Consider the following 182,541-nt stretch of genomic DNA (forward strand, 5'->3'; position numbering starts at 1 on the left):
CTCGTCCATGAATACTTTGACCTGTTGCTCGGTGGCCGCCATCCAAAACCCCTTTCCGGGTGCAGTGAACAAACGGCCAAGCTTAGTGGCAACCGGCCAAAATAGTTGTCGCCGACCGGCCAAAGTAATTGTCGTTCAATAATCCCCACGAACAGCCCTCCGATCACGATTCCGAGCATTCTGAACAGCGCGAGCATTGATCAATGCACGACCGGATGTGGGTTCATGCCGCACCGGAACCCTTGGCAACCCATGCCCGCAGCTCCTCCGAGCTGCTTGGCATCCGGACAATCCGCCACTGAATGTTCCGCGCCTTGCCGTTCCACTCGAGAATGTCGGCCTCTTCCAGCACCACGCCCAGGTAACTGGCCCCCTGGGCGTGCAGCGTGTCGCCGGGCTTCTGCTGGTGGATGGCGCCACCCAGACCGTAGCGTTCGGTACCGTGATAGAGCTTCTCGACGTTGTTGGCCAGCGGGAACCAGTTGTTTCGGAAGTGCGCGTGCAGCAGGCGAAGGACGAGCATGATCTCCTTCATGGAATAGTCGTGGCTGACGCCCGATTCGCTTTCGATCATGACGGCATCTCCCCGTACCGACCACTCGAACGCTCGCGTCCGACCACCGTGCGTCTCGGAAGGCCCATCCTCGTCCGGCGCCGAACGAGACCGCGCCTTATCGGTCGAGCCGGCGCCAGAGCGCAGGAAGCGAACGCCCCCGTTCTGCCCCAACCGCACCGAATCGACCCGAAACCCGGCATCCTGCCAGGCGCGGCTCTGGGGGCTCTTGTTGGCGCCATCATGATTGGCCCACCAGGGCCGATAGTCCCGAGCCGAGGCCGGCAACGGCGCACCCAGAATCCTCTCCAGCTCGGCAAACGACAGATTCACGGCATCCGGCGCGGATCTCAGGTAGTTGCCCAGAGGCGCATACTTGCCCTTGGCCGGACTGCGATCGACAGGTGCTCTTACCTTGCGCACGGGAGAAGGCCTATTCGGCGTCATGCGCCCCTCCGTTTTCGACTTCGGGATCTCCGCGGCCGCCATCGGTGCCCCGGACAGATGCTGGGTCTGCCACAAACCGCATTCCCTGATGGCGACGATCGGCGACTGATTGCCGAGCCACTTCCGCGATGGGTGGCACTCGGAGCAGTGCGCCACCGTACCGATCGAGCCCCGTTCCAGCCGCAGGCGTTCCTCCCGATCCGGTACCTCCAGCACGGCGAAATCGAAGCGATCGCGCATGTAGTCGCTCACCCGTGCCTCCACCTCGCCCAGTGCGGTCCGATCCAACTGCTCCCCGTAACGTTCCCGCGCCGCCCTGGAAGTCAGATCCCGGTTCCATTGCTCCAGCAGCGCACTCCCCTCGGCCGCGAGCATCGCCCGCCCGATGTTCTTGCGGAAGATGCTGCGGTCCTTGTTCTCGACCTCGAAATGCTCACGAAGCCGCTTCGGCAGATTGCCGTCACCGGTATGTGTGCCGATGCGCACGATGCGATCCCCGCCGTGAGCGCGCTCGCCCCGCTCGAAGAGGATGTAGAGCCCGTTGGCGGGAATGCGCGAGGCATCCAGCGGAAAGCGATGGCGCGGCAGCGAGTTGGCCAGATCATGCAGCGCCTGGCAGGCCCGGGCTGTGTCGTCGTCAGCGCCGGACGCCGGATCCCGATGGACCGCGTTCTGCAGCCAGCTCACCTGCTTACCGATCGGCAGACCGGCCAGCGGCACGTCGACATGAGACAGCCGCGACACCAGAAAGCGTCGATACTTCTCCCCGGCCAGAAACACGAAATGATCCTGAGCCGGATCGAATCGGCGCCCCATCTGCTCGAAAACCCGCTCTGCCCAGGCCCTTACCCGGTCGATTGGCAGCGCGTTCAGCGTCAGATCGTAGGGCTCGATCACCTGTTCGAGATCCACCAGCCCGTACTTGGCCGAAAGAATGCAGATCTCGTCGGGCTTCTGGGACTCTGCCCAGTCCAGAGAAGCCCGAAACAGCGTTCCCTCATATAGATCTCGGGCACGAACAGGCCTGTCCAGTTTCCGGCTGGAGCAGGCGATCAGGACGACAGTCTTCCCCTTGTTCGGCATGCCGCTCAGTCTAGCCGGGCAGGTGCACGGGCTCAATTGCCTGGCGGAGCGCCTGACTGAGGATCCGTCAGGCCGGGCGCGTCTCGGCAACCAACATGCGCGGAGAAACAGGGGCAATCTGCGAAATCGCTCACGGAATTCCCTCACTGACACCGGGTCACCCGGTCTATGATTCCACGGTAAGTGGCAGAGATGTGGGGAAACGATGGCCCGTCGGGAGCCCAGAAAATCACCGCTGAAATCCAAGCCGGTCCGCACACCCGGCCAGTCCCTGGACGAACAGCGAAGAGCGCTGTTCGACGACTATCTGCTCCTGCCAGCATTCTTAGTCGCTGGGGTGCTGATGGTCTGCATTGTTCAGTGGCACGCCCATCTAACTGGGCAGCCTCCTCAACCTTTGCTTTGGACAGGCGCCCTTGTCCTCGCCATCGGCTTCGTGATCTACCGACTTCTGAAGATCTTGCCGGTTGTTCGCAAACTACGCCAGGGCGCGGACGGTGAGCGGGCCGTTGGACAGTACCTCGAAGGACTGCGTGAGCAGGGCTACAAGGTATTCCATGACATTGTTGCAGATGGCTTCAACCTAGACCACGTGGCGATTGGTCCCGGCGGCGTGTTCACCATAGAAACCAAGACGTGGAGCAAGCCAGCCCGCGGCGAGGCGGTCATTCACTTCAACGGAACCGATATCCAGGCGCTGGACAGCGCGGCAGACCGCAGGCCGGTGATCCAGGCCAAGGCCCAAGCGGCCTGGCTGAAGGCGTTACTGGAGGAAAGCACCGGGGCTGCACCCGAAGTCCGCCCTGTCGTCGTCTTCCCGGGCTGGTATATCAAAGATTCCGCCAGCGCCCGCGCTAAGATCTGGGTGCTGAACCCCAAGGCCCTGCCCAAGTTTCTGATCAAGGCTACACCCAGGCTTGACGCCGAAACCGTGAATTTGCTGAGCTACCACCTCAGCAGATACATTCGTGCCCAGGAAGGAGAACTGGAACGGGAGCGCCGGTCGTTCTGGCGAGCAGCCCGCAAGCGGCCACTCCCCGAGTGAGACAGGCGCGACCGCGTGAGCCGTTCACTGCAAAGCGTACGGGGACGATGAGAAACAAGGGGCCATGAAGGGCGTATTCACCACAAGAGTCGTTCCGGAGTACGACGACCTTCCCGAGCGGCACTACCACTTTCCGCGCACCTATCTGCGCCAGGTGGAGCGCTGTGTGGGCGACTGGATCGTGTACTACGAGCCCCGCCGGTCGAGTGCAAATCAGCCGGGCGGCCGTCAGGTCTATTTCGCCACGGCCATGGTTACCGGCGTCCGCCAGGACCCACACCGGCCCAACCACTACTACGCTGACGTACAGGGCTACTTCGAGTTTCCCAACCCCGTCCCATTCCGTGACGGGCAGCACTACTATGAATCATTGCTCCGCCGCCCCGACGGCGCCACCAACAAGGGGGCGTTCGGCCGAGCTGTGCGAGGGCTACCGGACGAAGAATTCTGGGCCATTCTCCAAGCGGGAATCGCCTCGGACGTATTCGATGAGGAGGCCGACAACCTCGTTGCCCAGTCCCCGCCCGAGCGAACCACCGTCGAAACCTTCCTCAACCGAAACGTCCGCGACCCCTCATTCCGACGCCTGGTTCGCCAGGCCTACGACCTGCGCTGCGCCGTTTCGGGCCTCCGCTTGGTCAACGGCGGCGGCCGCCCCGAAGTGCAGGCCGCCCACATCATGCCGGTAGAGCACAACGGTCCGGACACCGTTCGGAACGGCATCGCGCTGTCTGGTACAGTTCACTGGATGTTCGACCGGGGGCTCATCAGTTTTGGCGACGATGGCAGTATTCTCACCTCCCCGCACGGCCTGCCGGACGACATGGACCGGCTGATTCGGCCCGAGCGGCGGCTGCTCACTCCCGACCGCCCGGCTTTCCGCCCGCATCCGGGCTACCTGGCGTGGCACCGCGACCATGTCTACAAGCGATAGGCGCTGGCTCCCATGAAGTTGATCGACAATATCAATGACTTGCTGGGTGATGATTTGAAGGGGGCGCTCACGAACGGCTCCAAATTGAAGATCGCCGCTTCCTGTTTTTCCATCTACGCCTTCGCAGAGCTGAAGGACCAGCTCGAATCTTTGGAGTGCCTGGAGTTCATCTTCACGTCCCCCACTTTCGTCCCTGATGAGGCAATTAAGGACACCGGTCGCAAGGTCCGCCGCGAGTTTCATATTCCGAAGGCGGAGCGGGAGCGCAGCTTCTACGGCAGCGAGTTCGAGATCCAGCTCAAGAACAGGTTGACCCAGCGTGCCATCGCCCGGGAGTGCGCGGACTGGATGCGGCGCAAGGCCGTTTTTCGCTCCAATCGCAGCAAAGCGCCGATGCAGCAGTTTGCTTGCGTTGAAACCGGCCAATCAAAAGCTGTCTACCAGCCCCTTCATGGCTTTACCGCCGTGGATCTGGGCTATCAACAAGGCGACGCGGTCTCGAACTTCGTCAATCGGTTTGACGACCCTGCCTACACGGCTAATTTCCTGCAATTGTTCGACCAGATCTGGAGCGACCCCGAAAAAATCGAGGATGTTACCGAGCGGCTTTGCGACCACATTGCCTCCGTGTACCAGGAGAATTCGCCCGAGCGAATCTACTTCCTGATGCTCTACAACATCTTCAACGAATTTCTGGAAGACATCAGCGAGGACGTGCTGCCCAACGACCGCACCGGCTATCAGGACAGCCTCATCTGGAACAAGCTCTACAGCTTTCAGCGGGACGGGGCCACGGGCATCATCAACAAGCTGGAAACCTACAACGGCTGCATCTTGGCCGACAGCGTGGGCCTGGGAAAAACGTTCACGGCGCTGGCGGTCATCAAGTACTACGAACTGCGCAATCGTTCTGTGCTGGTGCTCTGCCCCAAGAAGCTGGCGGACAACTGGCTCAACTACAACCGGAATCTCACTACCAATCCACTGGCGAAGGATCGCTTCAACTACGAGGTGCTCTGCCATACGGACCTTCAGCGCACCAGCGGAGAGTCCTTTGGCACCCGCCTGGATCGCGTCAACTGGGGTAATTATGATCTAGTCGTAATCGATGAATCACACAATTTCCGCAACAACGACGTCTTCAAGGATCGGGAGACCCGCTACCAAAAGTTGATGAACAAGGTAATCCGCGAAGGGGTCAAGACAAAGGTCCTGATGCTCTCCGCAACGCCGGTCAACAACCGGTTCACCGATTTGCGAAACCAGCTCGCGCTGGCCTATGAAGGCGAGTCCGATGCACTCAGCGCCAAGCTGCGCACCGAAACAGATATCGAAGAAATCTTCCGCCGCGCCCAGACCGCCTTTAACGCTTGGTCTCGGTTGCCACCGGATGAGCGCACGGCAGACGCCATTCTGGACGCGCTGGACTTTGATTTCTTCGAATTGCTGGACAGCGTTACCATTGCCCGCTCCAGGAAGCACATCGAGCAGTTCTACGACACGACAGAGATCGGCACCTTCCCGGAGCGCCGCAAACCGCTGGCTTTTCACCCGCCATTGACCGAGCGCCGGGACGTGATCGGGTTCAACGACATCTACGCCCAGCTCTCCATGGTTAAGCTCGCGGTCTATGCGCCGGTGAATTACATACTGCGCAGCCGGTTGGCCAAGTACGAGGCGCTATACGATACCGAGGTGTCCAGCGGTGGGGGGCGACTGAAACAGGCAGATCGGGAACGCAGCCTGCAAGCGTTGATGACCACCAACCTGCTCAAGCGCCTGGAAAGCTCGGTGGAAGCATTCCGTATCACCCTGCAAAAACTCCAGGACAACCACACCCGCACCTTGGAGAAAATCGCGACCTACAAGAAAACGGGCCGCGATATCGGTTTTGCGGATGTCACGGCCGGTTTTGCGGACGCGGAACCGGAGGACGAAGAACTCTTGATTGCAGACGATGATTCCATCGGCGGGAAGGTGCGCATCAGCCTGGCCGACATGGATCTTCCGTCCTGGGAGCGGGACCTTGAGGGGGATCTCGAAATTATTCAGGCGTTGCTGGCCGAGATGCGGAAAGTCACGCCGGATGACGACACCAAGCTGCAACACATCAAGGCACACATCAACGATAAGATCAACGCGCCAATTAATCCCGAAAATCGCAAAGTGGTCATCTTTACGGCTTTCGCAGATACCGCGTATTACCTGTATAGGAATCTGGTGCCCGAAATTCTCGAAACGCACTGCATGCACAGCGCCATCGTCACCGGCTCCGATGCGCCCAAGTCAACCCTCGGCAGGGGCTATGACTTTCAATCCCTGCTGACGCTATTCGCACCCAAAGCGAAGGACAAACACCATGTCCTGCCGGACGAGCCCAACGAGATCGACCTTCTGATCGCCACCGACTGCATTTCCGAAGGGCAAAACCTTCAGGACTGCGACTACCTGATCAACTACGACATTCATTGGAACCCGGTGCGCATCATCCAGCGCTTCGGGCGGATCGACCGTATCGGCTCCCCCAACGCCAGCATCCAGCTGGTCAACTACTGGCCCGACATCACCCTGGATGAGTACATCAACCTCAAGGAGCGGGTCGAAAGTCGCATGGTTATTGTCGATGCCACGGCGACGGGAGACGACAATCTGCTCGATACCGAAGCCAGTGAAATCGCCTACCGCAAGGAGCAGCTCCGCCGCCTGCAGGAAGAGGTGATCGACATGGAAGACGTCAAGACCGGCGTTTCCATCACCGACCTCGGGCTCAACGATTTCCGCATGGACCTGCTCAACTACATCAAATCCCATGGCGAGCTGGCCAATCTGCCCAGCGGACTGCACGCCGTGGTCCCGGCGGACCCCGATCGTGGCCTGGTGCCGGGGGTGATCTTCACCCTGCGCAACCGCAACCATGCGGTCAACATCCAGCAGCAGAACCGCTTGCACCCATTCTACCTGGTCTACATCGCCAATGACGGGGAGATCATCGCCAACCATACCGAAGTGAAATCTCTGCTGGACCTCGCCCGCGCCGCCTGCCGAGGGCGCGCCGAGCCGATCCAGGCAGTTTGCCAGCCCTTCAACAAGGCCACCGACGACGGCCGCAACATGGGCTTTTATTCCGACCTGCTGGACCAGGCCATCCGCAGCATCATTCAGGTGCAGGACGAAAAGGATCTGGACAGCCTATTCAGCGGCTCGCGCACCAGCGCACTCACCAGCCCAATTGCCGGGCTTGATGACTTCGAGCTGCTGTCTTTTGTAGTGGTCCAAAGAATTCATTGAATACGTGATGGATGAATACGGAAATAGGGAGAGAGAATGACAACCTTTGAAAGTACAAAATTGCCTTTGAAAAGTCTTTTGGAAGAGATCCTAAAAGGCGATATTCAGTTGCCGGACTTTCAGCGCGGATGGGTGTGGGATGACGACCACATTCGCGATCTGTTGGTTAGCATTGCTAGATCATTTCCTATTGGCGCCGTCATGCTGCTGGAGGCAGGTGGCGAGGTGCGGTTCGAGACAAGACCGGTAGAGGGCTTGGAAGGTCAAATACCGAAGGGGCAGGAGCCGGAGAAGTTGATCCTCGATGGTCAGCAACGCCTCACCACGCTCACCCAGGCTCTTGGGTTGGATGCGCCCGTAAGCACCACGACAGCCAAAGGTAAAAAGATCAAACGCTTCTATTACTTTGATATTCGCAAGGCGGTGGAAATGCCACATGCGTTAGATGAAGCAATAGTCGCTGTTGATGAAAATCGACAGATTCGCAGCAATTTTGGACGTGATGTGGATCTAGACTTATCAACCCGTGAGCTAGAGTGCCAGCAACTCTACTTCCCTTGCAACTGCATTTTTGATGCTGATGACTGGGAAACTGTGCTTCACGACGTTGCGCCCGAAAACTTCGGTGTTTATAAGGACTTTCGAAAGGAGGTTCTTCTTCGCTTTCGGGATTACGACCTTCCCGTCATTCTGTTGAAGAAAGACACATCAAAAGAAGCGGTTTGCCTGGTATTCGAAAAAGTAAACACGGGCGGTGTCCAGCTATCCGTCTTCGAGCTCATTACGGCCAGCTATGCCGCTGATGGCTACAACCTGCGTGATGACTGGTTCGGCTCGAAAGTTCGCAACGTCGAATCGCGCAAGGCACGGATTGAGCAGGACGGCTTGCTCAAAGGCACGGAAGCCACCGAATTTCTCCAGGCCATTAGCCTGCTGCATACCCATGAGCAGCGCCAGGCGGACGTCGCCGCAGGCAAAGCGGGCAAGCAGGTTCGGCCAGTTAGCGCCAAACGTGCGGATGTTCTCCAACTACCCCTATCGGCCTGGCAGCAGTGGGCGGACGATCTGGAGGCCGGGTTCAAGCTGGTCGGCCGATTCCTGCGCAAGGAGTGCTTCTATAGCCGTCGGGAGCTGCCTTACAGTACGCAACTGGTGCCCCTGGCTGCCGTGCTGGCCCGCCTGGGGGATCGCTGGCTGGAACCCCGCATCTACGACAAGCTGGCGCGCTGGTACTGGTGCGGGGTGCTGGGCGAACTCTACGGCGGAGCTGTGGAAACCCGCATGGCCAATGACTACGAAGAACTGCTGCGCTGGTTTGAAGAGGATGACGCGCTGCCACGGACCGTGCGCGATGCCAGTTTCCAGCCGGATCGATTCGATACGCTGCGTTCGCGCCTAAGCGCCGCCTACAAGGGCATCAATATTCTGGTGCTTCGCGAAGGCTCGAAGGACTGGTTCTGGAAGGCCACCATCCGTGAGCTGGACGCAAACGAGATTGCCCTGGACATCCACCATATTTTCCCGCGCAACTGGTGCGAGAATCAGGGTATTTCCAAGGATGAGTACGACAGCATCCTCAACAAGACGCCCATTTCCTACAAGGCCAATCGCAAGATCGGCGGCGATGCACCGTCCCAGTATCTACCGAAAATTCAGCAGGAAAAGCAGGTAGGCCTGGGCGACGACGAGATGGATGCCTTATTGACCAGCCATGCCATTGCCCCGAAATTACTCCGTGCCGACGAGTTCAAGCATTTTATCGAAGATCGCCGACGCCGCCTTGCCGCACTGATCGAAAAAGCCATGGGCAAGCAGGTCAACCAGGCTTCCGAGAAGGAAGAGTACGACACCGAAGCCTTGGAGCAGTTCGCCGAATGACTGAAGCGGGGCACCCAGCACTCATAGACTACCCCGAGCGCGCGCGAGTGGGCCGGGTGGTGCCCAAGAATCGCATCGTGGTGTCCGGTGCGCCGGGTCGGCGCGTGCGCGATCAGCTTACCACCCAGGTGGCCCGAATCACCTGGGAATACAAGCTGGCGCAGGAAACGCTAAATCTGAAAGGCAACAAGGCGGTGCCGGAGATTCAGATATTTCGTGTGGCGCTGAAGCCGGCCGGGGTGAGCGATGACTTGCCGGTTGAGGTATTGAAGTGCATCGACCGCGCCATCGGTTTTCCGTTGATCTTCGAGCTGACCAGCAGCCGCGAGGACGGCGCGCCGCGTGATGCCATTCGGGTAGTGGCCACCTACAAGCGGGCCAGCGAGGCCGATGCCAGCAAATGGGTGATCGACGACTACTTCGCCACCGACTGGCTGCCAGCGGATACACCCCGGGCACCACTGCCGGTGGCGCTGGATTTGCCGCGTCTTTATGAGCAACTACTGCGCGAGCTGCTCCCCATCCAGGCTCGCCCGGGCGAGTCCATGACGGCGCTAATGGCGCGTCACAGCCGCATCACCGCAAAGCAACGCGAGTGCCGGCGGCTGGAGGCCCGTATTCAGCGAGTAAAACAATTCAACCGCAAGGTCGAGCTTAACCGCCAGCTACGAACACTGAAGGCGGAACTCGATACCTTGCGAGAAACAACCATTGAAGGAAAAGAGCAACATGGCTGAAGAACCGACCCTCGACAAGTTGAAGATGCACAGCCCTGATCTGAGCCAGGACAACATTGCGAAGATTCGCGAGCTGTTCCCTGGCTGCGTGACCGAGGCGCGTGATGAGGCGACCGGCAAGCTGCGTCTGGCGGTGGACTTTGATCAGCTTCGACAGGAGTTGAGCGATTACTTGGTAGAGGGTGGGCAGGAGCGATACCTTCTGAATTGGCCCGGAAAGAAAGAAGCGCTCATTGTGTCAAACGCACCAGTGGGGAAAACGCTCCGGCCAGTGAAGAGCGAGAGCGTAAACTTCGGAGAAACCAAGAATCTGTTCATTGAGGGCGACAATGCAGACGCGTTGAAGCTGCTGCTTGAAACGTACCTTGGTGCAGTGAAGGTGATCTACATTGACCCGCCTTACAATACGGGAAATGATTTTGTTTATGATGATCGATTCACGCAAGGTTCGAACAAGTATCTTGAGGAGTCCCTTCAGCGTGACCCAGATGGCAATCGGCTGGTAGCAAATACAACTGCCAATGGCCGTTTCCATTCTGATTGGCTTTCGATGATGTATCCAAGGCTCCGTTTGGCGAAACATTTGCTGACGGAGGACGGTGTAATTGCAATAAGCATCGACGATGAAGAGGTAAGCAATCTGCGAAATATCTGCGACGAAATATTTGGTAGGGAGAATTTCATAGCCCAGTTTGTCTGGAAGTCCCGCGTCAGTGAAGATACACGAGCCACTACTGGCGTTTCGACTGACCATGAGTACATCGTCTGCTACGCTCGTAGCGACGCGGCGCGATTTCGTGGCGCCGAGAAGGACTTCGATAAGTTTTCCAACCCGGATAATGACCCGCGCGGACCTTGGCGATCAGCAGATTTGACCGGTCTCGCTACTAAAGAGGCGAGGCCGAACCTTCACTATGACCTTATCGATCCCGAGACAGGTATAAATTATGGCTGCCCTCCAAAAGGATGGCGCTATGAACCTGCGACAATGAATCTGAAGATCGAGGATGGCCGAATCCTTTTCCCATCGAGTGCTGGCGGGAGGCCGCGCCACAAGTTGTTCCTAAACGAGATTAAGAGCCTCTTTAAGAATATTTCGTCTGTGTTGAATGGCTTTAGTACTGCGGATGGAACCAGAGAGTTGAACGGGCTGATGGGGGGTGTTGCCTTCACGTTCCCAAAACCTTCGGCGCTAATTCAATTGTTCGTCGAGCAGCTGACGGAGAAGGGCGACACTATTTTGGATTTCTTTTCTGGATCAGGAACTACCGCAGAGTCGGTCTTTAAACAGTGCGCGGCAGATGGAATGTCGCGGAAATTTATTTTGGTCCAGCTACCGGAAGAGCTTGATCGTGAAAATTCTGCGCAAGGTGCTGCCGCCGAACTCTGTGACAAGCTCGGAGTATCGCGAAATATTGCCGAACTTTCGAAGGAACGCATCCGTCGCGCAGGCAAGAAAATACTGGAAGGTGAGTGCCACCCCGACTGGAACCGCGATGTCGGCTTCCGGGTGCTCAAGGTAGACACTTCGAACATGAAGGACATCTACTACCGCCCCGACGAGCTGAAACAGTCCGACCTGCTCGATATGGTCGATAACGTGAAGGAAGACCGCACCGCCGAGGACTTGCTGTTCCAAGTGCTGGTCGATTGGGGCGTGGACCTGACCCTGCCCATCCGCCGCGAGACCGTCCAGGGAAAGACTGTGTTTTTCGTCGACGACAACGCCCTGGTCGCCTGCTTCGACAAGGGCATCACGGAAGAGCTGGTGAAAGAGCTGGCCGGCCATCAGCCCCTGCGAGTCGTCTTCCGCGATAACGGTTTCGTCTCGGACGCAGTGAAAATCAACGTCGAGCAGGTCTTCCGCCAGCTTTCACCCACAACTGAAGTCAAGTCGATCTGACCATGACGGCAGATGATGCAACGCTATTGGCTCTTCTGGGGCAGCTGCTGGACGATTGGGAGAGCGAAGTTGTTGAATTCAAACGTGGCGGAGACGGGTTTTCCAGCAATGAGCTGGGTAAGTACGTCTCTGCGCTGTCCAATGAAGCAAATCTCAGAGGGCTTGAACGTGGCTGGCTCATTTTTGGCGTGGACAACAAGACCCGCCGGGTATGTGGGACGACGTATAAGCAGAACGCTGATCGTTTGCAGGCGGACAAGACAAGCGTTCTGGATGGCACGGGCAGTCTTACGTTCCGGGAAATATTCGAGCTCGAACATCCTGACGGTCGAGTCGTTCTCTTTGAGATCCCCGCTGCTCCACGCGGCATCGCGATTGGCTGGAACGGCCACTACTATGGAAGAGCGGGGGAAAGTTTGGTCGCGCTTGCCCAGGACAAGCTGGACGAGATCCGTTCCCAAACTCTTGCGTCAGACTGGACAGCACAAGTCGTGCCGGGTGCAACTCTGGAAGATCTCGACCAAGCTGCCTTGAGTGTGGCGCGCAAGCGATTTGCGGCCAAGCATGCCAATAGATTCGCCGCCGAAGAGATTGCGCATTGGGAGGATAGTCTCCTACTGGACCGAGCTAAGGTGACCCAGAATGGCCAAATTACCCGAACAACTCTTCTCCTCCTTGGCAAACCTGAGTCAGCCTGGCGTCTGAACCCTCACCCAGCCGAGATTACCTGGAAGCTCGATTCTGAGGAGCGGGCCTACGAGCATTTTGGGCCACCTTTTCTGTTGTCCACTTCGCAAGTCTACGGTCGCATTCGAAATGTGCAGCTCCGTGTGCTGCCCGAAAATGAGTTACTTGCGCACGAGGTGGCAAAATACGATCAGAAGGTCGTCCTGGAGGCTCTGCACAATTGCTTAGCCCACCAAGATTACACGCGAGCTGGCCGAATTGTGGTGATTGAGCGCCCGGATTGCCTAATCTTGGAAAGCGAGGGCGCCTTTTACGAAGGTGAGCCGGAAGATTATGTTCTTGAGCAGCGCGTTCCCCGGCGCTACCGGAACCCGTTCTTGGCCCAGGCTATGACCGAGCTCAACATGATCGACCACATGGGCTACGGAATTCTCGACATCTACCGCCGCCAGCGCCAACGGTTCTTTCCGCTACCAGATTACGATCTCGAAGAACCTGATCTGGTCAGACTCACGATTCACGGCAGGGTGGTCGATCCAGCTTATAGCCGAATGCTGATAGAGAAAACGGACTTGCCGCTGCCGGATGTATTGGCTCTTGACCGTGTGCAGAAGAAGCTCCAGATACCCGATGAGGCAATCACCCGCCTGAGGCGGGCAGGACTGATTGAGGGCAGAAAGCCGAATTTCCACGTGTCGGCTTTCGTCGCCAAAGCCACCTCCGGAAAAGCGGATTACATTCGTACCCGTGCCCAAGACGACGAGTTCTACGCCAAGCTGCTGACTGACTATCTTGAGAAGTTTGGGCAAGCCAGCAGAACTGAGGTTGATAAATTGCTCCTGGAGAAGCTCAGCGATGTCCTCACTCTGGATCAGAAAAAGTCAAAAATCAGCAACTTGCTGACGAAGATGAGACGTCAAGGCCGAATCGTAAATCATGGCCCGAAAACAAAACCAGTCTGGAAGCTTGCAGAATGAGACTCTGTCATTTCTGAGAAATTTAACTGAAAAAGGCCTATTTATCAGATATCTAATTCTTTCTGCAGATGCATGACCGATGAAGTTTGCAGAAAGAATGCAGAAAGAGAATGTGATGAAGTTCAAATTTAAGCTCCAGCCCTACCAGACCAATGCTGTCAACGATGTGGTCGATTGTTTCGCCGGCCAGCCCATGAGTTCGGGGCTGAGCTACCGTATCGACCCGGGCCGCGCGACGCAAGCCAGCGCCTTCGAGGAAGGGTTCAAGAATGCCGACATTGCGCTGTCGGAGGCACAGATCCTGGAAAACATCCAGAAGGTCCAGCGGCGGCAGAACCTGCCGGTATCGTCGTCATTGACCGACTTCACGACCTTCAATAAAAAGGGCGAGCGCGTAGCGGCGTCCGCGGCCTACAAGAAGGACGCACTGGCCGCCACCCGCGTTCATCTCGATATGGAGATGGAAACCGGCACGGGGAAGACCTACTGCTACATCAAGTCCATATTCGAGATGAACAAGCGCTATGGCTGGTCGAAATTCATCATCATCGTGCCTTCCATTGCCATTCGTGAAGGGGTGTACAAGTCTTTCCAGGTGACCGCGGACCACTTCACTGAGAGCTACGGCAAAAAGGCGCGGTTCTTCATTTATAACTCCAAGCGCCTGCACGAGGTGGAGAGCTTTTCCTCGGACGCCGGGATCAATGTGATGATCATGAACATCCAGGCGTTCAATGCGCGCGGCAAGGACAACCGCCGGATTTACGATGAACTGGACGATTTCCAGTCCCGCAAGCCGATTGACGTGATCGCCTCCAACCGCCCGATTCTCATTCTGGATGAGCCTCAGAAGATGGAGGGGAAGGCCACCATGGAGGCCCTGCCGAAATTCAAGCCGCTGTTCATCCTGCGCTACTCGGCCACGCACCGGACCCAGCATAACCGTGTCCACCGGCTGGACGCGCTCGACGCCTACAACCAGAAGCTGGTGAAGAAGATCGCCGTGCGGGGCATTCAGACCCGTGGCCTAGCCGGGACCAATGCCTATCTCTATCTGGAGGGAATCGACATATCGAAGCAGGCCCCAGTGGCCCGGATCGAGATGGAGGTGAAACTGAGGTCGGGAGAGATCAAACGGCAGCTGCGGCGGCTGACTTTCAGGGATGATCTGTTCGTCGAATCGGGGGAGCTGGATCAGTACCGGGGATTCACCATCAGCCAGATCGATGCAGTCAACGATACCGTGGAGTTCACGAATGGGGAGGTGTTAAAGGCCGGCGAGGCCAGCGGCGATGTCACCGAGCGCGACATCCGACGCATCCAGATCCGCGAGACCATCAAGGCGCACCTGGACAAGGAAAAGCAGCTTTTCGCCCAGGGAATTAAGGTGCTGTCGCTGTTCTTCATTGATGAAGTGGCGAAGTACCGCGACTACGAACAGGACGATGAGCAAGGCGAGTACGCACGGGTGTTCGAGGAAGAATACGCGTTGCTCCGGGATGAGTACCTGTCGGAGCTAGCGATCGACAACGAGGCGTATCGGAAATACCTGGACAAGATCGAGCCAGCCAAAACCCACAATGGCTACTTCTCGATCGACAAGAAAACAAACCGGCTCAAGGACCCTGCGGTTGGAAAAAAATCCATCGATTCCGATGATGTCGACGCCTACGACCTGATCCTGAAGGATAAGGAGAGACTGCTGGACTTTGACGAACCGACCCGGTTCATTTTCTCCCATTCCGCGCTGCGCGAGGGCTGGGATAATCCGAACGTGTTCGTCATGTGCATGCTCAAGCACAGCGACAACACCATTTCCCGCCGCCAGGAAGTTGGCCGGGGGCTGCGTCTGAGCGTCGATCAGCACGGTGATCGCATGGACCATCCTGCCGTTGTGCACGATATCAATGTGCTGACGGTGGTGGCGAGTGAAAGTTACCGCGACTTTGTGGCGGGCCTGCAGAAGGAAATTTCAGAAACTCTATCTTCGCGGCCGCGTCAGGCGACTGAAGCCTATTTCACTGGCAAGCTGCTCACCAGCGATGAGGGACCAGTGGAAGTCACCGCTGCCATGGCGAAACAGATCTATCGCTACCTGGTCAAGCACGATTACACCGACGACGCCGACCAGATCGCTGACGCCTATCACGACGCGAAGGCCGCCGGCTCCCTAGCCGCGTTACCTGAAGAGCTGAAGCCCTATGCGGAGCAGGTTTTTCAGTTGATCGACAGCGTCTTCAGCGACGCACAGCTCCCGAAGGTGGATGACGGCCGCAAGCCCAAGACCAACCCGCTCAATGCGAATTTTGAGAAGAAGGAGTTCCAGGAGCTGTGGGCTCGCATCAACCGTAAGGCTGTGTACCGGGTGGAATTTGATTCAGCGGAACTGATCAGGAAATGCGTCAGCGCGCTGGATAAGAACCTTCGTGTTACTCCGCTAAAGTACACCGTACAGCTCGGTATGCAGCAAAGCGCCTTGACCGACGGAGAGCTCCGCGAAGGCACTGGTTTTGCCTTGCAGGAAACCGCAACCGAGCACGGAGAGTCGATCCATTCGCTTGTGAAGTATGATCTTATCGGCAAGGTGGCGGAAAACGTCCGGCTCACCCGAGACACCACGGCGGCGATTTTCAGCCGGGTGCAAGCGGCTGTCTTCGAGCAGTTTCGGAAGAACCCGGAACACTTCATTGCGGAAGCCTCCCGCCTGATTGCCGAGCAGAAAGCCGCCATGGTCATCGAGCGCCTGGCTTACAACGAGGTTGATGATCGATACGACACCGACATTTTCACCGCCAACCAGACTGGCCAGGACTTCTCCCGCGCCACGGAAAAGCTCAAGAACCACGTCTACGATTACGCCATCACCGACTCTGATGTGGAGCGGGAATTCGTCAAAGAGCTGGACACAAGCAGCGAGGTGGTCGTCTACGCCAAGCTGCCCCGTGGCTTCTTGATCCCGACGCCAGTGGGCGACTACAACCCGGACTGGGCGATTTCCTTCAAGGCTGGCAGCGTCCGACACATCTACTTTGTGGCGGAAACCAAGGGCACGATGTCGTCGATGAAACTGCGTGAGGAAGAGAAGGCAAAGATCGAGTGCGCCCGAAAATTCTTTAAAAAAATCAGTCGACGTGTTGCCCAGGACCGTGTCGAATATGACATCGTTGACAGTTACTCCAAGCTGATGGACTTAGTTGGGCGCCCAAAAGCCAGGTTTTGAAGCGCGGCTTCGGGCCGTGTTTCGGCGCTTTTTCGAGGGCAAATGGCCAGACTCTGTCCCCTTGGTGGACACCCTGGCACCGAGTGACTTCGCCGTAGTGAAAGAGCGGGCCAGCCAGCATCGAGGGGATTGACGACCGTGTTCGTCTCGCACGAATGCTGGCCGAGGAGCGCCGGCACAAGCCGGGTCGATCCCGGGGCGGTTGGCTTCATGCAACCGACGAAATGAGGGGAACATGGCGGGTGGCGCCGGAATAGATGCTGGCGGCGCGCCATCGGCGGCCGCCAGGCTTGCCCGCAGCAAGGCGTTGTCGCCCTAGCGGCCCGAAAGGATTGGGTCCCGCTGATCGCTGTGCCGGAGCGGCGGTCCTGGCTACGTCTCCCTGAGCAGGATCTTCGCGGTGATGATCGCGGGGTTGTTCTCGTAGCCCATGTCGGCGAAACGCATGACCTGCTCGCGGATGTCCTCCGGAGACAGGAAGTACCAGCCGCGGGATTCCATGAACTCTCTGAGCTGCGCGGATTCCCGCCGGTGGACCTTGCCGGCGGCCAGCCCGAGCCGAAGGCTGGTCTGGTCCGAGATCATTCCCAGACTCAGCAATTCTAGCCGCAGGCGCTCGAGCACGACCTGGCGATAGTTCTCGCAGGTGAACAGCTTGTACTTGCCCTTCGGTTCGTCATGGGATTCGGTCAGGCTGTCCATGCTCACGCCGGGCGAGTCCAGGAAGGACTTGGCTTCCAGGACCAGCAGCTCCTCGGTTTCGCGCTTGTAGGCGAGGATGTCGATTTCCGGCCGCGGAATCGAATGACGCCCGACCTTGCGCTTCTCTTCCTTGGTCATCTCGACCTTGAAAGAGCGCCGTACCCAGTAGCCGGAAGCTTCCAGCAGGTCTGAAACGATCGTTTCGAAGTGGTCCATTCAGAGTTACCTCCTATCGATTGGAAAACCGGAGCCTGTCGCCGCGAATCTCCTGGTGCCGGGGCCTGTGGCCCGGCTGCTGTGGCGGCAATCTGACCAGATAGCGCTGGTCTCCGATCGCAGCGAGTATGGTGATTGTCTCTCCAGTGGCCTCGAGCACTGCGCGGCTGCCCTCCTGCATGGGGTGCTTCTCCTTAGATCAAGTGGAGGGCTATCCTGAAGTCGGACGGCGACAGATCGTGTCGTCAGCGCGACTTTTCAGCTTCCGGTTCAGTGTGGTTAGGTGCCAGCATGGGGAGTCAATGAGGCGCTGCCTGGACTCCGGCCCATACGACTCGGTGAAAAGTCAAAAAAGGGGGTTGTGGCGCTTGGTGCGTCCGAGCTCCTTGCCATTCTGTGGTCTTCGACAGGCTGGATCCTGCCTGGGGCTTCACGACGTAATCCTGCCCGATGGTCGCGGTGGCCTTGCTCGGATTGATCATGCTCTGCTCGATGGTCGGGGCATCTGGGTCGTTGAGACCAGAACCTTTACCGGCCGCATCTTCGGGCGTGTTGTGATGGCGAGCCGGCTCCTTTCAGGTCGGTTGAACGGATGCGGCCCGGAAGTTTTCAGCGCGCAGTGATGTTTCAGAACCCAGACGATAGGCAGCCAGCTTGTGGCCCCGGCCTGCGCTGTAGTCGACGCAGGCGGCGTTGGGGCGTTCGGGCTCGAGATCGCCTTTCTTCCAGTAGTGTCCGAAGAAAACCGGCGGCGCGTCCGTCGGGTAGCCGGGGTGGTCCGGGTTGCCGTAGGCCATCTCGGGGTCTATTCCCGACTGGGCTGGTGGAATCAGCAGGGCCTCGCCAAGCGTCTCGGGCGCAGGCTCCCACCACCGGATGCGTGCATGGCGCCTGACATGGTCGTCCTTGTCGCGGAAAGTGGCGCCGGCGGGAAGCGCGTACTCCGGACCCTTGAGCAGTTGTTCCACGGCCTGGTATTCGGGCTGGCCTTCACGCGCTGCGGCCGTCCAGCGGTGCTCGGGAATGAACCATTGCCGGCCGCGGCGCTGCAAGGCCGCAAGGCTTTCGGGATGCCAGCAGGCGTGCACGCATCGCCAGCCTTCGCCTTCGACCGCCAGCGGCAGGGTCTTGAACCAGGCAAGCATGTCGGCCTTGTCGCCGGGGCGGTTCTCGAGCTCTTTCAGCACTTTTTTGTGCTGCCCCCGGTTCTTTTCCGAGTGTTCGCGCAGATAATGACCCGGGCGATCCGGGTCTTCGCTGTGGAACTGGATGGCGTTGTATTCGTGGTTGCCCATCAGGCAAAGGGCGTCGCCCTGCTCGACCAGTTCGCGCACGATCTCGACGGCGCGCAGGTTCTCTGTACCGCCGTCGATCAGGTCGCCGGCGAACACCAGTGAAGCACCACCCGGGCCGCGAAGCCGCCCGTCCCGCGTCTTCCAGCCCAGCTTGTCAAGCAGCCGCAGCAGGGTCGACGCCTGACCATGGATGTCGCCGATGAAGATGGTTTCGGGAAGTTGTCTGCGTTGCATATATCAGTATCCGGGTGTTGAACTTTTCAAGTCTGACGAAGGCCGGTCCGGCCGGTTGCCGGGATGCTACTCGACAGGGGTCACGGCAATCCCGGTATCCAGATAATCTTGGTAGAGTCGGCAGTGGCGTTTCATCTCTCGCTCGGCCGTCGGGCCGCCGATATCATTGTGCGCCCGGCGCCAGTCCGAACAATTCTTGCTCAGCCATTTTCCCTGGTTGGTGTTGGCGCGCTGCTCGCGCAGGGCCAGGCGCTTGCGCTCGGCTTGCTTTCGGCGTTTTTCAGCTGCCGCCTGTCGTCGAGCTGCGCTTTCGCGGGCTTGCTTCTCCAGCGACCGCGTAGCCGCCTGGGTGGACTCTTCAAGGCCGGTGACTATTTCATTCAGGGCCTGTACGGCGCGATAGCTGAAGTACTTCTGAATGGCCCACTCGATGAAGATCACCGAGCAGACGAACATCACGGCGAAGGCGGCCAGGCGCAATGTCGGGTCAAGGCCATCGCGTGGCGGAAGCCATGAATCATCGGTGTCTTCCGCAGGTGACTGGTGCTCGGAGTCGGAAAAGACCGGCTCCTTTCTGACTTTCTTGTTGGACATATCCCCTCTATCGAATGCCCACCCACACCATAAGGATTATGCCACCCCCCCGAAGATGAAGTGGCTGTGCGCCCCAACGGCGGCCGCCTGGAGTACAAGACGTGGCGTTGACACCTGCCTTTTCTCGCCAGTCCAACCGATTCATGGGCAGGTTTCTGTACACCATGTTGGCACGACACCGGTCTGCGTCGGTGTGGCCAGCGGTTGAGCCGCGGGTGCTGGCTTCTCCATCAGGTGTGGGTGGTAGGCTGTCTGTATGTACAACATTCACACCATCGATACCCATTATCTCGACCGGTCCGAGCTGGCCGCCGCCTATCTGATTATCGAGGGCGATCGCGCTGCCTTCGTGGACAACAACACCAATAACGCGGTGCCGCGGCTGCTGGCCGCGCTCGAGAAACAGGGGCTCACGCCCGAGCAGGTGGACTACCTGATCATCACGCACGTGCACCTCGATCACGCCGGGGGCACCTCGAAGCTGGCGGAGGCCTGTCCGAATGCGACCGTCATTGCCCATCCGCGCGCCGCGCCGCACGTGATCGACCCTTCGAAGCTGGTCGCCAGTGCCTCGGCGGTCTATGGCGAAGCGGAGTTCGAGCGCCTCTACGGCCGCATCGAGCCGGTGGCCGAGGCGCGGGTAAAGGTGATGGAAGATGACGAGACGCTGCGCTTCGGCGGCCGCGAGCTGCGTTTTCTGCACACCCGCGGCCACGCCAATCACCACTTCTGCATCAAGGACAGCGCTTCGGGCGCCATCTTTGCCGGCGACGCCTTCGGATTGATCTACCCGGCCCTGCAGGCCGAGGGCACTTTCGCCTTTCCGTCGACCAGCCCGACCGATTTCGAGCCCGATCTGGCGCGTGATTCGATCCGCCGGCTGGTCGAGGAAAAGCCCAGCCGCCTGTATCTGACCCATTTCGGCGCCGTGACCGACGTCGATACTGCCGCCGGCCAGCTCACCCGCCATCTGGACTTTGCCGAGCGCCTGCGCGACGACGCCGAGGCCAGCGACCTGCCCGACGAGGCGCTGACCGACTACTGCCTGCCTCGCGTCTACGACTATTTTGCCGGCCTGCTCGACGGTCGCGGCCAGCTCGGCCAGGATGCCGATATCTGGTCGCTGCTGAAGATGGACCTCGACCTCAACGCCCAGGGCATCGCCTTTGCCGCCAACAAGCGCCGGCGCAAGGCGCGGGCCGCCGGGAGCTGAGTGCGAGACGGTGACCCGAAGTGGACGAAGTAGCTACAATAGTCACATGAAAGAGATCAGTGCACGCGATGCCAAGAACAAGTTCGGGCAGCTGCTTGAGTCGGCTCAGCTCTCTCCCGTTCGCGTGACCCGGCGCGGGCGGCCCGCCGGGGTGTTGATGTCCGAAGAACAGTATCAGCGCTTGCGGGGCCTGGCCTGGGATCGTCTGGCAGCCACCGTGGAGGCCATGCGCGAGGAGGCTTCTTCCAACGAGCTGACCGAGGCGAAGCTGGCAGAACTGCTCGCCGATGACCGTTGACCGGCTGGTGCTCGACAGCAATGTCCTGATCAGCGCCGCGTTGTCGCCTGTCGGCACACCAGCGCGCCTGTTTGATTACATTTGCGAGCACCGGGCGATTCTCCTTTTCTCCAAAGCCACGCGAGCCGAGCTTTGCACCCGCTTGATGCGCTCTCGATTTGATCGCTATGTCAGCCGGGCGGGCCGAGCCCGATTTCTGGCCGAGATCGACGCGGTTTCGGCGCTGGTCGGCATTTCAGGTGGCGTCATGGGTTGCAGAGATCGTGATGATGACAAGGTACTGGAAACCGCGCTGAATGGCGGCGCCCGCATGGTTGTCAGCGGCGATCAGGATTTGCTGGTGCTTGATCCGTGGCGAGGCATTCCCGTACTTGACCCCGGTTGTGCCCTGGAGTCGCTGGCCTGCTGACCCGCCGAGAAAGCGATTGGTCTCCGGGCCGCTTCAGCTCCCGGCGATGCGCAACTGAGTCCGGATGATCTGCTCCGGCTGCTGCAGCATCGGCAGGTCGCCGTGCTCTTCTTCCAGGTCTTGCCGGACTTCGGACAACACATTCCGGATCGCCTCGACCAGGCGGCTGATTTCCCTCGCCCCGAAGCGGGGCCGCATTCCGACCGACTCGGCCAGCGCGCGCCAGTGTTCGGCGCCGATACGGCCTGGATCGGCTTCGCCGCCGACGTTCATGGCCAGGCGGCGATCCGGGCCGGGCCGGGTGATTGTGAGCGCGGGATCAGATAGCAGTCCAGGCCCAGAAGTCGGGCAACTCCAGGGCCTTGCCCAGTTCGGCCGTGGCCTTGCCGCGCTCCAGCTCGGACAGAAAGCGCATACCCAGTCCGCTCAGGCCCGAGAGCTGTTCGAGCGTCAATTCCTGTGACTTGCGCTGCGCGCGCAGGGCGGCCCCCAGCTCGGTGGCCGTGTGCAGGGGAAGATACTGGCGGTGGGCGCTCATTGATTTTACCGCTCGGGACAAGTCGATTGCGTCTGCATACAGCAGACCTGATTTTTTACTGCTCGGTAAAATATGCCTCGTCGGCCGGCAAAGCAAATCATATTGTCCCGCACGGGAAAGTCGAGCCGGCCCATTGCGCTCGTCGCGCGGTGGTCGCGCACCGAGGCGCTGTGATTCAGGCGCCCGGGGAACGGTTCGGAATGCCGGCCAGAAACTCTTGCAGCCAGGCGAAGCGCACGTGCTCCTGCTCCAGGCGCAGGCGCTCGGCCAGGCGGTCGTCGCGCAGGGTTTGATAGAGCGCCTGCTCGGCGTCGTTGAGGCGGTCGAGCTCGCCGATGAAGCGATGATCTTCCGGCTCCCGGCCCCACAGCTCGCGGTGGGCGTCGAGGGTGGCGCGGTCCATCAGAAACGAGCGCGCCTGGGGCAGATAGTGGCGCAGGCGGTTGAGGATGGCGAAGCCGTGGGTGTCGATGTCGCCCCAGTACCAGCAGCGCGCGCGTGCCAGCCAGTCGATGCCGGCCAGGCGCTCCAGGCCGTAGCCCAGGCCGAAGATGACGATCGCGCGTGGATGGTCGGGAAAGGCCAGGCCGTTGATTTCGTTTTCGGTGATGAAGACCTCGTCGACCGCCAGATCCAGACCGGCGAACTCGGGCGCGGGCACCGACAGGTCGGTCAGGCCGGCAAGCGCCAGCGCCGGGTCGAGAATGCGAAAGCGCACCAGCACCGGGCGGCTGGCCAGGCCGTAGCGGCGGTTGAACCGGCGCGCGCCGGTCGCGTCGGTGTCGATCGCCTCCCCGGGCAGGGTCGCGTCGAGCAGCTCGCCGATCAGTCCGCGCCGGGCCTGGATGAACTTGGTGTCCACGCCGGGAATGTCGAGCTGGCGCAGGTAGGCGCCGGGGCGCGGATGGCGGCGAAAGTAGCGCAGCACGGCTTTCAGGCGCGGCCATTCTTCGGCGCGGCGCAGGGCCTCGAGCGGGCGCCGGATCAGCCAGCCGCGCAGCTCGGGAAATTCCGCGAGCAGATCGGCGGCCAGGGCGTCGAACTGGCGTGCCTGGCGGGTCTTGCCGATCAGGCGCAGGGCATCGTCGGCGGCGGGCACGACGATCGCGCCGGGCAGTTCGTTGCGCCCGAGCGTGCGGTGGTTGATGCTGCGCCACTGGATTTCGTAGCCGTGGCCGCGGCGTTCTCTTGCCTGCTCGCTCAGCTCGCCGACCCAGTCGCGCACGGCATCGAAGCGGTCGGTGAGATCGCGCGAAACGGGTTTTCGCAGGCGCAGCCTGAGCGGGAACAACGCGCGCTCGGGGTCCAGGCGCTCGGCCAGCAGCCGGCCCGAGTTCCAGTGCTTTTGCACCTGGGCGACAAGGTCTTTCGGGGTGGTCCAGCCGCTCACGACGCCGGCGTCGGAGAAGGCGCCTTCCGCGCCGCTTTCTCTTTGCGGTATTCCTCGATGCTGAGGTTGCGCAGCATCGACTGCTGGCCGTCGGGGTTGTGGACAAAGCCGACGCTGGACACGAAGGGCTCGATGATGTGGATCTTCTGCAGCGGCGTGACGATGAGCAGCTGCAGGTTGAGCCGGGCAAACAGCTCCAGGCCGTAGCGGGCCGACTCATCCGAGCCGCGCCCGAAGGCCTCGTCGATGACCACGAAGCGGAACGAGCGCGAGCGCTTTTCGCCCCACTGCAGCCCGAACTGATAGGCCAGGCTGGCGGCCAGCACGGTGTAGGCCAGCTTTTCCTTCTGGCCGCCGGACTTGCCGCCGGAGTCGGCGTAGTGCTCGTGTTCGCTATCGTCTTCGCGCCAGCGCTCGGAGGCCGAGAACACGAACCAGTTGCGCACGTCGGTGACCTTGCGCGTCCAGCGCCGGTCGAGCTCGGCGGTGCCCTCGCGGCCGCGGAAGCGGTCGATGATGTCGCGCACCTGCAGGAACTTCTGCTCGGAGTACTGGGTATCTTCCGAGCCGGTAATGGCGCCCTCGGTGCAGGCGCGCAGCTTCTGCCGGAACTCGCGCACGTCGGCATCGGCGGCGGTTTCGGCCATCAGGCGGATGTAGCGGCCCTTTTCGTAGTCGATCTCGTGCAGGGAGCGGTTGATGGTCTCGATGCGCTCGCGGATCTGTTCGCGCTCGCGGTGCAAGAGCGCCTGGAAACCGGCCACCTCGCGGATGGTGTTTTCGTTGAGCAGCTCCTTGAAGCGCTTCTCGAAGCGCGGCAGGTCGTCGCTTTGCAGGCTCTCGAGCAGGCGGCGGTATTCGGCCGCTGCGGCCACGCTGATGTCGGCCTCGCGCGCCTGCTGCGGCCATTGGTGGTGGAAGGCCTGCATGCCGCGGATGATGCGGTCGTTGAGCCGGCCGATGGCCTTGTCCTCGCGGTCGACGCCGGCGGTCAGCCAGGCGCGGAATTCGCGCTCGCGCGCGGCGATGCCGTTGAGAAGGATAGCCTGCTCGCCCAAGGCGTCTTCGCGCAGCGCGGCGAGCTGCTCGAACCAGATTCTGCGCTCGGACTCTTCGAGTTCGGCCACCAGCCGCCCGGCCTCGGTCCGGCGGTCCTCGGCGTCGCGGGTGCGCTCTTCGGCGGTATTGAGCTGCTTCTGGCGCTTTTCGAGCCGCTGCTCGGTCTCCTCGCTCTTGTTCTCCAGCTCGTCGAGCTGCGCGCGCAGGGTTCTGAGCACGTCCGATTCCTCGCGCAGGGCGCGGTATTCGACCTCCAGCTCGTTGATGCGAGCGGCCGGCTCGTGCCAGTCGAGGCGCTGGAAGTCCTCGAACATCTCCAGCCGGCTGATGTCGCCCAGGCGCTCGCTCACGGCCTTGAGCTGCTCGTCGAGCCGGGCGATGCCGTCGGCGGCTTCCTGGATGCGCTTCTCCAGCCCGTTGCGCTGCGCGGCCAGCACGCGGATCTTGCTTTCGTTGCTCCAGCCCAGCACGTAGCGGCTGCGATCGTCGATGGCGTGGCGGTCGTCCTTTTCGTGGCGGGCGCCGCCGGTCTTGATCTGGCCGGCGCGGGTGATCGCCCGGGCCTCGCGGCGGAAGCGATCCATGTCGTCGCAGCACACGTGATCGAAGCGGCGCTCGAGCTCGCGCTCGAGCCAGGCGTAAAAGCCGCTGTCGCTGCGAATATCGAGCTTGCGGCTGAGCGCGTCGGCATGCGGCCGATCGTGGCCGGCCGCGCGCGCTTCACGCACCCGGTAGTAGACCAGCCGGCCGCGCAGGCGGGTGGCATCGACCCATTCGGCCACGGCGCGGTAGTGCTCGTCGGGCACCAGCAGCGACAGCGCGAAGTTGTGCAGCAAACGCTCGATGGCGCCTTCCCAGTCGCGCGCGTCGTCGCGCACCTGGATCAGTTCACCGGCAAACGGCAGGTCGTCGGTCGCCAGGCCGAGCGCCTGGCACAGCTTGTCGCGCAGCGCGAGCATGGCCGCGGGCAGGTTCGAGCGGCGGGCCTTCAGCGAGGTCAGTTCGGCGTCGATATCGGCGTGCTGCGCGCGCAGCTCGCGCACGGCGACGAACTGATCCGTGCGCTCGTTCTGGTATTCGGCCTGCCGGGCCTCGGCCTGCTCGCGCAGGGCGAGCAGCTTGCCGCGGTTGTCGCGGAAGGTGTCGGCATCGCGGGCGGCGGGCAGATCGAGCGGGCCGATGAGCGCCTGGTAGCGTTCGGCCTGGTGCCGGCGCTCGGCCTTTTCGGCGCGGCGGCGCTCGATTTCCTCACTGATTCGTTCGAGCCGGTCGCCGCCGTGCTCGGCAATGGCCTGGCGCAGCTCGTCGCGCTGGCGGCGCTGCTCGCCGCGGCGGCGCTTGAGCTCTTCGACCTTGTCGGCGGCGCTGGCCTGCTCGCGCGCCAGGTCGGCCAGCCGGTGCTCGAGCAGCTCCATTTTCAGGCTGGCGAACCAGGGCGTGAGCGCCTCGCGACAGCCGCGCAGCGTCTCGGCGCGCTCGCTGCGCGCGGCGTGGTCGTCGGCGTCGGCGACGATGGGGGTGAGCGTTTCGATCTGGGCGCGCGCCTTGAGCACCGCCTCGTGCGAGCGGTTGAGATCCTCGAAGTGGCGGATCAGCTCGTCGATGCGCCGCCCGGTATCGGCGGCCTGCAGCATGTGCTCGCGCACGAACTCGGTCAGGTTGCCGACCGACTTCATCGACACGGTCTGGTTGAACAGCTCCAGGGCCTGCTCGCTGCCGATGCCGAGCTTGCGCCTGAGGCTGGCACCGTAGGCCGGGAAGGCGTTGTGCAGCTCGACGTGATCGAGGCCGCGCAGGCGCTTGCGCAGGTCTTTAAGGTCGTGGCCGAAACCGGAAAAATGCTCGGCAATCGAAAGCGGCACATCGGCGGCCACGTAAAAGCGCTCGGGCTGGCCGCGGTTGTCGCTGACCCAGAAGACCTGGGCCAGGCAGACGTGGCGGTCGAAGCCCTCGTTGTAGAAATGCCCGAGAATGACCGAGTAGCTGTTGTGGTCGCGCAGCGCTACCGGGCGGGCGGACAGGCCGGACTCGCCGCGCTCGGACTTGTAGTGGCCGAGCACGTAGGATCTCAGCGAGCGCTCGCGCGACTCGGCTCCGGCGGCCTTGTTGTAGGTTATGCGCTGGGCCGGTACCAGCAGCGTGGTGACGGCATCGATCAGCGTGGACTTGCCCGAGCCGATATCGCCGGTGACCAGACAGTTGTCGCCGTCGGGCGTGAGCTGCCAGACCTGGCGGTCGAAAGTGCCCCAGTTGAGCAGCTCGACGCGGTGCAGGCGGTAGCCGGCGCGGGCGTCGTCGGTGGCGAAATCCAGTGCCAGTCCTTCCATGGCGTCAGTCCCGTGCCGCGTGTTCGGCGTATTCACCCAGGCGGGCGTCGAGCTCGCCGAGCCACTGCGCGTCGACGTAGGCCTTGAGGATGCGGCGGACCTCGAACTGGTTGTCCTGGCCCCGGAGCCGGCGCAGAAACCCCATTTCGACGGCCTTGTTGATGTCCATGCCGACGCGGTCGATCAGTTTGGCCTCGTTGGCCGAATCGGGCAGGAACAGGCGCACCAGATCGACGATTTCCTCGCGCGAGAGCACCAGGCGCAGCTCGCCGCCGCCGGCGTCGTGCTCGGCCAGTTTCTTGCGCAGCAGGGCCAGCAGCAGGCTGACCGGATAGCTCAGCTGCCGGCGCGCCATCAGCCGCGGCAGCTCGGTCTCGCGATCCTCGTCTGTCTGCTGGCGCAGAAAGGCGTAGCCCTCGGCCTCGTCGACGATCAGCTCCAGGCCGAGCACCGCCACGTGATCGGCGATGGCGGCCTGGCGCTCGAGCAGGTTCTGCCAGTTCTCGTGGCTCTGGTCGGCGTAGAGCACGCCCTTGAACAGCGCGATCAGCGGCAGCGACAGGCGGGGATCGGGCGCCGGAGTGGTGTGCGTGTCGGTCATCGCGAAAATACTACCAGAGGCATCCGGGCGCGGCGCCGTCGGCCGTCGGCCCGGGTCCAGGTGACGGTCTCGGTGTGGTCATCGTCGATCAGCGCGCCGTCGTCGTCGGTGGCGATCGCCAGATAGGTGACCAGCTCGGCCAGGCCTTCTTCCAGCGGCTGGCGGTCGAGAAGCTCGGCCAGGCTGATCTGGTCGCGATCCTGCAGGGCGCGGCGGATGCCGGCCTCCAGCGCCTGGCGGTCGACATGGGTCTGGTCGAACAGCGCTTCGGCGTCGATCAGGCGGTCGTCAGCCAGCTCGACCTCGTCCTGGATGTCGGGGCGCAGCGGCGGGCTGAACAGCGGCCGGTCCATGACCAGATCGAGCTCGGGCACGGGCATGTCCAGGCGCAGGTCGAGCCGGCGCGGCGGCTTTTCGCGCACGGCCACGGCCTTGCGCTCGAGGCTGCGGATCAGCTCCATGATGCGGCGGTTTTCCAGCCAGGCCTGGTCGTCGAGAAAGCGCCTGAGCTGTTCGGACAGCCGCGCGACCGTGCGCTGGGTGACCTCGCCGGCCTCCAGCCAGTCGTAGTGCACGCGCTTGAGGCGGCGGTCGGGCCGGAGCTCGACAACCGCCTCGAGCTCGAAGATCTTCTCGAGCAGCTCGCTGAGCTCGTTCTGGCGGGCCGGCGACATCAGAAAATCCCAGAAGGCGCGAAAGCTGCGGCCCTGGTCGGAGTCGGCGATGGCGTCGTGCTCGCCGAAAACCTCTTCGAGCACCTCGCCCTTGCCGCCTTCGAACCAGGTCATGCGCTCGCGCACCTGGCGGTCGAGCCGGCGGAAGTTGTCCTCGACCTGGCGAAAGTCGGCCAGCAGGGCGCGGGCGGTGTCGGCCATCTGCAGGAAGCGCTCCTTGAGCTGGGTGTCGTCCATCAACGACAGCTCGCCGCCGCGGATGCGCTCGATCTCGGCGTCGATGGCCTCGCGCCGGGCCTCGAGCTCGGCGATGCGCGCGGCCGGGTCGGTCTCGGCGCCGCTGACGATCTGCTTGAGCAGGTCGAACACCGTCATCAGGCGCGACTCGGCGCCGACGAACTGCTGCTGCTCCAGGCCGGACAGCCAGCGAATCGCGCTCTCGGCGGCCGGCGTCAGGTCGTAGTGGGCCTCGTCGCTGTCGCTGGTGTAGTAGCGCCGCAGCCAGGCGCGCCGGTCGTCCGCCCAGTCGCTCAGGTAGGCCAGCGCCGGGCGCGGAAAGCGGTCCTCGCCGGCCACCTCGCGGATGCCGGCAAGGTGGTCGTCCAGGCGGGTGACAAGCTCGCCCTCGCTCATGGCGCGCACGTTCGACTCGATGAAGCAGTGGTGCAGAAAGCTGATGATCATCGGCGCGTGATCGGCCAGCAGCAGCCGCCAGCCGCCGTGGGCGTCGCGCAGGTTGTTCAGCGCATCGAAGTCCATGTGCGCATTCTAGAGCAGGCCGCGGTCGGGTCGTGACCGGGCGCAGCGCCATGGTCGTGTTGGCGTGGTCAACCCCGTCGACGCGACGGCTACTTGAAATATTGCTGGCGAGTCATTCGGGCATTGTCCGGTTCTGAGCCGGCTGGGTGGGGGCGGTGCGGGTGGAGAGCTGGATCTGATTGAGGCGCTGCAGGAAGGCGTTGGCGTTGCGGTCGGTTTTGCTGTCGAAGCTGGCGACGGTGACGGTGCAGACGAGCGTATGCGCGCCGCTTTCGAGGCGGAAGGGGAACTCCGCGAGCACGTCGAGCAGGCGCCGGCGAAAAACCCTGACGCCCTCTTCCCCGGTCATGGGCAGGATGATGAAGGGCACGGCGCGCCGGGTTTTTTCCAGCGAGCCGATCAGATCCAGATCGCGGGCAAGGCGCGTGATGCGGTAGTAGAGCTCGGGCAGGACTTCTTCGATGTCGCCATCACGCGGGCGTCTGGCAGTGCCGCCTTCGACAGGCAGCAGCCACTCGACGAGGACCTTGATGGCGGAAAACGGGTTGCCATAGCGCTGGGCCGCCCGGGCCTGATGCTTGAGAAACAATGCGGTATTGCTGACGCTGAGCACGCTGGCCGGCAGGCTGGCCCGGCGCTCTTCTGTCCGGCGGCCGGTTTCGGGGGCGGCGGCTTGCTGTCGGGGCGTCTGCGCGCGTGCCTGCTCGCCCACCGCCGCCCTCGGCTGCGGGTTGCGCTGCCGCAGCTGAGCCTGTAGCTGCTGTGCAGCTTCCGGGCCCAGGCCGCCGTGGCGCATCTGCTCGATCAGCTCTCCTTGAACGCGCTCGAGCTGGCTGCTCACGCTGTCGGGTGCGATGGCCTGATCCGGGCTGGCCTGGGTCAGGGCCAGCTGCCGGCTGACGCGTTCGATATAGTCGGTGAAGGCGGCCGACAGCTGCTGCCTGTCGCCGGCCCCACCCTGGCGCAGCTCGCCCGCCAGCACCAGCAGGCGAGCGGCTTCGGTGGGGTCCTGCCGGATGTGCTTGACGATGTCGTCGACCTCCATGCCGACGTCCTCGGCGCCCGAGGCCAGAGCGCGCAGCAGCTGCTCGCTGCGCAGTTCCTTTGAAAGCTCGTGAACCAGCCGAGTGTATTGCTGCAGCGGCATGCCTTCTTCGAGCAGCCCTTGGCGCAGCCGCGGCAGCAAGCGTTTGAGGTCGCTGGCATCGGGCAGCATGCGGTTGATGATCTGGGCCATGCGCTGCACCGAAAAGCCGCCGCTGCGGTATTCCTCGCGCACCAGGCGCACCAGGGTCGAGTAGGTCAGCTCGTCCATTTCGCTGACCACTTCGCCACTTTCGGCCATGATGCGATCGATATCCTCCTGCGTGCTCACGGTCTGGCGCAGCCGCTGCCTGAGCGTGCTCATGGCGGTAAACAGCTGTTCGGGCGACAGGCCTTCGGCATCGTCGCTGCCCATTTCGATTTCGCGCGTCAGGCGTTTGAGGTGCGCGACCAGGCGACTGCGATGGTCTTCGTCTTCACTCGGGCTGGAGTCGATCCGCGCGGCTGCCGTGTCGGGGCTTTCGGCCATGTCGCCGAACGCGAAGAACGAATCGAGCTGTTCGAGCACGCGCTCGCCGGAGAAGGCTTCCCGCAGGCCCGGGGGGGCGCTTGCGGCCGGCTCGGCAGGCTCGGTTGCGGCCTCGCCACTGGTCACCACCTTCTGGTCGGAGGTGACCTTGCGATAGACGATGTAGTTGAAGCGGATGCAGCCGGACTGACGTGTTTTCAGGTCGGCTTCGGCGGCGGCGAGCGACGGATATTCCGGCAGCCGATCGAGCGTGGCGATCAGCGCCTTGGCGTCGGCCGCAGTGAAACCGCGCTGAAAGGTGATCGACTCCAGTCCGGCCTGGTTGAGGGTGTCGACCATGCGCCTGGGGTTGAAGCGGGCGCCGACGGGGTGCTTTTCGATGAACAGACGGCCGCGGTCGAGAATCAGCGACAGAGCTTCGTCGTTGTGTAGCGCCTGCGACAGCGAGGCATGAAAGGTCTCGAGCGCGCGCTCGGTGGTGGGATGGTCCACGCCGAAACCGCTGGCGTTCATGTAGGCGGAGTTGAGCTGGCGCGCGATCAGTTCGGCGCTGCGCGCATCCAGCGGGTGGGCGGCATCGGGGTTCACGGCGCCGCCCGCCGCGGTTGCCGTGACTGGAACCAGCGCTGCACGGCCTGGCCAAAGGCCCGGGCGCTGATATAGCGCTGCGCCGGGTCGGCGGCGGTCGCCTTGGCCAGGATGCCCGCCATGACCCGATCGATGGTTGGCGCGCAGTTCTGGAAGGGTTCCGGGAAAAAGCTGTCAGGTGCTCTGATCTTGCGCAGTACGGTGTCGCGACCGGATTCGTCGCGAACAGGCAGGTGCCCGACAAGCATCTCCAGCAGCATGACGCCGGCCGAGTAGATGTCGCTGCGCCGATCGGTGTCGCCGGCGGCGGCCTGCTCGGGCGACAGGTATTGTGGCGTGCCCACGACCAGCCCGCGGGCGTAGTATTCGATCTGCTGCGTTTTGGCGATGCCGAAATCGGCGATCAGCGCCCGGCCGGTCCGATGGTCGATGAGAATATTGGCGGGCTTGAGGTCCTGATGGATCACGCCTTCTTCGTGAGCGAACTCCAGGCCGTCGAGAATTTCGCTGATCAGGCGCACGCTGTGCTGCAGCGGCAGCACCCGCCGGTGCGGTACCGGATGGCGCGCCAGCTTGCCAAGCAGGCTTGCCAGGTCGTCGCCTTCGACCAGCTGCATGGCCTGGTAGAAATAGTCGTCGTCCTCCCCCCTTTCAAAAATCGTGATGATGTGCGGGTGCGAGAGTACCGCCACCGTTTCGGCTTCGTCGCGAAACTGTCGGCGCGCGAGCTCGCTGCGGGCCAGCGCCTTGGGCAGCAGCTTGATGGCCACCTGGCGCTTGAGCGACTGTTGATAGCCGATGAAGACCGCGCCCATGGTGCCGCGACCGAGCTCGCGCACGACAACGAAATTGCCGAAGCTGCGCCCGATGGCCGGCGTGTAGTCGTGGTCGCTGATTTCGCTCAAGGCCGACGCTTCCCGAGAAAGATCCGATAATTCTCATATTAACGCGCCAGACATGGGAAGTGCATCACATTCTGTTGCGGCCATGGCGCGAACCATGGCCCACCAGCTGCAGGGTTTCGGCAGTGGTGCGATCTTCGGCGCCAAGAATTGCAAGCAGCCAGGCGGCAGCATGCAGGCCGTCGGGCAGGCCGTGCCAGTCGGCGGCGTAGAGTACCGAGCCGTCGGCGTGCAGGCCCAGCGCGGCGCCGTGCTCACGCATCTGCTGATGTAGCGCAACCCGGTTGCCTTCGCAGGCCACCAGCTCGGCGTCGCTCGTGACCGCGGCCGCCAGCCGGGCGCACAGCTCGGGTTCGGCCACCACCACCGGTTGTTCGGTTGCCGCGGCCAGGTCGTTCAACAGCAGCGCGCCCAGGCAGGCCATCGTGACCGGCTCGCCTTCGGAGTCGATCACCCGCAGGCGGCTGCCCGTACGGTCAAGGGCAATGCCCAGGTCAGCAGCAAAGTTGTAGACACAGAGCTTCAGGTCGCGCTCGCGTTCGCCGCCGGCAAAGTCGCCTACCTCGGCCGGATTGGTTTCGGCATCGGAATTGAGCGCGATCACGTCCACATCCAGGGCCTCGAGCAGCCGGGGCGCAATAGCGCCGTTGACGGGGTTGCCGCAGTCGAGTACGACCCGCAGCGGGTAGTCGAGTCGGTAACGTGCAGCGAGCTGTTCGCTGTAGGCTTCTACGCCGACATCGGGGCCGGCTTCGACGCCGCCGGGCTGGCCGGCGCCTGTGGCCGGGTTGCCCTGGCGGCTGCGTTGCAGAAGCTGTTGTTGATCGTGGGCGTCGAGCCAGTGGCCGTCGAGTACGATTTCCAGCCCGTTGACCTCTTCCGGCCGCTCGCCCCCGGTCAGCACCACGGCGCCGGCGTTGCGCGTGTGCATGGCACCGAACCAGGCAAGCGGTGCCGGGCAGGCGCCCAGGTCGATGACTTCGATGTTGCCGCGGTGCAGGCCTTCGGTCAGGTGGTCGAGCAGTACCGGCCCGGACTCGCGGCCGTCGTGGGCGACATACAGGCGCTGAATGCTGCGCTCGGCGGCCGCCGCGGCGATGGCGCCGCCGAGCAGCCGCGCGGCCGGCGGATCGAATTCCTGCCCGGCGACGCCGTGGATGCCGTCGTCGGCGAACAGGGTCGAGGGCAGGCTGTGGGCATCCGGTGGGTGATCTGAGTGCGCTTGTTCGGCTTCATCCGGCGCCGCCAGCAGGGTATCGAGGTCTTCATCCTGCCCGTCGCGCAGCCACTCCGGCAGGCCGGGGTCATCGGGGTCGGGCGCCTGCGTGTGGTCCGGAGGCGCTTGCCAATCGCTGCGCTGCGCTGCGGCTGCCGCGACGTCGCTGGCTTGCCCGCGCCCGCTTGCATCGAGCACGACGGTGTCGTGTGCCGACCGGGGTGCCCCCGCAGGCTCGGGTTCCGGCGCCGGTCGTGTTTCGGGCCTGCGCCCGGCGCTCAGCACCTGCGCCAGGCGGGTGCGCCGCCGCAACAGCAGCCCGAGCATCAGAACGATGATGCCGGCGCAGCCGATGATCACTGCCATCCGGTTGTCCAACGGCGCGCCGAACAGCGCCCGGTTCCACTGCAGCAGAAGATGGCTGCCCGCGATTGGAATCTCGCGGATCGGCGCGGCGGTCGAGCGCCCGAGGACGGCCAGCGGGATCTTGCGGCCGTCGTTTTGCTGAGCCAGGGCGATGAAGTCGAGCTGGTCGCTGTCGTGCAGCAGGCGGGTGAGGGCGCTTACCGTCTGTCGCAGCAGCACGACATCGCCCTCGCCCGGCAGGCGTTGGGCAAAGGCCAGGCTCTCTGCGGGCGTGCCCGGCTGCAGCACGCGGCTTTCTGCGCGCGGCTGGCGAATTGCTTCGAAAACCAGCTCGGCGGCGGCAAAGTCCAGGTCGATGTGCGCGCTCAGCGCAATGGCGTCCACGCTGGCCGGCAGCAGCCGGACATCGACGATGCCATTGACGCCGCGTTGGCGAAGGGCCGAGCGCAGCGCGTCCGCATTGCCGCTGCGCGCGGTATCCACCACGCTGGCGTCGCGCAGGCTGGTGTGGACGCCAGCGAGGACTTCGGCGATGCGGTCGGCCTGCGCCAGCGCCGCGCGCTCGGATCGTTCCAGCTGCAGCTGTGTGGAAAGATTCAGATACGCTGCCGTGGCGCCGAGGGCAGCGGCAAACAGCCCCAGGGCAATGGCGATCAGGCTGGCCAGCCTGATCAGGTTGGTGATCGAGTCCGGAATGGAAGACTCCTGTCCCCGCGGCCGTTGGTTCACGGCTTGTCACTCCCCTTGCGGTGCGCCCGGGGCGGATGACTGCCATCCGGGCATCTGTGTGCTCCATCACGGCACTTGCTCCCCTTTGAGAAGTTGCCGCCAAAGCATTATGCCAGCCGCGGGCGGAAGACTCCAATACCTTTGCGTACTCGTGCGCGCGAAGGATTCGGGGCTCTGTCGTGACGGGCACCGCCCGCGCGGCTGCCCGGTATCCGCACGGGGCGCGGGTGTCGGGGCTCACAAGGATGGCGCGCCCGGGAGGACTTGAACCCCCAACCCCCAGGTTCGAAGCCTGGTGCTCTATCCGGTTGAGCTACGGGCGCAGTGTCGACAGCGTTGACGGCAGGATATACCAGAGTAGCAGCTGATCGGGTGCCGGGGTCAAGATGCCTGCGCGCCCCGGATCGGAAGCCTGCAAGAATTCCATTGCCGCCATGGCGGCGCTGGCGTAGCATCTTCGCGGGAGATCGGGGAGCAGAACATGAAGCGGATCGTCATCTGCTGTGATGGCACCTGGAGTGCAGCGGATCGTGAGCGTAACGGCGAGCCGGCGCCGACGCATGTTCCCAGAATGGCGCAGGCGGTTGTCGGGGTCGATGCGGACGGTGTCGAGCAGCGCGTTTACTACGGCCCGGGCGTGGGGGCCGGTGGCAGCCGGCTCTACCGCTGGTTTGCCGGGGCGACCGGCTGGGGGTTGTCGGCCAATCTCAAGGACGCCTATCGCTTCGTGGTGGCGCATTTCGAGCCCGGAGATCAGCTGTTCCTGTTTGGCTACAGCCGCGGCGCATTCACCGTGCGCAGCCTCGGCGGCATGATTTACAACGCCGGCGTGGTCAGGCGCGAATGCGACGACCGCATTGACGAGGCCTTCGATCTCTACCGCTCCCGCTCCCCGCTCAAGCACCCCGATGGCAAGCAGGCCGTGCGCTTTCGCCAGCGTTACAGCTGGCCCCAGCCGCCCCCGATTCACTTCATTGGCGTGTGGGACACCGTGGGCGCGCTGGGCAACCCGCTGCTGCTGCACAAGAGCCCGCTGAGCCGTCGCGTGCAGTTTCACGACACTCGCCTGGGGCCGACGGTGCGCCATGCCTTTCACGCTCTGGCCATCGACGAAAAGCGCCGCCACTTCCGGGCCACGCGCTGGCAGCGCCATCCGCAGGCAGGCGATCAGACCATGGAGCAGCGCTGGTTCGTGGGCGTGCACGGTGATGTCGGCGGCGGCAGCCCCGGCACGGGATTGTCGGAGATCACCTTCGAGTGGATGCTGCGCCAGGCCCGGCAGTGCGGCCTGGCCGTCAACGAGGTCAACACCGCGCCGGATGTTTTCAGCGGGCCTTCGCGCAGCCGTCGGGGTCTGTTCCGGCTGATTCCCGCCTGGCATCGGCCGATCATGGCGACGCCGGGCGCCCGCAGCGGTGAGCACGTCGACCCATCCGCCGAGTGGCGCTGGCGCCGCGACGAGCGTTACCGGCCGCCGAATCTCGGCGATCACCTGCGGCGCCGGGCCGACTCGTCCTGAATCAGCGACTTGCGCTGGAAGCCGGCCGCCCGCACTTGTGATTATCGGACTCGTACCATTACGCCACGCTCGCCTTTCGGCGTTTGCTGGCAGACTGTCACCATGAATGAAGCGCCCCGACAAATTGATTCTTCCGCTGCTGAAGCGGTGGTCGCCCGACAGCACCCTCCGCGCTGGGCCAGCGAAGGGCTGGTGCTGTTGGCCATTGGGCTGGTCGGCCTGTATGCGTTGTTGCGCCCGGAGGCTGATACCACGCTGCCCGACTTTGGTCAGATCGAGCAAGTGGCCGAGCGCAAGGCGGCGTTCTTCAGTTTTCTCGCGCCGATTGTCGCGGCTGAAAACGAGCGCGTGCTCGCCCAGCGCCGCCACCTGCTCGAGATCGCGCCGAAAGTGGAAGACGACCGCCGGCTGGGCCTGCTCGATCGCCGCTGGATGATGAATCTGGCGGCCGAGTACGAGCTGAGCTGGCCGGGAGATGCCCGCGAGGAAACCCTGGCGCTGCTCCTGCGTCGCGTCGATAGCGTGCCGGTTTCTCTGGCGCTGGTGCAGGCGGCCAAGGAATCGGGTTGGGGCCGTTCGCGCTTTGCGCGCGAGGGCAACAACCTGTTCGGCCACTGGTGCTATGCGCCGGGTTGCGGCATCGTGCCGGAGCGGCGTAACCGCAATGCGGGGCACGAGGTGGCGGCGTTTGATTCGGTGAGCGAGTCGGTCAGGCGCTACATCAACAATCTCAATACCCACCCTTCCTATCTGCCCCTGCGCCGCATCCGTGAGGCCGAGCGCGCGGCCGGTCGCGAGCCGGGAGCCGTTGCCCTGGCCGACGGCCTGATTCGCTACTCGCAGCGGCGTCAGGCTTACGTCGATGAAATCAAGCAGATCATCCGCGTCAATCGCGACATGATCGGGCAGGCCATCAGCGACTTGCCGGGCGCAGCGGCGTCGACAGCGGCTATCGGAGGCACCTGATCATGACACGATTGCTTGCCCTGCTGATGATCGTGCTCGTCGGCGCGCTGCCGGCGGTGAGCGTGGCTGAAGATCATGGCCACGGGGTCGTTCTGCTTTATCACCACGTCAGCGAGGCGACGCCCGCATCGACCAGCGTCACGCCCGAGCGCTTCAAGGCACACCTGGACTATCTCGAAGAGCATGATTTCGCCGTCTGGCCCCTGCCTCGTCTGCTGCAAGCTGCACTGCGCGGCGAAGAGGCGCTGCCCGCCAGGGTGGTGGCGATAACCTTTGACGATGCCTACGAGTCGGTTCATGCCACAGCCTGGCCGATGTTGAGCAAGCGTGGCTGGCCGTTCACGGTATTCGTCAATACCGATGCCGTCGATGCCGGTCACTCGCCTTACATGAGCTGGCAGCAGCTTCGTGATCTGCACGACGATGGCGTTGTCATCGGCAACCACAGCGCCAGCCATGGTCACCTGATCGCGCGTGCCGAAGATGAAAGCCGGAGCGAGTGGGCCGCGCGCGTGACGGACGACATCGAGCGCGCCGAACGCCGGATTTCAGCGGAGATCGGTGCGAAATCGAAACTGTTCGCCTATCCCTACGGCGAGGATTCGGCCGAGCTGGCCACCATTGTCGGTGAACGCCATGCCTTTGCCCTGACGCAGCGCTCGGGCGCCGTCGGCCCGACGACCGATGCCCTGTCAGCGCCGCGCTTTCCGATGGCCAGCGGCTTTGATGATCTGGATCGATTCGCCCAGGCTGTCAATTCGCGCGCGCTGCCGGTGGTCGAGGCCAGGCCGGTGCCGCCGGGCGACGGCGTGCGCGGCCCGATCAAGCGCTTGCGTCTGGTGCTGGCCGACGGGGGTTATCGTGACGGGCAGCTGGCCTGTTACTCGAGCCGCGGCGAGCGGCTGGCCACGACTTTCACCGCAGGGCAGCCACATCGGCTGGAGATTGCAGTGGACGGCCAGGGCGTGACCGGTCGCAACAAGATCAACTGCACCGCGCCGGCGGCCGACGGCAGCGGCGACTATTACTGGCATGCCTTTCAGTGGGTGCAGGATGCCGTGCGCGACTGAGCGTTGCCCCGGGCCCGGCGCTCTGGCAATGCGTTGATGGAAATTCTGCTGCTCATTCCCGCTGCCGCCCTGGCGTGGTGGGGCTGGGGGCGCTGGCGCCGGCATCGGCGTCGACAGATCTCCCGCAAGCCGCTGCCGCCTGAATGGCAGCAGATTCTCGAGCGCAATGTGCCGCTCTACCGCGGTCTGCCGGATGCGCTCAGGCGAGAGCTGCACGGGCATATCCGGCTGTTCTTGCACGACAAGACCTTCGCCGGCTTCCAGGGCCTGGAGGTCACCGACGAGATGCGCCTGACGATTGCCGGCAATGCCTGCATTCTGCTGCTCAACCGGGCGCATGATCAGTACGCCAATTTCTCCACCATTTATCTCTACCCCAGCACGTTCGTGGCCCGGCATGAAAGCTACGACGGCCTGGTGCGGTCGGTGGGCAAGCAGGCGCGCCTGGGCGAGTCCTGGCATCGCGGGCCGGTGGTGCTGTCATGGGATTCGGCCCTGGCCGGCAGCCGCGACGTGACCGACGGCCACAACGTGATTCTGCACGAGTTTGCCCACAAGCTCGACGGTGCCGGCGGTGCGGTCGACGGGGCGCCGATTCTGCACCAGCGCTCGCACTACCTCAGCTGGGCGCGGGTGATGACGCGCGAGTTCGAGCAGCTGCAGCGCCAGGCCAGCGCCGGCACACGCACCCTGATAGACCACTATGGCGCCAGCGCACCGGCCGAGTTCTTTGCCGTGCTGGTGGAGACGTTCTATGAACAGCCGCGCCAGCTCAAGCAGCAGCACCCGGAGCTGTATGCGGAGCTGCAGAAGTGCTTTCGAGTCGATCCGATTGCCTGGCACGAGACCATTCGACAGCAAGAGGAGTGATGCGCGCCACAGGCTGCCGGGCGGGGTGAGAACACGAGCCCGCGGCTGCCCGCCGGGCCTTCAGGTTTGCGGCGGCGGGCGTTCGCTTCGGCGTAAGATACCGTCTCCACTTGACGCTCCAAGAGAGATTTCGTGACTCGAGAATTACCCACCAAACGCCTCGCGCTGTTTCTCCTTGCCTGCCTGCTGCCATTGTCCGCCCTGGCTTCGCCGTTCTCGCTGGAGGACCTTTTCGCCATGGAGTGGGCGTCGCAGCCGCAGATCACGCCCGACGGTGAAGCCGTGGTCTACGTGCGCAATTTCGGTGACCGCCAGGCTGACCGCTGGCGCTCGAACCTGTGGCGCATCGATGCCGACGGCAGCCACCACCGCCCGTTGACCAGTGGCATGCACCGCGATCTGTCGCCAAGAATCTCGCCCGACGGCAAGCGGGTCGCTTTCGTTCGCGCTGGCGCCGGTGGTGCCCAGCTGCACGTGCTGTGGCTTGAATCGGGCCAGACGGCCCGGCTTTCGCAGCTGCCGGCAGCGCCTTCAGGCATTACCTGGTCGCCCGACGGCACGAAGCTGGCTTTCAGCATGCTGGTGGCAACGCCCCCCGAGCCGATGGCCAAACTGCCGCGCAAGCCCGAAGGTGCTGACTGGGCAAAGCCGGCGCGGGTGATCGATCAGATGCACTGGCGTCAGGACGGCGCCGGCTATCTCAAGCCCGGTGACCGCCACCTGTTCGTGATCTCCGCCGCCGGCGGCGCGCCGCGGCAGCTGACCGAAGGGTCGCACAACTTCCGCAGCCCGGCGTGGACTCCCGATGGCCAGCACCTGGTGTTTGCCGCCAACTTGAGCGACAACGCCGAACAGGAACCCGCGCGCTCCCGTCTCCACCAGCTCGACGTGGAGTCCGGCAAGATCGAGCAGCTCACCGAGGGGGCGGTCAGCCATTCCTCGCCTGTCGTGTCGCCCAACGGCCGCTACATCGCGTTTACCGGTTTCGACGACGAACGCATGAGCTACCACCAGTCGCATCTGTATGTTCTGGAGCGCAAGAGCGGTGAGTATCGCCAGCTGCTGTCCGATCTGGATCGACCGATCAGCCAGCCGGTCTGGGATCGGCGCTCCGGCGGGCTGTATTTCCGCTATACCAGCGAGGGCGTCACCCGCCTGGGTCATACCGGGATGAAGGGCCGGATGCGCGAGCTTGCAGCCAACATGGGCGGGGTCTCCAACAGCCGGCCTTATGGTTCCGGCAGCTTTTCGGTCAGCCGCGATGGCCGCTATGCCTTTCCGATGACCGACGTGACGCACCCGGCCGATATTGCCGTGGGGCGTGACGGCGACAATCGGCGCCTGACCCATATCAACGAGGTCCTGTTTGCCGGGCGCGACATTGCCGATGCCGAAGAAATCTGGGTGGAGTCCAGCCATGACGGCGAGCGCATCCAGGCCTGGCTGGTCAAGCCTGCCGATTTCGATCCCGACCGGACCTACCCTCTGATTCTGGAAATTCACGGCGGGCCGCACTCGGACTACGGGCCGCGATTTGCCTCGGAAATGCAGCTGTATGCCGCGGCCGGTTATCTGGTGCTCTACGTCAATCCGCGGGGCTCGACCAGCTATGGCGAGCGCTTCGCCCAGCTGATTCATCACAACTATCCTTCGCAGGATCATGATGATCTGATGTCCGCCGTGGACGCGGTTGTCGGCCGCGACTATGTCGATGGCGAGCGGCTGTTCGTCACCGGCGGCAGCGGCGGCGGCGTGCTGACTGCCTGGGCGGTCAGCATGACCGATCGCTTCCGCGCCGCGGTGGTCGCCAAGCCGGTCATCAACTGGTACAGCTTTGCGCTGTATGCCGACAACGCTGCCTTCTTCACCAAGTACTGGTTCCCGGCGATGCCCTGGGAGGCGCCTGAACACTATATGGCTTATTCGCCGATCTCGCGCGTGGGCGAGGTGAATACACCGACCATGCTGCTGACCGGTGAGGCCGATTACCGCACGCCGATGCCCGAATCGGAGCAGTACTATCAGGCGCTCAAGCTGCGCGGTGTGCCCACCGCGCTGGTGCGCATTCCCGACAGCTCGCACGGCTTGAGCGATCGGCCCACCCAGCTGATGAGCAAGGTGGCGCATATCCTCGCCTGGTTCGAGCGCTACGACGAAGACTGAGCCAGGATGGTCGAGAAGATCAGCGCTGGGCGTTGATCTTCTCGACCAGTTGGCGGGCGGCGACGACCGTCGGATGGGTTTCGCTTGCGTGAATCCGGCGGTAGCTGTTCAATGAGGCCTGCGCATAATCGCCGGCCCGCCCGGGGCGGCTGCTTTTCAGATGCAGCTCGGCCAGGCGTTTGAGGTTGTTGGCCACGTGCCGGTGGCCCTCGCCGAGTTCGCGGCGATTCATCTCCAGGGCACGCTCGAGCAGGTCGAGAGCTTGTTCGTGGTGCTTCAGGGCCATGTGAGTGGCGCCCAGATTGCCGAGTACCAGGGCAATGTCGTGATGGGATTGGCCGTAGCTGTTGCGATAGATCACCAGGGCGCGCTCAAGCAGGTCAAGCGATTCGGCAAGGTTTCCGTCTTTTCGGGCCAGGCCGCCCAGGGCGTTGTAGATCACGGCAACAGAAGGATGGTTGTCGCCCAGCGAGCGCTCGCGGATGGCCAGGGCTTGTTCATAAAAGTCGCGCGCTTCGGCGTTGCGCTCGAGCTGCGCATGCGCCCAGCCGAGCTGGTAGAGCACGCTGCCAACGGCCGGATGTTCGGGGCCGAAGGCGTTGCGGCGAATGGCCAGCGCTTCGCGAAAGGCGGGCAGCGCCTCTTCGGCCCGGCCGGTCTGGACCAGCAAAGAGGCCAGATTGGACAGTGAAAAACTGGTCGTGGGGTGGTCTTGACCCAGCACCTCGCGGCGCAGCTCGATGGCGCGGTCGTAGTACTCGCGCGCCAGTTCATTGCGATCCACGGTGGCTTCAAGAAGCGCCAGGTTGTTGTAGGAGTCGGCCAGCTCCGCCGTCCCGGGCCGATCATCACGTCGAATCGCCAGCGCGCCTTCGAGCAGCGCTCTTGACTCGTCCAGCCGGCCGAGTGAATAGAGCGTCAGGCCGAGCGAATTCATGAAGCCAGCGCGCACCGGCGGCGGCTCTTCAGCCACCAGCGACAGCGCGCGGCGGTGCACCTGCTCGGCTTCCTGGTAGCGGCCCTGCGAGCCCAGAATATCGCCGTGCAGGGCCCAGGCATCAGCCAGTGCCCGGGTCGGGGTGCTGGCGTCAGCCGCGAGTACGTCGACGGCTTCCATGGCCAGTCGGCTGGCGCGCTCATAGTCGGCCAGGCCGCGATGGACCCGGGCCAGCACCTGAAACATTTCGGCCTGTACCTGCGGCGTTTCCTTGAGCACGCGAATGCGCTCGGCGCCGCGGTCGGCCAGATCGCGCGCGGTCAGCTCCTGTTCGCGCGCCCGCCACGGGTCGGCCTGCTCGAACAGGCCCACCAGAAACTCGCTGACCTGCTGCGTCTTGCGGGTTTCCACCTGCGCCCGATCGCGCTCGATGCCGGCCTGACGCGCCTGCCAGCTGGTGCCGGCCAGGCCGAGAATCAGCAGCACCACCACCAATGTGCTCAGGCCCGTAGCGAAAGGATTGCGCTGGATGAAGCGCGTGGCCACGTAGCGACGCGAAGGCTCGCGCGTGAGCACGGTTTCACAGCCGCGGTAGCGTTCGATGTCGCGGATCAGGTCGGCGACCGAAGGATAGCGGTCTTCGGGCCGTCGGGCGCAGGCGGTGGCGATGACGGCGGCCAGATCATCGCTTCTCGGACAGCATTCGCGCAGGCGCGAAGCGAGCACCCGCGGGTGGTCGGCGAGGTCCGGGTCGAAGCTTTCTCCGCACAGCATCCAGTAGAGCAGTGCCCCAAGTGACCATTGATCCGACGCCGCTGAAACCGATTCGCCGGCGCGCAGCTCGGGCGCGGACCAGGCCGGGGTGATTGCGCGGATGCGCTGAGCCGTATCCTCGCTTTCCGCCGCGGCCAGTCGAGCGACGCCGAAATCGAGCAGCCGCACCCGCCCATCCTGGCCGATGCGAACGTTGGCCGGTTTGATGTCGCCGTGCACCACTTGACGCTGATGCGCGTGCGCGACCGCCTCGGCCAGGCGAAGAAAGCGCGCCAGGCAGGCGCGATAGTGCGGGTATTGCTCCGCGCGGCACTGGTGCAGATCGCGACCGCTGACCCACTCCATGACCAGCCAGGCCTGGCCGTCGTCGGTGGTGCCACCGTCGAGTATGCGCGCGATGTTGGGGTGGTCGAGCCGGGCGAGCAGCTGACGCTCGATGGTCAGCCGCGTTCGCAGGCGCCGATCCCGGCGCAGGCGGATGACCTTGACCGCCGCGGTCATCTCGAAGGCGCCGTCGGCGCGCTCGGCGCGGTAGACCTGCCCCATGCCGCCACGGCCGACCAGTTCGATCACGCGCCAGGCACCGAGCTCGGTTCCCGGCTCCAGGCGATCACAGGCACGGTCGATTTCGGCTACCGCCGAGTCGGCCACCTCGCGAATCATGCCGTCGAGATGATCGGCCTTTGCCGACAGTGCATCGAGCAGTGGGCCGAGCCAGCGCATCAGCCGGGGGCAGCGCCGGGCGAGCTCACGCAGGCGCCTTGCCCGCGCGTTCTCGTCGAGCTCGAGCAGGCGCTCGAACTCCGCATCGAGCACGCGGCGACGCATCGGCGTCAGGCGCCCGGCCGGCAGATTCACTGCTCGGGCTCCCTGGCGAACGGGGCTGATGCAGCGGGCGCTGGTATTGCCCCGCGTCTGGATCGTCGGAAAGTCACCGGCTTGAAAGCCGGATCGCAGGCGTCGCTCATACCGCATTCCCTCCCGAATGACAGACTGCCGGGCCGGCGCGCCGCCTGGCTTTGCGGGCTTCCTCCGGGCCCGAAAAGGATATTAACCCGACAGCACCGTCGTTTGCATGCAGCCGGCGTCCGTGACGATTGGCCCATGCCCGTTGGTCGGGCAGTTGTTATATTCGGCCCGGAAAATCACTCACCACTGGAGAACCCGCCCGTGCCCATGCTCAGGATCTGCCTGCTCGCAGCGGCTTTCATGCTTTCGCATGCTGCCGCTGCCGAACCCGTTCGCCTGCTCAGCCAGCCCGCCGTCTCCGGCGAGCATCTGGCTTTTGTGTATGCCGGCGATCTGTGGGTGAGCGATCGCGATGGCGGCAACCCGCGCCGTCTGACCACGGCCGCCGCCGAAGAGAACAATCCGTATTTTTCGCCGGATGGCAGCCAGATTGCCTTCGCGGCCAACTACGGGGGCAACACCGACGTTTATGTCATTGCCGTCGAAGGTGGCCAGCCCAAGCGCCTGACCTGGCACCCCGGACGGGATGTGCCGGTGGGCTGGAGCGCCGATGGCAAAGCGGTGGCGTTTGCCTCTGGGCGCGAAACCGATCAGGGCCGTTCGGCGCAGCTGTGGCACGTGCCGGTTGCCGGCGGCGCGCCGGTCCGGCAGATGCAGGCGCGGTTTTTCCGCGGCCGCTGGGATGCTCAGGGCGAGCGCCTGGCCTACATCGATTTCGGGCCCGCCTACAACGGGCTTTACGGCGGCTCGGCCGGCTGGCGCGGCTATCGTGGTGGCACCACGCCCTCGATTCGCATCATCGCGCCCGATGACAACGAGGTCACCGATATTCCCGGCGAGCGCGTCAACGACATCCAGCCCTTCTGGATGGGCGACAAGGTGGTGTTCATCTCCGACCGCCACGACAAGCGGCTGAACCTGCATGTCTTCGATACCGCAACCGGCGAGATCGAGCGTCTCACCGATCAGGCCGACTGGGACGTGCACTGGGCCGACGGTGTTGGCCAGCACATCGTGTTCGAGGCCGGCGGCGAGCTCCACGAACTGAACCTGGCCAACGGCGAGCAGCGCACGCTCGAAATCGCGATCAATCCCGATTTGCCGCAGCAGCGCGTGCAGTGGAAAAGCGTCCAGGGCAACATCGAGCGCGTCGGCATTTCGCCGCACGGCAAGCGCGTGCTCGTGACCGCCCGCGGCGAGGTCTTCACCGTTCCGGTCGAGCATGGCTCGACCCGTAATCTCACCGTTACCGACGGCCAGCGCGAATACCCGGCGCTGTGGTCGCCCGAGGGCACCGAGATTGCCTGGATCGTCGAATCACTCGACGGCCAGCAGCTGGTGATTGCCGACCAGCACGGCGAGGAAATCGCGCGCCACGCCCTGGGCCCCGACTTCTATACCCTGCAGGCCTGGGATGCCGCCGAGGGCCGGATTGCCTACAGCGACAACGGCGTGAGCCTGTTCGTGATCGACACCGAAAGCGGCGATCGCGACACCATTGCCCGCTCAGCGCGGATGGGCAGGTTTGACGTTGCCTTCTCCCCTGATGGGCGCTGGTTGGCCTATACCGTCAATCGCGACAACTACCTCAGCGATCTGATGATTCACGACTTCGAGTCGGGCAAGGCAACGCCAGTCAGCGATGGCATGGCCGATGTTGCCTCGCCGGCCTTCAGCCGCGACGGCAAGTATCTGTTCATGGCCGCCTCGACCAACGCCGGGCCGCTGCAGTTCGGGCTCGACATGTCGACCCAGGAGCGGCCGTATCGCGCCGGCATCTACGCGCTGGTGCTGGCCGCCGACGGCGATTCGCCGCTGGCGCCGCGCCGCGGCGACGAAGAGCCGGGTGACGAGAACGGCGAGGACAAGGACAAGAGCAAGAAGGACAAGAAGGACAAGAAGGGCGAGGAAGAGCCCGAAGTCGAGGTTCGCATCGACTTCGACGGCCTGGCCGAGCGCATGGTCGCCCTGCCGGTTGCCAAGGGCAATTATCGCAATCTCCAGGTCGCCGGTGACGGCAGCCTGTTCTGGATGCGTTATCCGCAGCCCGGATCAAGCGTGCAGATGCCCGGCGAGAACACGATTGACGAAAACCGCCTGCTGCGTTTCGATTTTGAAAAGCGCGCCGCCGCGACGGTGTTCAGCGGCCTCAACGGTTTCGGCATCAGCGCAGCCGGCAGCCATGTGCTGATTCACGGCAATGGCTCGGTTCAGGTGGCTGAAGCCGGGGAGACGATCAAGCCCGAGGTCGTTGACCTGTCGGGCCTGCGTATGCAGATCGACCCGCAGAAGGAGTGGGCGCAGATCTTCAATGAGGGCTGGCGCATGCAGAAGGAGTACTTCTACGCCGATAACCTGCACGGCCTGGACTGGGACGCCGTGTACGAGCAGTACCGCCCGCTGCTCCAGCACGTTGGGCGCCGCGAGGATCTCAACGCGGTGATGGTGGAGATGATCGCCGAGCTGCATGCTGGCCACAATCGCGTCAGCGGCGGTGATGTCCATCGCGAATCCGGCCCCGGCGTCGGCCTGCTTGGCGCCAATTACGTCATCGACAGCGGCCGCTGGCGCATTGATCGCATCTACACCGGCGAGTCCTGGAACGCATTCTTGCGCAGCCCGCTCGACCAGCCCGGCAACGAGGTGCATGAGGGCGAGTACATCCTGGCGGTCAACGGACAAACCATCACGGCCGACGACAATCTGCATGAGCATCTGTACAACACCGTCGGCGAGCAGGTGACTCTGACCGTCGCCTCCGAGCCCGGCGGTGGCGGCAAGCGCGAGGTCGTCGTCGAGCCGGTGGACAGCGAAAACCAGCTGCGCCTGTGGGCCTGGGTGGAGGCCAACCGCAAGCGCGTCGATGAGGCCAGCGACGGGCGGGTGGGCTATGTCTATCTGCCCAATACCGCCGGTGCCGGCTATACCTTCTTCAACCGCATGTTCTACGCTCAGCTCGACCGCGAGGCGATCATCATCGACGAGCGCGGCAACGGTGGCGGTCAGGCGGCCGACTATATCGTCGAGGTGCTCTCGCGCCCGCATCTGTCCAACTGGGTCTATCGTCATGGCGAGATTTCGCGCACGCCCTTCGGCAGCCTGCACGGGCCGAAGCTGATGATGATCGACCAGGATGCCGGCTCCGGCGGCGACTACCTGCCCTACGCCTTCCGCGAGCTGGGTATCGGCCCGCTGCTGGGCAAGCGCACCTGGGGCGGGCTGATCGGCATCTTCGCCAACCCGGGTTTCGTCGACGGCGGCACCATGACCGTGCCGCACTTCCGTTTCGCCAATGCCGACAACGAGTGGGCAGTGGAAAACGAAGGCGTGGCTCCGGACATCGAAGTTGCGCTCGATCCGGTGGCGACCAACAACGGCCGCGACAGCCAGCTGCAGGCAGCCATCGAGCAGATCATGACGATGCTCGAAGGCTATTCCGACGATATCTCCCGGGAGGCTCCAGCGCTGCCTACCGAGCTGGGTCAGTAGGGCCAGCCGGCTCACCGCACTTCGGCTCCGGGCTTGCTCCGGAGCCGAAGTACAGCGGTGTTTTTCAGCGGCCCAGTTCGATCAGTACCGCCACAACAAGCAGCGCCACGACGGCCGCGCTGTTGCCTGCCCGCATGCGTCGGTACCAGCCGGGCTGGGCCTTTCGTACCCACAGGTACTCGGCCGTCCAGTGCAGCGCAAACAGCACGGCCAGCAGCACGGCAGCGGAAATGGCCGGCAGCAGAAAGGCCGGCAGCGCGGCCAGCACCAGCACGATGCTGGCAATCAGCGGCGCTTCGGGCTCCTGCGGTTTGTCGAGCGCGGCCGACCACAGCGTGCCGCCCATGAAAGCCAGGATCAGCACGCCGTAGCCAATCAGCAGTTCGACCAGCCACTCCGGCGCCCCGGTCCATGCCACCAGGGTCCAGGCGGCAAAGGGCAGCACGCCGGCCCAGCCCAGAATCCTTGCCGTTTGTTGTCTGTTTCGCATGCTCGGTTCCTCGTGCGCCATGAAGGTGTGCAGCTCACAGGATACCGCCCGTTCGGCATGGCTTAGAATACCGGCCTGCTCACGCGGTCCGGTTGTGGTGTCCGAATTCTTCGCTTTTTTCGTTCCCTGGGAGTTCAGCTGGCTGGTCCAGATCAGCGTCTGGGGCGCATTGCTGCTGTATTTCAACGGCCTGCGCAACACGCCGGCGAGCGAATTGCCGGGCTACTGGCCGATCATCGGCTTTGTGGTCGGCGTGGTGCTGATGTATCTGGTGACCCAGACGCGCTATGACTACTGGTCGCAGTACATGTTCTTTGTTCACCGTATTCAGCACCTGGTGCTGCACCACACGGCGCCTTTCTTGATTGCGCTGGCCCTGCCCGCGCCGGTGCTCGCGCGCGGCATTCCCGCGCCGGTGCGCGCGTGGTTTTCCCGCCGGCGCTGGCTGCGCTGGATTTATGTGGCACTGTATCGTGTGCTGCAGCAGCCGGCGGTTGCCAGCATCCTGTTCGTGGGTCTGATCGCCTTCTGGCTGATGCCGGAGCTGCATTTCGACGCCATGCTCAGCCGCAATCGCTACTGGGTCATGAACTGGTCGATGGCGCTCGACGGGCTGCTGTTCTGGTGGCTGATGCTCGAGCGCGGCGGCCGCGGCATCACTCCGCGCTTGGGTTACGGTACGCGCATGCTGCTGCTGGCCGCGGTGATGGTGCCCCAGATCATCATCGGCGCGAGCATCACGTTTGCCGAAACCAATGTGTTCGATGTCTACGCCGTATGCGGGCGGGCCTGGCCGCTGGATCCGATGACCGACCAGCATATTGGCGGCCTGGTCACCTGGATTCCGGCGGCGATGATGAGCGTTGTGGCCGCGTTGGTGGTTCTCAGGTTCTGGGTGCACGACGACGCAAGGCAATACGCTGCAGGCGCTGAAGCGGCGCCGGCCTGATCGACCAATTGACAGGAGGAGTACAGAGAATGAAAGCCTTATCCGGGATCTTGCTCATTGTTGTGCTGCTGGGCGGCGCGATCTGGTGGGTGGCTGGCATGCCTCCGGCCGAGCCGATCGAAATCAAGAACCCGCGCGTGCGCCTGGTGCCGGGCGGGGCGCCGATGGCCGGCTATTTCAGCATCGCCAATCACACCGACCTGCCCGTGCGTCTGGTGTCGGCCTCTTCGGAGGCTTTCGGTCACGTGATGATGCATCGCACCGTGGTTGATGACGACGGCGGCGCGCGCATGGAGCACCAGGACGGCGGGGTTCTCGTTGGCTCCGGCGAAAGCGTTGCCTTCGAGCCCCGCGGGCTGCACCTGATGCTGATGGACGCCACCACCGAGCTGGAGGTCGGCGAAGCCGTGGAGATCGTGCTCGAATTCGAAGACATCGAACCGGCCGAGCGGACGGTGAGCTTTACCGTGGTGCCGGTGACCTCGCAGTGACTCTTCGACGCGTTGTGCTGATCTTGGCTGTGGGGCTGATGCTTGCCGCCTGCAGCGATCGGAGCTGGAACGGCAAATCGATCGAGGGCCTGATGCCGCAACTGGAGTTCGAGCTCACCTCAGAAACCGGTGAGGTCGTTACCGAAGCGGTGTTTGCCGGTCGCCCGGTGGCGATCTATTTCGGTTTTACCCACTGCCCCGATATCTGCCCGGCCACCCTGGCGCGTCTGGTTGCCGCCGTGCGCCGCCTGCCCGAGCCGCTGCAGCAGGAGCTCCAGCTGGCCTTCATCAGCGTCGACCCCGAGCGCGACGGCCCGCAGCAGCTTGCCGACTACACCAGCGCCTTCAGCGACCGCATGCTTGGCCTGACCGGCGACACGAAGCACCTCAGAGAGCTGATGCACCGCTACCGCGGCACCTTTGGCTACGACGACAAGCGGCCCGACGGCAGCTACGACGTCAGCCACAGCTCGGCCATCTACGTCTTTGACGCCGCCGGTGAGCCCCGGCTGATGCTGCTCGACCGCCTCGGCGTGGAGGAAATTGCGGCCGACCTGCGGCGGCTGCTCTCCGACGGGGCAAAAAGCGCCGATGGCGCTTGATCTGCGGGCGAATCTGGGGTATAAAGTGCGGCTCGATTGCAACCAAATAAATTTCAGGAACATTCGTCATGTCCCGAGTGTGTCAGGTGACCGGCAAGCGCCCGCTGGTCGGCAATAACGTTTCCCACGCCAACAACAAGACCAAGAAGCGGTCGCTGCCGAATCTGCACCGTCACCGATTCTGGGTCGCCAGCGAGAATCGCTGGGTCCGGCTGCGGGTCTCCTCGAAGGCGCTGCGCATTATCGACAAGAAGGGTATCGACCAGGTGCTTACCGACCTGCGTGCCCGCGGCGAACACGTTTAAGGAGCTTCAGGCATGTCCAACAGCGCGCGTGACAAGATCAGAATGGTTTCCAGTGCCGGTACCGGCCACTTCTACACCACCGACAAGAACAAGCGAAACACTCCGCACAAGCTGGAGATGAAGAAGTACGATCCGGTGGTGCGCAAGCACGTGATGTACAAGGAAGCCAAGATCAAGTAAGCGCTCCGCCCCTCGCGGTGCCGCTTCGAAAACGCCGGGCATGCCCGGCGTTTTTGCGTTCAGGAGATTGCGCGGGGCGTTGGTGGCGTGCTTCGCTTCATGCATCTACGCAGGCCACGGTCACACCCCGCAATGCCTTGAGGCCCCGACCGCGGGCGGCGGTCACAGGGCATCTCATGGTGCCGCGCCGGGTAACGCCCGCCGGTCGAGAAGACCATCACGCCGTGGTCGTGGCGCAGCGCGAAACCCGAGCTGGTGACGCCCGCGCTTGCGCGCTACAATTTCCACCCATTCCGAATCCAGGGCCAGACAGCAGTCATGACCGACGATCTCATCCGCGGCAACGCCGCCTGGGCGGAGTCGATACGGAGCGGGGCTCCGAACTATTTCGAACGTCTGGCCGACGTTCAGAAGCCCGACTATTTCTGGATCGGCTGCGCCGATTCGCGGGTGCCGGCCAACGTCGTCACCGGCCGCGATCCCGGCAAGATCTTCGTCCATCGCAATATCGCCAACGTGGTCCATTCGACCGACCTCAATCTGCTTTCCTGCCTCGAGTTCGCCGTCGACGCGCTGGGTATTCGCAATATCGTCATCTGCGGCCACTACGGCTGTGCCGGCATCCGGGCCGCTACCGAGGACGTGATCCACGGCCTGGCCGATCACTGGATCGAGCCGATTCGGCGCGTGGCTCGCCACAAGGCTGACGAACTCGATGCGCTGGGCGATGGCGAGGCGCGCCTCAATCGGCTGGCCGAGCTCAACGTGGTCGAAAGCGTCAGCCGGACGGCTGAAACGCCGGTGATCCAGCGCGCCTGGTCACGCGGTGACGAGATTGCCGTCCACGGTCTGATCTACGGCCTCAAGGATGGCTTGCTCACGGATCTGGACTGCTCCGTTCGTCGCACCGCCGCGTAGCGAGCCAGCTGCAGGTCTTCGACTGGATCGCCGCGCTGGCCATCGCCAGCAGGCGAAGTGGGCATGGCTCAGACCAGGCCGCGTTCGGCCAGCGACACCACTTCGCCATCGCCGACGATGAAGTGGTCGAGCAGGCGGATGTCGACCAGCGCCAGCGCGTCGCGCAGCCGCCGGGTGATCGCCAGATCGGCCTGGCTGGGTTCGGCGACGCCCGAGGGGTGGTTGTGAGCGATGATCAGGGCCGCTGCCCGGCGCGCAAGCGCCTTTTCGACGACCACGCGCGGGTGCACATGCGCCGCGTCGATGGTGCCGGCAAATAGCTCGTCGAAGGCGACCACGCGGTGACGGGTATCCAGATGCAGTGCACAGAACACCTCATGCGGCCGGTCGCGCAGCGCCGCGCGCAGGAATTCCCGGGTGGCCTGAGGGCTGGTCAGTGGCTGGCCGCGTTCGAGATTTTCACGCAGGTGACGGCGGGCCAGCTCCAGCGCGGCCTGCAGCTGCGCGTACTTGGCCGGGCCGAGCCCCGGGGTGTCGCAAAAGGTATCGACATCGGCTTCCAGCAGTGCCCTCAGGCCGCCGTAGCGGTTGAGCAGGCCGCGCGCCAGATCCAGAGCCGAGCGGCCGCGCGCCCCGGTACGCAGGAGAATGGCAAGAAGTTCGGCGTCGCTGAGCCCCGCGGGCCCACCGGCCAGCAGCCGTTCACGTGGGCGTTCGGTCATGGGCCAGTCGGCGATTCGCATGATTTCCCTTAAGCTTGCGGGCCAGAACCGTTATTCTGGGAGACGGGACTGATCCAGCGTATCGGCCCTTGTCTCTCACGTGCGTAGGAAATCGCCTCGAAAGTCCATGAGTACGCTTGACGGAAAAAAGCTGCTGGTCGGCGTGACCGGCGGGATTGCCGCCTACAAGGCTCCAGAGCTGGTGCGCCGCCTGCGCGATGCCGGCGCCCGGGTGCGCGTGGTCATGAGCGCGGGCGCGGAGGCGTTCATCACGCCGCTGACGCTGCAGGCGGTCAGCGGCTACCGGGTGCGTACCGACCTGCTCGATGCCGAGGCCGAGGCCGGCATGGGGCATATCGAACTGGCCCGCTGGGCCGACGAGATCCTGGTGGCGCCGGCCACGGCGCACGCCCTGGCCCGCTTTGCCGCCGGCCTGGCCGATGATCTGCTGGCCACCATTCTTCTGGCCACCGAAGCGCGCGTCTGGCTGGCCCCGGCGATGAACCGGGTGATGTGGGATTCAAAAGCGGTGCGCGCCAACTGTACCGTGCTCGAGGATCGGGGTTTTCGCATTCTTGGTCCCGGTGCGGGCTCGCAGGCCTGTGGCGAGCAGGGCCAGGGCCGCATGCTCGAGCCCGATGAGCTGGTCGCCGCGCTGGCGGGCGGCGCTGGCCGCCTGCGCGGGCGGCGCTTTGTAGTGACCGCCGGGCCGACGCATGAACCGCTGGACCCGGTCCGCTTTCTGGGCAATCGCTCGTCGGGGCGCATGGGCTTTGCCGTGGCCAGCGCGCTCGTGGAGGCCGGTGCGCAGGTCGATCTGGTGGCCGGCCCGGTGCCGCTGGCGACACCGGCGGGTGTTGCGCGTCGCGATGTGGACACCGCCCGCCAGATGCATGAGGCGGTGATGGAGCGCATCGCCGGCGCCGACGGTTATATCGGCGTGGCCGCGGTCGCCGATTATCGCCCGGCCAGCGAAGCGGGCGACAAGATCAAGAAGGCGGATGAATCGATGACGGTGGAGCTGGTTCCCAACCCCGATATCCTGCTTGACGTGGCCGCCCGCCCGGATCGTGAGCGGCCGCGAATCGTGGTCGGTTTTGCCGCTGAAACGCGCGACCTCGAGTCGGCGGCGCGCGGCAAGCTCGAGGCCAAGCGGCTCGACCTGATTGCCGCCAACCGCGTGGGCAAGAATCTGGGGTTCGACACCGACGAGAATGCGCTCGAGGTCTACAGCGCCGATCGTCACTGGACGCTGGCGCCCAAGGCCAAGGGAGACCTTGCGCGCGAGCTGGTTGCTATTATTGCCGAACGATTGCTCGAGAGGGAAAACCGATCCGATGAGAAACCTGAAAGTCAGGATTCTTGATCCACGCCTGGGCGGTGAGTGGCCGCTGCCGGAGTACGCGACCAGCGGCTCGGCCGGCATGGATCTGCGCGCCTGCCTGCAGCAGCCGATGACGCTCGCGCCCGATGACACCGCCTTGCTGCCGTCGGGAATGGCCATCCATCTGGCCGACCCGGCCCTGGCCGCGGTGTTGCTGCCGCGCTCCGGGCTGGGCCACAAGCAGGGTCTGGTGCTGGGCAACCTGGTCGGCCTGATCGACAGTGATTATCAGGGCGAGGTCAAGATTTCCTGCTGGAATCGGGGCCGGCAGCCGATTCACATCGAGCCGGGCCAGCGGATCTGCCAGCTGGTGGTGGTGCCGGTGGTTCAGGTGCAGCTCGATATTGTCGAATCCTTCGCGGTGAGCGAGCGCGCCGAAGGGGGCATCGGCCACACGGGAGTCGGCTGATCATGTCCCTTTCCCTGTCATCTTTCACTGCCGGCAGCGCGCGCGGGTTTCTGCCGCAGGTTCTTGTGGCGGTCGGCGCCGTCGCCTTGCTGCTGGCGGTGTGGCTGTTGTGGGGCGCGCTGTCGGCCGAAGATGCCAGCCCCACGGATCAGGCCGCGCGCAGCAGCATCGAGGAAATCGGTGCGGCCCTGACCGAGGTCAACGCGGCATTGGCGCAGACCGACATCCGCGACCGCGCCCGAGCCGTGCTCGACGGCAGCGTTGAGGTGCAGGAGCTGCGCCGCGCCCTGCAGTCGGCTGGCGTGACCAATCTGCTCGACGTTCGCGTATTTCCTCCGGGGGTGGAGGATATCGAGATCGGGGTCTACCCCGAGCCCGACTTCAGCGTGATCCAGATGCTGCTCGAGGCCCGCCGTGAAGGCGCGGCGCCGGCCGAGGTTCACTACCCCGGCACCGCCAACGAGAACCTCGCTTTTGCGCGCGCCATCCCGGCGGAAGATGCCGCTGCGGGGGATCCGCCGGCCGGCTATCTGTTCATCCGGCGCCCGGTCAGCGTGATTACCCGTCGCCTCGCACAGCCGGGGCCGGGCGGCTGGCTTGCGCTGCAGCAGGGCAAAGCGCTGATTGCCAGCAACGGCAGCTTGCCGGCAGAACGGGTGCCCGACGGTCAGGCGACCATTGCCGGCAGCGGTCTGCGCCTGCATTGGACCGCCGGCCATGGCGCCGGCGGTGGTTCGCCGCTTACTGGTGCCGCGATTGCGGTGCTCGGGCTGCTGCTGATCGGCGGCGGGCTGCTGCTGCAGCGGCGCACGGCCGCGGCGCCGGCCGACGAGGCGGTCGATGACGAATCTGCCGTGCCCACGCCTGACAGCGACCGTCGGGAGCCGGAGCCCTCGGCGCCTGCGCAGGGGGACCGGACCGAGCGCCCGCCGAGCGCTGGCCACGACTCCGATGATGCCGATGGCCGGGATCTGCCCGAGTGGATGCTGGACGCGCAGGAGGGTCGTGGGCGGGCCACCGACGATGACTTTGACGACGTGCCGAATCTCGACGATATCTATCGCCAGATCGACGCCGAGCAGGCCGAAACTCCCGCGCCCGAAGCAACCCCGGAAGACGCTGCCGATGCGCTTGATGACGACGGCCAGGGCGATGATGAGGATCTGAGCGCGCGCCAGGATGCCGACGCCGCCGCAGAGGCTGCCGCGTCGGACGAGGCAGCGCCGCCCGAGCTCGACCTGGATTTTTCCTTCAGCGATCGTGACGATGCGCCCGCTCCGGAGCCCGGCGACCAGCCCGACGAGGCGATGCAGGAGCCGCCCAGCGGCGAAGGGCTGGATCTGGCCCTGGAAGGGGAAGGCCCGCTGCCGCCGCAAGAAAGCCCGGCGGCGAATGGGGAGCAGCCGGAATCGAGCCGCGCCGAAGCCGTGGACGCGCCGGCCACGGCGCCGGAGGACCGGGCTACTGCGGCCAGCGCCACAGAGCCGGTCACGCTGCCGTCCGGCATCTTTCGCCCGAGCGATATTCTGGGCGTGGTTGACGAAGATCTGACGGCGGCAGTCGCCACCGACATTGGCCAGGCGCTGGGCAGTCTGATTTCCGAAGCCGGCTTTCAGCGCGTGGCCGTGGCCCGCGACGGGCGCTTCAGCGGTCCGGTCATGCTTTCGGCGGTCATTCGCGGGCTGCGCAACAGCGGTATCGATGTCATTGAAGTGGGCGCGGTGCCGACCCCGTTGCTGTGGTTTGCCGCCACCGAGCTGGCCGAGGGTTGCGGTGTCATGGTCACCGCCTCTCATCATCCGCCCAGCTACAACGGCTTTCGCGCGATGATCGGCGGCGACCTGATCGACATCGACGGCATGACCCGGCTGGCGCGGCGGGTGGCGCAAAAGGATTTTGTCAGTGGTGACGGCGGCTACGAACAGCAGGACATTCTGGGGCGCTATGCCACGCGCCTGACCGCCGATGTCCAGCTCGAGCGGCCGGTCAAGGTGGTGGTCGACTGCGGCAACGGCGTCGGCGGTGCCGTGGTGCCGAAGCTGCTGCAGGACGTCGGTGCGGATCTGATCCCGCTCTACTGCGATGTCGACGGCGCCTTCCCCAATCATCGGCCCGACCCTTCCTCGCCCGACGACCTTGAAGACCTGAGATTGTGTGTTCGCAACTTCCAGGCAGAGCTTGGCATTGCCTTCGACGGCGATGCCGATCGCCTGGCCGTGGTCACCCGCAGCGGTGAAATCGTCTGGCCCGATCGCCTGCTGATGCTGCTGGCAGCCGATGTGCTGGCCACGCGGCCGGGCGAGGCGGTGGTTTTCGATGTGCGCGCTTCCGGGCATTTTCAGCGCGTGATCGAGCGCGCCGGCGGACGCGGGTTGATGACCGCCAGCGGCCAGCAGCCGGTGGCACAGCGGCTGCGCAAGGAAGGCGCGCCGCTGGGGGGCGACATGCGCGGTCACGTGTTCATCAACGACCGCTGGTACCCCTTCGATGACGCCGTCTACGCTGCCGCCCGCCTGCTCGAGATCCTGGCCGCCGACGGGGGCAGCCTCGAAGAGCGGCTGGCCGAACAGCCACAGTATCGCGTCAGCCCCGAAATCGCGGTTGACATCGAGCGTGACCAGTCGCTGGACCTCATCGAGCGGATGGGTCGCGAAAGCGACTTTGGCGACGCCCTGATCACGCGCCTCGACGGCATTCGCGCCGACTGGTCCGATCGCTGGGGTCTGGCCCGCGTGGACGCCAACAGCGGCCGCCTGATCCTGCGCTTCGGCGCTGATGAGGCGACCGCACTGGGCCAGGTGCGCAGCGAGTTCCGCGACCGGCTGTTGGCGCTGGAGCCGAAACTGCCGCTGCCGTACTGAGCGTTACCGCTCGGAGAGGATCGCGGCAGGCCGGTCAGTAGGCGTAGTTCCTGAACAGGTGGCTGAGGTCGCCGCCCCACTCGTTCTCGAAGGCGGCGAGCTTGACTTCGGCGGGGGTCGTGCCGCGCTCGACCACTTTCTGCAGCGACTCCAGAAAGCCGCCTTCGTGTTCGCCGGTGCCGCTCAGCCGTTGCCGCCGCGCCAGGCCGGCATGGGCCATCTCGAGCAGCTCCCGGGCAATCGCGAGAACGCTTCGGCCGCCGATTTGTGCCGCCAGGCCCATGCGCGTAACGTCGTGTCGCAGCTGCTCGCGCTCGGCGGCGGTCCAGTCCCGGGTCATGTCCTGGCAGGCGGCCAGGTTGTCGGCATCGTAGAGCAGGCCAACCCAGAAGGCCGGCAGCGCACACAGTCGCCGCCACGGGCCGCCGTCGGCGCCGCGCATTTCCAGGAAGCGTTTCAGGCGTACCTCGGGGAAGGCCGTGGTGAGGTGATCTTCCCAGTCCGATAGCCGGGGCTGTTCGCCCGGCAGTGCCGGCAGCCGCCCGTCGAGAAAATCGCGGAAGCTCTGCCCGGCACAGTTGATCAGCTGGTCGCCGCGCGAGACGAAATACATGGGCACATCGAGCATGTAGTCGACATAGCGCTCGAAGCCCATGCCCGACTCGAATACCCACGGCAGCGTGCCCGTGCGGTCCGGATCGGTGTCCGTCCAGACGTGCGCGCGGTAGCTCAGAAAGCCGCTGGGGCGGCCTTCGACGAAGGGCGAGTCGGCGAACAGCGCGGTGGCGATCGGCTGCAGCGCCAGCGAGGTGCGGAACTTGGCCACCATGTCGGCCTCGCTGGAGAAGTCGAGGTTGACCTGCACGGTGCAGGTCCGCTTCATCATGTCATGGCCCAGGCTGCCGACCGTGGGCATGTAGTTACGCATGATCACGTAGCGTTCCTTGGGCATCCACTCGATGTCCTCGCGCGTGGCCGTGGGGTGGAAGCCCATGCCGAGAAAGCCGATGCCCAGCGGTTCGGCCACGGCGCGCACCTGGGCCAGGTGCGTGTTGACCTCGTTGCAGGTCTGGTGCAGATTATCGAGCAGGCCGCCCGACAGTTCGAGTTGTCCGCCGGGCTCCAGGGTGATCGAGTAGTCGTTTTTCTTCAGCGCGACGAGATGTTCGCCTTCGTGCACCGACTGCCAGTCGAATTCCCGTGCCAGGCCTGCCAGCATGGCGCGAATCGAGCGCTCGCCGTCGTAGGGCAGCGGCTTGAGGCTGTCTGTGCAGAAACCGAATTTCTCGTGTTCCGTGCCGATGCCCCATGCGGCCTTCGGTTTGCAGCCGGATTCCAGCCACTCGGTCAGCTGGCGCTTGTCGGTCAGGATGGTATCGGGATTCAAGGAGGTAACACCGGGCTAGAATGAAAATGCAATTATCCCTTTTTTGTTCGCCGGCTGCATGAGGCCGCCCGGTCGACGAGGAGTGCAAGGTCCACAAACCCCCGTCGGCGGCAGGGACCTGCGCAGCCATGAGCCCGTTGCGACCATGTCCCGGGTCGGCGGGGCGCTTCCGAGCGCAGCTGTGTCGCGCCGGTGTACTACCATGTCATCAGACATCCGGTGGACCAGCACATGCGCATATCTGAAGACCGGTCGATGAATGCACATCCCGCGCGCCGGGTGTTGCTGCGGTGAGGCGCCTGTGGCTGCTTTGTCTGCTGCTTCTGCTCGCCGCCTGCGGCGAGCGCGATGCGCATGCGCCCGGCGCGGCGCCGGCTCTGGCCCGCCCGGTCGAGGTGGTGCTCGACGACAGCGGGCGTCCGCTTGACGAGATCCTGGCCCCGACCCAGGTCGTCCATCGTGGCAACGGCGGCGAGCCCCAGACCCTGGACCCGCACCTGGCCGAAGGCGTGCCCGCGAGCAACATCCTGCGCGATCTGTTCGAAGGTCTGACCACCACGGCGCCCGATGGGCGCATCATTCCCGGCGCCGCTCGACACTGGGATATCAGCCGCGACGGGCTGACCTATACCTTCTTTCTCGACCCGGAGGGGCGGTGGAGCAACGGCGAGCCGGTGACTGCACACGATTTTGTCTGGTCCTGGCGGCGCGCGGTTGATCCGGCCACCGGTGCCTCCTACAGCCGCATGCTGCTGCCGATAGTCAACGCCGAGGCCATCCTTGCCGGTGAGCTGCCGCCCGAGGAATTGGGCGTGACCGCGCTCAGCGACTTGACCTTTCAGGTTGATCTCGCCGACCCCACGCCTTACTTTTTGGGGCTGTTGACCCATCCCACCAGCTATCCGCTTCATCGTTCGGCCGTCGTTGAACACGGCGATCGCCACGTGCGCCCGGGCAACCTCGTCTCCAACGGCGCTTTCATGCTCGACGACTGGCGCGTCCGCTCCCGCATCGAGCTGATCAGGAATCCGCACTATCGCGCCGCCGACAAGGTGATTGTCGAGCGCGTGGTCTTCTACCCTTTCGAGGATGAAAGTACCGAGTTCAACCGCTTTCGTGCCGGTGACCTGCACTGGACCTATCAGGTGCCCTCGAGCCAGTTTCAGTGGTTGCAGGACCACCTGCCCGATGCGTTGATGGTGACGCCGTGGTTCGGCACCTATTTCTTTTCGTTCAACCTCACCCGCGAGCCTTTCAAGGACAATCTGCAGCTCAGGCAGGCGCTCAATCTCGCCGTTGACCGCGAAATCCTGACCGAACGGGTCAGCCGGTTCGGCGAGATTCCCACCTTCAACCTGGTGCCGCCCGGCCTGCCTGATTATCGGCCGCCGCAAACGCCCTGGGACGACATGACCCAGGCAGAGCGTGAGGCCGAGGCAAAGCGGCTGTATCGCCGGGCCGGATACAGCGAGAACCGGCCGCTGGAAGTGGAGCTTCGCTACAACACTTCGGAGAATCATCGCAAGCTTGCCGTGGCGATTGCGGCCATGTGGAAGCAGGTGCTGGGCGTGCGCACGCGCCTGATCAACGAAGAGTTCCGCGTGTTTCTGCAAAATCGCGCCCAGCGCCGGGTCACCGAGGCCTTCCGTTCCGGCTGGATCGGCGATTACCAGGACGCGTTCACCTTTCTGGAGCTGTTTCATTCCGGCCACGGACGCAACGACGCCGGGTATGACAACGAACGCTACGATCGCCTGCTCGCGCGCATCGCCGCCGAGCGCAGTCCGGCCAGCCGCCGCAATCTCATGGCCGAGGCCGAGCGCATGATCCTGGCCGACCAGGTCATCCTGCCCGTGTTCCACTACGTCACCAAGCGCCTCATCGACCCGCGCCTGAAAGGCTGGAAGGAAAACGTCATGGATCAGCATCCGACGCGCCACATGTACTTGGTGAAGGCGCGGAGTGAAGTGGCGAATGAGGCAGCCGAGGAAAGCGCGGAGACGGAATCGTGAGTGCGCGCATGACCAATGATCGAGTGACCAGACGAGAGGTTGATTCCGGCATCAACCGGGCCGCAGTGGTGGTGTGGTTCATTGGTGTTCGGCCATTGTTTGTTAATTGGTGCTTGTTGTTTGGTCATCCCGACCGAAGGCCAGCGCGATGTTGAAATACTCTCTCCGGCGACTCGGGTCGGCCATCCCGACGCTCTTCCTCCTGATCACTTTCGCCTTTTTCCTGATTCGGATTGCTCCCGGCGGGCCGTTTGATTCCGAGCGCGCGCTGCCGTCCGATATCGAGGCCAACCTGGCGGCGAAATATCATCTCGACGAGCCGCTGGTGTTCCAGTACGCGCGCTATCTGTGGCAGATTGCGCGCGGCGATCTGGGGCCGTCGTTCCACTACCGCGACTGGACGGTCAACGACCTGATTGCCCAGGGCGCGCCGGTGTCGTTCACGCTGGGTGCGGCGGCGCTGCTGCTGGCGCTGGCCATTGGCGTGATCATCGGCGCCTGGGCGGCCCTGCGCCAGAACCGGCCGAGCGACTATGCGGTGATGAGTGTTGCCATGGTCGGTATCTCGATTCCCAACTTCGTCATGGCGCCCCTGCTGATTCTGGTGTTTGCCATCGTGCTTGGCTGGCTGCCGGCCGGCGGCTGGGCTTTCAGTGTCGATCGCATGGCGCTGCCGGTCATCACGCTGGCGCTGCCGATGATTGCCTACATCGCCCGCATCACCCGGGCCTCGATGATCGAGGTGCTGCACTCGAGCTACATCCGCACGGTGCGTGCCAAGGGCATGCCGGAAAAATGGGTGATCCTGCGTCACGCCCTCAAGCCGGCGCTGCTGCCGGTCATTTCCTACCTCGGGCCGGCTGCTGCGACGATTCTCACCGGCTCGGTGGTGATCGAGCGCATCTTCACCATCCCGGGCATTGGCTCCTATTTCGTGCAGGGCGCGCTCAATCGCGATTACACGCTGGTGATGGGCGTGGTGATCCTCTATGGTGTGCTCATCATTCTGCTCAACTTCCTGGTCGACCTGGTGTATGCCTTTCTGGATCCCCGCATTCGCTACGATGAGGGCGAGGCCGAGACATGAGTGAAGGTGCCCGCGACGCTTTCGAGCAGGCCCTTGATACCCGCAAGGTCAGGAGCCGCTCGCTCTATGTCGACGCCTGGCAGCGGCTGCTGCGCAATCGTGCGGCGGTGGCCGCGCTGGCCGTCCTGGCGCTGATGGTTCTGCTGGTCACTTTCGGACCGATGCTCACCAGCTGGGACCACGAGATTCCCGACTGGGACAATTACTCCACGGCACCGTCGCTGGAGGAGGGGCATGTGTTCGGCACCGATGCGCTGGGTCGCGACCTGTTCGTGCGCACCATGATCGGCGGGCGTATTTCGCTGCTGGTCGGCCTGGTCGCCACCCTGGTGTCGCTGTCCATCGGCGTGACCTGGGGTGCTTTTGCCGGCTACGTCGGCGGTCGTGCCGACAACGTGATGATGCGCGTTGTCGATGCCGTTTACGCCATGCCCTTCATGTTTTTCGTGATCTTGCTGATGGTGGTCTTCGGCCGCAATATCTTTCTGATCTTCGTTGCCATCGGTGCGGTCAACTGGCTTGATATGGCGCGTATCGTCCGCGGACAGACGCTCAGCCTCAAGAACAAGGACTTTGTCGAGGCCGCGCGCGCCTGCGGTGCCACCGAGTGGCAGGTCATTCGCCGCCACATCGTCCCCAATCTGCTCGGCGTGGTGATCGTTTATGTGACCCTGACGATTCCGCAGGTTATTCTGGTTGAAAGTTTTCTGAGCTTCCTCGGCCTGGGCGTGCAGGAGCCGCTGACCTCATGGGGCGCGCTGGTCAACGAGGGCGCGCAGGAAATGGAGGTTGCGCCCTGGTCGCTGCTCTATCCGGCCGGTTTTCTGGCCGTGACCCTGTTCGCCTTCAATTTTCTCGGCGACGGTTTGAGGGATGCGCTCGACCCGAAGGACAGGCTATGAAAAAGTGCGAAATTCGACAGTCGACATCCGGAGGAAGCCGGAAACACGAAGCACGAAATTCGCAACGGGCTGGTTCGGGGTCTGTCTTTCTGGAGGTTGGGACTTGTTTCGGTTTGGGTGCTTCGAATTTGAGATTTCGTGCCGAAGGGATGTCGAATGGCCTTGCTTGAAGTCAGAGACCTGACCGTCTCTTTCGACACTCCCGAGGGCGTTGTTCACGCCGTCAACGGGATCAGTTTTGACCTCGAGCCTGGCGAAACGCTGGGGCTGGTGGGTGAGTCGGGCTCGGGCAAGACGCAGACGGCGCTGGCGCTGATGGGCTTGCTGGCCGAAAACGGCCGGGCCAGTGGCTCGGTGAAGTTTCGCGGCCAGGAGCTGCTGGGGATGTCGCTGTCGGAGCTGACCCGCGTGCGTGGTTCGAGCATCTCGATGATCTTCCAGGATCCGGTCAGCTCGCTCAACCCCTATCTCACCGTGGGCGACCAGCTCGTGGAGGTGCTGACGCACCATCGCAACCTCAAGAAAAAGCCCGCTCGCGAGCGCGCCATCGAGATGCTGCGCCTGGTGCAGCTCAGCGATCCCGAGCAGCGCATGCGGCAGTTTCCGCACGAGCTGTCGGGCGGCATGTGCCAGCGCGTGATGATTGCCATGGGCCTGCTCTGCCAGCCGGACGTGCTGATTGCCGACGAGCCGACGACGGCGCTGGATGTGACCGTGCAGTCGCAGATCAACTCGCTCATGGGCGAGCTCTCCGAGCAGTCGTCGACGGCCATTCTGCTGATCACCCATGACCTGGGCGTGGTCGCCGGCCTGTGCGATCGGGTGCTGGTGCTGTACGCCGGCAAGGAGATGGAGCTGGCCGGCGTCGAGGCGCTCTACGCCGACCCGCAGCATCCCTACACCGCCGACCTGCTGGCTTCGGTACCGCGCCTGGATCGGCAAGGCTCGGGCATTCTCCACGCCATTCCCGGCAACCCGCCCAATCCGTTGGAGGTGCCCGTGGGCTGTCCGTTTCGTGATCGCTGCGCCTGGGCCTGGGACAAGTGCCGCAGCATGCCCGCGTTCGAGGACCTCGGTGCGGGTCGCTTCAAGCGCTGCCATCTCGATGCCCTGCCGCCTGAAAAGGAGGCCGGATGATGCAAAAGCCGGTGCTGCAGGTGCGTGATCTGGAGGTGAGCTTCCGGGTGGATACCGGCACGCTGTTGCGGCACGAATACCGCATCATTCGCGCGGTCGATGGCGTGAGCTTTGACGTTCATCGCGCCGAGACCCTGGGCATTGTCGGCGAGTCGGGCTGCGGCAAGTCCACGCTTGCGCGTGCGCTGCTGGGCCTGCAGCGGCCCCGGCGTGGAGAGATTCTGTGGCTGGGTGAGGATCTGGCGCAGGCCGACGAGGAGACGCTGCGCCGCAAGCGCCGCGAGATCCAGCTCATCTTTCAGGACCCCCAGGGCTCGCTGGACCCGCGCATGACCGTCGGCGACATCATTGCCGAACCGCTGAGAAATTTCTTCCCGTCGATGTCGCGGCTGCAGATCCGCGAGCGCGTCATCGGCATTCTTACCCTGGTGGGCCTGCAGCCAAATCAGATCAATCGCTACCCGCACGAGTTCTCCGGCGGCCAGTGTCAGCGCGTTGGCATTGCCCGTGCCCTGGTGGTCAACCCGCGCCTGGTCGTGTGCGACGAGCCGGTCAGTGCGCTGGACGTGTCCGTTCAGGCCCAGATCGTCAACCTGCTGCAGGATCTGCAGAAAAAGCTGCAGCTTTCGCTGATCTTCATTGCCCACGATCTGTCGATCGTGCGCCACGTCTCCGACCGGGTCCTGGTGATGTACATGGGCAAGGTGATGGAGCTGGCCGACCGCAACAGCATCTACCGCCAGCCGCGCCATCCTTACACGCGGGCGCTGATCGAGTCGGTGCCGATTCCGGATCCCGTGCGCGAACGCAAGCGCGCCCGGCACTCGCTCAAGGGCGACATGCCCTCACCGCTGGACCCGCCGTCGGGCTGTGTTTTTCGCACACGCTGCCCGTTTGCCACCCAGCTGTGTGCTGACCAGGTGCCGGCGCTGGAAACGCTCGACGACGGCAATCAGGTGGCCTGTCACCACCATCGTGACCTGCCGCCGCTGCCCGTGCCGGGTGAGCAGGCTGACGAAGATGCTCGGACAAGAGCCCGGGATGAGGCTGCGAAAACAGCCCGGGGGCGGGCCCGGCCGTGAACACCGCCGCGCTGCGTGCCCGGCTGGATGCCCGCCTGGCGGAACTGGGTTTGACGCTCGACGAGCGCCGCAGGGACGCTCTGCTGGACTACCTGGCCCTGCTCTCGCGCTGGAATCGCGCCTATAATCTCACCGCGGCCGCCGCGCCGCTGACGATGGTCGACCGCCACCTTGTCGACAGCCTGAGCATCCTGCCCTGGATTGACGGCGACGATATCGTCGATGCCGGCACGGGCGCTGGTTTGCCCGGTGTGGTGCTGGCCATTGCCTGTCCGGAGCGGCATTTCGTGCTGGTCGACAGCAACGGCAAGAAGGTGCGCTTTCTGCGCCAGGTGCGTCGTGAGCTCGGTCTGGACAATATCGAGCCGATCCAGTCGCGGCTGGAGGCCTTTGCGCCTGAAAGCCTGCCCGATCAGGTGGTCACGCGCGCGCTGGCGCCGCTGCCGCGCCAGGTGCGGCAGCTGGGCCACCTGCTCGCCGGCGGCGCAACCCTGCTGGCCATGAAGGGCCGGCTCGAAGAAGACGAGCGCGCCGCAGTGGCGGATGCGTACAATGTCGAGATGATCGAACTGAACGTGCCCGGTGCGGACGGCGCCCGCAGCCTGGCCATTCTGAGGAAGCCATGACCCAGCGACGAGCCCGAATCGTGGCCGTAACCAACCAGAAGGGCGGCGTGGGCAAGACCACGACAGCGCTCAACCTTGCCGCCGGGCTTGCCGAGCTCGAGCGCCGCGTGCTGCTCATCGACAGTGACCCGCAGGGCAATGCCACCACCGGTTCCGGCATCGAGCTGGCCGAGGGCCAGGACACCCTCTGCGAGGTGCTCCTGGGCGAATGCGCGATCAGCGAGGCGGCGCTGCCGGCCGAGGCGATGGGTTTCGACCTGGTGCCGGCCAACGGCGACCTGACGGCCGCCGAGGTGGCGTTGATGGACGAAGACGACCGTGCAACGGTATTGCGTGAGGCCCTGGCCAATGCCGCCTCGCGCTACCACCACATCATCATCGATTGCCCGCCGTCGCTGAACGTGCTCACGCTCAATGCCCTGACCGCCGCCGATTCGGTGCTGATTCCGATGCAGTGCGAGTACTACGCCCTGGAGGGGCTCAGTGCGCTGCTCAACACCATCGAGCAGATCCAGGGCTCGGTCAATCCCGAGCTCGAAATCGAAGGCCTGGTGCGCACCATGTTCGATGTGCGCAACAATCTCTCCGGTGCGGTTTCGCGCCAGCTCGCCGAGCATTTCGGCGACAAGCTCTATGCGACCGTTGTGCCGCGCAACGTGCGCGTGGCCGAGGCGCCCAGCTATGGTCAGTCGGTCATCCATTACGACCGCGACTCCCGCGGTGCCGTGGCTTATCTGGGTCTGGCCGGGGAATATCTGCGGCGCATGGGTGTGGCCGCCCGCGCGCCGTCAGCAACGGCGTCGGGTGCGGCTGCTGAAGAACAACGCATGTAGGACAACACGCTGATGGCCGCTTCACGCAAGAAAAAACCCCTGGGCCGCAACCTCGACGCCCTGCTCGGCAAGACCCGTGCGGCGGCCGAGCAGGCCAGCCCCGACGGCGAGCTGACCGGCTTGAAAGAGCTGCCGCTCGACGTCATCGAGCCCGGCCGCTATCAGCCCCGATCGGCGATGGATCCCGATCGGCTGCAGGAGCTCTCCGACTCCATCCGGGAGCAGGGCCTGGTGCAGCCGGTGGTGGTTCGCCCCCTGGCGAGGCCCGGCCGCTACGAGCTGATCGCCGGCGAGCGCCGCTGGCGCGCCTGTCAGATGGCGGGCATGGAAACCATTCCGGCGCTGGTGCGCGAGATCGCCGACGAGGCCACCCTGGCGCTGGCGCTGATCGAAAACATCCAGCGCGAGGATCTCAACCCGCTTGAAGAGGCCGTCGCGCTCAGGCGCCTGATCGAGGAGTTCGGCCTGACCCACGAACAGGCCGCGCGCAGCGTCGGGCGGTCGCGCACTTCGGTGACCAACCTGCTCCGGCTCATGGAGCTGGCACCGGAAGTGCGCGAGCTGGTCGATCGCAGGCAGCTTGACATGGGCCATGCGCGCGCGCTGCTGGCCCTGGAGCGTCCCGATCAGATCCGTGCCGCCGGCGAGGTGGTCGACAAACACCTGTCGGTGCGCCAGACCGAGGCTTTGGTGCGCCGCCTGCGCGACGGCGGCACCGGGTCGAAGAAATCGAAGCCCGAGCGCAAGTCCGCCGACATCGAACGCCTCGAGCAGGAACTGACCGAAACCCTGTGCGCCCCGGTCAGCCTGCGCCACTCGGCCTCCGGCAAGGGCCAGCTCACCATCCGCTACACCAGCCTCGACGAACTCGACGGCTTGCTGGAGCGCTTCCGGCGAAATTGACCCGGCATCAATGCGACCTGCTTTGATGTCGGGTTAATGGCTCGAGCTGCCGTTCATCGAGCGATCAATACCGCTCAGAACCGGGTGTGATATGCACTGAAACTATTCGCGACCGTCCTTGCCCCAGCGAATGAACGCATAGAGACAAGGAGTTGGTCATGAAATATCACAAGACTATTCTTGCAAGCTCGATTGCCGCGATCCTGATGTCGGCCTCCGTAGTTGCCGAGCAACCCGAAGCGATGGCCGATGACAGCTGGATCAGCCTGACCGGCGAAGTCGAGTCGGTACAATCCGATCGCTTCATGCTCGACTACGGTGAAGGCGAGATCACCGTCGAAATGGACGACTGGGACAGTTACGGCGATGCCTGGCCGCTGGCCGAAGGCGATGAAGTCACCGTCTACGGCGAAGTCGACGACGGCCTCTACCAGGACAGCCGTATCGAGGCCAGCAGCGTTCATGTTGAAGGTCTGGACACGTTCTTCTATGCCAGTAGCGCGGACGAGGAAGAGCTCGGCGACTGGGTGCTCGACACCTCGGCGGAGTTCGGTGACCTGACCTACATTGGCCATGTTGAAAGTGTCTCGCCTGCGGCCGAGTCGTTCACTATCGATACCGGTGCCCAGGAGCTGACGGTGTACACCGTCCAGATGGCATACGATCCGTTGGATGACGACGGTTTTCAGCAGCTGGAGCCGGGTGATCTGGTAAGCGTCGAAGGGCAAGTCGATGCCGATCTTTTCGGCAACGGCGATCTTTACGCCGACAGCATCATCACGCTGTCGAGCTGACGCCGGCGGCCGGAGTTTCGTCGGACCCTCAGAGACAGGCGGGGCCTTCGGGCCCCGTTTTTGGGGTATTTCTACTTTGGGTTGACAGTGGGCGGTAATCGGCTTGCCGCTCGGTTTCAGAGCCTGCTATAATTGCGGAGATTTGTGGCCACCGATGATGCTCAAGCGTCGACGGTGGCATTTTTGTCGACCGTGGCGGGTATCGCGGCGTCGGCATGAACGCAGGATGTTGCAGGGGCCAAGCAGGTGCAGGAGAGGTTCGCTCACACCGTGGTCTGGCTGCTTCGCCTGCAGGCGGCACTCAGCGTGCTGGTTGCGCTTGTCTATGGCGCGTTCGCCGGCGGCTCGCAAGGGCTGGCCGTGCTGGCTGGCGGCGGTGGTGGCGCGGTGCTGACGGCTGTCAGTGCGCTGCGCGCCGGCGCGGTTGCGGGCGATGCCGAGCCGTCGCAGGTGATGCTGGCCTTCTACCGCGCCATGGCGCTGAAGCTGGCCCTGGCGGTGGTGTTGTTTGTCATCGTCGCCAAGTGGTTCGCCGGTTTTTTTCTGCCGGTGCTGACAGGGTACGTGGCCACGGTGCTGGCCTATTGGTTTGCGCTGTTGCGCCTCGGGCGCGCGGCTTCGTGAATGAATTGAGAGCAAGGACGATCCGATCGTGAGTTTCGCAGTCGCAGCAGCCGGTTCTTCCCCGACCGAATATGTCTCGCATCACCTTGTGCACCTGACGGTGGGCGAAGGCCTGTGGTCGCTTCACATCGACACCATCCTGTTTTCCCTCCTGACCGGCGGCGTGATGCTGCTGATCATGTGGCTGGGTGCCCGACGTGCCACCTCCGGTGTGCCCGGCAAGCTGCAGAATTTCGTCGAGGTGCTGGTCGACTTCATCGACAACTCGGTCAAGGAAAGCTTTCATGGCCCGCGTGAGTTCGTCGCCCCGCTGGCGCTGACGGTCTTTTTCTGGGTGTTTTTGTGGAACGTGCTCGATCTGATTCCGGTCGATTACCCCGGCCTGCTGGCCTACAAGCTTTTCGGCATCGAATACCTGCGCGCCGTGCCGTCGGCCGACGTCAACGCACCGTTTGCGCTGTCGCTGTCGGTGCTGGTCTTGATTCTGGTCTACAGCGTCAAGGGCAAGGGCTTCACCGGTTACGGCAAGGAGCTTCTGTTTCAGCCCTTCGGCAAGAACCCGCTCTTGTGGCCGGCCAACCTGCTGCTCAATATTGTCGAGACGCTGGCCAAGCCCGTGTCGCTGGCGCTGCGACTGTTCGGCAACCTCTACGCTGCCGAGCTGATCTTCATCCTGATTGCCATGCTGCCGTGGTATGTCCAGTTCCTGCCCGGCGGCGCCTGGGCGGTGTTCCACATTCTGGTGGTGCCGCTGCAGGCCTTTATCTTCATGACGCTCACGATCGTGTATCTGTCGCTGGCGTATGAAGAGCACTGATTCGCTCAACCCTTAAACCAAGCTCAAGTAGCAAACCACCAGGAGAGAAAAAGTGGAAGTAGTGGAATTGATCGCACAAGTCCAGGCCAACACCGCCATTGCCGTGGGTCTGATCTTCGCCTTTGCCGCGCTCGGCACCGGCATCGGTTTCGGCCTGCTCGGCGGCAAGTTTCTCGAAGGCGCCAGCCGCCAGCCGGAACTGGCCAACATGCTTCAGGTCCGTATGTTCATCATTGCCGGCCTGCTCGACGCCCTGTCGATCATCGGTGTGGCCTTTGCTGCTCTGCTGCTGTTCGCCAACCCGCTGCTGGCAGCCCTCGGCAGCTGATCGACGAACGTGTTCGTCTACCTGAATCCAACCGTGAACTAGCAGGGAAATGCTATGGATATCTCGCCACTGACCCTGATCGGTGAGGCAACGACCTTCCTGGTGCTGGTGTGGGTGATGATGAAATTCATCTGGCCGCACGTGATCCGGGCGATGGAAGAGCGTCGCCGCAAGATCGCCGAGGGTCTGGCCCACTCCGAAGAGGCCGAGCAGGCGCTGGAAAAGGCCAACTCCGAAGCCGAGGACATCATTCGCGAAGCCCGTCGCAAGGCTGGCGAAATCATCGAGCAGGCAAGCCAGCGCGGCAACCAGGTTGTCGAGCAGGCCAAGGAGGAGGCCATCAGCGAACGCGATCGCCAGGTGCAGATGGCCGAAGCGGAAATCCGCCAGGCTACCAACCAGGCCCGCGAAGCACTGCGTGAACGCGTCGCCGAGCTTGCCATTACCGGGGCGGCCCGGGTGATCGAGTCCGAGATCGACGACAAGCGCCATCACGAAATGCTCGACAAGCTGGCCGCGGAGCTCTAGGCCATGCTCAATCGGACCACGCTTGCCCGACCTTACGCACGTGCCGCCTTCGAGGCGGCGCGCAATGCTGAAACGTTGCCGCGCTGGAGCGAGGCGCTCGAGCTGGCAGCCGAAATTGCCGCCACCGAAGAATTGCACTATCTCTCCGGAGATCCGCGCGTGGGTGGCGATCGGCTGCTTGAGCTGTTTGCCGATATTGGCGGCAAGCGCTTCGACGAGCAGTTCATCAACTTCATGAAGATGGTGATCACCAACGGGCGCCTGGAGCTTCTGCCGGAGATGGCTGCTCAGTACGAGCAGTATCGCCGTGAGGCCGAACAGCGCATCCGGGTGGAGGTGTACTCCGCCAGGCCGATGGATGACCAGGAAACCGCTGCGCTGGCCGAGCGCCTGAAAGCGCGCTTCGAGCGCGAGGTCGACGTGCATGTCGAAGTCGACGAGTCGCTGATCGGCGGCGCCGTGATCCGCGCCGGCGACAAGGTGATCGACGGCAGCGTACGCGGGCGCCTCGAGCAGCTGGGCCGGCGAATCAACGCTTAAGTGAATCGGTCGCGACAGGTACTGGGTCGGCGACCGCAATGAATCGAATGTTCAAGGATTGCAAAAATGCAGCAGACCCTCAACCCGACTGAAATTTCCGAACTGATCCGCAAGCGCGTCGAGCAGTTCGAAATCTCTTCTGAAGCGCGCACCGAAGGCACGGTGGTGAGCGTCTCCGACGGCATCTGTCGTCTCCACGGCCTGGCCGATGCCATGCAGGGGGAGATGATTGAATTCCCCGGCGACACCTACGGCCTGGCGCTCAACCTCGAGCGCGATTCCGTCGGTGCGGTGGTCATGGGCGATTACACCCACATCAAGGAAGGCGACACCGTGCGCTGCACGGGCCGCATTCTGGAGGTGCCGGTGGGTGACGCGCTGCTGGGTCGGGTGGTCGACTCGCTGGGCAGCCCGATCGACGGCAACGGCCCCATCGAGGCGGAAACCACCGAGCCGATCGAGAAGATCGCGCCGGGTGTGATTACCCGCCAGGGCGTCGACCAGCCGGTACAGACCGGCCTGAAGTCGATCGACGCCATGGTGCCGGTCGGCCGCGGTCAGCGCGAGCTGATCATCGGCGACCGTCAGACCGGCAAGACCGCGGTGGCGATCGACGCGATCATCAACCAGAAGGGCACCGGTATCAAGTGCATTTACGTGGCGGTGGGTCAGAAGAGCTCGTCGGTCGCCTCGGTGGTGCGCAAGCTCGAAGAGCACGGTGCGATGGAGCACACGATTGTCGTGGCCGCCAACGCCTCCGAGTCGGCGGCGCTGCAGTACATTGCGCCTTACGCCGGCTGCGCCATGGGCGAATACTTCCGTGACCGCGGCGAAGACGCGTTGATCGTCTACGACGACTTGACCAAGCAGGCCTGGGCCTACCGCCAGGTGTCGCTGCTGCTGCGTCGCCCGCCGGGCCGTGAAGCCTATCCGGGTGACGTGTTCTACCTGCACTCGCGCCTGCTCGAGCGCGCCTCGCGCGTCAACGCCGACTTCGTCGAAGAGAAGACCGGCGGCAAGGTCAAGGGCAAGACCGGTTCGCTGACCGCGCTGCCGATCATCGAAACTCAGGCCGGCGACGTGTCCGCGTTTGTTCCTACCAACGTCATTTCCATTACCGACGGCCAGATCTTTCTGGAAACCGACTTGTTCAACGCCGGCATCCGCCCGGCCATCAACGCCGGCCTTTCGGTCTCGCGGGTGGGTGGTGCTGCGCAGACCAAGATCATCAAGAAGCTTGGCGGTGGCGTTCGCCTGGCGCTGGCCCAGTACCGTGAGCTTGCGGCGTTCTCGCAGTTTGCCTCTGACCTTGACGAGGCGACCCGCAAGCAGCTCGAGCGCGGCCAGCGCATTACCGAGCTGATGAAGCAGGCGCAGTACACGCCCTTGTCGGTGGCAGAAATGGCGATCAGCCTGTTTGCCGGCAACGAAGGCTATCTTGACGACATCCCGCTGGAGAAAATCACTGACTTCGAGCTGGCGTTGCGCGACCACATGAACGCTACCCATGAGGATCTGATCAACAGGATCAACGAGTCCGGCGACTGGAATGATGAGCTCCAGAGCGAGATGACCAAGGCTCTGGATGAGTTCAAGAAGACCGGTAGCTGGTAAGCGCGAGCAGTGGCGGGACGCAGCGATGAAACCTGCGGGTCGAGCAGATGAGCGCAGACTCGGCTGATGGGGATGCCCATCACCACAGGCGCAGTTTCATGAAATCAAGCAACATGTGAGAGACGTATGAGCGGATCAAGAGAAATTGTCGGTCAGATCAAGAGCGTCAAGAACACGCGCAAGGTTACCAGCGCGCTGGAGATGGTCTCGGCCAGCAAGATCCGCAAGGCCACTGACCGCATGGAAGCCTCGCGGCCCTATGCCCGGATGATGCGCCAGGTGATCGGCCATCTGGCGCACGCGAACCCGGAGTATCGCCATCCATTCACGGTTGAGCCCGAAGAGGTCAATCGGGTGGCCTATGTGATCATGGCGAGCGATCGCGGCCTGTGTGGCGGGCTGAACAACAACCTGTTTCGCAAGCTCCTGGGAGATTTCCACGAGTGGCAGCAAAAAGGCGTCGAGGTCAGCACCGTGCTGATCGGGCGCAAGGCCTCTCAGTTCTTCCGCAACGTCAAAGTAGATGTGGCCGCCGCCACACAGGACCTGGGAGAACAGCCGCGCCTGGAAGATCTGATCGGACCCATCAAAGTGGTTCTCGACGGCTATCGGGAAGGCGAGATCGATCGCGTGTTCCTGTGCTACAACCATTTCGTCAACACCATGACGCAGGAAATCACGTCCGAACAGCTGTTGCCGCTGCCGCCGACCGAAGAGGAGCCCATGCTGCAGTACTGGGACTACCTCTACGAACCTGATGCCGAGCAGCTGCTCGACGATGTGCTGACCCGCTACGTCGAATCGCTGGTCTATCACGCAGCCCTGGAGAACGTCGCCAGCGAGCAGGCGGCGCGGATGGTGGCGATGAAGAGTGCATCCGACAATGCCAGCAACCTGATAGACGACCTGCAGCTGGCCTATAACAAGGCCCGCCAAGCTGCCATTACCCAGGAAATCTCGGAGATTGTCAGCGGCGCTGCCGCGGTCTGACCGGCCGCTGTCGCCTGCAACGAATTGAAAACCCGGCGGGGCCCGAAAGGTCCCGACCCAACAAACACTGAGGTCGAAGCATGAGTTCCGGAAAGATTGTTCAGATTATCGGCGCCGTCGTGGACGTGGAATTTCCGCGCGGTGAAGTCCCCAAGGTCTACGATGCGCTGACCGTCGACGACAGCGACATCATGCTGGAAGTCCAGCAGCAGCTCGGCGATGGCGTGGTGCGTACCATTGCGCTGGGTTCCACCGACGGCCTGATGCGTCACCGGCCGGTGACCAGCACCGGCGCACCCATCAGCGTGCCGGTCGGTACCAAGACCCTGGGCCGGATCATGGACGTTATGGGCAACCCGGTGGATGAAGCCGGAGAAATCGGTGAGGAAGAGCGCTGGCCGATTCACCGCCCTGCCCCGAGTTTCGAAGATCAGGCCGCCAGCAGCGAGCTGCTGGAGACCGGCATCAAGGTCATCGACCTGGTCTGTCCGTTTGCCAAGGGCGGCAAGGTCGGCCTGTTCGGCGGCGCCGGCGTGGGCAAGACGGTCAACATGATGGAGCTCATCCGCAACATCGCCATCGAGCACTCCGGTTACTCGGTGTTTGCCGGTGTCGGCGAGCGTACCCGCGAGGGTAACGACTTCTACCACGAGATGAAGGACTCCAACGTTCTCGACAAGGTGGCGCTGGTCTACGGCCAGATGAACGAGCCGCCGGGTAACCGCCTGCGCGTGGCCCTGACCGGCCTGACCATGGCCGAATACTTCCGTGAGGAAGGCCGTGACGTGCTGATGTTCATCGACAACATCTATCGTTACACCCTGGCCGGTACCGAAGTTTCGGCGCTGCTCGGTCGCATGCCGTCGGCCGTGGGTTACCAGCCCACGCTCGCTGAGGAAATGGGCGTGCTCCAAGAGCGCATCACCTCGACCAAGACCGGCTCGATCACTTCGATTCAGGCCGTTTACGTCCCCGCCGACGACCTCACCGACCCGTCGCCGGCCACAACCTTTGCTCACCTCGACGCCACCGTTGTGCTCTCGCGCCAGATCGCCGAGCTGGGCATCTATCCGGCCGTTGACCCGCTCGACTCGACTTCGCGCCAGCTCGACCCGCTGGTGGTCGGCCAGGAGCACTACGACGTGGCCCGTCAGGTGCAGGGCACGCTGCAGCGCTACAAGGAGCTCAAGGACATCATCGCCATTCTCGGCATGGACGAGCTCAGCGAAGAGGACAAGCTGACGGTTGCGCGCGCGCGCAAGGTCGAGCGCTTCTTCTCGCAGCCGTTCTTCGTGGCTGAAGTGTTTACCGGCTCCCCGGGCGTCTACGTTTCGCTGCAGGACACCATTCGCGGCTTCAAGGGCATTTGTGAAGGCGAATACGATCACCTGCCCGAGCAGGCCTTCTACATGGTCGGCACCATCGAAGAGGCCGTGGAGAAGGGCGAGAAGATGGCAGAGAAAGCGGCGTAATGGCGCTCACCGCCTCGGCCCTCGCTTCACGGCCAGGGTCCCGGGCACAATACGCAGCTTCGGAGTAGCTTAAGGAATGGCATCAACAATTCATTGCGATATCGTCAGCGCTGAAGCCGAGATCTTCTCGGGTTCAGCCAGCATGGTCGTGGTCACTGGCGAGGAAGGCGAGCTGGGCATTGCGCCGCGGCATGCGCCGCTGCTCACGCGGCTGAAGCCGGGTCAGGTTCGCGTCATGCTGCCCGAGGGCGGGGAAGAGTTCTATTACATTTCCGGGGGGCTGCTGGAAGTGCAGCCGCACGTGGTCACGGTCCTGTCAGACACGGCCTCGCGGGCTGGCGATCTTGACGAGGCCGCGGCGCTGAAGGCCAAGGAAGACGCCGAGAAAGCACTCTCCGATCGTCAGGCCGGCATGGAAGTGGCCGAGGCCCAGGCCCAGCTGGCCGAAGCGGTTGCGCAGCTTGCCGCCCTGGAGCGCCTGCGCCGTTCGCTCAAGCGTTGAGTGTGGCCCGGTTGCCGGAGCTCTCCTCCCCGAGCGCGGCGCCATGATCGATGACGCCGCCGAACTCACACGCCGACTGCACCAGCTTCGTGAAGAGCACCGCGACCTCGATCAGGCGATCGAGCGCATGGCCGACGATCCCGCCTTCGACCAGCTTCAGCTGCGCCGGCTGAAAAAGCGAAAGCTCCGCCTCCGCGACCACATTGCCTGGTACGAAAGCCGGCTGATCCCCGATCTCGACGCCTGAGCATGGCCGCAGTCGTGCGGTTGCCGGGCGCTGCGGCCGGTTAGCCCGCTTCGCGCAGCCGAACGACGAACTCGGTCAGATACCAGGTGGTGCCCGACTCGAAGGCGGAGTCGCTCAGGCCATAGACCCAGATTCTCCCGGTCGCGTCGCTGCGGACGGCAAAGGCCTGGCCGGCGGTCGAGACGCGCTTGAGCCGCCACGGTCGATGGTCAGCGCTGCAGTACGATTCATCCGCTCCATTGGCCATATCGCCGGCGCTCAGGGCGCGCTTGCCCGGCTTTGCCTGCTGCCCGAGATCCAGCGCCGGCCGGCGGAAGCCGTCCACCAGGACATGGCCGGGTTTTTCGGTGGCCGCACCCAGGCGCATGTAGACCGATTCGCCCGGCGAGCCGCCGGCCCCGGAACAGTTGTCAGGTACGCTGGTGGCAAACTGCATTTCCAGCTCGAGTTCATAGCGCGTGTCGGGCTCCAGACCGTCAACGGGCCGCATCAGCAGCATCATCAGATCATCGGAGCGGTTGTCGCCGCTGATGCGCATACCCGACAGCTCTTGCCAGGGTTCGGGCAGTGCAGCATATCCCGACGCCAGTTTGTAGAACGTTTCTTCGCCGTCCGGGTAATCAAAAAATGCGGCTTCGAAACCCGGCGATGACTCGCTGGGTTGCCAGCGCCGCTGTTGTTCCCAGCCCGCTGCCTGTGCGCAATGGGCACCGTCAATGCGCGTCAGCCGGCTGAGCGCGATCTTTCCGGACTGATAGGCCGGATCGATCGGTTCATAGGAAAGCGTCGCGCTTTCGCAACTGCCGAGCTGGAAGGTCACCTGGCCCCAGGTTGTACCCTTCACGCTGGAGCTGTTGAAGTCCGGAGGAAACGCCGTGCCGGAGAAACGGCTCAGTTCGGCGTGCAGCGTGTCGCCCTCGATCTCGCCGGTGCCGAACAGCCACAATGGCTCACCGGCCTGATCGAAGGTGTACCAGGCCAATAGCCCACGACTGAGGTCGAGGACTTCTAGCTGCAGCCCGTGACCCGGTTGCTCGGCGTTGTACCAGTTGCCGCTGGTATCACCATTGATCACCGCCGCCGACACGGGCGCAGCGAACGTCAATGACCCCAGCACGGCCGCCGATACGAGGATGGATCGAAGACTTTTCACCACTCCAGACTCCCGCGACATTTATGTATCCAATAAGCGAGGTTTGTCACGATACCCGTCGGCCCGAGAGCGGTCAATACGCAAATCGTTGCCGATGAGGTGCCAGTTGTCAGCCACGTTATGGAAGCCGGTTTGGCAATATGCGATACTACTCTGCTCCGTACGCTGCGGTACTGCGCTGGCGTACGTTGTCCGGGTTTCCCGTCCGCGTTTTCCCGTCCACGTCTACCAAGGAGAGCCCAGGTGTCTGAACGCAAACTCACTCTGACTGACCCCGAATCAGGAAAAACCCTTGACCTGCCGGTGGTTGCCGGTACTGAAGGCGACCCGACGCTCGATATCAGTCGGCTGCATTCCGAGTTGGGCTACTTCACCTATGACCCGGGTTATGGCGCAACCGCCAACTGTCAGAGCGATATCACCTATATCGACGGGGACGCCGGCATCCTGCGCTACCGGGGCTACCCGATCGAGCAGCTTGCCGAGCATTCGAGCTTCCTGGAGGTGTCCTATCTGCTGCTCTACGGCGAGCTGCCGACCAGCGATCAGTTCGCCACTTTCGAGCGCGACATCACCTATCACACGATGGTCCACGAGAAGCTCAACAGCTTCATTTCGGGCTTCCACTACAACGCCCATCCGATGGCCATTCTCTCCGGCGTGGTGGGCTCGATGGCGGCGTTCTATCACGACAAGCTCGACGCCAGCGATCCGGAGCAGCGAGACCTGGCTGCCAAGCGCCTGATCGCCAAGATGCCAACGATTGCGGCGGCTGCCTATCGCCACTACATGGGCTGGCCCAGCGCCTATCCGCGCAACTCGCTGAACTACTCCGAGCGCTATCTCGACATGATGTTCTCGGTGCCGGCCGAAGATTACGAAGTCAATCCGGTCGCGGCCCGGGCGCTGGATCTGTTGTTCATCCTGCATGCCGACCACGAGCAGAACGCCTCGACCTCGACCGTGCGCCTGGTTGGCTCGACCGGCGCCAACCCTTATGCGTGCACGGCCGCCGGCATTGCGGCGCTCTGGGGGCCCGCCCACGGCGGCGCCAACGAGGCCGTGCTCAATATGCTCAACGAGATCGGTGATGTCAGTCAGGTCGGCAAATATGTCGACAAGGCCAAGGACAGGAGTGACTCGTTCCGTCTGATGGGCTTCGGGCATCGCGTGTACAAGAATTTCGACCCGCGCGCGAAGATCATTCGCAAGGCCGCATACGAAGTGCTCGAAGACCTGGGTCAGTCCGATCCCCTGCTCGATCTGGCCATGGAGCTGGAAAAGATCGCCCTGGAAGACGACTATTTCGTCGAACGCAAACTCTATCCGAACGTCGATTTCTACTCGGGCATCATCTACAAGGCGCTGGGCATTCCCCAGAGCATGTTCACCGCCATGTTCGCGGTCGGCCGCACCGTCGGCTGGGTCAGCCAGTGGCTCGAGCAGTCGGCCACGCCGCACCGCATCGGCCGGCCGCGCCAGGTATATACGGGCGCAGGCGAGAGGGAGTACACACCGATCGAGCGCAGAGGCTGAGGCCGAGGCCGCAAATTCCGGATACGAAGCACCAGATCCGAAGCAAACTACAAGCACGAAATTCGAAGCGGTTGGGTTCCTGCGCGCTGCCATGAGGGCTCGAGCGGAACCGTCTCTGACATTCAACCATTGGAGTTTCGTGCTGGTTTCGGATCTGGTGCTTCGGGTTTCGATTTTTCCGACCTGTTCATCACCCGGGTTTCAGGGTTACAGAAACAGGTCGGGTAACAGCTCCTTCCCCGGCTGAACCGCGTACTGATCGAGGTCGGTCACGCCCATCTTCTCGAGCACCTCGTCGTCGATGAAGAAGTTGCCGCTGACCTCGCGCGAGCGCTGCGCGAGAACCCAGTGAGCGGCGTCGGCCATGATTTCGGGCTTGCGGCAGTTTTCCGGCTTGACAGCGTCGCCCAGCATGGCCAGGGCGGCGGTGGCGATGACGGTCCGTGGCCACAGCGCGTTGACCGCAATGCCCTGCTCGCGAAACTCCTCGGCCATGCCCAGCACGCACATGCTCATGCCGTACTTGGCCATGGTGTAGGCCACGTGCGGCGCGAACCATTTCGGCTCCATGTTCAAAGGCGGTGACAGGTTCAGGATGTGGGGGTTGTCGGCCTTGACCAGATACGGCAACGCTGCCTGTGAGCAAACGAAGGTGCCGCGGGTGTTGACCTCATGCATGAGGTCGTAGCGCTTCATCGGCACCTCAGGCGTCGGGGCCAGGTAGATTGCCGAGGCGTTGTTGACCAGCGCGTCGATACCGCCGAAGGCTTCGGCGGTTTTCGCCATGGCGTCGGCAACCGCCTGCTCGTCACGGATGTCGACCTTCAGCGCCAGTGCGCAACCGCCGGCGGCCTCGATTTCCTCGGCCGCGGTATGTATGGTGCCGGGCAGTTTGGGGTGGGGCCGGTCCGTCTTGGCGGCAACGGCGACGTTGGCGCCGTCAGCGGCGGCCTTGCGCGCGATGGCCAGGCCGATACCGCGCGACGCGCCGGTAATGAACAGGGTCTTGCCTTTCAATGATGCGGTCATGAGTTTACGGTTCCTCAAATGGGGCTGACAGCCTATCCTAATGGCCCCGACCCGCATTCGCACGCACGCGTTCTGGATCAACCGGCATGGAAGCGACCCTGATCGATCGAGTATTCGAGCTGGTCCAGACCAATAAGGGCTGGCTCATCGGCCTGTCGGCGGTGTTCGCCTACTTCGAGTCTCTGGCGGTCATCGGTCTGCTGTTGCCGGGTGTGCTGCTGCTGTTCATCATCGGGGCGGTGGTCAGCGGCGATATGTCGTTGTTCCTGCTGTGCTGGTTGTCGGCCTTCATCGGTGCGCTCGGTGGCGACTGGACAAGCTACTGGGTGGGGCGACGCCATCGCGCCCGGATCGATGGCTGGCCCCTGCTGCGGCGCCACCCGGAGCTGATGGCGCGCGCCCGGCAGGCGGTGGCGCGGCATGGCGCAAAGGGCGTGTTCGTTGGCCGCCTGCTGGGGCCGACAAGGCCGGTCAGCGCGCTCATCGCCGGCGCCATGAACCTTTCCCCGCGAACCATGTTACTGGCCACCGTTCCCGCCTGCGCGGTGTGGGTGCCGATCTACATGCTGCCGGGGCTGCTGTTTGGCGCATCGCTGGAGCTGGCCGCGGAATTTGCCGGCCGGCTGGTGCTGCTGCTGGTTCTGCTGCTGGTGCTGCTGTGGCTGGTGGTCTGGGCCACGCGCGTGGTCTATACCTACACCGCGCGGCGCAGCGGCTGGTGGCTGCGCAGTCTCATTCGCTGGTCGCTGGAGCATCCGCTGATCGGCCATTGGGTCGCGCCGCTATTCGGTGGCTCTGGTCGGCGCGAGTTGCTGTCGGTCACGTTGCTGGGCCTGTTTCTGATGCTATGCCTGGCCGTGCTGATGGGCGTGTTGGTGGCCGTGCCGTTTGCAGCCGGAACCTTCGACGCCGAACGCCAGCTTGTTTCGGTTGCGGCCAGTCTGCGCAACCACGTGGCCGACCCGGTGATGATCGTTGTGGCGCTGGCCGCTGATCTGCGCGTGGTCACGCTGGTGGTGGGAGGCATGGCGTTGCTGATGCTCGCTCTCGGCCGCGGCAACGCCGCCGCACACTGGCTGGCCGCCGCGGTGGGCGGCTGGTTGTTGGCCGAGCTGCTCAATGCCTGGTTCGGGTTTCTGTTCCAGGCCCCCGGAGCTGCGCCCGGGTATGGTGAGGTCCCGCATCGCGGTCTGACCCTGGCGACCGTGATGTTCGGGTTTTTTGCCGTCATGGTGTCCAAGGACATGCGTGCGTCCCGAAGAAAATGGCCCTACCTGGTCAACTCCGCGTTGTTGGCCCTGGTGTCTTTTGCCAGCTTTTATCTGGGCCTGGTTACCCCGCTGGGGCTGGTGGCGGCGCTGGCGTTGGGGGGTGGCTGGCTGGCCATGGTGGGCATCGGCTATCGCCAGCGGGCGTTGCCTCGTCGGCATCCGGGCATGCTGGCCGTGCTGTTCTACGGACTGTTGATCGCGGTGACGGCTTTCGAGGTTGATGGCGGCTATCAGCGGCTGGCCGCGCAGACGCGCCTGGAACTGCCGCGCCAGACGCTGGCGCCGGAAGCCTGGCGGGAGGAAGGCTGGCAGCGCCTGCCGACCTTTCGCTCGCGGCTTGGGAGCCGCCGGGGGCAGCGTTTCGACTTTCAATATGCCGGTCCCCGGTCCCGGCTGGTCGCGCAGCTGGACGAGGCCGGATGGCGCCGGCCTGAAAGCCGCTCTCTGCGCTGGTCAGCGCTGCTGAGCCCGCGTTCGGGCGCCGATCAGATGCCGCATTTGCCGCGTGATTTCGCCGGCCGTCCCGAAGACCTGATCATGGTTCGCGACCGTGGCGATGGCCGCCGCGCGGTCGTCCGCTTGTGGGCTTCGGGCGCCGCGCTGGGGAGTGAGGATACACCGGTCTGGCTAGGCCAGGTACGTATCGAGGCCGTGGACGATCTGCTCGGCCTGTTCAATCGCTGGCGTGATACCGGCGAAGGCGAAGCGGCGATCCGGGCCCTCGAGGATTCGCTCGACGGCTTCGAAGCGCGTCTGGTGGGCGATCCGCCGCTGCGTCTGATCAGGGCAGCGCCGGAAAACTGAGTCGGCGCTCAGTCGTGGTCTTCGCCGGCGTCCTGCAGCAGGCTGATCAGGCCTTCCAGCCGGGCAACCGGATCGGTCATTTCAAGCAGGGCCTGGGCGTGCTCTTCTGCAAGCGCAAGGCTGGCGGCCAGAGCGCGCCCCAGGCTGCTGGCATCCTCGATGTCGACCTCGAGGTTATCGGCCAGTTCGCGCTGGCGCAGCAGCTCCTGCATCAGGGTCTGCAGGGCAGCAAAGCGCGGCGGCACGGGAACGGCCGGTTCCGGCGGGAGCCAGTCGACGGCGCCAATCAGCAGGCCGTCGTCGCGAGCATGAGTGTCGCGGATCAGAAAGCGCCGCTGCCCGCGGCAGGTCACGCCCAGCAAGCCGTCGTCGAGCTGGTCGAAATCGATCATCATCGCCTCGGTGCCGATACGCGCATGCGCCGCGCGGCCTTCCTGCTCACCAGGCCAGGCGCAGACCACGCCGAAGCCGGCGCCTGAACGCGCGCAATCGCGCACCATGTCGAGATAGCGCTGTTCGAAGATGCGCAGGCTCAGCGGTGCGCCGGGAAAGAGCACCGTCTTGAGCGGGAACAGGGGCAGCTTTTCGCGGCTCACTCCAGGGCCTCGAAAAATCGCCGCGGTGCGCGCTCGAAGCCGCGGTTGCTCATGAAAATCACGTGATCGCCCGGTCGGGCTTCGGCCAGCAGGTCTTCAATGAGATTGTCGACCCGGCTGCGCGGGCGGCCCTGGCTCCCGGTTCTTTCGATGACCTCGTGCGGATCCCAGTCCATGCCGTCGGAGCTGCGCAGCCAGATGAAATCGGCAGCGGTCAGGGACGATGGCAGGTCGGCAACGTGAAACCCGGCGCGCATGGTGCTGCTTGCCGGTTCGAGAGCGACCAGAATGCGCGCGTTCCCGACCGCGCGGCGCAGGCCCTCGAGGGTCAGCCGGATGGCCGTGGGATGGTGGGCAAAATCATCGTAGACATGAATGCCGCCGCGCTCGCCGAGCAGCTCCAGACGGCGCTTGACGCCGCGAAACTCGGCCAGCGCTGCCAGCGAAGTGGATGGTTCGACCCCGGCCGCTTCCGCGGCGGTAATGGCGGCCAGCGCATTGAGCGCATTGTGGCGTCCGGTCAGTGACCACTCGAGCGAGCCGATCAGCTGGTCGTTCCGGTGGAGCGACAGCCGGCGCCCAGCGGGGTCGTCGAGCTTGATCTGCCACTCTCCGGATGGCTTGTCGTGCAGCCCGAATCCGGCCACGGGCGTCCAGCAGCCGCGATCGAGCACTGCCTGCAGGTTGTTGTCATCCGCGTGCACGACCAGTTTGCCGTTACCCGGAATGGTGCGCACCAGATGATGGAACTGGGTCTGAATCGCCGCCAGGTCGGGGTAGATATCGGCGTGATCGAATTCCAGGTTGTTGAGCACCGCGATGCGCGGGCGGTAATGCACGAACTTGGCGCGCTTGTCGAAAAAGGCGGTGTCGTATTCGTCGGCCTCGACCACGAACAGATCCTCACCGGTTCGTGCAGAAAGCTCGAAGTTGACCGGAATGCCGCCGATCAGGAATCCGGGATTGCGTCCGGCGTATTCGAGAATCCAGGCCAGCATGCTGGCGGTGGTCGTCTTGCCGTGGGTGCCGGCGACCGCCAGTACCGTGTGGTGACGCAGATAGGTCTCGCCCAGCCAGCGCGGCCCGGAGGCGAAAGGGATGTCGTTGTTTAGTACGTACTCAACGGCAGGGTTGCCTCGGCTGAGCGCGTTGCCGATGATGACCAGATCGACATCGTCGGGGATGTCGCCCGGGTCGTAGCCTTCGCGCAGCTCGATTCCGAGCGCTTCGAGCTGAGTACTCATGGGCGGGTAGACGTTCTGGTCCGAGCCGCTGACCTGGTGGCCATCGGAGCGCGCCAGGGCGGCCAGTCCGCCCATGAACGTGCCACAAATGCCGAGAATATGAATTTTCACAATGGACCTGCTATCGAAGTGATGACGTACATCGAGACGGCAAACAGTATGACCGCCACGGCGAGGCCGGCGGCAAACGAGGTATCCAGCGCGTGGCGCCAGATATGACCGTCGACTGAAAATGACCAGAAAAAAAGCACCAGGCTGACGATGGTGGCCAGCGCGCCGGGTGCGTCGCCGCTTACGGTCGAAAGTGGCAGCGACAGCAGTGACAGCAGTGCGCTGGTGCCGAACAGAGCGCTGACGGTCTGCGCCCAGCGCGCCGGGCGTCCGCGCAGGCCGAGGACAATGCGCGCCAGAACCAGCGGCAGAACGGCGGCCAGCGCAAGAACGGCGACCGGATTTTCTGCCTGGCCAGTCAATGAGAGCGAGATTCCGGTGACGATGATGTAGAGCGCCATGGTCAGCGTTACCGGCCGCCTGCCCGCGGGCAGGTGTTGCGGGCCGCTGCTGAGGATCAGGATGCCGACCAGACGGGAGAGGAGTTCAGACATGAGCAATCATGATTCTCGCCTTGAGGTGGTCGGCTGTCGAGGCCCGGTGTGCCCGGCACCGATCTGGCGAGTGCGCCAGGCGCTGCAGCATCTTGCTGCCGGTACCGAGGTGCAAGTGGGGGCCACGGAGCCGCCAGACGAGCTCGATCCTGCCGTATTCTTTCAGCGCAACGGCCACGAGCTGTTGCATGCCCAGACGCGAGAGCAGGTGTGGTACGCCAGGCTTCGCGTCAGGTCAGCGCCTCGGTCAGGCGCTGATTGATTTCCTCGACTCCGCCGATACCGTCGACTCGGGTCAGCAGGCCCTGGCGGGCGTAGTGCTCCGACAGGGGCGCCGTCTTTTCGCGATAGACTGCCAGGCGGTTGCGGATGACGTCCTCGGTATCGTCTGCGCGTCCTTCTTCCCGGGCCCGTCCAGCCAGCCGTTCAACGATCTGTTCTTCGTCCACGACCAGCTCCAGTGCCCGGTCGATCGGCTGCTCCAGGCGAGCAAGCAGTCCGTCCAGCGCTTTGGCCTGGGCGAGATTGCGGGGGTAGCCGTCGAGAATGAAGCCGGGCTCGGCCTCTGGTTGGGCCAGCTTTTCCTCTATCAGGCCCAGTACCAGCTCATCGGACACCAGCTCGCCGGCATCCATGGCCGCCCTGGCCTGCTTGCCGAGCTCCGAGCCTTCGGCTACCGCGGCCCGCAGCAGCTCGCCGGTGGAAATATGCGGCACACCCAGCTTCTCCTTGAGGAGGGTGGCCTGAGTGCCCTTGCCTGAGCCGGGTGGGCCAAGTAGTACGATACGCATGGTCGTTCACGGGCGCGCTGGCGCGCGGTTGTGTAGTCAAGCCGACAAAACTAACGCCGAAGGGGTGGGGTGTCAAATGCAGACTTCCCTTGCGCCGGCCGCACCCGGTTCGGCGCTGGTGGTATCAGGTGTCTGTTGACTGGTTCGCCGACTGGCTGGCCAGCGAACACAGCGAGGATTCGCTATCCTCTGAAGCAGGCTTCGATCCCGAGCAGCTCGCCATGTCCGGAAAAAACATCCTCTACGCACAATCCGGCGGGGTGACCCCGGTCATCAATGCCACGGCCGCGGCGATGATCGAGCGCGCGCGTGCCAGCGGCGGCCGTGTTGGTCGGGTGCTGGCAGCCCGGGACGGCATCATCGGCGCGCTCGAGGAGCGCTTGATCGACACCGCCCAGCTCGGCGAGCCGGAGCTGGCGGCGCTCAATCACACGCCCGGGGGCGTGTTCGGCTCCTGTCGCTACAAGCTCAGGTCGATTGACGAAAACCAGCGCGAGTACGAGCGCCTGATCGAGGTTTTCCGGGCGCATGATATCGGCACCTTCTTGTACAACGGCGGCAACGACTCGGCCGACACCGCCTGGAAGATCTCGCAGATCGGTGACCGGCTGGGCTTTCCCGTGCAGTGCATCGGCATTCCCAAGACCATCGACAACGATCTGATGGTGACCGACAACTGCCCCGGCTTCGGCTCGGTCGCCAAGTACGTGGCAGTGTCCATTCTGGAGGCCAGCCTTGATGTGATGGCGATGGCTTCGAGTTCGACCAGGGTCTTCATCATGGAGGTCATGGGGCGCCACGCCGGCTGGATCGCTGCGGCCGGCGGACTGGCCGCCCGCGAACAGGGTGACCCGCCGCAGGTGATCCTGTTTCCAGAAGTGCCCTTTGACCGCGAAAAATTCAGCGCGCGCGTTCGTCGCTCGGTGGCGGAGAACGGCTACTGCTCGGTGGTTGTTTCCGAGGGGGCGCGTACGGCCGATGGCAGCTTGCTGGCCCACGCCGGCACTACCGACGCCTTCGGTCACAAGCAGCTCGGTGGCGTCGCGCCGATGATCGCTGACCTGGTCAAGGCTGATCTCGGCTACAAGTGCCATTGGGCGGTCTGTGATTATCTGCAGCGTTCGGCGCGCCATATCGCCTCGGCAACGGATCTGGCGCATGCGCGTGCGGTCGGCGAGGCGGCCGTCGAGCTCGCGATCGCTGGAAAGTCAGGCGTGATGCCGGTCATCAAGCGCTCCAGCGATGAGCCGTATCGCTGGCGGGTCGAGGCGGCGCCGCTGTCGGAGATTGCCAACCGCGAGAAGAAAATGCCGCCCACGTTCATCAGTCCCGATGGTTTCGGCATTACCCCGGAGTGCCGTGCCTACCTTGCTCCGCTGATCCGCGGCGAGGCTTATCCGGCCTACGGTGAGGACGGCTTGCCCGGCTATGTCCGACCGCCCCTGGCCGACCTCGAACGCAAGCTCGCGCGCTTCGAGTTGCAGGGCAATGGTCGCTGATTATTGGGTCTGCCATACATGTTCGGATCGAGCATTGGATAATCCGATGCAGATGGATTGATTCCGGCGGCACAAGCCGCTAATCTGCCGGGCCTTGGTCATTCACGAAAACTGGCGTTCCAATGTCATCCAAACTGCAAGCGCTCAATGAGTGGGTCAACCGGGTTGCTGAACAAACCCGTGCGGCCCGGGTTCACTGGTGTGGCGGGTCCGAGGCGGAAAACCGGAAGCTGATCGAGGTCATGCTCGAGTCCGGCGATCTGGAGCGCCTCAATCCCGAAACGCATCCCGATTGTTTCCTGCATCGCTCCGACCCGTCGGATGTCGCTCGCGTGGAGCATCTGACCTACGTCTGCACGGAGCGTGAGGAAGACGCCGGCCCCAACAACAACTGGATGGCGCCAGCGCAGGCTCAAGCGCTGATGAAGGGCCTGTTCGCCGGCTGCATGGACGGGCGCACGATGTACGTGGTGCCCTACTGCATGGGGCCCCTCGAGTCGCCGTTTTCGCGCTGCGGCGTCGAGATCACCGACAGCCCTTACGTGGTGGCCAACATGCGCCTGATGACGCGCATGGGCCGCGAGGCGCTGGCCCGGATCGAGCGCGAGGGCACTTTCGTCAAGGGCCTGCACTCGACCGGTGAGCTGGATCCCGATCGCCGCTACATCATGCACTTTCCCGAGGAGCTCAGCATTCAGAGTTTCGGCTCGGGCTACGGCGGCAATGCCTTGCTGGGCAAGAAGTGCCACGCTTTGCGCATCGCCAGCTATCAGGCTCGCAGCGAAGGCTGGCTGGCCGAACACATGCTGATCGTCGGCATCGAGAATCCCGCCGGCGAGATCCGTTATGTGGCCGGTGCGTTTCCTTCCGCCTGCGGCAAGACCAATCTGGCCATGCTGATTCCGCCCGAGGCCTATCGGGAAAAGGGATGGAAGGTCTGGACGGTGGGCGACGACATCTGCTGGCTTCAGCCCGGCGCCGATGGTCGCCTGTGGGCGATCAATCCCGAAGCCGGTTTCTTTGGGGTCACGCCGGGTACCAGCGAAAAGACCAATCCCAACGCGCTCGCCATGCTGGATCGCGAGACGATCTTTACCAACGTGGCGGTGACCGAAGACAATCAGCCGTGGTGGGAAGGCCTGGATGACCGCAAGCCGGCGCGGGACTGGCAGGGCCGCCCCTTCGATGACCGGAACGGCCCGGCGGCGCACCCCAATTCACGCTTTACCGTGTCGATCAAACGCTGCCCGAGCTATTCCGAGCAGGCGGAGAATCCCGACGGTGTGCCGATCGACGCGATCATCTTCGGTGGCCGGCGCGCCAGCCTGGCGCCTCTGGTGCTCGAGGCCCGCAACTGGTCCCACGGCGTGCTTGTCGGTGCCGGCATGGCCTCTGAAACCACCGCAGCGGCCACCGGTCAGGTCGGCGTGGTGCGGCGCGATCCGATGGCCATGAAGCCGTTCTGCGGCTATCACTTCGGCGACTACTGGGCGCACTGGCTCGAGGTCGGCAACAAGCTCAGCCGGCCGCCGAAGATCTTTCAGGTCAATTGGTTTCGTCGTGACGAGGACGGCCGTTTCATCTGGCCGGGCTTCAGCGACAACATGCGCGTGCTCGAGTGGATCATCGCGCGCTGCCGCGGCGAGGCCGACGCGGTGGAGACGCCCGTGGGTCATCTTCCCGATATCGCCTCGCTCAACCTCGAAGGCCTCGACGAGCGTCCGGACATGGAGCGGCTTCTGGCCGTTGATCCGGCCGAGTGGCGCGAGGAGCTCAAGGCGGTGGGTGCGCACCTCGACGCCTTCGGCGACCGCGTGCCCGAAGCGCTTGTCAACGAGCTCGAGGTCAGCCGTTCGGCGCTGAAGTAGCGCCCGGCTGGGGCGGGCGGTCGGCGGCTGTCGACAACCGCCTGCGGACAGCGTCCGGGCACTCTGCTAACATGGGCGCCGTCGGAGTAACAGGAAAATAAAAGCCAATGCGCGTCTGCACGCTTCCATGGTGGAAAGGTGTAGCTCTGGCCGTTGCTTTCGCCGCCAGCGCGACCGCGTGGGCAGCTCCGACAGGTTATGCCATCAATTCAAGGGGTTATGATCTCGACAGCTCACGAGTGGCCGCCTTGTGGGCAGTCGACCTGGCCACCGGCAAGGCGGATTATGTGGGCTGGACCGGGCGCGATTACTTCATCGATATCGAGGGGTTGGGGTTCGATGCGCAAGGGCGACTCTACGGCGCCGATGACAGCGAAGACACGCTCGTTCGCATCAGTACGAAAACCGGTAACGCCGCGCCCGTTGGCGGCTCGCGTGGCAATATGGGGGTCCCGGCCGGCGCCCATATGGATTTCGGTCTCACGTTCACCTGCCGAGGCGACCTGCTGATCTCATCATCGGGCAAGCAGGAGCTTTACCGGGCTGATCTGGAAACCGGTGAGCTGACTTCCATCGGCAGCCTGGGGGTGGCGATCGTGGATATGGCCAGTATCGGCGAGCGCGTGTTCGGGATCGGCCTGGGCACTGATGATCAGGGCAATGCGCTGACACCCAACCTCTACGAGATCGATACTGAACTGCCGGCCGCTGAGCTGATCGGCCCCCTGACCGGGGCGAGTCCCTACATTCAGGCCGGGCTGGCCGCCGATGAAGACGGCCAGCTGTGGGCCATTACCGACCGCAACAGCATTCCGCCTTCAACCGACAGGCTGCCCAGCGAAATTCTGCGCATCGACCCGGCAACGGGTGAGGCCACGCCCGTGGCCGAAACCATCGTTGGCATCGAATCTTTGGCCATTACCGGCCCCGGCAGCTGCGATGGCGATGACGCTGGTGCTGGCGCTGACGATCAGGCACACCCGGTTCCGGTGCTTTCCCCCGGGGTTCTGGCTCTGTTCGGGGCGCTGATGCTGGCGCTGGCGTACGCGCCGCTTCGCCGCCTGGCAGCAAGCTGATAAACTGACGGTTTCCCCGAACGGGTCGACTTCGGCCCCGAACCAGAGGTCAGACGCATGGGTATTCCTGGTATCAGTTGGCCCCAGATATTGATCATTCTTCTCATTGTGCTGCTGGTCTTCGGAACCAAGCGTATCCGTAACATCGGCAGCGACCTCGGCGGGGCCATCCGCGAGTTTCGCAAGGGGGTGGACGACAAGGGCGAGTCCGGCAGCGAGGCGCCAGACAAGGACGAGTCTGACGCCACCGAGTCGCAGGCGGCACGCAACGATGAGGGGCAGGCGCAGGGCGAATCGGCCTCGAAGCAGGAGCGCTGATCCGTGGGCGGTGTTGGCGTCAGCGAGCTGCTGCTGCTGGCCCTGATTCTGCTGCTGGTGGTCGGCCCGCAGCGCCTGCCCGAGGTGGCCCGCACCGTGGGGCGCTGGGCTGGGCACGCGCGCGGCGCCTGGGCCAGCCTGAAATCCGAATTTCAGGACGAAATGGACCGCGACCACAACCGTCGCATCCTCGAGGCAGAGCGGGCCAACAAGCCCGGTGACCCCGGAGACAAGGATCGGCATGAGCGAGAAGACAACGCGGACCGATCCTGAGCTTTCGCTGATCGATCACCTGGTCGAGCTGCGCAGCCGCCTGCTGCGGGCGGTGGCCGGGGTGGTTGTGGTGCTGTTGCTGCTGGTGCCCTTCGCCCGCCAGCTGTATGCCGTGCTGGCTGCGCCGCTGGTGCGCCACCTTCCCGAAGGCGGCAGCATGATTGCCGTCGACGTGGCCTCGCCTTTTCTCACGCCTTTCAAGCTGGTGCTGATTCTGGCGGTGTTCATCGCCATGCCCTGGGTGCTCTATCAGGTATGGGCCTTTGTCGCGCCGGGGCTGTATCGCCACGAGCAGCGCCTGGCCCGCCCTCTTCTGGGCATGGCCGTGGGCCTGTTCTTCGTCGGCTGCGCCTTCGCCTATTTCGTCGTCTTTCCGGTGGTGTTCGCGTTCTTTGCCAGCATGGCCCCCGAAGGCGTGGCGATGATGACCGACATCAACCGCTATCTGGACTTCGTGCTGACGCTGTTCATCGGTTTCGGGCTCGCCTTTCAGGTGCCGGTGGTCACGATCATTCTGGTTGCGCTGGGCGTGACCACGCCCGAGGCGCTGGGCCGGATCAGGGGCTATGTCGTCATCGGCGCCTTTACCGTGGCCATGTTCATGACCCCGCCGGACATGATCTCGCAGACCCTGCTGGCCCTGCCGGTGCTGGCGCTGTTCGAGCTGGGGATCATCGCCGCGCGTATTCTGGTGCGACAGCCGGATCAGCCCGACGACGCGCCGTGACTCGGCGGTCAGGCCAGCAGTTGGCCACCGCTGTCGCCCGGCCCGTCTTCGCGGCCTGCGAGAGGCGAGCCATACACGCTGCAGAAGGCGACCCACTGGCAGCTGGCCATGAGTACCTGGAACAGCATGGCCACCAGCATGAGCAGAATCTGGGCGACGGCCTGCCCGGCGCTGCCCATGGCCAGGCTGAGCAGCAGCATGACGATCCCGAAGAGGAATCCCAGCGCGATGCACAGGCCGATGACGGCCAGCCCGAAGCCGAGGAAGGCCGCCCAGTTGGCGCCTACCGAGCGCAGGCTGGCGGTCAGGGCGGCGATGGCGCCAATGCGGTGAAACAGCACCAGCGGAATGGCAAAGTACAGCGCGGCCATGACCACCGCGGCAATGCCGGCTGCGACCAGCAGCAGCGGACCCGGCGTGACTTGCTCGAGCAGCCCGGCCATGGCGTCGGGCGATTGCTGGGCCGCCTGGATCTGATCGATGGACACCTGGTTGGCCAGCCAGGCGGACACCGCCATCATCGCCAGAATGGCGCCCACTATCCCGAAGACTCCCAGCGCGAGCAGACGCGTGCGCAGATCACGTCGGCCCCAGGCGGCAAACAGCAGGCCGGGCGCAGGCCGTCGACCCGCCGACACCTGGCTGACGGCCACGATGGCGCCGGCGGTCAGCATCGGCGTGATCAGCATGATGGCCAGCTGGCCAACAATCGGGACCACGGCCAGCATCGATATCAGCAGCCAGAGCGCGGCCAGGCCGGACAGCGGCCCGAGGCCGGCGAGCAGCAGCTCTGCCGCCGTCGCCAGCCAGCGCAGGCCGGCGGCAAAGCCCACTTTTCTGTGGCTGGGTGCGCTCATCGGGGGCGCTGCACCGCCGCCGTGTCGAGCGCGTCGCGACCGGACCAGGCGCTGGCGTCACGTACCGCCGCCAGCGCATCCTCCGGTTCGGACACCGTCTGCCACACGCCCAGATGCGCCGGATTCATGAACTGCTCGTCCACACTTTGATGCAGGAATTCGAGCAAGCGATCATAATATCCGCCGGTGTTGACCAGCACGATGGGTCCCAGGAACTGGCCCAGGCGCTTCAGGGTCATGGCCTCGAACAGCTCCTCGAAGGTGCCGCAGCCGCCTGGCAGCGTGACGACGGCGTCGCCCTCCTCCAGCATCCGGGCCTTGCGAATGCGCATGTCGGCAACCACTTCAAGTTGGTGCAACCCCTGGTGCCCGCGCTCGACACGCGTGAGAAACTCGGGGATGATGCCGTGGACCTCAGCGCCCTCGGCCAGCGCACCATCGGCCATGGCGCCCATCAGGCCGGTGCTGCCGCCGCCGTAGACGATGCGCAGCCCGGCGCGACCGAGGTGACGGCCCAGTCGCTCGGCAGCATCGAGATAGGCGGCGTCCAGCGCCTGGCTGGAGGCAGCGTAAACCGTAACGCAGTTGATGGACATGACAGGAAGGATAAGCCAATTGCCGCGCAACTTGCATTGTAAACCGCTGCCGATTGCGGCACTGCTGCTTGCGGTGTTGCTGGTCGCTTGCGGTGACGGCTCCGGGCCAGAGGCCGATCAGACCCCGGGCGGGGCCGCTTACGCGCGCTTCTGCGCCGGCTGTCACGGTGTGGAGGGTCAGGGTCGTGCGCCGACGTTTCCGCCGCTGGCTGAATCCGAGTGGCTGGCCCTGCCGCCCCGCGGCCTGACGGCGCTGATCCTGCTGGGCCTGCGTGGCGAGATCGAAGTGGTCGGGCAGCGTTATGCCGGCTACATGCCGCCAATGCAGCATATCGATGATGCCCGCGTGGCCGCGATCGTGACCCATATCAAGCAGCGCTGGTCGTCTGATTCGCCGGCATGGACAGCTGCTGACGTGGCCCGTGTGCGCGCTGCGGTGGGCAGTGGCAGGGCCATCGAGGGTCGCGCTGGTCTTGAGGCCTGGATTGAGGAGTTGCAATGAACCGGATGCGCAGGCTGGGCGGCCGGAACTCGCCCCCGGTATCGATGATTCTGCTGGGAGTCACGGTGTTGGCGTACTTTCTGCAGATGACGGCCATGCAGGATGTGCTGCGCCTGTTTGCCCTGTGGCCGCTGGCAACGCCGGACGTCATTCGCTTTTCCGACGGCAGCAGCATGGCGACCGGATTTGTGCCGTGGCAGCTAGTGACTTACGGTTTTCTGCACGGCGGGTTTGGGCACCTGTTCTTCAACATGTTTGCGCTCTACATGTTCGGCCTGCCGGTCGAGCGCGTGTGGGGTGCGCGTCGTTTTCTGACCTACTATTTCGTCTGCATGATCGGCGCGGCCGTGATTCAGCTTGCCGTGGCCGCGTTCGCCGGTGATGTCTATCCCACCATCGGCGCCTCGGGGGCGGTCTTCGGCCTGTTGCTGGCGTTTGGCATGATGTTCCCCAACAGCACCATCGTCTTGCTGATTCCGCCCATTCCCATGAAGGCCAAGTACTTTGTCGTCGGCTATGGTCTGCTGACGCTGTTTTTCGGCATGACCGGCACGATGGCCGGGGTGGCGCATTTTGCCCACCTGGGCGGCATGCTGTTCGGTTTCGGCCTGATTCTGTACTGGGGCAGTCGCCGTTCGCGCGGGCGTTTCTAACAATTGCGGCGGAGTTTTGCGGCGGTGTCGCGCGCTGAATCTCCTGGCGCCTTTTCCTAACCCCTTGATTTTGTGAATATATCTTCAATTTCTTTTGCCGGGCAATATTATTTCGCCAAATCTTTAGCCACCAAGATGATTTTTGGCATATAATTAGCCGCAAATGAGATCCCGTGAATCGAACAACCAGGTAGCCAACGGTTCGCAATCGTCGCCTGAGGCGGCGATCAGCAGCGCGCTGGTGAACGAGCCCGATGACCCCCGCGTGATGGGGGTTGTACGGAACTTTCGTGTGGCTGTGCGTGCCGTTCAGGCGCATTCGGCCTGGGTAGAGCGCCAGTGCGGCCTCAGCGCGGCCCAGTTGTGGGCGCTGTGGGAGGTTGACCGCAAGCCCGGGTTGAGCGTGTCCGAGGTGGCGCGTCGGCTGTCGATCCGGCCGGCTACGGCCAGCAACCTGCTCGACAAGGTCGAGGGCAAGGGGCTGCTGCGCCGCTCACGCCAGGGTCCGGATCAGCGAGTGGTTCAGCTGTTCGTGACCGATCAAGGCGCACAGCTGCTCGCCACCGCACCTTTGCCGGCGCAGGGCGCTTTGCTCGATGCCTTGACGCGGCTGCGGGAAGAACAGCTCGACGAGCTCAGTCAGAGCCTCGAAGCGCTGGTCGACATCCTGCACACCAAGGACGAAGGCTCGGCCCTGGCGCCCATGCACCCGGGCAAGAGCTGAAACAGAGCAGACTTTTCACTCAAATCAAAGACGATCTGAAAGATGGAAATCATCGTTCAAAAATATGGCGGTTCCTCGCTGGCCGAAGACAAGCAGCTTCAGGCCGTGGCCGAACGCGTTGCCCGTTGCAAGGAAGCGGGCAAGGGCGTTGTGGTTGTGGTGTCGGCGCGTGGCAAGACCACCAGCCAGCTGCTGGCGCGTGCCGGCAAGCTCAACTCCAATCCCGAGCATCGCGAGCTCGATATGCTGCTCGCGGCCGGGGAGCAGGCTTCGGCCTCGATGTTGAGCCTGGCGCTGCACGACCTTGGTCACGAGGCGGTGTCCTTGACCGGCCTTCAGGCCGGCGTCAAGACCTGTGATTCACACATGAACGCCTGCATCAATACGGTTGATCCCGAGCGCATGCTCGAGATCCTGGCCGAGGGCAAGATCGTCGTTGTGGCCGGCTTTCAGGGCGAGAGCCCGGACGGCGACATCACCACGCTGGGCCGTGGCGGTTCTGACACCACGGCGGTGGCGCTGGCGGCGGCCGTCGGCGCTGGTCGCTGTGAAATCTATTCCGACGTTGACGGCGTTTACACGGCGGATCCGCGCAAGGTGCCTGACGCCACGCGGCTGAACAAGATCAGTCTGGCGGAAATGAAAACCCTGGCGCATCACGGCGCTGGCGTGCTCAACGAGCGTGCCATTGACTACGCCATCAAGCACGGCGTGACCATCGTTTGCCGCAAGGCGCACGGCGAGGGCAGCGAAGAGACCATCGTGCGGGCCGAGCCCGAGCTCAAGCACGCGCGCATCGTTGGCGTAGCCAGCCATGACGAGCTGTTGCAGGTGGAGTTCGATGCCACCGCCAACCACGCCAAGCTGGCTGATCGGCTCGACGACCTCGATATCTTCGTGCCCGAGCTGGCCGAGGGCGAGTCGGGCCGCTATCTGATCTCGATCGGTCAGCTGGCCGACGATGAGGGCCTGGCCAACTCGATTCGCGAAGAGTTCGACCACGGCATCGTCGTCAGCGGCCCGATTGCCAGCGTCTCCGCAGTGGGCTACAAGGCCGGCAGCGAGGCGCGCGTTGAAGAGATTGCCCGTCGCAAGCTCGAATCCGAAGGGATCGCCGTGCATGAGGTCATGCGCTTTGAGCATGCGGTGACCTGCCTGATCGACTGCAACGCCGTCGAGCGCGCCATGCAGCTCTTCCACGACCGTTTCGATATCAATGACAGTGATACCGAGGTGGGCAATGTCGCTGCCTGAACAGGCGTCAGCGCAGAGCCGGCCGGTGTTTCGCCAGGCGCGCGCCGAAGACGGTGGGCGCATGTACGAGCTGGTCAGGGAGATGGGCGGTCTTGAATTGAACACCGCTTACTTCTATGTATTGTTCTGTATCGACTTTGCCGACACCTGCGTAGTCGCGGAGGTCGACGGCAAGCTGGCCGGCTTCGTGCTCGGGCATCGCCCGCCGCAGCGCCCTGACACCGTGTTCGTCTGGCAGGTGGGTGTTGCGCCCTTCATGCGCAAGCAGGGCATGGCGCGTCGGCTCCTGGAGGCGTTTCTGGAGCAGAACCCGGATGCGCGCTGGCTCGAAGCCTCGGTGACGCCGGACAACACGGCGTCTCGAAAGCTCTTTCGTGGGGTCGCCCGCGACCGGGGCGTTGAGTGCCGGGTCAGTGATTTCATGCTGGCCGAACACTTTCCTGACGGCCACGAGCCCGAAGAGCTGTTTCGCATCGGCCCGTTCAAACCGAATTCAAACTTGAGTTAGTGAGTGTATAAATGAGTCATCATCTTGAAACCATCAATCGACTTGAATCGGAAGTGCGCAGTTACATACGCAACTTCCCCACCGTGTTCACGCATTCGCGGGGCGCGCGTCTGATTGCCGAAGACGGAACCGAGTACATCGATTTCTTCGCCGGCGCCGGCGTGCTCAACTATGGCCACAACAATCCCGAGATCAAATCGGCGCTGATGGATTACCTCGCCGAAGATCACATCGTGCACAGCCTCGATATGGGCAGTGCTGCGCGTGGCCGCTTCCTGGAGCGTTTCGAAGAGGTCATCCTCAAGCCGCGGGGAATGGACTACAAGATCCAGTTTCCGGGGCCTACCGGCACCAATGCCGTCGAGGCGGCGCTGAAGCTGGCACGCAAGGTCACTGGTCGCCAGAACGTGATTTCGTTTACCAACGGCTTCCACGGCATGACCCTGGGTTCGCTGTCGGTGACCGGCAACTCGGGCAAGCGTGCCGGTGCCGGCGTGCCGCTGGCCAATGCGTCCCAGATGCCTTTCGATGGCTACCTGGGTCAGGACAGCGACAGTAGCCTTCAGCTGCTGGAGCGGGTTCTCGAAGACGAAGGCTCGGGAGTGGACAAGCCGGCCGCCGTCATTCTCGAGACGGTGCAGGCCGAAGGCGGCGTCAACGTGGCGCGCATGGAGTGGCTGAAGAAGCTCGCAGCCATACTGGACCGACACGGCGTCTTGCTGATCGTCGACGACATTCAGGTGGGCTGCGGGCGCACCGGCCCCTTCTTCAGCTTCGAGGCAGCCGGCATCAAGCCTGACATCATCTGCCTTTCGAAGTCGCTGAGCGGCCTTGGCCTGCCGTTCGCCATCACCCTGCTCAAGCCCGAGCATGACCAGTGGTCGCCAGGTGAGCACAACGGCACCTTTCGTGGGCACAACCTGGCTCTCGTGACCGCCACCAAGGCGCTGGATTACTGGGCCAACGATGAGCTCACCCGCGAGGTCGAGCGCAAGACTGCCATCATCGAGTCGCGCCTGGGCGCGCTGGCCGAGCGTATTCCCGTCGGCGCCAGGCTGCGCGGTCGCGGTTTCATCCAGGGCCTTGCCTTCGACGACGTCGAGCTGGCCGGCAAGGTGTCCGCCGAATGCTTCAAGCAAGGGCTGGTGATCGAGACCGCAGGTATCGACGACCAGGTGCTCAAGCTGCTGGCGCCGCTGACCATCTCCGACGAGGATCTCGAGAAGGGTCTGTCGATCATCGAGAAGGCGGTGACCAAGCTGGCCGAAGACGCCTCGACCGAGCGCAAGGTGGCCTGAAGCCAGCGCTGAAAAGGGGCATTTCCGCCTCACCGCATATCGTCAATTGGTCGCGTCGGGCTCACGCCCGGCGCGACTGTTTATTTTTGCAATCAGGAGAACTCCAATGATCGTCAGAAAGCTGCAAGACATTATCGGAACAAAGGATGACGTCGACACCGAAGGCTGGAACAGCCGCCGCCTGCTGCTCAAGGACGCCGGCATGGGCTATTCAGTGCACGACACGATCATCAAGGAAGGTGCCGAGCTGCACATGCACTACAAGAACCACCTCGAGGCCGTCTATCTGATCGAAGGCAAGGGCGAGATCGAAACCGTGGAAGATGGCGAGGTCTACCCGCTGGAGGCCTTCACCATCTACGCGCTCGACCAGCACGACAAGCATATCCTGCGCGCCAACAAGGGCTCGCACATGCGCATGGTCTGCGTGTTCAACCCGCCGGTCTCGGGCCGCGAAGTCCACGGCGAAGACGGCGCCTATCCGGCGGACCTGGACTGAGCCGACCGATTTCCGTCCGTTTGGGATGGCTGAATCACACGTCAATCACGAAAGGGCACGAGCAGAGTCAATTCGCGCTTCGTGCCCTCTTCGTTACCCCTTCGGCCTGGTGTGGGCCCTCAGCCAGGGTCGCCGCGGTCAGCCCGCTTTGCGAAAGGTCAGGTTGATGCGCTGAGCCCCGATCAGCGGGTGCTCGCCCGCGGGCAGCCGCTGGACGCCGTGGTAGCGCAGGCGGTCCGGGCCGCCCCAGACCAGCACGTCGCCGTGCTCCAGCAGCAGTCGTCCGGGCTTGTCCCGCCGATGCCGGCCGCCCCACAGGAATGTCGCCGGCAGGCCAAGTGAAAACGACACTACCGGATGGGCGTGATCGCGCTCGTCCCGGTCCTGATGCAGCGCCAGCTTGCTGCCGGGCAGGTAGCGATTGATCAGGCAGCTGTCGGGGCTAAAGCCGCGAAAGCCCGCTTCGTCAGCCGCGGCGCGCGCCAGCTCCTTGAGCAGTCGGGGCATCGGCGGCCAGGCGCGTCCGCTCTGCGGGTCGGTAGCGCAATAGCGATAGCCGTAGCGATCCGAAACCCATCCCAGTTCGCCGCAGGAGGTTGTCGCCACCGACATTGCGTGTCCTCCGGGCGTGGTCATGTGACGAAAGCGCGCCTGGCTGCCGATTCGCCGAATGGCTTCGGCGAGCGCGGCGCCGTGGGGTGCAACCTTTCCGCGCAACAATACGGCCCCTGCGGAGAAGCGCTCGGCGCGGGGCGTTGTGCCTTGATCGTCGAAGAGTTGGCCGGACACGGTCATGGCTGCGGTCGCTGGCGGGTCGGTTTGCAAGTGTATACCTGCAGCGGGAAGGCCGCGGGGGCGCATCGATTACGCGTTTGACCCACGTGGCGCGCGCCTTTAGAATCAGTCACTTAAGGGCCTCGGCAAAAATATTTGGAAATAAACCGCGAAAATGGTTGACGTTTCAAATTGCTGGCCTATAATGCGCAACTCGCTTGGACGACAGGCGAGCGCTTCGAGAGGAAGCGCAGCGGCAGTCAAAAAAAGAATTTGCAAAATTCACTTGACTCCGCACAAATCCGGTCTATAATGGCCGGCCTGGTCAGCGAAATGCGGCCAGCAAAGAAAGTGTTCATTAAAAAGCAATGCAGGTAATTTGTGTGGGCGCCCTCAATTGGTGTGATGCCATTGAGAGCGACCTGTCCTAGAATTACGTTAATTACGTTTGATTCCAGGGCGGGATCTGCTCGAAGTTCAAAAGCTTTTGCTTTTAAACTGAAGAGTTTGATCCTGGCTCAGATTGAACGCTGGCGGCATGCCTAACACATGCAAGTCGAACGGAAACAGGCCAGACAATCCCTTCGGGGTGCGTCAGGTGCTGTCGAGTGGCGGACGGGTGAGTAACACGTAGGAATCTGCCTAGCAGCGGGGGATAGCCCGGGGAAACTCGGATCAATACCGCATACGCTCTACGGAGGAAAGTGGGCCTCTTCTCGAAAGCTCACACTGCTAGATGAGCCTACGTCCGATTAGCTAGTTGGTGGGGTAAAGGCCTACCAAGGCAACGATCGGTAGCTGGTTTGAGAGGATGATCAGCCACACCGGGACTGAGACACGGCCCGGACTCCTACGGGAGGCAGCAGTGGGGAATATTGGACAATGGGCGAAAGCCTGATCCAGCAATGCCGCGTGTGTGAAGAAGGCCTGCGGGTTGTAAAGCACTTTTATCAGGAAAGAAATGGCCTGGGTTAATAGCCCATGGTAGCTGACGGTACCTGATGAATAAGCACCGGCTAACTCCGTGCCAGCAGCCGCGGTAATACGGAGGGTGCAAGCGTTAATCGGAATTACTGGGCGTAAAGCGTACGTAGGCGGCTACGTCAGTCGGATGTGAAAGCCCCGGGCTTAACCTGGGAATTGCATTCGATACTGCGTAGCTAGAGTCTGGTAGAGGTAAGTGGAATTCCAGGTGTAGCGGTGAAATGCGTAGATATCTGGAGGAACACCAGTGGCGAAGGCGGCTTACTGGACCAAGACTGACGCTGTGGTACGAAAGCGTGGGTAGCAAACAGGATTAGATACCCTGGTAGTCCACGCCCTAAACGATGTCAACTAGTTGTTGGGGGCCTTAATAGCTCTTGGTGACGAAGCTAACGCGTTAAGTTGACCGCCTGGGGAGTACGGCCGCAAGGTTAAAACTCAAAGGAATTGACGGGGGCCCGCACAAGCGGTGGAGCATGTGGTTTAATTCGATGCAACGCGAAGAACCTTACCAGCCCTTGACATCCTCGGAACTTGGCAGAGATGCCTTGGTGCCTTCGGGAACCGAGTGACAGGTGCTGCATGGCTGTCGTCAGCTCGTGTCGTGAGATGTTGGGTTAAGTCCCGCAACGAGCGTAACCCTTGTCCTTAGTTGCCAGCGATTCGGTCGGGAACTCTAAGGAGACTGCCGGTGATAAACCGGAGGAAGGTGGGGATGACGTCAAGTCATCATGGCCCTTACGGGCTGGGCTACACACGTGCTACAATGGTCGGTACAGAGGGCAGCTAGCTCGCGAGAGTCGGCAAATCCCACAAAGCCGATCCTAGTCCGGATCGCAGTCTGCAACTCGACTGCGTGAAGTCGGAATCGCTAGTAATCGTAGATCAGAATTGCTGCGGTGAATACGTTCCCGGGCCTTGTACACACCGCCCGTCACACCATGGAAGTTGGCTGCACCAGAAGCAGGTAGTCTAACCCTCGGGAGGACGCTTGCCACGGTGTGGTCAATGACTGGGGTGAAGTCGTAACAAGGTAGCCGTAGAGGAATCTGCGGCTGGATCACCTCCTTTAAAGAGAACGCATCAGCCTTTTGAAGGCGCCCAACACAAGTTACCTGCAGTAGAACTGCACCACGTCGGCCCGGGTCCGAGTACAGGAAATTGTTTCCAAGACCGGGTCTGTAGCTCAGTTGGTTAGAGCGCACCCCTGATAAGGGTGAGGTCGGTGGTTCAAATCCACCCAGACCCACCATATCTCTGGGGCCATAGCTCAGCTGGGAGAGCGCCTGCTTTGCAAGCAGGAGGTCGGCGGTTCGATCCCGCCTGGCTCCACCACGATGGTTGGGCGCCAGTGGGATCCAAATGTTCTTTAAAAATCAGGAATCTGTTCAAGAGCGTCTTGGATGTTGATCGGTTCATCTTTCCGATCAATGTTCAGTCGTGTCAGCGTAAAGGTTTGGTGTTTGTGCATATAGCGTAAGAGCCAGTTGGCTTTGGGTTATATGACCAAGCAACCAAGCGCACACGGTGGATGCCTTGGCGGCAGAAGGCGATGAAGGACGTGATAGCCTGCGATAAGTCACGGGGAGCTGGCAATATGCTTTGATCCGTGAATTTCCGAATGGGAAAACCCACACCGCTTGCGGTGTATCGGCACCTGAATTCATAGGGTGTCGAGGCGAACCCGGAGAACTGAAATATCTAAGTACCCGGAGGAAAAGAAATCAATTGAGATTCCCTCAGTAGCGACGAGCGAACGGGGACTAGCCCTTAAGCCTCTCATGTTTTAGCAGAACGGCCTGGAAAGGCCGGCCATAGACGGTGATAGCCCGGTATGTGAAAAGGCATTTGAGGTGAAATCGAGTAAGGCGAGGCACGTGAAACCTTGTCTGAACATGGGGGGACCATCCTCCAAGGCTAAATACTCTCTGCCGACCGATAGTGAACCAGTACCGTGAGGGAAAGGCGAAAAGAACCCCGGAGAGGGGAGTGAAATAGAACCTGAAACCGTGTGCGTACAAGCAGTCAGAGCCTGTCTTCGGATGGGTGATGGCGTACCTTTTGTATTATGGGTCAGCGACTTACTTTCAGTGGCAAGCTTAACCGTTTAGGGAAGGCGAAGGGAAACCGAGTCTGAATAGGGCGAATAGTCTCTGTGAGTAGACCCGAAACCGAGTGATCTAGCCATGGGCAGGGTGAAAGTCGGGTAACACCGACTGGAGGCCCGAACCCACTGATGTTGAAAAATCAGGGGATGACCTGTGGTTAGGAGTGAAAGGCTAAACAAACTCGGAGATAGCTGGTTCTCCTCGAAAGCTATTTAGGTAGCGCCTCGTGTCTCACTCCTGGGGGTAGAGCACTGTTATGGCTAGGGGGTCATACCGACTTACCAACCCATGGCAAACTCCGAATACCAGGAAGTGCAATCACGGGAGACACACGGCGGGTGCTAACATCCGTCGTGGAAAGGGAAACAACCCAGACCGCCAGCTAAGGTCCCCAAATCATTGCTAAGTGGAAAACGATGTGGGAAGGCATAGACAGCCAGGAGGTTGGCTTAGAAGCAGCCATCCTTGAAAGAAAGCGTAATAGCTCACTGGTCGAGTCGGCCTGCGCGGAAGATTCAACGGGGCTTAAGCAATGTACCGAAGCTGCGGATGCAAGTTTTCTTGCATGGTAGAGGAGCGTTCCGTACGCCTGCGAAGGTGTGTCGAGAGGCATGCTGGAGGTATCGGAAGTGCGAATGCTGACATGAGTAACGATAAAACGGGTGAAAAACCCGTTCGCCGAAAGCCCAAGGTTTCCTAGCGCAACGTTAATCGGCGCAGGGTGAGTCGGCCCCTAAGGCGAGGCGGAAACGCGTAGTCGATGGGGAGCAGGTTAATATTCCTGCACCAGTTGTTACTGCGATGGAGAGACGAAGAAGGCTAGGTGCGCCGGGCGATGGTTGTCCCGGTCCAAGCACGTAGGCAGGTCCCTTAGGCAAATCCGGGGGATCAATGCCAAGGTGTGATGGGGAGCCCCACATAAGGGGCGAAGGTGTTGATGCCATGCTTCCAGGAAAATCTTCTAAGCTTCAGGTAACACTGACCGTACCGTAAACCGACACAGGTAGGCTGGGTGAGAATCCTAAGGCGCTTGAGAGAACTCGGGTGAAGGAACTAGGCAAAATGGTACCGTAACTTCGGGAGAAGGTACGCCTCTGGCGGTGACGAGACTTGCTCTCCGAGCTTCTGGAGGTCGCAGTGACCAGGTGGCTACGACTGTTTATTAAAAACACAGCACTCTGCAAACACGTAAGTGGACGTATAGGGTGTGACGCCTGCCCGGTGCCGGAAGGTTAAGTGATGGGGTTAGCTTCGGCGAAGCTCTTGATCGAAGCCCCGGTAAACGGCGGCCGTAACTATAACGGTCCTAAGGTAGCGAAATTCCTTGTCGGGTAAGTTCCGACCTGCACGAATGGCGTAACGATGGCCACACTGTCTCCACCCGAGACTCAGTGAAATTGAAATCGCTGTGAAGATGCAGCGTACCCGCGGCAAGACGGAAAGACCCCGTGAACCTTTACTATAGCTTCACATTGAACTTCGGTTGCTTCTGTGCAGGATAGGTGGGAGGCTTTGAAGCGTAGACGCCAGTCTGCGTGGAGCCAACCTTGAAATACCACCCTGGTGTAGCTGGAGTTCTAACCTCGAACCGTTATCCGGTTCAGGGACAATGTGTGGTGGGTAGTTTGACTGGGGCGGTCGCCTCCTAAAGCGTAACGGAGGCGCACGAAGGTACCCTCAGCACGGTCGGACATCGTGCGCTGAGTGCAAAGGCACAAGGGTGCTTGACTGCGAGATCGACAGATCGAGCAGGTGCGAAAGCAGGTCTTAGTGATCCGGTGGTTCTGTATGGAAGGGCCATCGCTCAACGGATAAAAGGTACTCCGGGGATAACAGGCTGATACCGCCCAAGAGTTCATATCGACGGCGGTGTTTGGCACCTCGATGTCGGCTCATCACATCCTGGGGCTGTAGCCGGTCCCAAGGGTATGGCTGTTCGCCATTTAAAGTGGTACGCGAGCTGGGTTTAGAACGTCGTGAGACAGTTCGGTCCCTATCTGCCGTGGGCGCTTGAGACTTGAGGAAATCTGCTCCTAGTACGAGAGGACCGGAGTGGACGATCCGCTGGTGTTCCGGTTGTATCGCCAGATGCATTGCCGGGTAGCTACGATCGGCAGGGATAACCGCTGAAAGCATCTAAGCGGGAAGCCCCATCCAAGATGAGGTCTCACTGGACCCTTGAGGTCCCTGTAGGGCCCTGGAAGACGACCAGGTTGATAGGCTGGATGTGGAAGTGCAGTAATGCATGAAGCTAACCAGTACTAATTGCCCGTGAGGCTTGGTCATATAACACCAAAGCCAATTGGAGAGCATTACGCTCTCTTGCGATGACACGACTGAAGCTCTTGAACAGATTCCGACTCCTTGCTGGTATCAGTAGCAGGGAGATCCCGGATCAAGTCCGGGATCAACGGACATCAGCCGTAAGCTGATGTACAGTTGACTTTGCCTGGTGGCAACAGCGGCGTGGAACCACCCGATCCCATCCCGAACTCGGAAGTGAAACGCGCCAGCGCCGATGGTAGTGCGGCATTCGCCGTGTGAGAGTAGGTCACTGCCAGGCATTTATCCTAAACCCCCGGTACTATCTGTAGCTCCGGGGGTTTTTTTATGACTCCGCAGTACCCTCAGCGGCTGGCAGTGACCAACGCTCACGCGTTTAACGGCACTCCGGGCGCGCTCCTTTCGCTTCGCGAAAACCGCACGCCCTCCGTTGCCTACGCTGCCAGGCATTTATCCAGAAACCCCTTATCCCCTTGCACGTTGCAAGGGGTTGCTCAGAATGCGGGCCAGCGGCAGGCTGCTGCCTTGCGAGGCCGGCGTTTGATGTGCCGCCTCGTTCCGGCAAAGCGCTGTTGACCGGTTTGACCCTGTCGCACTCAAACGTGCGAAACTAAGCTCGATTGCTGGAGTCTAGCTAATCATTCCCTTCCTACAACCAACACGGGATGTGTCTTGTCTTCATTGCGCCTTGCTTTCTTACTGGGAATGACCGTCGCCCTCGGCCCGCTGGCGCTGGATACCTATTTGCCGGCTTTTCCGCAGATTGCCGCGGAGTTCGGCACCGACCTGCCTGCAGTCGGACGTACGCTGAGCGCGTACGTGTTGTTGTTGGGGATCGCCCAGCTGGTGGGTGGCCCTCTTTCGGACCGTTACGGTCGGCGAATCATTCTGTTGACGGGCCTGGGAATTTTCGGGGTTGCCAGCCTGATGGTCGCTGCCGCGCAGGACCTGAGCGACATGATGTTATGGCGGATGATCCAGGCTGTTGGTGGTGCCTGGTGTGCTGTGTCCGTGCCGGCCATTGTGCGTGATCGCACCAGCGGTAATGAATCAGCGCGGCTGTTTTCGCTGATCGGGTTGATCATGTTCGTCGCTCCGGCACTGGCGCCATCAATCGGCTCGGTGATCCTGTATTTCAGCGACTGGCCGGGTATCTTCGTCTTGCTGGCAGCGTATGCCTTGTTTCTGGCGATCACTTTGCGCGCCTTCCTTTTTCGTAACCTGCCGCCCGCCGAAAGGATCCGCACGCCAGTCGTGACGCTGCTGACCAACTATCTGACCGTGTTGGGAAATCGGACTGCGATGCGGTTTGTTGCCATGCAGACACTGGCCTTCAGCGCCATGCTGGTTTTCATTACCCATGCCTCGTTCATCTATCAGGACTGGTTCGATCAGTCGAATACAGCGTTTTCCATGCTGTTTGCAGCCAATATCGTGGCCATGGTGGTGGCCAACTTGCTCAACCGTCGCCTGCTCATGAGCTTTCACTCCACCAGTATTCTGCGGGTGGCGGTGGCCCTTCAGGCCGTTGCGGTTCTGGCCCTGGTGGCCTTCGTGGTCGCTGGAGCCGGGGTGGTTGCGGTGGCGGCGGCGTTGATACTGGCTGCCGGATGCATGGGCGCGGTTGCCCCCAACAATATTGCCAATGCGCTGGAGTTCTTTCCCCGTCTGGGTGGCACTGCCGCGGCGCTGATGGGTGCAACCCAGTTCACTCTGGCCGGCGTCATCAGTGCAACCTCAACCTGGCTTGCCGACGGCAGCTTGCTGCCGATCGTGCTGGTCATGGCGGCGTGCTCGCTCGGCTCTCTGGCTTTTGCTACCGGCGCACCGGCTGCCATGCGCCGGGCGCTCGGGGTCAAAGGGCGGCTCCAGCCCGAGTCGATCGGGGGTGGCCGTTAAGCCGGCATCAAAGCAGGCTGCATTCTTGGAGCGCCTGACAGATTGATATTGCACGACAGGCCGCGGTGTCCATGCCGACAAACGAAGTTTCGCAGCCTTGCTGTCGGGATGCACAGCGCGGCTGAAGGCAATCTACTTTGATGCCGGGTTAATAGCGTCCGCGCTCCGGGTCGGTCAGCGCGGCTCGTGAATGGGCTCGTTACCACTGTCGGGGTCATCGAACCGGGCCCGATCGAGTTCGCCCTCGCTGGTTGCGACGATACAGGTGACCGTCGCATCGCCCGTGACGTTGACTGCCGTGCGCGTCATGTCGAGCAAGCGATCTACGCCCAGAATCAAGCCGATGCCTTCGGCCGGCAGACCGACCTGTGAAAGCACTCCAGCCAGCAGGATGAGACCCACACCCGGCACGCCTGCGGTTCCGATCGATGCCATGACGACCATGAAGATGATCATCACGTAGGACGACAGTGACAGGTCGATGCCGTAATACTGCGAAATGAAGCCCACGGCCACACCCTGCATGATGGCCGTGCCGTCCATGTTGATGGTCGCGCCCAACGGAATGGTGAACGAGCTGATGCGGTTGGAGACGCCCATGCGTTCCTGTACCGCGCGCAGGGTGACGGGAATGGTTGCGCCCGATGAGGCCGTGGAGAACGCGAAGGCGATCACATCCCGGAACTGGCGGTAGAACAGCACCGGGCTCAGGCCGGTGAAAGCCTTGAGCAGCAACGGGTACACCAGGGTGGCATGAAGCACGAGAACGGTCAGCACCAGGAAGAAATACTTGAGCAGACCGGCAAAGGTCGCCCATCCGGTGGTCGCCACGGTACCGGCAATCAGCGCGAAAACCCCGTAGGGTGCAATCAGCATGACGATGCCGACAAGCTTCATGACGACTTCCATGAAGTCGGTGAAGAAATGGCCGATGCGCTTGCCCGACTCGCCGGCAAAAGACAGCGACAAGCCCAGCAGAATGGAAAAGATGATGATCGGCAGCATGTTGCCTTCGGCCATTGCCTGAACCGGATTGGCCGGCACCAGGTCGATAAGGACCTGCGTGAACGGTGGTGCCGACGCGATTTCGGGCGTTGAAGCGCTGACAGGATTGGCCCCGACCCCGGTCTGGAGCAACAGGCCGGCGATCAGTGCCAGGATGATTGCGACGCCGGTCGTCAGCAGGTACAGCCCCACTGCCTTGGCGCTGACGCGTCCCAGGCTGCGCGGATCAGCCAGCGAGGCGACGCCGGAGATCAGTGACACCAGAACGATGGGCACGATCAGCATGGTCAGAAAGCGGATGAACATCTCGCCGACGACCTCGAACAAACCATCGACCACCCATTTTTCGACCCAGGCAACATCGCTGAATGCGAAGTTGATCACAAGTCCGGTTATCAGCCCCAGGGCGAGAGCAGCCAGGATGTGAGTGCTCAGCTTGTTGTGGTCAAAGCGATATTCCTCGGTCATGGGGATTGTTCCGGTTGTGCGAGATGGGCGAAAGGGTAGCGTACCGGAAAGGCCGGGTCCATGGGCGGGTTTCGCGGTCGCTCGGGCTGCGTCAAGACCGGGGACGGTGCGACGCGCCGGGCCGGTATAATGAGCGGCCGAGCCCAAGCAGTCCGAGCAGTTCGCGCCCATGAGTCCCAAAGATATTTCCAGGGAAGGCCCCGGCGGCACTTCCGACAGTCCGCCGACACGGCCGACCAATTTCATCCGCAACCGAATTGTCAAGGAGCTGGAGGCCGGTCTGTATGACGAGATCGTCACCCGCTTTCCACCCGAGCCCAACGGTTATCTGCACCTGGGCCATGCCAAGTCGATCGTGCTCAATTTCAGCTTGCCCGAAGAGTTCGGCGGCTATACCAACCTGCGCTTCGACGATACCAACCCGGCTCGGGAAGAGCAGCGTTACGTCGATGCGATCAAGGAAGACGTCGCCTGGCTTGGCTACCAGTGGAAGAACGAGTGCTACGCCTCGGATTATTTCGAGACGCTCTATGAGTATGCTCTGCACCTGATCGATCGCGGTCTGGCATACGTTGACAGCCAGGACGCCGATGCCATCCGCGAGCAGCGCGGTACGCTGACCGAGCCGGGCACGCCCAGCCCCGACCGCGAGCGTGATCCAGCCGAAAGCCGTGAGCTGTTCGAGCGCATGCGTGCCGGTGATTTTGCCGATGGCGAGTATGTTCTGCGCGCCAAGATCGACATGGCAGCGCCCAATATCAACATGCGTGATCCGGTGATCTATCGGATCCGCCACCGGGCGCACCCGCGCACCGGAGACGACTGGTGCATCTACCCCAGCTACGACTTCGCTCACGGCGAGTCCGATGCCATCGAGCACATCACCCACTCGCTGTGCACGCTGGAATTCGAGGATCATCGCCCGCTCTACGACTGGCTGATCGAGCACTTGCCGGTGCCTTCGCGGCCGCATCAAATCGAGTTTTCCCGCCTCAATCTCGACTTCACGGTTCTCTCCAAGCGCCTTCTGACCCGTTTGGTGGATGAAGGCTTTGTCGCCGGCTGGGACGACCCGCGCATGCCCACCATTGCGGGTGTGCGGCGCCGTGGTTTCACGCCCGCGGCCATTCGCAGCTTCTGTGATGAGATTGGCGTTACCAAATCCGAGAGCATCATTCCCTTTGGTGTGCTCGAGCGCAATCTGCGCGATGATCTCAATCGCCGCGCGCCGCGACGCATGGCCGTTTTGCGCCCGCTCAAGCTGGTGCTGACCAACTTTCCCGAGGGCGAGACGGAATGGCTGGAGGCAGCCAATCACCCGCAGGATCCGGCGATGGGCAGCCGCCGCGTCGCGCTCACACGCGAGCTCTATATCGAGCAAAGTGACTTCATGGAGGAGGCGCCGAGGAAATTCTTTCGGCTCAAACCCGGTGGCGAAGTGCGCTTGCGCAACGCCTTCATCATCCGCTGTGACGAAGTGATCAAGGATGATGAGGGCGATGTGGTCGAGTTGCGATGCAGCTTCGACCCGGAGACCCGTTCGGGGCAGCCGGGCGCTGATCGCAAGGTCAAGGGCACCATCCACTGGGTTTCGGCAGCGCACGCCGTCAAGGCCGAGGTTCGCCTCTACGATCGCCTCTTCAACGTGCCTGATCCAGTGGCACAGGACAGGCAGCGTGACTTTGTCGAGCATCTCAATCCCGAGTCCCTCGAAGTGCTTGATCAGGCGCGTCTGGAGGCGGGTATCGAAGGCGCCGAGCCGGGCGAGTTCTTTCAGTTCGAGCGCCTGGGTTATTTCGTGCCCGATTGCGATAGCAGTGCGGATAAGCCGGTGTTCAATCGCGCCGTGACCTTGCGCGACACCTGGGCCAGGCTGGAAAAGCAGTTACAGCAGCGGCGTTGATCATCGGCTTTGCGGGCGGCTGGCCTTGGCTCTGAAATGGCGTTTTCAGCCGCAAGGGTGAGTGCGGCTCGGCCCGGGCTGAATGCCCGGGCCAAGGCGGGTGCGGTGCAGCAGCCTCGGCTGGAGAGGCTACCTGCAGGCCGCCAGAGGTTTTACGGCCTGCGGCTGTAATCGCGAACCGTTTCGACCAGCACCGAGACGTGCTCGGGCGGCACCTCCGGGGTGATGCCGTGGCCGAGGTTGAAGACATGCCCGGGTCCGTCGCCGAAGCTGTCCAGGACACGCCGGGTTTCCTCAGCAATGACATCCGGTTGGGTCAGCAACACGGCCGGGTCGAGATTGCCCTGCAGGGCCACGCGGTCACCCACGCGCGAGCGCGCTTCGGCCAGGTCAAGGGTCCAGTCCACGCCCAGGCCGGCGCAGCCGATGTCAGCGAGCTTTTCCAGGTGCTGAGCGCAGCCCTTGCCGAACAGAACGATCGGCGTATCCGGGCAGGTCGTCCTGAGCTTTTCAACAATACGCTGCTGCGAGGCCAGGGAGAACCTTTCATACAGGCGTGGTGAAAGGACCCCGCCCCAGGAGTCGAACATCATCAGCGCGTCAGCGCCGGCGGCGACCTGGGCGGCAAGATAATCGGCAGTGGCGTCGGCGAGGTGGTTCATCAGCCGCTCCGAAGCTTCCGGCTCAGCCAGCAGCATGCGTCTGGCCTGTGCGAAGTCCTTGCTGCTGCGGCCTTCGATCATGTAGGTCGCCACGGTCCATGGGCTGCCGGCAAAGCCGATCAGTGGCAGATCCTCGGCCAGTGACTCGCGAATCATCCTGACCGCCTCCATCACGTAGCCGGTGTCGTCTTCCGGGTCCGGCATGGGCAGCGAGTCGATATCGGCAACGGTCTTCAGCGGCCGCTCGAAATAGGGCCCCTGTCCGGGCTTGAAGCCCAGTCCGCGGCCCATCACGTGCGGCAGAATCAGGATGTCGGAAAACAGAATCGCCGCATCGAAGCCGTAGCGTTCGATTGGCTGCAGGGTCACCTCACAGGCGAGTTCCGGCGTGCCGGCCAGATCCAGAAAGCTGCCCGCCTTCTCGCGCGTGGCGCGGTACTCGGGCAGGTAGCGACCGGCCTGGCGCATCATCCAGATGGGCGTGCGTTCGACCGGCTGGCGGCGCAATGCGCGCATCAGCAGAGCATCAGTTCGAGCGTTCATCAGCGGATCAATACCTCGCGAATATCATCAGCCGGGCAGGCTTCCACACAGGCCTGACCGAGTTCATTGAGCAATACCATACGGATTCGATCGGCACGGTTCTTCTTGTCCAGGCGCATCCGCGCCAGCAGCCGGTCACGGTCCACCTCGGCAGGCAGCTCGGTCGGCAGCTCGAGTCGTTCGAGCAGCCGCATCAGGCGCTCTGAGGTGCCCACGCGCAGCTTGCCCAGCAGCTCGCTCAGGCGCGTGGCCAGCACCATGCCGATGGCGACTGCCTCACCGTGGCGATAGCGCCGGTAGCCGGTTTCGGTTTCAAGTGCGTGACCGAATGTATGGCCGAAATTGAGCAGGGCGCGTTCGCCTGCCTCGCGCTCGTCGGCGGCTACAACCTCGGCCTTGTGTCGCACGGAGGTGTGCACCGCCTCGAGCAGGGCGTCGGGCACGCGCGCATTGAGCGCCTCGCTGCAGGTTTCCAGCCAGCCGAAAAAACGCTCATCGCGAATGGCGCCGTACTTGACCACCTCAGCCAGCCCGGCGCGATAATCGCGTTCGTCGAGACTTACCAGGCTGTCGATATCGGCAACCACCGCAGACGGCTGGTGAAAGGCGCCGATCAGGTTCTTGCCGCCGGGATGATTGACGCCGGTCTTGCCGCCGACGGCAGCATCCACCTGGGCCAGCAGTGTGGTTGGCATCTGGATCACTTTGATGCCGCGCATATAGCTGGCTGCGGCAAAGCCGGCCAGATCACCCACCACGCCGCCACCGAGCGCCAGCACCGTGGCATCGCGTTGGGCGCCGAGGGCAACCAGCGCATCGATCACCCGCTGCCAGTTGGCCACGGTCTTGGCTTCCTCGCCGGCTTCGAGCGTCAGCGACTCCCAGCGGTGATCCTGACCCAGGGCGGCGCCGATACGCTCCAGATAGAGGCCGGCAACCGTCTTGTCGGAGACTACCAGCACGCGACCCTGCAGATGGCGCTGCCAGATGCTGCCGATGGCCAGCAACCCCTGGCCGACATAGACCGGACAGGAGCGGCCGCTTGTTTCGATCTGAACGACTTTCATGATACCTCAGCCTTTCGGCAATATAGCTCGACTCTGCGGGCGACAACGTGGGCCATGGCCGCCGGGGAGCTGCCGCCGGAGCGTATGACCAGGTCGGCACAGGCTGCATAAACGGGGTTGCGCTGCTCGGCCAGCTCGGTCAGCCGCTGTCTCCGGTTCGGTGTCTGCAGCAGCGGTCGCTGTTTGTCGCGCTCGAGTCGCTTCAGCTGCTGGTCCACACTGGTCTGCAAGTACACAACCAGACCGCGAGTCGTGAGCATGTCGCGATTGTCGGCATCGAGCACGCTGCCGCCCCCGGTGCCAAGAATCAGGTTGTCGCGCCGAGTCAGCTCATCCAGAAGCGCGGACTCCCGCTGACGAAACCCGGATTCGCCCTCGATTTCGAATATCACTGCCACTTCCACGCCACACCGCCGCTGCAGCTCCAGATCCAGATCGATGAAGTCCATCTCCATGTGCCGCGCCAGCTGCCGGCCAACGGTGGTTTTGCCCGAGCCCATGGGCCCGATCAGGAAAATGCGCCGTGGCGGGGAGGCTGCAGACTGCGCGTTCATGCTGCTCGCGCGCCGGGAGGGCGTTCCACGGCAGTGATCGGGTCGTGCCGGCAACTGTTCATACTAAAGTGGCGATGGCCAGAATCAACCGGGGCTCAATGCTACCATGCCGGCGTGGTATCAGCCCCACCGTGCCGGCTCATCACCACGGCGGTTTGGTACCATTGACGCTCTCCGTAATCGAGCGGTCCACACCGATCATGCTGCGCTTTTCGATTCTCTTCATTGTTCTGCTTCTGGGCTTGTTTGTCATCGAAGTTCTGCAGCCTGTCCAGCAGCATGTAGTTCTGCCGTTCACCGCCGGCCTTGCCGACATCAGTGTTTTCATTATCCGGCTGTTTGACAGCGGTGTGGGCTCGGCCGGCAAGGTCATTACCGATATCGAGTCCGGTTTTGCCGTCAGCATCGAGCCCGGATGCAATGGCGTCGAAGCGCTGATCGTCCTGTTTGCCGCCATCTTCGCCTTTCCGGCCGCGCTGAAGCACAAGCTGATCGGCTTTGGCATTGGCTTCATCGCCATTCAGGCGCTCAACCTGGTGCGCATCATCAGTTTGTTCTACCTGGGGCAGTGGAACATGACCTGGTTCGAGTGGTTTCACCTCTACCTGTGGCAGGCGCTGATCATCCTCGATGCGCTGGTGGTGTGGTTGATCTGGCTGCGCAGGCTGCCGCCCCGCGATCCTGGCGGTGGCGACGATGGCTCGTCTCCGCCCGAGCCTGTGGCCTCGTGAAGCGCCTGCTGATCGCCGGCTGCGGTGACCTGGGCATTCGCCTTGCCGGGCGGCTGGCCGCCGGCGACTGGCAGGTACACGGGCTGCGCCGGCGCGTAGAGGCTTTGCCTGCAGGCATCATCCCGGTACGGGCGGATCTGGCCGACGGCGACAGCCTGGCAGCGGTCGCAGGCGACTGGGACGCGATTGTTTATCAGGCCACGCCGGACCGCTACGACGAAGCCGGTTATCGCGCTGCCTATCTCGAGGGCCTGGAGCGGCTGCTGGAACACGCCGCTGCCCGCCGGCTGATCCTCGTGTCGAGCACTGCGGTGTATGGTCAGGACAAGGGCGAGTGGGTTGACGAGCGCAGCGAGACTGTGCCGCAACGCTTCAACGGTGGCGTGCTGCTCGAGGCCGAGGCGCTCGCCGCGCGCTCGGCCGCGGAGCCGATCATTCTGCGTTTTTCCGGCATCTATGGCCCCGGTCGTGAGCGCTTGATCGACAACGTCCTCGCCGGCCGGGCAAGCTGCCGTGAATGGCCGCCGCAGTGGACCAACCGCATTCATTCCGATGACTGTGCCGGCGTTCTCGCGCACCTGCTGGGGCTGCACCGGCCCGAGGCCCTCTACTGCGCTACCGACAGCCAGCCGGCGAGGCGCTGCGAAATGCTTGACTGGCTGTCTTCGCGGCTTGGCGTTGAGGCGCCGGCGCGCGAGTCATCGACGGGCGGGCAGGGCAAGCGCGTGTCCAACACCCGACTGCTGGACTCCGGCTATTGCTTTGCCTACCCCGATTATCGTTCCGGCTACCGCGAGATACTGAAATGAGCGAGTTTGCGAGCATGACCGAAGCAATGGTCACGCGTTTCCGACAAGGGCTTGATCGCGCAGCGGATGCCGGCATTCCCGAGCCGACGGCCATGACCCTGGCCACCGTGGACCAGAACGGCCGCCCGGCGGCGCGAACCGTGCTGCTCAAGGGCATGGATGCCGAAGGTTTCGTGTTCTATACCAACCTGGGCTCGCGCAAGGGGCGACACCTGCGGGTGCACGCCGATGTGTCGCTGGTGTTGTGGTGGCGCGAAAACGCCGAGCAGGTGCTCATTGACGGCCGTGCCGAGCCGGTGGGCGATCCGGAGGCCGACGCCTATTTCGCCAGTCGTCCGCGCGGCAGCCAGGTCGGTGCCTGGGCGTCGCTGCAGTCGCAGCCGATGGCCAGTCGCGCCGATTTCCTGGCTCGGGTGGCCGCGTTTGAAAAGGAGTTCGAAGATCGGGAGGTTCCGCGGCCCGCACACTGGTCGGGCTTTCGCGTCAAACCCCGTCGCGTCGAGTTCTGGTACGGGCGCGAGTTCCGCCTGCATGAACGCGTGTGCTTCGAGCTGACTGATGGCGCCTGGCGGGAGTCGTTGCTGTATCCCTGATCGGGGAATGATCAATTTCCAATCACCAGGCAATCCATCGGCCCGGGCCTTGCTGAGGCCTGTTTGCGCTGTTTGCTCATCAAACCAGCTCATCTGCCCTTTCGCCGCCTTTCCGTCTCCCTCTCCATCCATTGCTCACTCAGACTCTTCCAGGGCTCTTCCTCCAGCGAATGCGGCCGGTACAGGCCGGCGGCCAGGCGCTGGCGCTGGGCTTCGAAGAGGATCAGGGCGGCCGCGACCGAGACGTTGAGGCTCTGCGTCATGCCGGCCATCGGGATGACAACTTCGCCGTCGCATTCGGCCAGGGCTTCCGCGCTGACGCCGGATTTCTCCGCGCCCAGAACAATGGCGCTGGGCCGGGTGTAATCGGGTTGCCGGAAGTCGACCGCGCGCTCGGAAAAGTGCGCGGCATGGACGGAAAACCCCTGCGCCCTGAGCGCGCGCAGGCCCTCAACAGCGTCGTGATGACGCTGCAGCCTGACCCAGCGTTGTGCGCCCTGTGCGGTGTGGTTGAGCGGCGGAATGCCGCCGGCGGGCGGCACGGCGTGAGCCTGCATCACGCCGACGGCGTCGCAGGTGCGCAAGATGGCGGCCACGTTGTGCGCCTTGTGTACCCGCTCGAGGAAAACCGTCAGATCAGGCTGTCGGCCAGCGGCCACTTGCTCGATGCGGGTCTTGCGTTCGGGAGTCATCGCGTTATGTTAACGGCTTTTGCGGGATAATCCCTGACATGAAGACAGACTGGTTCAGTCAACTCAAATCGCTGGTTGCGCCCGGCAGCGACGAGCCCGTTGACCTTCAGGTCATCGCTCGTGCTGCCGCCATCATCCTTCTGGAGATGGCCGCAGCGGACGATCAGCGTGATGATGAGGAGCTGGCGGTGATCCGCCGCGCCATGCAGCAAGCCTTCGACATCGACCGCTCCGAGCTCGATGCCATGTTGCGTGATGCCGAAACCATGCGTCGCGACGCGGTCTCCCTGCACGACTTCACCCGTGACCTCAAAGCCAACCTCGACCGCGATGAACGTGACCAGCTGGTCGGCTGGCTGTGGCAGGTGGCCTGGGCAGACGGGCGCATCGACCGCTACGAAGAACAGCTGCTGCGGCGGCTGGCCGATTTGCTGGGCGTGCCTCATCCCGAGTTCATTCGGCGCAAGCACATGGCCGCACCGAAGAGGTAGTGGTTCGAGCGAGAACTACTCCTCGACGTAGAACTTCTGCTGAAAGCTGAATCGAGCCGGAGGCCGCTTGCTGTCTTCCGGGCGCACGCTGATGTCGAAGGTCAGCGTCTCCTCGTTGCTGATGCGGAAGGTGCCGATGTAGTAAACGGCGTCTTCCTCCCGGATTTCCTGCAGCGCAATCTCGCGCCGCTGACCGGTGAGGTTGATCGCGGAGGCCTGGACCGAGCCGCTTACAGGCACCGCCATGCTGTCGTCCGAGCCGGCCTTGCGCAGTACGGTGATGTTGATCATCGCGCGCTGGCCCGAGCGCGTGATGCCATAGGCGCTGGCGACTTCGGCGGGCAGCATGCGCGTATTCATCGCGCTGTAGTGAACGCGGTAGTCGCCAATGTCTTCGAACTGCTGCGCCTGGGCCGCGAACGACGCCAGCAGCAAAGCGAATGCGGTGAATAAAAAGACAGCAAGCTGTCGAGTCATGTCCTTTGCCCTTGCCGTTGAACTGCCCCAGATGCTACGCCCGCCGGGGGTGAGGCGGCAAGCGGTTGGGGCAAAGACCTCGGGCTCTTCAAGGTTCTTTTTTGAGCGTGGCACCTCGCCGCTTGGCTGCATGCCCGCGCACACGCTGTTCATACGCCCAACAGGATGATCAAGAACTGAATGGCGATCAATGCCACCAGCGGTGAAAGATCGAAGCCGCCGAGAGGCGGAAGCACGCGGCGGATGGGGGCCAGAACCGGTTCGGTGAGCTGATAGACCAGCGGCACGATGGGGTGGCGGAAGCCTTGTCCCACCCAGGAGAGCAGCACGTTGACGATGATCAGCACCAGGTAGAGCACCAGCAGCATGCGTACCAGCCTGAGGGCGGCCAGCAAGAAAAGCACCGGCCAGCCGATGCTCCAGCCGTTGAGAGCCATGAGGATGACCAGCAGGGTCAGCTCCAGAATGTAGAGCCAGGCAATGCCGGCCAGGCTGAGCGAGCCGACGCGCGGAATGAGCCTTGCCAGCGGCTTGACCAGCGGATCGGTGATGCGGATCAGCGCCTGACAGACGGGGTTGTAATAGTCGGCTCGCAGCGCCTCCAGCAGGATGCGAAGCATCAGTGCCGCCAGATACAGCTGGAAGGCAGTCTCGATCAGAAAGGAAAACGCCTGGTTGGCCGAGCCGCCCATCAGTCGTCTCCGAGTTCGCGTCCGCGCTTGACCGCTGCCTGCACGGCCTTGTCGACGAGCGTCTCGAAGCCGTTGCTCGACAAGCTCTCGAGGGCCGCGGCGGTGGTGCCACCCGGTGAGGTGACGCGCCTGCGCAGTTCGCCGGCGTCAACATTCGACCTCGCCAGCATGGTGCCAGCGCCGAAGGCCGTCTGGCGAGCGAGTCGGGCCGCCGTTTCCGCGCTCAGGCCAGCGGCGGTGCCGGCGGCGGTGAGATGCTCGACCAGCGCAAAAAAGTAAGCCGGACCCGAGCCCGAAATGGCGGTGACCACATCCATCAGCGCTTCGTCTTCGACCCAGGCGATCTCGCCGGCCGCTTCGAGCACTTGTTCGGCGCGCTGGCGATCACGGTCGCTCACGCCGTCGGCGGCGGCCAGTCCGGTCATGCCGGCCTGATACAGCGCGGGCGTGTTGGGCATGGCCCGCACAATGCGGGTGTGCCCATCCAGATGCTCCCGGATACGCGCGATCGGCATGCCGGCGGCTACTGAAATCACCAGCGTGTCGCCGCCGATCGCCCCGGCAACCGAGGTCAGCACCTTGTCCATTACTTGTGGCTTGACCGCCACGACCAGCACGTCGGCGGCGCTCGCCGCCTCGCCGTTGTCGGCGTGGGTGGTCACGCCCAGGTCGCTGGCCAGGGAGCGGCGCTGGTCTGCGCTGGGGTCGGCCACGCGGATGGCTTGCGCTTCCGTGCCGCCGGCGATCAGCCCGCTGATCAAGGCGCGGCCCATGTTGCCGCCGCCGATAAAGGTGATGGTGAAGTTTGCCATGGGCTCTATTGTAGGGGGGCGCTGGCCCGGAGTGCCAGCGACAGGGGTGTTAGCTTGTTAGTTTGTTCGCTGGTTGGCTGGTTGGCTGGTTCGGCGCGGGAAGGTTGGCGGGGCGGCGTAGCCGCGCTGGGGTCCGGTGGAGTCCGACAGGCGGCTTTCGGCCGTGGGCGCGGTTCTACCGCGAAAAAGGGTTTCGGCCCAGCACGGCCATTCGCGGCGTAGCCGCCCCGCACTGTCTTGCGGTTGCCGAACCAGCCAACCAGCGAACAGGCTAACCGGCGAACCGTCAGTCCCTGGGTCCGAAAAGCGCTGTCCCGACTCGCACTAGAGTCGAGCCTTCCGCAATGGCGGCCTCCAGATCCGCGCTCATGCCGGCCGAGAAGGTGTCGATCTGCGGGTGCTGGTTCTTGAGGTTTTCGAACAGCTGGTACAGCCGAGCGAACACGGCGCGTTGATCGTCGTGTTGCTCACGCGCGGCGGGAATGGCCATCAGGCCGCGAAGCCTCAAGTTTGCGCAGCGGCTGATCTGCTCTGCCAGCGTGGTTATTTCTTCGGGAGCGCAGCCCGCTTTCTGCTCCTCTCTGTCGACGTTGACCTGAATGAGCACATCCAGCGGCGCCAGCGCTTCGGGTCGCTGGTCGTCGAGTCGCCGCACGATGCGGGCGCGATCGATCGAGTGCACCCAATCGAAGTGAGCGGCGATGAGCCGGGTCTTGTTCGATTGAATCGGGCCGATGTAATGCCATTGCAGCTCATGAGCTTCGAGCGCGGTGATTTTCGCCACCCCCTCATCGACGTAACTCTCGCCGAAGGCGTACTGGCCGAGCTCGTGCAGCTGCAGAATGGTTTCGGGCGGCCGGGTCTTGCTGACGGCCAGCAAGTGGATGTCGTCACCAGCGCGGCCGGCAGCGCTGGCGGCGGCCTTGATGCGTTTGCGCGTATGCTCGATGCGTGCGTGAGCGGATTCCGGGGTGATTTGATTCATGGCCAAGTTACGCTAAGATCGTTTGGTGTGCTGAAAAGCCGGGATGTGTTCAGACCGCCCGGCGGGCGAGCCGGCACACGTCACCGGCAGGCCGAGGGTCACAGGCAGGGAGTTCCCCATGGATATTACAGAATTACTCGCGTTTACCGTCAAGAACAAGGCATCCGACCTGCACATTTCGGCCGGTCTGCCGCCCATGATCCGCGTTGACGGTGATGTTCATCGTATCAATACGCCGGCCATCGAGAACAAGGAGATGGCCGAGCTCATCTATTCGACGATGAATGACCACCAGCGCCGCGACTACGAGGCCAACCTGGAGGTCGACTTCTCCTACAACGTGCCGGGTCTGGCGCGGTTTCGTGTCAACGCCTTCCATCATCATCGCGGCATGGGCGCGGCCTTCCGCGTCATTCCCAATGACATCTGGTCGCTGGAGGATCTGGACGCCCCGATCATTTTCAAAGACATTGTCGAGGTGCCGCGTGGTCTGATTCTGGTTACCGGCCCGACCGGTTCAGGCAAGTCGACAACGCTTGCGGCCATGGTGGATCACCTCAACAAGACCGTGCCAGGCCACATCCTCACCATCGAGGATCCGATCGAGTTTGTCCATACCTCCAACCGCTGCCTGATCAATCAGCGCGAAGTTCACCGCGATACCCACGGCTTCAATCAGGCCCTGCGTTCGGCCTTGCGTGAAGACCCCGACATCATCCTGGTCGGCGAGCTGCGCGACATGGAGACGGTGCGGCTGGCCCTGACGGCCGCCGAGACGGGCCACGTGGTGTTCGGCACGCTGCATACTTCGTCTGCGCCGAAGACAATCGACCGTATCATCGACGTCTTTCCGGGCGATGAGAAGCCGGTGGTGCGCTCAATGCTTTCCGAATCCCTGCGGGCCGTCATCTCGCAGACGCTGCTGAAGAAGGTGGGTGGCGGGCGAGTGGCCGCCCACGAGATCATGGTGGCCACCTCGGCGATCCGCAACCTGATTCGCGAAGACAAGGTGGCGCAGATGTATTCGGCCATTCAGACCGGGCAGAATGCCGGCATGACCACCCTCGATCAGTCACTGATCGAGCTGGTGCGACGCGGCCTGGTGCCCAAGCAGGAGGCCATGCGCAAGGCGCAGAACAAGTCGGCGCTGGCCTGAGCGGCCGCGCCGAAGTCCATATGCCCAAGGAGGCACGATGAATACCATTCAGGACTGGCTGCACAAGCTGCACGAAACCCAGGGTTCGGATCTTTTCGTGACCGTGGGCGCGCCGCCCTGCATCAAGGTGCACGGCAAGATCAAGCCGCTCACGCGAGAAGCGCTCAGCCATGACATGGCGCACGACATCATCGACTCGGTCATGACGGCCGATCAGCGCGAAGAGTTCCATTCAACCCGTGAGTGTCAGTTTGCCGTCTCCCTCGAGGGCGTCGCCCGATTCCGGGTTTCGGCCTTTTATCAGCGCAATAGCGTGGGCATGGTCTGCCGCCGGATCGAGACCAAGATCCCATCGTTCGAAGAGCTCGATCTGCCCGAATCGCTGTCGGAGCTGTCGATGGTCAAGCGCGGCATCGTGATCCTGGTGGGCGCGACCGGCACCGGCAAGTCCACCACGCTGGCGGCCATGGTCGGTCACCGCAACATCAGCGCCTCCGGCCATATCGTGACCATCGAGGACCCGATCGAGTTCGTGCACAAACACCGCAAATCGCTGGTGACCCAGCGTGAGGTGGGCATTGACACCGAGTCTTTCGATGTGGCGCTGAAGAATACGTTGCGCCAGGCCCCCGACGTGATTCTGATCGGTGAGGTTCGCACCCGCGAGTCGATGGAGCAAGCGATCACGTTTGCTGAAACCGGACACCTCTGCCTGACGACCCTGCACGCCAATAACGCCAACCAGGCCATGGATCGCATCCTGCACTTCTTCCCCGAAGAGCGCCATCCGCAGGTGCTGCTGGATCTGAGCTTCAACCTTCGGGGCGTGGTGGCGCAACAGCTGGTGCCGTCGATCGACGGCTCTCGCCGCCACGTTGCGCTGGAGATCATGCTCAATACGCCGCTGGTGCAGGAAAAGATTCGCAAGGGCAAGATCGAGGATCTGAAGGAGATCATGAAGGATTCACGCCATCACGGCATGGTGACGTTTGATCAAAGCCTGCTCGATTTGTACCAGGAAGGCCTGATTTCCTATGAGGAAGCCCTGCGCCATGCCGATTCGGCCAACGATCTGCGCCTGGCGGTCAAGCTCAGCGAAGGTGGTGACGCCGAATCGCTCTCCGGCCGGCTGCAGGATCTCAACCTGGTGGACGACGGACGCTTTTGATCCAGCCACGCCCGTTCTGCAAACCGGCCCGGGCAGCAGGTCTGGTCGCCGCTGCTCTCCGGGTAACGGCTTTTTCCGCCAGCGTTAACGTGCGATTAACCGCCCGGCGCCTATGATCGGAGTCGTTGGTGCCCATCGCGCGAGCCAGGAGTCTGCACCGACGGTTACGGGGCAATGTGGGCCCGGGCGGACTGTAACAGTCTGTCCGGGCATTTTTTTAGCTCGATTTCGACCAGGACAGGGGCATTCGGCTGATGCGAATTCTGATCATCGAAGACAATCGTGATATTGCGGCCAATCTGGGGGATTTTCTCTCCGACCGTGACCATGAGGTCGATTACGCCTATGACGGCGTCACCGGCCTGCATCTGGCCATCGTCAACGAGTTCGATGCCATTGTCCTCGACCTTGCGCTGCCGGGCATGGATGGCCTGGAGGTCTGCCGCAAGCTGCGCGAGGACGGACGCAAGGAAACGCCGGTGCTGATGCTCACCGCGCGCGATCAGCTCGAGGACAAGCTCACCGGCTTCGAATCCGGCGCGGATGATTATCTGGTCAAGCCTTTCGAGCTGCGCGAGGTGGAAGCCCGCTTGCAGGTGTTGTCCCGACGCGGCCAGCGCGTCAAACCGCGTGAGCTGACGGTGGGCGACCTTGAATACAATCTGGAAACCCTGACCGTTCGGCGTGCGGACAAGCCCATCGACCTCAATCCGATCGGCCTGAAGCTGCTCGAGAAACTGATGGCGGCCTCGCCCGCGGTGGTGACCCGCCGTGAGCTCGAGCACCACGTCTGGGGTGAGGAGCTGCCCGATAGCGACAGCCTGCGTGTGCACATCCACAGCCTGCGCGCGGCGATCGACAAGCCCTTTGGTCAGCCCATGATCCAGACCCGACACGGCATCGGCTATTGCCTGGTGGCTCCGGATGAAGTATCGGCGTCGACTTAGAAGCCGCCTGATCTTTTCCTTTTTGCTGTTCGGCACGCTTCTGAGCGTGCTGTTCGCGGTAGCCGTTTTGCTGGTTCAGAGCCTGCTGGTCGACGCCCTGATCTCGCGTACCCTGGCTGATGAAATCAACCAGTACGTCGCTGATCTGCGCGAAGACCCGACCCTGGTCGAGCCCTTCTATACGCGCATCGAGGGCTACGTGACCCGACCCGGCAAGGCCGGCATCGTACCGGCGCCCTTTCGTGATCTGGCCAGCGGCGTTCATGATGTCAGCACCGCCGGCGCCCAGTACAAGGCAGCGGTGCGCAAGGAAGACGATTTCTGGGTTTTTCTGACCTATGACGTGTCGGAAAATCAGGAGCTGGCGCGCCGGCTACAGCTTGCCCTGGCCGCAGCAGTGGTGCTGTTCGTGCTGTTTTCACTGGCCATGGGAGTCTGGTCTTCGAGCCGCATCATGGCGCCGGTGACCGAGCTGGCTCACCGGATCGAGGCCATGGATGAGTATGCCCCGTCGGGCGATCTGGCGCGTCATTTCCCCGATGACGAGGTCGGGCAGCTGGCCGCGGCTCTCGATGACTATGCTCACCGCCTCAAGGATCTTGTCGAGCGCGACAAGGCCTTCAACGCCGATGTCTCGCACGAGCTGCGAACGCCGCTTGCGGTGATCTCCGGCGCCACCGAGCTGTTACTGGCCCAGCCCGACCAGAACGAGCGAACGCGCGAGCGCCTGCTGAGAATCGCACGAGCCGCTCGCCAGTCCACCGATATCACCACGGCGCTGCTGCATCTGGTACGCGCCGAGCGCGACGCCGATGGCGAAGGCCGCGCGCACGACCTTGGCCAGATTGCCCGCCAGGTGCTTGGCAACTACGAGCCGCTGATCGGTGACCGCACCCTCAAGCTGCAGGTCGACGAACGCGAGGGCGTCAGTGTCATCGCGCCTGAAGCGGTCATCGCTGTGACTCTGGGCAACCTCATTGGCAACGCCATTCGTTACACCAGTGACGGTGAGGTGCGAGTCCTGATCCGCGCCGGCGAGGTCAGCATTCTCGATACCGGGCCGGGTATTGCGGAAGAAGAGCTGCCGCGCGTCTTCGATCGTCAGTTTCGTGGCCGGCAGGCCAGCGGCACCAAGGGTTCGGGTCTCGGGCTCTCCATCGTCAAGCGATTGTGCGATCTCTACGGCTGGCGGATCGAGTTTGCCAATCGCGATGAAGGCGGGCTGGCGGTCACGGTGCACTTCTTTCCGGATCGGGGCGGGCTGCCGGGTTAATAACAGCTGCCCGGGCTGACCAAGCAGCCAAACCCGGCCTTTCCCGTCGCAGTCAGCCGCTCGCGCCGCTACAATAGCCGCATGGCATTGATCAATTGTCCCGGCTGCGGCCGCCGCGTTTCCGACCAGCACAGAGTTTGCCGCCACTGCGACCTGCCGTTGGGCGAGGTTTCCGACGAGGAGGTTCGTCGTATCCAGCACCAGCGCTGGCGCAAGCGGATGTGGCAGGCGAAGAACATCGCCTATATCGGCATGGCCGTGCTGCTGGCGGGGGCCATCAGCTGGTGGCTGTCCGGAGCTTCGGGCTGGAGTCTGCCGTTGCCGGCGGTTGCGGTCTTGTTGCTGGCTCTGGGGCTGGTGCTCTACCTGGGTGGTCGAGCGTGGTTGTTCTGGCTGAAGATGCGGCGGAATCGACCCGAGCCGTGATCACGCCCCGCAGGCCGGTTACAGGTCCTGCTTGTAGCGCACGTAGGGAATGCGCCCGTAAATGCTTTCCATTGGATCTTCCAGCGTGGTCGCATCCGATGTGGGCTCATCAGCGCGGGGAGCCGCGTCCATGATGTTGCGCACGCCAATGGACAGTGCCCCGTTGCGCGGTGCGTGCCAGGAAAACTCCAGGTCGAAGGAGCTCAGCGTGGACGAGGCCTGCTCCGGGCTCAGCCAGAGCGGCAGTTCGCGCTGCTGGCCGAGCATTTCGCCGCTGAAGTTGCCTCGACGCCAGCCCAGCAGCAGCTGCGCGTTGTTGGCGTAGCGCATTTCTTCGACGGCGTCCATCGGCTTGAGCGCCATGCCCAGTTCGGACAGACTCATGCGCTGGCGATAGCGTGCCAGCTGCAGGCCGACGAGAAAGTCACCAATGCGCTCGGTCTCGATGCCAAAACTGACGTTGACATCAAGCCCTGCGATTGCCTTGCCCGCACCGTCGACGCTGTGCGGCGTCCACAGTGCCGGTTCCGCGCTCGGACCGAAGCTGCTCTGGTTCTGCAGCGGTGTTTCATTGCCGTGATAGGCGCCAATGCCGAGCTTCAAGCCGGGTGCCGCCATCCAGTCGCCGGAAACCTGCAGCAGGTTCATCGTGTTGCCGGGCAAAGGCTGATCAACAAAGCGGCAGTCCTGGGCCAGATAGGAGTTGATGGTCATCATGCCCTGGCTGCACTGGATGTGCGCCAGGCTGGCGGTATTCATCTGCCACGCCTTGAGCGACCATGAAAAGCTGCTCGCCGGGTCATCGGACTGGCTGAAGCCCGGCTGACGGCCGGAAAGGGGCATGGTGACCGACAAGCGTGGGCGTTCGCCCGGCAGGCCCAGGGGTGAGCGCTTGGCGATGACGCGCAGCATCGGCGCCTGGGGCGCCGGCAGCTGCGTCGAACCGCTTTCAGGCACGATCGACCACGGCATGTCGTCCGTCGTCTGGGCCTGGGCCCCGACGGCGAGCAGCACTGATATGATCAGAATGTGCCTGAAAAGAATCATTCCCTCGACTCTTGCGTTGATTTTGCGTTGTCCGGCTCGTACAGGCTTTGACGGCGGCGCGGCAATAAAGTTTTGCCGAATTTCAGTCTAACAGAGGCCGGGGCAGGCTGCACTCGTAAAAAGCGATGCAAGTGCCCGATATTGCCGCGTTTCTCCGCCCCTGAAAGCGCCCGGCAGTCGGGGTGGTCAGCGGGCATTCGGCAGGACCGGCCCCGACGCGGGCGCGAGGCTGTAAAATATGCCGACCTACCGCTCTACACATCATGCAGGCACCGACAGTTTCATGACCCAGCCAACCCCCGATCGCCGACAGCTCGCCAACGCCGTGCGCGCGCTGGCCATGGACGCCGTCGAGCGCGCCAACTCAGGCCACCCGGGCATGCCCATGGGCATGGCCGATATCGCCGAGGTCCTGTTCAACGACCATCACAAGCACAATCCGGCCAACCCCGACTGGTGGGACCGCGACCGCTTTGTCGTCTCCAACGGTCACGGCTCGATGCTGCTCTACAGCCTGCTGCACCTGACCGGCTACGACCTGCCGCTGGAAGAGCTCAAGAACTTCCGCCAGCTGCACTCGATGACACCCGGCCACCCCGAACGCAAGGATGCGCCGGGCGTGGAAACCACCACCGGCCCGCTGGGGCAGGGGCTGGCCAATGGTGTGGGCATGGCGCTGGCCGAAAAACTGCTGGCCGCGCGCTTCAACACAGACGTGCACACCATCGTCGACCACCGCACCTGGGTGTTTGTCGGCGACGGCTGCCTGATGGAAGGCATCTCGCACGAGGCCTGCTCGCTGGCCGGCACGCTTGGCCTGGGCAAGCTGGTCGTCTTCTACGACGACAACAACATCTCCATCGACGGCGACACCGACGGCTGGTTCACCGACGACACGCCGGCGCGCTTCAAGGCCTACGATTGGCACGTGGTCGAAGATGTCGACGGTCACAGCGCCGAGGCCGTCTCGGCGGCCATCGACCGTGCTGTTGCCGTTGACGACAAGCCCACGCTGATCTGCTGCAAGACCACCATCGGCTTCGGGGCGCCCAACAAGGCTGGCACCGCCGGTGTCCACGGCGCCGCCCTGGGTGAAGACGAAATCACCGCCGCGCGCGAGCAGCTGGGCTGGCATTATGCGCCCTTCGAGGTTCCCGACGACATTCGCGCCGGCTGGGACGCGCGCGAGAAGGGCGCCGCCGCCGAGCAGGCCTGGAACGAGCGCTTCGAAGCCTACAGGCAGGCGCACCCGGACAAGGCCGGCGAGTTCGAGCGGCGCATGAAAGGAGCGCTGCCCGACAGCTTCGACGATCTGGTCGACGGCATCCTGAAAAAGATGCAGGGCGACGACAAGAAGGTTGCCACGCGCAAGGCTTCTGGTGCCTGCATCGAGGAGTTCGGTCCGCACCTGCCCGAGCTGCTCGGCGGCTCGGCCGACCTGACCGGCTCCAACAACACCAACTGGTCGGGCAGCGTCGACGTGCTCGACGATCCGGCGCGCGGCAATTACATCTACTACGGCGTGCGCGAGTTCGGCATGACCGCCATCGTCAACGGCCTGTACCTGCACGGCGGCTTCATTCCGTATGCGGGCACCTTCCTGGTGTTTTCCGACTATGCGCGCAACGCCGTGCGCATGTCGGCGCTGATTCCCACCGGTGCCATCCACGTCTATACGCACGACTCCATCGGCCTGGGCGAAGACGGCCCCACCCATCAGCCGGTCGAGCACGTCACCAGCTTGCGCATGATTCCCAACCTGGATGTGTGGCGCCCGGCCGACAAGGTCGAAACCGCCGCCGCCTGGGCCGAGGCGCTCAGGCGTCGCCAGGATCCTACCGCGCTGGTGCTCACCCGCCAGGGCCTGCCGCACCTGGAAAAGACCGAAGATCAGATCGAGGCGATTGCAAAAGGCGGCTATGTGCTGGCCGACGCCGCGGGCGGCGAGCCCGAGGCGATCCTGATCGCCACCGGTTCGGAAGTCGGCCTGGCGATGGAAGCCGCGGCCGAGCTGAAGAACAACGGCACCGAAGTTCGCGTCGTTTCCATGCCCAACCCCGGCCGCTTTCTCGAGCAGGACGAGAGCTATCGCGAAGCCGTCCTGCCGGGCAGCATCAGGGCCCGCGTGGCGATCGAGGCCGGCGTCAGTTACTACTGGTGGCCCTTCGTCGGCGAACAGGGCCGGGTCATCGGCATCGATACGTTCGGGGCGTCCGCGCCGGCGGAAGACCTGTTCCGCGAGTACGGGTTTACTACGGAGCGAATAGTGGCTGCCGTCCGCGAGGTGCTTTGATCGTCGCGGACGCAATGACCAGGTGTCAGGCGGCAATTTGCAAACAAGGATCGAATGTCCAAATGACCGAACGACAGCCGAGCTTTGCTGGCAGCAGGCGAGTTTCCGTCATTCGGTCATTGCAAACTTATCATTGGGCAGGCTCCGGTGGTGAACCGAACCGGCCCCGAGTACAATCCTTATATCCCTGAAAGTCAAAGTTCTTGGAGACTCAGATGCCCATCAAGGTTGCCATCAATGGTTATGGCCGTATTGGTCGTAACGTGTTGCGTGCGCTCTATGAAAATGATCGTCGCAGCGAAATCCAGATCGTCGCCATCAACAGCTCGGCCGAGGTCACGACCAATGCCTTGTTGACCCAGCGCGACACGGTTCACGGCAAGTTCCCCGGCGAGGTGTCAGCGGACGGCGACCACTTGATTGTCAACGGCGACCGGATCAGACAGCTCTCCGACCGCGACCCGTCGCGGCTGCCCTGGGGTGAAATCGGCGTTGATGTGGTGCTCGAGTGCACCGGTGCGTTCAACAGCAGGGAGAAATCCGCCGCCCACCTCGAAAGCGGCGCTCGCAAGGTGTTGATCTCCGCGCCCGCCGGCAAGGATATGCCGACCATCGTCTACGGCGTCAACCACGACACTCTCGAAGCCGATGACGTCATCGTATCGAGCGCCTCGTGTACCACCAACTGCCTGGTTCCCCTGGTCAAACCGCTCCAGGATACCATCGGCATCGAGCAGGGGCTGATGACGACCATTCACGCCTACACCAATGACCAGGTGCTGACCGACGTCAACCACAAGGATCCGCGCCGGGCGCGCTCGGCCACCCAGAACCAGATTCCGACCAAGACCGGTGCCGCTGCCGCGGTCGGGCTGGTCATGCCCGAACTCGATGGCAAGCTTGACGGTCACGCGATCCGCGTGCCCACCATCAACGTCTCGCTCGTCGATCTGAGCTTCATTGCCAGCCGCGACACCTCAGTGGAAGAGGTCAATGCGACGCTCAAACAGGCCAGTGAAGGCAGTCTCAAGAATATTCTGGGCTACAACACCGAGCCGCTGGTCTCCAGCGACTTCAATCACGATCCGCGTTCGTCCATTTTTGATTCCACCCTGACCAAGGTCTCCGGCCGCATGGTCAAGGTTTTTGCCTGGTACGACAACGAGTGGGGCTTTTCCAACCGCATGCTCGACACCGCTGTGCTGATGGCAAACAAGTGAGCAGGGGGTCGGGCCGGGCCGCCTGACCGAAACCAGCAAGTCACTCAGGGGAAGCAAGCGCATGAAAACCATCGACCAGGTCGACCTTGCCGGCAAGCGCGTCCTGATCCGCGCAGATCTCAATGCACCCATCCGCAATGGCCAGGTGACCTCGGCGGCACGCATCAAGTCAGCCCTGCCCACGATTCGTCAGGCGCTCGACGCCGGTGCCGCGGTGATGGTCATGTCCCACCTTGGTCGTCCGGAAGAGGGCGGGTTCGACGAGGCATTCAGCCTGGCGCCGGTCGCCGGGAAGCTCGGGGAGCTGCTGGGCCGTTCGGTCAAACTCGTGCGCGACTGGATCGACGGCGTGGAAGTCGAGGCCGGTCAGCTCGTCCTGCTTGAAAACGTGCGCTTTCTGGAAGGCGAAAAAGCCAACGATAGTCATCTGGCAAGAAAAATGGCGGCTCTGGCCGACGTTCTGGTCTTCGACGCCTTTGCCGCCGCCCACCGTGCCCAGGCATCCACCGAGGGCTTGATTCGTCATGCTGCCGTTGCTTGCGCCGGCCCCTTGCTGATGCGAGAGGTCGCGTCTCTGCAAAAGGCGCTGGCCAGCCCCGAACGACCCATGGTGGCCATTGTCGGTGGCGCCAAGGTCTCGTCCAAGCTCACCGTGCTCGAAGCGCTGATTGACAAGGTTGACCAGCTGATCGTCGGCGGCGGGATTGCCAACACCTTTCTCGTTGCTGCCGGTTACGATGTCGGCGGTTCGCTGTATGAAAAAGATCTGGTCGACACCGCCCGGGATCTGATCAGGCGCGCTGAACACAAGGGTGCAGCCATTCCGCTGCCGGTCGACGTGCTCACTGCCGAACGCTTCCACGAGGACGCCCATGCCACCATCCGCGATACCGGGCGCGTTCACAAGGAAGAGATGATTCTCGACATTGGCCCCGAATCGGCGCGGACACTCGCGGCCATCGTCCGCGGGGCCGGCACCGTCCTCTGGAACGGCCCGCTGGGCGTGTTCGAGTTCGAGGCCTTCCACTCCGGCACCGAGACCATCGCGCAGGCCGTGGCGGACTGCGAAGGCTTCACCCTGGCCGGCGGGGGCGACACCATCGCGGCGATCGAGAAATTCCACGTGGCCGACCGGATTGATTACATCTCGACCGCCGGTGGCGCATTTCTGGAATATGTCGAGGGCAAAGAGCTTCCTGCCATTCGTGCCTTGAGCGATTGAGGCGACGCGTTTTTGGGGTGCGTCGTCCATATTTTCGGGCTCGGCGTGGCCGCGGCTTTGCGCAAGTCTTTCGCAAGTGGCTTCAGGCAGGAGCAGCGGGCGAAAGTTGCGGTTGTTCGAACACCTGATATCATCAGGATACGAGCAGATACGCAGGCCTGCTGTGTAGGATCTTGGGGAGCTGTCGGAATCACGTCAGCATACAAGTTTCATCCTGTGTGAGCCGGTTCCCGCTGCAGGGGCGTGTTTCTCGGAAGAGAGGGGGTGCTCTGTCTTCTTGAAAGAGGCTCCAAAAAATGGCACAAGCTCATGAACAGCCGCACTCCGACCCATACCCCACCCGGCTTCGCCAGGCACGTGACGCGATCGAGCGCATGGACCCGATCGTGCATTCACGCGCTCCTGATCGCTGGGCGGGGCCGCTCGATGAAGTCGCTCTTTCAAACTATGAGCGCGACGGATTTCTGTGGTTCAAGGGATTTTTCTCCAGACACCGCGTCGAGCCCTTCTTCGATGAACTGAAGGCCATCGCGAACGACAAGACCTGGATGTCATCCGAGCAGGTCATTCGTGACCCGGACACGGGCCGGATTCGGTCGGTTTTCGGCATGCACAGGATATCGAGAAGGTTCGAGGAGCTCACGCGCGATGCCCGGATCCTTGGCATGGCGCGACAGCTCCTCGGCAGCGATGTGTATATCCATCAGTCCCGCATCAACGACAAGTTCGGCTTTGAAGGCAGCGGTTTCGATTGGCGCTCGGACTTCGAGACCTGGCACGCGGAGGACGGAATGCCGCGCATGCGTGCCGTGAGCGCGTCGATCATGCTGACCGAAAACAACGAGTTCAATGGGCCACTGATGTTGATCCCGGGCTCGCACCACTGGTTCGTGCCCTGTGTCGGCAAGACACCGGACCAGAACTGGAAAGCTTCCCTGAAGGCGCAGCGAATCGGCGTTCCGAGTCAGGAATCGCTTTCCGAGCTGGCCCGAAGCGGTGGCATTCGTGCGCCCAAGGGCCCGGCGGGCTCGCTGCTGCTGTTTGAATGCAACACGCTGCATGCCTCCAACGAGAACATGTCGCCATGGCCTCGCTCCAACCTGTTTTTCGTCTACAACAGCGTTCGCAATCTCCCGCGCGCGCCGTATGCCGCCCCCACAAGGCGGCCGCATTTCCTGGCCGAGCGGGAAAACCCGGAGCAGCTGGAGATGCACGACCGGTATCCAGAGCTGGCGGGTTGATGATCTCCGTGGCTGCCGGGTTGATGATCGCAGCCGGTCAGGCGTCCTCCGCCTGAATGACTCCGCAAGCGACTCGGGCACCTGCGGCGCCGCTGGGCTGGCTTTCCAGATCGTCTTCTCCGGCATGGACGACGACCGCCTTGCCGACGATGCTGTTGTCACCGCTCAGAGACAGGAATTCGAATTCCTGATTCAGCATTGCCTGCCCGCTGTCATCGGCCTCGATATTGCCGAGGTCGCCCACATGGTGCATCGGGTCACCGGGAGCGCCGTGCCGGACATCCTCGGGGTTGTAGTGGCCGCCCGCCGAACTGGCGTCCGGGGACGAACAGTCACCCCTGGCGTGAACATGAAATCCATGTTGTCCCGGTGACAGTCCGTTGACCATCGCGTCGACGCGAATGCCGCGCTCGGTCGTATAGAACTTGACGGCTCCGCTGGCCTGATGGCCCGAGGTGGCGGCAAGCTCAGCCATGGCATCCGGCGTACCGGACGTGTCGTCGCCGTCGTCATCGCCTGATGCGCGCGCGCCCTGGGTCGATCTGCCCTCAACGGTCGGCTCGCCGGTCTCCTGCCTGGGCGACGACTCATCGGTCATTTTGCCGGTTGCCTCGTCGCTCATCGAGTCGCCGGTGTTGCAAGCGGCCAGGGGGATGAGGAACATCAAGCCGGTGATGAGTATCCATTTTCTGGCGTTGAACATTGGGTCTCCTCACGATTCTGGAACCATGCGCCCACTATACACCTGATGAAGGTTGCTCCATGGCCAATGCCTGTATTTCGATGGGGCCGACATCAGTCGCACGACGGAGGGGCTTGCCGCTTCGGCTGGCTCAGCCCATTGGCGCATTCGAATAGTAGTGCCAGACAAGGATCGCCACCGCGCTGCGATGCGGCTTCCACGGGTGAGCGATGGCGTCTGTACGTTTGCGGTCGGGGCGCTCACGCATGCGCCTGATGCGTTGAACACCGGCCCGAATGGCGATGTCGTCGGCCGGCCAGACGTCGGGCCGACCCAGCGAGAACAGCAGAAACATCTCCGCGCTCCAGCGCCCGAAGCCCTTGAGCCGGGTAATCTGCGCGATCACTTCTTCATCGGGCAGCTCGGCAAGCGCGGCCGGCACCAGCGAACCCTCCAGCACGGCCTGCGACAGCCCCCGGGCGTAGGCGATCTTCTGCCTGGACAGGCCCAGCGCCCGCAGCCGATCGTCGCCCAGCGCCTGCAGGCGTTCCGGCTGCAGGTCGTTGTCAAGCGCGGCTTCGATCCGGCCGAAAATGGTCGCGGCGGCCTTTACCGACAGCTGCTGCCCGACGATGATGCGCAGGAAATGCCGATAGTCTGGCGCGCCCATCCGGCGCTCGGCGGGATAACCCACCTGCGCGAGCGCCGCGGCAATGTCCCGGTCGCGCCGGGCAATCCTGTCCAGCGCATTGCGCAGGTGTTGTTGCGTCAACTGGAATGTTGTCACGGGTGGACCTTTTCGAGCCCTGTCAAATGATTGCCGCGCGCCATTCTACCGCGGCGTCCGGGGCAGGCCGGTCGTGCCAGGCGCAACCCGCTTCGAGGTCGGGTTGATAAATGCCTGTGAGGCGAGCGGGCCAGAAAGCGGCCAGGGCCTGCGCCGCTATCGCGTGTTCTGGGCATTGCCTCACGCAAGCCTTTCGGTGTGTCCGGGAGTATGTTTATACTTCAGGCGGGGGCGCGTGGAATCCGGGGTCGTGCGAGAGCTCGGTCCGGTGATTCTCAGATACCTCAACAGATGCCCTGAGGCAATGGATCTGGCGTCATGGACAAACTTCTCCAGCCGCTTTTCGAGCTCCCGCCGCTGACGGTCTACATCCTGATTGCGGTGCTGTGCTGGACCGAGGCCGCCTTCTTCCTGGGGTTCGTGACGCCCGGCGAGCTGGCTGTGGTGACCGGCGGGATTCTCGCCTCGCGTGGTCAGCTCGAAATGGATGTGTTGCTCGGTATCGTGCTGGTGGCGACGGTGATGGGTAATGCCACCGGCTTCTACGTTGGTTGTCGCTGGGGAAACGGGCTGCTCGGATGGGCGCCGCTGCAGCGCATTTGCGGTCCATCGATTCGCAAGTCACAGGAGTTCATGGCCCGCCGCGGAGCCTGGGCCATCGTGCTCGGCCGCGTATCCACTCCCACCCGCATCATCGTGCCTTTTCTGGCCGGTGCCTCGGGCATGCCCTATCGACATTTTGTACTGTTCGACATTCCCGCAAGCCTGGTCTGGGCCATGGTCTGGGCGATTCTGGGCCTCGTGCTCGGAGAGTCCTGGGGGCTGCTGAGAGAGATCGGCGGAACGGCCGCGCTGTTGGTTCTGATCCTGTTTCTGACCGCCGTGGTCATTCGCTGGGTTGCGGCTCGCATTGCGGCCCATCAGCGGCGAGTGAAAGCTGTATTCCGGCTGGCTCTGCGCGCGACCGGTACGCAGGGCATCGCGCGCGTGCTGGCTCCAGGGTTTCGCTGGTTGACCCGGCGCTTCGATCCGCGCGTGGCCCAGGGTCTGAGCTTGACCATCTGCTTTGTCGCCCTGCTGGCCGGAATCGGTGTTATCGGTCTGGTATTTGACCAGACCCGGGCAGTGAAGGGGCTGGCGTTGATCGACTTTCCCGTCCTCGACTGGATGAACAGCACTCGAACCGACCAGGCCGTGTCGATCGCCCGTAGCGGGCTGCATGCGCTTTACTGGCCCGGGGTTGTGGTCACCGCGCTGCCGCTGATGGCTTTCGTGTTGTGGCGCGTGGGCTGGCTTGCCGCAGTTCGCGTGGGCGTCGGCCTGGTAGGCGCAGCCGGCGGGGCTTATTTCCTTGATCGTTTTGTGCTTCAGGGTCATGTCCCCGGCGCGGAATTTCCTTCCGTGCCCGTTGCGACAGCGGCAGCGCTGCTCGTGCAGGCCACCGCGCTCACCGCGCGGACGCTGGATTGGGGCGGTGCGGTGGGCGCTGCCGCCGTCAGTACTTTCATGCTGTGTACGGTGGCGCTGGCCACGGTGGTGGCCGGCTGGGCTGCGCCTTCGGGCATTGTGCTGGGGCTGGCCCTGGGGCTGGCATGGGCCACCACCCTGGAGCTGCCCGGCACCGCGCTGCGGCCGCGCTCAGCACCTGCACCTGCTGAGCGCGAAGAGGCGGCCTGAAGCCTTCGCCATGCGCTATAATGGGCGCTTCCTCGGGGTGGCGTAATCGCCTGAGACACCCACGCGGGTGGACCCGTCGAACCTGATCCGGTTAATGCCGGCGTAGGGACAGGAACGTCAAGCGCCCTTCAAGGCCACTGCATGGCGCTGGCGGCAATCCCCCGTGCATTCCGGGTCTCCATTGTTGACTTGCATTCGGAGACTCACAAGTGAATATTCAAGCGTCCTTCTTCGGGCTGCTGCTGGCGCTATCGTCAGTCAGCTTCGCGCAGTCCGATGACGTCGAGGACTTTTCTGACGATGACATCGAAGATCGTATCGTGGTCACGGCCGATTTCTATCGCTCCGGTTTGTTCGACCTCGGCGGCAGCGTCAGCGTCATCGACGGTGAAACCGTCCGCGAGCGAGGAGCCTCGCACCTCGAGCACGTGCTCAACATCAGCCCCAACGTCAACTTTTCCACGGGTGCCTCGCGCGGCCGTTTTTTCCAGATTCGGGGGATCGGCTCCCGCAGCCAGTTCGTTGAACCGATGAATGCCTCGGTCGGGCTGCTGGTCGACGGCATCGACATGACCGGTCTGGGCGGTGGCGCGACGACCCTGGATGTGGCCCAGCTCGAGATTCTGCGTGGTCCGCAGGGCACCCTGTTTGGCGCCAATGCTCTGGCCGGCATGATCAATATCGTTACCGGCAGCCCCACTGAAGCATTCACCAGCCACCTGGAGGTCAGCGCCGGCAACTACGGCATGCGCGCGTTCGAGGGCATGGTTTCCGGGCCGCTCAGCGACACGCTGGGGTATCGACTGGCTTATTCCAATCAACAGAGTGACGGCTTTCAGGAAAACGCTTACCTGGGTCGCGATGATGTGCAGAACATTGATGAACAGACGCTGCGCAGCAAGCTGCGGTGGCAGCCCCATGATGATCTGCAAATCGACCTGACCGGCTTGTACCTGGATGTCGACAACGGCTACGACGCGTTCTCTCTGGACAATACGCGCATGACCTACTCCGACCGACCCGGGCACGATCGCCAGGAGACGCTGGCCGGTTCGGTTCGCATCCACTGGCATGCACATGATGCCTTCGACATCGAGGCGCTCATCAGCCGCACCGATGCCGACCTGGAATACGGCTACGATGACGACTGGACCTTCGTTGGCTTCTGCGAGGTCTTCGAGTGCCCGGGCGCGCCATTCACGGCATTCGACAACTATATTCGCCGCGATCGCAATACCACGCTGGATCTTCGGGCGGTATCCAGCAGCGGGCCGGATCAGCTCAACTGGGTGATTGGCGCTTATGTGCGCAATGCGGGCCAAAGCCTGCGGCGAGAGTACAGCTTTCTTGCCAGCGACTACCTGTTCGACTACGACACCGACAACCATGCCGTCTACGGACAGGTAGAGATACCGATGACGCGCCAGTTGCAGTTGGTGGCCGGTTTGCGCGGTGAGCGGCGCGAGGTCGAATACAGCGACAGCGACGGCGCCGCCTTTGAGCCCGGCGAGGACATGTGGGGCGGCAAGCTGGCGCTCGAATATCGCACCGACGGCGGCGGGCTGTGGTACGCGCTGGCATCTCGCGGATACAAGGCCGGCGGAATCAACAGCGATTCGCTCATTCCCGATGAGCGGCGCGCGTTCGACACCGAAACCCTGTTGAACTATGAGCTCGGCGTGAAGAAGCGGCTGCTCGACAATCGGGTCGATCTGCGAGCGGCGGTGTTCTATCAGGACCGCAGTGATGTTCAGGCCGAACAATCGCTGGTCGAGCCCATCGAGGGTGAATCCTGCCCCTGCCACTTCATCGAGTACAAGGCCAACGCCACCGCCGGGCGGAGCTACGGCCTGGAGGCCGAGCTCAACTGGCGCGTGAGCCATCGCCTGCTGGCGTTTGCCAGCCTCGGCCTGCTGGATACCCGCTTCGAAGAGTTCCTCAACTATTCGCATGTCGATGCCGACCCGGCCAGCGGAGAGCCGTACGACATGGACGGACGCGAGCTGCCGCATGCGCCGAACTACATGTTCAATCTGGGCGCCATCGTGCAGCTGTCCGATCGCTGGTACGTGCGGGTGGAGGCCGAGGGCAAGGATGCGTTCTACTTCTCGAGCCGTCACGAGACCCGATCCAACGCTTATGAGACCTTCAACGCCCGCATTGGCTATCGTCAGGGGCCCTGGGATTTTGCCCTGTGGGCGCGCAATATCGCCGATCAAGACATCAAGACCCGCGCTTTCGGCAGCTTCGGCAACGATCCGCGCGAGAACTATGTGGTCGAGCCCTACTTTCAGTTTGGCGAGCCCCGCGTGGTTGGAGCGACACTGCGTTATGTCTACTGACCGGCGCAGGCAGGTGCCGGCGGGCCCGGGCCGCAGGTGTCGGGCCCTTGATCGTGCCCCGGAGGCTGCGGCATGAAGCTGGAGCACTGGCTGGAACAGCTCGATGAGCGCTGGGCAGCGATGTCGGCCTGGGAGCTGGCCGCGGTGCTGCTGGCCATCACCTACCTGGTGTTGGCCGTACGCCAGAACCGCCTGTGCTGGATTGCCGCTTTCATCAGCACCGCGCTTTTCACCGCGCTGTTCTGGCGGGTGCAGCTGCTCATGCAGTCGGCACTCAATGTGTATTACATGGGCATGGCGGTCTATGGCTGGTGGTACTGGCGCCACGGCAACAGCGGCGGGCAGGCGCTGTCGGTGACGCGCTGGCCGCTGTGGCGACATGCCCTGGCGCTGCTGGTGGTGGTGCTGTCTACCCTGGTGTCGGGCTACTTGCTCTCGCGCCACAGCCAGGCGGCCTGGCCGTATCTCGATTCTCTGGTCACCTGGGGTGCGGTCGTGACAACTTTCATGGTGGCGCGCAAGGTGCTGGAAAACTGGGTCTACTGGATGGTGTTCAACAGCCTGGCGATCTTTCTGTTTCTCGACCGCGGCATGGCGCTGACCGCGCTGTTGAACGTCGCTTATCTGATCATCTCGGTGGTCGGCTGGACGAGCTGGCTGCGCGACTACCGGGCGCGAGCCGGCCTTGGCGGTGAAGCCGGGCCATGACCCCGCTGGGCCAGGATGAAGGCGAAGTGGCGGCCGTTGACGCGCTGATCGATTCCTGGCCGGACTGGGGCCTGGGGCTGCGCGGACGGCCGCAGCTGGTCGAGCGCATCCGGGCGGGAAGGACCAACCGCAACTATCGTTTGAGCGCGCCGGGCCGGTCCGATGAGCTGCTGCTGCGCATCAACCACCCCGGGGGCGCGCAGCTGGGCATCGATCGCCAGCGCGAACGCGAAATTCTGGAGTTGACGTCGGCCGCCGATATCAGCCGGCCGTACTGGTTCTGGGATCCGCGCCAGCGTTTCGTGATTTTCCCCTACCTGCCGGCGCGGACATGGAGCGACAAGGACCTGAGCAATCCGGAGCAGCTGGCCCGGCTGGGGCCGCTGCTCGAACGACTGCACGCCCTGGCCCCCCCCGACTGGCCGCGGCGCAGCTATCACGCTTATCTGCGTGATTACTGGCACCAGGTCGAGCAAGCCGGACTTGCCGATGCGCGGCTTGCCCGGGCCTGGCGGGCCTTCGAGCCGCGGTTGGAGGCCTTTGATCGGGCGCCATGGACGGCGTGCCTGGTGCATCATGATCTGATTCCCGCCAACATTCTGGAAACCCCCGAGCGCCTGTACCTGATCGACTGGGAATATGCCGCCCTCGGTCATCGCGATATCGATATCTGGACCGTGAACCCGAGCGCCGTCAACGAGCCTTTCGTCGCTGAAATGATGGCGTGGATAAACGACCTGTGGGAGCGATTGATCCGGCTGTGATCAGCTGCCGGCGTCAGCCTGCGGCGCTGTCGTTCATGAAGATTTCATAGTCGTCGGGGTGGTCCATGTAGTTGTCGAGATCCACGGGGCGCAACGGATCAGCTGCCAGGGCGGCTTCGACCACGCGTCGATTGAATGCCGAGGTGGCCTCCCGCGCCAGGTATTCGTCGATGGGCATCCAGAGCGCCTTTTCCAGCTCTTCGTCGTCGATGCGGATGTCGAAATTCAGCGGAGCGAGCCGACACACGGCGTAGATGTTGGAGGCGCCGAACTGCCCCCGGTGGTGGTGACGCATGCCGACCAGGCCGCGGAACTCGGTTCTGATTCCGGTTTCTTCGTGCACTTCGCGCATCGCCGCGTCGGCAACGTGCTCGCGGCGCTCGAGCATCCCGCCGGGCAGCTTGAGGTGGTCGGGGCGTGTTGTTCGATCGCGCTTTTCGAGCACAACCAGGATATGGCCGTCGTCCGATAGCACCAGGCCACCGGCACCGATGCTGTGGGTGCACGCTTCGGGAATATAGGCGCCGTCGACCAGTCTTCGAACCAGCATCACGGTTTCGTTGCGGCAGTGGTGCAGGGCAAACCCGAGGTCCATCGCGTCGGGCAGCAACTGACCTCGGCGGGCCGGAATCTCCAGCCAGGCCAGCTTGAGGCCCTCGCGCGTCCAGGCCGACAGTGCGGTGGCCATGGCGTCTCGGAACTCACTGGTTTGCCGGGGCAGGTTTTTGCCGGACAGGAAGATCCCGCCGTACTTGTTTCTGATGGCCTGGAGCATGCCGTTTATCTATCCTGGTGACAGTCCGTCCGTTCAGCGAGCGGGCGCGGGAATACGATCCGTCCTCGCAGCCCGTGCGTTCACAGCGTCGAGACGGTATGGTCAGCAAAGCGTTCGAGGCAGTCGCCGGCCGCCTTGAATTGATCGCGGCTGGTCGCGTGGACAATGAGCACATGGCGTTGGTCGTCGAGCGCCGTGCGCACTTTCGAGATATAGGGTACGTGGTCAGGGCGCATGCTGATCACGCCACCGATGAGGGCGCCGCCGAGAGCGCAGAAGACCACCAGCAGCACGGACGAAGCGCCGACATTCTGAGCCACGAAGGGCACGCCAAGGGAGAGCATGAGCGCCAGGATCAGCAGCCCGACGAGCGCACCGGCGAGTGCCAGCCAGAGGTGGGCCCGGATGATGGTGTGCCAGATGCCGCGGGGCTCGGGTTCCAGACTAAAGGCCTCAGCGCCGTCGGCCGGGTCGAGGCGCTCGATCTGCCCTTCGATTCCTGCGATTGAATCCACCATCTCACGGCGACAGTCCGTCAGCCGCTGCGCGTCAGAGAAAATGCCCGCCAGCTTATGATCGGACGCTTCTCCGGTCAGACCCATTCTGCGTTTCATGCGTGCCTCCTGATCTGCGGCTCAGGTATGCCTCGACTCTAGCAGAATCCGGTATCGGGCGGAATCAATCCGGATCGGAACACCCGCCCGCCGGCGAGTGCGAACGTGGGTGTGCGTGAGCTTGCTATGATGAATGTCGGCCTTTCGTATCAAGGGTTTACTGATGTTCTATCTGGATGTGCCCAGTACCGGGGAAATGACCGAGCTCGATCAGATTCGGGCCGATGCCTGCGTGTCGATCTATTTACCGACGACGCCGATCTCGCGCGAAATCGAGCCGGCCCGGATCAAGCTTGGCAACCTTGCCAGAACGGCCATTGCCCAGCTCGAACAAGCCGGCCTGGACAAGCGGCGTATCTGGCCGCTGGCGGAACGACTGGAAGGCTTGCGCGACGACACCGAGTTCTGGAATTATCAGGCGCGCAGCCTGGCGATCCTGGCCACGCCTGATTTGCTGCGCAGCTATCGTTTGGCCAATCGCATCGGCGAGATCGTGGAGGTCTCCGACCGTTTCCATCTCAAGCCGCTGCTGCGTGCCATCACCTTTTCGCATTCGGCCTTTGTTCTCGCGCTCTCGGAGAAGGCCACTCGACTTGTGGAGGTTTCGGCCAGCGAACCGGCCGTTGAAGTCGACATTGCCAACCTGCCCGGTGATGCCGCCAGCCTTGGCGGTCCGGAAGCGGAAAAGGGTCATAGCGGCATTGGCCACCGTCAGGGCGATCAGGCAGGCCATATGCCGCTGGCTCGTTACATTCGCCGTATCGACGCGGCCTTGCGGCCCGTGCTCAAGGATGCGAATGCGCCGCTCGTGCTCGCCGCCGCCGAGCCGTTGACCGCCACGTTTCGTGGAGCCACCACCTTGCCGCTGGCCCCCGAGACCATCGAGGGCAACCCGGATCACCTGAGTGCGGCTCAGCTGGCTGAGGCTGCCCGCCCGATTCTGGACGCACAGCATGCGCGCAAGATCGAGGCCTTTCACAGCCGCTTCGAGCAGCGCGCCGGTGACCGTCGCACGACCACGGACTTGTCTGACGCTGCGCGCCTGGCCACTTACGGCGGTATCGATAGCCTTCTGGTCGATATCGACAGCGTTGTTGACGGCTTCATTGACGAAGAAACGGGCGAGATCAGCCTCGACTCACGGGGCGATGCGGTCAACTACGGCATCGTCGATGAAATTGCCGGTCGCGCGCTGCGCACCGGGGCATCGGTTCTGGCGGTGCGCCGGGCCGATATTCCCGACGGCCGTGAGCTGGCAGCGATCCTGCGCTATCCAATCTGAGGGCAAGTCGACCTTGGCCGGTGCCACGGGGCGCTTGCGCCGGGCTCACAGCAGAATCATCGACGCCAGCCCCAGGAAGGCGAAGAAACCGATCACATCGGTCACGGTCGTCACGAACGGGCCGGAGGCCAGTGCCGGGTCGACATGGAAGCGCTCCAGGGCGATCGGGATGACGATCCCGCCCAGCGCGGCGGCAATCAGGGTCATGGCCATTGCCAGGGCGATGACCGCGCCCAGCATGGGCAGGCCGAACCACAAGGCTGCGACCAGCGCCATGACGATGCCAAAGCCCAGGCCGTTGATCGCCCCGACCGTGATCTCGCGCCAGCTGACCCGCAGGGTGTTGCGAGGCGTGAGCTCGCGCGTGGCAATGGCGCGTACCGCCACCGTCATCGTCTGGGTGCCGGCGTTGCCGCCCATCGAGGCGACGATGGGCATCAGCACGGCCAGGGCCACCATCTGATCGATGGTTTCGGCATACAGGTTGATGACCGATGAGGCCAGGATGGCGGTGACCAGATTGACCATCAGCCAGACGGCCCGGCCGCGAGTGGTCTGCCAGACAGTGTCGGTCAGGCTGGAATCTTCGTCGACGCCGGCCAGGCGCAGCAGGTCTTCCTCGTGCTCCTCGTCGAGCACGGTCATGGCATCGTCGATGGTAATCATGCCGGTCAAGCGGCCGCTTTCGTCGACTACCGGCGCGGAGATCAGGTGGTAGTGATTGAACATGTAGGCCACGTCCGCGGCCTCTTCGGTGACGCCCACCGTTCGAAAGCTGGGCTCGGTGATCGCGGTCAGCGGCCGTTTGTGGGGTGAGGAAAGCAGGCGCCCCAGGGTCACATAGCCCACCGGTTTCATCGCCGGTGAGACCAGGATGACGTGGTAGAACTGATCCGGCAGGCTGTCGTCGTCGCGAATGTAGTCGATGGCCTGGCCCACGGACCAGTCCTCGGGTACCGCGACGAGCTCGCGCTGCATCAGCCGGCCAGCGGAATATTCGGGATAGGACAAGGCGCCTTCGACGCCGATACGATCCCTGATCTCGAGCGCTTCGAGCAGGCGCGACTGCTGTGCTTCTTCCAGGTCCTCGACCAGGTCGACCACGTCGTCGGAATCGAGGCCCCGGATGGCCTCGGCCACGACCTCCTGCGGTAGCGCCTCCAGCAGGGGTTCGCGCACGGCATCGTCAAGCTCGGAAAGGATCGCGCCGTTGATGTTCTTGCCCCAGAGCGCTACCAGCTCCCGGCGCTCCGGCGGGCTGATCTGCTCGACCAGGTCAGCGACGTCGGCGGCATGTAGGGGCTCGAGCAGCTCGTCGAGTCGGGCTGCATTCTGAGTGTCGACGGCTTCGATCACCGCCTGGATGTGCTGCTGCTCCAGGCCTTCGCTGATGTCTTCCTGCTCCGGAGGCGTTTCCTGCTGCACGGGCTTCTCCTTGGAATTGCGTCGTTTTGCTGCGCTGGCCGCTGGCCGCGTCCTGGCTGGCCGCGTCAACGGTTGAATTATTGCAGGTCTGTGTCCAAAACAATACGTCCGACGCCGCCGGATTGATGGCGTCACCACCGGGCGCGGTGCCGGGCCGAGCCGCAATGCGATTTTGGGTACCATGCACGCATGCTTTTATTCATCATCATCGGCGCCGTGATCGGCGCTGCGCTGGGCTTGCCCGGCGGGCTGCTTGTCGGCGGGGCGCTGGGTTACGGTGTCGGCCTGCTGCTTACCCGCGTGGTTTTGCCGCGCGGGCTGCAGGCAGTGCAGGCGCAGTTCTTCGACTCGACCTTTGCCGTCATGGGGGCCCTGTGCAAGGCCGATGGGCACGTCAGCCGCGACGAAATCCGCGTGGTCGAGCAGTTTTTCGACAAGCTGGGTCTGACCAGTGAGCAGCGGCGTGACGCCCGGGCGTCATTCAGCCGGGGCAAGGGCCCCGGCTTTGATCTGGCCGGCGAAGTCAGGACGCTGCGCGCCACCGTTGGCAACCGTCCGGCGCTGCTGCAGCTGTTTTTGCAGGCGCAGCTTTCGGCCGTTGCCGCTGATGGCGTCCTTCACGAGGCCGAGCACGACATGCTGCTGCGCGTGGGGCGTCTGCTCGGCCTGTCGCAGCTCGATCTGCGCCGCCTGGAGGCGGCCTTGGGCGCGGCGGCTTCCGGCCGGCCGGGTGGCGATGCAGGCACCGATCCCACCGCCGGAGCGGCGCTGAAAGAGGCCTACGCCACACTGGGCGTGGAGGCAACGGCCAGTGATGCCGAGGTCAAGAAGGCGTATCGTCGCCTGATGAGCAGATACCATCCGGACAAGCTGGCCGGCCAGGGGTTGCCCGAGAACATGCGTGCAGTAGCCAAGGAGCGCGTGCGCGAGGTGCGCCAGGCCTATGACCGCGTTCGCGATAGCCGGGACCGTGAGCGCGCCGCCTGAGCCTGGCCGGGCTCGTGGTCAATCGTGATTCTGATCTTCGGGCGGGTGGCTCCACCGCAGTCCGTCCGGACCGGCCGGATGCGAGGTCCGCACGACCAGGCTGCCGCTGCGAATCAGTTCGGGCAGGTGCGCGGTGACGTGGTTCAAGTGTTCGGCCAAAGGCGCCACTTCGCCGCATGCCACGCCAACCCAGGTGTTGCGCCCGCTGCGTTTGGCAGCATAAAGGCACAGGTCGGCCACATCGACCACCTTGTTCCAGTCCACATGCTCCGGCAGGTCAGGAAACAGGGGGTATTGTGCAAAGCCGATCGAGCAGGTCATTTCGATTGGCTGTTCGTACCCCTCCAGCGTGAAGCGATGAGCGGCAACGGCGCTGCGCAGCCGCTCGGCCAGCCGGGCGGCAAAATCGGCATCGGTAAATCGCGCCACCAGCAGGAACTCTTCGCCGCCCCAGCGCGCGATGGTGTCGCTTTCACGAAGCTGGTCGCGCAGTATGCCACCGAGCTGCTGCAGAACCTGATCGCCGGCCGCATGTCCGTAGTGATCGTTGACCTCCTTGAAGCGGTCGATGTCGATCATCACGAACAGCAGGTCGGCACTGCCATGCTGGTGATCCCGATAATGGCGGCTGGCCATGGCAATGTCGGCCGGGAGCGCTTGACTCAGGTAGCGCCGGTTGCGCAATCCCGTCAGCGGGTCGGTCAGGCTTTGCTCGGCCAGCGCACGGTTGGCATCCGATAGCGCCCGGGTGCGCTCGGCAACCTGTTCTTCGAGCAAGCGGGTGCGGCGCCGCAGCGCGCCCAGCCGCCAGCGGAACAGGCCGATGACCACCAGGGCCGCCGCCAGCACATAAACCGCCCGGGCCCAGAGGCTGCGATACCAGGGAGGCAGGATGCGCAGGTCGACGGTGGCAATCCGGCTGGTGTTTGCGTATACATCGCGGGCCTGTACCTTGAATCGGTAGTGCCCTTCACGGATGTGGGTGTAGTCGCGAAACGCCTCGGCGCTCCAGCTCGACCAGTCATGATCCAGGCCTTCGAGCATGACGCGGTAACGATTGCTGTCCATGCGCGTGAAGGCTGGTGCGGCATACTCGAAGCGCAGCGTGTTGTCGTCGTATTCCAGTACGAGCGACGGCAGAGGGCCGTCGCCGCCGTACAGGATCTTGCCGGATTCGCGCTCGGTAATGCCGCGTATGAGCGGGTCATATTCCGGGCGCGGGCTGGCGGACGATTGGGCGTCAAGGCGGAACAGGCCGTCTTCGGCGCCCAGCCAGACGGTGCCGTCGCGCTCACCGTAGATCGCGCGAACGGCCACTCCTTTCAGCCTGGCCGCGGTCAGCGTGTCGCGCACATAGCCGCTGGCGGCGGGTCGGGCGACCAGGGTCTGCTGAAGGTTGCGACGGCTGTCGACCGTATGCAGCCAGACACGCCCCAGAGGGTCCTGATGGAAAGGGAGGGTCTGCGCCGGGCCGTTGGGATACAGCCGCGCGAATTCCCGATCAGTGACCAGCCCGCCGCGTTCGGAATCGAACCGCATCAGCCCGTCACGGGTACCAAAGCGCAGCTGCCCGTCAATGGCGTGAAGATAGGTCAGTGAGTAGTCGTCCGCCCCTTCGACCATGCCAAAGCGTTCGGGCGGGAGCATCTGCTGCCAGATGCCCGCGTCGGGGTCGGCGTCGGGATTGGGCTGGATTCGCAGCGCCCCCTTGTACCAGGTGCCGGCCCACAACGTGCCGTCTTCTGTTTCGTGGAGGGTGCGGATCTCGTCGTCCAGGCCGGGCAGGCGACCCTCGTCGCGCCAGCCGCCCTTGCCGTCGCGGTACACGGCGGCCAGGCCCGTTTGCAGACTGATCCATACCCGATTCGGGTCGCGCCGGGACTGCAGCATGGCAAATGAGGTCTGCGCCGACGGGCGAAGCAGGCTGACTTCATCGTCGCGCCACAGATGGACGCCTTCCATGGTGCTGACCAGCAGGCCGTCGTCGAGCGCCAGCAGGCGCCAGGTCTGGCCGCGAATGGCATCGATGGCAGCAAAGCCAGCGGCGCCGTCGCGGCCGCTGATCATGCCGTAGAGCCCATCGGTAGTGGCGGTAAAAATGCGGCCGTCGTAGCGCGCCACGTCCAGGGCCTGGCCGGACAAGCCGGTGCTGCTGTCAAAGTGGGTGACCGGGCTGGCGACATCCAGTCGGGCGATTCCGGTGCTCAGCGCCAGCCACAGCCCGCCCTGGCGGGCCTGGTAAATGCGAAAGACTGCGTTGTCGGGCAGGCCCTCGTCGCGAGTGATGCGGCGGATCAGGCGCCCGTCCGGGGCCATCAGGATGACGCCGCCGCGCAGGGTGGCAAGCGCCAGGCGGTGATCGTCGAGCAGAATTGCCTGATAGAGCAGGTCGTCTTCAAGGAAGGGGTCGGCCTCATTCGACCATGGCGTGAGCCCCGTGCTGTCGAGCACGTACCAGCCGATATCGCGGGTGCCCACCAGCACGGCCTGCGCGGGCGCGCCTTCGGTGTGGCCCCAGGGCAGCATGGCGTAGATGCGCTCGTCGGCGAAGCGCGCGCCGTCGGCTACCAGCTGCAGGTGGTCATCAACCAGTTCCATCAGGCCCTTGCCGACCTCGCGCACGAAGATCCGGTCGTTGACTTGAAAGGCCAGATGGAAACGGTTGTCCGGCGTCCAGCGCCGGACGGCGTTCTCGGTCACCCGGTACAGGCCCTTGAAGGTGAAGAAGTACACGCCGTCGCCGGTTACGAGGATGTCCCACACATCCATGAAGTCGCGCTGCTCGGGCGTCAGGCGGTCGAGCAGCGAAACGTACTGTTGACGCCCGCGTGCATCGGGCTCGAGGTAGCCGAAGTCGCCCACACCGCCAACGTAAATCCGACCATCAGGTCCGCTGGCCAGCGAGCGGATGGTGGGCACGCCAGGCAGCGGCGTGCTGCGCCAGCGGACGCCATCGAAGCTGAGTACCACGCCGTCCACGTTGCCTACGTAAACGATCCCGCGCTGATCCTGCGCAACGGCCCAGTTCTGGCGTGCCGCACCGTAGTCGTCCTTGTGGAATACCCGCAGCGGCGGCAGGCCGGTTTCGGCATCGGCAGCCACCGCAGGGCTGATCGGCGCCGACATCAGCGTGCCAAGAACCAGCAGCCAACAGATGGAAAACGACAGCTGTCTCCGTGGAGCCGGGCGTTTGCCGCTGCGGTGTCGTTCCATGCCAGTGCGCATCTATTCCATTTCAGGCTTCAGTGGTATCGGGCACGCTGAATTCATCGTGACGAGCGGGCCCGCCATTTCGGTAAAGCATGAATCAAGCGAGTCGCCGGATCATACCCTCCTCGTTCGAGGTGGCGGCAGCGATCCGAAATGCTTGAGTGGCGGGCGCTCGGACGCGGGCGGCTGGTCAGTTTTGCGAGCGATTTCTCATGCTCGCTCGTGTTGCGCGCCCCCGGATCGCGAATCTCGGGCACAATGGAGACCCAGTTACTTGCAGATCCCCGAGGCGGGCGGCAAATCTTGCTTGAATTTCCGTTAAGCGCCCGTTACCATGCGGGTCGAAAGTAATGCGCGTTTAGTCTGCGCGTTCTTGTAGCTGAGACCCGATTCGGGTGTTTGAACCTTAAAAGCGACAAGTCAGAAAGTAGAGAGGAGAACGCTAGTGAAACTGTCTCGTAAACAACGCAACCCACTGCTGAGGGCGGGTATGAGCTCGCTTTTCGCGGGGTTGGTACTCGGGCTTTCGCCCCTGGGCGTCATGGCCCAGGACGCGGACGACTCCGAGGAATCAGCCTCCGATCTCGAGCGGATTACCGTTACCGGTTCCCGTCTGAGCACCAATGACAACGTGGTCGCGCCCAACCCGGTTCTCACGGTCGGCGCCGAAGAAATCGACTCCAGCGGCGTGAGCCGCATCGAAGACCTGACCAACCAGCTGCCGCAGATCTTTGCCAGCCAGGCTTCCGAAGTTTCCAACGGTGCCTCCGGTACCGCCCAGCTGGACATGCGCGGTCTGGGCGCCGGTCGTACGTTGACCCTGATCGACGGTCGCCGTCTGCCTTTCGGCTCGGCGGTCAGCATTCCGGCCAACCTCAACCTGGTGCCGACGCAGCTCGTCGAGCGGGTTGAAATCGTTACCGGCGGTGCTTCAGCCGTGTACGGTTCCGACGCCATCGCCGGTGTTGCCAACTTCATCCTCAAGGATGACTACGAAGGCATCGAGATCGACGTGCAGGGCAGCGCCCACCAGTCGGGCAACAGCAACAGCATGCTCGAGCGGGTGCACTCGGCGGCCAACGTCAAGTCCCCTGGCTCGACCTGGGACGGCGAGGAGTACCGCATCGCACTGACCATGGGCACCAACGCCTTCGAGGGTCGCGGCAACGTGGTCATGCACGCCAACTACGAGAACACCAAGTCGATCACCCAGGACAGCCGCATCACCAGCGCCTGCGCCCTGGCTTCGGCTTCGGGTGAGAACAGCTACAACGGGCTCGGCTGTGCCGGTTCGGGTAACTATCGTCTGTTTGCTGGCCCCGGTGGTTCTGCTTTCCAGCAGGACGACGGCACCATCGTCCCCTACGTCGGCGGCCCCGACCAGACGCACAACTATGGCCCGCTGAACTACTTCCAGCGTCCCACCGAGCGCTTCCAGATCTACAGCAAGGGCAGCTACGAGATCACCGACAATATCGAGTTCTTTGCTGACCTGAGCTACAACAACACGCGCACGGATGCCCAGGTGGCCGAGTCCGCCAGTTTCGGCGGCTGGTCGATCAACTGCGACAACCCGTTCATTCAGAACACCCCGGGCATCTCGCTGACCGACCTCTACGGCTGTAACACGCCGGATCCGGACACCGGCGAGCTGCCGGACGAAGTCCACCGCATTACGGCATCGCACCGGAACGTGGAGGGTGGCCCGCGTAACTCGATGATCGATATCTCCACCTTCCGTACGGTGGCCGGTATTCGCGGTACGTTTGCCAACGACTACGACTTCGAACTGTTCTCCCAGTTCGCGTCGACCGACAACAAGGAAGTGTCGACCGGCGACTTCGTGATCGATCACGTTCAGGACGCCTTCTACGTGGTTGAAGACGCCAACGGCAACCCGGTCTGTCGCTCGGGCAACGAGGACTGCATTCCCTACAACATCTTCCAGCGTGGCCCCAACGGCGAATCCCTGGTCGATCCGGAAGCGCTGAACTACCTCGAAGGGACCGGCGTGGTCGTCGGTAACGTCGAGCAGCTCGTTTTCGGCGGTAACATCCAGACCGATCTGGGCCGTGTCGGCCTGCAGTCGCCTTTTGCCGGCAGCGGCCTCGGCGTGCTGGTGGGTGCCGAGTATCGCAAGGACGAGCTCGAATCCACTCCTGACCAGACTTCGCAGCAGGCCGACGGCGGCTTCACCGGTGTCGGTGGCCCGACTCTGCCCGTCTCTGGTGAAGTTGCGGTGACCGAGTTCTACGCCGAAGCGCAGCTGCCGCTGGTCACGGGAGCCCCCATGGCCGAGCAGCTTGTTCTGGGCGGCGCCTACCGTTATTCGGACTACGAGGCGGAAGGTCGTGGCACGACCAACGACTTCTCCACCGATACCTACCACGCGTTCCTGAACTGGACGCCGGTTGATTCGGTTCGTCTGCGTGCGCAGTTCCAGCGCGCCGTGCGTGCTCCGAACGTGATCGAGCTCTACACCGGCCAGGGCACCAACCTGCCGAACCTGTCGCAGGATTCCCAGGGTAACTACGATCCCTGTGCGACCTCGAACCCGACGGCCAGCTTCGAAGAGTGTGCCCGCACGGGCGTGACCCAGGATCAGTATGGCAATATCCTGGACGTGCTCTCCGGTCAGACGCAGTCGATCACCGGGGGTAACCCGTTCCTGAGCCCTGAAGAGTCCGACACGATCAGCTTCGGTGTCATTTTCACTCCGACCTTTGCTGACGGCCTGACGCTGTCGGTCGACTACTTCGACATCACGGTGGACGACGCGATCTCGGGCGGCATTCCGGCATCGACGATCCTGTCACAGTGCCTCGCAACCGGCGATGCGACCTTCTGTGATCTGATGCAGCGCGACGGCCGCGGCTCGCTCAACTCCGGTACGCCGGGCGTTGGCTTCACCAATACGCAGGTCAACATCGCCAGCCTCAAGACCAAGGGTCTCGACGTTCAGGCCAGCTATGACATGGGCCTGTCCGATATCGGTCTCAGCGGCATGGGCTCGCTGCGGCTCGACTACGCCGCTACCTTCCTGGACAAGCTCGAGACGGAGTCCTTCCCGGGTGCCGATCCGATTGATTGCGCAGGCTACCACGCAGGTGCCTGTGAGGCCCCGTCCCCGGAATACCGCCATCGCATGCTCGCGACCTGGCGTACGCCCTGGGATCTCTCGCTCACCGCGACCTGGCGCTACTACTCCAGCACGGACAACGAGCTGGGTCAGGAGATCAAGCCTGCAATCGACCGCAAGATCAACACCCAGCAGTATCTTGATCTGGCGTTCAACTACGACCTGAGCGAAAGCTTCAGCTTCCGTGGTGGCGTCAACAACGTGTTTGGTGACGATGCGCCGATCGTGACCTCCTCGGGTCCGCCCCTGGGTAACGGCAACACCTACCCGACCGTGTACGACATCGGTCGCTATGTATTCCTGGGTGCAACCTTCAGGAACTAAAAGCAGAACCGGAACATCGGTAATGCGAAAACCGCAGGCCCCCGGCCTGCGGTTTTTTTATGGGCTCGAAGCAAAGGCCGGCTACACTGGAGTCGACATGGCCGATACCCGTTTTGTCGTCGAATACCCGCCCCTGAGGCGGCACCGGGAAGAGCTGCGTGAGCAGCGCCGTCGGCGTTATCGTCGGCTGCTGCTGGTGGCGCCCGCGAGCCTCGTGCTGATTGCCCTGGCCGGCGCCTGGAGCGTGCCGCTTGGCGTGATGCTCGCTGGCGTGAGCGTCTGCGTGCTTTTTTTTGCCGCTTTGCCCGGCACCAGCAGCGTAGACTCAGGCCACCTGGCCGGCGCGGAGGGCGAGGCCGCTGTGCTCGAGCAGCTCGCCGCACTTCCCGACGATTTTGTCGTCATCAATCGCCTCAGGTTGCCGGATGCCACTTTGCCCAATAAAGCGCGCGAGCTGGACTTCGTGGTTGCCGGACCACGCGATATCTGGGTGCTGGAAGTCAAGAACACGCCCGGCCATGTCAAGGTGCGGCCGGAAGAAAAGCACTGGCCGCTGGTTCGACGCGCCGGCTGCGGCAGTCGCCCGGGCTGGCGGGCGATGCCCAACCCGATACCCCAGGCCCAGGCTCAGGCGCGCGCTCTCGAGCGCTGGCTGTTGCAGCACGCTATCCACAGTCGCGCAAGGGCGGCGGTGGTTCTCGCTCACCCGGAAATGTCCATCGAAGATGCCGAGCTTGCGCAGATCCCGATTCTGCATCGGCGTCAGCTCCCGGACAGGCTGCAGCCCGATGGTGGGGACTCCGGGATGTTCTCCCCTGGCAGCAACGCTGAGTTCATTCAGGCGGTGGGTGTCCGGCTGCGCCAAGCGCAAGGCGCGAGGCTCGGTTAAACTGAGTCTTTCACATGCCTAGCCAAGGTGTTTCAGTGCACACGAAGTCTCTCTTTCCGGTTTGCCTTGTCTTTCTGGCGCTTGCTGTTGCCGGCCCGGCCCTGGCCCAGGGCAATGACGCTCAACGCATGGCGTCCGCTGACCTGTTCGACTTGCAGTACGCCAGTGAAGTGCGTATCTCGCCCAGCGGCGAGGAGGTGGTTTACGCGCGTTCGATCCACGACATCATGTGTGATTGCGTCCGCGCCAACCTCTGGCTGCTCAGCCGGGACGGCAGCGAGCACCGCCCCTTGCTGTCGGGGCGCAACAGCTACAGTTTGCCGCGCTGGTCTCCCGAGGGTGAGCGACTGGCTTATGTGGCACAAGACAAGAACGGGCAGGCACAGCTTTTCGTGCGCTGGATGGACTCTGGGCAGACTGCCATGGTGACCAGCCTGACGCGCACGCCTGCTTCGATCGCCTGGGGGCCTGACGGAAAATTCATCGCTTTCACCATGCAGGTGCCGGCTGAAAAGCCCTCACTCGCCAAGGCGCCTGACAAACCCGACGGTGCAGAGTGGGCCGAGCCGCCGGTGCTCATCGACAGCGTGGTTTATCGCTTTGACGGTCGCGGCTATCTCGATCCCGGCTTCAAGCATGTGTTCATTGCCCCGGCCGAAGGTGGTGCGGCGCGCCAGCTGACGACCGGTGACTTCAATCATCATGGACCGCTGGCCTGGATGCCGGATGGTTCCGGGATTGTCTTCGCGTCCAACCGTTCTGCACAGTGGCAATATGAGCTCAACGAGCGCGACTTGTTCCGTGTCTCTGTCGAGGGCGGTGCCATCGAGCAGCTGACCGACCTGCCGGGCATTGCCTCCGCACCCGCGGTGTCACCCGACGGCCGGACCATTGCCTTCGAGCGCGATGACCACCAGGGCCGTCAGTACACCATCAATGCGCTGGGTCTGATCGATGCCGACGGCGACAATCTCAGAGTTCTCGGCGAGGACCTCGACCGTTCCATCGAGGCACCCGCCTGGTCCGATGATGGCCAGAGCATCTATTTCCATTTCACCGATCGCGGCTGGCGCAAGGTCGGTCGGATCGATCTCGATGGTGAGTACGAGACCGTCATCGACGGTCTCAGCGGCACGACCATCGGTCGGCCCTACAGCAGCGGTGACTACTCGGTAGCCGCTGACGGCAGCATCGCCTACACTCGCGGCACGGAAAAGGCGCCCGCCGATGTCTGGCTGCAGCCGGCCGGCGGAGAGCCCCAGCGGCTGACCCGGCTCAATCGCAACCTGCTGGATCAAAGGGCGCTCGGCGAGGTACACGAAGTGGTGTACCCATCCGCGGTCGACGGCACTGAAATTCAGGGATGGTATCTGACGCCACCGGACTTCGATCCGGAAAAGACCTGGCCGCTGGTGCTCGAGATTCACGGCGGCCCGCATCTGGCTTATGGCCCGCACTTCTCCGCCGAGATGCAGCGCTACGCGGCTGAAGGCTACGTGGTTTTCTACGATAACCATCGTGGCTCGGCAGGCTACGGTCGCGACTTCGGAATGCTGCTGGAATACAAATACAGCTCCGAAGAGGACTTCGGCGACCACATGTCCGGCGTGGACGCCCTGCTGGAAAAGGGCTTCATCGACCCAGAGCGCCTGTTCATCACCGGTGGATCGGCCGGCGGCATCGCCAGCGCTTACGCCATTGGCCTGACTGACCGTTTTCGCGCCGCAGCGGTGGCCAAGCCGGTCATCAACTGGATCTCCAAGACGCTGACCGGTGATTACTACCCCAGCCAGATCGAGCGCCAGTTCCCGGCGCCGCCCTGGGAGGCGTTCGAGCATTACTGGCAGCGCTCGCCGCTGTCGCTGGTGGGCAACGTCACCACGCCCACCCTGCTGATCACCGGAGAGCAGGACTTCCGCACGCCGATGTCGGAAACCGAGCAGTACTACCAGGCGCTGAAGCTTGCCCGCGTGGACACCGTGATGCTGCGCCTGCCGGGCACATCGCACGGCATTGCCTCGCGGCCGTCGCGCCTGATTGCCAAGATCGACAATATCCTGGCCTGGTTCGAGCGCTACGATACCGACTGATCCGAAACTGCATCCGCCCCACCGCGGTGGGGCGGAGACGGGAGGCGCAAGAGCAGGCCGGAGCCCGACGCCAGCCCCCGGCTGGTATCAGCTTTCCCCGTTGTCCGCCTCGTTGCGGATGAGGCGATCAAGATCGGTGGCATCGTGGCGCTCGCGCAGCTGCTCATCCGGTTCACCGAACACCGAGTTCACCATCCGGCCGCGCTTGACCGCGGGGCGCGCGTCGATGGTCTTCGCCCAGCGGATGACGTTTTCATATTCCTGTGTCTGCAGAAATTCGGCCGCTTCATAAACGCGGTCAAGCACCAGGCAGCCGTACCAGGGCCAGATCGCCATATCGGCAATGCTGTAATCATCGCCGGCGATGAATTCACGCTCGGCCAGCTGCCGGTCGAGCACGTCAAGCTGGCGTTTTGCTTCCATGGTGTAACGGTCGATGGCGTACTTGATCTTGACCGGCGCGTAGTTATAGAAATGCCCGAAGCCACCGCCGAGCAGGGGGGCCGCCCCGGTCTGCCAGAACAGCCAGTTCAGGCATTCGGTGCGCGCTGCTGGATCGCGCGGCAGAAAGGCGCCGAATTTCTCGGCCAGATAGAGCAGGATCGAGCCGGATTCGAAAACGCGACGCACTGGATCCACGCCATGGTCAGCCATTGCCGGGATCTTCGAGTTGGGATTGATGTCGACAAAGCCCGAACCGAATTGCTCGCCTTCACCGATCTGGATCAGCCAGGCGTCGTACTCAGCGCCCGAAAACCCCTTCGCCAGCAGCTCCTCGAACATCACCGTGGCCTTGACGCCATTGGGCGTGGCCAGAGAATACAGCTGGTGCGGATGCTTCCCCACCGGCAGTATCTTGTCGTGGGTCGGGCCGGCGATGGGGCGGTTGATATTGGCAAACTGACCCCCGTTCTCGTCCCTTTCCCACTTCCAGACTTTCGGTGGCACATAGTCATTGGTGCTCATGGGCTGACTCCTAGTTTTTTTCGCGGGTTGCATGTTCTTCAGGTGCGACCGCCGGCCTGCTTCGTCAATGGCTCGCGGTTGCTTATACTGGGCAGCATGACACGACGAACCAAGATTGTGGCCACTCTGGGGCCGGCCACCGACGAGCCCGAAGTGCTTGAGCAGGTGATCACCGCCGGCTGCGATGTGGTACGGGTCAATTTCTCGCACGGTGATCACGAGACTCACGCCCGTCGCATCAAGATGGTGCGAGCGGCGGCGCGGGAGCTCGACAGCGATGTGGCGGTTCTGGCTGACCTGGCCGGGCCGAAGATCCGCATCGACCGGTTTCGCGAAGGCGCGGTCGAGCTGCAGGCCGGCGACCCGTTTGCCCTGTTCGCCCGGGCCGATCCGCCAGCCGGCGATGAGCACGGCGTAGGCGTGGCCTACCTGGGCCTGGTCGACGACGTCAGCCCCGGCTCCGAGCTGCTGCTCGACGATGGCCTGATGGCCCTGCGCGTCGAGCGCATCGAGGGCCAGACGATTCATTGCACCGTACTGACTTCCGGTCCGTTGTCGGATCGAAAGGGCCTCAATCTGCGCGGCGGGGGGCTGTCGGTGCCGGGCGTTTCCGAAGCCGATGCCCGCGACATCGGGCGCGCTGCCGAGTGGCAGGTGGACTACCTGGCGGTCTCTTTCCCGCGCGGGGCAGAAGACATGCAGCGTGCGCGCGATCTCTTGCAGGCGGCCGGCGGCCATGCCGGCCTGGTCAGCAAGATCGAACGTGCCGAGGCCATTGAAAACCTCGAGGAGATCATCGAGGCGTCCGACGCCGTGCTGGTCGCCCGCGGTGATCTCGGCGTGGAAATCGGCGACGCCGAGCTCCCGGGCCTGCAAAAGCGCATCATCAAGGCTTCGCTGGCTGCCAACCGGCCGGTTATCACCGCCACGCAGATGATGCAGTCCATGGTCGAGTCGCCGATCCCGACCCGCGCCGAAGTTCTGGACGTGGCCAATGCCGTCATCGACGGTACCGATGCGGTGATGCTGTCGGCCGAAACCGCCGTGGGTCGCCATCCGGTAACGGTGATCGAGGCCATGCGGCGCATCTGCGCCGGCGCTGAACGCCACGTCGACACCCATCTGCCGATGGGGCGGCTCAACGTCGAGGCCGAGCGCACTGATCAGGCGGTGGCAATGGCCACCATGGTCACGGCCCACAACCTGCCGGTGCGCGCCATCATCGCGTTGACCGAGTCGGGCTCGACCGCACAGTGGCTCAGCCGGGTTTGTTCGCCGGTGCCGATCATCGCGCTTTCTCCCAATCGGGCCAGTCTGCGCAGGATGCGTCTGTTCCAGCATGTGCGGCCGCTGCTGTTCGTGCCCGAGGACATGCCCCGCCCCCGACTGGCCCGTTCGGCCATCGAGCATGCCCGACGCGCCGGACTGGTCGAGTCCGGCGATCGCGTGCTCATGACCCTGGGCGACGAGCAGGGCGTGATGGGCGGGACCAACACCATGAAGATTCTCGCCGTCGAGTGAGGCGGGCGTTTCCGCAAACGCAAAACCCTTGAAACGCAAAGCAGCGAAGCAGCAAAGAATGCAAGGAAAATCAAAAAGAAGTGCATTGAAAGTGCTCCGGTGCTGGGCTCAGCCCCAGAGCCACTCTCAAGCGAGTTCGGCTTTGGCGAGATCAGTGCTCTTGGGCAGGCCTGCTTGACCAAACAGCAAGCCGACCAGTTTTCTGCACTTTGCGCCCTTTGCTGCTTCGCTGCTTTGCGTTTAAGAGGTTTTTCCCCGCCAGAGACCTCAGGACGGGTGAACTCGGCCCCGTGGCTCGCTACAATAGAGACTGCCATTCCACCCACCTTCCAACCGCGTAGCAGGGGTTCTGAGAACATGACGGACAAACTCGAGCAGCTCGTTGAAATTGCACAGGCGATGGTCGCTCCCGGCAAGGGCATCCTGGCCATCGATGAATCCACCGGTACGATCCAGAAACGCCTGGCGTCGGTGGGAGTGGAGTCGACCGAAGACAATCGCAGTGACTATCGCTCGATGCTGCTGTCCACGCCCGGCCTTGGTGAGCATGTATCGGGTGCGATTCTGTTCGACGAGACCCTGCGCCAGAAGGCGCCCGACGGCACACCAATGGTCGAGCTGATGAACCGGGCCGGCATCATTCCCGGCATCAAGGTTGACCGTGGTGCCAAGGCGCTGGCCGGTTTCGAGGGCGAGAAAGTGACCGAGGGCCTGGATGGCCTGCGTGAGCGCCTGGCCGAGTATGCCGAGCTGGGTGCCAAATTCGCCAAGTGGCGCGCGGTGATCGCCATTGGCGACGATATTCCTTCGCGCACCTGCCTGGAAGCCAACGCTCACGCCCTGGCGCGCTATGCCGCGCTGTGCCAGGAGGCGGGCATCGTTCCGATCGTCGAGCCGGAAGTGCTGATGGACGGCGCGCATGATCTTGACGCCGCCTACGACGTCAACGAAGCCGCGCTCAAGATCCAGTTTGCCCAGCTCTATGAGCATGATGTGCTGCTCGAGGGGACGATTCTGAAGCCGTCAATGGTAATCTCCGGCTCGGAGGCCGCCAATCGCGCCGGCACCGAAGAAGTGGCCGAGGCCACGATCGACTGCCTGCTCAACGCCGTGCCGGCGGCGCTGGCCGGTATCGTGTTCCTCTCCGGCGGGCAGGGCGACGTGGAAGCCACCCGGCATCTCGACACCATGAACAAGATGGGTGACCTGCCGTGGCCGCTGTCGTTTTCGTACGGGCGGGCCCTGCAGGCCGAGTGCCTCAAGACCTGGGCGGCGGACCCGAAGGGCAACCGCGAAAAAGCCCAGCAGGTTCTTGCTCACCGCGCCAGAATGAATGGTCTGGCAGCTGTGGGCGAGTGGAGCGAAGACGCCGAAGGCGCCTGAGTGCTGTCGCAGCGCCGCGCCCGGCGCGACCTTCGTACGACATGATGAATCCACCACGCAGGGCACGAAGGGCTCGAAGAGAAAGAATGAATTCAATCTGATTATCTTCGTGCGCTTCGTGGCCCGCGTGGTTTTATTACCCGGAGCCGGAAGCCCCAATGAGCGATAACGACAAGTTCCGCGAAGAAGCCCTCGAATATCACCGTCAATATCCACCGGGCAAGATCAAGCTGGTGCCGACCAAGGCGCTGACCACCGCCAAGGATCTGGCCCTGGCCTACTCGCCCGGCGTGGCGGCGGCATCGGAAGAAATCGCGAAGGATCCGCTCAAGGCGCTGGACTACACCGCGCGCGGCAACCTGGTGGCGGTGATCTCCAACGGCACGGCCGTGCTGGGTCTGGGCGACATCGGCGCGGCGGCGTCCAAGCCGGTGATGGAAGGCAAGGGCGTGCTGTTCAAGAAGTTCGCGGACATCAACGTCTTCGACGTCGAGGTCGACGAGCGCGACCCCGACCGGCTCATCGACATCATTGCCAGCCTGGAGCCGACTTTCGGCGGCATCAATCTGGAAGACATCAAGGCGCCGGAGTGCTTCAAGGTCGAAGAAGCGCTCAAGGAGCGCATGAACATCCCCGTCTTCCACGACGACCAGCACGGCACGGCCATTATCGCCGCCGCCGCTCTGGTCAACGGTTTGAAGCTGGTCGGCAAGAAGATGGAAGACATCCGCCTGGTCGCTTCCGGTGCCGGCGCTGCCGGTATCGCCTGTCTGGACCTGCTGGTGACCATGGGCGTCAAGCGCGAGAATATCGCGGTCTGCGATCGCGATGGTGTGGTCTACGTCGGTCGCAGTTCGGAGATGGACGAGCGCAAGGCGGCCTACGCCATCGAGACCGACGCGCGCACGTTGGGCGAGATCATCGAAGATGCCGATGTGTTTCTCGGCGTCTCCGCCCCCGGCGTCCTGACCCCGGAAATGGTCAAGACGATGGCCGACAAGCCGATTATCCTGGCCTTGGCCAATCCGGTGCCGGAGATCATGCCCGACCAGGCGCGCGAGGCGCGGCCGGATGCCCTGATCGCCACCGGGCGCTCGGATTTTCCCAATCAGGTCAACAACGTCCTGTGCTTCCCCTATATCTTCCGCGGCGCGCTCGATGTCGGTGCGACGGCCATCAACGACGAGATGAAGATGGCCTGCGTGCACGCCATCGCCGATCTGGCCCAGATGGAGGCGTCCGACGTGGCCGCGCAGGCCTACGGTGGGGACGTACCGAAGTTCGGGCCCGATTACCTGATTCCGCAGCCGTTTGATCCGCGCCTGCTGGCCCATCTGGCGCCGGCGGTGGCCAAGGCCGCGATGGACTCCGGCGTGGCCGCCCGGCCGATCGCGGATCTCAAGGCCTACACCGAAAGACTGTATCAACACGTCTTCCGCACCGGCCTGCTCATGAAGCCGGTGTTCGACGCCGCGCGTAATGACCCCCGGCGCGTGGTCTTTGCCGAGGGCGAAGAAGAGATCGTGTTGCGCGCGGTGCAAACCATCGTCGATGACGGGCTGGCGAAACCCATTCTGATCGGCCGCCCGAAGGTGGTCGACATGCGCATCGAGCGTGCCGGCCTGCGGCTCACGCCCGGTGAGGACTTCGAGCTGGTCAACCCCGAATCCGACCCGCGCTTCAAGGAATACTGGCAGACCTTCCACGAGATCACCCAACGCCGCGGCGTCACGCCCGATTCGGCCAAGGCCATCGTGCGCACGCGCACGGCCGTGATTGCGGCGGTCATGGTCCACCGCAACGAGGCCGATGCGATGATCTGCGGCGTGGTCGGGCGCTACCAGAAGAAGCTGCAGTACATCAGCGAAGTGCTCGGCACCCACGACGGCACGCAAACCCTGGGCGCGCTATCGGCGATGACCAACGAAAACGGCGTCTGGTTCGTCTGCGACACCCATGTCAACCCTGACCCCAGCGCCGAGGAGCTGGTCGAGCTGACGCTGATGGCGGCCGACCGCCTGCGCATGTTCGGCATCACGCCCCGGGTGGCACTGTGCTCGCATTCCAACTTCGGCAGCCACGTCAACCCGTCGGCTGCAAAGATGCGGCAGGTTTTCGATGCGCTGCGCAAGCGCGCACCCGAACTCGAGGTTGAGGGCGAGATGCGTGCCGATGCCGCCCTGATGCCGGCCATTCGCGAACGCATCTTCCCCGACTCGCGGCTCCGTGGAGAGGCCAATCTGCTGATCATGCCCAATCAGGATGCCGCTCATATCGCCTTTTCCATGGCGCGCGTGATTGGCAAGAGCGTCACCATCGGGCCGATGCTGATGGGGATTGGTCGTCCGGCGCACGTGCTCACGCCTTCAACCACCGTGCGCCGCGTGGTCAACATGACCGCCATCGCCGTGGTGGATGCCCAGCAATATGAGCAGCGTTCGAAAGCCGGCGGCGAACTGTTCGTCTGATCCCGGCCCGGCCGCCGCTACCCAAGCAGCCACTGCGCGGCCAGCGCGACAATCGTGACCGTCAGCACAAGCGAAATCAGCACGAGCAAGCCGTCTCGCACCACCAGAGCAGCACCGAAGGTAAACAGCGCAATGCCGGCCAGATTGGCGGAGAACGGGATGAACTCCAGCAGCGGCATGACCAGGCCGACGGCCAGGGCCGTCAGCGCAACAATCAGCGTAAAGACGTTGCCCGTAAACAGCGACAGGCGGTGAAACAGAAACCGGTCGGTAAAGCGGGCCGGGCGCAGCATGAAGTCGAGTGCGCCCTGCAGATGGCGGCGAGAGATGGAGCGTCGCAGCAGGAACTGCGGCAGCCAGAAATAGCTTCGCCCCGCCAGGATCTGCACGGAGGTCAGAATGACCAGCAGCGCGATCAGGGTGGGGACGCCGGGAATATCGCCGATGATCGGCGCCAGCACGATGATCCCCGCGACGATCAGAATGGCGCCGAAGGAGCGTTGTTCGATCTGTTGCAGGATGTCGTGCAGCTCGACCGGATCGATATCCTGGCTGATCGCGCGCAGCTGCTCGATCAGACCTTCGAGACTCTCGGACTTGTGCGAATTGGCGGTATTCATGGCCACATCTCTTGGTGTCGGTGGTCAGTGATTTTACGCGGGCGCAGATTATTGACGCGGCACCAGAGCAGGTTGCATTCTCGGGGCTCCTGACATATTGATATTGAACGACAGGCCGCCCTGCACAGCGCCGCTGAATGCAACCTGCTTTGATGCCGGGCCAATGGAATACGGGCGTTAACGGGACTTCCCGGTTCAGTGTGGTAGTCTTTGTCACAACACTCCAACATCAGAATCGAGAGAAGGAGGAACCATGGCTGCCAACACCGAAAAGGAACTTCAGGAGCTTCGGGAAGAGTTCAAGCAGTTGAAGGAAGAGCTCTCCGGCATTGGCAAGACGGTCCGGCAGCTGGGCCACGCCGCGACCGATGAGGGTCGCGAACGCTTGCGGTCGGCCGCTGACCAGACGCGCCAGCAGGCGCGCGAGACCTGGCACGCGTTCGAGCACGAAATCGAAGAGCGTCCGATGACCAGCATTGCGGTCGCGCTCGGGATCGGATTCATCCTCGGCAAGTTGCTCGATCGCTGAGCTTTTGTTTGCAGCCTTGCCTGAATGCTGACAAGACTCAAGAAGCGTATGGAGACCGGCGTTCTGGTGACGGCAATCGTCGTCCCGGTGGCGCTGTGTGTATTCGCCTTCCTCGCCATGGCCTGCTACCTGGCGTTACTCGAAAGCTTGACGCCGGCACTCGCGGCGCTGGTGACGGCCGCCTGCGGAATCATCCTGATCGCGCTGGTACTGCTGATTGCCAAAATAGCGGATCCGGCGGCCCGACGCAGTGATCCGTCGCGCAAGACGACCGACGACGACGAGTTCGAGCGCTTCTTGCGCGAGCATGCCGACCCGGTGCTGGCGCGCTGGATACAGGACAACCCCGACAAAGCGGCGATTACAACCCTCGGGCTCGGCATCGCTGCCGGCTACAGCGAGCCCTTCCGCCGGGTGCTGTCCGACCTCTACATTCGCTATTCGGAATCCGAGCGCGTTCGCCGCGAGCGCCGGCGCTCCTGACGGCAAACGCTGTCATCTGCGCGACTGAACGCAACCTGCTTTGATGCCGGGTTGATAAGCTTTCGCGATTGCTGCCGTAGCGAGGGTATCTCTCATGGAATGGATCGCCGACCCCCAGGCCTGGATCGCGCTGGGCACGCTGACCACGCTCGAGATTGTGCTCGGCATCGACAACATCATCTTCATCTCCGTGCTTGTTGCCCGCCTGCCGGCGGCCGAGCGACAGCGCGCGCGCATCATCGGTCTTTCCATCGCCATGATCAGCCGCATCGCGCTGCTGCTGGTCATCACCTGGATCATGCGTCTGGACCAGACCCTGTTTTCGATCCTGGGCCAGGCGATTACCGGGCGCGAGTTGATCCTGATCGCCGGCGGTCTGTTTTTGCTCGGCAAGGCCAGCCACGAGATTCACGGCAATCTCGAGGGCGATGATCCGTCCGCATCGGCAGGCGCGGCCACGGCCGGCTTCTGGTCTGTGCTCATCCAGATCGGACTCATCGACCTGGTGTTTTCCATCGATTCGGTAGTCACCGCCGTCGGCCTGGCCGACCACCTTGCGGTGATGATCATTGCCATCGTCATCGCCGTGGGCGTGATGATGGTCTCGGCAAAAGCCGTCGGCCAATTCGTCGATCGTCACCCGACCATCAAGATGCTGGCGCTGAGCTTTCTGATTCTCATCGGCTTCACCCTGGTCGCCGAGGGCATGGAGTTTCATATTCCCAAGGGCTATGTCTATTTCGCCATGGCTTTTTCGGTGGGCGTCGAGCTGCTCAACCTGCGGGTGCGCGCGATGCGGCGCAAGAAGAGCCGGCCCATGCGGCTGCGGCGGCAGATGGCCAGCGTTCCGGCGGCCGAATCGGAGGGGTCGTGAGCGCGGCTGAATGCCACCTGTTTTGATGCCGGGTTGATAGCGCAGTTGCTCAAGCGGTCCCCTCCGGGGCATCGGCTTGAGGATGCAGGGGATGATGCGCTCCGCTTCCTGCGCCGGCAAGCTTGGTACGGACTTCTTGACTGGGCTAAGGAGTTGCCTGGAGGTCAACAACTACCAAGGCGCCGCTCGTCTTGCCGCCGTATGGGCCAATGACCCAAGGATCGGGCCGAAGTCGAGAGTCTGCGACCATGCACCATGCCGGCACTCGACAATCCACACCAGGTGCGCCGTTTCGTCTTCAGGCGATCTGATCAAGGCGGCATCATTTCCAGCCGTAATCAAGCGGCAATCCACATTCTCGTGCTCAACGCCTGAGAGCAGACTCGAATCAAGGGGGCACCGGCTACCTGTGCGTTATCGAAACTTTCTGTAGCTCACTACAGCGGCGTTTCTCTGCCTTGCTGTCGGGATGCACAGCGCGGCTGAATGCAACCTGCTTTGATGCCGGGTCAATAAAGCCATGAGTGCTCCGAGCTGACTACGAGTGCGGGGGCGTTGACTTTGGAGTACACCTGCAATACGCTATCATTGTATTCGCGTGAATTCGGGTATTCTTTTGCACTGATCTTGAGTGATGTCCACGTATTTTGCTTTGGCGAGACGATTACAGCCAGGAGCAATGTACGCCATGACCTCTCACGAGTAAATGCGTTCTCACAGTGCATTGGCAAGATGCGAACACCAGTTACGACAGCCCTGACCCAGGAAGTGAGCTGGGCAACAGAAAGCTATTTTTGGAGGAGCAAATCAATGAAGCAACACAGGATACTGTATCGGTGCGGCAAGGCGCAGGATACGGCTGGCACTCACGCTGGCTTGCCGGCCTTTTCAAGGCGAAGGTCTGGCCCGATTGCTGTTGCCGCGGCCGTTGCCCTGGCGCTTTCGGGTAGCGTTGCGCTTGCGCAGCAGGCATCCGAAGACGAGGGTGCGCAGGCGTCCCGTGACGCGGAAACCCAGGACTCGGCTGAAGTCGACCGGATTGTTGTAACCGGCTCGCGCGTACCGCGTGCCGACGTCACCTCCAATAGCCCGGTGAATGTGCTGGACGCCGAGGAGTTTCAGCTCTCCGGAGCCGTTGAGGTCGAGGATCTGCTCGATACGCTGCCGCAGGTTGTTGGCACCTTCGGTGCTTCCAGCAACAACCCCGGCAACGGCACCGCCACCGTGGATCTCCGTGGTCTCGGCGCCGAGCGAACCCTGGTGCTGGTCAACGGGCGCCGCATGGTTGCCGCTGACACGGACGGTGTGGTTGATCTCAACAATATTCCGCCGGCACTGATCGAGCGCGTCGAAGTCGTCACCGGCGGCGCCTCGGCGGTATACGGCTCCGATGCCCTGGCAGGCGTCGTCAACTTCATCCTCAAGAATGACTTCGACGGCTTGCAGTTCAACGCCCAGAGCGGCATCAGCGGCGAAGGTGACGGTCGTCGCATGAGCTTCGATGTCACCATGGGCACGAACTTTGATGACCATCGCGGCAACGTGGTCCTGTATGCGAACTATTTCGACCGCAAGGGCATTGACGCCGATGAGCGACCCTGGGGCGCCAATTCCTACTTGAATGACGTGGACGAAAACGGAAACGCATTCCTGCGTCAACTGCCTGCAGCCAACCGGAATGCGCCGCAAACGCGTCTGAGCCGCCCCGGGCTCGAGACGGTGAACAGCGGCATGACCGATCCCTTCGGAACGCCCATCGGTCCCATGGGGATCGTTCTGACCGACGGCGGCTGGCGCGCCTACGAAGAGGGCCGCGACCGCACGCACACCTCTTTTGACAGCACGTTGCAGCTACCCATGGAGCGCTGGCAGTTCAGCGGGCTGGGCAGCTACGATATTACCGATAGCGTGCGCGCCTTTGCGGAAACGCAGTTCTCGAACGTCAAGGTCACCTCGGTGCTCTCGCCAGTGCCCTTGCCCTCGGCGCTGATCCCGAATTTTCGCCTGGACACGAACAATCCGCACATGCCCGACGGCCTGCGAGATTTCCTCAACACCAACCTCGACCCGACCGGTGAGCTCGACGGCGTGCTGCCGATCAACCTGCAGCGCAGCACGCGCGAGCTGGGTCGCCGGACCAATACCGATAGCCGTACCATGTGGCGATTTGTCGGCGGCCTCGAAGGCGAGCTCGGCGATGACATGAACTGGGAAGTTTTCTATAACTTCGGCCGCAATGAAGTGTCGACAACGCAGGGCGGCGGCCTGCATCTGGCCCGTTTCCAGCAAACGCTTCTGATGGATCCCGAGAATCCGGAACAATGCGCCGACCCGACGGGTCCGGCCGGCGGCTGCACGCCACTCAACCTGTTTGATACCGGCGGGTGGAGCCAGCAGAACGTTGATTTCATCGGGCTCAATATGATGAACAAGGCTGAAATGCAGTCCGAGCAGATCAGTGCCAACCTCTCAGGTGTCGTCATGGACCTTCCCGCCGGCCCCCTGGGCTTTGCGGTGGGCGGGGAGTATCGCTCCGAGTCAGCGTATTTCGATCCCGACAACATCTACCAAAGCGGTGAAGGCGTTGCCAGATCGGCCGGCCTGCAGCCGACGGGCGGTCGCTTCCACGTGTCAGAGGCTTATGCCGAAACCATCGTGCCCATCCTGTCGAATCAGCCTTTCGCGGACTACCTCGGCCTCGAGGCCGGCGTGCGCTTTTCGGACTACTCGACGGCGGGTTCGGTCACATCCTACAAATACGGCGGTGAATGGGCGCCGCATCCGGATCTTCGCTTTCGCGGCCTGATTCAGCGCGCGATTCGCGCGCCTAATGTGATCGAGCTCTATCGTGGTGGAGACAACACCGCCTCCGTGGCGCGTGACTTCTGCGACGCCTCGGCCAACCCGACGCAGGCGGAGAAGGACTTCTGTGTACAGCTTGGCGTGCCCGCCAATGCCATTGATACCTTCAGGCAGGAGAGTCAGCAGATTCGCGCCATTGTTGGCGGCAACCCCGATCTGGAAGAAGAGGTCTCGGACACCTGGACCCTGGGCTTCGTGTATCAGCCCGCGCAGATCAATGGCCTGGACCTGACGGTCGATTATTACGACATCGAGATCGATGGCGCTATCGACATCTTCGGCGGCGGCCTCAGCCCGACGATCGACGCTTGTCGCCAGGACCTCTCCCTTGACAACCCGTTCTGCCAGCCCCTGACCACGCGCGGTCCTGACGGCCAGCTGCGGGATGTCCCGCTGCTCAATGCCAACATTGCAAACATCCAGACGGCTGGCATCGACTTCAACCTGAACTACATGTTCGACCTGCCGAGCATGCCGGGTGGCTTCAATTACACGCTCTCGGCAGCACGCGTGTTCGAAAACAAGTTCCAGGGCAGCCCGATCATCAATCCCACCGACTGCGCCGGCTTCGTGGGCGGCGGTGTATGTTCCTTTGCTGATCCGAAGTGGCGCGGTGTACAGCGTCTGACGTGGAGTCAGAACGACTTTCAGCTGTCGCTTCGTCATCGCTACATCGGCAGCGTCAAGAACGGGAGCATTGCTGCTGCCAAGGCGAGTGGTTCATCGGTGCCCAACGTTCCGGTGCGTCAGCTGAGCGCGGTCAATTACTTTGACTTGTCAGCCAACTGGAGCCCGAATGACACGTACACGGTCTACGCCGTGCTCGACAACGTGTTCGACAAGAGCCCGCCGATCATTGGCAATACCGACGGTGTCGGCTTCGTGAACACGGATTCGTTTACCTACGACGTCATCGGTCGGTACGTGACCGTCGGCTTGCGCGCGCATTTCTGATGTCAAGTGCAACTGAGTGAGATCGGGAAGGAGCGGCGCCCGTGCCGCTCCTTCCCAACCGCAGGCGGTCTGGGCGTGCGCGGTCGCTTTCATGTTCAACGCCCGGAGCAGCGACACTGGCTGCCGTCATTTGTTGACTTGGGCTGCTTTCAACGCCTGCAGGCGGCCTGGGTCAGGCCTTTGGCGAGTTCGCGGCCGCCGCGGAGCGCGAAGCGCGGGCAGCCGGAATATGCGCCCAGATATGTGTTAAAAGTATTGCATTTGTGGGTGCATTGGCGTAATCTCTTCAGCAATGGGTAAAGAGCAGGGTTGGCGAGCGCAGCTGGCCGGAGCGCTGCCTTCAAGAAGCCGAAATGATTGAGCCGGGATCGGAGGGTTCAGCATGATTGACTTGAAACGACTTGTGCTTGCGTCAGTGACGTTGGTGGTCTGTGCAAGTGCTACAGCGCAGGATGGCTACGCCACGCTGGTACAAATGAACTCGGAGATCATCGAGCTCGCCGAGCCGGATATTGTCAAAGGTGTTCCGGACCTGAGTAGCAGCGCCATCGCAGAGCGCCGGGAGAAGCTCGATGAGTTTCGTTCGCGTCTGCTCGATATCGACACCTCGTCGTGGGCCGTGCCGCAGCAGGTGGATTATCTGCTGGTATGGTCCAAGATGAACGACATTGTTTTTCAGCATCGGGTCATGCAGCCCTGGGCGCGTGATCCGCTGACCTATCTGTACCAGTTCCGGCACATTCCTCATGCCGAGGTTCCTTCGACACAGGAAAGTCGCAAGGAGCTGACCCGCGATCTTCAGGCGGTGCCGCGCATGGTTGATAGCGCCATCGATAACCTCAAGAAGCCGTCGGCAGAGTTGGCGGACCTGGCGATTTTCCTGCTCGGGAACTTTGATGGAGTGGGTCAGGGCGAGCCGTACCGTGACAACCCTCCGGAAGGCACAATCGGCTGGTTCGATGACCTTTGTCAACGTCTCGATCAAAGCAAGGACGCTCTGACCAGCGACTGCCGAAGTGCCCGCGACGCGGCACAGAAATACCACGATTGGCTGGTCGACAACATCGATGGCATGGCGTCCTCTGCAGGCATTGGCACGGACAACTTCAACTGGTATTTGAAGCATGTTCGGCTGATGCCGGAGACGGTTGACGATCTGCGGGCCATCGGCGTTCGAGAGTTCCATCGCTATCGCTTCGACTATATCCTTGACCGGCACAAGAACGCATCAGTTGATGAGCTCGAGCTCACCCAGAGCGCGGAGCAACACCAGCGCAGAACCAGGGTGGCAGAAGCCAGGACCAGAGAGCTTGTCGAGGAGCTGGATCTGCTGACGATTCCAGACTACATGCCGGCTGAATTCGAGACCGATGTGTTCTGGAGTCCGCGGGCGAAAACCAAGCGCCATTTCTGGGAAGAGATTCAGTTCCGAAACGCCTTGAATAATCATATCCACGCTTCGATACCGGGCCATCGTTTTGACGGCAAGCTCCGCGAGCAACTCGATAATCCGATACGGCGCACACACGCAGAGAGCGCGCGTGCCGAAGGCTGGGCGACCTATCTGGAGGAAGCCCTGATCCAGGCCGGTATTGCTGACGACAATCCGCGCGTGCGCGAGCTGTTCTACATTGCGCTGATCAAGCGAGCCAGCCGATTCTTTGCGGAGATCGGCATGCACACCGGCGAGATGACGGTGGATGAAGCCAACGCGTACATGATGGATTGGGTGCCGTTCATGGAGGAGGACCTCGGCCGCTACGACCTGGTCAATTACCTGCGGCGCCCTGGTTTGGGCAGCATGTATCTTCTGGGTAAAACACAGATTGAACAGCTGGTGTCGGAGCGGGCCTTTCAGTTGGGCAAAGACTTCGACCTGGGCGAGTTTCACGACGATTTTCTTTCGCGGGGAATCATTCCCGTCACTCTCATTCGCTGGGAGCTGGCAGGGCTTTCGGATCAGGCGCGCGCCGTCTGGAAAGATGTCGTCGGCAAGCCATTTCCCGGCGCAAATTGACCGCCCGATGTGTGGTCGATGCACGCGCTGTGCGCGGCTGCCTGCGGCCCGGATAAATGCGGCAGGAAAGGTGGAGCCAAGACGGGCTCGGAGGCTGAAGGATTTGCCAGATATGGAGGCCGGTTTTCGGGCGCGCCCGCCCGCAGACGCCCCGGCTTGACGGGGTTTGTGTGCTAGGTTAGCGTTCGCGCGGGATGCAATCCGCTCCGACTTAACCAGATTGACAACAGGACTAAAGCAATGACAGTGCCTCGCAGCATGGACCCGGCGAAGCCGGACTTCAACTTATTCAAGTCGCCGTTCTATCTGATCGCCCACGCAGACTTCAAGTACCACGAAGATCTGGACAAGGTGATGGCCAAGGCCGGCGTGGATAGAACGATGTATCGACTCTTGACGGTTCTGATGCAGAACGGTCCGATCAATATCAAGGACGCTTGCGAGCAAGCCTTGCTGAAGCGATCGTCCGGTGGGCGCGCTATCGAGCGAATGCGAGAAAAGGGATGGGTCAAGACGGCTTCGAATGAGGTCGACCAGCGGGTCACGGACGTCAAGCTGACACCGGCCGGAAAGAAGATGGGCCACAGTCTGCTGGAGTTGACAAGCCGTCAGTTGCATCGAGCCGTCGACGGTTTGACTGCCGCAGAGCTGCGTCAGTTCGAAGGGCTGCTGGTCCGGATCATTGAAAACCTGAGCCGCTTGCCGATTGAATGATTGCGAGCTTCTCCCGGCAGGGAGAAGGCTCGCCATGGCGCAACCCGAAGTCTCCACCGAATGGCTTCGGGATTTCCCCGACCAGTCCCGCACTGGAAGGGTTGACAGATCATGAAGGTTGCCGCTGCTGAATGGCGGCTTCCGGGGCTCACTGCAGGTAGTTGCTAACTGCACCGAGCGCTCGACGATGTCAGAGCGTGGTGAGACTGCGTGGCCCGTTTTTGTAACCTAAACACAGAACAACAGGAGTGGTATCGGAATGAAGTGGTCAGCTTCGCGTATGAGTAGCCAGGCCGGAAAGGGCTTCGGCATGTTTGAAGCTGCTGCTCGGCTGCAGCAGTCTGGCGCCGATATCATTCATCTGGAAATCGGGCGCCCATCGAGCGACACGCCAGAGCACATCAAGGAGGCTGCCAAGGCAGCGCTGGATGCAGGCGTGGTGCATTATGGAGACCTGCAGGGCCTGGGGGCGTTGCGCGAGGCGCTCGCCGAGCGCTACTCCAGTCATTATGGTGTTGACTACTCTTCCAGCGAAGTGCTGATTACCAATGGCGTTACCCAGGGCTCGTTTGCAGCGTTCATGGCCACGATCGAGAAGGGTGACGAGGTCATAGTCCTCGATCCATTCTATCCCCAGCACAACTCCAAGATTCTGTTCGCAGGCGGCAAGATCGTGAATGTGCCGCTGAAACTGGTGGACGGCACATTCCGACTTGATGCTGCGGCAGTCGAGCGGGCAATCACGTCTGCTACCAAGATGATCGTGCTGATCAATCCTGCCAATCCCACGGGCACCGTCTACAGCCGGGCGGAGCTGGAGCAGATTGCCGATATTGCAACCGATCATGATCTCCTGGTCCTGTCGGATGAGGTCTATGAGTTCATCACCTTTGACGATCAGCGCCACATCTGCCTGGCGTCCTTGCCCGGGATGAAGGAACGCACGATTACCCTCAGCGCCTTTACCAAGGCTTACGCGATGGATGGCTGGCGTATTGGTTATGCAGCCGCGCCTGAACCCATGATTGCCGAGCTGCGCCGCGTCACCATGAACTCGACCACGCATCCTTGCGTGTTCGCACAGGAGGGCGCGCTTGCCGCAGTCACTGCGTCTCAGGATTGCGTCCGACAGATGGTGGCAGAGGACCAATCGCGTCGGGACCTGGTCGTAGAGGCCCTTAATGCCATTCCCGGGGTCAGCTGTGCGGTGCCCCAGGGAACCATTTACGCGTTCTGCGACATATCCGGCCTGGGTATGGCCGCAGATGACCTGGCGATGCGCCTTCTCGAGGAAGCCCACGTGGCGGTCGAGTCCGGCACGTTCTACACCAGCGACAGCACCGGCAAGGATTACTTGCGCATCTGTTTTGGCTCTGAGCCGTACGACCGGCTGTCCGAGGGCATGGAGCGCCTGACCACCTACCTGAGCAAAGGGGACGTGAAATGACCAGAAAACTGATTTCATCCGGGTCGCGCTTCGAGGAGCTGGCCCGTTATTCCAGGGCGGTTGTCGAAGGCGACCTGGTGGTGGTTTCCGGAACGGTCGGGCCGGACCCGGAGAGCGGCGTCATGCCCGACTCTGTTGAAGAGCAGGCACGAAACAGCTTTGCGACCATCGAGCAGGCATTGAAGCAGGCCGATGCGTCTCTGGCCGACGTGCTTCGCTGCAGCGTTTACGTCACCTCGGCGGAGTACGTGTCTGAGGTCGTTCCTGTGCTGGCGGAGAAGTTTGACGGCATACGCCCGGCCAACACGACGCTGATCTGCCAGATTCCAGTGCCTGGCGCCAAGGTCGAGATCGAGATTCTGGCAAGAACAAAATAGTGGTGGTCGCACGAATGCGCCAGGCCTTGCCCGCATGGTGGCAAGGTCGAGGTCCGGCGCCGATCATCTTTCTGCCAAGCTCCCATTGGCCAAATATTAACAAAGGCTGTTCCCCCGACAGCCGCTCGATGTCACTGCTCATGTCCCACAACACTTCCAATGGCGCCCGTTATCCCTTTTGCTTTCGCGACGTTCCGTCGAAAGCTCCGCTTATTGCGGAGGGAGTTTCTCCCGTCGAGCCTGAACGAGGTATCCATTGACCGATGATGACCATCAGCACCGGGCGGCCTCTCCAGTGAACAATGCGTCGGACAGTGAGGCTTCTCCCCTGGGCGGCATGACGTCGCTGTGGCAGTCAACGGCAGAGAGGTTTGCCGGCAACGCCTGCGCCAGCGGTGATATCGAGACTGACGTCGCGGTAGTTGGCGCCGGCGTGGCCGGGCTGTCGACCGCGTTGCATCTGTCCGAACACGGTACCGACACACTGGTGCTCGAGGCCGAGTCTCCGGGCAGTGCTGCTACGGGCGCAAGCGGAGGCATACTGGCGCCGGAGTTCGTGCGGGACGGGATCGCCAAAGCCTGCCGCTTGCATGGGCAGGAAAAAGGTGAGCGGCTTGCCCGGATGGTTGGCAAGTCAGCGACTTTTACCTTTGACCTGATTTCGCGATATCGGATCGCATGCGATGCTGATCAACGCGGCTTTCTCTCGCCCGCCAGATCGGATCGTGATATCGACTCACTGCGTACGGACGGGCGTGCATGGAGCTCGCTGGGTTTCGACGTCGAGTTCATGGATCCGGGCGAAACAGCCAACGCGATCGGCAGCGATCATTATGGTGGCGCGCTGTTCTTCGAGACCGGTGGCGCACTCAACCCGCTGGCCTACGCGTTGGGCTTGGCACAAGTGCTTCGGGCGGCCGGTGTGCCGGTCTTTACCAACAGCCCCGTGCGCTGCGTGCAAAAAGACGGGGGCGGCTGGCTGATCCGCACCCCTGAAAGCAGCGTCAAGGCGAAACGGGTTGTGCTCGCGGCCAACGGCGGCAACGCGGGTCTGCATCCCGCATTGAGAGGCACGACCCTGCCGCTGCTGGTACACGAATACGCTACCCCACCGCTTTCCAGCGCAGATCGACGCCGCTATTTCGGCAGCGCAATACCCTATACCGACCGCCAGACCTATGTTTTCACCGCGCGACTTGACGGCACGGGCCGAGTGGTATCCGCGCTGCCGGAAGTCTTCCCGAAATGGAGCAGCCGCCGTTTCGCCAGCGAGGCGCGGCGGCGATTCGCAGGTATGTATGGAATGAAGCCGTCGATTGAATACGCCTGGTCGGGCACTGCGCACCTGAATCCCTCTTTGATGCCAACGATCAGCCTGCCCGAGGGCGACCTGAGCCTGCTGGCAATACAGGCCTGCAATGGCCGTGGTCTCGGCGTCAATACGATCCTCGGCAGCGAGGTCGCAAATCTGCTCGCGAGCGGCAACAAGGAAGCGAGCGCCGTCCCAGTGACCAGACCGAAGCCGGTCACCCTGCATTGCGTTGCGTCTTTGATGCCCAGGCTCATCATGTCAGCCGCGCACATGAGAGACCGCTGGCTTTGATCTCGAGCCGGCACCCCGAGCGAGAACGAACTGAACGGCAATTATTGATCCGGCAGCAATCTACCTCGCTGACGGGTGACTGGCGGCCTTCTGGTCGGCGATCCAGTCGTTGACGATCTGCTCAAGCGCCGTCATGGGTATCTGTCCCTGTGAAAGGATCAGATCATGAAATCTTCGGATGTCGAAGGCCTTGCCCAACCGCGCCTTTGCGCGCTTGCGCATTTCCAGGATCTTCAGCTCACCAACCTTGTAGGCCACGGCGCCGGCGGGGGCGCCAATATAGCGGTCGAGTTCAGTATCGATATTGATATCGGCAAGGGCGGTGTTGTCCGTGAAGCAGGCGCGGGCCTGTTCATAGCTCCAGCCCAGGACATGTATGCCGGTATCGACAACCATGCGGCAGGCGCGCCACATCTCCATCGATAGGCTGCCGAATTTCTCGTAAGGCGTAGTGTAAACGCCCATCTCGTGGCCGAGCCGTTCGGCATAGAGTGCCCATCCTTCGCGATAGACCAGCATGTCCCGTGCCTTGCGATAAGAGGGCAGATCAAGGTTCTCACTGGTCAGGGCGCTGTGGGTATGGTGACCCGGGGCCGCTTCATGCAGGGCCAGGGACGGAATCTCGTAGAGCGGGCGCTGGTCCAGCTGGGAGGTGTTCACCAGAAAGCGGCCGGGCTGGCCGCTGGAGAAGTCGCCGCCGGAATAGCGTGCGGTGGTGTAGTTGCTCTCCACATCGCGCGGGACCGGCACCACGGCAAAGGGCTGGCGCGGGAGAACGCCGAAATACGCAGACAGAACGGCGTCAATGCGCTTGGACGCAACGGCGGCGAAGTCGAGAAGCTCCTGGCGGGTCTCTGCGTAGAATCGTGGATCGGTTCTCAGGTGTTTCAGCCAGTCTTCAAAGTTGCCGGTAAAACCGGTGCTTTCAATCACCTGCTGCATTTCGGCGCGGATCCTTTCAACTTCGCTGTTGCCGAGTTCGTGGATCTCTTCGGCCGTCAAATCGGTAGTGGTGTAGTAGTCGAGCAGGAAATCATAATAAGCACGGCCCTCGGGGATGGAGCTTATTCCGATCGAGGCGCGGGCTGCCTGGCGATACTGCCCGTCAATGAAGTCGAGCATCGACTGTTGCGCGGGCCTTACGGTCTTTGCGATGACCGAACGACCTTCGGCCAGCAGCCGCTCGCGCACCTTTGTCGGCACGTGCTCGGGCAGATGCCTGATGGGGTCCAGAAGGCCATCCTCCTGGATCGGACGCTTGACCTGCGCACCGAGAACGTTGACGGCAACATCGACTACCCGGCCGGGATGAGTCCAGCCGGTGGCCATGCCGCGCTCCAGATTGCTGCGTTGCTCTTGAAAATAGCGTGGCAGATCGCGCAGCTGGCTCAGCCAGATTTGCGCATCGTCTGCATCGTCAAGTCTGGTGTTGCGCGCTGTGTAATAGGGCACATTGTAAAAGCCTTCGTGTGCAACAAAGGCGAATCGGTGCTCGTCGAAGGCGAGACCCTGCAAGCGCCAATCGACCACCTGGGTGAGGTAGCGGGCGTTCAGCTGTTCATCTGCCGACAGGCGCTCGTCCGGCAGAGCGTCAAGCCTGCGGCGCAGGCTCTCGAGGTCGTGCTGATAAGACTGCAAATCCTTCGGCAGCTCCTTGGGCCATCCGTTCTGTCCCGACGGTACGTCCGAGCGGCCGGCGACCGTGCGGTGATTTGCGGTGATGTCTCGGTACTCTGCTTCCAGCTCAGACAAGCTGCCTGCGAGCACGCCAGTGGAAAGGCAGAGCAAGGTTGCCACTGCGGGCACAAAGGCAGAGCGTTTGAACCAAGAGGCCGGGTGCGGGTCTGAAATGGTCATCAACAGGCTCCATCGATACTGTGGCCTCACCACGTGCGCTGTCAGAGTATCTGATCAGGGTCTGTGGCAAGCGTAATTGCGCTCCATGCAACGCGCGAGTGCTTCCGGAACGGCTGGCCCGTCCAAAAAGGGCCTTCCCGGACCGAGGCAGACCAGCTCGTCTGCGCGGAGTCATTGTAACCACATTCAGCCCCATGTTCACATTAACGCGGGGCTATGGTGTCGCGTCGCCGTGAGCTGAGCCGTTGCGCTGCGGGCCATTGCAGTGCAGGGATATGGGATTATATTCATGTGAATCTGGTTGGACATGGCTGGAGCGTTGTGCTAGAGTTTTTGGCCGCATTCGGGAGTTCAAGAGTGCGCGGGCGAGACATGCGGTCAGGCACTGCTGGTGTGCCTGTTCGTTACCGAAGTAGATCCAGATGAGTGAGGCATTTCAGGAAAATCCATGATGCGACATTATGCTTTGAGTCTGTTGGTGGTCCTGTTGATGGTTGTCAGCGGGCCGACACTTGCTGAAACGACAAGAGCGCAGGCGGAAGAACAGCTCACGCGGTTTTATTCTTTGCCTCACTTGATCGGAACCGCCCCGGAAAACGTCCAGTGGCGGGCAGACGGGCAGGCGTTCGCCTACCTGTGGAACGATGAAGGCTATGACTTCCGCGATCTCTGGCTCCATGACCTGGATCGAGACGCGCCCATCCGGCTCACCCGCCTTTCCGGGGACGCCCGTTATGTGGAAAATGCTCACGGTATTACCGACTTTGCCTGGCTTGCCGACGGTGCTCTTGCCTACGTGCTCGATGGCGACCTTTATATCCGTGCACGCGATGGCAGTATCACCCGCCTGACGGAGACGCCCGCCAAAGAAGAACAACTGCAAGCAGCCCCGGACGGTGGTGCGTTCAGCTTTGTGCGCAATGGTGATCTGTGGCTTTATTCCGTGGCTGAACAGAGCAGCCGGCGTCTGGTCGAGCTGCCCTTTGAACGTCAGTTCATCGCTCGTCACGCCTGGTCTCCCGATGGCAAGCGTATTGCCTTCATTCAAGCCGACATGACCAGCGTGCCCCTTCGTGAAGTGCCCTATTACTCAGACGGAAAGAATCGCTCACGCAAGCTGAGTCGTGCCTTTCCAGGCGATCATACCGGCCGCTACCGGATCGGCCTGGTCGCTGCCGAAGGCGCCGACCCCCTATGGGTCGAGCATCCGGCGGAGAATCCCATTCGAAGCTTCGAGTGGTCAGCCAGTGGCAAGAAACTCATGGTCGACAGTTCGACGTTTCTTCTGGAGACGCGCACGATCCGCATTTACGACGCGAAGTCGGGGCAGGCCACGGTGTTTTATGAAGAACACGAACCGCGGCAGCTTGATCCGGCCTGGTCCTCCGCCTGGGCGCCGGATGACAACGGCCTGGTGATTGTCAGTGACCGCGAAGGCTGGTACCACCTTTTTCACAAGCCGCAGCCGGACCAGAAACCCAGGCGCATCACCACGGGTAACTGGGAGGTGGCAGATTTCGCGGTGGATTCCGAGAATGATCAGATCTATTTCACCGCCAACCGCGACCATCCTGGTGAACGGCAGCTCTATCGGATCGCCATGAAGGGTGGGACCCCCGAAGCCGTCGGCCAGATGCCGGGTACGCATGCGCCAACGTTTTCCCCGGATTTCGCCCATGCCGTCGACCTCGCCTCCAATGACGTCACTCCGCCTGATCTGTACTTGCTCAAGCTCAGCGATGGAGTAAGCAGCCGCAAGATCACTGATTCCCCGTTGGCGGAATTCGATGACCATGCGTGGGCAAAAGTGCGCTATATACATTTCGACAGCCATGTGGACGGGGCCGAAGTGGTCGCCCGCATGATTCTGCCGCCGGACTATGACGAAAACAAAGAATATCCGCTGATTGTCGGCTCGGTTTACTCAAATGCCGTACGCGCCCAGTGGGGCGGGCGTGACGCTCACCCGACATGGGGCCTTGACCAGGCTCTGGCGAGGCACGGCTATATCATCCTCAACGTCGATGTGGCCGGCAGCTGGGGCCAGGGCAAGGAATTCCGTCAGCGCTTGCTCGCGGGTTACGGCGTCAGAGATATCGATGACCTGGAAAGCGGTGTCCGCTATCTGGTGGACAAGGGCATGGTCGATCCGGATCGAGTCGGAATCTGGGGCTCGAGCTATGGCGGTCTCATGACGCTGATGTCGCTGTTCAAAAAGCCCGGGCTCTATGCTGCAGGGGTTGCCGGTGCGCCAGCCTCCAATGTATGGCACGCCTATCCAGGCCAGATGTGGACGCTCGGCCACACGGTTCATGACAACTATGAGCGCTACAAGATGCAGGCGGCACAACACCATGCCGCGGGCCTGGAAGATCATCTGATGATCATCCACGGCAATGCGGATGTCGTTGTGCTCTACGGCGATACCCTGGATCTGGTCGACCGCCTGATGGAAAACGAGAAGACCTTCGAGCTGGTCACCATTCCCGGCAGCAGTCATGCCTGGGATGTGGACAACCTCACGCAGACGAGGTTTGCGTTTCGCAAGATGCTGGACTTCTTCGATCGTCATCTGAAACCGGATACACAGTAGGACAACTCGATGCGAATAAACGCTTGCAAAGGCATTGTTGCGGTCGTGTGTCTCCTGGCTGCTTTCGGGGTGACCGCGGATGTGCAGAAACTGGGGGCGGATTTCTGGGCGTGGCGAGCGGCGACGCAGCCGGCCACGTCAGACGATATTCCGCGCATTGTGCGCCCGGATTCCTTCACGCCCGACTGGTCTCCCGAAGCAGTTGCCAAGCGCTACGACAAGCTGCAGTCATTGGAGCAGCGCTGGCAGGCGCTTGCCGGAGAGGAGAGGACGGCAGCTCAGGAAGTCGACTATCGACTGGTGGGCTCGGCTCTGGCTCGCGTCCGCTGGGAGCTTGATCACGTTGCGGCCTGGAAGCGACAGCCGGGATTCTACGTGCAACAGGCGCTGGGGCCCGTCTTCGAGGTTCTGCTTCCACCGCCACCGGTCGATGCCAGCCGCATCCGACAGGTGATCCACCTGCTCGATCACGCCCCAGCCACACTGGCAGCGGCACAAGAGAACCTGACGGACATGCGCGGGCCATTTGTCCGGGCAACATTTCCCGAGCTTCGGCGGATTCCTCACAGTCTCCACGGCATGGTCGACGGGCTGGCTCCGTTTGCCGACAAGCAACAGGCCCAGAGCCTTAGGGCAAGCGCCGAGAAAGCCATTGCCGCCTTTGCCGAGTACGAAGCGTTTCTTGAGCAAGCCGTCGGCAGCCTGCCTCAGAAAACGGCCGTGGGCCGTGAAAGCTACGAGTTCTTTCTCAACGAGGTCGCGCTGTATCCCTATTCGCCCGAGGAGATCGCGCGTATGGGCGAGCAGGAGTGGGCAAGGATCGTCGCCTTCGAGGCTCTCGAGAAGCAGCGCAACAAGAGTGAAGCGCCTCTTGACCGACGTACCGACATCAGCCAGGTCATCGCCGACGTCGACCGCCGAGAGCTCGAGGTTCGGGCCTTTCTGAAAGACAGGGGAGTCCTGTCCATCGGCAATCAGGTTGGTCACTACAGCGCCCAGGCATTTCCCGCTTACTTGAAGCCGATCGGCTGGTTGGGACGAACGTTCGATCTCACATCTCCTGATCGCCTCGACGAGAACGCAACGGTCTATATCCCCGAGCCTTCTGATCACATGGGCTACTTCAACACCACGTTTACCCAGGACCCGCGCCCGGTTATCGTTCATGAGGGCGTGCCCGGTCACTACATGCAGTTGGCCATTGGCTGGGCTCATCCCAATCCTCTGCGTCGGCATTACTATGATTCGGGCGCCAATGAGGGCACCGGGTTCTACGCCGAAGAAATGATGCTTCAGGCAGGCCTGTTCGAGGATGCGCCGAAGACACGCGAGATCATCTACAACTTCTCGCGCCTGCGCGCCCTGCGTGTGGATGTGGACGTCAAGCTCGCGCTAGGGATTTACAGCCTTGAAGAGGCGGCTGAAGTGCTGGAAACAAAGGTTCCGATGGACGGGCCAACCGCGCTCCATGAGGCAGTGTTCTTCTCCGCCACTCCCGGGCAGGCCCTGAGCTACCAGATCGGCAAGCTGCAGATGATCGAGTTCATGTCTGAAGCGCGCATGAGAGAAGGCGATGACTTCAGTATCCAGGCGTTTCACGACTTTGTCTGGCGCAATGGCAACGTTCCCATCGCTTTGCAGAAGCTGGAGTATTTTGCCGATCCAGACCAACGCCCGCCCGCCGACTAGGGTTTTGTACCAACGGCCGCAACGGCTCTCAGCCTGGGGTGCTGCGCATATACGCACGTCGCCAGGAGCGATCAATCGCTCCGAGATGATGCAGCCAAAGCCGCAGGCGCGACTCCGGCCAGGGAGCTGCCGGGCTGACCATCCTGCCCCGGATGTTGCGGACGTTTTCACCGGGTCGCGAAAAAGCTAAAACCGTAAACCCAGGAGGCCAAGGCCCGTGGAACTTATCGATACAATATTCTTGCCCGGTTCGTTGTGGTTCATCATGCTGTCGATCGGCCTGAGCCTGACCATTGACGACTTCAAGCGAGTATTTACCGACCGGCGTGCCCTGTATGTCGGCGTGCCCAGCATGCTCATCGTTCCGCCCCTGGTCGGACTTGTGATGGCCTATCTGTTTGCGCCATCACCGGAGCTGGCCGTAGGCTTCATCCTGCTGGCGACCTGTCCTGGGGGCATGCTGTCCAATCTGATGACAGACTTCGTCAAGGGCGATCTGGCCTTGTCATTGTCGCTGACGATTGTCATCAGCATGGTCTACATTCTGGTCATCCCGTTTTATGCGCACTTTGCCGTTCTGCATTTTCTGGGAATGGAAACCAGCATTGATGTTCCTCTGCTTGGTTTTGTCTGGAAGGTATTCAGTATCACCTTGATACCCGCCACGCTCGGCCTGCTTTTGAGAACCTTCAAGGAGTCGATCGCGCTGAAACTCAAGGGGCCAGTCAAGCTTCTCGCGACCGCCGTGCTCGTCGTCGCCTTCGGCTTCATTCTGGCAGACCAGGTGGCGGTCCTGAAAGCTCACCTCGGCGACCTCGTGTTGATCACGCTCGGCATGAACCTGATTGCGCTGGTCGTTGCCTTCGCATTGACGCGCAAGTTCGGGTTGACCATGGCGCAGACCAAGGCGATCTGCATCGAGCACATGATTCGACAGGAAGGCACGGCAATTTTCATCGCAGTGACCATTATCGGCAGCCGCGAGATGTCCTTGCCGATGATCATGAATACCCCGATTGCCCTGATGCTCTGCATCCTGTTTGTGCTGACATTCAGGAAAACGGATGCGCAAGAAGCGCGGAAGTTAACCGGTTCTTCTGCTTAGGCCGGGGGACATCCACAAGCAGGGTCTTTTGATGGAGCCGGCATTGCCGGGTTTCCTCGTCTGGTCTGGTGCAGCATTTGACAAAGAAATCTGGGGGGTAAGGTTGAAATATAGGGCGTTGTTCAATGTTTCGATCTTCATCATCCAGCAGGAGGGCTTTCAAATGGGCTTGCGAATTTTCATTGCTATGGCTTGCGTTTTGGCAGCTTTGACAGATCTTCGGGCAAACGAGCCGGGTGCTTGGTGGGACATCTGTGACTCTTGCGTCACCGAGGAGGATTTTCATCATCGAGCGCTACAGGTGCCACAGCCGTATACAGAAGTCTACGTCACCAACAGCAGCACAAACGAAACTCGGTATTACCTCCGGACAATTGTTCTCGACGATCTCCGGGGAGAGCACAGGGTAACGATTACTGCATACCGGCAGTCGATGTCCACGCAGGAATTGCAAGCTTTCGCGGAGGCAGTCGAGAACTCGGGAGTGGTGTTCGTTTCAATCGGCCGGGACAGCGTGGATGGATGGGCCCCGAGCGGTCGCGAGTCGGTTGGCGGCGACCTGGAGTCCGGCAGGCTCAGCTCGGCCTTTTTAAGTGGCCTGAGAACTTATTTGTTATTGAAGAATTTTCTGGGAACCACTTCACAGATCTCTACGCAGACATCAATCAACCTAGGAATACTGAGCTATGACTTGCAGGTCGATCCGAACCGTGACCTGCGTTCCCTGCCGCTTGTAATCAAGGTCAACTATCCGTCCGGCTCCACCCTCCAGATAACGCTGTCACCAGACTTCTCGAGTTGGTCGGAACTGGAGATCAGGGATGACGCTGGCGCAGAGATTCCTGTTGAAGACCCCAACGATCCGAGCGGCATCTCGCCCGTGGCTCCATTTGATGGCATCGAGATGTATTTCGATACCCCTAATACCCGGTTCATTCGAAGGCTGACCCAAACTTTGAGCGGTGGTGGGTATTCGTGCACGTCCAGAATCACTGACGGTAATGGCATTAATGTGATCTGCACCTTGCATTGAGACCCCGACGTGTGGTGCCGGGGCCGGCGGGCACACGCACATCTTCAGAGGGCAAAAGTCGGGCAGGGCTCGGCAAGTCAGGGTGATGAGCATACCGGCGGCGGTTAACGTCGCCGGTATGGTGCGCTACTTTGACTCCGTTGTGCGCATCAGCGAGGATCGAGGCCGGGGAATTTGGAGAGCAGTGACCCGGCGCGACCATGACCATGTCTATCGCCTCGCTGGATGTGGCCGCCGTGGCTGAAATGGGCACTTTCGTGCCGCCGGCAATGCCCACCGTGGCGCTCACCATGCAACTTGATTCCAGTGTGTCGAATTCCCCGTCGCCTCCCATCGACTGATCCAGGACGACATCGGGATGGTCACACCTCTGCCAGCTACGATGCCCCCCAGGGCACCCTGGTATGAAGCCAGGATGTCTTGCGCCTGTGTGGCTGATTCGGTGCGGAAGTTCTAATTCGCTTTATTTGCCAAGCTGGTTGTTGGGGCAGCCATGGCAAGAAGAAACGCTGCAAGCATGATTGAAGTCAGGCGTTTCTTGGCTTTACTTCCACAAAGCTGTGTTTACCCCTTGATGCCTGCCGGTCATGAGCCGACGCTCGTGACGCTAACAAAGAAAGAGACGAGGTCAAATTGAGTCTGGGAGGTGCCTGTGATCAAAGCCGGCACACCGACGTCGAGCACGTAAGTGTCAATCTAAAGTAGAAAAGCCTCTTTCAGTATTCAATCTGCGGTCAGGCTGGGTTCGCTTTCAGGGGTGGTCGGTGCAGTTTGTGGGGCCAGTGAGGGCTCCCGGCAATCGGGCATGCCATCCAGCACATGGGCGCGGGCCCGTTGGTCGGTTAAACTGTCTGGCCGGCGCCCGCACCAGCGGCTTCGCTCGTGCCGGCGATTTTCAGAAAATCTGCAAATCTCCAAACAGGCAAGCTTATGACGCGAAATATCATGATGATCTGTGTGGCCGCGCTGGTCGCAGTAGCCGCCGCTACGGTTCAGGCCGAAGACACGTCGGCCGAGTACCGCCGCGCCGTGGCTCTGCTGGAATCGACGCCCTTGATTGATGGCCATAACGACGTGCCCTGGCAGTACCGCGTGCGTGCCGACAATCGGCTCGAAGGCATTGATTTCACCGGTGATACTACCCAGCTTGATCCACCCATGCATACTGATCTGCCGCGGCTTCGCGCCGGCCGGGTCGGCGGTCAGTTCTGGTCGGTTTACGTCGATCCGGCGTTTGTCGGCCCGGAAGCCGTGCAGGTCCAGATCGAGCAGATCGATACTGCGCGCCGCCTGATCGAGCGCCATGACGAGCTGGAGTGGGTGACGACGGCTGCCGGGATCGAGCGTGCTTTCGAGGCCGGACGCATCGCCTCCCTGCTCGGCCTGGAGGGCGGCCATACCCTGGACAACTCCCTGGCCAACCTGCGCGCCTACTACGGCCTGGGCGCGCGCTATCTGACGCTGACGCACTGGCAGTCGCATGACTGGGCGGATGCAGCAACCGACGCGCCGCGCCACGGTGGCCTGACCGACTTCGGCCGCGAGGTGGTGCGCGAAATGAATCGCCTGGGCATGCTGGTGGACCTTTCGCACGTCAGCCCGGCGGTCATGCACGATGCGCTGGAAGTTACCGCCGCGCCGGTGATCTTTTCACACTCCTCGGCGAAGGGCGTGACCGCGCACCCGCGCAATGTGCCCGACGAGGTGCTCGACCAGCTGCCCGACAACGGCGGTGTGGTGATGGTCACTTTCGTGCCCGGTTTCATCAACGATACCGTTCGCCAGTGGGGCGCCCGTCAGGAAGGCGAGCGTGCCCGACTTGAGGCGTTGTATCCCGAAAGTGTCGAGCGCGTCGAGGCCGGCATGGAGGAATGGCTCGATGCCAATCCCCGGCCGCAAGCGACGCTGGTCGATGTGGCTGACCATATCGACTATATTCGTGATCGTATCGGTGCAGAATATATCGGCATCGGCGGAGATTTCGACGGTATTTCATCGACCCCGGAAGGCCTGGAGGATGTCTCCACCTATCCAGCCCTGTTGGCCGAGCTGATTCGGCGCGGTTACAGCGATGAAGAGCTCAAGGGAATCATCGGCGAGAATCTGATGCGCGTTCTGCGCCAGGCCGAGGAGGTTTCGCAGCGGCTGCGGGCCCAGCGACCGGCCTCGGACGCCAAGTTCGGCGACTTTGTCGAAACGGATGCTTGATGCTCGACCGGGCCGGCCGCTGCCGGTTCGGGTCGATGCGGGAATGATCTGAACCCGGAGCCGCCCATGGAAAAGCCTCGACCAGACCGACAGACAGCTGGCGCAGCCAGTGACCTGAAGCGGCCCGGCACCTCAGCGTGCCGGCTTGTGGCTCTGGCCATGTTGGCGCTGAGCCTGGCGGCCGTGAGCCCGCTTCGGGCCCAGGTGCCCGATCAGTTCATGCGCCTGGTCGAAGACGAGTCGGGCCAGCCGAAGTCCCTGCAGGTGGCGCTGGCGCATTATCGCGACGCTCAGGGTCGGGCGCTGCATCTTGTCGGCGCCATTCACGTGGCCGAGCGCGCGTATTTCGAGAGTCTGCAGCGGCGCTTTGATGACTATGACGTTGTCCTCTACGAACTGGTGGGTGATCCGAAGGGCGGCGAGCGCCCGGCAGGCATCGGGCTCAATCTGGTCGGGCTGATGCAGGGCGGCATGAAAGAAGCGCTCGGGCTCAGCTTCCAGCTCGAGCAGATTGATTACGATCACCCCCGCTTTGTGCACGCCGACATGACGGTCGCCGAGTTCGACGACAGCATGAAGCGCCGCAATGAAAGCTGGATCGGAACCTTTCTGCAGATGTGGGCCGCCTCGGCGGTGACCGAAAGCGCGGCCGCCCAGCAGGCCCAGATGCTGCAAGTGCTGCTGGCCGATGATCGGCAGTTGGCCTTCAAGCGCATGATGGCCGAGTCGCTGGTCGATCAGGCGCGCGTCCTGGAGCTGCTCGGCCAAGAGGACGGCTCGGTGCTGATCACCGAGCGTAACCGCAAGGCGCTGTCGGTTCTTGACCGCGAACTGGGTAAGGGTGCTCGCAATCTGGCGCTGTTCTACGGCGCCGGCCATCTGCCCGATTTTCATCGCCGCCTGACCGCGGAAGCGGGCTTTAAGCTCGAGTCTGTCGAATGGCTGGACGCCTGGGATCTGAGCGGCGAATGAGCCTGGCGGAAGATTCGACCCTGCCGACCCGGTTTCGCTATCGTCTCAGCCCCGTCAACATGCGGCGCGGCCTGTGGATTGTTGCCGGTTCGCTGGCGGTGCTGATCACCCTGGGTACGCTGGGGTCTGAAAGCCTGACCGAGACCATGCTCAAAGACCTGCAGCAGCAGCCCGTCTGGGCGCTGGCGGCAGCGCTTGTGGGCATCATCGCGCTGAGCGCGCTGCTGGCCCATGTCGCGGGTCTGGCCAGAAAATCGAAACTGATCGTTGATGCAAACGGCATTCGTTGCTCGCCCCATCGGCATCACGGCCCGAATAGCTGGCTGCGGCAGGACTGGCAACTGCCCTGGACGGCTATTGACCGTGCCGTTGTCCAGCGACCGGACGTGAGTGCACGGCAAGCCCAGAGCTGGATCAACACCACGCTGGTGCTTGAAAGCGGCCAGCAGGAGTACGCTATGGCGCTGCTGTTATGGGACCCAGTGGGCGAGCCGCTGAAGCGGCCCGACCTGATGGCCTTCAGATCGGGCGGGCGCCTGCATGAGCTGACCGAGTCACATCCCCTGATCCAGCACCTTAAGCGCCGCGGTATCGAAGTTGAATATCGGCCGCTGGGGTTTCGGGGGCGTCTGGGCATGGCCAAGCCTTCCAGAAAGCGGCCCAAGGCGCGCCCCGGCGACGCGCCGGTGGATCTGCTGAACTTCCGGTCGCTGATCATCATGCTTGTGCTGACGGCGGTGCTGGCGCTGGCCGCGGCGCTTCACTTCGTGGCGCTGGCGCCGATTCGCCCACTGTGGTCACCCGATTTTGGTTCGCTGGCGCTGGCTGCAGGCGTGGTGTTTTTGGCCGGCGCGATACTGTCGCACCCGGCCCCTTTACGTGAAAGATTGGTTGTGGCGCTCCTGCTCGGCGCGAGCGTTGGCCTGCTTGCTCACCCGCTCTCGGTTCGCGTGGCGGCAATGACAGCCGCCAGTCCGCAAACTGCTGATTACATCATGGAAGCGCCGGGAAAATTCCAGCCGATTGACGCTGACCTTCCCACGCTTGATTTGAGCGACCTGGACGTTCCTGAATACTGGCGCAGTCTGTCGCCGGGCGCCGCACATCCTTTCGACCTGCAGCGAGTGGACGAGGAGCGTTATATTCTCAGGCTCGGCCCGTTATTCGAGCGAACCCGAGCCTTCTATGCCAGTGCCGGCCCGGATTCTCCATAGCCCTGGGTTTGCTGTCAACCCAAAGTAGAAATGTCCCCTTTTCTCCAAAGTAGAAATGTCCCCTTCGTTTTCATGTGATGCGGTCGGGGTAGGCTCGCTTCCAGGGGTGGTCGGGTGGTGGTTTGTAGGCAGGCTTTGCGGCTTGCTGCTGTCTGATCTGGTCAACCCGGTTGCTGACGGACTTCTCGTCTTCGATTGGAATGGGCGGCTCGCCTTCGGCTAG

152 protein-coding genes, 3 tRNA genes, 3 rRNA genes and 1 riboswitch are annotated in these 182,541 nt (G+C 62.9%); of the genes, 111 read left to right on the forward strand and 47 right to left on the reverse strand.

The window, feature by feature from the left end:
• Together ACEWQ0_RS07260 and ACEWQ0_RS07265 are read right to left on the reverse strand one after the other, a co-directional pair.
• Positions 1–197, reverse strand: a 197-nt coding sequence (locus ACEWQ0_RS07260) for a hypothetical protein (RefSeq protein ID WP_476484945.1), incomplete at its 3' end; no start/stop codon positions are given.
• Between the two features lie 26 nt (positions 198–223).
• The gene (locus ACEWQ0_RS07265) at positions 224–2,083 is read right to left on the reverse strand and encodes a DUF6884 domain-containing protein (RefSeq protein ID WP_476484946.1); all 1,860 of its coding nucleotides are present in this window, start codon (positions 2,081–2,083) and stop codon (positions 224–226) included.
• 205 nt (positions 2,084–2,288) lie between these two features.
• On the opposite strand from ACEWQ0_RS07265, the gene ACEWQ0_RS07270 reads away from it, so the two are divergent.
• The 8 genes from ACEWQ0_RS07270 to ACEWQ0_RS07305 all read left to right on the forward strand — a co-directional run bounded on the left by ACEWQ0_RS07270 (position 2,289) and on the right by ACEWQ0_RS07305 (position 16,752).
• Positions 2,289–3,128 (forward strand): nuclease-related domain-containing protein, encoded by an 840-nt coding sequence (locus ACEWQ0_RS07270; protein WP_476484947.1) that lies wholly within the window; start codon positions 2,289–2,291, stop codon positions 3,126–3,128.
• Between the two features lie 64 nt (positions 3,129–3,192).
• Positions 3,193–4,062: an HNH endonuclease gene (locus ACEWQ0_RS07275; RefSeq protein ID WP_476484948.1), complete on the forward strand. Its 870-nt coding sequence runs from the start codon at positions 3,193–3,195 to the stop codon at positions 4,060–4,062.
• A 12-nt stretch (positions 4,063–4,074) separates the two neighbouring features.
• On the forward strand, positions 4,075–7,350 hold the full coding sequence (locus tag ACEWQ0_RS07280) for a helicase-related protein (protein ID WP_476484949.1): 3,276 nt from the start codon (positions 4,075–4,077) through the stop codon (positions 7,348–7,350).
• Positions 7,351–7,386: 36 nt separating this feature from the next.
• Positions 7,387–9,228, forward strand: a complete 1,842-nt coding sequence (locus ACEWQ0_RS07285) for a GmrSD restriction endonuclease domain-containing protein (protein ID WP_476484950.1) — start codon at positions 7,387–7,389, stop codon at positions 9,226–9,228.
• On the forward strand, positions 9,225–9,965 hold the full coding sequence (locus ACEWQ0_RS07290; protein ID WP_476484951.1) for a DUF4391 domain-containing protein: 741 nt from the start codon (positions 9,225–9,227) through the stop codon (positions 9,963–9,965). The genes ACEWQ0_RS07285 and ACEWQ0_RS07290 overlap by 4 nt, the downstream gene beginning before the upstream one ends.
• A complete protein-coding gene (locus tag ACEWQ0_RS07295) occupies positions 9,958–11,868 on the forward strand; it encodes a site-specific DNA-methyltransferase (RefSeq protein WP_476484952.1) in 1,911 nt (636 codons plus the stop codon). Before ACEWQ0_RS07290 ends, ACEWQ0_RS07295 begins: the two co-directional genes overlap by 8 nt.
• Positions 11,869–11,870: 2 nt before the next feature.
• On the forward strand, positions 11,871–13,532 hold the full coding sequence (locus ACEWQ0_RS07300) for an RNA-binding domain-containing protein (protein WP_476484953.1): 1,662 nt from the start codon (positions 11,871–11,873) through the stop codon (positions 13,530–13,532).
• A 115-nt stretch (positions 13,533–13,647) separates the two neighbouring features.
• Positions 13,648–16,752 carry a type III restriction-modification system endonuclease gene (locus ACEWQ0_RS07305; RefSeq protein ID WP_476484954.1) on the forward strand — a complete coding sequence of 1,035 codons (3,105 nt, stop codon included), beginning with the start codon at positions 13,648–13,650 and terminating at the stop codon, positions 16,750–16,752.
• A gap of 372 nt (positions 16,753–17,124) precedes the next feature.
• On the opposite strand, the gene ACEWQ0_RS07310 is transcribed toward ACEWQ0_RS07305, so the two are convergent.
• Positions 17,125–17,670, reverse strand: a complete 546-nt coding sequence (locus ACEWQ0_RS07310; protein ID WP_476484955.1) for a hypothetical protein — start codon at positions 17,668–17,670, stop codon at positions 17,125–17,127.
• Positions 17,671–17,972: 302 nt separating this feature from the next.
• On the opposite strand from ACEWQ0_RS07310, the gene ACEWQ0_RS07315 reads away from it, so the two are divergent.
• Positions 17,973–18,293, forward strand: coding sequence for a nuclease-related domain-containing protein (locus tag ACEWQ0_RS07315; protein WP_476484956.1), 321 nt, complete (start codon positions 17,973–17,975; stop codon positions 18,291–18,293).
• Here the strand turns inward: ACEWQ0_RS07315 and ACEWQ0_RS07320 are convergent.
• Positions 18,246–19,199, reverse strand: coding sequence for a metallophosphoesterase (locus ACEWQ0_RS07320; protein WP_476484957.1), 954 nt, complete (start codon positions 19,197–19,199; stop codon positions 18,246–18,248). The two genes, ACEWQ0_RS07315 and ACEWQ0_RS07320, sit on opposite strands and share 48 nt — an antisense overlap.
• 66 nt (positions 19,200–19,265) lie before the next feature.
• The gene (locus ACEWQ0_RS07325; protein ID WP_476484958.1) at positions 19,266–19,793 is read right to left on the reverse strand and encodes a hypothetical protein; all 528 of its coding nucleotides are present in this window, start codon (positions 19,791–19,793) and stop codon (positions 19,266–19,268) included.
• Between the two features lie 256 nt (positions 19,794–20,049).
• Between ACEWQ0_RS07325 and ACEWQ0_RS07330 the strand changes: the two genes are divergently transcribed.
• The 3 genes from ACEWQ0_RS07330 to ACEWQ0_RS07340 are packed head-to-tail and all read left to right on the forward strand — an operon-like array spanning position 20,050 to position 21,713.
• Complete coding sequence (locus tag ACEWQ0_RS07330; protein ID WP_476484959.1) at positions 20,050–21,006, forward strand: MBL fold metallo-hydrolase; 957 nt, start codon at positions 20,050–20,052, stop codon at positions 21,004–21,006.
• A gap of 46 nt (positions 21,007–21,052) precedes the next feature.
• Positions 21,053–21,304: a type II toxin-antitoxin system Phd/YefM family antitoxin gene (locus ACEWQ0_RS07335; protein WP_476484960.1), complete on the forward strand. Its 252-nt coding sequence runs from the start codon at positions 21,053–21,055 to the stop codon at positions 21,302–21,304.
• A complete protein-coding gene (locus ACEWQ0_RS07340; RefSeq protein WP_476484961.1) occupies positions 21,294–21,713 on the forward strand; it encodes a putative toxin-antitoxin system toxin component, PIN family in 420 nt (139 codons plus the stop codon). The genes ACEWQ0_RS07335 and ACEWQ0_RS07340 overlap by 11 nt, the downstream gene beginning before the upstream one ends.
• Positions 21,714–21,746: 33 nt before the next feature.
• On the opposite strand, the gene ACEWQ0_RS07345 is transcribed toward ACEWQ0_RS07340, so the two are convergent.
• From ACEWQ0_RS07345 to ACEWQ0_RS07390, 10 genes are all read right to left on the reverse strand, one after another.
• On the reverse strand, positions 21,747–21,986 hold the full coding sequence (locus ACEWQ0_RS07345) for a hypothetical protein (protein WP_476484962.1): 240 nt from the start codon (positions 21,984–21,986) through the stop codon (positions 21,747–21,749).
• Positions 21,987–22,032: 46 nt separating this feature from the next.
• Entirely contained in the window at positions 22,033–22,251 is a 219-nt protein-coding gene (locus ACEWQ0_RS07350; protein ID WP_476484963.1) for a helix-turn-helix domain-containing protein, read from the reverse strand.
• 175 nt (positions 22,252–22,426) lie between these two features.
• Positions 22,427–23,641: a DUF3322 domain-containing protein gene (locus ACEWQ0_RS07355; RefSeq protein WP_476484964.1), complete on the reverse strand. Its 1,215-nt coding sequence runs from the start codon at positions 23,639–23,641 to the stop codon at positions 22,427–22,429.
• Positions 23,638–27,027, reverse strand: a complete 3,390-nt coding sequence (locus ACEWQ0_RS07360) for an ATP-binding protein (protein ID WP_476484965.1) — start codon at positions 27,025–27,027, stop codon at positions 23,638–23,640. Before ACEWQ0_RS07360 ends, ACEWQ0_RS07355 begins: the two co-directional genes overlap by 4 nt.
• A gap of 4 nt (positions 27,028–27,031) precedes the next feature.
• Positions 27,032–27,628 carry a DUF4194 domain-containing protein gene (locus ACEWQ0_RS07365; protein WP_476482506.1) on the reverse strand — a complete coding sequence of 199 codons (597 nt, stop codon included), beginning with the start codon at positions 27,626–27,628 and terminating at the stop codon, positions 27,032–27,034.
• Positions 27,625–29,061, reverse strand: a complete 1,437-nt coding sequence (locus ACEWQ0_RS07370; RefSeq protein WP_476482507.1) for a DUF3375 domain-containing protein — start codon at positions 29,059–29,061, stop codon at positions 27,625–27,627. The genes ACEWQ0_RS07365 and ACEWQ0_RS07370 overlap by 4 nt, the downstream gene beginning before the upstream one ends.
• A 112-nt stretch (positions 29,062–29,173) precedes the next feature.
• Entirely contained in the window at positions 29,174–31,222 is a 2,049-nt protein-coding gene (locus ACEWQ0_RS07375) for a hypothetical protein (RefSeq protein WP_476484966.1), read from the reverse strand.
• The gene (locus ACEWQ0_RS07380; RefSeq protein WP_476484967.1) at positions 31,219–32,127 is read right to left on the reverse strand and encodes a serine/threonine-protein kinase; all 909 of its coding nucleotides are present in this window, start codon (positions 32,125–32,127) and stop codon (positions 31,219–31,221) included. Before ACEWQ0_RS07380 ends, ACEWQ0_RS07375 begins: the two co-directional genes overlap by 4 nt.
• 64 nt (positions 32,128–32,191) lie before the next feature.
• Complete coding sequence (locus ACEWQ0_RS07385) at positions 32,192–34,435, reverse strand: phosphohexomutase domain-containing protein (RefSeq protein WP_476484968.1); 2,244 nt, start codon at positions 34,433–34,435, stop codon at positions 32,192–32,194.
• 246 nt (positions 34,436–34,681) lie between these two features.
• A tRNA-Arg gene (locus ACEWQ0_RS07390) sits at positions 34,682–34,758 on the reverse strand.
• A 158-nt stretch (positions 34,759–34,916) separates the two neighbouring features.
• Here ACEWQ0_RS07390 and ACEWQ0_RS07395 point away from each other — a divergent pair.
• The 5 genes from ACEWQ0_RS07395 (at position 34,917) to ACEWQ0_RS07415 (ending at position 41,023) form a co-directional block, all read left to right on the forward strand.
• Positions 34,917–35,954, forward strand: coding sequence for a DUF2235 domain-containing protein (locus ACEWQ0_RS07395; RefSeq protein ID WP_476482511.1), 1,038 nt, complete (start codon positions 34,917–34,919; stop codon positions 35,952–35,954).
• Positions 35,955–36,056: 102 nt separating this feature from the next.
• On the forward strand, positions 36,057–36,920 hold the full coding sequence (locus ACEWQ0_RS07400) for a glucosaminidase domain-containing protein (RefSeq protein ID WP_476484969.1): 864 nt from the start codon (positions 36,057–36,059) through the stop codon (positions 36,918–36,920).
• A gap of 2 nt (positions 36,921–36,922) precedes the next feature.
• On the forward strand, positions 36,923–37,990 hold the full coding sequence (locus ACEWQ0_RS07405; protein ID WP_476484970.1) for a polysaccharide deacetylase family protein: 1,068 nt from the start codon (positions 36,923–36,925) through the stop codon (positions 37,988–37,990).
• Positions 37,991–38,026: 36 nt separating this feature from the next.
• On the forward strand, positions 38,027–38,860 hold the full coding sequence (locus tag ACEWQ0_RS07410; RefSeq protein WP_476484971.1) for a M90 family metallopeptidase: 834 nt from the start codon (positions 38,027–38,029) through the stop codon (positions 38,858–38,860).
• 132 nt (positions 38,861–38,992) lie between these two features.
• Positions 38,993–41,023, forward strand: a complete 2,031-nt coding sequence (locus ACEWQ0_RS07415) for a S9 family peptidase (RefSeq protein WP_476484972.1) — start codon at positions 38,993–38,995, stop codon at positions 41,021–41,023.
• Positions 41,024–41,042: 19 nt separating this feature from the next.
• Here ACEWQ0_RS07415 and ACEWQ0_RS07420 read toward each other — a convergent pair whose 3' ends face one another.
• Positions 41,043–43,592 carry a tetratricopeptide repeat protein gene (locus ACEWQ0_RS07420; protein ID WP_476482516.1) on the reverse strand — a complete coding sequence of 850 codons (2,550 nt, stop codon included), beginning with the start codon at positions 43,590–43,592 and terminating at the stop codon, positions 41,043–41,045.
• Between the two features lie 318 nt (positions 43,593–43,910).
• Between ACEWQ0_RS07420 and ACEWQ0_RS07425 the strand changes: the two genes are divergently transcribed.
• On the forward strand, positions 43,911–47,192 hold the full coding sequence (locus ACEWQ0_RS07425; protein WP_476485028.1) for a S41 family peptidase: 3,282 nt from the start codon (positions 43,911–43,913) through the stop codon (positions 47,190–47,192).
• Between the two features lie 64 nt (positions 47,193–47,256).
• On the opposite strand, the gene ACEWQ0_RS07430 is transcribed toward ACEWQ0_RS07425, so the two are convergent.
• Complete coding sequence (locus ACEWQ0_RS07430) at positions 47,257–47,682, reverse strand: DUF3429 domain-containing protein (protein ID WP_476482517.1); 426 nt, start codon at positions 47,680–47,682, stop codon at positions 47,257–47,259.
• A 97-nt stretch (positions 47,683–47,779) separates the two neighbouring features.
• On the opposite strand from ACEWQ0_RS07430, the gene ACEWQ0_RS07435 reads away from it, so the two are divergent.
• The 6 genes from ACEWQ0_RS07435 to ACEWQ0_RS07460 all read left to right on the forward strand — a co-directional run bounded on the left by ACEWQ0_RS07435 (position 47,780) and on the right by ACEWQ0_RS07460 (position 51,127).
• On the forward strand, positions 47,780–48,631 hold the full coding sequence (locus ACEWQ0_RS07435) for a cytochrome c oxidase assembly protein (protein WP_476482518.1): 852 nt from the start codon (positions 47,780–47,782) through the stop codon (positions 48,629–48,631).
• Between the two features lie 29 nt (positions 48,632–48,660).
• Positions 48,661–49,122 carry a copper chaperone PCu(A)C gene (locus tag ACEWQ0_RS07440; RefSeq protein WP_476484973.1) on the forward strand — a complete coding sequence of 154 codons (462 nt, stop codon included), beginning with the start codon at positions 48,661–48,663 and terminating at the stop codon, positions 49,120–49,122.
• Positions 49,119–49,724 carry an SCO family protein gene (locus tag ACEWQ0_RS07445; RefSeq protein WP_476482520.1) on the forward strand — a complete coding sequence of 202 codons (606 nt, stop codon included), beginning with the start codon at positions 49,119–49,121 and terminating at the stop codon, positions 49,722–49,724. Before ACEWQ0_RS07440 ends, ACEWQ0_RS07445 begins: the two co-directional genes overlap by 4 nt.
• A gap of 68 nt (positions 49,725–49,792) precedes the next feature.
• Positions 49,793–50,029, forward strand: coding sequence for a 50S ribosomal protein L28 (gene rpmB, locus ACEWQ0_RS07450; protein ID WP_476482521.1), 237 nt, complete (start codon positions 49,793–49,795; stop codon positions 50,027–50,029).
• Between the two features lie 12 nt (positions 50,030–50,041).
• Positions 50,042–50,209: a 50S ribosomal protein L33 gene (gene rpmG, locus ACEWQ0_RS07455; protein WP_476482522.1), complete on the forward strand. Its 168-nt coding sequence runs from the start codon at positions 50,042–50,044 to the stop codon at positions 50,207–50,209.
• Between the two features lie 318 nt (positions 50,210–50,527).
• Positions 50,528–51,127 (forward strand): carbonic anhydrase, encoded by a 600-nt coding sequence (locus ACEWQ0_RS07460; protein WP_476482523.1) that lies wholly within the window; start codon positions 50,528–50,530, stop codon positions 51,125–51,127.
• A gap of 68 nt (positions 51,128–51,195) precedes the next feature.
• Here the strand turns inward: ACEWQ0_RS07460 and radC are convergent, their stop codons facing one another.
• On the reverse strand, positions 51,196–51,870 hold the full coding sequence (gene radC / locus ACEWQ0_RS07465; protein WP_476482524.1) for a RadC family protein: 675 nt from the start codon (positions 51,868–51,870) through the stop codon (positions 51,196–51,198).
• Positions 51,871–51,976: 106 nt separating this feature from the next.
• Between radC and coaBC the strand changes: the two genes are divergently transcribed.
• Genes coaBC through ACEWQ0_RS07480 form a run of 3 tightly spaced genes read left to right on the forward strand, consistent with a single transcriptional unit; the run spans position 51,977 to position 56,503 of the window.
• Positions 51,977–53,215, forward strand: coding sequence for a bifunctional phosphopantothenoylcysteine decarboxylase/phosphopantothenate--cysteine ligase CoaBC (coaBC, locus tag ACEWQ0_RS07470; protein WP_476482525.1), 1,239 nt, complete (start codon positions 51,977–51,979; stop codon positions 53,213–53,215).
• Entirely contained in the window at positions 53,187–53,642 is a 456-nt protein-coding gene (gene dut / locus ACEWQ0_RS07475; protein ID WP_476482526.1) for a dUTP diphosphatase, read from the forward strand. The genes coaBC and dut overlap by 29 nt, the downstream gene beginning before the upstream one ends.
• A gap of 2 nt (positions 53,643–53,644) precedes the next feature.
• The gene (locus tag ACEWQ0_RS07480; RefSeq protein ID WP_476484974.1) at positions 53,645–56,503 is read left to right on the forward strand and encodes a phosphomannomutase/phosphoglucomutase; all 2,859 of its coding nucleotides are present in this window, start codon (positions 53,645–53,647) and stop codon (positions 56,501–56,503) included.
• A gap of 34 nt (positions 56,504–56,537) precedes the next feature.
• Here ACEWQ0_RS07480 and ACEWQ0_RS07485 read toward each other — a convergent pair whose 3' ends face one another.
• Positions 56,538–57,890 carry a glutamate--cysteine ligase gene (locus ACEWQ0_RS07485; RefSeq protein ID WP_476482528.1) on the reverse strand — a complete coding sequence of 451 codons (1,353 nt, stop codon included), beginning with the start codon at positions 57,888–57,890 and terminating at the stop codon, positions 56,538–56,540.
• A 290-nt stretch (positions 57,891–58,180) separates the two neighbouring features.
• Between ACEWQ0_RS07485 and ACEWQ0_RS07490 the strand changes: the two genes are divergently transcribed.
• The 19 genes from ACEWQ0_RS07490 (at position 58,181) to ACEWQ0_RS07580 (ending at position 74,928) form a co-directional block, all read left to right on the forward strand.
• Entirely contained in the window at positions 58,181–59,902 is a 1,722-nt protein-coding gene (locus ACEWQ0_RS07490; RefSeq protein WP_476484975.1) for a peptide ABC transporter substrate-binding protein, read from the forward strand.
• Positions 59,903–60,050: 148 nt separating this feature from the next.
• Positions 60,051–60,989, forward strand: coding sequence for an oligopeptide ABC transporter permease OppB (oppB, locus tag ACEWQ0_RS07495; protein ID WP_476482530.1), 939 nt, complete (start codon positions 60,051–60,053; stop codon positions 60,987–60,989).
• Entirely contained in the window at positions 60,986–61,891 is a 906-nt protein-coding gene (locus tag ACEWQ0_RS07500) for an ABC transporter permease subunit (protein WP_476482531.1), read from the forward strand. Before oppB ends, ACEWQ0_RS07500 begins: the two co-directional genes overlap by 4 nt.
• Before the next feature lie 156 nt (positions 61,892–62,047).
• Complete coding sequence (locus ACEWQ0_RS07505) at positions 62,048–63,028, forward strand: ABC transporter ATP-binding protein (RefSeq protein ID WP_476484976.1); 981 nt, start codon at positions 62,048–62,050, stop codon at positions 63,026–63,028.
• The gene (locus tag ACEWQ0_RS07510; protein ID WP_476482533.1) at positions 63,025–64,110 is read left to right on the forward strand and encodes an ABC transporter ATP-binding protein; all 1,086 of its coding nucleotides are present in this window, start codon (positions 63,025–63,027) and stop codon (positions 64,108–64,110) included. Before ACEWQ0_RS07505 ends, ACEWQ0_RS07510 begins: the two co-directional genes overlap by 4 nt.
• Entirely contained in the window at positions 64,107–64,736 is a 630-nt protein-coding gene (gene rsmG / locus ACEWQ0_RS07515) for a 16S rRNA (guanine(527)-N(7))-methyltransferase RsmG (protein WP_476482534.1), read from the forward strand. Before ACEWQ0_RS07510 ends, rsmG begins: the two co-directional genes overlap by 4 nt.
• A complete protein-coding gene (locus ACEWQ0_RS07520) occupies positions 64,733–65,569 on the forward strand; it encodes a ParA family protein (RefSeq protein WP_476482535.1) in 837 nt (278 codons plus the stop codon). Before rsmG ends, ACEWQ0_RS07520 begins: the two co-directional genes overlap by 4 nt.
• 12 nt (positions 65,570–65,581) lie before the next feature.
• Positions 65,582–66,472, forward strand: a complete 891-nt coding sequence (locus ACEWQ0_RS07525) for a ParB/RepB/Spo0J family partition protein (RefSeq protein WP_476484977.1) — start codon at positions 65,582–65,584, stop codon at positions 66,470–66,472.
• Between the two features lie 158 nt (positions 66,473–66,630).
• On the forward strand, positions 66,631–67,266 hold the full coding sequence (locus ACEWQ0_RS07530) for a NirD/YgiW/YdeI family stress tolerance protein (RefSeq protein WP_476482537.1): 636 nt from the start codon (positions 66,631–66,633) through the stop codon (positions 67,264–67,266).
• 270 nt (positions 67,267–67,536) lie between these two features.
• The gene (locus tag ACEWQ0_RS07535) at positions 67,537–67,890 is read left to right on the forward strand and encodes an ATP synthase subunit I (protein WP_476484978.1); all 354 of its coding nucleotides are present in this window, start codon (positions 67,537–67,539) and stop codon (positions 67,888–67,890) included.
• Positions 67,891–67,918: 28 nt separating this feature from the next.
• Positions 67,919–68,707, forward strand: a complete 789-nt coding sequence (gene atpB / locus ACEWQ0_RS07540) for a F0F1 ATP synthase subunit A (protein WP_476484979.1) — start codon at positions 67,919–67,921, stop codon at positions 68,705–68,707.
• 52 nt (positions 68,708–68,759) lie between these two features.
• Positions 68,760–69,035 (forward strand): F0F1 ATP synthase subunit C, encoded by a 276-nt coding sequence (gene atpE, locus ACEWQ0_RS07545; protein ID WP_476482540.1) that lies wholly within the window; start codon positions 68,760–68,762, stop codon positions 69,033–69,035.
• Positions 69,036–69,089: 54 nt separating this feature from the next.
• On the forward strand, positions 69,090–69,563 hold the full coding sequence (locus ACEWQ0_RS07550) for a F0F1 ATP synthase subunit B (protein WP_476482541.1): 474 nt from the start codon (positions 69,090–69,092) through the stop codon (positions 69,561–69,563).
• 3 nt (positions 69,564–69,566) lie between these two features.
• On the forward strand, positions 69,567–70,103 hold the full coding sequence (locus tag ACEWQ0_RS07555) for a F0F1 ATP synthase subunit delta (RefSeq protein ID WP_476484980.1): 537 nt from the start codon (positions 69,567–69,569) through the stop codon (positions 70,101–70,103).
• A gap of 66 nt (positions 70,104–70,169) precedes the next feature.
• Entirely contained in the window at positions 70,170–71,717 is a 1,548-nt protein-coding gene (gene atpA, locus ACEWQ0_RS07560; protein WP_476484981.1) for a F0F1 ATP synthase subunit alpha, read from the forward strand.
• Positions 71,718–71,843: 126 nt separating this feature from the next.
• Positions 71,844–72,707, forward strand: coding sequence for a F0F1 ATP synthase subunit gamma (gene atpG, locus ACEWQ0_RS07565; protein WP_476482544.1), 864 nt, complete (start codon positions 71,844–71,846; stop codon positions 72,705–72,707).
• An 80-nt stretch (positions 72,708–72,787) separates the two neighbouring features.
• Positions 72,788–74,179: a F0F1 ATP synthase subunit beta gene (atpD, locus tag ACEWQ0_RS07570; RefSeq protein WP_476482545.1), complete on the forward strand. Its 1,392-nt coding sequence runs from the start codon at positions 72,788–72,790 to the stop codon at positions 74,177–74,179.
• A gap of 76 nt (positions 74,180–74,255) precedes the next feature.
• The gene (locus ACEWQ0_RS07575) at positions 74,256–74,681 is read left to right on the forward strand and encodes a F0F1 ATP synthase subunit epsilon (protein ID WP_476482546.1); all 426 of its coding nucleotides are present in this window, start codon (positions 74,256–74,258) and stop codon (positions 74,679–74,681) included.
• Positions 74,682–74,727: 46 nt separating this feature from the next.
• Complete coding sequence (locus ACEWQ0_RS07580; RefSeq protein WP_476485029.1) at positions 74,728–74,928, forward strand: YdcH family protein; 201 nt, start codon at positions 74,728–74,730, stop codon at positions 74,926–74,928.
• A gap of 40 nt (positions 74,929–74,968) precedes the next feature.
• On the opposite strand, the gene ACEWQ0_RS07585 is transcribed toward ACEWQ0_RS07580, so the two are convergent.
• Complete coding sequence (locus tag ACEWQ0_RS07585) at positions 74,969–76,081, reverse strand: hypothetical protein (RefSeq protein WP_476482547.1); 1,113 nt, start codon at positions 76,079–76,081, stop codon at positions 74,969–74,971.
• A 243-nt stretch (positions 76,082–76,324) separates the two neighbouring features.
• Here ACEWQ0_RS07585 and ACEWQ0_RS07590 point away from each other — a divergent pair, with 243 nt between their 5' ends.
• Positions 76,325–77,617, forward strand: a complete 1,293-nt coding sequence (locus tag ACEWQ0_RS07590) for a citrate synthase (protein WP_476482548.1) — start codon at positions 76,325–76,327, stop codon at positions 77,615–77,617.
• Positions 77,618–77,824: 207 nt separating this feature from the next.
• Here the strand turns inward: ACEWQ0_RS07590 and ACEWQ0_RS07595 are convergent, their stop codons facing one another.
• Complete coding sequence (locus ACEWQ0_RS07595) at positions 77,825–78,646, reverse strand: SDR family oxidoreductase (RefSeq protein ID WP_476484982.1); 822 nt, start codon at positions 78,644–78,646, stop codon at positions 77,825–77,827.
• 86 nt (positions 78,647–78,732) lie between these two features.
• Here ACEWQ0_RS07595 and ACEWQ0_RS07600 point away from each other — a divergent pair, with 86 nt between their 5' ends.
• Positions 78,733–80,721, forward strand: a complete 1,989-nt coding sequence (locus tag ACEWQ0_RS07600; protein ID WP_476484983.1) for a VTT domain-containing protein — start codon at positions 78,733–78,735, stop codon at positions 80,719–80,721.
• Between the two features lie 8 nt (positions 80,722–80,729).
• Here ACEWQ0_RS07600 and ACEWQ0_RS07605 read toward each other — a convergent pair whose 3' ends face one another.
• The 3 genes from ACEWQ0_RS07605 to ACEWQ0_RS07615 are packed head-to-tail and all read right to left on the reverse strand — an operon-like array spanning position 80,730 to position 83,166.
• Positions 80,730–81,317: an LON peptidase substrate-binding domain-containing protein gene (locus tag ACEWQ0_RS07605; RefSeq protein WP_476482551.1), complete on the reverse strand. Its 588-nt coding sequence runs from the start codon at positions 81,315–81,317 to the stop codon at positions 80,730–80,732.
• Positions 81,314–82,672, reverse strand: a complete 1,359-nt coding sequence (mpl, locus tag ACEWQ0_RS07610) for a UDP-N-acetylmuramate:L-alanyl-gamma-D-glutamyl-meso-diaminopimelate ligase (RefSeq protein WP_476484984.1) — start codon at positions 82,670–82,672, stop codon at positions 81,314–81,316. The genes ACEWQ0_RS07605 and mpl overlap by 4 nt, the downstream gene beginning before the upstream one ends.
• Positions 82,669–83,166 carry a hypothetical protein gene (locus tag ACEWQ0_RS07615; RefSeq protein WP_476482553.1) on the reverse strand — a complete coding sequence of 166 codons (498 nt, stop codon included), beginning with the start codon at positions 83,164–83,166 and terminating at the stop codon, positions 82,669–82,671. The genes mpl and ACEWQ0_RS07615 overlap by 4 nt, the downstream gene beginning before the upstream one ends.
• Between ACEWQ0_RS07615 and ACEWQ0_RS07620 the strand changes: the two genes are divergently transcribed.
• Entirely contained in the window at positions 83,165–83,428 is a 264-nt protein-coding gene (locus ACEWQ0_RS07620; protein WP_476482554.1) for a sulfurtransferase TusA family protein, read from the forward strand. The genes ACEWQ0_RS07615 and ACEWQ0_RS07620 overlap by 2 nt on opposite strands.
• Here the strand turns inward: ACEWQ0_RS07620 and ACEWQ0_RS07625 are convergent.
• Positions 83,397–83,957 carry an adenylate kinase gene (locus ACEWQ0_RS07625; RefSeq protein WP_476482555.1) on the reverse strand — a complete coding sequence of 187 codons (561 nt, stop codon included), beginning with the start codon at positions 83,955–83,957 and terminating at the stop codon, positions 83,397–83,399. The two genes, ACEWQ0_RS07620 and ACEWQ0_RS07625, sit on opposite strands and share 32 nt — an antisense overlap.
• A gap of 221 nt (positions 83,958–84,178) precedes the next feature.
• Here ACEWQ0_RS07625 and ACEWQ0_RS07630 point away from each other — a divergent pair, with 221 nt between their 5' ends.
• From ACEWQ0_RS07630 to tatC, 6 genes are all read left to right on the forward strand, one after another.
• Positions 84,179–85,456 carry a 6-phosphofructokinase gene (locus ACEWQ0_RS07630; protein WP_476485030.1) on the forward strand — a complete coding sequence of 426 codons (1,278 nt, stop codon included), beginning with the start codon at positions 84,179–84,181 and terminating at the stop codon, positions 85,454–85,456.
• A gap of 122 nt (positions 85,457–85,578) precedes the next feature.
• A complete protein-coding gene (locus tag ACEWQ0_RS07635) occupies positions 85,579–87,324 on the forward strand; it encodes a phosphoenolpyruvate carboxykinase (GTP) (RefSeq protein ID WP_476484985.1) in 1,746 nt (581 codons plus the stop codon).
• A gap of 239 nt (positions 87,325–87,563) precedes the next feature.
• A complete protein-coding gene (locus tag ACEWQ0_RS07640) occupies positions 87,564–88,400 on the forward strand; it encodes an NHL repeat-containing protein (RefSeq protein ID WP_476484986.1) in 837 nt (278 codons plus the stop codon).
• Positions 88,401–88,490: 90 nt separating this feature from the next.
• The gene (tatA, locus tag ACEWQ0_RS07645; protein WP_476482558.1) at positions 88,491–88,718 is read left to right on the forward strand and encodes a twin-arginine translocase TatA/TatE family subunit; all 228 of its coding nucleotides are present in this window, start codon (positions 88,491–88,493) and stop codon (positions 88,716–88,718) included.
• 3 nt (positions 88,719–88,721) lie between these two features.
• A complete protein-coding gene (gene tatB / locus ACEWQ0_RS07650; protein WP_476484987.1) occupies positions 88,722–88,991 on the forward strand; it encodes a Sec-independent protein translocase protein TatB in 270 nt (89 codons plus the stop codon).
• Positions 88,960–89,718: a twin-arginine translocase subunit TatC gene (gene tatC / locus ACEWQ0_RS07655; RefSeq protein WP_476482560.1), complete on the forward strand. Its 759-nt coding sequence runs from the start codon at positions 88,960–88,962 to the stop codon at positions 89,716–89,718. Before tatB ends, tatC begins: the two co-directional genes overlap by 32 nt.
• Before the next feature lie 8 nt (positions 89,719–89,726).
• Here the strand turns inward: tatC and ACEWQ0_RS07660 are convergent, their stop codons facing one another.
• Both ACEWQ0_RS07660 and ACEWQ0_RS07665 read right to left on the reverse strand, forming a co-directional pair.
• Complete coding sequence (locus tag ACEWQ0_RS07660; protein WP_476484988.1) at positions 89,727–90,575, reverse strand: BPSS1780 family membrane protein; 849 nt, start codon at positions 90,573–90,575, stop codon at positions 89,727–89,729.
• Positions 90,572–91,171 carry an LOG family protein gene (locus ACEWQ0_RS07665; RefSeq protein WP_476482562.1) on the reverse strand — a complete coding sequence of 200 codons (600 nt, stop codon included), beginning with the start codon at positions 91,169–91,171 and terminating at the stop codon, positions 90,572–90,574. The genes ACEWQ0_RS07660 and ACEWQ0_RS07665 overlap by 4 nt, the downstream gene beginning before the upstream one ends.
• Before the next feature lie 19 nt (positions 91,172–91,190).
• On the opposite strand from ACEWQ0_RS07665, the gene ACEWQ0_RS07670 reads away from it, so the two are divergent.
• The 7 genes from ACEWQ0_RS07670 to ACEWQ0_RS07700 all read left to right on the forward strand — a co-directional run bounded on the left by ACEWQ0_RS07670 (position 91,191) and on the right by ACEWQ0_RS07700 (position 96,609).
• The gene (locus tag ACEWQ0_RS07670; RefSeq protein WP_476484989.1) at positions 91,191–91,673 is read left to right on the forward strand and encodes a c-type cytochrome; all 483 of its coding nucleotides are present in this window, start codon (positions 91,191–91,193) and stop codon (positions 91,671–91,673) included.
• Positions 91,670–92,326 carry a rhomboid family intramembrane serine protease gene (locus ACEWQ0_RS07675; protein WP_476482564.1) on the forward strand — a complete coding sequence of 219 codons (657 nt, stop codon included), beginning with the start codon at positions 91,670–91,672 and terminating at the stop codon, positions 92,324–92,326. Before ACEWQ0_RS07670 ends, ACEWQ0_RS07675 begins: the two co-directional genes overlap by 4 nt.
• Positions 92,327–92,618: 292 nt before the next feature.
• A complete protein-coding gene (locus ACEWQ0_RS07680) occupies positions 92,619–93,050 on the forward strand; it encodes a MarR family winged helix-turn-helix transcriptional regulator (RefSeq protein ID WP_476484990.1) in 432 nt (143 codons plus the stop codon).
• Between the two features lie 42 nt (positions 93,051–93,092).
• The gene (locus tag ACEWQ0_RS07685) at positions 93,093–94,304 is read left to right on the forward strand and encodes an aspartate kinase (RefSeq protein ID WP_476484991.1); all 1,212 of its coding nucleotides are present in this window, start codon (positions 93,093–93,095) and stop codon (positions 94,302–94,304) included.
• The gene (ectA, locus tag ACEWQ0_RS07690; RefSeq protein ID WP_476484992.1) at positions 94,291–94,812 is read left to right on the forward strand and encodes a diaminobutyrate acetyltransferase; all 522 of its coding nucleotides are present in this window, start codon (positions 94,291–94,293) and stop codon (positions 94,810–94,812) included. Before ACEWQ0_RS07685 ends, ectA begins: the two co-directional genes overlap by 14 nt.
• 11 nt (positions 94,813–94,823) lie before the next feature.
• Positions 94,824–96,110, forward strand: a complete 1,287-nt coding sequence (gene ectB / locus ACEWQ0_RS07695) for a diaminobutyrate--2-oxoglutarate transaminase (RefSeq protein ID WP_476482568.1) — start codon at positions 94,824–94,826, stop codon at positions 96,108–96,110.
• Positions 96,111–96,216: 106 nt separating this feature from the next.
• Entirely contained in the window at positions 96,217–96,609 is a 393-nt protein-coding gene (locus ACEWQ0_RS07700) for an ectoine synthase (RefSeq protein ID WP_476482569.1), read from the forward strand.
• Between the two features lie 138 nt (positions 96,610–96,747).
• Here the strand turns inward: ACEWQ0_RS07700 and alkB are convergent, their stop codons facing one another.
• Positions 96,748–97,398: a DNA oxidative demethylase AlkB gene (alkB, locus tag ACEWQ0_RS07705; protein ID WP_476482570.1), complete on the reverse strand. Its 651-nt coding sequence runs from the start codon at positions 97,396–97,398 to the stop codon at positions 96,748–96,750.
• A gap of 480 nt (positions 97,399–97,878) precedes the next feature.
• Between alkB and ACEWQ0_RS07710 the strand changes: the two genes are divergently transcribed.
• The 6 genes from ACEWQ0_RS07710 (at position 97,879) to ACEWQ0_RS07735 (ending at position 104,657) form a co-directional block, all read left to right on the forward strand.
• A 16S ribosomal RNA gene (locus ACEWQ0_RS07710) occupies positions 97,879–99,438 on the forward strand.
• Positions 99,439–99,542: 104 nt separating this feature from the next.
• A tRNA-Ile gene (locus ACEWQ0_RS07715) sits at positions 99,543–99,619 on the forward strand.
• 7 nt (positions 99,620–99,626) lie between these two features.
• Positions 99,627–99,702: transfer RNA gene (locus ACEWQ0_RS07720), tRNA-Ala, on the forward strand.
• 169 nt (positions 99,703–99,871) lie between these two features.
• Positions 99,872–102,761, forward strand: a 23S ribosomal RNA gene (locus ACEWQ0_RS07725).
• A gap of 162 nt (positions 102,762–102,923) precedes the next feature.
• A 5S ribosomal RNA gene (gene rrf / locus ACEWQ0_RS07730) occupies positions 102,924–103,038 on the forward strand.
• Together the 16S, 23S and 5S rRNA genes with 2 tRNA genes alongside form the textbook arrangement of a ribosomal RNA operon.
• Positions 103,039–103,439: 401 nt before the next feature.
• On the forward strand, positions 103,440–104,657 hold the full coding sequence (locus ACEWQ0_RS07735; RefSeq protein WP_476482711.1) for a multidrug effflux MFS transporter: 1,218 nt from the start codon (positions 103,440–103,442) through the stop codon (positions 104,655–104,657).
• A gap of 174 nt (positions 104,658–104,831) precedes the next feature.
• Here ACEWQ0_RS07735 and ACEWQ0_RS07740 read toward each other — a convergent pair whose 3' ends face one another.
• A complete protein-coding gene (locus ACEWQ0_RS07740; protein ID WP_476482571.1) occupies positions 104,832–106,130 on the reverse strand; it encodes a dicarboxylate/amino acid:cation symporter in 1,299 nt (432 codons plus the stop codon).
• A gap of 169 nt (positions 106,131–106,299) precedes the next feature.
• On the opposite strand from ACEWQ0_RS07740, the gene ACEWQ0_RS07745 reads away from it, so the two are divergent.
• A complete protein-coding gene (locus ACEWQ0_RS07745) occupies positions 106,300–108,033 on the forward strand; it encodes a glutamine--tRNA ligase/YqeY domain fusion protein (RefSeq protein WP_476482572.1) in 1,734 nt (577 codons plus the stop codon).
• A 152-nt stretch (positions 108,034–108,185) separates the two neighbouring features.
• Here the strand turns inward: ACEWQ0_RS07745 and hemE are convergent, their stop codons facing one another.
• From hemE to aroK, 3 genes are read right to left on the reverse strand one after another with little or no spacing between them, the layout of a single operon-like run.
• Positions 108,186–109,238: a uroporphyrinogen decarboxylase gene (gene hemE, locus ACEWQ0_RS07750; protein WP_476482573.1), complete on the reverse strand. Its 1,053-nt coding sequence runs from the start codon at positions 109,236–109,238 to the stop codon at positions 108,186–108,188.
• Complete coding sequence (gene aroB / locus ACEWQ0_RS07755; RefSeq protein ID WP_476482574.1) at positions 109,238–110,305, reverse strand: 3-dehydroquinate synthase; 1,068 nt, start codon at positions 110,303–110,305, stop codon at positions 109,238–109,240. Before aroB ends, hemE begins: the two co-directional genes overlap by 1 nt.
• Positions 110,302–110,859 carry a shikimate kinase AroK gene (gene aroK / locus ACEWQ0_RS07760; RefSeq protein ID WP_476482575.1) on the reverse strand — a complete coding sequence of 186 codons (558 nt, stop codon included), beginning with the start codon at positions 110,857–110,859 and terminating at the stop codon, positions 110,302–110,304. Before aroK ends, aroB begins: the two co-directional genes overlap by 4 nt.
• 200 nt (positions 110,860–111,059) lie before the next feature.
• On the opposite strand from aroK, the gene xrtH reads away from it, so the two are divergent.
• The 3 genes from xrtH to pdxH are packed head-to-tail and all read left to right on the forward strand — an operon-like array spanning position 111,060 to position 112,992.
• The gene (xrtH, locus tag ACEWQ0_RS07765; protein ID WP_476482712.1) at positions 111,060–111,590 is read left to right on the forward strand and encodes an exosortase H; all 531 of its coding nucleotides are present in this window, start codon (positions 111,060–111,062) and stop codon (positions 111,588–111,590) included.
• Entirely contained in the window at positions 111,587–112,399 is an 813-nt protein-coding gene (locus ACEWQ0_RS07770; protein WP_476484993.1) for an NAD-dependent epimerase/dehydratase family protein, read from the forward strand. Before xrtH ends, ACEWQ0_RS07770 begins: the two co-directional genes overlap by 4 nt.
• Positions 112,396–112,992 carry a pyridoxamine 5'-phosphate oxidase gene (gene pdxH / locus ACEWQ0_RS07775; protein ID WP_476484994.1) on the forward strand — a complete coding sequence of 199 codons (597 nt, stop codon included), beginning with the start codon at positions 112,396–112,398 and terminating at the stop codon, positions 112,990–112,992. The genes ACEWQ0_RS07770 and pdxH overlap by 4 nt, the downstream gene beginning before the upstream one ends.
• Positions 112,993–113,081: 89 nt before the next feature.
• Here the strand turns inward: pdxH and trmH are convergent, their stop codons facing one another.
• Positions 113,082–113,684, reverse strand: a complete 603-nt coding sequence (gene trmH, locus ACEWQ0_RS07780) for a tRNA (guanosine(18)-2'-O)-methyltransferase TrmH (RefSeq protein ID WP_476482578.1) — start codon at positions 113,682–113,684, stop codon at positions 113,082–113,084.
• Between the two features lie 38 nt (positions 113,685–113,722).
• On the opposite strand from trmH, the gene ACEWQ0_RS07785 reads away from it, so the two are divergent.
• Complete coding sequence (locus ACEWQ0_RS07785) at positions 113,723–114,175, forward strand: tellurite resistance TerB family protein (RefSeq protein ID WP_476482579.1); 453 nt, start codon at positions 113,723–113,725, stop codon at positions 114,173–114,175.
• A gap of 15 nt (positions 114,176–114,190) precedes the next feature.
• Here the strand turns inward: ACEWQ0_RS07785 and ACEWQ0_RS07790 are convergent, their stop codons facing one another.
• The 4 genes from ACEWQ0_RS07790 to ACEWQ0_RS07805 form a co-directional block, all read right to left on the reverse strand.
• Complete coding sequence (locus ACEWQ0_RS07790) at positions 114,191–114,652, reverse strand: DUF4426 domain-containing protein (RefSeq protein ID WP_476484995.1); 462 nt, start codon at positions 114,650–114,652, stop codon at positions 114,191–114,193.
• A 149-nt stretch (positions 114,653–114,801) separates the two neighbouring features.
• Complete coding sequence (locus ACEWQ0_RS07795) at positions 114,802–115,344, reverse strand: YggT family protein (RefSeq protein WP_476482581.1); 543 nt, start codon at positions 115,342–115,344, stop codon at positions 114,802–114,804.
• Positions 115,344–116,156 (reverse strand): pyrroline-5-carboxylate reductase, encoded by an 813-nt coding sequence (gene proC, locus ACEWQ0_RS07800; RefSeq protein ID WP_476482582.1) that lies wholly within the window; start codon positions 116,154–116,156, stop codon positions 115,344–115,346. The genes ACEWQ0_RS07795 and proC overlap by 1 nt, the downstream gene beginning before the upstream one ends.
• Before the next feature lie 286 nt (positions 116,157–116,442).
• Complete coding sequence (locus tag ACEWQ0_RS07805) at positions 116,443–117,141, reverse strand: YggS family pyridoxal phosphate-dependent enzyme (RefSeq protein WP_476484996.1); 699 nt, start codon at positions 117,139–117,141, stop codon at positions 116,443–116,445.
• A gap of 118 nt (positions 117,142–117,259) precedes the next feature.
• Here ACEWQ0_RS07805 and ACEWQ0_RS07810 point away from each other — a divergent pair, with 118 nt between their 5' ends.
• The 5 genes from ACEWQ0_RS07810 to ACEWQ0_RS07830 all read left to right on the forward strand — a co-directional run bounded on the left by ACEWQ0_RS07810 (position 117,260) and on the right by ACEWQ0_RS07830 (position 122,111).
• Positions 117,260–118,297, forward strand: a complete 1,038-nt coding sequence (locus ACEWQ0_RS07810; protein WP_476482584.1) for a type IV pilus twitching motility protein PilT — start codon at positions 117,260–117,262, stop codon at positions 118,295–118,297.
• 37 nt (positions 118,298–118,334) lie between these two features.
• Positions 118,335–119,465: a PilT/PilU family type 4a pilus ATPase gene (locus ACEWQ0_RS07815; protein ID WP_476482585.1), complete on the forward strand. Its 1,131-nt coding sequence runs from the start codon at positions 118,335–118,337 to the stop codon at positions 119,463–119,465.
• 254 nt (positions 119,466–119,719) lie between these two features.
• Entirely contained in the window at positions 119,720–120,412 is a 693-nt protein-coding gene (locus ACEWQ0_RS07820) for a response regulator transcription factor (protein WP_476482586.1), read from the forward strand.
• Positions 120,390–121,685 carry a sensor histidine kinase gene (locus ACEWQ0_RS07825; RefSeq protein ID WP_476482587.1) on the forward strand — a complete coding sequence of 432 codons (1,296 nt, stop codon included), beginning with the start codon at positions 120,390–120,392 and terminating at the stop codon, positions 121,683–121,685. Before ACEWQ0_RS07820 ends, ACEWQ0_RS07825 begins: the two co-directional genes overlap by 23 nt.
• Before the next feature lie 81 nt (positions 121,686–121,766).
• Positions 121,767–122,111 (forward strand): hypothetical protein, encoded by a 345-nt coding sequence (locus ACEWQ0_RS07830; protein ID WP_476482588.1) that lies wholly within the window; start codon positions 121,767–121,769, stop codon positions 122,109–122,111.
• Between the two features lie 18 nt (positions 122,112–122,129).
• On the opposite strand, the gene ACEWQ0_RS07835 is transcribed toward ACEWQ0_RS07830, so the two are convergent.
• Positions 122,130–123,158, reverse strand: coding sequence for a hypothetical protein (locus tag ACEWQ0_RS07835; RefSeq protein WP_476484997.1), 1,029 nt, complete (start codon positions 123,156–123,158; stop codon positions 122,130–122,132).
• Between the two features lie 283 nt (positions 123,159–123,441).
• Here ACEWQ0_RS07835 and tkt point away from each other — a divergent pair, with 283 nt between their 5' ends.
• From tkt to thpD, 4 genes are all read left to right on the forward strand, one after another.
• On the forward strand, positions 123,442–125,451 hold the full coding sequence (gene tkt / locus ACEWQ0_RS07840; protein ID WP_476484998.1) for a transketolase: 2,010 nt from the start codon (positions 123,442–123,444) through the stop codon (positions 125,449–125,451).
• A 215-nt stretch (positions 125,452–125,666) separates the two neighbouring features.
• Complete coding sequence (gap, locus tag ACEWQ0_RS07845; protein ID WP_476482591.1) at positions 125,667–126,671, forward strand: type I glyceraldehyde-3-phosphate dehydrogenase; 1,005 nt, start codon at positions 125,667–125,669, stop codon at positions 126,669–126,671.
• A gap of 61 nt (positions 126,672–126,732) precedes the next feature.
• Entirely contained in the window at positions 126,733–127,893 is a 1,161-nt protein-coding gene (locus ACEWQ0_RS07850; RefSeq protein ID WP_476482592.1) for a phosphoglycerate kinase, read from the forward strand.
• Positions 127,894–128,189: 296 nt separating this feature from the next.
• Positions 128,190–129,134: an ectoine hydroxylase gene (gene thpD / locus ACEWQ0_RS07855; RefSeq protein ID WP_476484999.1), complete on the forward strand. Its 945-nt coding sequence runs from the start codon at positions 128,190–128,192 to the stop codon at positions 129,132–129,134.
• Positions 129,135–129,171: 37 nt separating this feature from the next.
• On the opposite strand, the gene ACEWQ0_RS07860 is transcribed toward thpD, so the two are convergent.
• A complete protein-coding gene (locus ACEWQ0_RS07860) occupies positions 129,172–129,837 on the reverse strand; it encodes a superoxide dismutase family protein (RefSeq protein WP_476482594.1) in 666 nt (221 codons plus the stop codon).
• A gap of 130 nt (positions 129,838–129,967) precedes the next feature.
• The gene (locus ACEWQ0_RS07865; RefSeq protein ID WP_476485000.1) at positions 129,968–130,588 is read right to left on the reverse strand and encodes a DNA-3-methyladenine glycosylase family protein; all 621 of its coding nucleotides are present in this window, start codon (positions 130,586–130,588) and stop codon (positions 129,968–129,970) included.
• 333 nt (positions 130,589–130,921) lie between these two features.
• Between ACEWQ0_RS07865 and ACEWQ0_RS07870 the strand changes: the two genes are divergently transcribed.
• The 4 genes from ACEWQ0_RS07870 (at position 130,922) to ACEWQ0_RS07885 (ending at position 136,094) form a co-directional block, all read left to right on the forward strand.
• Positions 130,922–132,280, forward strand: coding sequence for a DedA family protein (locus ACEWQ0_RS07870; protein WP_476485001.1), 1,359 nt, complete (start codon positions 130,922–130,924; stop codon positions 132,278–132,280).
• A gap of 23 nt (positions 132,281–132,303) precedes the next feature.
• A riboswitch (TPP riboswitch) is annotated at positions 132,304–132,407 on the forward strand.
• 82 nt (positions 132,408–132,489) lie between these two features.
• Entirely contained in the window at positions 132,490–134,622 is a 2,133-nt protein-coding gene (locus ACEWQ0_RS07875; RefSeq protein WP_476482597.1) for a TonB-dependent receptor, read from the forward strand.
• Positions 134,623–134,694: 72 nt separating this feature from the next.
• Complete coding sequence (gene pnuC / locus ACEWQ0_RS07880) at positions 134,695–135,330, forward strand: nicotinamide riboside transporter PnuC (protein ID WP_476485002.1); 636 nt, start codon at positions 134,695–134,697, stop codon at positions 135,328–135,330.
• Positions 135,327–136,094, forward strand: coding sequence for a phosphotransferase (locus tag ACEWQ0_RS07885; RefSeq protein WP_476485003.1), 768 nt, complete (start codon positions 135,327–135,329; stop codon positions 136,092–136,094). Before pnuC ends, ACEWQ0_RS07885 begins: the two co-directional genes overlap by 4 nt.
• A gap of 13 nt (positions 136,095–136,107) precedes the next feature.
• Here ACEWQ0_RS07885 and ACEWQ0_RS07890 read toward each other — a convergent pair whose 3' ends face one another.
• Positions 136,108–136,869: an NUDIX hydrolase gene (locus ACEWQ0_RS07890; protein ID WP_476485004.1), complete on the reverse strand. Its 762-nt coding sequence runs from the start codon at positions 136,867–136,869 to the stop codon at positions 136,108–136,110.
• A gap of 80 nt (positions 136,870–136,949) precedes the next feature.
• Positions 136,950–137,483, reverse strand: a complete 534-nt coding sequence (locus ACEWQ0_RS07895) for a hypothetical protein (protein ID WP_476485005.1) — start codon at positions 137,481–137,483, stop codon at positions 136,950–136,952.
• Positions 137,484–137,616: 133 nt separating this feature from the next.
• Between ACEWQ0_RS07895 and ACEWQ0_RS07900 the strand changes: the two genes are divergently transcribed.
• Positions 137,617–138,765 (forward strand): baeRF11 domain-containing protein, encoded by a 1,149-nt coding sequence (locus ACEWQ0_RS07900; RefSeq protein WP_476485006.1) that lies wholly within the window; start codon positions 137,617–137,619, stop codon positions 138,763–138,765.
• Positions 138,766–138,810: 45 nt separating this feature from the next.
• Here ACEWQ0_RS07900 and mgtE read toward each other — a convergent pair whose 3' ends face one another.
• Entirely contained in the window at positions 138,811–140,190 is a 1,380-nt protein-coding gene (gene mgtE / locus ACEWQ0_RS07905; RefSeq protein WP_476485007.1) for a magnesium transporter, read from the reverse strand.
• Between the two features lie 189 nt (positions 140,191–140,379).
• Here mgtE and djlA point away from each other — a divergent pair, with 189 nt between their 5' ends.
• Positions 140,380–141,177: a co-chaperone DjlA gene (djlA, locus tag ACEWQ0_RS07910; RefSeq protein WP_476482604.1), complete on the forward strand. Its 798-nt coding sequence runs from the start codon at positions 140,380–140,382 to the stop codon at positions 141,175–141,177.
• Between the two features lie 18 nt (positions 141,178–141,195).
• Here djlA and ACEWQ0_RS07915 read toward each other — a convergent pair whose 3' ends face one another.
• Entirely contained in the window at positions 141,196–144,390 is a 3,195-nt protein-coding gene (locus tag ACEWQ0_RS07915) for a ligand-binding sensor domain-containing diguanylate cyclase (protein WP_476485008.1), read from the reverse strand.
• Between the two features lie 487 nt (positions 144,391–144,877).
• On the opposite strand from ACEWQ0_RS07915, the gene ACEWQ0_RS07920 reads away from it, so the two are divergent.
• From ACEWQ0_RS07920 to ACEWQ0_RS07930, 3 genes are read left to right on the forward strand one after another with little or no spacing between them, the layout of a single operon-like run.
• Positions 144,878–147,850, forward strand: coding sequence for a TonB-dependent receptor domain-containing protein (locus ACEWQ0_RS07920; protein WP_476485009.1), 2,973 nt, complete (start codon positions 144,878–144,880; stop codon positions 147,848–147,850).
• A 22-nt stretch (positions 147,851–147,872) separates the two neighbouring features.
• Complete coding sequence (locus tag ACEWQ0_RS07925; protein WP_476485010.1) at positions 147,873–148,739, forward strand: nuclease-related domain-containing protein; 867 nt, start codon at positions 147,873–147,875, stop codon at positions 148,737–148,739.
• Between the two features lie 35 nt (positions 148,740–148,774).
• The gene (locus ACEWQ0_RS07930; protein ID WP_476485011.1) at positions 148,775–150,829 is read left to right on the forward strand and encodes a S9 family peptidase; all 2,055 of its coding nucleotides are present in this window, start codon (positions 148,775–148,777) and stop codon (positions 150,827–150,829) included.
• An 87-nt stretch (positions 150,830–150,916) separates the two neighbouring features.
• Here the strand turns inward: ACEWQ0_RS07930 and yghU are convergent, their stop codons facing one another.
• Positions 150,917–151,795 (reverse strand): glutathione-dependent disulfide-bond oxidoreductase, encoded by an 879-nt coding sequence (yghU, locus tag ACEWQ0_RS07935; RefSeq protein ID WP_476482610.1) that lies wholly within the window; start codon positions 151,793–151,795, stop codon positions 150,917–150,919.
• Positions 151,796–151,891: 96 nt separating this feature from the next.
• Here yghU and pyk point away from each other — a divergent pair, with 96 nt between their 5' ends.
• The 3 genes from pyk to ACEWQ0_RS07950 all read left to right on the forward strand — a co-directional run bounded on the left by pyk (position 151,892) and on the right by ACEWQ0_RS07950 (position 157,167).
• Positions 151,892–153,316 carry a pyruvate kinase gene (pyk, locus tag ACEWQ0_RS07940; RefSeq protein ID WP_476485012.1) on the forward strand — a complete coding sequence of 475 codons (1,425 nt, stop codon included), beginning with the start codon at positions 151,892–151,894 and terminating at the stop codon, positions 153,314–153,316.
• 357 nt (positions 153,317–153,673) lie between these two features.
• A complete protein-coding gene (locus tag ACEWQ0_RS07945) occupies positions 153,674–154,699 on the forward strand; it encodes a class I fructose-bisphosphate aldolase (RefSeq protein WP_476482612.1) in 1,026 nt (341 codons plus the stop codon).
• A gap of 158 nt (positions 154,700–154,857) precedes the next feature.
• Positions 154,858–157,167, forward strand: coding sequence for an NADP-dependent malic enzyme (locus tag ACEWQ0_RS07950; protein ID WP_476485013.1), 2,310 nt, complete (start codon positions 154,858–154,860; stop codon positions 157,165–157,167).
• Positions 157,168–157,184: 17 nt separating this feature from the next.
• On the opposite strand, the gene ACEWQ0_RS07955 is transcribed toward ACEWQ0_RS07950, so the two are convergent.
• Positions 157,185–157,787 carry an exopolysaccharide biosynthesis protein gene (locus ACEWQ0_RS07955; protein ID WP_476482614.1) on the reverse strand — a complete coding sequence of 201 codons (603 nt, stop codon included), beginning with the start codon at positions 157,785–157,787 and terminating at the stop codon, positions 157,185–157,187.
• A gap of 253 nt (positions 157,788–158,040) precedes the next feature.
• On the opposite strand from ACEWQ0_RS07955, the gene ACEWQ0_RS07960 reads away from it, so the two are divergent.
• From ACEWQ0_RS07960 to ACEWQ0_RS08000, 9 genes are all read left to right on the forward strand, one after another.
• Positions 158,041–158,316, forward strand: a complete 276-nt coding sequence (locus ACEWQ0_RS07960) for an ElaB/YgaM/YqjD family protein (RefSeq protein WP_476485014.1) — start codon at positions 158,041–158,043, stop codon at positions 158,314–158,316.
• 24 nt (positions 158,317–158,340) lie between these two features.
• A complete protein-coding gene (locus ACEWQ0_RS07965; RefSeq protein ID WP_476482616.1) occupies positions 158,341–158,799 on the forward strand; it encodes a hypothetical protein in 459 nt (152 codons plus the stop codon).
• A gap of 94 nt (positions 158,800–158,893) precedes the next feature.
• Positions 158,894–159,673: a TerC family protein gene (locus ACEWQ0_RS07970; protein ID WP_476485015.1), complete on the forward strand. Its 780-nt coding sequence runs from the start codon at positions 158,894–158,896 to the stop codon at positions 159,671–159,673.
• Between the two features lie 810 nt (positions 159,674–160,483).
• Positions 160,484–163,489: a TonB-dependent receptor plug domain-containing protein gene (locus ACEWQ0_RS07975; RefSeq protein ID WP_476485016.1), complete on the forward strand. Its 3,006-nt coding sequence runs from the start codon at positions 160,484–160,486 to the stop codon at positions 163,487–163,489.
• A gap of 382 nt (positions 163,490–163,871) precedes the next feature.
• Positions 163,872–165,506, forward strand: coding sequence for a DUF885 family protein (locus ACEWQ0_RS07980; RefSeq protein ID WP_476485017.1), 1,635 nt, complete (start codon positions 163,872–163,874; stop codon positions 165,504–165,506).
• Between the two features lie 240 nt (positions 165,507–165,746).
• A complete protein-coding gene (locus ACEWQ0_RS07985) occupies positions 165,747–166,220 on the forward strand; it encodes a MarR family winged helix-turn-helix transcriptional regulator (protein WP_476482620.1) in 474 nt (157 codons plus the stop codon).
• Between the two features lie 280 nt (positions 166,221–166,500).
• Entirely contained in the window at positions 166,501–167,667 is a 1,167-nt protein-coding gene (locus ACEWQ0_RS07990; RefSeq protein ID WP_476485018.1) for a pyridoxal phosphate-dependent aminotransferase, read from the forward strand.
• Positions 167,664–168,044, forward strand: coding sequence for a RidA family protein (locus tag ACEWQ0_RS07995; protein ID WP_476485019.1), 381 nt, complete (start codon positions 167,664–167,666; stop codon positions 168,042–168,044). The genes ACEWQ0_RS07990 and ACEWQ0_RS07995 overlap by 4 nt, the downstream gene beginning before the upstream one ends.
• 256 nt (positions 168,045–168,300) lie before the next feature.
• Entirely contained in the window at positions 168,301–169,647 is a 1,347-nt protein-coding gene (locus tag ACEWQ0_RS08000; RefSeq protein WP_476485020.1) for an NAD(P)/FAD-dependent oxidoreductase, read from the forward strand.
• Positions 169,648–169,707: 60 nt separating this feature from the next.
• Here ACEWQ0_RS08000 and ACEWQ0_RS08005 read toward each other — a convergent pair whose 3' ends face one another.
• Positions 169,708–171,399, reverse strand: coding sequence for a DUF885 domain-containing protein (locus ACEWQ0_RS08005; protein WP_476485021.1), 1,692 nt, complete (start codon positions 171,397–171,399; stop codon positions 169,708–169,710).
• Positions 171,400–171,952: 553 nt separating this feature from the next.
• Here ACEWQ0_RS08005 and ACEWQ0_RS08010 point away from each other — a divergent pair.
• From ACEWQ0_RS08010 to ACEWQ0_RS08045, 8 genes are all read left to right on the forward strand, one after another.
• Entirely contained in the window at positions 171,953–174,097 is a 2,145-nt protein-coding gene (locus tag ACEWQ0_RS08010; protein ID WP_476485022.1) for a S9 family peptidase, read from the forward strand.
• 9 nt (positions 174,098–174,106) lie between these two features.
• Positions 174,107–175,786 carry a DUF885 family protein gene (locus tag ACEWQ0_RS08015; RefSeq protein ID WP_476485023.1) on the forward strand — a complete coding sequence of 560 codons (1,680 nt, stop codon included), beginning with the start codon at positions 174,107–174,109 and terminating at the stop codon, positions 175,784–175,786.
• Between the two features lie 217 nt (positions 175,787–176,003).
• Positions 176,004–176,891, forward strand: a complete 888-nt coding sequence (locus ACEWQ0_RS08020) for a bile acid:sodium symporter family protein (RefSeq protein ID WP_476485024.1) — start codon at positions 176,004–176,006, stop codon at positions 176,889–176,891.
• 31 nt (positions 176,892–176,922) lie between these two features.
• Positions 176,923–177,924: a hypothetical protein gene (locus ACEWQ0_RS08025; RefSeq protein WP_476485025.1), complete on the forward strand. Its 1,002-nt coding sequence runs from the start codon at positions 176,923–176,925 to the stop codon at positions 177,922–177,924.
• A gap of 200 nt (positions 177,925–178,124) precedes the next feature.
• A complete protein-coding gene (locus tag ACEWQ0_RS08030) occupies positions 178,125–178,265 on the forward strand; it encodes a hypothetical protein (RefSeq protein WP_476482629.1) in 141 nt (46 codons plus the stop codon).
• Positions 178,266–178,854: 589 nt separating this feature from the next.
• Positions 178,855–180,132, forward strand: coding sequence for a dipeptidase (locus ACEWQ0_RS08035; protein WP_476485026.1), 1,278 nt, complete (start codon positions 178,855–178,857; stop codon positions 180,130–180,132).
• A 159-nt stretch (positions 180,133–180,291) separates the two neighbouring features.
• Positions 180,292–181,104, forward strand: a complete 813-nt coding sequence (locus ACEWQ0_RS08040) for a hypothetical protein (RefSeq protein ID WP_476485027.1) — start codon at positions 180,292–180,294, stop codon at positions 181,102–181,104.
• Complete coding sequence (locus ACEWQ0_RS08045) at positions 181,101–182,318, forward strand: hypothetical protein (protein WP_476482632.1); 1,218 nt, start codon at positions 181,101–181,103, stop codon at positions 182,316–182,318. The genes ACEWQ0_RS08040 and ACEWQ0_RS08045 overlap by 4 nt, the downstream gene beginning before the upstream one ends.
• The last annotated feature ends 223 nt before the right edge of the window (positions 182,319–182,541 follow it).

This window comes from Wenzhouxiangella sp. YN9 (assembly GCF_056324165.1).

Excerpts from the sequence above, each read along its gene's own strand:
- ACEWQ0_RS07265 (WP_476484946.1), bottom strand. The coding sequence starts at position 2,083 with ATGCCGAACAAGGGGAAGACTGTCGTCCTGATCGCCTGCTCCAGCCGG.
- ACEWQ0_RS07270 (WP_476484947.1), top strand. The coding sequence starts at position 2,289 with ATGGCCCGTCGGGAGCCCAGAAAATCACCGCTGAAATCCAAGCCGGTC.
- ACEWQ0_RS07275 (WP_476484948.1), top strand. The coding sequence starts at position 3,193 with ATGAAGGGCGTATTCACCACAAGAGTCGTTCCGGAGTACGACGACCTT.
- ACEWQ0_RS07280 (WP_476484949.1), top strand. The coding sequence starts at position 4,075 with ATGAAGTTGATCGACAATATCAATGACTTGCTGGGTGATGATTTGAAG.
- ACEWQ0_RS07285 (WP_476484950.1), top strand. The coding sequence starts at position 7,387 with ATGACAACCTTTGAAAGTACAAAATTGCCTTTGAAAAGTCTTTTGGAA.
- ACEWQ0_RS07290 (WP_476484951.1), top strand. The coding sequence starts at position 9,225 with ATGACTGAAGCGGGGCACCCAGCACTCATAGACTACCCCGAGCGCGCG.
- ACEWQ0_RS07295 (WP_476484952.1), top strand. The coding sequence starts at position 9,958 with ATGGCTGAAGAACCGACCCTCGACAAGTTGAAGATGCACAGCCCTGAT.
- ACEWQ0_RS07300 (WP_476484953.1), top strand. The coding sequence starts at position 11,871 with ATGACGGCAGATGATGCAACGCTATTGGCTCTTCTGGGGCAGCTGCTG.
- ACEWQ0_RS07305 (WP_476484954.1), top strand. The coding sequence starts at position 13,648 with ATGAAGTTCAAATTTAAGCTCCAGCCCTACCAGACCAATGCTGTCAAC.
- ACEWQ0_RS07310 (WP_476484955.1), bottom strand. The coding sequence starts at position 17,670 with ATGGACCACTTCGAAACGATCGTTTCAGACCTGCTGGAAGCTTCCGGC.
- ACEWQ0_RS07315 (WP_476484956.1), top strand. The coding sequence starts at position 17,973 with ATGAGGCGCTGCCTGGACTCCGGCCCATACGACTCGGTGAAAAGTCAA.
- ACEWQ0_RS07320 (WP_476484957.1), bottom strand. The coding sequence starts at position 19,199 with ATGCAACGCAGACAACTTCCCGAAACCATCTTCATCGGCGACATCCAT.
- ACEWQ0_RS07325 (WP_476484958.1), bottom strand. The coding sequence starts at position 19,793 with ATGTCCAACAAGAAAGTCAGAAAGGAGCCGGTCTTTTCCGACTCCGAG.
- ACEWQ0_RS07330 (WP_476484959.1), top strand. The coding sequence starts at position 20,050 with ATGTACAACATTCACACCATCGATACCCATTATCTCGACCGGTCCGAG.
- ACEWQ0_RS07335 (WP_476484960.1), top strand. The coding sequence starts at position 21,053 with ATGAAAGAGATCAGTGCACGCGATGCCAAGAACAAGTTCGGGCAGCTG.
- ACEWQ0_RS07340 (WP_476484961.1), top strand. The coding sequence starts at position 21,294 with ATGACCGTTGACCGGCTGGTGCTCGACAGCAATGTCCTGATCAGCGCC.
- ACEWQ0_RS07345 (WP_476484962.1), bottom strand. The coding sequence starts at position 21,986 with ATGAACGTCGGCGGCGAAGCCGATCCAGGCCGTATCGGCGCCGAACAC.
- ACEWQ0_RS07350 (WP_476484963.1), bottom strand. The coding sequence starts at position 22,251 with ATGAGCGCCCACCGCCAGTATCTTCCCCTGCACACGGCCACCGAGCTG.
- ACEWQ0_RS07360 (WP_476484965.1), bottom strand. The coding sequence starts at position 27,027 with ATGGAAGGACTGGCACTGGATTTCGCCACCGACGACGCCCGCGCCGGC.
- ACEWQ0_RS07365 (WP_476482506.1), bottom strand. The coding sequence starts at position 27,628 with ATGACCGACACGCACACCACTCCGGCGCCCGATCCCCGCCTGTCGCTG.
- ACEWQ0_RS07370 (WP_476482507.1), bottom strand. The coding sequence starts at position 29,061 with ATGGACTTCGATGCGCTGAACAACCTGCGCGACGCCCACGGCGGCTGG.
- ACEWQ0_RS07395 (WP_476482511.1), top strand. The coding sequence starts at position 34,917 with ATGAAGCGGATCGTCATCTGCTGTGATGGCACCTGGAGTGCAGCGGAT.
- ACEWQ0_RS07400 (WP_476484969.1), top strand. The coding sequence starts at position 36,057 with ATGAATGAAGCGCCCCGACAAATTGATTCTTCCGCTGCTGAAGCGGTG.
- ACEWQ0_RS07405 (WP_476484970.1), top strand. The coding sequence starts at position 36,923 with ATGACACGATTGCTTGCCCTGCTGATGATCGTGCTCGTCGGCGCGCTG.
- ACEWQ0_RS07410 (WP_476484971.1), top strand. The coding sequence starts at position 38,027 with ATGGAAATTCTGCTGCTCATTCCCGCTGCCGCCCTGGCGTGGTGGGGC.
- ACEWQ0_RS07425 (WP_476485028.1), top strand. The coding sequence starts at position 43,911 with ATGCTCAGGATCTGCCTGCTCGCAGCGGCTTTCATGCTTTCGCATGCT.
- ACEWQ0_RS07430 (WP_476482517.1), bottom strand. The coding sequence starts at position 47,682 with ATGCGAAACAGACAACAAACGGCAAGGATTCTGGGCTGGGCCGGCGTG.
- ACEWQ0_RS07440 (WP_476484973.1), top strand. The coding sequence starts at position 48,661 with ATGAAAGCCTTATCCGGGATCTTGCTCATTGTTGTGCTGCTGGGCGGC.
- rpmB (WP_476482521.1), top strand. The coding sequence starts at position 49,793 with ATGTCCCGAGTGTGTCAGGTGACCGGCAAGCGCCCGCTGGTCGGCAAT.
- rpmG (WP_476482522.1), top strand. The coding sequence starts at position 50,042 with ATGTCCAACAGCGCGCGTGACAAGATCAGAATGGTTTCCAGTGCCGGT.
- ACEWQ0_RS07460 (WP_476482523.1), top strand. The coding sequence starts at position 50,528 with ATGACCGACGATCTCATCCGCGGCAACGCCGCCTGGGCGGAGTCGATA.
- radC (WP_476482524.1), bottom strand. The coding sequence starts at position 51,870 with ATGCGAATCGCCGACTGGCCCATGACCGAACGCCCACGTGAACGGCTG.
- coaBC (WP_476482525.1), top strand. The coding sequence starts at position 51,977 with ATGAGTACGCTTGACGGAAAAAAGCTGCTGGTCGGCGTGACCGGCGGG.
- dut (WP_476482526.1), top strand. The coding sequence starts at position 53,187 with ATGAGAAACCTGAAAGTCAGGATTCTTGATCCACGCCTGGGCGGTGAG.
- ACEWQ0_RS07480 (WP_476484974.1), top strand. The coding sequence starts at position 53,645 with ATGTCCCTTTCCCTGTCATCTTTCACTGCCGGCAGCGCGCGCGGGTTT.
- oppB (WP_476482530.1), top strand. The coding sequence starts at position 60,051 with ATGTTGAAATACTCTCTCCGGCGACTCGGGTCGGCCATCCCGACGCTC.
- ACEWQ0_RS07500 (WP_476482531.1), top strand. The coding sequence starts at position 60,986 with ATGAGTGAAGGTGCCCGCGACGCTTTCGAGCAGGCCCTTGATACCCGC.
- ACEWQ0_RS07505 (WP_476484976.1), top strand. The coding sequence starts at position 62,048 with ATGGCCTTGCTTGAAGTCAGAGACCTGACCGTCTCTTTCGACACTCCC.
- ACEWQ0_RS07510 (WP_476482533.1), top strand. The coding sequence starts at position 63,025 with ATGATGCAAAAGCCGGTGCTGCAGGTGCGTGATCTGGAGGTGAGCTTC.
- ACEWQ0_RS07520 (WP_476482535.1), top strand. The coding sequence starts at position 64,733 with ATGACCCAGCGACGAGCCCGAATCGTGGCCGTAACCAACCAGAAGGGC.
- ACEWQ0_RS07525 (WP_476484977.1), top strand. The coding sequence starts at position 65,582 with ATGGCCGCTTCACGCAAGAAAAAACCCCTGGGCCGCAACCTCGACGCC.
- ACEWQ0_RS07530 (WP_476482537.1), top strand. The coding sequence starts at position 66,631 with ATGAAATATCACAAGACTATTCTTGCAAGCTCGATTGCCGCGATCCTG.
- ACEWQ0_RS07550 (WP_476482541.1), top strand. The coding sequence starts at position 69,090 with ATGGATATCTCGCCACTGACCCTGATCGGTGAGGCAACGACCTTCCTG.
- ACEWQ0_RS07555 (WP_476484980.1), top strand. The coding sequence starts at position 69,567 with ATGCTCAATCGGACCACGCTTGCCCGACCTTACGCACGTGCCGCCTTC.
- atpA (WP_476484981.1), top strand. The coding sequence starts at position 70,170 with ATGCAGCAGACCCTCAACCCGACTGAAATTTCCGAACTGATCCGCAAG.
- atpG (WP_476482544.1), top strand. The coding sequence starts at position 71,844 with ATGAGCGGATCAAGAGAAATTGTCGGTCAGATCAAGAGCGTCAAGAAC.
- atpD (WP_476482545.1), top strand. The coding sequence starts at position 72,788 with ATGAGTTCCGGAAAGATTGTTCAGATTATCGGCGCCGTCGTGGACGTG.
- ACEWQ0_RS07575 (WP_476482546.1), top strand. The coding sequence starts at position 74,256 with ATGGCATCAACAATTCATTGCGATATCGTCAGCGCTGAAGCCGAGATC.
- ACEWQ0_RS07595 (WP_476484982.1), bottom strand. The coding sequence starts at position 78,646 with ATGACCGCATCATTGAAAGGCAAGACCCTGTTCATTACCGGCGCGTCG.
- ACEWQ0_RS07600 (WP_476484983.1), top strand. The coding sequence starts at position 78,733 with ATGGAAGCGACCCTGATCGATCGAGTATTCGAGCTGGTCCAGACCAAT.
- ACEWQ0_RS07620 (WP_476482554.1), top strand. The coding sequence starts at position 83,165 with ATGAGCAATCATGATTCTCGCCTTGAGGTGGTCGGCTGTCGAGGCCCG.
- ACEWQ0_RS07615 (WP_476482553.1), bottom strand. The coding sequence starts at position 83,166 with ATGTCTGAACTCCTCTCCCGTCTGGTCGGCATCCTGATCCTCAGCAGC.
- ACEWQ0_RS07625 (WP_476482555.1), bottom strand. The coding sequence starts at position 83,957 with ATGCGTATCGTACTACTTGGCCCACCCGGCTCAGGCAAGGGCACTCAG.
- ACEWQ0_RS07630 (WP_476485030.1), top strand. The coding sequence starts at position 84,179 with ATGTCCGGAAAAAACATCCTCTACGCACAATCCGGCGGGGTGACCCCG.
- ACEWQ0_RS07635 (WP_476484985.1), top strand. The coding sequence starts at position 85,579 with ATGTCATCCAAACTGCAAGCGCTCAATGAGTGGGTCAACCGGGTTGCT.
- tatC (WP_476482560.1), top strand. The coding sequence starts at position 88,960 with ATGAGCGAGAAGACAACGCGGACCGATCCTGAGCTTTCGCTGATCGAT.
- ACEWQ0_RS07660 (WP_476484988.1), bottom strand. The coding sequence starts at position 90,575 with ATGAGCGCACCCAGCCACAGAAAAGTGGGCTTTGCCGCCGGCCTGCGC.
- ACEWQ0_RS07665 (WP_476482562.1), bottom strand. The coding sequence starts at position 91,171 with ATGTCCATCAACTGCGTTACGGTTTACGCTGCCTCCAGCCAGGCGCTG.
- ACEWQ0_RS07675 (WP_476482564.1), top strand. The coding sequence starts at position 91,670 with ATGAACCGGATGCGCAGGCTGGGCGGCCGGAACTCGCCCCCGGTATCG.
- ACEWQ0_RS07685 (WP_476484991.1), top strand. The coding sequence starts at position 93,093 with ATGGAAATCATCGTTCAAAAATATGGCGGTTCCTCGCTGGCCGAAGAC.
- ectA (WP_476484992.1), top strand. The coding sequence starts at position 94,291 with ATGTCGCTGCCTGAACAGGCGTCAGCGCAGAGCCGGCCGGTGTTTCGC.
- ectB (WP_476482568.1), top strand. The coding sequence starts at position 94,824 with ATGAGTCATCATCTTGAAACCATCAATCGACTTGAATCGGAAGTGCGC.
- ACEWQ0_RS07700 (WP_476482569.1), top strand. The coding sequence starts at position 96,217 with ATGATCGTCAGAAAGCTGCAAGACATTATCGGAACAAAGGATGACGTC.
- ACEWQ0_RS07740 (WP_476482571.1), bottom strand. The coding sequence starts at position 106,130 with ATGACCGAGGAATATCGCTTTGACCACAACAAGCTGAGCACTCACATC.
- ACEWQ0_RS07745 (WP_476482572.1), top strand. The coding sequence starts at position 106,300 with ATGAGTCCCAAAGATATTTCCAGGGAAGGCCCCGGCGGCACTTCCGAC.
- hemE (WP_476482573.1), bottom strand. The coding sequence starts at position 109,238 with ATGAACGCTCGAACTGATGCTCTGCTGATGCGCGCATTGCGCCGCCAG.
- aroB (WP_476482574.1), bottom strand. The coding sequence starts at position 110,305 with ATGAAAGTCGTTCAGATCGAAACAAGCGGCCGCTCCTGTCCGGTCTAT.
- aroK (WP_476482575.1), bottom strand. The coding sequence starts at position 110,859 with ATGAACGCGCAGTCTGCAGCCTCCCCGCCACGGCGCATTTTCCTGATC.
- xrtH (WP_476482712.1), top strand. The coding sequence starts at position 111,060 with ATGCTGCGCTTTTCGATTCTCTTCATTGTTCTGCTTCTGGGCTTGTTT.
- pdxH (WP_476484994.1), top strand. The coding sequence starts at position 112,396 with ATGAGCGAGTTTGCGAGCATGACCGAAGCAATGGTCACGCGTTTCCGA.
- trmH (WP_476482578.1), bottom strand. The coding sequence starts at position 113,684 with ATGACTCCCGAACGCAAGACCCGCATCGAGCAAGTGGCCGCTGGCCGA.
- ACEWQ0_RS07785 (WP_476482579.1), top strand. The coding sequence starts at position 113,723 with ATGAAGACAGACTGGTTCAGTCAACTCAAATCGCTGGTTGCGCCCGGC.
- ACEWQ0_RS07790 (WP_476484995.1), bottom strand. The coding sequence starts at position 114,652 with ATGACTCGACAGCTTGCTGTCTTTTTATTCACCGCATTCGCTTTGCTG.
- ACEWQ0_RS07795 (WP_476482581.1), bottom strand. The coding sequence starts at position 115,344 with ATGGGCGGCTCGGCCAACCAGGCGTTTTCCTTTCTGATCGAGACTGCC.
- proC (WP_476482582.1), bottom strand. The coding sequence starts at position 116,156 with ATGGCAAACTTCACCATCACCTTTATCGGCGGCGGCAACATGGGCCGC.
- ACEWQ0_RS07805 (WP_476484996.1), bottom strand. The coding sequence starts at position 117,141 with ATGAATCAAATCACCCCGGAATCCGCTCACGCACGCATCGAGCATACG.
- ACEWQ0_RS07810 (WP_476482584.1), top strand. The coding sequence starts at position 117,260 with ATGGATATTACAGAATTACTCGCGTTTACCGTCAAGAACAAGGCATCC.
- ACEWQ0_RS07815 (WP_476482585.1), top strand. The coding sequence starts at position 118,335 with ATGAATACCATTCAGGACTGGCTGCACAAGCTGCACGAAACCCAGGGT.
- ACEWQ0_RS07820 (WP_476482586.1), top strand. The coding sequence starts at position 119,720 with ATGCGAATTCTGATCATCGAAGACAATCGTGATATTGCGGCCAATCTG.
- ACEWQ0_RS07825 (WP_476482587.1), top strand. The coding sequence starts at position 120,390 with ATGAAGTATCGGCGTCGACTTAGAAGCCGCCTGATCTTTTCCTTTTTG.
- ACEWQ0_RS07830 (WP_476482588.1), top strand. The coding sequence starts at position 121,767 with ATGGCATTGATCAATTGTCCCGGCTGCGGCCGCCGCGTTTCCGACCAG.
- ACEWQ0_RS07835 (WP_476484997.1), bottom strand. The coding sequence starts at position 123,158 with ATGATTCTTTTCAGGCACATTCTGATCATATCAGTGCTGCTCGCCGTC.
- tkt (WP_476484998.1), top strand. The coding sequence starts at position 123,442 with ATGACCCAGCCAACCCCCGATCGCCGACAGCTCGCCAACGCCGTGCGC.
- gap (WP_476482591.1), top strand. The coding sequence starts at position 125,667 with ATGCCCATCAAGGTTGCCATCAATGGTTATGGCCGTATTGGTCGTAAC.
- ACEWQ0_RS07850 (WP_476482592.1), top strand. The coding sequence starts at position 126,733 with ATGAAAACCATCGACCAGGTCGACCTTGCCGGCAAGCGCGTCCTGATC.
- thpD (WP_476484999.1), top strand. The coding sequence starts at position 128,190 with ATGGCACAAGCTCATGAACAGCCGCACTCCGACCCATACCCCACCCGG.
- ACEWQ0_RS07860 (WP_476482594.1), bottom strand. The coding sequence starts at position 129,837 with ATGTTCAACGCCAGAAAATGGATACTCATCACCGGCTTGATGTTCCTC.
- ACEWQ0_RS07870 (WP_476485001.1), top strand. The coding sequence starts at position 130,922 with ATGGACAAACTTCTCCAGCCGCTTTTCGAGCTCCCGCCGCTGACGGTC.
- pnuC (WP_476485002.1), top strand. The coding sequence starts at position 134,695 with ATGAAGCTGGAGCACTGGCTGGAACAGCTCGATGAGCGCTGGGCAGCG.
- ACEWQ0_RS07885 (WP_476485003.1), top strand. The coding sequence starts at position 135,327 with ATGACCCCGCTGGGCCAGGATGAAGGCGAAGTGGCGGCCGTTGACGCG.
- ACEWQ0_RS07890 (WP_476485004.1), bottom strand. The coding sequence starts at position 136,869 with ATGCTCCAGGCCATCAGAAACAAGTACGGCGGGATCTTCCTGTCCGGC.
- ACEWQ0_RS07895 (WP_476485005.1), bottom strand. The coding sequence starts at position 137,483 with ATGAAACGCAGAATGGGTCTGACCGGAGAAGCGTCCGATCATAAGCTG.
- ACEWQ0_RS07900 (WP_476485006.1), top strand. The coding sequence starts at position 137,617 with ATGTCGGCCTTTCGTATCAAGGGTTTACTGATGTTCTATCTGGATGTG.
- djlA (WP_476482604.1), top strand. The coding sequence starts at position 140,380 with ATGCTTTTATTCATCATCATCGGCGCCGTGATCGGCGCTGCGCTGGGC.
- ACEWQ0_RS07915 (WP_476485008.1), bottom strand. The coding sequence starts at position 144,390 with ATGGAACGACACCGCAGCGGCAAACGCCCGGCTCCACGGAGACAGCTG.
- ACEWQ0_RS07920 (WP_476485009.1), top strand. The coding sequence starts at position 144,878 with ATGAGCTCGCTTTTCGCGGGGTTGGTACTCGGGCTTTCGCCCCTGGGC.
- ACEWQ0_RS07925 (WP_476485010.1), top strand. The coding sequence starts at position 147,873 with ATGCGAAAACCGCAGGCCCCCGGCCTGCGGTTTTTTTATGGGCTCGAA.
- yghU (WP_476482610.1), bottom strand. The coding sequence starts at position 151,795 with ATGAGCACCAATGACTATGTGCCACCGAAAGTCTGGAAGTGGGAAAGG.
- pyk (WP_476485012.1), top strand. The coding sequence starts at position 151,892 with ATGACACGACGAACCAAGATTGTGGCCACTCTGGGGCCGGCCACCGAC.
- ACEWQ0_RS07945 (WP_476482612.1), top strand. The coding sequence starts at position 153,674 with ATGACGGACAAACTCGAGCAGCTCGTTGAAATTGCACAGGCGATGGTC.
- ACEWQ0_RS07950 (WP_476485013.1), top strand. The coding sequence starts at position 154,858 with ATGAGCGATAACGACAAGTTCCGCGAAGAAGCCCTCGAATATCACCGT.
- ACEWQ0_RS07955 (WP_476482614.1), bottom strand. The coding sequence starts at position 157,787 with ATGAATACCGCCAATTCGCACAAGTCCGAGAGTCTCGAAGGTCTGATC.
- ACEWQ0_RS07960 (WP_476485014.1), top strand. The coding sequence starts at position 158,041 with ATGGCTGCCAACACCGAAAAGGAACTTCAGGAGCTTCGGGAAGAGTTC.
- ACEWQ0_RS07965 (WP_476482616.1), top strand. The coding sequence starts at position 158,341 with ATGCTGACAAGACTCAAGAAGCGTATGGAGACCGGCGTTCTGGTGACG.
- ACEWQ0_RS07970 (WP_476485015.1), top strand. The coding sequence starts at position 158,894 with ATGGAATGGATCGCCGACCCCCAGGCCTGGATCGCGCTGGGCACGCTG.
- ACEWQ0_RS07975 (WP_476485016.1), top strand. The coding sequence starts at position 160,484 with ATGAAGCAACACAGGATACTGTATCGGTGCGGCAAGGCGCAGGATACG.
- ACEWQ0_RS07980 (WP_476485017.1), top strand. The coding sequence starts at position 163,872 with ATGATTGACTTGAAACGACTTGTGCTTGCGTCAGTGACGTTGGTGGTC.
- ACEWQ0_RS07985 (WP_476482620.1), top strand. The coding sequence starts at position 165,747 with ATGACAGTGCCTCGCAGCATGGACCCGGCGAAGCCGGACTTCAACTTA.
- ACEWQ0_RS07990 (WP_476485018.1), top strand. The coding sequence starts at position 166,501 with ATGAGTAGCCAGGCCGGAAAGGGCTTCGGCATGTTTGAAGCTGCTGCT.
- ACEWQ0_RS07995 (WP_476485019.1), top strand. The coding sequence starts at position 167,664 with ATGACCAGAAAACTGATTTCATCCGGGTCGCGCTTCGAGGAGCTGGCC.
- ACEWQ0_RS08010 (WP_476485022.1), top strand. The coding sequence starts at position 171,953 with ATGATGCGACATTATGCTTTGAGTCTGTTGGTGGTCCTGTTGATGGTT.
- ACEWQ0_RS08015 (WP_476485023.1), top strand. The coding sequence starts at position 174,107 with ATGCGAATAAACGCTTGCAAAGGCATTGTTGCGGTCGTGTGTCTCCTG.
- ACEWQ0_RS08025 (WP_476485025.1), top strand. The coding sequence starts at position 176,923 with ATGGAGCCGGCATTGCCGGGTTTCCTCGTCTGGTCTGGTGCAGCATTT.
- ACEWQ0_RS08030 (WP_476482629.1), top strand. The coding sequence starts at position 178,125 with ATGACCATGTCTATCGCCTCGCTGGATGTGGCCGCCGTGGCTGAAATG.
- ACEWQ0_RS08035 (WP_476485026.1), top strand. The coding sequence starts at position 178,855 with ATGACGCGAAATATCATGATGATCTGTGTGGCCGCGCTGGTCGCAGTA.
- ACEWQ0_RS08040 (WP_476485027.1), top strand. The coding sequence starts at position 180,292 with ATGTTGGCGCTGAGCCTGGCGGCCGTGAGCCCGCTTCGGGCCCAGGTG.
- ACEWQ0_RS08045 (WP_476482632.1), top strand. The coding sequence starts at position 181,101 with ATGAGCCTGGCGGAAGATTCGACCCTGCCGACCCGGTTTCGCTATCGT.